This window comes from Vibrio fortis, assembly GCF_024347475.1.
Lineage (GTDB): Bacteria > Pseudomonadota > Gammaproteobacteria > Enterobacterales > Vibrionaceae > Vibrio > Vibrio fortis.
Map to the genome: position 1 here is coordinate 1,095,212 of NZ_AP025488.1, position 230,686 is coordinate 1,325,897.

The following is a 230,686-nucleotide window of genomic DNA, read 5'->3' on the forward strand; positions in this document are numbered from 1 at the left end:
TATAAAAAAGCACATTAATACTTTGTTGGTATCTTTTTTGCTTAATGTTTCGCAGTTGCTCTATTTGGCAGGAGACGAAACATGTGGAAGAAAGATTGGTTGGATGCGGTAGCAGTAGTAGGTTGGGTGTCGGTTTGGTCGGCACTGGTTTACTTCGTACCTATTGCGGGATTGTAGGAAACAGTACCAAAGATTAATACAAGCTATGGTTGATACCTACACTTAACAACGAAAACAGACAAAAGGGGCTTTTTGCCTCTTTTTGTTTTTTTAGTGCAAATTTATATAGACGAAACACAAATTCGGGAATATTATCCACGCGTTTGGGGAGTAGTTAGCGCAAGTTTACGTATCGTCATCTCGTTAGGCCAAGAGCCTATCCGGTATGTAAAGGTGAAATCCCATATTTCACTTCAACGAGACCAACGCAATCACAATCAAGTGCCATTTCGGTCCTTGATCTGTTTTGTTTGCGGAAGGTCTTTGAACAGTTCTTCCGCCCGGAGGAATAATGAACTCAACTCAATCTCTATTATCAACTCAGCAAGACGTAATATCCACTTCACCAGATGTGATGACTTACGTGGGATTCTTCTTACTCACCTTGGTGTTAGTGTCTGTCGATATCTATCAAACTCGTGGTGGTAATGTCACCATCAAGAAAGCGACGGTGTGGAGTATCTTTTGGTTTTTGCTAGCGTTCCTGTTTGCAGGTTCTATTTATCTGTTTTGGGAATTCTATGCACCTCATAGCGATTACACGGCAGAGAAAGCAACGGTCTCGTTTATCACGGGTTATCTGTTAGAGAAATCGCTCAGCGTTGATAACCTATTCGTGTTCGCGATGATCTTTGGTCAGTACCAAGTGCCTGAACATTTGCGCCCTAGAGCGTTACTGTGGGGCGTAATTGGTGCGTTAGTACTGCGTGCAGTGATGATCGCATTGGGTGCTCAACTATTAGCACAGTACCATTGGGTACTTTACGTATTCGCAGCATTCCTTATCGCGACAGGTGTCAAATTGGCGCTCGACAAAGGTGAAGAAGAGAGCGTAAACACGTTACCTGAGAAGTTGCTGCGTAAAGTGATGCCAGTGACTGAAGAGTTCCATGGCGCTTCTTTGATGGTTAAGCAGGGCGTTAAATGGATGATCACCCCGATGATGTTGGTGATCGGTGCAATTGCGGTTATGGATGTAATGTTCGCACTGGACTCTATCCCAGCAATCTTCGCTGTAACACAAGAACCGTTTTTGGTTTTGGCTGCGAACGTATTTGCGTTATTAGGTCTTCGTTCTCTGTACTTTGTGCTTCAAGGCATGATGGATAAGTTCATCTACCTAAAACCAGCACTGGCTTTCATCATGGTATTTATTGGTATCAAGATGCTGCTGGTGGAGAGCGAATATGCGATTCCGACTTACTGGTCACTGGGCGTTTTGATCACCACCATGACCGTAGCGGTTATTGCATCTATCTATGGAAACAAGTCAGACATAGAACAGACAAATTAAAGTCAAAATAACTTATCTAAATAGTGGTTATTTACACGAGGCCAAGAGAACAAAGAATTTATTTATGTAAATTTTTTGTGACCTTGGCCTCTTTGTTTAGAGAGTTATTTGTACTAAATTCAACTTTTAAGCGAAATTTTGAATTTAAATTCATTTTGTGTGAGTGCGTATTCTATACGGTTGTTAATGGTTTGTTTTATTAGAAAAACTTATCCGAACTTCTAGTTTTTGTCATTTTTTAACCCGCAAATAATCGCCTATTATTCACACCAACAAGACGAAACACTTAAAAAATTTATAGAGAGGCAATCATGGCTCAAGCAATGCAAATGAATACTATCGCTGTTCCAAACTCTATGGATAAGAAGACCTACGCGGTTAACTTCAAAGGACTGATTGCACACATCATCGACATCCTATTCGTTGATAACACTCCTCGCAGCTACTACGCAAGCGACCTTTCTGGTCACATGCAAAAAGATATCGGTATCTACCGTTAATCTTGCGAGACAAGAATTGATGAAAGCCAGCTCATGTAGCTGGCTTTTTTGTATCTGAAAGGAAATTAATGACGACTCGGTCTTCTCTATAACTCGATGCCCTTAATGTACATGGGTTATAAAGATCAGGAAGGAGTCGTTATGAGTCGTATCTGCAAAAGCCATTGGTTAGGTATACCGCTCGCGCTGTGTTCTACATCTGTGCTTGCCGAGAATTGGGAACATAAAGGTCAACCTGCACAAATCATCGAGCTCTTTACGTCAGAGGGTTGTTCTAGTTGCCCTCCGGCGGACAAATACCTAAGTAAACTAGAAACCCACCCAGAACTCTGGCAAGAAGTGATTCCGCTTGCTTACCACGTTGATTATTGGAACTACCTAGGTTGGAGTGATAAGTTTGCTAGCCAAGCCTTTAGTCAAAAGCAGCGCTTATATAAGGCGTACGGAGTTGTAAGTAGCGTTTATACACCGGGCTTTGTTGTTGATGGTAAAGAGTGGCGTGGTTATTTTAATTGGCTTGATCGTACATTGCCGTCGATGCAACAAGTTGATAAGCCGACTTTGAGTTTAAGTCGTGAGGACAGTACCTTCAGCGTGAATTATGACGGCGAGGGCGATTACGTCGCTCACATTGTTCTGCTTGCGATGAACCAAGTGACTCAAGTAAAAGCAGGGGAGAACCGAGGGAGAGAGCTCGAACACGACTTCGTCGTTGTCTACAACGGATTTCAACGTGGAGAGTCAAGTTGGCAATTTGACATCGATTTCAGCCCACTCGTTGTTAAACCCGATGCGGTGGCAGTGTGGCTTACTAAGCCTAATTCCTATCAACCAGAACAAACCGTTGCAGGTTGGTTTAATCAATAGCGCAATTTCACGCGGTAATCGCTCTATGGAACACGATTTAGTTTGTATATCGTGGAAATTGGGCTTGGATAAAGGTAAATAAAAGGAAATCAGTACGGAAAGGGGCTCAAATGCGCTAGTATAGCGCGCTCTAATTTACCATTGAGTCTCTTCCATTAATGACTGATACCACAACAGTAACCAACTTCTCAGAGCTTGGTTTAATCTCACCACTTGTTTCTCGCTTAACTGAGCTTGAGTACCAACAACCAACGCCTATTCAAGCACAGGTAATTCCGAGCGTTTTACAAGGCCGTGACCTTATTGCGGGCGCAAACACCGGCTCAGGTAAAACAGCCGCCTTTGCTTTGCCACTACTTCAGCAAGTTTATCAGGAAAGCCCTGTATCACGCGGTAAAGGTAATCATGTGTCGGGTCTGATTTTGGTTCCAACACGCGAACTGGCAAAACAAGTTGCTGACAGCGTTAAGTCATATGCGGTTCATTTCAATGGCGCAATTAAAACAGTATGTGTATTCGGTGGTGTATCAGTAAACCGTCAGATGCAAGCTCTACGTGGTGGCGCTGATATTCTTGTGGCGACACCGGGTCGACTGCTTGATTTGGTTTCAAGCAACGCAGTCAAGCTGGATCGTGTAAAAACGCTGATCCTTGATGAAGCAGACCGAATGCTCAGCCTTGGTTTTACTGAAGAGCTAGACGCCATTCGAAAGCTGTTACCGGCTCAAAAGCAGACTCTTTTGTTCTCTGCAACGTTCCCTGAACAAGTTCAAGTATTAACGGAAGAGCTACTTAACAACCCACTTGAAGTTCAACTTCAAAGCACAAACGCGAGCACACTGGTTCAACGTGTGTTTGAAGTAGAGAAAGGGCGTAAGACGGCTTTGCTCGCGCATTTGATTAAAGAGAATCAATGGCGACAAGCTCTTATTTTTGTTAACTCAAAAAATGGTTGTGAGCATCTAGCGGATAAACTCTACAAGCGCGGTATTATCGCGGAAGTCTTCCACGGGGATAAAGGTCAGGGTTCTCGTACTCGTATTCTAGAAGACTTTAAACTGGGTGATATTGACGTTCTTATCGCAACGGATATTGCTGCTCGCGGCCTCGACATCGAAAAGCTGCCAGTAGTTATTAACTTCGACCTACCGCGAAGCCCATCAGACTACATGCACCGTATCGGTCGAAGCGGCCGTGCAGGCGAGGTGGGTTTGGCTCTGTCTTTGATCGATCACGAGGATTACCATCACTTTAAGATCATCGAGAAGAAAAACAAAATTCGTCTGGACCGAGAGCAGGTAGAGGGTTTTGAAGTCGATGCCGAAGCCGTTGCAGAACTGATCGCAGCGCTTAAACCCGTTGCTCCACCAGCTGGAACAGGTAAGAAGAAAAAGAAGAAGAAAGCAGCACAGAAGCAAGATGTGTGGCTGAAAAATAGTTAGTCTCGATTGACGTTTCAGATACTAAAAAGGCGCTCCATGAGCGCCTTTTCTTGTTCTGAGTAGAAGCGATTACTTCTTACGGCAGAACTCAGCGATCACGTACATTGACTGACCGCCGTTTGTTTTACCAGAAACAAGCTTAGGGTCGTCACCAACGCTGATTCCGCGAATAACTGTACCTTGTTTGATTACTTGGTTTGTGCCTTTCACTGGAAGGTCTTTGATTACCGTTACGTCGTCACCTTTTTTCAGTTCAACGCCGTTGCAATCAAGAGGCTTGTCATCAGCAGACATGCCGATTTGTGCCCATACTGATGTCTCTTCTTCCATGTACATCATATCTAGTGCGTCTTGCGCCCAGCTTTCAGAGTTCAGGCGAGTTAGTTGACGCCATGCCGTCACTTGTACTGGTGGCTCTTGGCTCCACATGCTGTCTGTTAGACAACGCCAGTGGTTGATGTCTTTAGGATCGTCAATCTCACCAAGACACTTGTCACATACCATGATGCCGTGGTCTACCGTAACGTGGCTGTGTGGTGGTACTGCGTATGCAGTAAGAGAAGAATCAGAACCACATAGTTCACATTTAGATTGGCAGCGCTCTAGCATAGTTGCTTCAGAAGACATAATGGACTCACATTTATTAGGTGTTAATTTACGGGGCTATTATCCACTTTATTTAATAGAATGAAAGGCCTCGTACGGTATTCTGTCTTGATTAATTTTAGCTGAGATCAATCGAAGTGCTTAAATTTTATAAGCAAACGATTTTGTAAAAGACAGAAGTAGACGGATGTTAAACAAAAATGCCAGCGGTTAGGCTGGCACAAAATAAGTTTTAACTTTGCTTAATGGGATGGGATATTTACTTTTTATCCATCAGTTACTTGTTGCTAATCAATCGTTGCATCAAGCAGTATAGGGTTTACAGTTAAGCTGCCTGTGGCGTTGCCTTGGGTTAAATTGAACTGAACTATTTGTGAGACCATCTCTGCATGTGCGGCACTGTCATCTTCTGTAGGAAGGTGAGATTTTTGCGGCGCAATAACAGTGCTGTGTTCAGCAAAAGAAGTACGAGCAAAATATGACGCTACCAATTGTTCCGTCGAATTACTAATGCTGTTCTTCAACCCTAGTTTACTAAAAAGCGGCTGAGTACCGGCCGTAGGCAGCTGAGCTGTATTAGGGATCGTTTCATCATTCTCTGCTTGTATGCCAAGTACAGGGCCAGACATTAGTGTGGCAATGTTAATTGGATCTACATTATCTAACACTGTTTGTGCCGCATAAGTAAATGAAGTTAATGTTGCATCAACTACTGCTTTCGTTTGTTTTTGCTCATCGCTAGCGTTTGAGCTATCGAGAATCGCATAGAAGTTGTTAAAGCAGTCACCATCGTCAACTGCAGGCGTTTTGTTGTAACAGTTTACACCATAATATTCTTGATATGCGGCGTTTTGAGAACCAATAACATTGTGCTTAATGGTTCCAGAAAATGAACCAGACTCGAGTAAGAATGGACCAATGCCCCCGCCTGGGTTTGCTAAAGTCGTAGCTTTGTACGCAAGTTCGTCATCTACAGTTATGCCAAATGCAGTATCTATTTTAGTATTGGCGACGGCAGAAGAGCTAATACCTGTAATACCTCCAATAGAATGCCCCATTAAAGATACGTTAGTTGCATCTAAAGAGCTAAATGGCAAACCAGTCCCGTTATTGAGTGCAAGCCTTAAACCAAGACCATCAATGGCGCTTTGTCTAATATTGTCGCGGGCAACAGGCAAGTACTCTAGATTCATGTACACCGTCGGTGTTGCTGGTGTAGTCACTATTTCACCATTTTCTCCTAGGCCGCGCTGACCATGAAGCGGTTGATCAATCGCGACGATGGCGTACGGCTGCTGACCTAATTGGATTGCGCCTGCCATATGTTGTAGAGCGAAAGCATAACTTGTTTCTTTCAAACTAGTGATACCGTGTTGGTATTGAAGCACTGGTAGGTTACTGCCTACGAGGCCACCTGATGGGATGAACATGATTACGTCAACGGACTCAACAGAACGAATCTGTGGAACTGCGCTGTACTTTGTTAAGATTCGTTCTTGGTCTAATTGTGTGCCATCCGCTAAAGTAAGTTCGGCACCAATTAGGTTCTTCTGGTAGTTTGGGTCCAATAACTGATTAATCGGATCTGCTATATCCAACTCAGACAGTTGTCTTATAATTTCAACTTTGTCTGCGTCTGAACCCGATGATAAAACCTTCAGTATTTTGAGCACACTTGGCATGCTACTGCGCCAAGGCTGAGTTTTCCAACCACTATTCGCTGTATCATTTGATAGAAAATAAGGCAGTTTCACCTTAGCTCGATATACCGTGATCTCGCTTCCTGTTGCTGACTTAAAACTTGTGTAGTTGGTTGTTAGCGCATCAATACCGGCCGTTCCCAGAGCAGCTTTTGCATAAGGGTCAACGTTTAACGCGGTATCAAATGGCATAGTGTTTGGAATCGGACTCTCACTGTCTAGTTCTATCTCATACAGACTATTGAGCGTATCAGCATCAATATTTTTTGGATTGGCGCTACCTTGCCAAATCTGAGATTGAGTTAATGCATACCCTATTGCCAAGGCATTTTTTGTATTCTGAATGACGCTACCCGCGGAAGAGGTTGTAAACCACGACGAGTAAATGATGTTGTCCTTGTTTTGTATTGTTCCCTCGCTTTCAAACAATTCTTCAACTTGATGGATGATTTTTTGTGGTATATCCAATGAGCCTGATTGATCAATGCGTGTCGATTTTAAAGAAGCATATGACTTGGATGTACCTAAAGGTTCATTTTGATTATCGACTAGCGTATCGGTGAGGGCGTAAACATAATTGGAATTAGGGTCTAAGCCTTTCAGAGGTACAACCTCTATCGTCTTAAGATCTTGTGATCTTACGATATAATCCTCCGAAACGCTGAGTTCATCCAAGTTTGAAATTCTACCAGTGGCTAAGTCAACATCGACCTTTGCGACTTTGACGCCACTATTCATCATATTGGCATCATTTTTTAAGGTTCTTCCATTTGCTAACTTAATGTTAATCGTAAACGGCATGATGGTACTCCAGCCATCAGCTTCTCCCATCGCAACTACTGGATCATTTAACAAACCCGTTGAGTTAGCGTCCACGGGAATATTCAATGTATGGTCATTTGTATCGAATAGGAAGAATGAAGGAAGAGGGATATCGGCATCATTTCCAAGAAGTGTAAAGCTGACTGTTGAGCTGCGAGCTAACGACTGTTCAATTGCGTCTGAGTAGATAGAACCAGAGCTTTCAGTATTGTCCCCACAGCCTGCAAGCAGTAATGCAGAGCAAACGAGAGATAAAGTAAATTTGGTATTCATATAATTATTCCCGGGGATTAGTTGAATGCGTAGTTGAGTTGGATGGCAGAAAGGTAAGCTACACCTTCAGCGTCAAATGTTAGCTTGTCACCTGCTGCGTCAGTTTCGGTGAACGAACCACTTTTACTTTGTACTAAAGCAAATGCGGCATCGACTGTCATATTCTCTGAGACAGAATAAGTTAGGCCTGCGGAGTACCAGTATCGGTCACTATCAGGAATACTTAATGTTGCCTTGCCAGCTTGCTCGTCATAAGCGAGACCTGCTCTCAGTGTCCAATCATTGTTTAGTGAGTATGTTGTACCAATTGACCATCTCTGGTTGTCGTCATAGTGTTCTGTTTTTAAGAAACACTCATTGTTCTTACAATCAGGGCTTGTCGCTTTTAGTTCTTTAAACTTACTCCATTGAGTCATTTGCCACCCATAATGGACAGCCCAGCTATCATTAAGCTGGTGGAATGCGGATAGTTCGATGATGTCGGGTAATTCGATTTCAAGGCGGCCTGTCGTTTTTCCAGGTTGGTCGTTAGACATGCGCAAGCCTGTGTAATCTGTAAATTCGCCGTCATCGAAATCTAGATTGACTGAAGAACGGTAGCCAAAGCCGAAACGGTTGTTATCATTCAACTCGTAAAGAGCACCTACATTCCAACCGAAACCGAATGTTTCTCCTGTCATCGAGATAAGTTTGTCACTTGCAGCCCCCCCAACTGGTAGGGTTCCCTTATGTCTGTTTAATTCAGCTTCTGCATAAACAAAGTTCACACCTGCACCCACGCTGAAGCTCTCATTGATCCTATAAGCGATGTTTGGATTTAGGTTTACTGAAACGAGAGACGTGTCGCCGGCGAGATCACCGGCATAAATGTCGTCTGGGTAGTCAGTAGCAACGCCGTATGTTGTGAACATGCCTATACCCCAAGCCCAACTATCGTTAATAGGGCTGATGTAGTATGCGGCAGGTACTATTTGTAAAGGTGCTACATCTTTTGACTCCTGATAGACGTCATCTTGTTCTTTTTTTATTTGAGTAACATTAACCTCTGGGTCAACGATAGACACTGCGCCTGAAAATTGTGCTGTATCAAAAAGGGTCATGGCGGCAGGGTTACGTGCTAATACGCTGGCATTATCTGCCACGGCACCTTCGCCTGAAAATGAACGTCCCAAACCTGATGCTGAGTGTTCTGCAACTTGGAATCCGGCAGCTAAAGAGTTACAAGCAACCAGCACTGACAGTGAAACGAGAGAGCGTTGTACTGTTTTCATTTAAACCCTCCTAGGGCATCTAATTCTTTCTTATACGTGAAAACAAACATGAGCGACCATGCTAAATGTTAAGCATATGTTAAGGTTATGTTTTACGAAAAGTCAAAGGAAGAACAAATATTTTGTGAAGTTATATTTATTAGATGCGGGACTCTAACATTGATTATATAAATACTATCAATGGATTATGTAAGGTAGGAGGTGTGACCAGATTGGTTTTGAGTATTAACTGAGCGATAAGGGATAAATTGTATATTTTTTAACATATCTGAATCTGTTTACCGAAATCACTGAACTCGGCATAATAGGTACCACTTGTTTAATCATTAATATTGGATAACAGATTGCAGTTACTCGCAGTAGATTTCCTAGGGAAAACGCTTCGTCTGGAAGGCTCAATGGCTGGATGGCAACAGCTGTTTTGGGATAACACATTAGTCTCTCAACTTGATGCTACATCAGAAGCGGAACATTCACGCTCGCATCAATTTCAACTTCAAGCAGGAGAGCAAGTTCTGGCTTGCCAGTTGGATGTTAGAGTCCAATGGCAACCATTTGAAATGGAATACAGCGCCACAGTGAACGACGAAGTGATCACGCAGGGCGCGCGAAATACCAAAGATATTGAACAGCAAGTTCCAGAAGTCGCACCCAAGCCAGAAAAACGCTTTAGCCTGATCGGTTTAGTTTCACTGGGTTTGAAAGCACTAAAGAGTGCTAAGTTGATCAAAGTAGTTTTAGCCTCAGCGAGCTTAGCCGCGTACTCTTGGCTATTTTCAGTTCAGTTCGCATTGGCTTTAATAGCGTGTCTAATGTTTCATGAATATGGTCATATTCGAGCCATGAAGTACTTTGGTATGAAGACCAAAGGCATCTACCTGATCCCATTCTTAGGGGGGCTTGCGTTATCCGATGAGAAAATCAACACGCGATGGCAAGATGTGGTTATCTCGATTATGGGACCATTCTTTGGTTTGATCTTGTCTCTTATCTTTACAGTGTTGTATTGGGTGACAGGAGAGATGTTCTTCGCAGGACTTGCCGTGTTTAACGCTTTGTTGAATTTATTCAACTTACTGCCAATATTGCCACTCGATGGTGGTCATGTGCTTAAAAGTATTAGTTTTTCGATGAACAGTTTGTTGGGCATTGCTTTATGCGCAGCTGCTGCTGTTGGCGGGATTATTTTAAGCTATCAACTTAACTTAACACTATTTGGCTTTCTCTTGATTATGGGCAGTGTCGAAATTTTGATTGAGTGGCGTGGGCGCCACCATAGTCATCTTTTACCGCTTGATCGTTATGGTCAAATCATTTCTGCATTTTGGTATGTGGGCTTAGTCAGCGGGTTGATTGGTGTTATTTGGTATTTCGCATCAACTGGGGATCAGTTATTGAGTTTGCCACTACAAATATTGGGTACCTAATCGAGCAAACTGCTTTTGTTAGTATTTAAATAGAAAGCCCTAGGTTTCAGAACTTAGGGCTTTCGTCTTTAGAATAGTTTTATATCTTACAACTTGGTCTTTGTGCGTTAGATTGAGGTAGGGTGGTGATCGTCGCACGTAGGTCTTGAATACGAGTGTTATGCGAAGGGTGAGTTGAGAGCAACTCCGGAGGCTGATTCCCACCTGACGCTTTTGCCATGTTCTGCCACAAGTTAACACTTTGGTTTGGATCAAACCCAGCATCTGCCATGTATCTAAGGCCTACGATATCTGCTTCAGACTCTTGTGTGCGCCCATAAGGCAGGATAACACCATATTGAACACCTAAACCAAGTGCAGCCATGGTCATGCCTTGATATTGAGCGTATTCGGAAGCGCCAAGCGCGACGCTGGTAATAGATAACCCTGTATTGGCAAGTTGTGTTTGAGAGAGTCGTTCATTACTATGGTCGGCAATCACGTGGGCGATCTCATGGCCAATAACTGTTGCGAGTTGATCTTGATTAACCGCTACCTTTAATAGACCTGTGTATACGCCTATTTTTCCGCCGGGTAGGGCGAACGCATTCACTTGATCGCTTTCGAACACAACAACTTCCCATTCGTCAAAGCCTTGCTTAGGAATATGTTGAGTGATGCTATTGGTCACGCATTGAACGTAAGCATTTGTTTTGGCATCTTGGCTGATTTTTTGCTGTTGCTTCATCTGTTCAAATGACTGAGCGCCGAGTTGCGACATATCTTGATCGGAGAACAACAAGATTTGATTTCGCCCAGTAGGAGAAGAGCTACATGCTGTGATGCCAGTAAGGGTGATAAGAGAAGCGAGCTTCATCCATGACGTCATACATTATCCTCTGTGTATTGCCGTTTTTATGCATGTTAACATCAACTTGCGTGATATCTAACACCTAAGCGATAACAATCACGACTTATCCATAATTATAACAACGTATAGGACCATGATATGTCAATCTGGAAAAAGCCCATAGACCTCGACATCATCAATGCGACATCTAAGAACACGCTCATTGAGCATCTCAATATTGTATACACAGAAGTAAATGACAACTCTTTGGTTGCAACAATGCCAGTTTGTCATTTTACTCACCAGCCGCTCGGCATGCTCCACGGTGGCGCATCTGTCGTTTTGGCCGAAACCTTAGGGTCGTTGGCTGCAAACTTTTGTGTTTCAGATGGCTATTTTTGTGTGGGATTGGACATCAATGCTAACCACGTACGTTCGATGCGTGAAGGGCACGTAATTGGTAAAGCTGAGCCCATACACTTAGGTGCATCTACGCAGGTATGGCAGATCAACATTACAGATGAACGCGAGCGTTTGGTCTGTTCGAGTCGTCTAACCATCGCGGTTAAAAAACACAAACGATAGTGATTTTAGTGAATTAGAGTATTTATGGTTATTACATTCAGTGGTGGAAAAATCATTGCCACGCCTCATGAACTGGTCGTTCGTTTGGACGGAGAGCACCGCGTTACATTGCAAGCACAAGTTGACGCGATTCAATTAATCGGAAAAGGGGCAAATGTTGTCTCTGCCAACGGCTCGGAGTGTAAATGGTCGATTAAGCTCGACGACGAACAACAACTAAGAGACATCGCCAATGAAATAGGTTGTGACATTCTTTAATTGTCCCTCGCTTTCGCGATAACTCACTGATAAGCATTTTAGGAGCTCCCAATAAAGCTCCTTTTTAATGGCAAACGTTTAAAACAATACCTTGCAAAATCACAAGGTATCTGTTGATTTCCGCAATTAAAATAAGGAAACTGAAATTAATTCTAATTAGTTGAAATTTCCTCTTTATGAGCAGCCCAAGATTACGAGTCCAATTTGAAACTTTGTTTGAGTACTTTGATGGTAAAGACTCAGAAGTCCAATTAGATCATATTACTGATGTGCTTTGTTGTACGCGTCGTAATGCGCGTATGGTTCTAAACAAACTTGAAGAAGAAAACTGGATAGAATGGCAACCAGCTGCAGGTAGAGGTAAACAATCAAAACTGATCTTTAAGCAAAATCGGAACGATGTCAGTGAAACATTGGCACGACGCTATCTTGAAGATGGGAAAATCGGGCAAGCACTTAACGTTTTAGATAGAGATGCTGCCAAGCTCACGCAAGTTATTCAGAACTATTTGGGTGTGCAATACCAAGAGGGCGAGCAGGTGATTCGTCTTCCGTATTACCGCCCGCTATCTATGCTTAACCCAGCAAAATCGATGCGCCGTTCAGAGCAGCATATCGCGCGTCAGGTATTCAGTGGTTTAACGAAGCTTGATGACAACGACCAGTTACAACCTGATCTCGCGCATTCTTGGCAAAAATTACAAGATGACCATTGGCGTTTCTTTATTCGCCCGGGTGTCAGGTTTCATAATGGTGAATTACTTCAAACCAGTCATATTGTTGATACACTTGACTCCTTAGAGAGCCTTAACATGTTCTCGCATATCAAGCGTGTCGAGTCGCCAGCTAACTGCGTGGTTGATGTTTACTTAACTCGTCCCGACAAATATTTCCCACTCGCACTGACAGAGTCGATCGCTAAAGTCACATTACCTGTGAGTTTACGTGGCGATGACTACGATATTCGTCCAATTGGTACGGGCCCATATCGAGTAGAGAAGAATGATGAACAACAATTGATACTTCATGCCTTTGATGGCTACTTTGGTTTTCGACCATTGATAGACAGAGTCGAAGTATGGGTGGTCGACGAGGCATACTCGTCTATGGTCTATCCAAGCCTATCAAAGCCGGTAATGGCTGATCGTGGCGACAGTGATGAAGTTGAGTTGGACCCGGGCTGTACCTACCTTTTGCTCAACCGACAAAAAGGTATCGCCAAGAACCCATTATGGGCGGAGTTCCTCTCTAATGCGTTGAATGCGGCTGATTTGTTTACTCACATCCCTAAAGAGACGGTCATCGACCTCGGTGTACTGCACGCGTATGGATTAAAACCGGGTTGGTACGATGTAAAACTTGCACCGCCTGTTTGTCCAAAGTCTTCAACGCAGCCAGTGATAAAGATTGCGTTTCAGCGTCAACATCCAATGTTTCCGACGTTGGGACATGCCATTGAAGCGGTTCTCAAAAAATATGGTGTTGGAGTCGAGCTGTTTGGATATGACATGGATCCACCACACGCCGATGATGTCGATATCTGGATCAATCCAATGGGGATCGCGAATAATCGTGATGACGCTTTAGTTGGTTGGTTGATGGATTACAGCTTTATTGAAGAGTCGAGCCCATTAGATGAATTTGATCAGTGGTGCGCTATGGTCGAGCAGTGGCGCGCTGGTGAATACGAAACATTCCCAGCTCGTCAGCTAGGTAAGAAATTGGTTCACAGTAATCAGTTGATCCCAATGTTTCACTGCTGGCTAGGTGTTAATAAAGATCAATGTGGTACCCTGCAAAATGCTAAGTGTAATGCGTTAGGTTGGTTCGACTTCAGTCAGGTTTGGAATAAGCCGGATCTCGGATAAAGGCGCATTATGTCCACTTTGTTTCTTACAGTTATTACGTTGATTGCCTTTGCTGCCAACTCGGTATTGTGTCGATGGGCACTTGCCGACAACAGTATCGACCCTCTGAGTTTCTCTTTGATTCGTATTGTCTCCGGCGCTATTACTTTGATACTAATTTACTGGGCTGTGAATCGTTCAAAACAGCGAACGGCTGGTGGACAACCATTGCAATCAAAAGAAATGAAACAATCAAACTGGAAAGGCAACCTGACCTCAATTGGTGCATTGCTCGTCTATATGTTTGGTTTTTCCTATGCGTATGTTGCGCTTGGAGCTGGATTAGGTGCCTTGATCTTGTTTGTGATGGTTCAGCTTACAATGGTGGTTGCACATTTAATACAGACAAAGAGAATGTCACTTTTGGAGTGGCTAGGCTGTGGGATAGCCATTAGTGGCCTGGTCTTATTGTTGTGGCCAAATGACCAACAACACACTTTAGATTTCAAAGCCGTGGTTCTTATGATGTTCGCAGGAATAGGTTGGGGTTGTTACACATTAGCAGGGCGTAAGGTGCACGATCCTCTTCAGGCGACAATGATCAACTTTAGCTATGCTGGTTTAGCTTCTCTTGTGTTACTCATCGTTGTCATATTCAGTGGAGCGATGTCAGACGCATTGTTTATGAACAACTCAGGTGTAACTTACGCACTGTTGTCTGGTGTGTTTGCCTCTGCGATGGGCTATACACTTTGGTATCAAGTCGTTAAGAAGCTGAGTACATTGACGGCATCGGTTGCTCAACTCAGCGTACCAATTATTGCGACTCTTGGCGGGGTCTTATTCTTATCCGAACCAATCACACTGCAGTTTGTTATTGCATCCGGCATCATCTTTGTCGGAATCGCAGCAGTGATCTTGTCTCCTAAAGTTAGTAATTCGTAAAACTCATGGCTAAACCAAACAAGAAACAACCAAGCAAAACGGTACAGATTTTCTGTGTCAAGTGTAAGACACAACTCTTCAAATATCGAAAAGGTGGCAAAGGTGCTCTAGTGAAATGCTTTAAAGAGAGGATCGTTGAAGACTACACCACAAAGCCTTGTCATTGCCCCGGCTGTGAGATTGAATTTGCCAGAGATACCTTAGTGAGAGGAACACCCGCCTTCAAGATGATTGGTGGGAAGGTCACAATGAAATAGGAACGAAAGAACAAAGGAGTACTAGCGAGTACGCCTTTGTTTTATCAGAGAGTCTTTTAGAAACTACTTTTAGATCTTTGGCTTATTGATTCGGCCTTGTAGCTTCATGATTATTAACGCAACGATAGCTCCGGAGGTATCGCACAACATGTCTTTCTGAGCGTCCCAAATATCGCCTTGTGACCCCAAAAATGCGATGCCTTCATCACCACCAGCTAACTCCGCATACCACCACTCAATGATTTCATAACCTGCTGCCACACTCATGATCGCGAAGAGAGAAAACCACACCGCGATAATCGGTGATGATAGTTTCTTACGAATCAGATATTCCGCTAGCGGGTAGGCGTATAAGCCAATTGAGAAATGAGCCACGCGATCGAAGTTGTTACGCTCAGAACCAATCAAGTGATTAAACCAATCAAAAGGAACCTCTGCGAAAGTGTATTTCGCACCAATCGTGTGTAAGGCTAGCCAGATGAACATCAATACGTAAGCGGTGTTAGAGAAGGTTAGCTTTCGAGAAAACCACCAGATACCGGCTAAGATACCTACAGCTGGAATAATCTCTGCAATCCACACCGCTCTAGATGAAGGTGCAATTGCGGAAAATACAAAGACAACAAGATAAGCGGCGGTCAGAATTAATAGAGATCGATTACCGCTGAGTGGAGCGGGCATTGGTTCAGTAGTCACTGTCATAAGTAATCCTCATCAATAATCAAGTATGTTGTCATAATATTGAACACTGTACAATTGATTTTCACTTTACAAAATGTGTTGAAAAGGCGGTTTAACGCCCAGTATCTAGACAAACGATTGCTAGAGTTTCACAAAAGTTTGATTTACGACAAAGCGCACCCTAAAATCGCCGTTCATTACACACATAACTAGAAAGAAAGTCATGAAACTGGAAACTGTCGATTATCTTGCTGACGATGCAGCAGAGCAATTTGTTCGCTCATTACGTGAAACTGGCTTCGGTGTTTTAAAAAATCACCCAATCCCTAAAGAACTCGTAGAATCTATCTATGAAAATTGGTACCAATTCTTCATGACAGAAGAGAAGAACGATTTTCAGTTTAATGTTGAGACACAAGACGGATACTTTCCACCTTCTGTTTCAGAAGTCGCTAAAGGACACAGCGTTAGAGACATTAAAGAGTATTTTCATGTTTATCCTTGGGGTCAAATCCCTGAGCAACTGAAAGAACAGATCCTAGATTACTATGATCGTGCGAATGCTTTCGCTCAAGAACTATTAGGTTGGGTTGAAGCGCACGCACCGCAAGAAGTACAAGAGAAATTCTCTGTTGCACTCTCTCAAATGATAAACGGTAGCGAGCAAACACTGCTACGTGTTCTACACTACCCACCAATGCAGGGTGATGAAGAGCCGGGTGCAATCCGTGCAGCAGCTCACGAAGATATCAACCTGCTAACGGTTCTTCCTGCAGCGAATGAGCCAGGCCTACAGGTGAAAACTCAAGACGACCAGTGGTTAGATGTACCGTGTGATTTTGGTAACCTAATCATTAACATTGGTGACATGCTTCAAGAAGCATCAGGTGGTTACTTCCCATCTACAACACACCGTGTAATTAACCCAACGGGTGAGCGCCAAGAGAACTCTCGTATTTCTCTACCACTTTTCCTACACCCGAAACCTGAAGTGGTGTTGTCTGAGAAGTACACAGCGAATGAATACCTGATGGAACGTCTACGCGAGCTAGGTGTAATCTAAGCAAGCCTGATTCCATAGGAAGACTAAAGCCAGCATTTCGCTGGCTTTTTTGTGTTTGAAGCAAAGTTAGGTATTCGACTAACAATTCAATTTCAAAGAGTTATTGGCTTGATATTATTGGGGGGAATCGTTGAAACTTTTGCTTCAATCCTCGACAAATCATAATTGATGGCTTTCAATGTATATATGAACCAATCTGCATTATAAAACTGGCTCCATATTATGTTAGAACAACAAGACGTGAGTGCTCCTTTTCAAACTCACATGGAAAACCCATTGCTTTGGCCGATTATGGAGGTACTCAAAAAGCAACCTCGAGGCTGGAAGGTTCATACACTTGCGACTCACCTTAATGATCTCGGTCTTGTACCCATCTTGGATCCGAAACCTGAAAAGGATCTGTTTAAAAAGAACTTCCTCATCATGAATGCGCTTTATCAATTACAAGAGACCTTGTTTCCGGAGAGTTGGTTACAAGTGCAGGCGATGGATATTGAATTGATGCACGGCCGTTATTACGCCAATGGACATGCTATCGATCCGGAAGACCCGCTACGTGACTATTATGTGCATTGGGAAAATTACGAAGCAGATGAAGGTGAGGTCAAACGACTATTGAATGAGTTTTGGACTCGTTATCGTAAGTTTGTCGGGGGTGAAGACATTGGTGATATGGACAGGAGCAAAGCGCTTTCGTTATTCGAGCTTCCAAACGATGCGACACCTACTGAGATTAGAAAGCGTTGGCGAAAACTCGCATTACGCTGGCACCCAGATAGGGAAGAAGGGAATAGCGCTCAATTTAGAGTCTTGTGTGAAGCGTGGAATGTCCTTAGATAAGTGACCGATAAAAAAATAGTGCGTTGGACGCACTATTTTTTATCTTTTTGTTCAGCTTAGTGAATCAAAGCGACTCGAGCGGACTGTTAGTTTGATGGCTTGAACTGAGATTTACGCATACGGTTCAACGCTGCCATGATATCGAGAGTTCTTGGTTTCGCTAGATCACCATAGTTCGGCATGTTCGCGTGCCAATCTTTATCCAACATCGCGTTAAACTCTTTCGCCGGGTTGTTCGACCAACCAGGAAGTTGCGCAAACTGGAACCAAGCCCAACCAATCGCGTTCACTTCTGACGCAGATTCTAGTTGTTCAAGTGCTGATAAGTCGGTGAACTCTTTACCAAAGCGCAGTGAACCTTTGCCTTTCGCGTTTACTCGGAATTTGCCGTCAGACAAGATGCTCATCAGAGATGCGCGGTTTAATGAACGAGGTACAAACATTTCTAGTGCTGTTTCACACTCGTTGTGGCGCTGCGTAGGGTGCTGCTCAATCACTTCCTTAGCTTTTTCCGTCACATCTACTGCCTGGTAGTCATGCATTTGGATTACCGTATCGGCAACATCTAGGTAATCGCCCGAGCCGCCCATAACAACAATTGTAGAAATGTTCATTTCGTCTCGTAGCTGACCAATACGGTCGACCAGAGGAGTAATTGGCTCGTCACCTTTCGCGACTAATGCCTGCATACGTTCATCGCGGATCATAAAGTTTGTTGCTGATGTATCTTCATCAATCAATAAGGTTTGAACACCCGCCTCAATCGACTCTTGTAGCCAAGCCGCTTGAGATGTAGAACCAGACGCATCTTGAGTCGTAAAGTCCGACGTGTCTTTTTGCATTGGTAGGTGATTGATGTAGTTCGAAAGGTTCAAGCTATGAACACAGCGGCCGTCTTCCGCGCGGATCTTCATCGTATCTAACGCAGTAACGATTCCTTCACGACCATCGCCTGGAATGTGGTTGTAGATAGAGCGTTCAACTGCATTAAGTAGCGTCGATTTACCGTGGAAGCCACCGCCGACAATCAAAGTAATACCTTTAGGAATACCTAGGCCTTTTACTTCACCGCGGTTTGGCGTTTTTAGCGTTACAGATAAAGATTCAGGTGCTTCGAACGCAACTGCATCTTTCATCGGTAGGTCGCAGTTACCTGCAATACGCGGTAGAACACTACCGTTAGAAACAAACGCAGCAAGGTTATGCTCATCCAGTTGAGAACGAAGGGCTTCTTGATCTTCGATGGTCTGACAGTGCTCAACTAGGGCATCAAAGTCTAACTCGCGCTCCAGTGTCGCTCGGCGGATAAACTTAGGCAGGTAGAAAGTAATAATGTTATTTGCTTTCTTAGCCAGAATGCTACGTCCATCAGCAGGGAGGTTGATACGGAAACGAATTTCAATACCGTGCTCTGTGAACAGTACCGCTGTACTATCAAGGACGGTTTGACCTGTTAGTGCGATAGAGATAGTCGATTCTTGTTTAGCAAATTCTGCAAAGCTACGCGCAATGAAGTCACGCGCTGCAATTTGGTATACATGTGATTTGCCTTTCAGCCACTCTAAACCTGTTAATGACCAAGCGCGTGTCGCACGAAAGCGAGAAGGGGACGCATATGGGTCACCTTGGATGTGGTCAATATGAAGTTCAAAGTCAGCAAAGTCGTATTGACCTTTGATTTGTTGATATGCACGGTAGTTTTGTTTTTCGAGCTTTTTTAGCTTTGCAGTCAACTGATCCATAACGAAAAATGCCTTAGTTGGAGAAAGATACAAATAGAAAGGCGGCGATTATAAAAATCACCACCTATAGAGTAAAGGGAAAGTGGGCGTAAATTGCAAAGTATCGGCAATTTACACCACCATTAATTCATTGTAAGCGCCAATTGGCGCCTAAATGCACCAATTAGGCGTAGCGACTGCTGTTTGGATAGTTTTGGTCGGCAAGGCTGTGCTCGAACTCTTGGCAGGTCATCGGCTTGCCATAAAGGTATCCTTGCCCAATATCGCAACCCTCTTGAATAATGAATTGTTCTTGCTCTTCGTTCTCTATGCCTTCAATCGCTACTTTAAGGTCGAGCTTTTTGGCAATCTGCACAATCGATCGCACAATCTCAGTGTCATCTTGTGAGTTGTTTATCTGGTCGATAAAACTCTTATCTACTTTAATGGCATCAAAAGGGAATTTTTTGAGGTAGCCAAAAGAAGCATAGCCTGTTCCGAAATCATCAAGTGACAATGTCACGCCTAAATCATGAAGCGATTCTAAGGTATTCTTTGCAATGACTTCGTCAGCTATTAAACCGCTTTCTGTTACTTCTAATTCAAGAAAGCGAGCTGGAAGGTGATAGGTTTCAAGTAAATGAACGATTTGCTCATAAAACTGCACGTTCTTTAATTGTACCGCAGAAACGTTAATCGCCATCTTGAAGTCATCGACATACGCAGACCACTCTTTAGCTTTTTCGATGGCGGAGCGAAGAACAAAATTGCCGACTTCGAAGATCAATCCATTTTGTTCTGCCATATGGATGAGCGTTTCATTTGAAATATCACCAAGAACAGGGTGACGCCAGCGAAGTAGAGCTTCAGCACCTACCCATTTATGTGTAAGCGGGGAAACCTTCGGCTGAAAGTAGAGCATAAGATCGTCGTTACGCACTGCTTGTAAGAGGTAGCCCTCAATCTTATTGAGGTGTATCTGGTCGTCATTATAAGCTTGAGAATAGAAGCAGTATTTTTGCCCAGAATCTTTACAAGCAAGCATGGCCGCCGATGCTTTTTTAAGTGCTGCTTCTGCGTTGTCTTGAGTGTCGGTTATTGTCAGGCCGATAAAAGCATGCAGGTGAACATTGTCACCGCCTATCGTGAATTCTGAGTGACCGATCTCGACCAGTTGTTCACAAAGCGTGTCGAGATGAGCGTTAAGTTTGTCTGTGGTATAGGCAATCGCCAAGTCGACGGAAGTAGGCCTTCCGGTTAGCACTTCAATACCTTGGATCGTGGAAAGTCTACGGCGATATTCGACCAGAACATCATCAAACGCTTGGTAGCCGTAACGAGCTTGAATACGTCTGCCGTTAGTAAACCCGATATGAACAACAGCAAATGATCGGTTGTTCAGTTGTTTTTCATTCGTTATTTGAGCATTGAGCTTAGATTCGAAAGCGTGGCGGTTTAAGAACCCTGTGCCTAGATCGTGATTTTTTTGATAAGTGACTTTCTGCTCTGCCGCTTTTCGCTTATCGATTTCAAGGTTTAGGGAATAGTTTAAGCTGGCAAGATCTTGTGTCCGAGTATGGACTCTTGATTTAAGCTCTTTGTTCAACTTAGAGAGTTTTGCATTTTGATAGAGCGTTGTGAGTTGCGATTCAATCGAGAGTTTAAAGCTTTCAAGGAGTTGGATATACGTTGGAGTGTAGTGGTTCTCTTTGCTATCCAAAATACAGATCGTTCCGAATACATCACCATTCGGCCAAAGCAAAGGGATACCACAATATGAAATCATTCCAATCTTCACATCAGGGTTGTTTTTCCAATTTGGATCTTGAGTCGCGTCGGGTACGATCAAGCGACGGTTTGTTCTCATGACTGTTTCGCAATACAGACCATGTCCTAGCTCTTCAGAGTCTCCTTCCTTATAAGGATTACCGTCAGAATGACTGGTTGCGAAAACTTCAATTGATGCGGTGTGCACGCGCATAATCAGTGCGGCGGGTACGTGAGTGATATTAGCCAGTAAATCGACAATGTTCTGCCAACCGACCTTCATATCACTGGGTATATCTAAATCGAGCGTATTTATCTTTTTCATAAGACTCCATGTCGCTTTTACTCGACGAATCACATCCTGTGATCTCGTCTCCCTGTCGATGTAATATGCACCTAGAGATGTAATGAAACTGTTAATTTGAGTATAGGTAGATTACATAAAAAAGCCTCTCCAATTTGCGAGAGGCTTTTAAAACTGAATCCAAGTCTCATACCTGAGATAGAAAGGAATTATGGCTTGAGATTTATAAAATCTTCTGTATTCAATGGTTGGGTGTAATCAATTCCCGAATACTCAAATCCGTTGAGTTGCATGAACTCCTGTTTAAAGCCAGCATAGTCGCCCGTGAGTTTGAAGTTTTCTTCATCCATTGACTCAAGAAGCTCTGATACATGAGCTTGTGTTTCAGGCTCAAGTTCCCAATCATCCATTCGAATGAGGCGCTCACCATCAAGTGGGATTTTATCTTGGCCGTAGAGTTTGGTGCTGAACAGGCGCTGCATTTGTTGGATACATGTTTCATGAGTCCCTTTTTCTTTCATCACGCGGTAAAGCGCCAATAAATAAGGACTCAAACCTGGAATAAAGACACTTGCTTTGGTCACGAGTGCTTTACACACCGTTGCGTAAGCACCACCGCTAAAGTTAGCTAACTCAAGGTTCAGTGAGTGACTGGTTTGATGAAGGTCGATTTTAGCGCGTCCAAGCGTTCCATCTAGATAGATAGGGTGTGTTACCTCTGGTCCAACATAAGAGAAGGCGATGGTTTTACAACCTTCAGCAATAGATTCGGCGTTGATTAGTTCGTCTACCCAATGACCCCAGTCTTCACCACCCATAACTTTGAGTGTGCTTTCGGCCTCGTCTTCTGTTGCCGGTTCAAGCGTGGTGGTGTTCCAGCTATCGTCTTCTAGGGAGATGGTAGTGCCAGTGACACTTTGACCAATTGGTTTGATTGCAGAGCGCCAGAACTCTTCGGTGTCAGCTTTAGGACGTACACCTGCTGCGAGGCTATAGATGATTAGGTCAACTTCACCCTCAAAGTAAGTTTCGATGGCCTCAACCACTTGTGAACGAGTTTCTTTGGAGAAGGCATCACCAACGATGTTTATTGCTTTGCGACCTTCACGTTTGGCTTCTTGTTTGAAGTAGATGTTGTTGTACCAACCTGCGCTGCCTAATGACTTTTCATTAGGTCCTCGTTCGAATGAAACACCAATGGTATCGGCTTGAGCACCGCCAAAGGTGAGGGCAATTCGGGCGGCGAGTCCGAAGCCTGAAGATGCTCCAATAATCAGAACACGCTTCGGGCCATTTTTGATTTGAGGAGCATTTTTTACGAATTCAATTTGTTGCTTGACTGCTTGTTGGCAGCCTAGGGGGTGCGCATTTTTGGCAACGACACCCTTTATAACGGGTTTTATTATCATAAATAACCTTAGACTTAACGCTGTTATGAACTCACGTTAACGTAAAGCTATGTAAAAAAGATTGAGCTAGACCATTAAAAGCTAAAGATACTGGTATAATTTCTCGGCAACAAACTCTGCAATCCAAGGTTGCGCTTCGGGCTTAGGGTGCAGTCCGTCGTTCATCATCCATTCAGGTTTCATAATGATATACTCGAGAAAGAATGGCAGTAGTGGCACTTTCTGCTGATCAGATAGCGACGTAAATACGTACTCAAACTGGTCGTTGTAGCGCTTGCCGTAGTTAGGCGGAATACGTATCTGCATCATGACTGGCTTTGCACCTGAATCTCGAATCTGTTGGATGATTTTTTCGAGGTTCTGTTCGATCACCTTAGGCGGAAAGCCACGAAGGCCATCGTTCGCACCCAATTCAATGAGTACCGTGTCTGGCGCGTGTTCCGTTAATAATTGCGGTAAACGAGAAAGGCCATTGCCCGTTGTATCGCCAGAAATACTGCCGTTGATTACGGTGACTTCTTTGTCGTATTCGGATAAAGCGTCTGGAAGTAAGGTAGGCCAGCTCTGTTTGATATCCATGTTGTAACCAGCACTTAAACTGTCACCTAACACTAAGATTGTCTGGTTCTGCGCAAATGTAGTTGTGGAAAAAAGTATAAAAATTAAAAAGGAAATTAGTCGAGTCATGCATACATCCATAATAAAAGCTGAATCTGTTTCGAAGACAGTGTCTACTAATCAAGAACAATTGACAATCTTAGAGAAGGTTGACATCGATATTGTTGAAGGTGAAACCGTTGCTATTGTTGGTACGTCTGGTGCGGGAAAATCGACCCTAATGACACTGCTTGCAGGGCTCGATGTGCCTAGTTCTGGTGAAATTCATCTTCTAAACAAACCACTTTCTCAATTAGACGATGAAGAGCGAGCTCAGATTCGTAGTGAGTCGGTTGGATTTGTTTTTCAAAGCTTTCTACTAATCCCTAGTTTGTCCGCGCTACAAAACGTAACCTTGCCGTGTTTACTGAAGGGCGAAGAGGAAGATATAGAGCGTGCAACTGCGTTACTGGAGTCGGTAGGGCTTAAAGATCGTGTCGACCATTTACCTTCACAACTTTCTGGTGGTGAACAACAACGTGTGGCACTCGCTCGTGCTTTTATGATTAAGCCTAAAATTCTGTTTGCTGATGAACCCACAGGTAATCTTGATCAGCAAACCGCTGCCAAGATTGTAGAGCTGTTGTTCGAGCTTAATGCGTCTCACGGCACCACGTTGGTTCTTGTTACTCATGACCCTAAACTCGCTCAGCGCTGTCAGCGCACTTTGAAAATGCACCTTGGTCAAATCACGGAGGTGTAGAGTGAGCCATTCTAAAGGATTGAATAAACGACTATTCAGCTGGAGTATTGAAGAGATACGTCATGGTCAGCTATGGCCCGTTTCTATCGCCCTTACTCTTATTATCGCGTGTGTCTTTGCTTTGTCGGCTTTAGCTGAGCGCATGGAGCAAGTGATAGTAAAACAAGGAAAAGATGCGCTCACTGCTGATAGCGTGTTTATTTCAGCAAACCCACTTCCGGATTCACTGCTTGAATTGGTTGCTGATAAAAAGCTGGAAAGGAGTGAACTGACTCGTTTTTCTACCATGGCTTTTAGTGACAACGGCATGCAGCTCGTTACGGTAAAAGCGGTGGAGAGTAATTATCCATTGCGCGGCGAAATGTTATTGGAAACAACCGATGCGCAGAAAACAAACGTTAAACCGGGCGAGTTATGGCTTGATGAACGAATTTTCTCTCAGTTAGAGGTTGCCATAGGTGACAATGTCACGATTGGTGATGCCGACCTAACGATTACAGGGCGGATCACTCAAGAACCAGGGCTCAGTTTCAACCCATTTCAACAAATGCCCGCTGTGCTGATTCATAGCAGTGACATCGATGCGACGGGCGCCATTCAACCAGGGAGTCGTGTCAGCTTTCGCTTATTCTTAAATGGCGATGATAATGATCTGCAAGCGATTCAAGACTCTGTTGAATTAACGCCAAGTGACCGATGGCGAAATCAAGACAGTGCCAGTCGCACCAATGAAATGTTTGACAAAACGACTCAGTATCTGTCGTTGACGGTTGCTATCGTAGTCATCATGGCGGCAACTACCTTGGTTCTCACTTGTCAGCACTACGTGGCAAGTCGACAGAAAACAATCGCTATGCTCAAGAGTTTAGGGGCAAGCAAACAATGGGTCATCCACTGGTTATCGATTCAAGTTCTAATGCTAATGGGGATTGGTATTGTCTTTGGTATTGCGATTGGTATCGGCCTTGAGTTTTTGTTACGTATTCCACTAGGGGATCTTCTTCCAAGTCCGCTTCCAAGCTATGGTTATCAACCGATCTTGCTGTCTGTGTTAACCAGCGTGTTAATTGGTGTTCCTGCTCTGGGCATTCCTCTTTTAGGGTTGGTGAACACGTCTGCGATCAGTGTTATTCAGTCTAGTCATCAAGGACAGAACAGTAGTAAACGATATCTGCTGCTCTTGGTGCCGATAGTACCGATGTTAATGATGTATGGTAATAACCTACTGGTTTGGATCGTCCTAGGGGGGATCGTTGGACTGTTTGCGGTACTTGCGTTGGTTAGCATTCTTGTATTGAGATTGATCGCTAAACTTCGCGTATCCACAGCGATGCGTCTCGCAATCAGTCGCATCAACCGAACGCCAATCGCAACGGGTATCCAATTTGGCGCTCTTTCTTTGTCTTTAATGTTGCTCTCTATTATCTGGTTGGTTCGTAGTGATTTGCTGTCTGATTGGCAACAGACGCTGCCTGAGAACGCCCCGAACGCTTTTGCACTCAACATTGCTGAATACGAGAAAGAGGCGTACCTAGAGACGATTGACGCAAATAACGTTGAACGTACACAAGCTTTCCCAATCATTCGTGGGCGACTGACAACGATTAATGGAGTCGAAGCGGGTGAGTACAGTGAAAATGCTGATCAAACAGATGCTTTGAGTCGAGAAATCAACTTTACGTGGGGGGAATCTCTTCCTGAGTACAATGAAGTTGTTGCTGGTGAGTGGACGAATGAGAATGGTGTTTCTGTCGAATCTGATGTAGCCGATCAACTTGGCCTTCAAATTGGCGACGAACTCTCGTTTACGATTAACAGCCAACGCTTTGATGCGAAAGTAAATACCATTCGTGAAGTCGAGTGGCGTGAAATGAAGCCAAATTTCTACTTTATCTTTACACCGGATGTTCTGAGTTCAATCCCATCGACTTGGTTAGTAAGCTTTAGATTACAAGAACAACATGATGAGATGTTGAATCAGCTGTCTCGTAACCACCCGACGGTCAGCTTGATGGATATACGCAAGATGGGCAGTAAGATTCAAGAGTTGCTTAAACAGATCGTTTGGTCGATCACTGTGCTCGCTGGGCTTGGCGTTGTCGCGGGTTTACTGTTGATCTTTACATTGTTGCGTTTGAGCTTGTCTCAGCGTCAGCAAGAGATTCGCCTATATAGAACGTTAGGCGCCAGCAAAAGTCGCATCCTCAACACAATTTGGTGTGAGTACGGCATTATGGCGTTTGTAGCCGGTAGTATTGCTGCACTTGGTGCTGAGCTAAGTGTGGCAAGCCTCATGACCTTTGGCTTTGAATTACCAGTAACGCTACATCCTGTTTTATGGGTGATGTTACCTGTGATTACCTTTGTAACGTTGGCAGCGGTCGTAAACAGTTTGATTAAGCGACTCCTTGCTCCAATGAAGAAGGACTTTAACTAGTACTTTGCTGCAATATTGCTAAGTCATAGCGTTGTTATAAAGAACGGTTGCAATAAAAATCTATAAATAACTGGCTGCAAAGTGATCGCTAGCGTCAAAACTAACGTTTTGGGTGAGCCAGTAGCTAAAGAGTGCGTTCAAACGTTGCCGGTTGTACGCACTTTTTATTTTGTACAGCGGCCATCGGTTAGGTTACCCACAGGGCAATATCGTGGGGGATAAAAAGCTTAAATAAGGGGCTGTTTATACCTGCTAATAAGCTGTAATAATAAATTCATATTTTCGGATAATGTTGTTTAGTCCCTGTAAATAAAGGGTTTGCGCAACAAAGTTGTACCTTATCAACAGTTATCCACAAAATCGGTGGATAACTTTAGGGATAAGTTAATCAAGATGTCATATGAGCTATCTTCGAGCCTTTGTACTACCGTACTTAGGCCAATTTTGGCGTGTTTTAGGTCGACGTTTTTTTCATTCACACATATTGAGTCAAGCAATAAATTTTGTTTTTTTAGTTTGACTTCTGATGATGACAAACTAAGACCTTGATAAAAATGTGATTTAATTCACCGTCAATCCTACGTAGAATACTAAGCAGTTAATTTTAGGCTTTAGAGTCCAATGAACCAGAACAAAATGGATAAAAAACAACCGTCTATAGCTATTGTTGGTGGTGGTATTGCGGGCGCCACCAGTGCGATTCATTTCAGCGAGCGTGGATATGACGTAACCTTGTTGGAAAAAGGGCCAAGTCTGGTAAACGGGCCTCCGATCTGCCACCTGCATGCTGGTGGTAATTTGTATCGAGATATTTCTCAGGAGCAATGCCTTCAACTCCTTGCTCAATCAATTGATACTGTTCGTTTGTTTCCTCACACGCTCAATATTCGTCCAACTGTTATTGCAGTGCCTCATAGTGATGGTGGTCAACCTGAAGCTCTGTTACCACGTCTAGAGGTAATTAAGTCGGCTTACCAAGCCTTGGTTGATCAAGACCAAAGTAATCAAGTTCTAGGAAACCCAGACGAATACTACAAGCTTTATAACAAGCAAGACTTAGTTGCTTTATCAAATAAAAGACAGCCCCAAAATCCAAGCACACTGGATGAATGGTGTATTCCTTTTGCTAAGCATACTGATTTGGACACTTTGAAATATCCGGTAGCAGTAGTTCAAGAGTACGGACTGAGCGTATTTCGTTTGTCTGCAATGGCTCAGCTGTCGCTAGAAAAGCAGAGCAACTGCCACATTCTTACCAACAGTCGACTCATATCGGTAACTCAAGTAGAAGGCGAATGGGAACTATGCTATTCCGATCAGGCGGGGAATAAGCATAAATTTACAGCTCAGTACCTGATTAATGCGAGTGGCTTTGAAACGGGTGTGGTTGACGATTATGTTGGCTCTAAGCAAGAACGTCTTGTCGAGTTTAAAGCAGCCTATGTTACGGACTGGTCAAATTGCCGTGAACATAAAGAGGAGTGGCCTGAAGTTATATTCCATGGGCCACGTGGTACACCTCAAGGTATGGCGCAGCTCACCCCTTATGCAGATGGTGTTTTTCAACTGCATGGTATGACAGAGGGGATTACACTGTTCGAGGGTGGCTTAGTCTCTTCTTCTGAGCATTCGTCTCAGCCGCAACTCCCTCAGAAACTGCTGAAAAAAATTGTGTCTGGTTGGACAGAAGAACAACTAGAACAACGAACTCAAGCAGCCATAGAACATATGGCTCAATTTATCCCTAGCTTTAAGTCAGCGACCGTAGGCGGTAAACCTCTGTTTGGAGCTCAACAAATTCCTGGGACCGACCCTAGCTTACGGGCATCTGATGTTTCGTTTTGTGGTGAAAAATACGCGAGGCTAGAGGTCGTTAAGGCATCCTCAACCTTGGAAGCAGCTCAGAAGATCAATAAGCATTGGTTTGATGAGAAAGGACTTTTGACTATTGAAAGTGCTCATCCAGTGACAATGTCACTTAATATCGATGACGTTGAAACAAAAGCTATCACGCTTACGCAAGAGCGGGGATACCCAGCGGCATTGGCGATTGTGACTGGTGAGAGCCGAGTGATTTAAACAGTAGGTCATTGATCACAATGATAAAAATAGAAAGGGTGACTTTTATTGAAAGTCACCCTTTGTTTTACGTCGAGATAAAATGAACCAACAATATAAGTCAGTAGCCAAAGAACCTTGCCCATTGGCACCACACATCTTGTAACCCCAAACGATCTCCCTCTACAAAACAAACTTGCTGCCCAGGTTTGGCCTGAGCAAGTCTAGGTAGGTCGATACGCGCAATACAGCCAAGCTTTGGATATCCACCAATGGTCTGCCTGTCGTTGAGAAGTATGATGGGTTGCCCATCTTTTGGTATTTGAATTGCGCCTAGAGCAATACCTTCCGACAACATTGTAATATCCGGTGATTCAACTGGTTCGCCACTGAGTCGATAGCCCATGCGATTGGAGTTCTGACTAACCGTAAAAGGAATATTGTAGAAGGTCGATTTGGCAGCTTTGGTGAAAAGATTTGACTGGTAACCTTCAATAACTCTCAATGTAAGTGGAAGGTTGTAGTCCGGAGTGTAACGAAAAGTGACACTTAAAGGCTTAAAATGCAATGGTATCGGATGTGTATGAAACTGAATGTCTTGGTTCGCCTGGCAAGGTTGGCCATCTTGGGTCAGTCCACCCACTTTTTCACGCACAACGGTTGATGTACTGGTTAAACTGACTGGTGCTTTAAAGCCACCTTTTACGGCTAAGTAAGCCCTAAGCCCATTTGTCGGTAATCCAAACGAAAGCACTTGTCCTTTACGAGCTATAAAGGTCGACCAATTCGCTATTGGAACGCCGTCGAGCTTAGCCTGTAGATCTCCACCCGTGATAGCTAATACACAATCTTGATTCACTTCAGCTGCACATTGTCCTAAGGTAATTTCGAGTGCAGGGCAGTTAATAGGGTTCTGGAGCAAGTGGTTTGCCCAACTGTACGCGTAATCATCAACGGGTCCACCCTGTGTAACCCCGAGATGTGAAAGACCATAACGTCCAAAATCTTGAATGAGCGAGAGTGGGCCAGACTTTAATATGGTGATAGAACCCTTATTCATCTAGACACCCTCCAAGTTCGATAAATTCGCTCTTATCAATGGCTTTAAATTGGACTTGATCTCCCACGTTAAACAAAGATGCGTTATTTAATTCCTCTACAGAGACATTGCTGTTAAACAGCTGTAAAGGACATCGACCAATAATATTCCAACCACCTGGGGACTGATCAGGATAAACCGCGGTCTTTCTGTCTGCGATTCCGACGCTACCTTTTGGGACTGAGAGTCTAGGCGTTTCGTGCCTAGGCATTTGGAGTGTTGGTACAACATCAGAAAGGAAAGCAAAGCCTGGCATAAACCCGACTGCGCTCACTTGATAGATTGTACTGGTGTGAAGTTCGATAACTTGCTCCAATGATAGCCCTTGCTGTTCAAAACGGGAAAGATCGAGAGCGGTATCTTTACTGTAGTAGGTGGGTATGGTCACTATCGATTTTGATTGAGAATCTAAAGTGTTGAAATCGATGTTAGTGATCAGTGCATTCAATTGTTGGATGAGTTCTGATTCCTGAATTCGATAAGGCAGATAGTCGACAAGAATCGTATTATACGCAGGTGTGACGTTCATTAAATAAGGGGCGAATATTTGCCTTATTTGTTGAGAAATAGAAGCTACACAAACGGGAATGTTAAATGCCTTTTGATTAGTGACGTTTTGTTGTGATTTTGTTGCTGATCTCATGTCCTTAGTAAGATCAATCTTGATCATAACACTGCATTCCGCGACCGGTTCGATCGTAATACTCATTGTTTTCTTCATAAGTTACCGTATTAATTGAAGAAATATGGATTCATTAATGGCTATCTAAGTGCATTAATATCTTGGCTAATGCGCTTAATCAACGCGATAGATTGGGGATTGTCACCATGGACACAAATCGTATCTGCTTCAATTTCAAGTCGTTCCCCCTCGATGGTCGTCACTGAACCATAGTTCACTAACTGCATGACTTGGTTATAAATATCATCTTGATGTGTATAGACGGAACCGGCAACAGAACGCGGCGCTAACTGTCCATTGCTTACATAAGCGCGATCCGCGAATGCTTCGAGTAGTAGCGGAAGGTCATAGTTATCCGCGATATCGAGAAACTTCTGGTTGTTTGCAGTAGAAAGAATCATCAATGGAATGCCAAACCCTGCAACGGCTTCGGCAACGGCATTAAATATTTGCGAGTTAGCCATCATATCGTTGTACAAAGCCCCATGTGGCTTTACGTAATGCAGGTGACTCCCATGGTGTTGACAAAGAGCTTTGAGGGCACCGACTTGATAACAAACTAACTCGGTAATTTCTTTCATAGAGTGAGGGATTGAACGACGTCCAAATCCTACCAAGTCTTGATAACCTGGATGGGCACCTACCTGAGTATTGTAGTGGCTGGCGAGTTTTATGGTTTTTGACATTACATGTGGGTCTGAAGCATGGAAGCCACACGCTACGTTGGCCATATCAACCCATTCCATGATGGTTTCGTCATCTCCCATTGTCCAACTGCCATAGCTTTCACCCATATCGCAGTTCAGTAGTACTTTTGTTGTCACAGACAAACTATCCTTGATTTTTACTATCCCTAGACGTTCTACTAAATTCCTGATTTAAACAGTGATCACAATCAAAATTCTATTAACGTGGTGTGACTACGTTACTCGAACAATAAGTGTTTTAGCCTTAGATATAGGCAATGGTTAGTGTTAACGGAAAAATAGTAGGGTGACCAAAGCATCAGTGTTCTATTATTTGATCGTCAGCATGCACGCATCGGCCTTAGTTTTACCTACATCTTATGAATAACTTGTTGTAACATAACGCCAATATTACATACATATAAAAACAGGGCTTAAAATGAACGTTTTAGTAACCGGCGGTATGGGCTACATCGGCAGCCATACGAGTATTCAGATGATTAAAGCAGGTATGACGCCTTTCATCTTTGATAATTTATATAATAGTAAGCCAAGCGTTCTTGAGCGTATTGAAAAGGTTTCAGGTGTTAAGCCAGTGTTTGTCGAAGGCGACATCCGTGACAAAGCACTGCTAATCGAAACACTAAAACAAAACAATATTGAAGCGGTTATCCATTTTGCGGGTTTGAAAGCAGTTGGCGAGTCTGTAGAGAAGCCACTTGAATATTATGATAACAACGTAAATGGGACACTGGTTCTTGTTGATGCAATGCGTGAAGCAGGCGTGAAAACATTGGTATTCAGCTCTTCAGCGACAGTATATGGTGACCCAGCTAGCGTGCCTATTACCGAAGATTTCCCGACAAGTGCAACTAACCCATACGGCCGCAGTAAGCTAATGGTTGAAGAGTGTCTAACGGACTTCCAAAAAGCGAACCCTGACTGGAGTATTACTTTACTTCGTTACTTTAACCCTGTGGGCTCGCACCCAAGTGGTGAACTAGGCGAAGATCCACAAGGTATTCCAAATAACCTAATGCCGTTTGTTTCTCAGGTTGCTGTAGGTCGTCGCGAGTTTCTTTCTGTGTTTGGTAGTGATTACCCAACAAAAGACGGCACTGGCGTGCGTGACTACATCCACGTAATGGATCTTTCTGACGGTCATATCGCTGCACTAGAAAAAGTGGGTAAAAAGGATGGTCTTCATATCTATAACTTAGGAACGGGTAACGGTTCTAGTGTTCTAGAGATGGTAAAAGCGTTTGAAGAAGCGAGTGGCAAACAAGTTCCTTATAAGCTAGTTGAGCGTCGCCCAGGAGATATTGCTGAGTGTTGGGCTGATCCTGCGAAAGCTGAGCAAGAGCTGGAATGGAAAGCGACACGTACGCTATCCGAAATGACAGCAGACACATGGCGTTGGCAGTCGAACAATCCTAACGGTTTTCCAGGTTGATTTAATAAAATCAGGTCGATTTATTTACCAAAAAGGTGCCTTAGGGCGCCTTTTTTGATCTGAATCGGAATAAAAGTAAATTTCTGGTTAAAAAGTATCTTTACGCATTCATTGTGTTACTATACGCGCAAAATATATCTTTAATGTTAATTTTGTTTGGAGTTAATCATGGAATTAGGCCTAATCGTTACTTTCATCATCGCTGCAGCCGTTATGGTTAAGAAAGAAATGGCAGAAAAGTAATTTCACTTTCCCCTTTTTATTACAATTTTAAGTGAAATATTGAAAAGCCAGCAGATATGCTGGCTTTTTTGTATTTTAAGCTTGGTAAAGCTTATTAGAATTCGTATTTCGCAGTAACAGACCAGTTGCGCCCAGGTTGCGTGTAATCTTTGTCTTCTTGTGAGAAACCACGAACATCATTCCACTCATAGTACTCTTCATCTGTAACATTGAAGATACCAGCACGAAGCGTCAAATCTTTCATTGGCATGTAGTAAGCTGTTAAGTCAACGACAGTAGACGCTGCATTTTCACGAATCGGAGAAGTTAAACCAGTGCTATCGATATCAGATGACTTTTTCTTAGCTGTATAGTTAACGTCAATCGATGTACCCCATGGTGAATTTGGAGCATCATAATTTAGGCTAACAACGGCATTCCAAGGGTTGATGGTGTTAAGAGGATTACCTTTACCATCTTTACCTTCAGTGTATGCAGCAGCTAAACGGCTACTAATACCTTGTACCGGCATGAAACTGTTCCATGAAAGGGTATTTGAAGCCTCAATACCTTTGATTTCTGCTTCATCTATGTTGATGCTTTGGTAAATTGTTGGGTCTGCTGGGCTGCCAGTGCCACTGATAGGTTGGCTATCGATAAAATTCTTGTAATCACTATAGAAAACAGCGACTTCAGACGACGACAAGTCAGTGTTGTGACGCCAACCTAGTTCGTACGAAATGCTCTCTTCAGCTTCTAAATCTGGATTCGGGATATTAATATAACCGTGAGCAGGGTTACCAAACGAGTAATAAAGCTCTTGGAAATCAGGAGCACGGAAACCTTGACTGATTTGCGCAAAAATCTTGTTTTCGTCATTTAGGGTATATGTTGTCCCTAGACGTCCAGTAACAGCAGAATCTGAGTATTTAGCGTAATCACTTGCTGGATTGCCACTTGGGTTTTGACTTGTGTCACCTGGGTTAGTTTCGAAGCCGTCGAATCGTACACCAGGAGTAACTAACCAGTTACCAATCGTCATCTCGTCTTGTACAAACAAACCAAATTTCTTCTCTGATGCTGCCGGGATATAAAAGATCGTTTGATCAGCACTGATCGAGTTATACTCTTTATTGACGTTTTTGATGTCTTTATCTGAGTACGCTGCACCATAAATGAAGTAGTGCTCTACATTACCTGTAGTGAAGAACTTGTCGAGTTGAACATCAAATTGATAGCCTTCATCAGAATAGATGTAGTCTTTTTTCTGAACGTTACCTGCTGGTGGTAAATAAGGGCTACCACCATTCGACGTACGATGAGTAACACCATTTTCTTCTTTAGCTAGCCAATCTAATTGCCAAGTAATCTCATCAGCAAACGCTAGGTTAGCATTCCAGATGTGTTTGATGCCAACCTGTTGCTGGCTTGTCGAATCTTCACCGTAGTAATTGCTATAGCTCGCGCTTTGTAAATCTGTATCACCGGAGTTTTCAATGAAGTTCCCTGTAAACTCTAAACGATGATTGTCAGTTAATTGGTACTGTAGCTTTACGAGAAGGTTGTTATTTTGGCTCTCTTGTTCGTCAGGTGAACCAAAGTTATCGACTTGCTCTCCGTCACGTCGTGTATAAGCCACAAGCGTTTCTAGATCACCGATCTGATTTGCAAGAGCAACTGATTCACTAAAAGTGTTGTCTGCTGAAGAGTAGTTAAACTTAGCGTGTCCACCAAAATCCCGACCTTTTAAGAAATCACTTGGATCTTTGGTTTCAAATGCGGCAATACCACCGATAGCGTCAGAGCCGTAAAGTGACGATGCAGCACCTTTTACAACCTCTACAGATTTCAGCATGTCAACATCGACATCAACACGTGAAGAATTAATAAAGTTATATTGCTGGGTACCACTCGGAGTAAATTGGTTAGTTTGTGATACACCGTCTACGATAACTTTTACGCGATTACCTTCCATGCCACGGATGTTAATCCCTTGAATCCCTTGACGAGAGTTTGTTGTTACCGTAACCCCAGGGGTGTAACGGAATAAATCTTCAACGCTGTTCATCATCTTAGATTCGATGTCTTTGTCGTTGATTACAGCAACCGACGCAGCAACATCTTCTAATTGTTGGTTCGTACGAGTAGAAGAAACAACAACTTCGTCAAAAAGTGAGTATTCTTCAGCGTGAAGAGCAGGGGAAACAGCTAGTATAATGGAAGCTGACAATAGTGATTTTTTATACATTTTTTTGAAACCTTAAAATCCATAGTAGGTTGCTTGGGCGCATGCCATTCTATTGGATCCAAATGAGAATTACTATTGTTATCATTGCGATTTATTGAGCTTTTTAATGTTTACATATCTATGCTCCTTGACTAAAATTCTTTTCTATCAATAATTTAAGCTCATTTTTGAACTTGAAATTAGTTCAATGAAAGTGCGATTGATGTGATTTTCATCACAAAATACATGAGGAAGTAGCTTGTGCAGAGTCCAATTACCCTAGAAGCTTTACACATTTTGGATGCGATTAGTCGTCGTGGTAGCTTTGCGGCTGCGGCCAATGAACTTGACAGAGCACCCTCGTCGTTGAGCTATCAAATTCAAAAGCTTGAACAAGATCTCGATATCATGATCTTCGACCGTTCCGGGCATCGAGCGAATTTTACAGAGGCAGGGCAGCTCATATTAGAGCAAGGGCGTTTGATTTTGGGCGCAACCGAGAGGCTAGTGAATGAAGCCAGTATCTTAGCTAATGGGTGGGAGCTTGATCTAACAATCGCGTTTGATGGAATTCTTCCTGTTGCTAACTTTTTTTCACTGATAGATGAACTTGGAAAGATCAGCAAGACTCGAGTGAAACTCCAAGAGGAGATTCTGGCAGGGTGTTGGGAGTCGTTAATTGACGATAGAGCCGATTTGTTGGTTTGCCCTAAGATGGAAACTATTCCTAGTGATATGAAAAGTGAAGTCATTGGTAAGCTTGAAATGATGTGGGTCGCTGCCAGCGATCATTATGTACATAAACGTGCTGGAGAGTTCGATCAGAAGGCTCGAGAAAGTTACAGGGTAATTGCTATTGCCGATACGGCACGTGATAAGCCTGCTATTAGTGTTAACATCCTTGAGCGCCAACCAAGGATGACGGTGACTAATTTTGCAGCGAAGGTGGAAGCCATCACGGCAGGGTTAGGAATCGGAACGTTACCGACAGTTGTCGCACAACCTCTGATCGATAGTGGCTTGATTAAGCAAATTGCAGATACAGAAAAACAGAGCGTCGACATTGTTATAGCTTGGCGCCGTAATAAGATGGGCGATGCCAAGTCTTGGTGTATCCAACACCTTAAAAAGACTTGGCCGCTCAAATAAACTGGTTAATCGTCGATTAAGGCTGAAGTGGTAATACCATATCAGCCGTACCATCTTCAAAACTGATATCGAGTTTGAATCCCATCTTCTGTGCAAGCATCAACATGCCTCGGTTGGTCGGCATAGTCATCCCTGATATCTGTTTTGTATTTTTAGACTGACAATAATCGATGATTTTTTTCATTAAGACTTTGCCTAACCCAACGCCTTTTAAGTCTGAGCGTATTAATATGGCGAACTCTGCATCGGTATTTTCTGGGTTTATTAATGCTCTTGATACACCAATGATTGATTGAGCGTCTTGTTCTTCTTTAATCACGACAAAGGCGATCTCTCTGTCGAAATCAATCTGTGTTAGATTCGCGAGCGCTTCGTGGTTAAATTCCCCAACATCGCTAAAGAAACGTTTATAAAGATCTTCTTTCGATACTCTACTGATAAAGTCAGCATGGATAGGCTCATCTTCAGGCAGTATTGGCCGTAAAAGAGCAGTAGAACCATCTTTTAGTACAATGGTTTCTTCAAGTTCTACAGGGTAAGGGCGAATCGCCAACCTTTCCTGCGCATCACCTTTGTAGCGTTCCAGCGTGATATCTGCATCTAGAATGGTAAATTTGTCTCCATTAGCCAATACTGGATGTATATCCAGCTCCTTTATTTCGGGGCAGTCTACAACCATTTGGGATATTCGAACTAAGAGTTCAGACAATCCTTCAATATCGATAGGGTTAGGGAGTTTCTGTAAACGAATCTTTTCGCTCTTGATAGCACGGATAATCAAATAGCGAGCAAGCGTCATGTTGAGTGGCGGAAATGCAGCTGCCGCATCTAACGATTCATCCCATTCAGAACCACCCTGACCCAATAGGATGATAGGGCCGAATGTTTCATCAGTAGTGACTTTAATTCTAAGTTCTTGTCCACCGGCAAGTTTTGCCATTCCTTGGATCAACAAACCATGAATGTTGGCAGTTGGGTAGGAGAGTTGTGTTCGATCTAAAATAGCTTGTGCTGCATTAGCAACTTCATTGCTATTTCTTAGGTTCAACATAACGCCTTGTACATCTGACTTATGTGGAATGTCTGGTGAACGAAGTTTTACGGCGACTGGGTAGCCGATTGTTTCGGCGATATGTACTGCTTCACTCGGGTCAGATGCAATCCAAGTCGGCAGTACATCTAAGTTAAAGTGCTTAAAATATTGGCTATTTTGGTGTGTATCAAGAACTACTGTGTTTTTATCCAGTAGTTGTGTGTCTATCCAATTTTTAGCATCAGCCAGATCATCGATATGAACTTTCTCTGCTGTTGTTGGAGTTTCCATTAGCTGTCTTTGATTTCGTCTGTACTCAACTAAGTGCATGAATGCGACGATTGAACTCTCTGGTGTGCGGTAGGTAGGAATCCCCGCATCGGTAAAGAGTTTTCGTGCAGGTTTGGCTGTAAGTTCACCAGACCAGTTCGTCAATATATTGAAGTGCTTGTGCCTTGGGTGCTTTTTAATCGCTTCAATGATCTTCTCGGCAGTACGAGCCGAATGCGCAATGGCTGATGGACTATGCATAATTAAAATAGCGTCGGCTTCATCTCCATCGAGTAGTGTGTTTATGGTATCGATGTAGCGTTGTTCTCCTGCATCGCCCACAATATCAATTGGGTTACTGTGAGACCAACTTTCAGGCAGTCGCTGATTCAGTTTTTGATAAGTACTTTCTGAAAGTTCGGCTAATTTGCCTCCACGCTCAAATAAGGTATCAACCGCCATGATTGCTGGGCCTCCACCATTCGTAACAATCGCTAGCCGCTCACCTCTAAGCGGCACTGAATGCGTCAATGTTTCCACAGCTGCAAACAATTCGTGCATGTTCTTTACGCGTAACATCCCACTACGCCTAATCGCAGAATCATAAATAATGTCGAGTGTGTCGGCACCGCCAGTGTGAGCGATTGCGGCTGCTCTTCCTCGTTCTGTACGGCCACCTTTTAAAACCAATATTCTTCGGTTTCGTGATGCTGCTCGTGCGGCAGAGATAAATCGACGCGCGTCTTTAATGGTGTCTATATAAAGAAGTATTGCTTCAGTATGAGTGTCCGTACTTAGATAATCGAGTAGTTCACAGAAGTCGATATCACTACCGTTACCGATTGAAATAAAAGCAGAAAAGCCGATCTCTTTGTCATTAGCCCAATCTAAAATTGTGGTACACACAGCTGCAGATTGTGAAACAAAAGCGATTTTTCCTGGTAATGCAGATACAGGAGAAAATGAGGCGTTAAGGTTTATCCAAGGAAGTATGATCCCCAAGCTGTTGGGGCCTAAAACCCGAATATTATGCTCTTTGGCGATACGCAAACATTCAAACTCAATCGTTGTGCCTTCAGAGGTAACTTGGTGCATGTCGGATGAAAGTACAATCACCGAGCGAATTCCTTTGTCTGCAATATCTTTAAAAATTTGTATATTGCGTGACGCGTGGGTACATAGGATAGCGAGATCTGGTGTAATAGGGAGCTGAGAAACATTTTTGTAGGACAGAACCCCCGCGACCGAATCATACTTTGGAGTGACTGGCATGACAGCACCTTTAAAGTCACCATGAAGTAGGTTGTTCATTACGATATAGCCGGCTCTAGACTCTCGCTTTGATGCTCCAATGACGGCGATTGAACGAGGTTTAAGTAACGAGTCGAGTGGGGTCATAATACTTCCTTCAAATAAACACCTCATCATCCTAGCGTACTTTTAATAACCAGGTTGATGGGAATTTCATCGAAATTAGATCATGTATGCGATATGCGATTAAGTTTGTGAAATAGGTCACCCACAAATTGTGTATAATATCAAAGTTAACTTGATTCTATACCGAGCTATCGGCATGATTTATAGTAGTTATTTATTAAGGACGTTGAGCTTTCCATGAAAAAAATTGCAATTGCGACTCTGCCACTTCTGCTGGCTGCATGTGTATCAGAAAACTACATTACGGATGTGACTTCAGAGAGTTATCAAGAAGAGTACAAAACTGCGCAAGTTGAAGCTCCGGTTGTGTCAAAATCAGACCAAATGGGCTCAGGCGTCAGCGAAGAAAATGTAACTGTGAACGTTGTTAAAACTGAACCTGTGAAACAGGAAGTAACTCAAACGACAACAGTAAAACCTGTTGCAACTGTGAAAGGTCCTTCGAAGAAGCAACAAATGAACCAGCGCTTTGGTTACACCGTTCAAGTTGTCGCTGTAGGCAGTCAAAGCAAAGTGGACTCTTTTGTAAATCAGCTTCCAACAACGTCTCAACCTGTTTGGGAAAACTACAAAGTAGTGAACGGTACTAAATGGTTCACGGTACTTTACGGTGATTACGCAACGAAAGCTGAAGCAAAACAAGCGATCTCAACTCTTCCGAAAACATTCCAGAACTTGAAGCCGTTTGTTAAGAGCATCGACGAGATCAAGAACTCAGCATACCCAACTTTGAATAAGCTGAACTAACCATAGAAAGAGGGAGCCTAGGGCTCCTTCTTTTTCTCTTATCGTTGTATTCGAGCAATAGTTGAACGCTTAAGCCTGATATCAACACTTTCATCTTCTAAATACTGAAACTCTCTCTCTATTTGTTTATCATTGAGTGAAATGAACCGAGTTCTCAAGGACCGAAAGAAATAATGAACACCACAAATATTCTTCTTTTATGCGGCGGCGGCTCATCTGAGCATGAAGTATCGTTAGTATCAGCTGGCTATCTTTTCGAACAACTAAATCGAATTGAAGATTTCAATGTCGTACGTGTTGAGATTAAAAGTGAAGGGTGGTGTCTTGATTCTGGTGAACTGGTCTACTTAGACATCAACAATCAAATACTGTTCGGTGAGAAAGATCAAACTAAAATCGATTTCATTGCTCCATGTATCCATGGTTTTCCAGGTGAAACTGGGGATATCCAGTCTTTGTTTGAAATGGCAAAGATTCCGTACTTAGGCTGTGGTTCAGAAGCAAGTAATAACAGCTTCAATAAAATCACATCTAAACTTTGGTACGACGCTCTAGGCATCGCAAACACACCATACCTTTTCCTATCGGACAATAACGAGCAAAGCCATACTGCTGCAAAAGAAGCATTCGAAAAGTGGGGCAAAGTATTTGTCAAAGCGGCAAGACAAGGCTCTTCAGTCGGTTGTTACCAAGTAACCGAAAGTGAGCAGCTAGAGGAAGCCGTCAACAAAGCATTCACTTTCTCTGATCAAGTGTTAGTAGAAAAAGCCGTTGTACCTCGTGAATTAGAAGTCGCTGCATATGAGATGGACGGTGAACTTTACATCAGTAAACCTGGTGAAGTTATCGCGCCAAATGGGGCGTTTTATACGTATGAAGAGAAATATGGTGCAGATAGCCATTCGACAACGGAAGTTGAAGCATCGAATCTGACTCAAGAACAACTCGATCAGATTGATAACGATGCACGTAAAGTGTTTACTCAGATGAAACTACGCCATCTCTCGCGCATTGATTTCTTCCTAACAGAAGATAATGAAATTTACCTAAACGAGGTGAATACCTTCCCGGGAATGACACCTATCTCTATGTTCCCTAAGATGGTAGAACATAATGGCCACTCCTTCAGCTCATTCCTCGAAAACTGTGTTCGTACTAGCCTAAAATAGACTTACGTTTTCCGTGGTAGTGCTCATGACTACCACGGAATAATCTCCTTAAATATAATTTTCCCTTCTTCTGACTTTGCGAAATGGCCAAGATATTGAGCAGGCATGACTGGGCTCATCCATCGACCAAAATCCTGTATTTCTCGTATGTTCATCCCTTGTTTTGCAAGTTCTTGTGTAGCCCCAACGCGAATAGAATTACCTGAAAAACTTAAGCTTCCTGATAATTCAAGTAAATCACTAGCACGCCTAACAATCCTATAAATAGAAGAGTCATCAAGAGGCTCACTGTGCACATGGCCATGACGATCAATAGAACGGAATAAAGGTTGTTCTTCAAAAGAGCCACTCATCTCAATCCAACGTTGAACATATTTAGTCGCAATGTCAGATAGTTGATAAGTTGAATCAGACAAGACAACGCAAGCAGAGCCTTCATTGATTGAAATTTGATTGGACTTTAATCCCTTTAGCTCTGAGCGTTTAAGCGCGCATTCAAACATGACATTGTAGATTGCAATATCACGAGCATCTTTAAATGATGCATTGGGTCTATCGAGTATTTTGTTGAGTTGAGTTAAATGATGGTAAGTCATCGCGTTGGTTTGTTTAGCATCACCCGATTTTGAGATCTGCAATTGAACCAAGGTCAACCGAATCTGTTTGTGTTTAATTGGGTTAGGGAAGCCCAATATTGTATGTAGAAGTGACAACGTTGCAGTGTAACGTTTGAGTGAGGCAAATTTTCTGTCCTGCGCCTCGATCTCCAAAAAACGACGAATAGCGGTGACTGACGCTGGCAACGTATTTATATGATGTTTGAGACAAAACGCTAAGTAACGGTTCCAATCTGAAAATATACCTAGCAGAGAGTTTCTAGAATATTGATTGTCGGTCAACTCATCTATAACATCTAGTGAAACCTCGTTATTTAGCTTATCAACAAAGAAATTAACTTGTGAAGGGTCGGTCAAAACCGGAACTTTTTTTCTCAAATTACCGTACCTGATCAGGTGTTTTTATCATATTATGCTTGATATCATTAATAGTACACTTATGATTAGTGTAGTGAAAACAGAAAGATGATTCATAGATATGGCTAATTCGATTTATCGAGGAGTTCATCTGCAATCAACAGATGCGACGAATACTATTTGGCGTGCAAAATTAAAAAACCACGCAATTCAAGGTAACTTGACCGCTTTGAAGAAGAGCATCGATTGGTGGATTGACACTGCATCTATCATTGATCCAAAAGAGTTCACTTCATTAAACAAACCTCGTGCAGGTTCTGGTGGCCTAGCAGAAAACTTTAATGGCTATCAAATCAAGAACGATACCGGCGAACCTAATGCCTGGTACTGTATGTTTAACGGTCGCCTTATTAAAGGGTCAAAAACCGCAATACAGCGCCACATCGAAGCTTATTTGGTGGCAAAGCAAAAAGCCCAGCAACAACAAAAGAAGTAAATAACTATGAGCTTAGTGTATTCCACAGAAACGGGTCGTATTAAACCTGAGGAAGAAAAAGTCGAGCGTCCTAAAGGCGACGGCATCGTTCGAATTCAACGAGAAACTAAAGGTCGTAAAGGCAAAGGCGTTTCTGTTGTAACGGGTTTAGACCTAGATGACGCGCCACTGAAGTTAATGGCGGCGGAACTTAAAAAAGTTTGCGGTTGTGGCGGCTCTGTAAAAGACGGCAACATCGAAATTCAAGGTGATGCTCGCGATAAAATCAAAGCGCATCTTGAAAAGAAAGGTCTTAAAGTTAAATTAGCCGGTGGTTAATCTTGCTAATATTAAAGTTAAGAATCGAAGATTATTATCATTAGATATTAGCTATTTTATGGTAAATAAGCACTTTGGTTAAATAACATCAATATCACGCAGTAAGACCAAGATTGAAGTAAGGCAGGGTATCTAGGTAGAGCTCTGCCTTATTCATAACACCAATCATTTAACATAATATACATAATGCGCAGTCAAGATGTAAGAGCAATATAGCAATGTCCGGTTTGAGCAACTTTAAAATGTCCTTCTAAGCTTAAAACATTGTTTGGCTTTGAGGACTAAATTGATGTTAATTACTATGAGTGATCACGAGATAAATCGATTCAAAGTTCTAACGGATGTTCAAGAAAAACGCTTACGACAAGTTGACGCTGCGGACATTTTAAATGTCTCAACTCGACATGTCAGACGACTGCTGAGCCAGTTAGCAACTTATGGTGCGCAAAGCTTGGTACATGCAGCCCGCGGTCGCCCAAGCAACCGACGCTATGATGATAACTTTCGAGCTGAAGTATTAAGGATTGTACGTGAACACTATTTCGATTTTTTACCCACGTTTGCGCTAGTAAATCTCTGTGAGCACCATAATCTGATTGCTTCAAAAGAAACTTTTCGCCAATGGATGATCGCTGATGGGATTTGGGTCCCATACTTGAAGCGAAAGCCTAGAATCTACCAGTCTCTCTATTGCCTTAAGCTCGTTCAAATTGATGGCTCACACCATGATTGGTTTGAAGGCCGTAGCGATAAGTGTTGCCTTCTGGTCTTCATCAATCATGCAACTGGCCAGTTGATGAACCTGCGATTCAGTGAGTCCGAATCCCATTTGTAATGAGTGTTTATCGGACTTCTCACAAGCATTCGCTCTGGTGAAACTGACTCAATTAGATAATGCAAACGACTCCGCCAACTATCATTAAGTTACGTTGTAATGAAATGTATCATCCCATGCATTGACCTGTTGTATTTGTTTTTTGCAAAATCGTTCTAGTAAGGCTTATAACGTTTAGTCTAGCTCTGAATAAATGCTTTGAATTTGAGACTTTCATTACGCTGTAACTTATTTTGTATTAGTCATCTTTCGATGAAGTTGTAAGAAGCTCAACCGTTTACTTGAAAGATAATTCGCTACACTGTCACAGAACAATAGAACGACAACTGAGAGTGGCTCTTTCCGAGTCGATAGATACGTTCGATATAACGAATCCTAAAGCTGATTCCCAAACTCAATGTACATACATACTGAGTTTAGAAGGTTCCTGCCATTCACCTAATTAACGCTTCTATACAACAACACGATCTAATTAATCTCCACCTTTTGCCTCTGGCTTAAGGAGTAGGAACTGGAACCTATTTGAAAACAGCTTATTAAAAGCAATGAGTTAAACACAATAATCTTACTAAAATTCAATAACTTGAAATTACTGTCAATATTCATGACACTAGATTTTATGCAAACACCTCTTGTGATTGCCATTACGTAATTTTATTACACGCAATGCCGCGTTGATTTTTAGCTAGCAGAGTATGCTTAACTAAAATGTTGATTAAAGAGGCTTTTATCTAGTCGAGTGCGGATTGACGGCGATATGTGGAGGTTAATGCGTTCGCTAGGTAGAAAGGATTTTTTAGTTATAGTGCGTTAGTGTGATAAAAAAGAAGGGCTGATGCCCTACTCTTTAGTTTCTGATTCTTCACGGATTTGTTGAGCCACGATCTTGATGGCTTCTGCTGTGCTGACACCTTGAGTCATTAATTCTTGAATTCTCTCTACAGCTGCTTGCTGTTCTTCATGTGTCAGTGTTGGCAAATCGTTTAGCATGTTCAGCTCCTTTTACTTAGGAGCTGAACTATATAGAGACTATTAGTAACTAGCAAGGAAATTGATTGAAGCGCCCATCGCGTTTTCGTTAGTGTAGTTTGCACTAATATCGAGTTGGAATAGGTTTAGAGGAGATAGTCCAACACCGGCTGTAATCGTCCCTTCTGAATCAGAGTAAGCAAGGTTCTTATAGTACCCTCCTCTCAGTTTCAGTTGACGTAAGATATCTACTTCAGTACCAACGCGAATCATCTGCTCGTTGTCATCAAAACTCGTGAACTTTTCAGCCTCGTTAATATCGTAGTCAACGCTAAGCGTAAAGTAGTCTGCAACAATACCAGCACCTACAGTATAAACTGGCTCAAGTTTGTACGAGTACTTGCCACCAATATAGTGGCCTGAACCTGCAACAGACTCTCTTGTTGTGTCTTTAGTTTCAATGTCACGAGCTAACAAGTTTGTCGCAGAAAATCCAACTCTAAACGGGCCAAAAAACCACAATGCGCCCGCGTCGATATTAAACTCTGTATTTCCATCATCATTCTCACGCACATCTGATAGATCGTAGTCACTAATCGTCGCTACATAATTATAAGTGTAGATACGTTGGATTTTTGGAGTTACACCAAATGACAGGTGTTGTCCCATAAATGTTTGGTACTTTGCTAAAGATATACCGATTTCCGTAACACCTACCGATACGGCTTCAACAGCTGAGCGTTGAAGGTTGTCGCTATCACTCCCGCTCGTATATACATCAGGAGTAACATAACTTTCTGTGTACGCCTTAGCAAACGCGTTTGCAGCAACAAATTGGTTTGGAATTGCAAATGCGACGACACCGCCTAAATCAAAATTGGCTTGATTTCCATCGAGTTTATTTAGAGCCGTTGTAATATCTGAACCTGACGCATCTAACACAGCATCAATGTTCGATTTCATATCATCTGGGTCATTGTAGCTACCACCAAAACTAGGTGTGATCATACCTAAGTCGTCGTTACGACGATAAATAGCAACTAAAGCGGGGTTATAAAATGGAGCTGTTAAGAAGTTAGCTGATACAACACCAACACCACCCATAGCGTCTCCGCGCGCTTCGATGGCATAGTTTGCTGCTGTAGCAGGAAGGCTAGCTAAGGCTATTGACGTTGCGAGTAGTTTTATCGTTTTGTTCATGCTGATAGTTCTTTGTTAAGTCCTTTACATTGTTATCGGCATGATTGTAATTTACTTTAACTCCTCCTCGCTAGAAATATCATACGTTTTACTTATCGTTTGTGTCTGTTCGATGGTTATATCACCTTGCCAACGCGCGTGAGCCATAGAAACGGCAAGAACATAGCGATCACTTGGAATGTCTTCGCCTTTGAGTTGCATTGGGTAGTCAGACTCGTAGCTCTTACCCCAAACGCGTTCGTATTTCTCGTTCACATAGTCGTAAAGTCCAACTTCCAAACGCGGTAATGGGCAATACGGGTTTAACAGCTCTTTTTTATCGATACGCCAAGAATCTTTCGAAGCCCAACGAACTTGCTGTTTGAGTTTCACTTCACCAAAGATCACCCAAGTGCTCCAAGTCGCACCGTCTTCCACTTTTACGCTTAAACGATACAAACCAGATTGAAGCGGAGAGGATAAGTTGTAACGTTTGTTATAGAGAAAAGCGTCACTATTCTCGACTTTCTTGGTACTCTTGGTCATTTGACTGTCGGAAGATAGCGCTTTATCTACCCACTTATCGAGCGATATATTTTGAATATTCTCACTCGACTCTAAGTCAATAACCAAACGGAACGTATCTCGACCCGGGCTTTGAATCATGTGTCGCTTAATCACGACAGAACTGATCCAATCAGGTAAGGTATTTTTGGTTAGGGTTTTACCACAGTCTTTATTTAACGCCTGATTGAATAGTTCGTTAAGGTGCTGCTCTCGCACCTTAGACGTATTGCTTTGCCACACTTCCACTAACGAATCAAACATCGACGCTAGGTCATCATTTAAGATATGTTTGTGTACCTGTGTTAATGCATTACTACCCGTAAACCACTCACTTGCCGAGCTTGGTAAACTGGTCATTGCCATCAATAACAGTGGAAGTGCTTTTCGTTTCATTATTACGCTTTCATCTTGTAGCCGACGCCACGTAGAGTTTCAATTTCTAAGCCAGGCAGTTTTTGTCGAAGCTGCAGTACATGTGTATCTACCGTTCGAGTTGTTGGGAAGTGATTGTATCCCCAAACGTGGTCAAGCAGTTCATCACGTGTGAATACACGACCTAGATTACTTGCTAAAAACAGCAATAAATCAAACTCAGTACGAGTAAGCGTTACTTCTTGATCTTTAAAAAAGACTTCACGTGTTGCTTTATCAATAACAAGGTCTTGAGCGATGACTTTAGACGTATCTTGGTCTTCTGCATCAGGTAAGCGCAATTGAGCACGAATACGCGCAAACAACTCAGCTTCAGCAAACGGTTTTGTTAGATAATCGTTAGCGCCAGAATCCAAGCCAGCAACCTTGTCTTTTACTGTCACTAACGCCGTTAATAAAATAACTGGAATATCTTTTTTCTTTTTCCAACCAGGCAGCGAATCAACTGAGTCGCCATCTGGAAGTTGACGGTCTAGGATGACTAGGTCTGCCTGTTCCCAGTAACCTTCAACTTCAGAGATGAGTTCTGCATGCAAACATTCATATCCAGCTTGCTCTAGGCTAACTAAAAGACCATCAGCTAAGTTTTTATCATCTTCAACGAGAAGCAATGTCTGTTTCACAAGGTATCTCCAAAATAAATGTTGTTGGGGGCCCGATGAGAGTCATGTGTCCACCCATTTTCCCAACCATAGATTCAACTATCGTTAGGCCTAAACCAAGACCGCTTTTACTTACAAACGGTTTGCGTAACTGCCCCCAGTCTTTGCGGGTCAAGTCTCCATTATCTATCACTTTGAATGTCAGCTTCTTGTCAGAAGTCGTGAGATCGAGTGTAACTGGTGGAACTCCGTACTTAACCGCGTTTCTTATTAAGTTATCAATACAAGTTCCTAACCAATAAACGTTTACTTTTGCAGCGATATCTTGGTTGATAACAAGTTTGATGTCAGGGCCAAACTCTTCTTCAATTTTAAATTCCAACCATTCCTGAACACTTGGTACCCACTCTGTGGCTAATGGTTGGTTGTCGGATTGCAGATAATCTTTACTCGCTTCTGCAAGTTGTCTCAAACGACGAGTGTCCTCACAAAGCCTTCTAAACTCGTCATAAACCGTTTCAGGAAGGTGTTCAAACTCTCTCCTAAAACCTTCTACCGTTAACGATAAACTTGCAATTGGAGTACGGAGTTCGTGCGTTAGAATTTGCAAAACCAACATACGACTCTTCATCTCTTGTTTACGTACATTCCAACGATAGATGGACCAACCAATCACCAAAAGAATGTTCGCGACGACAAGAATGATCATCGCAATTTGCAGTAACTCTGAGTGATCTTCAATTTCCCAACAGATATTACCGCGCTGCACAAAACAGCTTTTGTCATCGTCTGATAGACGGTACGAAAGGCCCGCTAACTGAGCATTCTCCGTCCAAACCGGCTCTTGATACAAATAGTAACGGTCGCCACGTTTTAGCCAGAGTTCATCGAGTTCGACAAACATGCTTGCACCGGCCAGCAACGCGGTAATCGCTTCACTGTTCATGTGTTTTAAGCGAGTTAGAAGTTCATCATGATCTTCATTTGGTCGCTCTTGAATGTGCATGAATCGCTTTAACGACTCGAACTTTTCTGGGTATTGCTCAACGTAACGCGCCGCGTATGAACCGCCACCGGGGTGAATCAATCCACTGCGACTAAACCAACGATCAGATAAGACCGTTCCTTTACACATGGCTCTCGTAAATACCAAAGGCTCTGTAATTAAAGGACTTAGAGGCAGTTTACCGCTACATGTTTTCGATAATTGATACAGTCTTTGAATGTCCTTCAGAGGATACTTTGCCGTTTGAGGAAGCATGGCTGAAGGCATAATTAAGCTGGTTGGATAGTCGGCCTGTAGAACTCGAATATCATAGGACTCTACCGCTGTTTCATGATCAAACAACTTGGTGAAATGGTCGATACGCTCAGGCAACGAATCAGCGAAAGCAGTTGCTGAAGCGAAAAAGCTTAATGTAATAATTGATAGTGTTTGTTTAATCGTCACAAGCCAAGCGTTAATTCATACAGATAAATCAAATATATACCATTCGCTATCAAAGATAAATTTTTAACCGTCCTATTCCGATAACTGATATCAATTCTTCGGTGAAGATTAATATTAATGGAAAAGTCATTACCAAAAAAAGGGACTCAATTGAGTCCCTTTTGTGCAGTACTGGTTCTTATAAGTGCTCTAAAATGCTTAAGCAGCTTTCTTTCGCATCACCAAACAACATTTGTGTGTTGTCTTTGAAGAACAGTGGGTTCTGTACACCCGCATAACCCGTATTCATTGAACGCTTGAATACGATAACATTTTGCGCATTCCAAACCTCAAGTACAGGCATGCCTGCAATTGGACTGTTTGGATCTTCTAATGCTGCAGGGTTAACTGTGTCATTCGCACCAATAACCAAAACAGTATCGGTTTCAGTAAAGTCGTCATTGATTTCATCCATCTCTAGAACGATATCGTACGGTACTTTAGCTTCTGCAAGGAGTACGTTCATGTGACCCGGTAACCTACCCGCTACTGGGTGAATACCAAATCGAACTTCTACACCTTGAGCACGAAGTTTTTCAGTGATTTCATGTACTGGGTATTGCGCTTGCGCTACCGCCATGCCGTATCCAGGAGTGATGATTACAGACTTAGAGCCTTTCAACATCTCTGCGACTTCTTCAGCAGATGCTTCTCTGTGTTCACCCTGCTCTTCAGCATCGCCAGAAACTGTTACTTCTTGACCAAAGCCACCAGCGATAACACTCACAAATGAGCGGTTCATCGCCTTACACATGATGTAAGACAGAATTGCACCTGATGAACCTACTAGTGCACCCGTTACGATCAGTAGGTCGTTTGCTAGCATGAAGCCAGCCGCCGCCGCTGCCCAACCAGAGTATGAGTTAAGCATTGAAACCACTACCGGCATATCTGCACCGCCGATAGACGCAACAAGGTGGTAACCAAATGCAAAAGCGATCAACGTCATAACGATCAGAGCAAACATACTGCCGTCTGCTTTAACGAACATGATCATCAGCAATGTTGAAACCACAATCGCAGCAAGGTTCCACTTATGCTTGTGAGGAATGTTCAACGCTGATGATGAAATAACACCACGCAGTTTACCAAATGCGACAATTGAACCAGTGAAGGTCACAGCACCAATGAACACACCGAGGAAAACTTCCACAAGGTGAATCACATGCTCTGCGTGCGTCGCCGCTTCTGGCGCATCAATGTAGCTATTGTAACCAACCAGTACCGCTGCCATACCTACAAAGCTGTGTAGAATTGCAACCAGTTCTGGCATCTCTGTCATTTCCACTTTCTTCGCGTAGTGGATACCGATACCGCCACCGATCACCATGGCAATAATGATCCACACTAGGCCTTCTGAATAAGGACCAAAGATCGTTGCAAACAGAGCGATTGCCATACCAGTAATACCGTAATAGTTACCAGCACGTGCAGATTCTTGCTTTGAAAGCCCAGCAAGACTCATGATAAAGAATACAGCAGCGACAATGTATGCTGCTTGTACTAATCCTTCAGACATCCGTTATACTCCTTAGTCTTTACGGAACATTTCAAGCATACGTTTGGTAACGGTAAAGCCACCGAATATGTTGATGCTTGCAATTAACACGGCGATAAATGACAAGAAGGTAACAACCCCACTGCCTTGACCGATTTGAAGTAACGCACCAACAACAATGATGCCTGAGATAGCATTAGTCACCGACATAAGTGGTGTATGTAGAGAATGGCTCACGTTCCAAACTACGTAGTAACCAACAATACAAGCCAGTACAAATACCGTGAAGTGCGACAGGAACGCAGCAGGCGCGACAGACGCGATCCATGCAAATGCACCAACCGCTATTGCCATACCCGCAATCTTCTTAGCTGGAGATTTTGGTTCTTCAACTTTAGGTTCAACGGGAGCCGCTTGAGGCTTCGCCTGCTGAGGTTGTGCTGAAACTTGAATCGGTGGTGCAGGCCATGTTACTTCACCCTCTTTCACTACTGTTACGCCACGAAGAACAACGTCATCAAAGTCGATATTGATGTTGCCATCTTTCTCTTTGCAAAGAAGTTTAAGTAGGTTCACAAGGTTCGTTGCGTATAGCTGAGAAGACTGGGTTGGAAGGCGACCTACCATATCGGTATAACCCACAACCTTAACGCCATTTGCCGTTGTGATGACTTGGTCAGCAACCGTATATTCACAGTTACCACCGTTAGCCGCAGCAAGGTCAACAATCACGCTACCCGGCTTCATGCTATCTACCATCTCTTTCGTGATCAGCTTCGGTGCAGGACGACCAGGAATCAGTGCGGTTGTGATTATGATATCAACGTCTTTTGCTTGCGCTGCGTAGAGTTCTTCTGCTTTCTTATTGAATTCATCAGACATCTCTTTGGCATAGCCATCACCTGCGCCTGTATCTTCTTGGAAGTCGACTTCTAAGAATTCAGCGCCCATTGATTCGACTTGTTCTTTTACTTCTGGACGAACGTCAAATGAGCGAACAATCGCACCTAGGCTACCAGCTGCTCCGATTGCAGCTAGACCTGCAACACCCGCACCCGCAACCAATACTTTAGCCGGTGGCACTTTACCAGCAGCTGTGATTTGGCCAGTAAAGAAACGTCCAAACTCATGGGCTGCTTCAACGACAGCACGATAACCGGCAATATTGGCCATTGAACTCAATGCATCCAATGCTTGGGCACGCGAAATACGTGGCACCGAGTCCATTGCCATTACATTAATGTTCTTACTAGACAACTGCTCCATTAATTCAGGGTTTTGAGCTGGCCAGATAAAACTGATCAGGCTTGCCCCTTCTTTAATAAGCGCAATTTCATCGAGATTTTCGTCAACAATAGGAGCGTTGACTTTAAGAATGATATCGGACTCCCAAGCTTGTTCCGCAGAGACTACTTTAGCGCCAGCTTCTTCATAAGCTGAGTCATCAAAACTTGCTAAAGCACCTGCTTGCGTCTCAACACAAACTTCAAATCCTAGTTTTAAAAGCTGTTCTACCGACTTTGGAGAAGCAGCGACTCGCGTTTCACCTGCGAGGGTTTCTTTTGGTACACCAATTTGCATAGCTATTCCTTGACTATTGGCACAATGACTTATTCGTTTGTATCTAACGACAACTAATACTTCAAGCGTTTTATTCAAAGAACAGAAAAAGTTATTACATATAACGGATTGGACGTAAATCCATCGATTTTGAGAGACTAAAAGACAACCAATTCAGGCTAAGAGGTCAAACCACTTAAAATTAATCCCTTAAATAACAACCATCTAGCTGTTCTTTTTCCTTAAAAACTAAAAAGAGCCTTCAGCATATACACTGAAGGCTCTTAAAATTATGACCAACATCAAGTCTAACCCTAATTGGCTAGCTAAAAATGTTATCGCCCATTTGATCGATAAACATTTGAGATTTTTTCAGCATTAGTTCGTCGGCGTCATTTTTGTTTGAAACAACATCAGAACGAATGAAACGATGAGATTTTACTTCTCCATCAATTTCCTTCTCGATACGCCCAGCGACTCTATATTGACCGGACTCGGCCAATGCTTCTTGATAGATATTGAAACCTTTATACTCTACTGGTTCCACAACAGCGGCTTGTTCGGTTTTTTCTTTAGTTCCAAATAGCTTTGAAAAAAATCCCACGTTTTTATACTCCTAATTGAACAACCAAGGACTCTCTTAACGTATCACGACTAGGTGTTCTTCAACAGTGGCTTTTCATACCAATCCAGTTCAACATCATCGTCAAAATTGTGATGTGAGAAGATAACTGGAATATCTTGAGAGCGATTTTTTCGTCGATCATCTAAGATCATCGCTTCTGCATTTTTGACGGCGATCTCACTATTTCTTTTATACAGTACGAGCTTTTCTTCAGGTAACGCGGCTAAAAAATCAATATCGTAACGGATATAGATAGGTTTCAATTGTCCAAGAGCCAAGCACGCAAGATCAGCTAACTGCTCTTGAGAATAACTTGAGACATACTCTTCTGTCGTCAGCACCTGACCGACAAGTGTTTCCATATAGTTATGAACGTCAACACTGATCTGCATATTTTATCTCTCCATGATTCACATTAGTGACTGAGTCAGTTCTACTTAACTTTTAGTTGTTTATACCAATAATATCAACAATAAACATACTCACTTTGTTGCATTATTCACAATCCATCACTATGTTTTTATCTAAAAATAGGTAAAAAGCTTGGCAATTGGAATTTAAGCCGTATCCTACATTACTAGTATTAGTTATAGAATCATCAGTTTAGATAGGCACTCTACATAAATGTCATCTTCGTTTGTCACGTCTAGTTTATTCCGTTTTTGTTTTCCGCTTCTCCTACTCAGCATACTGCTTGTTGGTATGAACAACGTCATCTTAATTACGGAATCAAACCATGGCTTCGCCAACAATCTCCCTTACATTCTTTTGTCTGTAGCGGGGATCTTGTGCTTTACCTTTAAACAAGGTCGTATGGCGATGGTCTCTATCGCGATGCTTATTGCGTATATTGTGATACAAACACGTCTTCAAAGCCCTCTAAACACAGGTACAACACTTTTAGAGCTTTCTCTGTTAGCAGCTTTGCTTCCTGTTTCTTGTTTGTTGGTCTATGCATTTCCCGATACAGCCTTATCAGTAAGAACAACTGGGTTCTACCTGCTCGCCATTGGGCTTTTTATCGCGTGGTCCCAACTGATTATTACTCACTTTTATGCTGGGGGTTTTGAATCATGGAGTGAGGGCATCCTGTTTAGCTTTACTTCTTTATCTAAACTGCCGTTTGTACTGTTAATGTACAGCATTGGGTTATCTGGTTTAACGGCCATCTTAGTATTGATGTACAACCGCCCTATTGACGTTGTTGTATACAGCTCTATTGTTATGGCGAGCTCAACGTTTATTTTCTTTGACGTACAATACATCTCCAGCACACTCTTCTCTTTGTCAGGCGTGTTGATCATCATCTACATGATGTCTGCAAGCCATGCGCTGGCATTTAATGACCAATTAACCAATATCCCTGGCCGTCATGCGCTAGAGAGTGACATGAAGCATCTAGGTCGTAAGTACGCTTTAGCCATGCTCGATATTGATCATTTCAAATCGTTTAATGATACATACGGTCACGATATCGGCGATGAAGTTCTCAAACTGGTTGCCAGTCGAATGAAGTTAGCATCAGGCCGCCCTCGTATTTATCGTTATGGTGGCGAAGAGTTTACGATCATCTACCGACGCAAACAGGCTAAGCAGGTGGTTGGACACCTCAACGAATTAATTAAAGACATTGAAGCCTACGACATCGTAATACGCGACAATCATGCGCGCCCTAACTGCGATGATACGGGAAGTAAAAACCGTGGTCGTGGGCCTGTAGCTTCAAAAATCGTTAATGTGACAGTAAGTATCGGTTTAGCGGACAGTAAGACGACTAAGAAGCCAGAAGAAGTGATGAAACTTGCGGACAACGCCTTGTACAAGGCAAAGAAAGCGGGTCGTAACCGATTATCTATTAGTAAAGATTAGATAATCGGTATCTAACATTGTTTAATCTTGATTGAAAAATACCACTAGGCTACCGCCCTTAAGGGTGCTCCCGTAGTTTATGGTGAACCCTATTCCAACGTTATCGACCCAATCATTGAGTAAATCTGGGTCTAATAACCACCCTAAGCTTGCTTCATAATATGAGTGTGTACCAAGGGGAGCTGAAGTATCTCCTCCTACATCAATTCTTTTTACACTGGAGTACATCGATGTGACATTGTCACGCCACGACACCAGATCATAAAAGACTTTGATTTCATTGGCGAGATACCAACCTTCTGGGTTCCCTACATCGCCGTTATTGGCTTCACCCCAACCATACCCATAAAAGTAATGCCAGCTTGAGCTTAATTTTATTCGCCCCCACTTGTGCAGATCTTGATAAGTCAGTTTGATGTTAGGTTCTACTATGTAAGCCCAAGCATCAGTGTTAACGATAAAACCATCAAGTATGCTGCGATAAGGCTCCAATACGCCGCTACGGTATGTATAGTCGTTATTGTAGTAAGAAATATGGTTACCAATCGCCGTGCTTACGCTCCAGTTTTCATCGAGCTCATTAACGTTTGCAAACTCAAAATAACCGGATATAACATACTCACTCAAGGCATCTGGGGCTTTGCCTGACGCTAAGTCGATGTCTTGATCTATACTCAGCGCAGATAAACGTAGTGTAAGCTCTTGTCGATTATCTTCGATATAAGATGGCAAAGCGATAGTGTAAGGCAAACTAAGCGCAGCAATGTTTTTACGCCGACTAAGGGACTCGGTTGTACCTATATTTTCATTGTCGATTTTAAAGACTTTGTTAGGATCAAAATTATGAAAACCAAAGGTAAATACGTCTGAGTCGCTTAGCAAAACACTAGTAGCGAAGTTTTGCTCAAGCTCCTTTCTCGTAGCGTCATTTAAACTCGTTGCACAAGCCATGGCTGGAACGAACAAAACGAGAGATAAATACCGAAGATCCAAAAATAAAATCCTTAATTAATAATCAATAAAAACAGCAACAACCAATAAAAATGGCGGCCGACTTTATCACTAGACTATCATTGACCTCCACTGTTTTTATTTATCGAAAACATAATTTTCAGAACATATACAGCTTGGTATTAAGGAGTCATAAGGTGTGTTATCGATTCACTTCTGCGATATCACGCATTACGTATGTATTTCGACCGCCTTCTTTAGCCAAGTAAAGCGCATTATCAACCGCCTGATAGCTTCCTTCGATTGATTCATCCCCTGTTGGGACAAACGTCAACACACCCTGTGACACTGTCACCCTATCTGACACGGTTGAATGTTCATGTTTCAGGTTTATCTTCTCAAGTGCTTCTTGAATACGCTGAGCTTGTTGTTCTGCAAAGTTTCTGTCCGTATCGCCCAATATCAGGATGAATTCTTCCCCTCCGTAGCGGCCAACATACTCACCAGCCCGTACAAAGAGCTTTTTCAGGGCTCCTGCCAAGGCTTGCAGGCAGTTGTCTCCTTGGATATGGCCGTAGTTGTCGTTGTATGGTTTAAAGAAGTCGACATCAAGAAGAATAATGGTCATGTACGCTTTTCTACGCCCATGCCACGCAATACTCTCTTCAAGTTTAGTATCCATATAACGGCGATTATAGAGCTTGGTTAGTCCATCTTCGTTGGCTTGTTGTTTCAACAGCAGATTAAGCTCTTCCAGTTTAGCGGTGCTTTGCTTCAACTCTCGTCTCATCGCGGCAATACGCTGCATGGCAATAAGTTTTGAATTCAATACCACTTTGTTTACGGGCTTGATCAGATAGTCATCCCCGCCAGCATCAATCGCCTTAGCGATCATTTCTGGTTCATCGTGACCACTTAAAAAGATAATTGGGATCCAGTCAGGAAACTGGCGACGGATTTCTCTCGCGACTTCAAAGCCGTCCATATCTGGCATACTAATATCGAGCAGTACCAATTCGGGATCACACTGGGAATAGATTTCTAAGGCCTCTTTACCGCTGCCTACCGCTTCAACTTCATGACCTATCTGCTTTAGGCGTATAGCAAGCTGCATTCGATCTAATTGCACGTCATCTACGAGCAATATACGCATTGATGATCCCATTTCTGCCATTACGTCACCTTTATATTGTGTTGAACTATGAAAATAGCCTAAAACTGGCGCTAATTCATGCGGTCGTCTCTATATTATATTGACTTTTTTACAGATCTTTTTAGCATTGTTTCTTTTTGAAGAGAAATACTATGTCAGACGCTACAAACAACGAGCAACAAGAAATCGATTTAACCACTATCTCTCCAGAGCTACGTCAAGTTATCGAATTTGATGAAGTGCCAAAAGAGATGCACAACATGGTTACTTCTATTCACGAAGTGTCTGAAGAAGCAGTACGCGAAGCGTGGGATAGTCTTCCAGCAAGCGCACAGAACGTTCTAGACAACTTCGAACAATTCCACGCTCTAATCTCTGTAAGCCAGTCATTTGCTGGTATTAACGTTATGGAAGAGTTCCCAACTCTTAAACTGCCAGAAGGCATGACTGACGAAGAGAAAGAAGAGTACCGCGCTCAACTTCTTGACCAAGTTCTTCACAACTGTGTGAAAGACATGGTTAAACAGATCAAGAAAGCTCGTCGTGATGCAATCTTGAAGCGTGACTTTAAAGAAGTTTTCACTAAATAGTGAGTTCAAGGTTATCTATTAGTAACCTTTTGTTCTTTATAAGAAAATAAAAAGCCGCTTCTATTGAGCGGCTTTTTGCTATCCATCGCAAATGATATGTGAATATATGGTACTAGTGTCACAAGTTTCTGTGCCACTAGAGACCACTCAACGGTTAATGTGTCACGGCTATATCACGTTGCGCCACACTTACCCCTTTAATTTGGGCAAACACACGTTGTCCAATTGTTAGGCTCAACTCATCCAGCGCCCATAAAGTGATGGTCGCCCACAAATAACACCCCGCTTCTAACTCAAGCTCTACAGCGACACTCTGCTTGTTGTGGCCATGCTGCTGTGTTTCTACTCTACGAATAACCGCGGGCAATATATTACGTATGGATGTACTTTGTGGTTGCTCTAATGACAACGATACATCATTGGCGCGAATCTGAAGCCTGACTGATGCGTCAATCGGATTATCAACTTGTTGAACCCAAAGTGACGTGGTTGCACCTAACGCAAGCTTAGACAGCGCATAGTCATCGTTATGTTCAACAATTTTCGCTTCAAACAGCGAGCTTTGCTCAGAGAATGATTGCCAAGGTCGCATTGCTCGTGACGCCCATACTTGTTCCGTTTGCCCTGAAGAGAGCACTTTCCCTTGGTCCAATATCACCAAATAGTTAGAGAGCCTTAGAATTTCATTGAGACTGTGCGTGACATAAACGATAGGGATTTTGACGCTCTCCGAGAGGTTTTCTAAAAAAGGCATCACTTCACGCTTACGTGGCAAATCTAACGAAGCTAATGGTTCATCCATTAATAAAATACTTGGCTTCGACAATAGCGCTCGACCGATTGCGACTCGCTGCTTCTCGCCTCCTGACAACTTAGCAGGATAACGATCCAGTAACGCACGTAGTGAAAGAAGATCGACAACTTGATCAAAATGTAACTGGTCAGGCGTTTTAACACCATATTTTAAGTTGCTCGACACTTTCATATGTGGAAACAGACGAGATTCTTGAAACACATAGCCCACTTTGCGCTGGTGGACCGGCAAGTTAATCCCTTTACTACTATCGAAGAGGGTTTTACCCGATACCTCAATCAGACCACTATCAGGGTTCTTAAGCCCACTTATGGCGTTAATCAAAGAGGTTTTACCTGCACCAGAGCGCCCAAATATCGCTGTAATACCTTGGCTAGGTAGAGTCAGATCAACATCAAACTCAGTTTCGCCAAGCTTTTGCTGATATTTCAGTATCAATTGACTCACTGGTTCCCCCCTAATTTATTGGCCGTCTTGCGATTTAACCACTCAGACAACATGAGAGAACCTAGAGCAATAGCGATAGAGATTGCACACAGGCGCGCCGCTTCCATTTCTGCCCCAGGGGTTTCGATAAATGTGTACATAGCTAAAGGGATCGTTTGGGTTTCACCAGGGATGTTAGATACGAAGCTAATTGTTGCGCCAAACTCACCTAAACTGCGAGCAAATGACAGCATGGTACCAGTGATAATGCCAGGAACCATAAGTGGAAGGGTTATGGTAAAAAAGACCTTGAGAGGTGAAGCACCCAGCGTTGCCGCCGCTTCTTCTAATTTGCTGTCGACATTCTCTAGACTTAAGCGAATAGATCGCACCATCAGCGGTAGCGCAACGACGATACAAGCAAGCGACGCGCCTTTCCAACTGAAACTAAACACCAATCCAAATACATCATTAAGCCAAGAACCAATCACACCTTGTCTGCCCATCATTACCAATAGGAGATAACCAATCACAACGGGTGGTAGTACTAAAGGGAGATGGACAAGACTTTCCAGTAAGCCTTTGCCTATAAACTGTTTCTTCGCGAGCAACCAAGCTAAGGCTATCCCAATTGGGACCAACCAAAGAATGGCAAAGCCCGCAACCTTAAGGCTTAACAGTAAAGCTTGATATTCGTAATCAGATAAATAAAACATTAATGCGTATTAAAACCATAGCGTTCGAGAACTGACTTAGAAAAGTCGCCTTGCATGAAGGTATAAAAAGCTTGTGTCGAGGCGTTGTCACTCATTTTTGCTACAGGGTAACGTATTGGTGAATGCGACGACTCGGGAAACGTGTCGATAATGGAAACGTCTTTAGATAGCATTGCATCGGTTTTATAGACGATGCCTAGTCTGGCTTCCTGTCTCTCGACCAACGCAAGTGCCATTCGTACGTTGTTGCTAGGAGCTAAGCGACGGCGCACGTCCTCCCATACCCCTAGCGTCTCTAAAGACTCTTTAGCATAGATGCCTGCAGGTACCGACATTGTGTTGCCAACCGCTAGACGTTCATTTACGAGCGCTTCCTGCCATACTTTTGCATCATCCAGTTTAAATGAAGCATAGTCCGTTTCATGTGAGTTAGGTTGAATCAAAACCAACTCATTTCCTGCCCAATTAGTGACATTGTCACTTGAAACGTGGCCTCTGTCGATTAAATGTGTCATCCATTTTTGGTTGGCCGCGATAAACACGTCTGCAGGCGCGCCTCTCTCGATCTGGCGAACCAATGACGATGTGCTCGCGTACACTGGCGTCACATCAATATCATTGTTCTTTTCAAACTCAGAAATCAGTTCATTGACCACATTGGTCATTGAAGATGCGGCATAAACCTTAATCGAATCTTGTGCCGATACCTGAAAAGCCAAAAAAGTTAATGCTAACGTCAGCAATCGTTTTTTCATCACTCTCTCTTTCACGTGATTATTCGTTCATTTTATTTTTGATAGTACTGAATTCAGGCCACAGTAAATCGAGCTTCATGTACTCTTCAATGGCATCAGCGATACGATCAATGCCTTCTTCTTTTAATGCATGGTGATCAATCGTTGCTACCGTACTTGCACCCGCCCACTCACAGATCGATGATAAAGCGTCACTATTATCAAACAAACCGTGAAGATAAGTACCGAAGATAGTGTTTTCACTATTTACTGCACCATCAATAGCGCCAGAGTCTAACTGTATAGGCACATCTTTTTCTTTGATTTGAGTCTTACCTACATGAATCTCATACCCTTTTACTACAGATGTGGAGCCGTTCAAGGTCAATCGTCCGCTCACATTGGTCAACGTCTTCTGCTGAGTCAAAACCGTTGTGGTATCCAGTAAGCCCAAACCTGTTGAAGAGCCTGGTTGACCTTCAACGCCGTCTGGATCATCAATAGACTGTCCAAGCATTTGATATCCGCCACAGATACCAACGACCTTGCCACCAAGACGCAAGTGACGCTGAAGGTCCTTATCCCAGCCCTGCTCTCGCATGTACTCGAGGTCGGCACGAACTGATTTTGTTCCGGGCAATATAATTAGGTCGGCTTTATCTAAGCGTTCACCCTTACCTACATAGCGCAAGTCGATGTCTGGGTTTAAACGCAAGGTATCAAAATCGGTATGATTACTAATTCTTGTAAATACTGGCACTACAACCTTTAACTTGGCATCACCATCCGACTCTTGCGCTGTTGTAATTGCGTCTTCAGCTTCTAAGTTAAAGCCATGTAGATACGGCAAAACGCCAATCACAGGTTTTCCTGTTTTCTCTTCTAACCAATCTAGTCCAGACTCGAGTAGCTTGATGTCACCACGAAATCGGTTGATCACAAATCCAACAACACGTTTTTGTTCAGATTCTGACAATAGTGCCAAGGTTCCGTACAGATGAGCAAATACACCACCTCGATCAATATCAGCAATAATAATGACAGGAACGTCCGCTTCTTCAGCAAAACCCATATTAGCGATGTCATTTTCACGCAGGTTGATTTCTGCCGGACTGCCCGCACCTTCAATCATCACACTCTCATAGTCTGACTGAAGTCGACCGAATGAATCGATCACCGTATTCATAGCGACTTTTTTGTAGTCGTGATAACCGGTGGCTTCCATGTTAGTCAATGCGCGCCCTTGGAGAATAACCTGTGCACCAGTATCGGAGTTAGGTTTAAGCAATACCGGATTCATGTGAACAGTAGGTTTAACATTACACGCTTGAGCTTGAACCGCTTGAGCTCGTCCAATCTCGCCACCATCTTCAGTTACTGCGCTATTGAGTGCCATATTTTGCGGTTTAAATGGCGCAACCTTAACGCCGCGTCGAGCCAATACGCGGCATAAACCTGCCACCAATACACTTTTACCGGCATCTGAAGTTGTACCCTGAACCATCAGGGCCTTAAGTGGTGTTAACATTGAAACTGATTTCCTTGATTCTTAGACGCAAAATAACCACGCTTTTATCTCTATAGTAGCGTTATTGATAATAAGATGCTCATGAAAATGAATGGAAAATGAATACGTTACTCACGCTGAATTCAAACCCAGTATTGTTTAATAGCCTCATCGAAACAAAACGTTTCAACCAAACATAACCAATGAGGTATTTATTATGAAAAAAGCAGTCCTAGCAATCGCAGCATCAGTTATTCTTACTCCAGCTATCGCTCTAGCAGATGGCCACAAAGACAACAACGGCGGTATCTCTTACACAGGTCCTGTTGAATCTACGACTATTGCAACACTGCTTGAAAATACAAGCATGTTCTCTGAACAAGAAGCGATTGTAGATGGCAAAATTGTTCGTCAAGTTCGTAACGACAAGTTCATCTTTTCAGACGGCCAAAGCGAAATTCAAATTGAGCTAGATGATGATATCAAGTTAGCTCAACCACTGACGGCTGAAACTCAAGTACGTATCTTTGGTGAGTATGAAGGTGGTAACACACCTGAGATCGAAGTTGACCATATCCAAATTCTATAATCTCGATCGACTCTAATTAAAATGGCCTGCATATTGCAGGCTTTTTTGTATATACTGCCCTAAATACAAAAAATTGGAGTCACCATGCAGGGTTACGCAAAAAAAACGCTACTTATCGGATTAACTTCGCTGTGTTCATTTGCCGCATCAGCGAACAATTTCAACTACAACACTTTTGAAATCCGTATGGGAGCAAGCCCAAGTACATTTGGTGGTGAGTTCACGACACTATTTACCCAAAATGCACACTTTATTGGTCGCGTAGATACTGGTTTCGAAAGTGACTGGGATGCGGCAGGCGGCATCGGCTTCAATGGCCCTATCGGTCAGTTTGCTGACATCTACGGTCAGATGCTGCTACACAACATTGAGCGCAATGACGACAACAGCTTTAAAACTGAAGTGAACGTCGGCGTGAAAGCTTGGCTAATGGCAAACATTGAAGTTAACGCTCGTCTTGGTCAACTGATCGACAATGATGCCACTAACTCTATTGTTGGCTTCGGTGCGCGTTTCCATTCCACTGACCAGCTATCTGTTGGTGTCGACATGCGTAACAACGGTACTTACGGCCATCAGGTATTAATGTCAGCGCGATTTGGTTTCTAATCACTGCCACACCGCACTATGTTTAACTCATTAATTTATTTAGATTTTTGTCACTAAGTTACGAGAAAAACATAGACGATATAAATATTTAACGCCCAATAGATAAAATTGCTTTACCGCAACATGGCGTACTGCTAATCTCTCACAAATTTTGCTGATAGATGGAGTACCGTAATGGGTGGTAACAGCATGTCGATAAAAAACAAACTGACTCTGATATTTGTTGTCATCATTTTTGCAATGACAATGATTCAAACATACGTCACAGGTAAACAACTGTTAAATGAGACGTACCGTTCAGTGCAACAATATTCGAATACACTAACGACTTCTAATGTATCGGGTATTGAGAAGTGGATTGAAGGCCGAATTAACGTAGTGAATGCTGCGAAAGACGCCTTCAAATACACAAGCTCACCAGAGAGCTACTTTACTCAAAGTACTAATGCTGGTCGTTTCCAAATCGCCTATGCAGGTCTTTCTGACGGCCGCTTTTTGCAAGGTGTTGATCTACCAGTTCCAGAAGGCTATGACCCACGCACTCGAGACTGGTATAAAACCCCTATGGCTCAAGGTCGCACTGTCGTGACAGAACCATACTTAGACGTTGCAACTAATGAATTGGTTGTGACAATCGCCTCTCCCTTTAATACCAATGGATACTCGGGCGTTATTGGCGCTGACTTAAACCTGACTGCGTTGGTCAACGACATTGTTAACGTTGAACAACCTGGTGTTTATGCATTCCTTGTAGATGGTTCAGGAAAAATTGTTGCTCATAAAGATCGTTCACTGACTCTAAAATCGGTCTCAAACATCTCTAACAACCTGTCTGCACAAAAGATCAAAGCGATCGCAAGTAGCCCTGAGTTTGAAGAACTGCTTATCGGCGGATCAGAATCTTTCCTTTCTGCACAAAAAGTTCCTCACACTGATTGGTATTTCACGATAGTGATTGATAAAACCAAATCTTTCGCATCTTACCGCTCACTACTACGCCAATCTGCAATCTTTGGCATGTTGCAATTGGTCGTGATCGCCTTCGTCGCAATGTTTGTGATTAAGAAAGCCCTAGCACCGCTAACCACCCTAAGTACAGCAATGGAAGCGCTGTCAAAAGGCAACGGTGACCTTACACAACGTATTTCTGTGAACAGTAAAGATGAGATTGGAACGCTGGCGCTACACGTTAATGCCTTTATTGCCAAGCTCCAAGAAATTGTTCGTGACATCGCCCATTCGTCTAGTCAACTTAATGAGCAATCTGAGGTAAGTACCAATGTTGCTCGCCAGACGAGCGACGGCTTAGCGGTTCAGCTTCATGAGATTTCACAAATCGCGACAGCCGTTCATGAGATGTCTGCAACAGCAGAAGAAGTGGCGAACAATGCTCAGATGACTGCAGATTCAGCAATCAGCTCAACGGAGAACTGCGAACAAGGTAAGCGCGTTATCATCCGCAACCAAGACTCAATCACGAGCTTGGCGGAGCAAGTGGAGAATGCATCAGGCATTATTCAGGAACTGGAGAAGAACGCGTTAGATATTAATGCGATTCTATCGACCATTTCAGACATTGCAGAACAAACTAACCTGCTCGCACTTAACGCGGCAATTGAAGCAGCTCGCGCTGGCGAACAAGGCCGTGGATTCGCCGTTGTTGCTGATGAGGTCCGTGTACTTTCTCAACGTACTCACAGTTCGACAGATGAGATCCGTGAAATGATCGAAACATTGCAGAAAAACAGTGTTTCTGCAGTTGAATCGATGGAACGCAGTCAGAACCTAGCACAATCGAGTGTCGATGATGCAAATAATGCGACAGAAGCGCTAGAGCAAATTGCTGCGTCAATCCAACAAATCTCGGATATGGCCTCTCACATATCGAATGCGGCCTCCGAACAACGCACAGTAACAGGCGAAGTGAGTAAGAATATCCAGCTGGTTAATGATGTATCTGACAAGATGTCGACGGAAGCGGATAATTCGCGTCATTTATCTGAAGAACTACGTGGCATCGCGCAGCAGTTAAATACTCAAGTCCAGCTATTTAAGTACTAATCTAAGTACTAGTTATTTAAGTGCTAACCTAAGTACAAACTGCTATAACGAAAAAATCCCGATAAGTTCGACACTTATCGGGATTTTTGTTTGTATCAATGTTTAGAAGAACTCGTTCAGGCTCAGCTATTATTTCACTTTAGCTTGAACGTATTTCTTGCTTACATCAACAACCGCAACATCTCTGAAGAAGCTACGGCCTAGCAATAATGGGTATTTTAGGTGCGTACGATCAGCTAATGTGAATTCCGTTTTATCTTTAAGATCACCAATTTGAATATTGGCAACGATCACAGCACGACGTTGTGTACCTTCCGCACTAGACTGCTTGATCTTAACCCAGCGCTCTACAGGCAGGCTCACTTCTTTGCTCTTGATGCCATCGTGTTCAATTTTGAACTTAACCCAGTCTTTTCCATCACGCTCGAATGGGACAATATCAATTGCGCTGATTGAAGAAGTTGTCGCGCCTGTATCAACACGTGCTCTAAATGACTCTTCTAACCCAGGAACGTATACCCACTCTTCTTCCCCAAGAATCAATTTACCATCAGCGGTTTTGATCATCTTTTCAGGTTCTTTAGGTGGTACTGGTTTCTTTTCTGGCTCGGCTGGCTTTACAACTTCTTCTGGCTCTTTTTCAGGTTCAGTTGCCGGCTCTTTAGAAGCCTCACCGTCTTTTTCATCCGCTTTGCTTGAATCGTCAACAACAGGTTGTTCGATTTGTGGTTTCTGCTCTGGCTCGACAGGAACTTGACTCGTCGTAGAACAAGCAACAAGGCCACCACTTAACATCAGGGTTATAATTGCTTTCCAATTGTACATTCAGTCACCATTTTATTTTGATACATTAGCGATTGCGTTAGCTACATAAGGAATATGAGACTCTGAAAGACCTGCAATGTTGATGCGACCATCACCAACACCATAAATGCCATACTCTTCACGTAGTTGATTCATTTGAGTTTCTTTAAAGCCTAGTACAGTAAACATACCTTTATGGCTTTCAATGAAGTCAAAGTGTGACGTGTTATGAGTATTTCGCAATTCATTGCATAATGTTTGGCGAAGATTTAACAAACGGCCTTGCATCTCACTCAATTCTTGTTTCCAAATACGTGTTAGCTCTTGATTTTGAAGAATAGTTTTAACTAATGCTGCACCGTGATCTGGCGGCATAGTGTAAGTAGAGCGAGCAAGAGTAAGAAGTTTACCTTTGGCATTACCAACATCTTGGCTATTTTTGCCGACAACAATCGCCGCGCCCGTTCTCTCACGGTACAAACCGAAGTTTTTCGAGCATGATGTTGTAATTAGCATCTCTTCAACATTGTCAGCCATGAATTGAAGACCTTTCGCATCTTCTTCAAGACCATCACCAAAACCTTGATAAGCGATATCAACAAATGGAAGGAAACCATTCTTCTGTGAAAGCGCTGTGATTTCTTGCCAAGCTGCAAAATCGATGTCTGCACCTGTTGGGTTATGACAACATCCATGTAGAAGGACGACATCATTAGGGCCCGCGTGCGACAGCTCTTCAAGCATTCTTGCTGTATCAACCTGTTTTGTCTCAGGACTAAAGTAAGAGTAGTGTTTAACTTTAAGTCCTGCCGCTTCCATCACTGGTTGATGGTTAACGTAACTTGGATTAGAGATCCAAACCGTAGTGTCTGGCTGTGCTACCTTCATCAGGTCGCCCAACATACGCAATGCACCACTCGCACCAGGTGTTTGAATTGCGGCTACGCGATCCATTGCTGACGTTCCTTTCAACAATAGGTCAATCATACTTTGATTAAACTCTTCGCAACCCGCTAGGCCAACGTAAGCTTTGGTTTTTTGATTTTCAACGACAATATCTTGGGCCATTGAAACCGCCTTCATAATCGGCGTTTCACCTTGGTTATTGCGGTAAACGCCAATACCTAGGTCGACTTTATTTGGGCGTTCATCGCCACGATAAGCCACAGAAAGAGAGAGAATAGGATCTAAAGTTGGTTTTGGTAGATGTGAAAACATGAAAGTCACAACCCTTTGAAATTCAAGTAATGAGTTTTACGTTAACATTATCATAGTCAAATCAGAAACATTTTTTATTAGAAGCGCTTAGTTAGCATAAGTAATCTGATAGTCGTCGATTTATCGCGCAGTTTAGATGTTCAAATAATGTGCATACTGTGCGGTTCGACTTCAAATGACTTCTTATCTATTGCGGTATATTTTGTTTAAACTGCCTTGGGGTCATTCCTGACCATGCCTTAAACCGAGTACTAAAGTTTGCCGCATTCGGATAGCCGACGATCTCGCCAATGTGCTGTATTGACCAGTCACTTGAGCGCAGCAACCGCGCCGCATATTCCATTCTCATGCGCATAAGGTGTGTCATAGGGCTGTGAGAGTAGTAACGCCGACACAACCTATGAAAGTGCGGTTCAGAGCATGGAAATAGGTTCGCCAAATCCTGAATGCTCCACTCTTTATGCAATTGCTTTTGCGCATTGTCGAAGACTCGCTTTAATCGGATTTCATTGCGAGATTGCGGTTGAGGAATGGGAGCGTTAATCAATGCTTCAATTTGCGCGACACTATGAATAGCGATCGCACCACCAAGATCAATCGGTAGTGAGATACTTCTCAGCAAGGTGTGTATACAAGAAGCAACAACCTCTGCCGCAGGCGTTAATGTATAAAGAATTTCATTGTCGATGTTTAACCACTGTTTATCTGGAGATAGGAAAATCCAAGCTATCTGCCAGGTTTCTTCCTCAATACCGAAACCATTTTCGATACCTGCAGGCACAGTGATGCATGAGCCTGGTTCGAGAATGTATCGACATGCGCCACTCTCTAACCACCCTTTACCGCGCACGGTAAATAACAGCATATGTTTCTGTTGGTTTTTGCGATAGACGGAAAAGAATTCGCGACAAGAAGCCGTGCCACACTGAACAATTCCAAGCTGCTCAAACGCTAATACATGGCTTTGGTCGACAAATTCTTGATGAGTACTCTCAGATATCTCATAACACTCTTGCTTTTCACTCATCGCTTACTATTCGCCGGTTGTTGCCACTTCCCTTCAATTACCAGTTCCCTTCAAATAATGAACTGACTCAATGCCATATGTTCAGTTTTATTGGAACCAAGCATTTGGAGAGTTTGGCAAAAGTTAATGATTCAACCGAAAAATACAGTGAAACCAAATACCGATAAACTTCTCGCATACAAACAACTTAGGAAATGCGATGCGTTCTACATATCGTCATTTAGACAAAGAGTTCTGGCAAAAACTGATCCAGATAGGATTACCGGTATCACTGCAGACTATGATGTTTTCCCTGCTTGGCGTGGTTGATATATTCATGGTCAATCAACTTGGCGATGCAGCAACGGCCGCGGTGGGTGTTGGAAACCGAATTTTTTTCTTCAACCTAATAATGGTTTCTGGAATTAGTGGTGCAGTAAGTGTGCTAGCTTCGCAATATTTTGGGGCGGGTGATTTTAATGGTATTCGCCGCACACTAGCTCAATCGTGGGCGCTGTCTGTTTTAGCCATTATTCCGTTCGTTGGTATCTATATCTTGGCTCCTGAATCTGTTGTGTCTGTTGTGGCCTCAGACCCAGATTACGTTCAATTGGCAACGGATTACCTTTGGATAACAGGAGCCAGCCTAATTGGTACTGCTGTCGTCGTGCCACTCGAAAGCGCGTTGCGATCGGTGGGTGAAGCCAAATTACCAACTAAGATCAGTATCTTGGCTATTTTGGTCAACGTTGTGCTTAATGCACTGCTTATTTTTGGTTTATTGGGTTTCCCAGAGCTTGGCGTCGTCGGCGCTGCCATCGGCACCACTGTATCTAGGTTTGTACAGACTATTGCTTTGCTCTTTATAGCTAAAAAACATTACGCAAATTTATTCCCAACCATAGATAATTGGCGCGACGCACTCCTTGCGAAACACAGGAAGAAATACCTGACTATCGCGATGCCGATGCTGATTCACGACACGGCTTGGGCTGGCGGGCTATTAATCTACAATGTCATCGTTGGTCAAATGGGCGTGGGTGAGCTAGCGATCATCTCTTTGCTATCCCCCGTAGAAAGCATTTTGATCTCAGCGTTTATGGGATTTGCTGTTGCAGCCTCTATCGTTCTGGGTAACGAAATAGGCGCTAAGAATTACCAAAGAGTCGAGAATACAGCTTGGGGTTATGTGTTAGTGAGTTGTGGGCTCGCAATGTTACTTGCACTGCTCTGTTTCATCGCAAAACCTATCATCGTCTACTTAGTCGATTTAACTCACTTGGAGCTAAAAGAAACCGCGGTAAATGTCACTTTGGTTATCGCTCTGGGTATGGTTCTAAGGGTATTCAATATGGTTGGGATTGGCGGCGTACTAAAAAGCGGCGGCGATATTAACTACAGCATTTTTATTGACCTGTTTGGCCAATGGGCGATTGGTATACCACTCGCCTACTACACTGCGCTTGTTTTAGGCTGGCCACTAGAATGGGTTATGTTGATCGTATTGGCTGAAGAGCTAATCAAAATTGCGCTAACAAGCCAAAGAATTAACTCGAAGAAATGGATTAATAATCTCATCGAAGAACAACCAAGCACGACCACGTAATTTGAGATGTGCTTTAGAACTCACACCTAAGGGCTTCATTTGCAGTTTAGGCTGCAGATAAGCCCTTCTTTCTTTAGTATGAGGAAGCAATTAGATATCTGTAAAACGATGGATGATTTGGTTAGAGCTACCGCGCCAATCTAAACTTGGGTCCGCCTTCTCTTGTTCGAAACGACCATCAATTAAAGTATCGATATAGTTCAACACCTCTTTCTGTTTCTCATCGAGTTCATCTAACTCATAGCCCGTCCACATCCAGATATCTTTACCTTGGCATTCGCTTTTTACGCGCTTTACCAACTTTAAGACATCCGCAACATTGGCTGGATGCAATGGGTCACCACCAGACAAAGACAAACCACGACGCTTGATCCTCTCATCATTCAGATCAGCAATAATGTGGTCTTCAAGCGCCTGTGTAAACAAGTGCCCAGAGTCCAATCGCTGCGTCGACTGATTGTAACAACCACGGCACTGATGAACACACCCAGAAACAAACAAGGTGCAGCGTGTGCCAGGGCCATTAACCACGTCGATTGGATGATATTGATGGTAATTCATAAAATTGTCGCTATTGAGGATAAGAGAGCTTGATTTAAACAACTAAACTCCCTCTTTCTGTGAGAGGGAGTTTATTGCTTAACAGATAAGAAAGAGCGTTGAGTTACAGGTGCTTAACGCGACGCTTTACTTCTTCCTGCTTGCCAAAGTTGAATGGACGCGCATCAGGGCTTCCTAAGTAACCACACACTCGGCGTGTTACTGACACTTTGGTTGAGTCGTGGTTGCCACATTTAGGACAAGTAAAGCCTTTACTTGTACAATCAAACTCACCGTTGTAACCACACTCGTAACACTCATCAATTGGAGTGTTAGTACCATAGTAAGGTACACGTGTGTAGCTGTAGTCCCAGACATTTTCGAGCGCTTCGATGTTCTTCTGCATGTTCGGGAATTCACCGTAACAGATAAAACCACCACTCGAGATCTCTGGGTAAGGCATCTCAAAATCGATTTTATCGTAAGGGTTAACCTTCTTCTGAACATCAAGGTGGAAACTGTTAGTGTAGTAACCGCGGTCGGTAACACCTTCAATCACACCAAACTCTTTGGTATCGATGCTACAGAAACGACTACATAGGTTTTCACTCGGTGTACCGTATAGACTAAACGCGTAACCTGTCTCTTTCGTCCAAGATTCCACTTCGCGCTTCATGTATTGAACGAGTTCAAGCGCCTTGTTACGCATTTCAGTATCATCGTATAGGTGCGTTTCTGTACCGAAAAGTGCAGTCATCGCTTCGTGAATACCGATGTAACCAAGAGAAACTGATGCACGACCGTTTTTGAAGATATCTGCAATAGAGTCATCTGCTTTTAGACGAACGCCACATGCGCCTTCCATGTACAGGATTGGTGCTACGCGAGCTTTCACGTTCTCAAGTCGGCTAATACGCGTCTCTAGCGCACGACGAGCCAGTTTCAGCTTTTCGTCCAGTAGCGCGTAGAACTTCGCCATATCACCTTTCGCGTTAATAGCAATACGCGGTAGGTTCAAACTCACCACACCAAGGTTGTTACGCCCTTCGTGGATAAGCTCGCCGTTCTCTTCGTAAGTATTTAAGAAGCTGCGACAGCCCATCGGTGTTTTGAATGAACCGGTAACCTCAACCACTTTGTCGTAGTTAAGAATGTCTGGATACATGCGCTTAGAAGCACACTCAAGTGCAAGCTGCTTAATGTCGTAGTTTGGATCGTCTGATTTGTGGTTCAGACCATCTTTGATTGCAAATACCAGTTTAGGGAATACTGCCGTCTTACGGTTCTTACCTAGACCTGCAATACGGTTTTTCAAAATCGATTGTTGGATCAATTTCGATCCCCAGCTTTCACCCAAGCCAAAACCAAAGGTTACGAACGGAGTTTGGCCGTTAGCGGTATGCAACGTATTTACTTCATACTCTAGCGATTGGAATGCGTCGTAACACTCTTTTTCTGTACGAGCGACAGCAAAGGCTTCTGGGTTATGAATATCCCACTCTTTAGCTAACTGTAGATGCTTTTCGTAACTCGCCATTACATACGGCTCTAGTACTTCGTCAATGCGATTAATCGTTGTACCGCCGTAAATGTGGCTCGCGACTTGTGCAATGATCTGTGCTGTTACCGCTGTTGCTGTCGAGATAGATTTAGGTGTATCAATCTCCGCATTGCCCATTTTGAAGCCGTGCGTCAACATACCTTTAAGATCGATCAGCATGCAGTTAAACATTGGGAAAAATGGTGCGTAATCTAGATCGTGGTAGTGAATATCACCGCTTTCGTGCGCTTGAACGATGTCACGTGGCAAAATGTGTGTTTTCGCATAGTGTTTAGCCACGATACCAGCAAGAAGATCGCGCTGAGTCGGGATCACTTTACCGTCTTTATTCGCGTTTTCGTTGATAAGATCAACGTTGCTCTCTTCGATAAGACCTTCAATTTCACGCGTTAGGGCACTCTGCTTTTCACGTGCGATATCGCGATCATGGCGGTATTCAATGTATGCACGTGCAAGAGACTTGTACGGCCCCTGCATTAGCTCATTTTCAACCATGGTCTGAATCTCGGAGATATGAACTTCATCGTACTCTTCGAGCTTTAACTCAACGGCTAATGCCACATTCAATGCGTAAATGGCAATTTCCTTATCGGATTTTTCTGATGCTGCTTCCACTGCAGCTTGGATACGATCTCTGCTGAATGGAGCTCTTGAGCCATCACGCTTGATTACGATTGATTTCACCACTTCTCCTTACTCTCTAGGTATTCACAGACTTATCCACAAACACACTATATAGAGCGATTTATCGTTTAACTAACACTAGATATTGTGGCGTATTTAACGAGAACCACCAAACGCGAGTATTGATTTGGATCAATAAAAGCAGAGTGCTGACTAAGATCAATTCAATCTTATGACGTTATCTCTCAAGTCGAAAAGAAACAATGTAACAAATAAAAAAAGCCTAAAAACCCTTGAATTTTTGCCAAGTGTTGTAGGATAACGGCTCAGGGAAAATCAACATAAAATTCAGAGAAAAACACCGTGAATAGACTTCAAAAGTGGCTTATCACCAGTTGCTTGTTTAGTGGCTCCGTTTTAAGTGCACCTCTAAGCATATCAAGTTGGAATATTGAATGGTTATCAACCAATGAGGCTGTGAATAAAATGAGCGTCCTGCGTGATGAACAAGATTTTGATCAACTTGCTCACCACTTTGAACAACTCAATAGCGACATTATGGCATTTCAAGAGGTCGATGATATCGATGCGATTAGACGAGTCGTAGGTCCCGACTATCGTATTGTCATGTCAGATCGAGCATCGAGTCGATATAAAGCGAATCAATTCCAAGGTGTAAACCAATACACAGGCTTTGTAGTCCGACAAAATGTCGAAGTTATTAATAAACCCGACATCAAGTTAGAGACACGCTCTGGTAGCAAACTGAGGTTTGCAAGCTACATTGTTGCAGAGTACCAAGATAAACCCGTTCACCTACTCTCTGTTCACTTAAAAGCCGGGTGCAGCGGTGCCTACAAGCGCAACAACAATTGTGACCGACTTAAGCAACAAGCCAAGTTATTAAACGACTGGATAGTAGAGCGAGAAGAGAAACAACAAGCCTATGCGGTATTGGGAGACTTCAATCATAATCTATCTTACCGTGGTGATTGGCTTTGGAGTGTACTGAGTGATAACAACCAAGCTCAGTTAGCAACACGCTCGACGCCTGCTGAGTGTAAAGTGCGTTCAAATCGAAACAAGAACAAAACCCACCAATTCCGTTCGTTGATTGATCACATCATTGTTAGTGGCGATCTCAACACCTCTTCAACAAAGCAGTACGTATTCCCATCACAAGACGTTCTTAAGTACTTCTTAAGTGACCACTGCCCTGTATCGACACGTTTAACTCACTAATGCATTCGACCGATACAAAAACGCCCGTATAGAGACTATCGATACGGGCGTTTTATTGCTTTTAAGCTGTCCAAAATAGAAATTACAGCCGCTTAAATACGCTGGCCTACATTTCTCGCAATCATCAGCACTTCATCGGCTGAATACAGATTAGAGATGGTTGTCTCTACCTCTGCACCAAGAGTCGACTTATACAGTTGCTGTGCGAAATTATCCGCTCTGGTGGTGACGAGTACGTGTTTAAGCGTTGAGCCTTGCTCTGCTAAAACCTCTTTAACTACTTTTAAAGAGTCAAGAATCAGTGTTCTACCAAGCCCTTTTCCTTGCTGCTCACTAGAAACAGCCAACTGTTCAAGCTCTAAGACAGCTTCTGGACGAAAGCCACTCTTTTGTGCCCAGACAATGTAGCCATGAACTTCACCATCAAGCTCTAATACAAAATTGATGAATCGAGGCGATGCCATCAAGTTACACTGTAACCACTCTTTAGACTTAGTCTGACGTACAAACGCTTGTTGGTGCACTCTAGCCGCACCATCGAGGTCTGCACTTTGCATGAGCCTTACATTCATTAGATTACGCCTGTGCGTTAGGGCGCGTTTTACAGTGTAAAATTGCGTTTTCTAATAACTCCAGAGCAGACTTATCACTTTCAGGCAGGCAAGCATCTGATGTCGCAAGAGGCTCTACGCGATCACCCCATGTTATGTGTCCTGCACCCCAAGTTAAACCAGCACCAAATGCAGCCACAAGTATGTTCGCACCCGGTTTAACCGCACCTTGCTCAAGGGCTTCACACATTGCAATTGGAACCGTAGCAGCAGAAGTATTGCCGTAGTTTTGAATATTGACGAACGCCTTCTCGCGCTCAATACCCGCCATATCACACAATGTTTGAATGATTCGAATGTTCGCTTGGTGTGGAATGACCACATCAATGTTGTCTGTTGAGATGCCCGTGCGGCTCAGAACCGTATGAGCGGCGGCACCCATCCCCTTAACAGCACGCTTAAAGATCTCTTTGCCAACAAAATCAAAGTCCCAGTAACCGTTGTCTGCAGCGAAACGATCCATTGAAGTACCGAACTTAGGTACAGCAAGAATGTCGCGCCCTTCAGCGTCACAGCCGATTTGAGCTTGTTGTAGACCAACTGGTTTTTCAGTGCGTGACAAAACAGCTGCACCTGCACCATCACCAAACAGAACTGCGGTGTCTCGCTTAGTCCAGTCGATAAAGAATGAAAGTCGTTCTGCGCCAATTACAATCGCGTTTCGGTAATTGCCCGCTTGAATTAAGCGAGTTGCGGTTTCTAAACCATAGATAAAACCAGTACACGCTGCGTTCAAATCAAATGCTGCGGCACTTTTAATGCCTAGATTTTGTTGAACCTTAGAAGCGGTATTTGGGATAAGAGAGTCTGGAGAGCAAGTTGCGACAATAACAATGTCGATATCTTCTGCTGTTAGGCCAGCACACGCCATCGCATGTTGAGCGGCAACAGTCGCTAAATCCGATGTATTTACATGGCTGATTCTTCTGTTTTCAATCCCTGTTCTTGTACGAATCCACTCGTCAGACGTATCGATAAAAGTACTGAGGTCATCATTGGAGAGCGTCGCTGGCGGTAGACACTTTCCCCACCCGGTAATTTCAGCGTAAAACTTTGTCATCATTTACCTATTTATTGTTTGTTTTTATTTGAGTATCGTAGTGTTGTTTCAAACAGTATAAGCACACAGTGGCTAGTTCGTAAATCGTGTTAGGCAAAGTGGAGCAATAAAAAGAGAAAGTTATGTCTACATTCAATACTCGTTGTCCTGCTTGTCAGGGTGTTAACCGTGTCCCTTCTGAGCGTGTTTCAGAAAGCCCGACTTGTGGTAAATGTAAAAGCCCATTATTAGATGGCGCGCCAGTGGAAGGGACAAGCGTGAACTTCTCAACGCTACTTAATAGTGATCAACCTGTCGTGGTCGACTTTTGGGCGACGTGGTGTAACCCATGTGTCGGATTTGCGCCGGTATTTAGTGATGTTGCCGCTGAACGAAACGGCAATGTGCGTTTTGTGAAAATCAACACCGAAGAGCAACAACAGCTTGCGGCTCAATTTGCGATCCGCAGCATTCCAACCATCATGGTATTCAAGCAAGGTAAAGTGGTCGATACGATCAACGGTGCTCTACCGAAAGGTCAATTTGATCAGTGGCTTAATCAAGCTCTAACCAAATAAACACTAAGAGTCAGAACAGCCTCCACTGTTCTGACTCTTTTGCTTCTACTCTCTGTTCTATGCCCTATTCCCCATCCATTCTTTTAGCTAACGAGTATTCATCTAAAACGATTTTTAATATAGAGATATAACAATCGTTAAGTTGCCGTTTGGCTCTCTTATGCAGTCGACACAGCCTCAGCTCGCTCATCAGAATCTTGGGCACATAAACCATGATCCTTTTTGATCCGCTCTGAGATCTTCTCCGCAATCATAATGGTTGGTGCATTCGTGTTAGCCCCGACGAGTGTGGGCATAATTGAAGCGTCAACTACTCTTAAGCGCTCCAAACCATAGACTTTTAGATTCTCATCCACAACAGCATTTGAATCAGAAGCTATGCCCATTTTGCATGTGCCTACTGGATGATATTGAGTGTCTGCGCGATTTCTAATGTCCTGCTCTATCGCTTTGTCATCTGTCTCATCCACGGGATAGAAGTTTGCCCCACGAACATCATCAAATGCTGCGCTTTCCATCATTTGATGTTGTTTCTTCCATCCTTTGATCATCACTTTCATATCATCAGGATGACTAAAGAATGCTGGGTCTATCTCTGGTGGATCGTAAGGGTTAGCACTTTTCAATGTAACTGAGCCCCGAGTCTTAGGTCTTAACAAGGTTACATGTGAGCTAAAACCATGACTCATATGAATTTTTCTTGCGTGATCGTCAACAACCGCCACTACAAACACAAATTCTAAATCAGGAACCGTCACGTCATCGTCTGAACAGAAAAAGCCAATACCTTCGGCGAAGTTGCTGGTCATCTTGCCAGTTCGCTGTTTCAGCCATAAGGGCAGCGCTTTGGTCATCTCTGCGCTCATCTGAAGTGATACACCAAAAGTTTCATGTTTGTCGCTGCACTTATAGCTATGAATAAGGTCAATGTGATCTTGTAAGTTTTGCCCAACGCCCACCAATTCATGCACAACAGGCAAGCCGTGCTTTATTAGTTCTTCACGTGAGCCAACGCCTGACAGCATAAGAATCTGCGGCGAGCCAAACGCACCAGCCGATAGGATCACCTCTTTGCGAGCACCAATCTGAAATGCATGTCCTTTCGACCCATATTCAATGCCTACTGCTGTTTTTCCTTCAAACAGTATTTTATGAACGGTCGCATTCGTAACCACAGTTAGGTTGGGTCTGGCTAAGTTGGGCGTTAAGTATGCTTTTGCGGCACTACAACGCTCACCATTGAGTTGCGTTACTTGTGTCGCCATCGCACCCAACTGTTCTGCCCCGTTAATATCAGGATTGCGTGGTACGCCGATGGATTCACAAGCGTCTAAATAACGCTCAATCATACGGCTCGGACTACGGAGGTTCGCTACGTTTAATGGTCCTCCTTGCCCATGGTAGTCGTCTTTATGCTGTTCGTTATTCTCAGCTTTCTTAAAGTACGGGAGGCATTCTTTATAGCTCCAACCTGAATTGCCCATTTCTTGCCATAAGTCATAATCATATTTATGACCTCGTGCATACATCATGGCATTGATCGAGCTTGAGCCACCTAAGGTTTTTCCACGAGGTTGATAACCTTTACGCCCATTCAAGCCTTGTTGCGGCACTGTTTCAAAACCCCAGTTATGGATTTTTGTCGGCATAATAGCGGCAACGCCAACCGGAGTATGAATTAATGGGCTATTATCTTTTCCACCAGCCTCTAACAGGCACACTTCAACATTGGGATCTTCAGAGAGACGTGATGCTAAGACACAGCCTGCAGAGCCGCCACCGACGATAACAAAATCATACTGCGTCATGTATGAACTCCTTCCCTTGAGTTGGGCTCAATTCGCGTTTGAGAATCTTACCCGTTGCAGTCATTGGTAATGCTGTACGTATGTACACATGGCGTGGATACTTATAATCAGCAAGCTGGCTACGACACCAAGCTTGAATCTCTTTGGCATTAACGGAGGCTAGCTCTCGAACCACCACATGCGCATGGACCTCTTCTCCAAGCTTATCATCTGGTGACCCGACGACGGCTGCCATCTCTACATCTGGGTGACAGATCAGCACTTCTTCAATCTCCCGTGGGTAAACGTTGTAGCCACCACGTATGATCATGTCTTTCACACGATCAATAATAAACAGGTTGCCGTGATCATCCAGCTTGCCAATATCACCTGTCAAAAACCACCCATCACGAATACTCTCTTGCGTTTCCTGTGGCCTCTTGTAATAGCCCTTTATAACACTTGGGCTTTTAATGCAAATCTCACCCAACTCACCAGTAGCAACTCTGTTTCCTTCAATATCCGTTATCTTAATGAGGTGACCACACAAGGGTTGTCCGACACTACCCGCTACTCTATCGCCATCTATGTGATTAAAGGTCGCAACAGGTGCAGTTTCTGATAATCCGTAGCCTTCTAAAATGGGTAATTCAAACTGTTTTTCAAATTGGCGAATGATCTCAATGGGCATTGATGCGCCACCAGAGACACCAAGCCTTAGGCTATGTTTGACTTTATCGGATCGCTCCTGGCACGCCTGTCCTGCTTTAAGGATAGCCATATACATGGTTGGCACACCTGCAAAGATACTCACTTTATGATCAATGATCTGTTCAATGACATCGGAAGGGTCAAAACGTTGAATCAACACAATCGTTGCACCCGTTAAAATGCTCGCATTCATCATCACGGTCTGTCCAAAACTATGAAACAGCGGCAGTGTTGCAAGCGTAGTGTCGCTGTATTCCAATCTCATTAGGTACTGTGAAGACATCGCATTAGTCTGCATATTGGTGTGCGACAGTTCTGCTCCTTTCGGTTGACCCGTTGTTCCAGAGGTATAAAGAATTACCGCCGTATCGTCGCCAGCGTGCACCTGTGTCTCTTCGATACACGCATTAACATCGTTATCTAACCACTGTTGGAAAAGTGTGTCAGCCCCTGAAGCGATGTCGTTCATCAGTACAAAATGTTCACATCCCTCAACTCGGTCAAAACCCGCCCTACCGAATTCAGCGATAGGGAGAGTTTGGTCGCCTTTATGGCATAGAAATACCTTGGCATCCGAGTCTTTGAGATGGTACTCAACTTCACGAGCCTTAAATAAGATATTAAGAGGAACGACAACACCACCAGCTTTGAGAATACCGTAGTAAGCAATGACAAATTCCGCAGTGTTTGGACAAGACAACGCCACTTTATCGCCGTGAGTTATTCCAATCTGCTTTAAGTTGAATGCGATTCTGCCCGCCATCCTATTAAGCTCTTGATAACTCATTTGTTTGTCTTGCCATCGTAGGGCTGGCTTGGTTGGAAATATCGTTGCGCTTCGCTCTAGATTTACCGCTAAGTTGTGCATCATGCTCTCCTTGTTTTAGGTGACAATGTAACTATTTAAGCTCTAAATACATCACCACCAGCAAGATCCATTTCAAATTTAATCACCGTTATAGAATGTTTTTAGGACTCCATGTCTCCTTTGGCACTCATCTAACTTTTATGATTACAACATTTTGTTAACATCCAACACAGGTTGCATAAAGACAAAAATCGGTGATATTCGGACACAATGAGCTCGAATGTGGCCGTGGTAAGGTGAAACTTGGAGGATGAAGATGGAGCAATGCGCAGTTTATGAACCTGACATGCAAGCATTTGGTATCTTAGATATTCATCTGTTATTGCGCTATCTAGACACTCGAGTAGCTATACCTGAGTTGCTGGAAGGTAGCCATATTGATCCACTACAACTCACTGCGCCCGATGCTCACGTCTCCTTAGCTCAGAAACTTGCCGTCTACAGCAATGCTCTCGCGATCACTGAAGAGAAAGATCTTGGCCTTAATGTCGGACTGCAGGCACGTTTTAGTGACTTTGGCGTATTAGGTTATGCCGTGTTCAGTAGCAACACCTTGTTAGACTCTCTTGTAATGGGGTTTAAATACCTAAAGTTGGCAGGGCCTGTTTTGAAAAAGACGATGTCCGTAAACGAAAAGATTGGTTACTTTCGAGCAGAGCAACTGGTAGATATCGAAGGTCTATTGCCATTTTGTTGTGAGTATTGGTTCGCTGCCATTCAGAGCTTATGTGAAGAAGTGATGCAACGTCCCTTTCCGTCCAAAGTGATCCGTTTTCCCTATCCCGAACCAGAATACGGCCACCGTTATCAAGAGGTATTTCATTGTAAAGTCGAGTTCAACAGCCCCCAACTCGAATGGGAGTTTGACTCTGAGTGTCTATACGCCCCTTTACCTACCGCCAATCCAATCACACTAAAAATGTGTCTGAATTCCTGTGACGATCTATTAAAGAAGATCAGTTCACCGAGTAACCTTCGTGAACAAGTGACTCAACGTTTCTTAGAAAACCCAGGCAACTACCCTTCAATTGAAGTTTTATCTAAGCAGTTAGGAATGTCGTCACGAACATTACGACGTCATTTAAAAACGAGCGGTACTAGCTATCAAGAAATCCTCGATCACGTGCGATTCCACTTAGCAAAACACTATTTAAACTCAACCCAGTTCTCCATTGAGGAGATCTCTGAACGTATTGGTTTTTCCGACAGTGCCAATTTTCGACATGCATTTCGTAAATGGAGTGGCGTTGCACCTCGCGCTTATCGCAAGAGTATAATCAGTGAACCACCTATCGAGTAATCGTTCTATATAGTCCCATTCGTTCGAGGTTATCTTTAATGATGTTGCGTTCATTAATTTGGAATAATCACAAAGATTTAGTCTTGAATAACTGACAAAAACCCTCTTTTCCCACTCTATTTAACAAGGTTCTTTTGACCAAATAGTTCGACAAAAATCTTTTATCTTTACGGTCATTATTATTCGTTTTACCTAAAACTGTTTGTGCCCCATAGTCGCGGAAAATTCACTGTTCCACGACTATCTAGAGGCTCCTACATTGGACGACATCCAAACCAACACTCGCATTACCGTTCCGGTTATTGCACTCTCTTTCTACGCGATTGCATCAGGTTACTTGATGAGCTCTTTGCCATTAATGCTATCTGAATACGGTCTAGAGAGCTCATTGTCGAGTTGGTTGGCAAGTGCGTTTTATGCAGGTTTATTAGCGGGGACGTTATTGATTGAACGTGCGATAGCAAAAGTCGGTCATCAGAGAGCATTCGTACTCTGTCTAAGTGTGTTTATCGCAACTATACTGGTACTGCCTTTACTGCCAAATGCAGCGGTCTGGCTAGCGGCTCGATTTGTTGCTGGTATCTCTGTTGCTGGTATTTTTGTGATCGTCGAGTCTTGGCTCATGAGCGGAGAAGAGTCTCAACGAGCAAAGCGTTTAGCTATCTACATGTGTTCGCTATACGGCGGCTCTGCAGTTGGTCAGCTAGGCATCGGTTACTTAGGTATTACAGGTGGTGTACCTTTCATCGCGATGTTCACACTACTGTTCGGTGCCATCATTGTATTGCAATACGGACAAGCAACCGCGCCACAAATGCACGACGCTCAAACGCTGTCACTAAAACAGATCAGCAAACTGAGCCACAGCGCGCTGATCGGTTGTATTGTGTCTGGCCTCACTTTAGGTGCTATCTACGGTCTAATGCCAGTAGAGCTTGAGCAGCGTAACATTGCGCATGAAGACATTGGCGGTTTGATGGCATTGGTCATCATTGGCGGCATGGCTGTACAACCTGTTGTGACTTGGCTATCCAAATACGTTGGTCAAGTGTTACTAATGGCACTGTTCAGCTTAATGGGCGTGGCAAGCATCGCAATGCTGACACTTAACTCTGGTATTTACGTGCTAGGTATAAGCCTTTTTGCGTTGGGGATGGCGACATTTGCTCTTTACCCGATTGCGATTAACCTAGGCTGCCGCAACCTAGATCCGAGCTACTTAGTTTCAGTCACTCAAGTGATGTTACTTTGCTACAGCGTAGGTTCAGTTGCCGGCCCGATCATTGCTGACAGCTTTATGGATTCTCAAGCAGGTTTGTTTACTTACTTGTTTGCTTCTTTGCTAGCAACAACGATCTACATGTTGATTGCAAGCCTTAAACGGTCTCACCTACAGATTGCTGGCGAGTAAGCTTCTTCCAACATAACGGGTGAATAAAGCAACGTTATCTGGCGCTGTACCTTAGTGGTCTCCACACACAAGGTATAGCGCCTTTTTCATATTTGAGCTTTTTTCATATTCAAGCTTGGAAGTTACGTTTTGCTGATGACCAGTCATTTACTATGATTGGTGTTAGCTCACCATATATTCACTGACAGGAACCGTGTCTTTAACGCGAATAACAACCACCGATGTTGATACGTCTTCTGCACTGACTTCTGAGTCTATTGGCTGCACAATCACATCCGACGGATAAATATAAGTTTTGCTGATAATGTTGACCAGTTCAGCACGACACATTAACCGCTTCTTTTTGACATTACAGGTATAAAGCCAAGTCGCGACATCCGGTGTCTCATGGTTAATGTTACTTGTAAACAGTTCAAGTGGCTGACCAATAAGCAATTTATCTTCAACTCCAAACCACTCACGCGCCGCTGGGTTTGCATAACAGATTTGCCCATCCTTATCGACGGTAATGATGATGTCACCGATCGCGCCTACCAGTACCTGACTGAACTGATTTTGGCGAGCCATATTGATATACACTTTTTTGAAACGCGAATAGATAAGCTTCATCTCTTCTGGGAGCTCTTCCATGCTCAATTTATCATCTTGCTCTCGAGCGTAAGTTGACTCGTCAGTGATGTAGTCGATGAGATGACTCACAGGCTTAACCACTTTTCGGCTAAACACGATCCACAATAAAAGACTCACGATTGGAATACCAAAGACAAGCCCAAGTAGCACGTATCGCGGATCGATAAAGTCATAGCTTCGAGCGTCAAATGTAATCACAAAGTTTGCCGGCTGTACTCTTCCATCCGCCATGGTTACTCGATATTCAGCGCGAAACCCAGTACCTTGCTCTTGTATCACCTTATCGACTGCGACATGGTAACCTTGGTCGTAACTCACCTGCGTTAACCGCATTCCAGCAGCGGTATAATGAAAACTGAATGACCGTCCTATGCTCTTACTCATTCGTTTAAGCATATCCGCGTTGACTTCTTGGAGCACAGTAACCAGCCCAACCGGACGTCGTTGATGCTCATCAAGCACGGACACAGACGCAAACATAAAGATGCGACCATCGACAAAATCAATTCCTAACTTACTTGATGACGAAAAGATCATCTGTTGATCCGGTTCATGCAGTTCACGAAATGCTTTGATGAACGAAGCATTCATTTCGCTATCTAGATGAGTGATTCGTCCCATACGATCTTGAACAATAATCGAACTTGCTAAACTGGATTTTAGAAACTGCTCACTGATCGCAAATGTACGCTTTCGTTGTTCTTGAGATTGCACAAATCGTTGTAGAGATTCATTTTCTAATAATCGCTCAGTCGACGATTTCAATAGCCCAAATTCATTCGAGATATGCGTCATCGCTAAGTCTTGGTATTGGCTAACTAAGCCAGTTTTCCAATACTCTCTCTCAAGCTCCAACGTAATAGTCGCGATAATGCACGCCACCCACGTGACAACTAAGCAATTAACGACAACGGTAAATCGCAGTGAATGTCTGATGGAGGTAATTGAATTCACGTCAAACTGCGCTCTTGGCAATAGGTTTCTATCTCACGCCCTAACACAGTAAGCCCTTTGCTAATAAAGGCAATTCTCTGTTCACTATGAGTCATATCCCCTTGCGCAGCACTTTTCTCTAGCTCTTTAGCAACGCTGGAAAGTGGATTGTTACCAAGATATAACGCACTTCCTTTAATACGATGCGCAGTGTCTTTGACAAAATCTGCATCTTGTATAGCGCCAGCTGACTCTAACTCTGCAATATCCATTGGGTAGTTTTTAACAAACGTGGTCAGTATGTCCGTTGCAATATCATGATCATCGCCACTCATCGCTAATACGTGGGAGATATCGAATTCTTGATGGTCTGGAAGAATAAACGCGTTAGACGCATCTATAGGCTGTTCAGAAGCTAATCCTAGCTTTTGGAGAAAATCTTCATCATCAAATTCAACCTTGTTGTGTTGTGGGCTGTCATTCTCGGGTGGTGTCTCTTGCCAGAAAGGTTCATCAAAAGAGTGCTCATCACTGTCGACCCCAAACATCTCGAAGTCTGACGCTTCAAATTCACCTGAGTTTTGCTGTGTTTGCTGTACGGCCAACTCAAACTGAGCCATTTCTCGCTCAAACCTTTCAATGTCAATCAGGTCCTCGTTAAGACTTTGAGGCACTGATTTTGATGGCATCCTTAGTTGATCTGACTCGTTTGATTGCTCAGGTTGTTCTGAGAAATTTTGTAACTCAAATGTCTCAAACCTTCCCTTCTCAGTAGGTTCTCGCTCTCGTTGCTTAAGCGTAAAACGAGGAGCATCATCATCTAACGAGGAATCAGTCTCTTCGACATCAGTCCATGAAATACAATCGCTTTCAATCGATGGCGTATTTAAACTCGTCGCTAGTGAAAAGTCCGGCTCAGATGACAACACATTAGCTTCGGATTCAATAGAATTGTCAGAATCAGAAGAACTATGACCAGAAAAGTTATGATCAGAAGACTCAAGTTCGTCAATCCATGAAAAATCAGATTCGATTGATGATTCTTGAATTAACGATGACGCAGAGTCTAAAGCCATATCCTCGTTATGGAAGCTGTCTAATTCGTCGTCATCATCCTGGTTGTCAGGTTCAAAGCTGTTGGCGTCTAGCCATGCCACCAGCGAGTTATCTACTTCAGAGAAGTCAGACTCAGCGATTGGCTGCTTAGTGGAAACCAACATGAGTTTACTTTCAAGTACGTCCAATGGGCACGGCTTAGAGATATAGTCATCAAAGCCCGCGGACATACAGCGTTTTGCAGCACCACTTAAAGCATCCGCGGTTATCGCAATCAAATGGGGTTTATTATCAACAAACTCTGTCGATATTTTCGATGCCAAGGTAAAGCCGTCCATTTCAGGCATATGGCAATCAGAAAGAATGACGTCGAAAGTTGGATCATCAATGAACTTGTTATAAGCAATCAAGCCATTCTCAGCAGTCTCAAAATTCACGCCCAAACGCTTTAATTGACCGCCAATTACCTTACGGTTCACTTCATTATCTTCCGCAAATAGCACTCGAAGATGCTCTAGTCGCATGTCAGTTGGCAAATCACCAAACGACACTTCTTGATCAACGACTTCAACTGAGCGGTCGACTTGCATCGGTAAGGTCATACTAAACAAGCTGCCATGACCTATGACTGACGAGACTCGTATCTCACCGCCCATTTCAGAGACAATCTCATTACAAATACTCAAGCCTAAACCCGTACCGCCAAAGCGACGTGTAATGTCACCATCGGCTTGTACAAACGGGTCAAACAAGGTGTCGAGCTTCTCTTTGGCGATACCAATGCCGCTATCTCGGACCTGAAAGCCAATTAAGTCGTATGACGCGCCATTGTCATCCTGTTTGTAATCTGCGGCGATCAACTGAGCACTCAACTCAACAAAGCCCTGCTGCGTGAACTTTACAGAGTTAGAGACAAGGTTGTTTAACACCTGCATAAGGCGAGTTGAGTCACACTGGTAAGCTGCACCAATTTGCGAATCGACGCGACTATTGATTGAAAGATCCTTTGCCGTCGCTTTGTGCTTGAAGTTACCGACAACGCTGGTCATGAGAGAGTTAAGTTCGCAGTTAACGCTTTCTAATGTCAGCTTCCCAGCATCCATTTTCGAAAAATCGAGCACATCATTAAGCAGAGCCATTAAGTTGCGGGCTGACCCATTCAGAGTGTAAAGAAGATCTTCTTGCTCTTTATCGAGTTTGGTAAACGATAAGGCTTCTGCCATACCCAATACCCCATTCATTGGAGTTCGAATTTCATGACTCATTCGTGCAAGGAAATCCGATTTTGCGAGTGTCAGCTCTTCCGCTTCTCGCTTGGCTTGCTCTGCATCTTTAAGTGCTTGTTCTAACGTTGCCTGAATCTCCTTTCGACGGCCTAGCTGATGTCGATAGAACATGAAGCACATTAGTAAGAACACAATCATCAAGCCACTGGCAATCACCACTTGTTGATAAAGCGCTTTTACCCTTTCCGACTCCTGACTAAAGACAATGTGCTCTTTCCATTTCTTTTGCAGATTTTGTTGGAAGCTCTCACCTAAGCTGTAGATACCTAGATTAAGAAGGCTGACCCACTCACGCTCCATTTTAGGTAAAGCAATACGTGGCCAAAACTCAGTATCAATATCTTCTGCTTTGTGAAGGTTTAGAGTGAACAGCTTGTGCTTGTTCACGAGATAGGCACTGTTAAGCAGTTTACCGACATAGGCATCTGCCCGACCTTCTGCGACCGCGCGCATCGCCTCTTCGGCAGTATCCAGATAGATGATTGGATTAACTGGCAGTAACTCAGCCAGCAGTTCATTCTCGTGTAGACCTCTCACCAACGCCAATCGCTTTCCCTTAAGTTGGTTAATGGCATAGAAATCCCCTTCACTTGCGATGGCTAAGTGGGTACGGTCAATATCGCTTGTGAAATCTAAACTCTTCGAGCGTTGGTCGGTTTTGTAGACACCGGGAAACATGTCGATCTCTCTGTTTCGAACGGCATCCATCGCTTCTTGAAATGAGTGATATGGCTTGGCAACAAAAGAGACGCCAATACTCTGACTGATGTTTCTCATTACATCGACGATGTAACCCTCAATAAAAAACTCTTCCGCAATAAAGTAAGGCTCTTCACCATCAACAATATAGGCATATTCCAGCACTGGACGTTCCACCAACTTGCGCTCTTGGTCTTCATTGACATCTTCAAGGTAAGAACCGACCAATACATCAAATGACTGATTAGCATTGCCCGTAATTTGGAACCACAATTCATGAACACTTTCTGCAGTCAGATGACGGATCCCTTGGTTAACGAGCAACATCAATTCACTGTCCTCAAAACGAGTCATTGAGCGAATTGGGATACTGTTGTGCGTATCTTGTCTTGAGAACTGACCATTTAAGCCACGCTCGTTCAGTGCGGCTTCAACCTCATTGGGAATCCAGCTGTAGATGTAATTCAGTGAATCAGCTCTTGCGATAACATTGTCGGTCGAATTGGTGTGGATCTCGACGCCATAACCAGCGTTAAAGTCGATTGGTGTGATTGAATTAGGGAGAATAAACCCGACCTTACCATGTTCTCTCATCTCACCGACACGCTTCCACAACGCTGTTTTGGTTTCAATATACGGAAGACTGTATTTGACCCATTTAGTGAGATTCGGGTTATACGTTGTCGTCGTTAATATATCGACCTGACCATCAAGTAAGTTTGAATATAGGGTTTGGTATGGCGCGTATTTAAATTCGATCGAGTAGCCAAATTCCTCTCCCCACATTTCCCAATACAATTTCATAAAATCATGAAGTTGCGCGACATCATTTCTTTCCCGGTGGTAAGCCTCCGTGGCATCAACTTTCGGAATACCGATGGTAATAAGTGTGTCTAAATGCGTTGTACCTCTTATTGCACGAGCGCTTTGAGCCAAGAAATCATCATCTGCTTTTAAGGGCATCGAGATACAGAGCAGCGCGGCAACTAAGGACAGCAACCATTGACTTGAGCCAAAAATGAAACAGTTTTTCAGCATTTATTAGACACAACCTTATCAAATTGGAATTGCGTACAGTATAAATGCAACTTTTAATGAGTTCTGTTCTTTAGGGAACAGACTTCCGTATAAAAATTATAAATAATAAAGAGGATGTAATTACCAGTGATCTCGCTATGCCATTCAACGTCTTAAATCACGCTCGCCCTGTACTCATTGTCGATGATAGCTCCATGTATCGAACTGCTGCGAAAGGCATGTTGCAAAAACTTGGCTATCAATCAGATCAGCTCCACTTTGCACAAGATGCAGCCGAAGCCATTCAGCGCTGTAAAGCTAACCACTATGGTTTGATCTTCTTCGATTACAACTTGGGTGACAAAGCCAACGGGTTTCAACTCATTGATGAGCTGCAAACCAAAGGCTTATTGGCTGCCGATTGTGTGAATATCATAGTGACGGGCGACGCTACTGCAGAGGTCGTGCGAGGTTTTATGGAGCTTAATCCGGATGGTTACTTACTCAAGCCTTTAAACTACGACACGCTGAAAGAGCGTCTGCCTGGCTTTGTGCGTAAGAAGCACGAACTCTCCGAGCCAATGATTGAGTTTAATAAAGGCAATTACGACAACGTGATTACAATGGTAGATGAAACTTTCTACCAAGATGACGATATCATCGTGCTTTCTCAGCAATTAAAAGCAGAAGCTCTGCTCGCTAAGGCTATGTATGACGATGCTCGCAATGTACTCATCAACCTGCAAGGCAGCGGTGAAAATGGAAAAGTCGTTCTTAACTTAGCCGAAATTGCGCTTAAACAGCGTCAATACAAGCAAGGTTTGTTTCTGCTTAAGCCTCTACAAAAAGACCCATTCCACGCTGCCGCTGCGGCTCAACTAAGTGCAGAATTAAACGTTGCTCAAATACAGTTCGAAGCAGCAAGAGAAGATATTGACCGCGCAATTGCAATCTCGCCTAAAGTGATAGAGCGTCATCGCATTCGTGTTCACCTAGATATGGCCATGTTCAATTTGTCTGGTGCCATTTCTAGTACCAAAACCATGCTGTTAGAATCGCGTCACTCTTTCAGAGAATCCATAGAAATGTACCAACTCGGTGCACAACTCATTCTAGACCAAGCTCAGTTCTCACCACGCGATAAACGATTGGCGCACTTGAGTTCATTAGGGAAATGGGCTGAAGGATGGCGCGCTAAATTTCCTCGATTAGTTTATAAACCAATGGAGTTGCTGCTGTTTGCTCGAGGCAATGTATTAAAAAGCGATACAATGAAGGCGCGTCAGCTATTGGCTGAATATCATGAATATCTCAAAGAGAATGAAGATCACACGCCTTCATTGATTGAAAGAATTGAGCTATCTCGAGTTCATCTATTGGTTGGCAATGTGAAAACCTACCAGCAGTTAAGCGAACAAATCAACATTGAGTTGAAGAGTGATCCGTTTACGACAATAGACAAAACTCTACTCGCTTACTTGTCGCAATGGCGAAGCAAAGTACAGCGTATGCGCGACGCCTCTTTCAAGTTAAAACGTGACGCCGTCACCCTCATTGAACAAAAGAGTTATGAAAAAGCCTCTACGCTCCTCACTCGTGCGCTCGACACTCAGTTTACCGATCACGAAGTTCCGCAGCTTTTATTTGGCGTTTTGACGCGCGCGTGGCCACATAATTGGAGCAAGAATGACGTCATACATCTTGCCATTCGATGCCGAGATCAATTGCACGACACCCCATTCATCAAAAGCAAAGAGTTTGTAGCGCAGAGCCGCGTGCTTGCACAGCAACTCGATTACAAGGACTTAGCTACACCAGCTACAGAAACGGCATAATGGATATATGTAACATACTCATCATTGAAGATGACGCTTTTCAGTGCAAAATTCTCAACACCATGCTCTCTTCAATGTCGAATGCCAAAGTGGTCAACGCGAGTAACGGCAAAGAGGGCCTAGCGGCAATCGAAAAACAGAAACCGGATGTTATCTTCTGCGATCTTTATATGCCAGAAATGGACGGTGTGGAGTTTGTACGTGTCATGTCAGAAATGGACATTCAAACCACGGTTGTCTTCACGAGTAGCGCAGCTAGCGATGTACAAGCGGCTGTGATTGAGATGTCTCGCTCATATGGGCTTAAAAAGGTCGCGAACCTAATCAAACCGCTTAAGCGAGAGCAAGTATCGCAACTTCTTGACTGGGTGGCGAAAGACACTCTGCCAACGCACTCAAAGCAGCGCCCAACATTCAACATTAGTGAGAACGATCTCAAACTAGCGCTACGTGGCGATCAATTTGAACCCTATTACCAAGCGCACTTTGAGGCCAAAACAGGCAAATTGATTGGCGCTGAGGCCTTAATCCGCTGGAATCATCCACAATTCGGCCTACTGACACCGATTCATTTTCTCGATCAGCTATTTAGCATGGGACTGAGCTATCAACTGACTTGCCACATGCTAAGAAAATCCGTTGAAACTGCAATGACTTGGCACAATCGTGGTTGGCCACTCAATATATCCGTGAATGTCACACCTACGGACTTAGTGCAGCCCGATTTTGCAAATCGCATCCTTCAAATCGTTGATGAAGTTCGCTTTCCACCACACCGGTTAACACTAGAGGTGACAGAAACCGAGCTTGCGTCTGACTTAGCAAAATCACTTGAGAACACCAGTCGATTGCGAATTCGAGGCGTAAACATTTCGATTGATGATTTTGGTACCGGGCACTCATCGTTGAGCCAACTAATATCTAGCCCATTTACCGAGCTGAAGATTGATCAAACCTTTGTTAGCCAGATGATGGAAAACAACAAGCATTTAGCTGCCGTAAGGTGTGTCATTTCGTTAAGCAAAAGCTTAGATCTACGAGTGGTAGCTGAAGGCGTTGAAAACCAATCTCAAGCACGAAGATTGGCTCAGTTAGGCTGTGATGTCTTACAGGGTTACTATCTGGCTAAGCCCAAAAGCAGCAATCACTTCGCCCAGTTTTGCTCGAAGCACTTTAGTAAAGCGCGACACATTCAGACTGACCAAGCCGTCACCTAGAAAGGAAAAGAAGGTAACGCATCACAAAATTCATCACCAAGCCTGATTGATGGGACAGACAAGCAACATATATCACCTTGTCGTATGTACCGTGATGAACAGTCAGGCTAGACTGAATACATTCATTCCGTTGACACCGTTTATTTAGAGTACTGATTTGAAACACTTCCCTCTACAGATCGACTGGCCCTGCTCCTTGAGTGATTCTTTAAAACAAGCACTACTTTCTAGCGCAACCATCATGAGCGGCTTGAGTGAATACAGCCAATATTCACGAACTAACGAAGGCGGTGTTTACTATGTCAGCCAAGGGATTCTATCGATCAGTTTTACGTCGGAAAATACCAACTCGATGAACGCGACACTGATTAGCAGTAATACTTGGATGGGTGGAGGCATCATGAACAGCGGTCTGCTACTCAAGGCTACCATTGATGAGATTTATCCAACGATAATTATCTGCTTCCCAAAAGAAAAGATCGATCGCCTGGCAGCGACCAATGATGAAGTCTATAAATGGCTATACCACTGTACGTTAGACGTTCAGAAATGTTGGTTACAAGCACAGCTCTGCTCGTTGTACGACAGAGAGTGCCGCATCGTCTTTTCCTTACTCGATATCTCTAAGCGTCTGCCATCGGTGAAAGGCAGCTTATTGAAAATAGATATCTCTCAGAAGCAGCTAAGTCAAATCACGGGGATCTCTCGCCCTAGGCTTAATGAAGTGCTTAAACAGTTAGAAACCGTCGGAGAGATTAGCTTAGAACGTGGCAGTATTCACCTTATCGATATACCAGCCCTCTCTTTACGCACCCACAAACTTGATAATGCCTTTAAAAATTTAGCTTAGTTGCTTTCCCCTATCGGTAGCTAACCCTTCACTTTATCGTTAAGGCTTTTTCGATACTGACTCGGTGACAGGCCAAAGTGCTTTTTAAAGCGATGTGAGAAGTTATACGGGTCTTTGTAGCCCAAACGATGAGAAATCATCGTGATTGACCACTCTCGATACTTCAATAGACTTGCCGCTTTTTCCATTCTCAGTTGGATGAGCTTACTACGTGGTGACATGTGAAATAGTGCTTTGGTCACCCTATTGAGTTGCTCTTCGCTCACAAAGACTTGTTCAGCCATACCCGCTACGGTCCAAGGCAAATGCAAACTGCTTTCGATTTCATTATAGAGAGCTTGAACTCGCGCCGTTGTGCTGGTGGACTTGGGCTCAAATCCGGTCAACATTCTCACAATTTCACTGACCATTAGTTTTCTGTAACTTGCTCGTCCGCCGATCTCGAAATAAATCAAATTCATTACCGACCAGATCTGTTCACACTCACTGAACGGAACAATCGACGGACCTAAATCCGCGATGTGTTGCCACTGTTCGGTATCTGGCAACAACATCCAAGCCATTTTCCAGTAGTTTTGTTGCGGGTCTAGCTCAAATCTAAACGCACTACCGGCAGGAAGAACGACCAAGGTATAGGGAGAGATCTCTTGAACATAATCAGACGTCGTTAAGATACCTCCTCCTTCCTGAGTAAAGATCAAGGTATGCACATTCACTCGTTCTCGTTCAACCCAGTATTGATCGTATAGCTTGGCCATTCCCCCCATAAATACGCCACTGCGTTTCATTTCGGGAATATCTTCAACGGTCAAAAATCGCTCTTTACAGGTTTCCGCAAGAAACACATCATCTTGCCAAACAGTTTTAGGCTTCATTTTATCAATGACGGATTTGCACAGGTTTTGTTGTTTTTTGAACATGTTTTTATTTCTCTCAAATCACTATAGTTCTGCCATCAATTGGAGAGCCTATGACCACAAACATTAACCCTAACTCAAATATCAACCACAAGCCAGAGCACCTTTTATCTCGTATAATCAAGCTCGGTTTGCCTGTCGCCTTACAAAGCGCCTTGGTTGCAATACTTGCTCTAGCCGATGTGCTAATGGTGAGTGATTTTGGTATGGAAGCCGCTGCCGCTGTGGGAATCGCATCAAAATGGCATTTTGTCGCTATTATGATTATGGCAGGTTTAGCGTCAGCAAACGGTACGCTAGTTGCTCAATATTGGGGCAAAGATGACCGTAAGAGCGCACGTACAGTGACATCTATTGCGATGACGTTTGGTCTTAAAGTATTGCTGCCTGTGACGCTCATTATCACCTTAGGTGCCAAGTTACTGATGACGTTGCAAACCAGCGATCAATCGGTGATCGACTTGGGCGCGACCTATCTTTGGTATGGGTTCCCTGTCCTTTTGCTGACTCACATCGTGATTGTGACAGAAGCAAGCATGCGCTCGTCCGGTGACACAGTGACGCCATTGATTCTTGGTGCAGTTACAATCGCTTTAAACATCGCGTTAAACTTCGTTCTGATTCAAGGTGCGTTTGGCTTACCGGCGATGGGCGTTGCGGGTGCAGCTTTGGCAACGACGTTAGCGCGTTTGATTCAAGTAGGCATGATGTACGCATACATGAGATACAAACAACATTGGCTCTTAACTACAGAAAGCTCTTTGCATCGCCCATCATTGTGGCTCTCATATCGACGCTTAGCATTGCCATTAACACTTAATGCGGTTCTTTGGGCAGTAGGTACAATGGCATATCAAATGATCTTTGGTCATATGGGAACTACAGAGCTCGCGGTTTTCTCAATGCTCGCGCCATTTGAGTCACTTTGTTACTCGGTGTTCTTCGGTATATCGGTTGCGTGCTCGGTGTTGCTTGGTCATTCGCTTGGTCGTGACGAATTCGACCAAGCGATGCGCATGGGGCTGACCTTCATTAAAGCTGTAATCGGTTTTGGTGTGCTCGTAGGAGCAGGTTTGTTCATGGGTAAGGAACATGTTCTTTCTTGGTTAAACCTAGACGAAGCTTCGCTATACCCTCTAGCATCGCCAGCAATTACGATCATGTGTTTTGCTGTGGTCATTCGTATGCTGAACATGGTGATCATCAACGGTATCATTCGCGCGGGTGGAGACAATCCTTTCTGTTTACGAATGGACTTTATCGCGATGTGGATGGTTGGTATTCCAGTCTGCTTTTACGGTGCGTTCATTGCAGGGTGGGACTTCAAGTACATTTACGGTTTGATGCTAGTAGAAGAAGTCGTGAAACTCGCGATCTGTTCACATCGCTACATGAGCCGCCGCTGGATCAACAACCTGACTATCACGACAAAAGAGCCACAAGCAGCTTAATGTGATTCGAACAAGATAAGCGAAAACAAAACGCTAGCACCAACATTAAGGGCCTGATTATCAGGCCCTTTATTATTTGTTCTTGTTCATTCTGATATGACGATTAGATGCATTGGCTTCTGGTTTAACCGGAGCAACACGCTTTTCGTGCAACAAATGGCGGATTGCCAATATCGGGTGCTTTAACAACATACGCGGACCAGAGTAACGCATTACTAATCGCATCTGCTCTTTTGGTTCAGGCTTATAGCAGTGTATTGGGCATTTATTGCAGGTTGGTTTCGCTTCTCCATAAGGGCATCGGTCAAGGCGTGTCTCTGCATATTCAAGCAGCTCGGTACATTCCTGACACAAGTCCTTGGTTTTATGATGATCTTTACAGAAGATCTCGACCATGGCGACGACCGTTTTGAACTCCGTTGCCAGCCCACCTTTTAGAATATCTTTGCTTTGGTACATGAACTCTCACTTGCCAATCACTGAGCGACAAAGCCACACTCCACTGTGTCGAGAAATAAACAGATCTATTTCTCACTCATGTCCTTATCTCATTGCGTTAAATCGCCACTCAAGCATTGAGTTATTTATCTAAAATGATTATCCTCCAACGCCTTAACAAATTACAAGGTTATGCAGCCATGAATCGCAAGAAAAAGATCAACGATATTTTAAAAAAGAAACAGAAGAAGGCTAACGCTAAGCTGCATAAGAGCAACAAACCGCGCTACATCTCAAAAGCTGAGCGTGCGAAAATGGAAGAAGAAGAGAAAGCACAGCAAGCTGCAGCTGCTGCGGAAGAAAACACGACGGCTTCTGATGTAAACAGCGATAGCGAAACGGTCTCAGAGTAAAACTGAGATAGTGTCTCGAATCATAAAGATGAAAAAGCAGCCCTCATGGCTGCTTTTTTGTTTGTGCTTGCGCTCGTGTAGCGTGCGCGATTTTTAGATTTAGCTTTTGAGCGGCTTTAACTCCCAACGTTTTAATGGCGCGTTTGAGTCAATCCCTGCTCTGCCCCAACGATCCAGAGAATCCACCACTAAAATGCGCTCTACTGGTACCAGAGACTTAAGTAGCGCTGTTGGTTTTCTTGAAGTCACTAGCCACAAAGACTCATCATCTTCAAACAGAGTTTTAAGCGCTTGCTTGTCTTGCTCTGACCATTCAAGCTCAGCTTTAAACTGTCTCTCTTCTACGAACAGCTGACTGCCAGAGGCAAAGTCTTCTAGGCTTTCAGTCAGTAAAACCACAGAATCCACTTCATTATCCAGCAATACCGCTTGTTGCTGATTAATCAGCTCTCGTACTTCCAACATGATACGTTGCAAATTACCATCTATTTTGTCTGCACGTTGTGGCCAAAGCTTTTTAAAATCATCAGCAACGATCGCCGCCATTCGCGTTAAGTTTGTTGGGTTCAACCACGCGTACTTAGATACTTGTCCATTCGACAATGTAAGCGCGGCGACACCTTGTGCACGAGGTGTAATCGCTTGGGCAGCGTCTACTTCCACCAAACGGATGTTCGCTTGCCTTGCATGCACAAACGTCGGATCCTCTGGCCACACAGAGCTTAGCGTCACCACCACGGTTGCGTCAGCTCCGGATTTCATCACTTTCGTTTGGCCTTTAGTCGAAAACCAATTTGGTAGTCGCTCGATACCATAACGCTTAGGTGGAAGGTACTCGGTTGTTAGATCGGTTCCTTTTGTCAGTTCCGTCGCCAGTGCATAGGTCACTGGCGTACTTACCAGAATGTCCTTAGCGTAACTTGCTGCAGAGAAAAGGCTAATAGCGACTAGACTAGACACTAAACCTGCGTTATTTAAAGTTCGATTAATCATTATGCTTTTCTCACTATTCGATACAGTGTCGCCATCAAGAAGAAACTCGCAGACACAATGATGATGGAAGCCCCAGAAGGCACCGGCAGTTTAAGTTCCATAGGTAATATGGTTCCAATTAGACACGCGATCGTCGCTAGCAATGCTGATAGCAGAACAAAGCTGCCCATACGTTTAGTAAGCAAACGCGCAGTTGCACCTGGGATCAGCAACAAGGCACCCACTAATACTGCACCGACAATTTTTACAGCCGCAATGGTCACCAACGTAATCATCATGACAAACAAATAGTCATAGAAACCGGTGTTGTAGCCGCGTACTTTCGCAATATCTGGGCTTATGCATGTCAGCAGAATACGATTAAAGGTTGGGATAAGGAGTATGATAATTAATGCGCAACTTGCCGCTAAGATCGCTAAATCACGATCAGTCACAGTTAAGATCGATCCAAACAGTACATTCTCTAACATGTGGATATTGATCTTACGTGCGACGTACATCAGAAGCGCCGCGCCTACAGCTAGTGCCAGAGCAAGAAATACACCGACTAACGTATCGTAGGGAACGTTGGTTCGATTGCGCACAAAGTGCAACAGCAATGCGAATATCATGCAGAAGCTGAACAACCCAATAAACGGATTTTCAGGTGGCTCGCCAAGTAAAACCCCGATAGCGATACCTGTTAATGCCGCGTGCCCCACCGCCTCAGAGAAAAACGCCAAGCGCTTGGCAATGACTAAAGTCCCTAAGCCGCCAAGTAGAGGCCCCAGCAACAAAGCCGCTACTAGCGCGTTCACCATGAAAGCATACATAAAGCTCTCAGATAACAGCCCCGCTTCTACGCCGGATACCGCTAATTCACGTAACCAATCCATTACGCTACCTCCGACTGTTTAGTGTGATTTGCACCACTGCTGTAGTGCTGGAACAAGCTTTCAATCTTATTAGGGTGCAGCACCTCTTGATGCGCGCCACTATCAACCAAGCAGCGATTAACCACATGAACGTTCGCTTCTAACCTGCGAACCGCAGTGACATCATGGTGAACCGCAAGAATTGTTCTCCCTTCACCTACACATTCACGTATCAATGATTCCAAGTAACGAACGCCTTGTTCATCCATACCAGTGGTCGGTTCATCCAATACCAGTAGGCTTGGGTCATCCAATAACGCTTGAGCGAACAGAACACGCTGTTGTTCTCCACCCGATAGCTGCCCCATTCGACGGTCACTGCGCGTGGCCATTCCGACGCGATCCAATTGCGCTAGTGCCGTTTTAAGTTGTTTGGATTTACGACGCCAAAACAAAGGTGTTCGGCTTTGGTTAAGCAGAACAAAGTCCATTACCGTTAGAGGAAGACTCGCCTCGAAAGCCGCTTTCTGGGGCACGTAACCAATGCTCGGCTTCTCTGGCCAATAGATATCAATATCACCACTAAATGGCGTTAAACCTAGAACAGAGCGCAATAGAGAAGTTTTACCGCCACCGTTCGGACCCATGATCACATGACATTCACCTGCACCCAGTTCAAGTGAGATATCTTCGAGAATGACATTGTTATCGTACTCAAGCCCAAGTCGATTGATAGAAATTGAAGGGCCCTGCATTATGCATTCCCTTTTTGTGTTTGATTTTTCGCAGCAAACTTCATCGCTTCGATCAAGGTTTCTAAGTTCTGTTTCATTTCGATTTCGACTTTGTCATCTTCATACTCGCCATGAGTCATGTGTGAGAAGCGGTACAGCTGAACACCGGTTTCGGCTTCGATAGTATCGACAAAGCGATTGGGCATATTCAGTTCGTAGAAAAGCACATCGATGCCTGATTGACGGATCTTCTCAATCGTTTCTTGAAGCTGGCTAGCGCTTGGCTCTACCCCGTGTGCTGGCTCAATCACCGCTGCAACATCGACGCCAAACTCTTGCAAGATGTAACCATAAGCATTGTGGGTTGTTGCTACTTTCATTCCAGACGTATCTAGTTCACCTAATGAGATCATCGCGTCACGCTTCATATAGCGAAACTGCTTCGCGTATTTACGAGCATTCTTGCGATAAAACTTGGCATTTTCCGGATCAAGCTTAGATAGTTCACTCGCGATGGTGTAAACCTTTTGAATGGTTGTAGAAAGCCCAACGAAGGTATGAGGATTTACAGCGCCTTGGCCTACTGATTGACCGAGAGCTGGCAATAGCGGCACCTCTTTGTTCGCTTCTATTACCACTAAGTCGTTACGTTGTGACGCAGAAATTACTTTGAGAGCAAAGTCGTCGTGACCAATACCATTCACGACAATCGCATCCATTTGGCTTAGGCGTTTGAGATCATTGGGTTGCGGTAGATAGTTGTGAGGGTTAAAGCCTGCATCGACCAAAGGAAGGATATTGACCTTGTCACCGACTACCGCTTTTACGTAACTGTAGTAAGGTTGAAGCGTAATACCGACCGTCAGCTTATTTTCATCAATCTTGTAGTCTGCCGCGTGAGCAAACATAGAGCTTAAGGACGCCCAAAGCAGGACAAACAGTGTAATAATTCGCATGCGCTCTCTCATATTTTAGTGTGCACCATCTTTGTGGTGTTGATTTGCTATTACTTCAGATTCTGTCACTACTTGTTTCCAACCCGCGTTTGCTAATGACTCAACATCAAACTCAATAGGGGCTGAAACTTTACCGTGTAAGTTGACCCAGATTTCCGGGGAGATGGCATTGGCATTCATTAAGAAAGAGTCCGCAAAGCCCTTTTGCTCCGGAGCAGAAAAATAGTATCCAGATTCAAGAAGTAACCAGTTATGCTCACCTTTTCTTTTCCAGCTCTGATCTTGTGTAAAAGGAGCTACCCACTCTTCTTGAAGAAACTCAATATTTGGCCATTGCTCATCATTATCTAAATAAAGATCTCTGATCTCTTCATGTGCAAGCCTAAGTTCGGCGAGCATCGCGAGGTTTTCTTGTTCTACATCGGTAACAAGAATTTGGTGTTCAAATGCCGTCGTCACGTGCACTTCCGCTTGATGGTAAGGAATAGCTAGTGCCGCAAAGCCCAAGATAGTGGCAATGATAAGCGCTACCCATTTACCTTCCCTGCCACCAGTATCGGCTCTAATAGACTGAATGATCATTTCTCGTTGATCTCGACAACATCGACTTCAACAGGGAACTCATGACCTGAATCGAACACAATGTAAAAATCTGATTGTGGTTTTTTAAACTCAGCGATTGAACGCTTATCTGTCATCACTTTAGCGATCAGATTGTCTTCATAATCAAACATTTCTACTGAGTAATCGATCGCCTTGCTACCGTCAGAGTAACCGGCTTCGCACGCCACCATTTCGCTCTCAAACCAGCAGTTCATCAATGGAAAATGGGCTTGTACTGGTAACGCAGCAGCAGCCACAATCAGAGCCAAGCATGGCTTAGCTAAACCGCTCAATTTTGTTTTTATTCTCATAACTCACTACCTAGCAAGGAAAACCCAGTGTCTTAACTGAGCGACAAAGGGCTCAAGTGAGCCCTAAATTAAAATCTGTGTTCTATATAACGATTATTGAAGCAGCGCTTCGAATGTTAGGTGGACATTTGAGCTTGCTTTGTCCGCTAATGGATTGTCTTTCAGCTCACCTTTGTAGTTCGCTTTCATTACGTAACGACCCGCTACATCTGGTGTAAATGTGATTTCGCCATTTTCGTCGCTCACCACATCAATCTGCTCTTGGTGGTTGCGATAAAGTGTACCTTCACGTGTAATTTCCGCAGTTACGCCTTGCTGAATCTCTCCGTTGTAAAAGAATTGGAAAGTTACTGGTTCGCCTTCGATGATATCTGCAGGGTGAGTAATTGGTTTCATCTCTAGCAGCTTGCCTTCAATCTCGAACGCTTTGTCAGTTGGCTTACCAACAGTAATGTAGCTTTCAGCACGGGTGTAGCTGATTTGCGTTACTACATCACGCGCCTTTTCAGGAAGCAATGAATCACGCTCGGCTTTGTTTGCGCGCATCCATTTAACCGTATCGCGACGACCTGCTTTATATTGCGTGTAGTAAGACGGTACGTTATTAACCGCTACTTTATGTGTGCCTTCTTCCTCGAAGTAAAAATCGAAGATTGAACGACGCTTACCACGAATAACAAAATTAGGACGCTCTTTACGTCCATCTGGCATGGTTACTTGTGCACTTTCACTACCAGCAGGCTTATCGAATACAAATGTGCCGTGAGATGCAGTCACATCAAAAGTTAGCCAATCACCGCCCTCTTTAGAAACCGTAAAATGAGAAGGAAGGATCCAGCGTGGGTGTGCTTGAGCAGTTGTGGTAGCAGCAAGACCGAATGCCATTACGCCAGCGAGTGCTAACGCTTTGATCTTTGTTTGTTTCATCATGAATAAGTCCATTCTTTCTGTATAAATCGTTTGTATATCCGAGTGTTAAATCTAATTAACGGTGTACTTAATTAACCAGGTAATCGAGAGTAATTACGCCCGTTTCTTCGGTAGGCGTTAATTGGTAGCTCGCGTTTTCGTTACCCAATGTCACTTTTTGACGGAGGTAGTTACGTCCACCATGCTCACGAACCACTTCGATGTGAATCGTGTACTCGCCTTGCTCTAACCTTTCACCATTGTCGCTTGTACCGTCCCAAACAAAACGATACTTACCAGCAGGGCGCGTTGCTGACGTCACCGCATCAACTAACTCACGATCGTAACGGCCTACTTTTCGCCACCAGCTACGAAGGTCTTTTAGCCATTCATCTTTACCAACCCATAGTTCAATGGTCTTGACTGGCTTACGAGAGCTATCCTCTACCCACATCGCAACGTAAGGTCTTGCGTACATAGTGGTATCGATTTTTGGCAACTCGAACTGAACATCGAGTTTGGCGGCGTCAGGTAGCGACTCGGCCATGCTGAAAGTTGGAATAAGAGAAAGCGCAATAAGAGCTTTGCTCAAGGTGATTTTTTTCATTATTTAACCTTAAAAAGTCCGTTTAACTTGTTCGTGGCACTACGAAATAACACTACGGAACAGCAACAAAATAGATAAACCAAGACAAGATAGATCCAAACAGCATCCACTTAATCGATGTATTGAGCGTCTTCTTTTTGGGAAGTAATAAACACACACCGGTGATAACAAAGAAGATCATTAGAAGTGCTGTGATATCGATAAACCACTTCCATACCTCACCGCTGTTACGCCCTTTGTGAAGATCATTGAGTAAGGCGATGATGCCGTAATCTGTGGTTTCGACTTCAACGGTCGCCATCACTAAGTCAGCAAACACTGAAGCGTTGTAGCCAGGGCCTTTGAAGTCCATAGAGACTTCACCCACGACCAACTCACCATCTTCAATTTCTGCATAGACGTCTAATCCAGAAGGAGTTCCAGACACGCCAGCTTGTTCAACTAAAAATGTCTGGAAGGCAGAAGTATTGGGTTCAAGTCGATCGTTTTGAATAGAAAACAGATGGCTTGGTAAGGTTAGATTGTGAGTTTGAATGTTTGGCTTGGACGCTTCAAAAAGCTCAGGTCTATTGAGCGTGATACCTGTGACAGAAAAAAACAAAACAACCAATAACAATGCCATTGAGATATACACATGAAGGCGGCGAGCCCACATTTGAACCGCCCTACTTTTTAACCACATACCAAACTTACCTATAATATTTATGGGCGACAATTTAGTTGATAATCATTCTTATTGGCATTCAATTTACATTGTTTACGTTTGTAAGTGTTTTAATGCGTGAGTTGAGTAAATTTGAGACGGAAAATGACAAAAAGCGCCACCAACCGAAGTTGATGGCGCTTAATCGTAAACTAGAAAGTTACACTATGAAGTGTTAGAGCTAGATAGTGATATCGTTAGGCAGCGTCGTTACTGCTCACTCTACGAAGCTGAGACAAGTACTTAATCCACCCTTTAGCTGTTGTCGAGGACTCCAAATTCTCAGCTCTTTTGGCATGAATCAAAGCTTTTTCGAGGTCTTTAAGCTTGTACCAAGAACGAACTTTAGCCAGTGCCACATCCGCTTGTTTGTCCTTCTCTTTGACCTTATCCAATTCCACTAGTGCTTTGCTGTAATAGCCTTGTTGAACCATGAGTTGAGCAACGTTCCAGTGGTATTTTGGCTTCTGTTTCGCCGCTAGAGTCCAGATCTCGATAGCTTGATCCCATTCACGAGCTAACTGCCAATACGTCGCTTGCTCAGCCAACAATTGCGGATCGGTAGTAGCATTGCTTAATTTACTGATCTCTTTTGCTGCGCGTTCTGGGATACCACGCTTAGCATAAAGTTGCGCCATTAAACGTCGATCAGAGTCTGTGATTTCTACACCTTGCAGCTCGGCAAGCGCTAATGTGTTAAGCGCAGCACGATTACGATCGAGTCTAAGTTGAATACCTACCAGCTGACGCCACCAGTTGGTTTTGTCAGGTTGTAATGCAATCAAACTTTCTAGGGTTGGAATAGACTGCTTCCACTGTTTGAGCTGCAACTGAGCACCAAGCTTTAGAGACAAAGGTGCCAACTCCGATTTTTTGTTGAATTTGTCATGCTCCGCAATCGCTGGTAGCACTTTCTTCCAGTTCTGAAGTTGATATTCTGCTTGAGCAATGCGCAGCCAAAGCTGATCTTTCTTTTCAGTCTCGGGTGCAGTTTTCACTAACTTGTAGTAATGAGGTAGCGCTTTTTTAAACTCTTGCTCATTCAACAGCAGATCAGCCAACATTCGCTGCGTGATCCAAGCTTGTTCATCCAACAATAGGCCAGTATCAACCGCATAAGCTAGCTGCTTTATCGCTGCTGACGGCTTACTATCTTGCCAATAAAACACCCCAAGCATTCGTGCAACATAGGCTTTGTCATAAGCTCGCTCAGACTCAATCGACTCTAATGCTTCTATAGCTTCTTTCACCTTCTCTTCTTGAGAGAGTTGGTGCGCTTTCTGTACACGAATTGCGGTGTACTGACTCAGCTCTTTTGCTTGCATCATGAAGGGCATTAATATTAGCCCGACTAATATCCATACTTTTTTCATCATTTAGCCAATTTGAATTCAAGCTTCACGGTTTGCCCAACTTGAGCTATCGCTTTGCCATCAATCACCTTAGGTTGATATTTCCATTTTTTAAGTGCACGCATCGCTTCACGTTCAAACATACGACGGGGATTAGCATCTGTTACTTGGATGTCAATCGGTCGCCCGGTTTCGTCTATGGTAAAACTCATAACAACAAAGCCTTCAGCCCCACGCTTGAGTGCTTTGGCTGGGTAACGAGGTTCAACACGATACAGAGGCATCGCTTGCTGATTACTACCGAAGTCAGAAAATGTCGGCGCATTAATCGCTAGCCCATCGATTGATGTGTTTAAGTCCAAAGCAGGTAGCGAAGACATAGTATTCAAAGGCGTTACATCAGCTTGCGATTGCGACGCCTGTGCTTCTGGTGGGGGTTCTGGCATCTCTGGCTGCTCAGGAACCGCGCGCTGTCTTCTTTGAACTTCTTGTTCCTGCTCCATCATTACCATATTAAAGGTTAACCCTTCCCCCTTTTCTGGTGCTCGTTGGTGGCCGTTATCGACCATCCAAGCCATAAAAGAGAAAAGCACTAAACCCAAAGCACCAGCAATAGGTAGAGCAAGCAATAGGCGAATCATCTGCAAACTCCCTTGCTTTATCGCTGTTCAGCGGCAAGCGCGATGTTTTTGATACCGGCACCTTTCGCTGCATCCATCACTTTTACTACCGTGCCATTGTAAGCATGCTCATCAGCTTGGATCACCAATGATGCTTCAGGCTGTTCTAGCAACAAGTGTTCAAGAGTTGCTTGCACACGTTCCACATCAATCAGACGTTTATCAATGTAGATATCGTTCGCTGAGGTAATCGCAACAAAGATACCCGCGTCTTTTTGACTAACAACGTTGGACGCTTGAGGGCGATTCACTTCTACCCCCGACTCACGCACAAATGAGCTCGTTACGATAAAGAAGATAAGCATGATAAATACAATATCAAGCATCGAAGTCAGGTCGATTTGAGCCTCTTCGTTTTTAGAATGACGTCTTCCGAGTCTCATCGTTGACTCCTTAATGATTTTTCTAATTTTATTTCTAAGCGACTGCAGACTTTTGCCAAACGCGCATGAACAAACATACCCGCCAACGCAGCAACCATGCCCGCCATTGTCGGCAATGTGGCTAAGGAGATACCAGAAGCCATAAGCTTAGGATCGCTACTGCCTTGTGTCGCCATTACATCAAACACCGAGATCATACCCGTTACTGTGCCAAGAAGGCCTAACATTGGGCAGATCGCAACTAAGAGTTTAATGAAGTTTAAATTCTGATTAAGTAATAGGCTTGCTTGACCCAACCAACCTTCTCGAATCGCTTTCGCGTGCCAAGAAGATTGATCATGTCGCTCATTCCATTGTTCAATCCAGGCTTTACGCTGTTTTGGAAAATAAAACGCCAAGTAAAGAACGCGCTCAACTACCAGTACCCAATAAACAAGCACTACAGCAGCCAGCCACCACAGGACGAAACCGCCCTGCTCCATGAAATCAGACAAGGATAGCAGCCAGTCACTAGAGAATAGTGAACTAGACAACAAGATATCCATTACGCCGCCGTCCCCATTGGCTTAACATCTGCCTCTGAGTGAGTCGCTTTTTCAGCTTGCTCTGCTACCAAACCAATCCCTTGTTTTTCAAGAATATTGCGGATGTTCTCTGCTTGAGTGCTCAATAAATTATGAGCCAGCAACAACGGCATTGCTGCGACAAGGCCAAGGACGGTCGTTACCAATGCCATAGAGATACCACCAGCCATCACCTTAGGATCGCCGTTACCAAACTGAGTAATCACTTGGAAAGTCTCGATCATGCCCGTCACCGTGCCTAATAGACCAAGCATAGGGGCCAGTGCTGCAAGCAGCTTAAGCATCGATAAACCTTTTTCTAGATGCGTTTGTTCATCAACAACCGCTTCAAGCAGACGCAGCTCTAATGCTTCAACAGATTGAGCTTGCTCTTTGTTGTACACAGCCAGTACACGACCTAGGGGGTTATTACCTGGTTGTTCTGGTTTTTTAAGCTGAGAACGAATTTTTTGGCGTGCAACTGCAAGTGCAATACCACGAACAAGTGCAATAATAAGACCAATCGCGAGTAAGCCAAGAATAACTTTACCTACTACACCACCCGCTTCTAGGCGGTCTTGAAGGCTAGGTGTTAGGGCTAGTTGCTCTAACATGAAACCACGAGATGGATCGACAACAATGTTTAACGGTGTACCCGATGCTAGTGTGCTCAGTGACGAAAACGTAGGGCCATTATCCGGTTGCTTAAAGTAGGCAATGGCATCACCACGTTGTGTGTTCCAGCTAACGTACCCTTGCTCGGTTACAAGACCAAGGGAGCCAATACGATAAGCGTCAACCTGATTAGTTGAACCTTCACCGTCGATGAATGAGATTTTGTTCTTCGTCAGTTCGCTGCTTGCCTGAATTTGTTCAGACATGCTTAACCACAATGCAGTGAGTTGCGGCATAGAAGGAAGAGATTTCGCGTCGATGATTTCATCAACCGTTGAAGTGTATTCTGCACGATCAACACTGTTCACTGTATTGTGAAGTTCAACTTCAAGCTCTTTGGCATTTTGACGAACCACACCAAACAGTTCGCCAAGACTGCCTGTCTCTAGGCGCAGTTTTTCTTCTAAACGTGCTAGCGTATTTTCGTTGTCGCTAAATGTCTTAGTCAAAACATCTGTCTGCGCTTGAATTTGCTTGCGCTTTGCTTCAAGTTGAGCACGCAGTGCTTTTAGCTCTTTCTCTGTCTGTTTAAAACCAGATTCACGAGTAATGTTATGTGATGCCTGCGCTTTGTTTTCAGCTGCGGCTTTACCAACAAGTTCAGTAGTGTTCGCACTCGCATAGCCAGAAAGTGCCAATGTAGAAATACAAAGTAAAGTCGCTAAAGGTTTGAGTTTCATTATTTAGCCTCCGCAACTGTCAGAGATACAGGAAGAGTGATTAGGCTTGGTGCCGCTTGCTGGCTTGCAATATCAAAAGCTTTATCTAGCTCAGATTTCATTGAAGCATCTTGAGTTTGCCATTCATTTGCCACTTGGTTCCAAGACCAGTACTGAGTGCCATTGAGGTTTCGCGCAACAAGAGAAGCACGCCCTAAATGAAGAACGTCTGCTTCAATCACTTTGTTGTCGCTCAACTCGATACGTCCTTGATAAACACCTAGCTTGATGCCGTAATCCATTTCAATCTGGTACGCTTCAAGAATACGGCGGTATTTTTCTGCATCACTAACATCTGCACGCGTCATCATCGCTTTCAGCTTTTCGACACGTTCAAGTCTCTGCTCTTTCTTAATCGGTACATCTTTCTCAACCAATACGTGCAGGCCATCAATCATTTGATACATCAGTGGCACCACACCCTGACGAGTGTATTTGATCTCGTCAATTTGCACATTGATGCTCTCAGCCTCTTTATTTTGGCTTTCAACTAACGCTGCTAGGTGATCGTGATAAATTTCTAAGTTTTTCACTTCTTCCTGTAGGCGCTCAATTTCCGCTTTGAGCGCTAAACTTGTTTCAGAACTTTTATCGATAACCTTTTGGCTTGCTGCCGAAGCGTTATTGGTCTTATTTTGGATAGCTTGCGCTTGATCCAAGCTACTTGCCATTGAAGACGTTGCCATCATGCTGATTGCTAGGGCAAGACTGGTTTTTAGAAGATTCATAGTTGTAGTCAATTACTTTAGAAGAAGTTCAAATGAGTTTTATTGATAAACACTCTCATTATCATTAAAACTCACTCGCTTGGCTAGGGATATTTTGCAAAAAAAGAACGAACGAAGGGGAAAGCCAAAACTTCCCCCTATTCATTAACTTAACGTCTATTGTTTGCTAACAAGTTAGTACTTAACTTGTAGCGTCGCCATGTAGTTGCGGCCTTCGCCAACCACTACACCGCTTGTGCTACCACCCTCTAGGTAGTCAGTATCAAACAGATTTTCTACATTGAAACGTGCAACGAAGTCTAGGTTTTCATCATACTTAAACGTATGTGCTACACCCATATCTACACGAGTATACGCATCTTTCTTAAACGTGTTCGCGCTTTCAGTGTAACGCTCACCTACGTGGTAAACACCTAGATTTACGTCTGTACCGTTGTTAAATGCATATGTAGACCAGATGCTTGCCGTAAACTCAGGCACGTCAGCTGGCGTTTTACCTTCTAGTGCTGGATCATTTTTGTATTCTGCATCTAGGAACATTGTTGAAGCGCTTAGAGAAAATGCTTCTGTTAGGTAACCCGTCGCTGCAAGCTCAGCACCTGTGTGGACCTGTTCACCCACTTGCGTCGTTCTAGTCGTATTCGGGTCAATAGTTTCCACAACTTGCATGTTAGACTGCGTGATTTGGAAAACTGCACCAGAGACAAACAGCTTCTCTTCAAACAGCTCCCACTTTGAACCTAACTCGTATAGATGCCCTTTCTTCGGGTCTTGAGCTTGACCCAAGTTTACGTCTTTAGTGCTTGTAATTTCGCCAATAGGCTCAAAGCTCTCAGAGTAAACCGCGTAGATAGAGCCATTTTCTGCTGGCGAGTAGATTAGACCCGCTTTAGGAAGAATGTTGTTGTAGCTTTCTTCTTTATCAGAGCTGCTGATGGTCTTATCGTAAGCGAAACGAACACCCGCAAGAACCTGCCACTGTTCATTTAGCGTCACTAAGTCTTGAACATAAAGACCGTAGTGTTGGCTTTCAGAATGTGACACTGAAGTGTCGTTCTTGTAGCTGATGTCTGATGGCATGTCGAAGCCATTACCACACTCTTTGATCGCTTCAGCTTCTGTTGCATTTTTACATGCGTAGCCAGATGCGTACAGACGCTTGTAATCGTAATGAAGACCGTTAGCACCGACTAATAGGCGGTGGTTCACACCAAATGCGTCAAAATCACCCGTGAAATCAACGTACGCCGTGTCAAACGTCCACTCATCGTGACGATCTGATACTTTATAGCCGAACTCGGCACCTGTTGGGTAAACAGTATTGTTAGATTCTGTACGTTGACGCTCATAGAACTGACGAGAGATACCCGTCTTAACTGACCAAGTATCGTTAAGGTTCGCGGTGATCGTTGCACCGTAGTTCGCTACATCGTTATCAGTTTGCGCAAAGCGCTGATCGTTCACAATATCAGGGTTAATTACTTTGCCCGTAGTTGTATCGATCTTTGAACCATTGTCTAGGTCACCTAGCTCTTGAGTACGGTCGTAGTGTAGAGATAGCATCACATCTTCGTTAATGTCGTAATCAACGAATAGGCCACCAACGAAACGTTCTGTTTCTACATCAGTACCATCAAAGCGGGTGCGGTATGAATCTTGGTTTTCTTGCGAAACGATAACGCGAGCACGAAGTGTTTGGTCATCGTTTAGAGAACCACTTACGTCAGCAACCGTACGAGTATAGTTGTCAGAGCCGATATCTTGGCTCACATTTACTTGAGTCTCGTATGTAGGCTTCTTAGAAACCATGTTTACCAGACCACCTGGTGCTGATTTACCGTAAAGAAGACCTGCTGGTCCTTTCAGTACTTCCACGCGCTCTAATAGTTCTACCGGTTGACGGTAGTGAGACCAGTGTTGTACACCGTCACGTAGGTAGCCAGAGCTACTTTCAAGAGAAAAACCACGCAAGCTAAAACGCTCACGGTTTGTTGACTTAGAACCCGCAGAAATAGACGCATCGTTCTTAAGCACTTCACCCAGTGTACTTGCACGCTGTTCATCGATGATCTGCTCATCAATGATGGAAACTTGCCCCGGAGTCTCTAGCTGTGTTGCCTCCATGCGCATAGCTGTAGTGTTAGTGTCAGCTTTGTAACCGTAGTCACGACCCTCTACAACCATATGCTCGTCTGTTTTTGCTGTGTCTGCTAGTACAGCTGGTGACGCCAATACCGCGCCAATTACCAAAGCCAATGGGCTTTTTGAAAACATGTCCTTTTCTCCGACTCTTTTTTATTATTCAAGCTACTACCCTTTCGGTGCATTGCTTGATCTACCGTTTCCGGTACCACTGAATATTTCGGAGAGGAATATAAGTGATAACCATTACCATTTGCATTAAATTTACATTCTTTGCATTTGTAAAGTTATGTAAAGAGCCACGCCTATATCAATAGGTAAACAAGCAAGCTCACCGGAAATGGTGAACCATCGATGATAAACCATTAAATTTCCGATATTGAACGTTCACGTCGCAATCATCGCTAAAATAGCAACAAATCGCGTATGTTTCGCCCTTACATATGTAACTCGATCCAGTTCACTGAACAGATGGAAACGCATTAAAAATCAGTAACAAATGTTAATTTTAATGATCTAAGTTTGTTTTTATTTTGTTTTTGTCGATAAAAATCAGGTGACTTTGATCACATCTATAATTCCATCCAACAATTTTGTTTTTTTATTTATTCTTTCGACTGCTAATCTGCCGCTCACTTTGAAAGGTCTCAAAGTTATAATTAAAAGGAGTGTTCTAAATGAATACCAAGAAACCTATGTCTCTGACTGGCCGTGTTATTCTCGGTATGGTCGCAGGTATCTTAGTGGGATTTGCCATTCAATCCCTATTTGCAGAAAGTGGCTTTGTTAATACATACATTGTTAACGGACTATTTGAAGTCGGCGGTAAGATTTTTGTTGCCAGCTTAAAAATGCTTGTTGTGCCTTTGGTTTTTGTCTCGCTTGTTTGCGGTACAAGTTCACTAAAGGATCTCTCTACTCTGGGGCGTATGGGCGGTAAAACACTGGCTCTATACATCGGTACTACAGCGGTTGCTATTACCCTTGCTCTAACAATTGGTAATTTCTTCCAACCAGGCGCTGGTGCTGATCTAACAGCGGCGAGCTCATTCAAGTCTGCTGATGCGCCTTCTTTAGGCCAAGTTATCATCGACATGTTCCCAACCAACCCTATCCAAGCGATGGCTGAAGGTAAAACACTTCAAGTAATCGTATTTGCGGTATTGTTTGGTATTGCAATCAGTGCTGCGGGTAAGCCGGGCGAGCGTATTGCTGCTGTCTTCCAAGATCTGAACGAAGTGATCATGAAGCTTGTTGCGCTACTGATGAACCTAGCGCCTTACGGTGTGTTCTTCTTGATGGCGAAGCTATTCTCAGGTTTAGGACTTGGTGCAATTTGGAACCTCGCTGAATACTTCCTTGTATTGGCAGGTACTCTAGTGCTTCACGGCTTAGTGACATACAGCTTGATGCTAAAAGGCTTTACAGGCCTGAACCCAATTACGTTCCTACGTAAAATGGAAGACGCAATCATGTTTGCATTCTCTACAGCTTCTTCAAACGCGACAATTCCTGTAACAATGGAAACAGCGAAGAACCGCATGGGTGTAGATAACAAGGTTGCTTCGTTTACTGTTCCACTAGGTGCGACAGTAAACATGGACGGCACAGCTATCATGCAGGGTGTTGCTACAGCCTTCATCGCTCAAGCATACAACATCGACCTATCGATGACTGATTACCTAATGGTGATCATGACTGCGACACTAGCTTCTGTTGGTACAGCGGGTGTTCCTGGTGTAGGTCTAGTTATGCTAGCTATGGTTCTTAACCAAGTGGGTCTACCTCTAGAAGGTATTGCTCTTATCATGGGTGTTGACCGTCTACTTGATATGATCCGTACAGCGGTGAACATTACTGGTGATAGCGCTGTTTCTATCATCGTTGCTAAGTCAGAAGGCGCGTTCGATGAATCACGCTTCAACGACCCAGCAGCAGGTGAAAAAGAAGAGCAAGTTAACCTAGCTCGTCAAGCGTAAGCTACTTTGTTAAAAAGCTATCAACGCCGCTTCTATTGAAGCGGCGTTTTATTATCCATTCATAAACTCCTATTTACCGTTAATGGTAAATATTTGTCTCAAATATGAAATCCCTTGCTTTATATGTGCATTAGATCCTAGATACCACTCGAGTTATTGGTACAATATCCCTTAAATTATCTTTCCAAAAAGCGTTCATATGAATCAAGAGCTTGTGAACAAAAGACAACGATTCTCACAAACCGTAAAAATGGTAATAGCGAACCAAATGCTTGCCATACGGGAAGGGTTGCTCTGGATCCTTCCTTGTTTGATGATCTCTTCTATCATATTGTTTTGCGCCTCAATTGGTGAGTTTACTGTCGGAAAAGATAGATATTGGGTTGAAACGCTCTATAACGCTTCCCATCAACTGAATAGCATCTTCCCTATCCTTTTAACGGCAGCGCTCTCTTACATCTTAGCGATGCAGTGGCGTCTTCCTAGACCCCCTATCGCACTTATCTCTATCGTTTATCTTGCACTCTTTCATCAATCATTTTCAGAAGTTAAAGTTACGTTTGAGCTGATCATCTCTGTTGTGACACCACTGTATAGCATCCCGTTGATTGCTTTCTTCTATCGAAAAAAATGGCTGAAGATTGTCAGAAGCGAGCAAGTTGGTAAAACGGTAAAGGATTCTCTCAACCTTATCGTTCCTTCAATTCTTACCGCTCTATTAATGCTGTGTGTCAGTTGGCTGCTCGTGTCAGTAATGAGCTACTTCTTGGATTTTGGCGGCCTAGATCACCTGTTCGAATACTCTTCACTCACCTTTGGTGTTTTGTACTCGCTCTTTAACTCTTTTTTATGGTTCATAGGCATTCATGGTTATTACGCATTAATGCCTTGGATAGACGTGTTGATGGCGGCAGTGCCAGAGCAAGCCTTACTCACTCAAAATTCCCCAGCAGTTAATCACTCGATGATGGCAATCTTCGTGTTTATTGGCGGTTGTGGTGGCACATTGGGGTTAGTAATCTCACTGCTCTTTTTTGCTAAAGATAGAGCCTCTAAACTGATCGCGATAGCCGCATTTCCTCTGGTACTTCTCAACATCAATGAGGTTCTACTCTTCGGTCTCCCTATCATCTTCAATCCGAGATTGTTTTGGCCTTTTCTTATTGTGCCTGTTGTTAACTTATTGATATCCCACTCTATTCTCACAGCAGGCTTAGTAGCCATACCCTCCGTCGTGGTGCCATTCAGTAGCCCGGTGTTCTTTAACGGATGGTTGGCGACACAAGGTGATGTGAATGCGGTATTGCTGCAATGTTTATTGATCGTGGTTGATCTTGCTATCTACACACCATTTGTCATTCGAATGAACAAACTCAACATGGCTGACCGTATTGCTTTCCCGTTTTTCGATTCAAGTTATTCTCGACGTCGAGAAGAAGCCGATGTGTTAAGCGCGGATAAGGTCTCTGAAAAGGTAAACAACCAAAAGGTAACGGCAGAGTTAGAACGAGGCTTACGCCGCTACGCTCAAATTGATTTCTGTATGGAGTATCAGCCGCAGGTTCAAGCTTCATCAGGCAAGGTGGTGTCGTGTGAGGCGTTGATTCGCGCTAAAGACCCGATATCCGGTGAGATACTCTATCCAGGAGCGTTCCTTCCCTATTTTGAGCAAGCGAACATGATGCCTGACATTGATTTATGGACGGTGAAAAAAGTTGTCTCAGACCTCAAGATTACCCAAGTCAATCAGTCTACAGTGCCCACCAGCATCAACATTACTCCCGAGACTCTGCTCAACAAAGAGGTCATGAACCGCATCTGCCGTACCATTGAGCCTGTAGCCAAATGGGTCAGTATCGAGATCACGGAAGAGAGTTTAGTCACCGACACCGCTCGGGTATTAGAATCACTCCAACGCCTTAAGAAACTTGGATGTAAGATCTCTTTAGACGATTTTGGTGTTGGGTATTCATCTTTAAGTTATCTGAATCAATTTGATGTGGACTGCATTAAAATAGACCGCAGTTTTGTTCTATCGCTTGATAACGAGAAAGGGAGACGGGTCTTCTATGCGATGTTAAAAGTTGCTCAGGAATTGGATTTAAGCTGTGTGGTTGAAGGTGTTGAAACTCAGCAGCAACTCGATTTGATTCCTAATCACCACTCTATTTCAATACAGGGTTGGTATTACTCGAAATCATTGTCTCTCACTGCGCTGCAACATTACGTCAAACAAGCCAACGCGACAGCCGCATAATGCATCATCAAAAACGGCTCCACAATGCAGGAGCCGTTTTTGTCTTGTCTATCCGATTTACGATTTGTTATCAGGTTGAATTGGGAACATTAGATTAATCCTCAACCCACCCTCTGACTTGTTTTCTGCCGTTACAATGCCATTCATCACTGCCATCGACTCTTTAACGATCGCTAACCCCAAACCATAGCCACCAGACTTCTTATCACGCGCCGATTCAAGACGCGTAAACGGGCTAAACACACTCGATATTTGCTCATCTGGGATACCCGGACCGTCATCTTCTATAGAAATGACAGTGTAACGCTCGGCTGACGTTTTTTCGTAAAAATAAGTGCTCAATACAATATTTGCTTTTGGTCCCGCATATTTAATCGCGTTACCTATGATGTTTCGCATGACACGAAGGACTAGCCTTTCATCAAGATTGACACTTGGAGTTTGATTTGAAAGATGAGCTTCTAGTACTTGATCGCAGTTAAGATCGTGCTGCATCTCAGACACCAATAAAGAGCAATAATGTTCAACGTTCATTGACGTAACATCCGCGTCATAACGAGCGTTCTCTAAGCGACTGTATTCGAGAATTTCGCCCACAAGATCATTCATCTCTTTGGTTTCATTCTCTAGTCTATCAATCAATCGCACCGATTTTTCTTCAACGCTATTACGCAATAAATGAAGGACCAAGTTTTGCCTTGCTAATGGCGTTCTGAGCTCATGAGAGACATCACGGATAAGACGACGTTGCTTCTCGCCTAATGACTTTATCTCTTGCGTCATATGATCAAAATCGTTCGCTAGTTCATTAAACTCGCGCGTATTCGATTTCAATTCAGAGACAACATCAACGGAGAAATCTCCCTGAGCTAAGCGATGGCTTGCCTCTCGTAAACGGTCTAACGGTTGCTGTAAACGTCGCGACATGATTAGCGAGAACAACAACAGAATGACGAAAGCGATCACCACTTTCATCAGCGATGAATAATACGAAAATGAGTTTGCCGGATGAACGTAGTGAGGAAGCTGAACAACCATTGTGTTGCCGCTTTCGAGTGGAATACCAAAGATCGGTTGATTAACGCGAGCATCAAGCTGGTGATCTAACGTTCTTAAGAACTTCAGTTTGAATTCAAAGTGAGGATGCATATGACGATGAGTGATAGGGTGATTATCGCCATCCAGAATAAACAGATAGTATTCTTGAGCGTTCCCCCAATCAGCAAGCTCGTCCATATCCCCTTCTCCGATCAATACATTCGCTTGATAGGCGAGATCCAACATCTCTGCTTTCACTGATTCAGGAACTTTCAATAGAGCTCGCATCAAAGCTTTTTCAGCAATCCCCTGAAAGATAAAGATACTAACAATAATGATCGTTAAGTAAGTAAATAGCTGAAACGTCAGGCCGTCCTTACGCTTTTCAATAAACGAAGGACAGCGAAAGTATCCTGAACTCATGCCGTTACAGACTCTAAATAGCTGTAGCCTTTACCACGAACGGTTTTGATGTGTTGCTTTGAAATACCAGCTTGGACTAACTTGCGACGAATATTGCTGATATGCATGTCTAAGTTTCTGTCGAATGGGCACAATTCACGCTTAAGAACGTGAACTTGAAGATCAGATTTAGAGACAACAATACCGTTGTGCTTAATCAGGTAATCAAGCAGGTCTTTTTCTGTCCCGGTCAGAGGAATACGAGCTAACTGCTCACACAAGCCCTCATTCGTGCTCGCCACAGACTGACGCTGTCGTTCAAAGCCCACGCGACGAAGAATCACTTTAATGCGCGTTAGAAGCTCTGGCACATTAAAAGGCTTAGCGATGTATTGATCGGCACCGGCTTGATAACCATCCAACATGGACGCGTCGTCATTGAGAGCCGTTAGCATTAGAATCGGAGTTGCAAAACGCTGACAGATACGTCTCGCGACCTGCAATCCATTGAGATTAGGCAGCATAACGTCTAACAAAACTAAATCGACCGGATTTTGTTGAATAAACTCCAACGCACTCTCGCCACAATGAACTTTATCAACGTGATAACCCTCTGCTTCTAACACTTCAGAGAGCAATTCGCACAACTGAATATCATCATCGACAACTAAAATACGAGACATCACAACCACCAATTAAATAATAATGGTTTGCATTTTAATTATCATAAAATTGATTTCAATTATAAAATCACACTAATTGACTACATTAGGAGATCTTTCTCGATTGGAACGAATTTTGTCGCCGAATCGATGAGGTTTTGAGCGGTAAGCCCCGGGACGCCGTACACCTCGACCTTTGTGTTAAATCGGTCTTTCATACGCTCAACTAAGATTTCGAAGTCCCCATCACCCGATACTAAGATGATCGTATCGACCGACTCCGCTAATTCGATCGCATCTAGAGCAATGCCTACATCCCAATCGCCTTTTGCGCTACCATCGCGTCTTTGAATAAAAGGTTTCAGCTTTACATCAAAACCGACACCGCGAAGAATGTGATGAAATTGACGTTGCTTTGGATCTTGGCTTGAAATTGCGTAAGCGTTAGCAGATACAACGTTTCGTCCTGTAGTTGCCACATACCAAAATTGGTTGTAATCGAAATTGCTTCGATACTTATCTCTTGTTGTGTAATACACGTTTTGAACATCAACCAGAATTGCAATATTTTCCATGTTTGGTGCCTGTGGCGCTGTGCCTTGATTTGTACCCTAAAAATGACCCTTTACCCTATTCGATCTGCTTAATAAATGCGAGTCGCTTATCGTTGATTTTGAACCTATCAACTATGCTTTACGTATCGAACTTTAATCTTTGTTTGATTATTGCACAGAGTGTGCTGCGATAACTGCCATAGGTAACGCAGTGCGCATTGTTTGAAAGGAGTCATAGGATGTTCGGAAGATTACTCGCCCTTGCAGGTATTGTGGCCTGCTCTCACACTGCTCTCGCCTACCCGGCCTATGAACACTCCCACAGCTTGCCACACCGCAGTGTTATCCTATTTGCGCCAGACCAAGACACCAAGGTGAAAGAATTCATGAACAGTGTGTTGATCAACAACTGCCAAATTGACGAACGAGACATTGTCGTCATGGTTATCGCGGAAAACGGCTATACCATGCCTAGTTGGTTGAAAGAGGAGTTCAACTTAGAAGCGGTTAAAAAGATCTATGAAATCCCCCAAGGCGAACACACCGGGATTTTGATTGGCAAAGATGGTAAAGAGAAACACAGATGGAGCGGGACCACGGATTGGGCATTCTTGGCGAACTTCATCGATCAAATGCCAATGCGTCAGCAAGAGATGCAGCGACAGTCGAGCCGCTGCAGTATTTAGGCAAGCAAAATAGGCGCTTATTATTTATTGAAACCAGCGAGATTACTTATTGAACCAAGCAAGTTTTTCATGAAGCTGGGCAACGCTACCCACAACAATCAGTGCTGGGCTTTTCGCTTGTGAAGCGAGCTCAGCCAAATCGCTCAAACCACCTCGAAATACTTTTTGCTCCTGACGTGTACCATTCTCGATGATAGCAACCGGCATATCTTGACGCATACCGTTGTCAGTTAGGTTTTTCTGAATATTCGGGCTCTCTTTAAGGCCCATGTAGAAAACAATCGTGTGGTTGTGTTGCGCTAACGATTTCCAGTCGATGTCCTCACCATCTTTCTTGAGATGGCCTGTAATAAACTGAACACTCTGTGCATGGTCACGGTGCGTCAATGGAATACCTGCGTAAGCAGTCGCACCCGCAGCAGCGGTAATCCCAGGAACAACTTCAAAAGACACATTGTTTTCAGCAAGGGTTTCACACTCTTCACCACCACGACCGAAAATAAACGAATCACCACCTTTTAAACGGACAACACGCTTGTTTTCCTGAGCTTTTGTCACAAGCAACTGGTTGATTTGATCTTGTGGTACACAGTGATGATCCAGTTTTTTACCCACATAAAGCATCTCTGCTTCTGGATTTGCCATTGCAAGAATTGCTTTCGATACAAGACGGTCATAAACCACTACGTCTGCTTGCTCAATGACTCGTGCGGCTTTAACGGTTAATAAATCAGGGTCACCCGGACCGGCACCCACTAAAGAAACGAAACCTTGTTCTACTGCTTGCTGCTCACTCATTGCTTACGCCTATTTTTAATTATTTTGCTGTAATTCACTGTATCAACAAGAAAACATCTAGTCGATCACAGATTTTGCATATTTCATAACTAATTGAATTAACGTTTTTGGTTATTCTCGTTGCAATTCTTTATTACCGTTTATCAATCTAATAAAAGCATAGCGAATACTGACGATCGAAGACAAAGACGACAAAGAAGATAAAAAGGCCCCACAGTACACTGCAGGGCCTTGATGTTAATTCATTACGCTTGATTGCTCAGTTCAGGATTATTTAATCGCTGGTGCTGTTTTAGCGTGAGTTAGGTAAAGTGGGATACAAGTCATTACTAGACCACCAACGATGTTACCTAGGATTGTTGGGATAAGGTTGAAGTTCAACCAAGTCGCGATACCGAAGTCAGCACCAAGAATCATACCTAGTGGGAATAGGAACATGTTTACCACTGTGTGCTCGAATACTAGCGCGAAGAAGATGAAGATTGGGAACCACATCATCGCTACTTTACCTGGCATAGAACGCGCAGTCATGTTACCGATTACACCTAGACATACCATTAGGTTACAGAAAATACCGCGTACGAAACATGTGATCCAACCGTCCATACCCATGTTTTCGAAACCTAGGCTACGAGCTGTAGAAACTGCAATGAACTTTTGAGCTACTGCGTTTGGATCTAGAGAGAAGTTACCTGTTAGAGAAACAGCAACTAAGAATGCAACCAGTAGAGAGCCAAGCAGGTTACCTAGACCAACTAGACCCCAACAGCGGAAAATCTTACCCCAAGTGATACCTGGGCGGTTATCAAACTTAGCCAATGGCGCTAAACCGAATACACCCGTTACTAGGTCGTAACCCATAATACTTAGAATCACAAAGCCCACTGGGAATACAAGTGCACCAACAATACCGATACCTGTCTGTACGATAGTGGTAATCGCAACAACAACAGCAAGTGAAAGAATCACACCAGCCATAGTGCCTCGTAAAATAAGATCACGAGTACTTGTTTTTGTTTTCGCTTCACCAACATCGATCATGGTTTGTACGAATTCTACAGGTTTGAAAGCAGACATAAATTGCCCTTAATAAAAGTTAAAAATAAAAAGTTAAAATTGGATAGGAAAAGGCTCTAGTTGTCGTCATGACAATCATCACTCACTAGAGCCCTTGAACTATCAAATCTTGGCGATTAAGCCGCGACTTCTACCGCACCTTTCACAACTCGCGCTTTGTAAGATTTCACGCTCATGCGCTCGTCTTCCATGCAAAGGCCAGTCGCTAGGTTAAAGCGTTGCTTCTTAAGCGGGCTTGCAACCCATAGCTCGTCTTGATGCTCACAGATTAGACCGCGAGAAAGAACGTTAGCTTGGAAGAATGGGTCCATGTTATTAATTGCGAACACTTCTTCTGTTGCACGTGGGCGGAAGATAGCAATCTGCTCGCCGTTTAGTAGTGCAACAACACCAGTACCTGGGATGATGTCTTCGATTTTACAAACTTTTGTAAATGCCATGATGTCGTTCCCCTATTACTCTGCCGCTACGTGAAGGATGTCGCCCTTCGCTTCTGGGTGTTTTTCAGTAAATGTCGCTGGACGGTGTTGCTCACGACCATCAGTAACGAACATTACGTTGTCATCACGCTCATCTGAGTTGATGAAGTGAGAGAAACGCTTAAGTTGTGTTTCGTCGTTGATAGTGTCCGTCCACTCACAGCTGAATTCTTCAATCAGCTTCGCTACGTCAGCTTCAAGTTGGTCGTTGATGCCAAGCTTATCTTCGATGATAACTTCACGTAGGTAATCAATACCGCCTTCTAGGTTGTCGAACCATACAGAAGTACGTTGTAGCGGAGCTGCAGTACGTACGTAGAACATCATGTAACGGTCGATGTACTTGATTAGCGTTTCTTGGTCTAGGTCACTAGCAAGTAGCGTTGCGTGACGTGGTTTCATACCACCGTTACCCGCTACGTACATGTTCCAACCTGCGTCAGTCGCGATAATACCTAAGTCTTTACCTTGCGCTTCCGCACACTCACGAGTACAGCCAGAGACACCGAACTTCATCTTATGAGGAGCACGGATACCTTTGTAGCGGTTCTCTAGCATTACACCAAGGCCTACAGAGTCTTGTACGCCGTAACGACACCAAGTTGAACCCACACAAGTCTTAACCATACGTAGAGACTTACCGTAAGCTTGACCCGTTTCGTAACCCGCAGCGATTAGCTTCTTCCAGATTGCAGGAAGGTCGTCTTTCTGCGCGCCGAATAGACCGATACGTTGTGCACCCGTGATCTTGGTGTACAGGTTGTACTCTGCTGCAACGTTTGCAAGAACAGACAGTGCTTGAGGTGTTACTTCACCACCAGCCATGCGAGGAATAACAGAGTAAGTACCATCTTTTTGCATGTTACCTAGGAAGTTATCGTTGGTATCGTGCAGTTTAACTAGCGACGGCTTAAGGATGTGGTCACCCCAGTTTGAAGCAAGGATAGAACCAGCAAGTGGCTTACATACTTCACAACCGTAACCTGTACCGTGCTTCTCAAGTAGCTCTTCGAACGACTTGATTTCACCGATGCGTACTAGGTGGAACAGCTCTTGACGAGAGTAAGCAAAGTGCTCACATACGTCGTTCTTCACTTCAACACCTGCTTTTTCAAGCTCAGCGTTAAGAACTGAAGTCACTAGAGGGATACAACCACCACAACCCGTACCTGCGCCAGTTACTGCTTTGATATCACCGATAGTGTGGTGACCTTCAGCAACTGCTGCCGCGATCTTGCCTTTTGTTACGTCAAAACAAGAACAGATAACCGCTGATTCAGGCAGTGCATCTGCGCCTAGTGTTGGCTTCTCTGCACCAGCGTGAGCAGGTAGGATAAGCGCATCTGGGTGCTCTGGTAGGTCGATTTCGTTCAGCATAAGCTGTAGAAGATCACCGTAATCAGATGTATCACCAACCATTACTGCACCTAGAAGTTTCTTGTTGTCTTCAGAAACGATTAGGCGTTTGTAAACTTCTTGCTCTTCGTTTTGGTAAACGTAGCTCTTACAACCCGGTGTACGACCGTTTGCATCACCGATTGAACCTACTTTCACACCTAGAAGCTTCAGCTTCGCAGACATGTCTGCACCTTCAAACTTGCTGTCGTTACCCACTATGTGGTCAACAGCAACGGTTGCCATCTTGTAACCTGGAGCGACTAGACCGTAAAAGGTTTCGTTCCAAGATGCACACTCACCGATAGCGTAGATGCTGTCATCAGAAGTCTGACAGAAATCATTGATAGCAATACCGCCGCGTGGAGCAACGTCTAGCTTCATGTCACGAGCAAGTTTATCTTGAGGGCGAATACCCGCAGAGAATACGATGAAGTCAGTTTCTAATTCAGTACCGTCTGCAAAACGCATAACATTACGTGCTTCTTTACCTTCAGGAGCGATTTCAAGCGTGTTTTTGCTGGTGTGAACTTGTACACCCATGCTTTCGATCTTTTGACGAAGTTGGTTACCACCCGCTTGGTCAAGCTGTTCAGCCATTAGCTTAGGCGCAAACTCAACCACGTGAGTTTCTACACCCAGAGCTTTCAGTGCACCAGCTGCTTCAAGACCTAGTAGACCACCACCGATTACAACACCGACTTTGCTCTTCTTCGCACACGCTTCGATAGCTTTTAGATCTTCGATAGTACGGTACACAAAGCAGTCTTTGCTTTCACGGCCTTTGATAGGTGGAACGAATGGGAAAGAACCCGTGGCCATGACTAGCTTGTCGTATTGAATTTCACGACCTGAGCTTGAGTAAACGATCTTTTTCTCACGGTTTACTGTGATAGCGCGCTCGCCGATTAACATGTTGATGCCATGTTTCTCGTAGAAGCCCTCTTTTACTAAAGAAAGTTCATCTGCTGTGTGGTGTGAAAAGTAAGAAGAAAGGTGTACACGGTCATACGCTACACGTGGCTCTTCACAGAACACCGTAATGTCCATGTTGGCTACGTCTGTCTTCTCGACTAAATCTTCGATATAGCGATGGCCTACCATCCCGTTACCGATTACGACTAGCTTCATCTTGCTCATAAGAATTCCTGAAAGGTTATAATTTTCTTAACTGAGCGAATAATGAATTATGAAAGAAAATGAAAATATGATGTAAATCAATTACGAAAATGAACTACCCAAAAGGGGTAGAACAAAAGAGGTATAACCGATTAAAAATAGACCAGAGCAAACGTATAACCTGACTTTATCTATGGTTAAATGCCAGACGAATGCTCAACTTTAGGCATATCATGCTGTAGTAAAATTTCACATAGGGTAACTTAAAAAGAAAGTTAAATAACAATCATTTTCATTTAGTTGATAAATGATGACATATTATTTTAAAATTTACCGGCTTACATGACAAAGTGTTTGCCAATATGAAAGGTCCTGCTAAAACATCCGTAGCTCTATCACTATCAAGCTCTTCTCTACTGACTAAATCTTTTCCCAATCAATAAGCTTGTGTTTCTTAACTAGGTAGCGGTGATGAGTACTGATCATAATGGCAAAAATCGAGCTGGTCAGCAGCGCGTTAACTAAAATAGCGGCAAGTGTTAAACCCACACCAACGAGGCTAAACAGATAAATAAACGAGAAATAGAACAGAAAGAACTCGACAAACTTTAGGGTGACATTTTTATAAAAAGACTCCCAATACATCGGCTTCAACTCAAAACCACGGCGTCTAAGAAAACGATAAAGATATGTCTTGTCTGTCTTACATGGCAATCCAACCGTTTGTAGATACTCGTCAGCTCTTGCTAACTTTTCCTGATGACTCATAAACCTATTCGACACTCCCTGAATTACAAACATCTTCAAACTTGAACAACCTAACCGCTAAGCCACTGCAAGCTGTTGTCATGAGCTCAGACGTTAAGTTTGTGAGACTACTTATTTTGTCCAATGCGCCACAGCACGCCACTTGGATCCGTCATACAAAATTCAAGCATTCCCCAAGGTTGCTCAATAAGCTCAGTCACTTTGACACCAAACTTCTCAACCACATCCAGTTTTTCGATGTGGTCAAACCAACTTTGTGCATCTTCTACCAAAAGGTGCATCATAAAATTATTGCTATGAGCAGGTTCATAGAAATCTTGAAGTAAAAAAGCACATGAGCCCGATTTGAAATACGCGATGCCTTCAAATTCAGAAGCCATTTCAAAGCCGATTGACTGATAGAAGCGTTTAGAAAATTCAAAGTCTTTGGCAGGTACGAACGACTTTATCTCTACGGTATTTAGGTTTCCCATTTCCAACTCCGATTTAAAATGTGTCTAGGTAATTCTCGCACTTTATCAAGGAAGCCTTACGTCGTGAGCTTTCTTGAAATAGCTTTATCAAGACAGCTTTACGGCAGTACCGAATACCAATATTTCGGACGCACCATCTGTTACAGAACTGGTGGTAAATCGGATGCCAACAACGGCGTCGGCACCTAACCCTTGAGCTTCTTCCACCAAGCGCTCAATGGCGATGTTTCTAGCCTCAGTTAGCATCTCGGTGTACCCTTTTAATTCACCACCAACGATACCTTTCAATCCCGCCATGATGTCTCTACCGACATGTTTAGATTGAACAACGTTGCCGTTTACGACACCAAGTACCGCTTCAATCTCCCTACCAGGAACCGTTTCTGTTGTTGTATAAATCATAACTTACCTATTCATCCTGTTTGGGGTTTAATTCAGTGATAAAACACGCTCGATAAAAGCCGACTTCTTAAGACGATAAGCGTCTTGAGGCCAGCCTGAGCATGACACTTTAAGATCATTGTATTCATAAACTAACAAAGGGTTGTTTCTAAGTTTGTCTCGAAACGTTACAAACATATCAAACTCTGATCCAAACGCGACTACTTGGAAGGCGACATCCTCTTCCGATTCATTTTCCAACATGCACAGCTCAGGCGTTCGTAACGTATCCAGCTTTTCATTAAAACCCAAAGTCTTCAACGACGTTACGGCACGCTCTAACTCAGCACTTTCGACGCCAACAAGTATATCTAAGTCACCCTTAGACACGGCTTTATCAATTGCTGATGCACCAATGTGCTCAATCACCGCCTTAGGTAATAACGCCTGTATGCGCGCTTGATAGCGTCGATATAAATCGTCGCAAGATGGCTGATACTCTTCAGCGCTATAAAATTTCATCCCTGCTCTCCAAAGCTTTAGATCCTTTAAGCTCCATATCGCATTAAGGCCTCATTCTCGAATGCCTTAATGTAACTCTCTGACCACAATAACAAATTTATTAAATATATACATAGTTGCGTAAGAATTAATAAAACCATGAATAGGAATAAGGCTAACGGTCTACGCGATTGCTCGACTTCGAACGACTTGAACCAGATAAATACCACCACTTAACGTAGCAAGGGTAAACATCACCCAATAAGCACCAGACATACCTAGATAAGTGGCCGACAGCCCGGCAGCCAGATAGGTTAATAACCACCAAAAATGCGTTAACGAAAAGTGCGCAGCGAAATACTGCCCAGCATCTTCACTGTCAGCCGCATCGTTAATCACGATACCAGAAGTTGTCTGGATACAAGACATACCTATACCCAAAGAGAAACAAAGAACGATAAAGCCAAACCAATCTGGGAGCCATGTTCCGGCATAGAACGCCAACCATATTAGGAGCAATCCTCTGATGTGATAACGCTGCGGACTATAACGATTAACAAGCTTTGATAAGAAAATCGCCGCCAACATCGAGCCTACTCCAACAGCCAGCATAGCTAATGCCGTTTCACTGTCGCCACCATGCAGAATGTCATGGACGTAGACAACCGTATTCACTATCACCATGGCACTTGCGGCCGCGGCGCCTAAATACGCGTACCACAGTGAGCGCAGAGAAGAGTGAGCCAGATAGGTGGTGATGCCACTAAAAGTGGTTTTCCAACACAGCTTACTAGTCTGTTCATGTTGCCCCTTATCTGAAGGAATGAAGCACAATAAAACCAACACTGCTGAGATAATAAATGTCACAGCATCAGCCCAGAACAGATGACGAAAGCTCACAACGGTCAAAAGCACCGCGCTTAATACTGGACTAAGCACTTGCTCCAAATCGTAGGCAATTCGACTATAGGAGAGCGCTTTAGTGTAGTGCTCTCGAATCGGGACGATTTGCGGCAGCGTTGCCTGAAACAGTGGTGTGAAAGCAGCCGAGCAAGCATTGATCGCAAACATCAGTACATAAACTTGCCATACCTGATCCACGAACGGTAACGCCATGAAAAGCACAGCTCTGAGCAAATCTAAGATGATCAAGGTTCGCTTTTTAGGCCACCTTCTGCTCAACACAGCAAATATTGGCGCGAGGCCGATATACGCGAGCATCTTAAGCGCAAAAGCAATGCTTAATACCGTACTCGCCTCACTCTCTGCGAGTTCATAGGCCAACAAAGCTAAGCAAACTGAACTTATTCCTGTCCCAATGAGCGACACTACCTGAGCGAGCAACAGCCTCACATAATCCCGATTACTCCACAAAGAAGCGTTGACGACGGGCAGATTCATAACGCGTCTCCAAACAGGCTTTTCACATCATCAATCAAAGAGCTAAACCAGAGCAGAAAGGTATCCTTGAGACGTTTCAACATCGAACCTTGCTTCACCTCTTGTGCACTCACCACTGAAGCGATTTTCACCGTTTTGCCATCCAGACTCCAAACGAGCTGACCCAGTACCTCACCTTTGGTAATCGGCGCTGTTAGCCTCTCATTTAATTCTAGATTTTTCTGAAGTTTGTCGGTTTGATTGCTCGGCAATGTGAGGAAAATATCGTCTTCAACAACCACATCGACCTGCTCACTTTCTCCCTGCCAAATTCTAGCTTCATAAATCACCTCACCACTTTTTGCTGCTTGTAAGGTATCGAAAAAACGGAATCCATAGTTCAACAACTGACGCGATTCATTAACTCGTGCTTGAGGGCTCGCTGTGCCCATCACCACTGCGATCAAACGCATCCTCCCCTGCACTGCTGAAGAGACCAAGCTGTAACCAGCGCTCTCTGTGAATCCTGTTTTACCGCCATCAACCTCTAAAGTTCTATCCCATAACAGCTTATTACGGTTGTATTGCTCGATGCCTGCCCATGTGAATCGACGCTCCTTGTACAGGGCATAGACTTCAGGTACTTGTTGAATGATAGCGCGCAATAAGATCCCCATATCTTTCGGCGTGGTCGCAATCCCTTCTCCATCTAGCCCGTGAGCATTAACAAAATTGGTGTTCGACATTCCCAAAGACTGCGCCCAACCATTCATCAGGCTTACAAAGGCTCCTTCACTCCCCGCTACGTGCTCAGCCAAAGCAACCGCTGCATCATTCCCTGATTGGATGATCAACCCACGCATAAGATCTTTAATGGTGACGCTGTCGCCCGGTTTGATAAACATTTTGGAAGAATCAGGAAACTTCACCGACCAAGCGTTTGGGCTTACCTCGACTTGAGTCTCCCAAGTTAATCTGTCATTTACGATCTCCTGTCCCACCACATAAGCCGTCATCAACTTGGTCAAGCTGGCGGGTGCGAGTAGCGCTTGCGAATTGCTATCTGCCAACACTTCACCAGACTTGAAATCCATTAGCAGATACCCTTTAGCACCGAGCGATGGTGGGTCAGGCACAACAACGGCCAATGTATTCGCGCTATACAATAAAATTAAGGAAAAAAAGCTCGTTAGTTTCATCTTCATAACGCCTCCGCTATCCGGAGCGCAGCCAGATCACCTATGTAACTCTGTTTTTGATCTTTGCCATCCGACAAATATTGAAAGGTCTCACTTCCTTTCCCGCACACCACAACAAGATCACCACCCTCACTCATCTTCTTAGCCAGCTTAATCGCTTCTCTGCGATCGCTGATTTCAAAATGGGGCGTACTGCCTACCTGCGAGCGCAGCGCTTGGAAGATCTCCCCTTGAATCACCCCCATCGGGTTGTCTGATGTGAAGACGATTAAATCAGCATACTTGGCACATATCGCCCCCATTTCACTCGCCTGCTGTAAGCGGTCTCCCGTTACGCCAACCACTACAATTAAACGCCGTTCCACATAGTCTTGAACCGCCTCAAGCAAAGCCTTGAGCCCATCACTGTTGTGGGCGTAATCAACTACCCCCTTACAATCATTGGGTAACTCTACAAATTGAGCACGCCCTTCAGGCATTTCAATGCGTTCTATTCCTTGTGCGATCTTCTCTAGAGACCAACCCAACGCATAAAGCGTACTTGCAATCGCTAACGCATTTTCAACGTTATACAAAAACGGCATTGGCGAGCGCACATCAACATTTTCTCCCGCCGCTGTTAGCGTCAATCGCATCCCACGCTCGAACGATTTTATGTTTGAAGCGACAACATCGGCCTTCTGCCCTGCCTTTGAGAAGGTCACGACCTCGATTCCTTCAGATACCCTTTCAATCACAGCCAAAGCATGTGGGTCATCTAAATTAACCACTAAGGTTCCTTTTGACTGGATGCGGTCGACCAACTGTAATTTAGCGTGGATATAGCTGTCTTTCGTGCGGTGAAAATCGAGGTGGTCTTCACCGATATTAGTGATCACCCCGACCTGAAGTGAGACAAAACCGGCGCGATCTTGTGCAAGCGCATGGCTGCTCAACTCCATCACATTGAACTCGGTGTCTTGCATTCGCATCTGTTGGAAGATATTGAGCAAGGTGACGCCATCTGGAGTGGTGTTGGTCAGCGGTACTTGCTCCTCACCCAACTGTGCCCCTAGCGTCCCGATATAAGCACTTCTGCTTTCCAAGTTAAGGATCTGATTCAAGCAGTGAGAAACCGTCGTCTTACCGTTGGTTCCCGTCACACCGATATGGCTTACCGCCTTATGTGGGTGTTCATAGTAGGCTTTAATAAGCGCCAAGCTTTGATAATAGCTATCGGTCACAATCACGGGCACACTAGCTTGTAGTGGTCTATTGGCGATGATGGCACAAGCACCTTGATTTACAGCTCGCACTACAAAGTCATGCCCATCTAATGAAATGCCTTGGCGACAGACAAATACATCGCCTGATTCTACCTCTGCACTATTGGTCTTAAATTGCCTCACAGGCAAGGATTGTAAGACCGCTCTCTGTTGTGAAATCGCACTGCTTTGCATTTACGCGCTCCTTAATTCGTTAATGAGTGGAGTATAAGAAGCACAATTAAATTAATGAAATCGAATGATTCTATTATCTGTATCGACTAGACTAATAACCTTACCTCATCAGAAACAGACACACCCAAATAGGCAAGCAAAGAGGTCACTGTGAGTGAAATAAATTGGCAACGTGTAGATATGAACTTGCTGCTGACTTTTGATGCGCTTTTTCGCCACAGAAGCGTATCGAAAGCCGCTGAGTCACTGCATCTCGGGCAACCTGCCACCAGCTATAACCTCAAAAGACTGCGTGAATTGTTAGGCGACCCGCTATTTGAAAGGGATGGCAATAGCATGCGCCCTACCGTTCGAGCACACGAGATTGAACCCAAGGTACGCCAGATCATGACCATATTCAGTCAAGAGATCATGCAAGCTAACCAATTTGATCCGCTAGGGTTTGACGGTGTATTCGCAGTGGGATTAAGTGACTATGCGGAGCAGATTTTTGCACCAAAGCTATTCGACCAACTGCAAACCTTAGCGCCGAAAGCCAAGGTATTGTTTAAGCCTGTTGATGGCAACAACTGTGTTGATGCGCTTGAATCACGCGAGGTTGACTTATGCATTGGTGTCTTTTCGGACTTACCCAATAAAGTCGCGACGACCTTTCTCTATCGAGAGCGCCACCTCTGCACCTTTGATAACCAAGTGCTGCAAAGTGAATTACCTATCTCGTTAGATACCTATCTCAATACGCCGCAGATGATCGTCACAGCCAACCAAACTTTGGCGACACGAGTCGATAAAACCCTCGCTCAAATGAATATCCAGCGTAATGTTGTAATGGGCACAACGCGATTCTTAACGATTCGAAGAATGCTCACGGGAAGAAATGTACTAGCCGTGATGGCTGAAATGGTCGGAAAATCTGATCTAATTGAAGATTCATTGACGCTCTGCGAGCCCCCTATCGACATCCCTGATTTTGATATTGAAATGGTGACACTACGCGGCGACAGCCATCACCCAAGAATCGTATGGCTAACAGAATTGGTCAAACAAGTAGTCACCTATAAAGTGAACTACCTGCGTTCTAACTAATTGCGTTATTGAGATTGTTTGAGTGGATGTGCTTCGGAGTTGAATAGGCGCTGCAAGATGATCCGCGCCTTTTGCTTTCTAATCAGGTTATTGAGCCTGTTAAGCACTTCTCGGCGAAAGCATGATGATTGCCATCCCCAGAATTGCAACAGATGCCCCAACAATATCCCACATACTCGGGCGCGTTGTATCTTGAACGTTTGTTATACAAATGGTTAATGGGGTTTAGGAACCTCTTTAAAGACTAAGTTCAATGGTTTAACTAAAGAGTAAATCCAAAGGCCAAATGCTACAAAACACCACATGAACAATGTGAAGCACAAACTAAACACTGGCCATATTGCCAAAGCTAGAAGAAGCCCTGATGTTCCTGTTACTGGTGTTTCATTCCAATTTACAGTCTCAGCACCAAATAAAGATGCAACACCACAAACCAAAAAGAAGGTAAAGAAGCCTAGGCTCAAACCAATAAAGAGTATTTTGAATAGAGACCTTTTCGAGATTTTCTTAGCAGTAATTTCCATTTTCATCCTTGTATTTGTATAACACCTTGTTATGCCTGTACTTCACCATTAAGTGATTCAAGATATTCTTCTAGTTCTTTGGATCTAGATTTTGATATAAACAACCCTACTGGCTGCAGCAATACAATAGCCAATATGATAGAACTTAAAATGACATTTCCGTAAACGAAACCGACTATTGCATTAATCGACAACCCTATCATTACGACAATATAGCGCCAATATTCAATGTTTAACTCGTAGGTGTTTCGTGCAATGTTGTGAGATATCAATACTGGGTATGACAACAGCGAAAGATTAACAAAAATGTTCTTATTCCGCATTTTTGCTTTAAACCCACGTTTTAGTAACTCTTCTAACAACTTATTCATTCGATATCCTTTTTGAATGATATAGTGCATAACACCTTGTTAAGTAACTGACAAAATTACACAAAACTTAAACAAGCCAACTTAAACACAAACCAAACTTTGAAGTAAATTTACCGAGCGTTGGCAATCCGCCTTAAGCAGCGCGCTAGTTTTCCGGTTCAGCAAACTTCAAGATATCCTTGTAATTATTTACAACAATATCGATGGAATTATCGTCGTGATAAACTCGATAAAGCTTCCCATTTTCACCATCATTCACATTGATAAAGTATGGATCACCAGAGCCACACAAACAGCAAGCGACAGCTATATACCCAGACTTAACGACGTTAATGCCCGGATAATAATTGCTAGTTTCATCGTCAATTTCCGAGCGAGCAAAGACCTTAAAATCAGCACCTAACCCAGACAAATCAAAATCATCTGGGATCTCAAATGACTTATTGCTCAAATTGTTATTGGATATAAAATCTAACCAATAATCAGGAATATTTATCACTGTAAACTCCAAAAGAAGCGACCAATTAAGGTGAAGCACGCGACCACGACACTCAATTGCCCCCCGTAAACACTGAACTCAACCCAAACCAAAAATGCCAAGCATGCTGAATCACTCTTAATTTGTTTGTTAGTTGCGTTCTAAATTTTGTAGTCAGAAACTTCTAAGTTCCAAGTCCCTTCCTTGCGGCGTACTAATTGAACATTTACGCCACTTGATTGCCAAGCTTTGCGGATATTAAGGTAATCATCTTCGTTCATACCCAAACGGGTAACATTGCTGTAGGTAGAGCAACCTAAATATGCTTCAACTATTGATTCTTTGGGAATTGATAAACAATACAGTGGACGCCCTAGTATTGTTACTTGATTCCATGTTCCTGCTTCATTCTCAAACTCACATGCTGAGTAACGAGATTTCTGAGAGCCATTAATATTTTTTACAACTCTAACCTCCTCTTCGTACCCCCATGTTAGATCTTTCATGAGAAATGCGTTTTTAAACAGATCGTAATTATGATGTTTGAAACATTTATATTCTGTTCCTATAGACATTAGTGACTCAGAGTTTGATGTCGGGAGCATATTCTGTGGCATGGTTGATGTGTAAATTATCTCACCATATTGGGCAGGAATTACACATGAATTTTCATCCAGCAAGTTAGCCTTTTTCATATCAATGCCAATAACGACACCTCTGTGGTCATCACCATAATGTGACCACATTAGAGGGTTTAGCGGATTGCGCGTAAGGGACAACACCCCATAATTTTTACTTAGGCGATTATGATGCGGATTTTTCTGTAGCTTACTACTCAATGTATCTGATTCTTCAAAACAGATAGCTGTACCTTCAAATGGATCATTAAGGTCTTCCAAACAAGAAAAGCCTATTGAGCTATTCTTCATTACCTTCGAAGCAGACTGAAATGACATATATTTATAAAGAATCATGCTTAACCTATTTCCTCGAAGCAACTAACAGTTCTTAGACAGAAAAATTCTGTACTTAAATACTGAATATTTCTGTCTAGTTCACTATGCTATCAATTGTACAAGCATTATTTAATTTATAACAATGACCTATGTAGAGTTGTGAGTAATTGAGCAAACAAATGTAGAAGTTTTCCTTTTGGCTTTAGGCACATAGAATCAATAGCTTACGCTAGATACTTAGAATCAAAGTCCGCTCTGGATAAGCTTTTCGGTTGCGTAAATAAGCGCCTATAGAACCAATGCTTGACCGTGTACGGTAAGGTGTTTATATTGTCGCCGCCTAACGGGCACACCCTAAAATGCACACCCGCCATCCTGCCATCACTGGTGCATTTATATTGGTGTTTCTTAAACTCCATGTTGAAAAAACTTCGTCCTTTTACTCGCGAATCGGGTGCATTAATGCAACTCTCGGTTCCTATCATTTTGACTCAAATCGCAACCCAAGCTATGGGCTTTGTCGATACAACAATGGCTGGCCAAGTGAGCCCTGCCGATCTCGCAGCTATCGCACTTGGTACTAGCTTGTGGATCCCAGTGCTACTTTTATTACGTGGCATCATCATGGCGCTTACGCCTGTGGTGGCTTTCCATCGCGGTGCAAGAGACTTCAAAAGCGTTTCTGTTGAGTTCTTCCAAATGGTGTGGCTCGCGCTTATTGCCAGTGTGTTGCTTATTGCTTACCTCGTCAGTGCACAGCCGATATTGGAGTGGATTGGTGTAGCATCAGAGATCATCCCAATTGGCAGTGACTATGCGTTTGCACTGGCTTTCGGTGTACCGGGTATCGCGCTTTTCTATACCTTGAACGGCTTCTGTGAAGGCATGAACAATACCAAGGTGCCGATGATCATCTCTGTTATCGGTCTTCTGGTGAATATTCCCGTCAACTACGTACTGATTTACGGTAAGTTCGGCTTCCCTGAAATGGGCGCTGTGGGCTGTGGTTGGGCGACTAGCTTAGTCTACTGGATGATGTCGGGCATGCTGTATTCGTACATTAAAGGCCATCATCATTACAAAACCATTGTTAACTTTGCTGACGCCGCACCAAAAGCTAAGGAGATGTTTCACCTACTCAAGCTTGGCTTGCCTATCGGAATGAACATTGCGGTGTGTGGCAGTATCTTTGCTGTGATCGCATTGATGATTGGACGTATCGGTGCCGAGAACGTGGCTGCGGCACAAATCGCGCTTAATATCTCAAGCCTCACTTACGTGATCCCGATGAGTATTTCATTTGGCATTACTATTCGTGTTGGGCACGCACTTGGCGAGAAAGATGAGCTTGGTGCGATTGAGCGCAGTAAAGTCGGTATCTTAGTTGCAGCGTTTATTTCTCTGCTTTCTGTGGCGATGTTCTTGCTGTTCCCTGAGTGGATCATTCGCCTATACACCACTGACCCAGCAATTAGCGCGACGGCTGCAACTCTGCTTGTGTTTACCGCGATGTACCAGTTCAGTGACGCACTACAAACATCAGCGAATGGAGCTTTGCGTGGTTACAAAGACACCAAGATCCCGATGTTCTTGGCGATTGCCTCATATTGGGGTTTAGCTCTGCCTATGGGTATGGTTTTAGGCTTAACCGACTATGTTGTGCCCGCTATGGGTGAAACGGGCTTCTGGGTCGGAATCTTAACCGGTTTAACCGTTGCCGCGGCATTGATGTTGTTTAGACTGCGCTACGTAATTAAGAGCCGAGATATCCAACCAGTCAGCGCTGTCTAGTTTCCAAGTCATTTGCAATCAGGCTATCCAATAGCAATAGACATCATTAGCTAAAAGAAAAGGCGAACCCAATTGAATGAGTTCGCCTTTTTTGATCCAAAGATTTATCGCTAGCGATTGATTGCGAGATATGAGCCCGCTGCGATCATAATCCCACCTGCGCTTTGGTTTAACCTTTTGTGTGCACGAGGCGTTTTCAGTAACGTCACCATACGGCCAGCCCCCATCGCGATTAACATCAAGCCCGCCATCAAAGCCACTGCGGCTAACACGGATACTAAAACGATATCTTGTGAACGCAGAACCGTAAGATCGATGAAAGTCGGCAAAAATGAAATATAAAACAGAATAACTTTCGGATTCGATGCTGAGATCAGGAAACCTTGAGCGAAACTCGCCAACTCAGATTTTTGACTCTGCTTGGCCACTTGCTCTACTGAACCTTGCATTTCAGGTAGGCTTTTAAATATTTTATAGCCAAGGTATATCAAATAAGCCGCGCCAACATAGCGAATAACTTCAAACGCAAACGACCAATTTTCTGCCACCGTTGCAAGACCAAAACAGGCCAGAGACAGATAGATGAGGTCACTACATGTCATCCCCAACGAGAGTGTGATGCACTGTTTCCACCCATGAACCATGCCACGAGCCAAGATAGCAAATACACCCGGCCCAGGCGTAATTCCGAATATAAACATGGCAATGAAAAATGTGACTGCGCCTTCGAATGACATTACTTTTCCTCCCTCACTCATTCGCACCAAGAGTTCGAACCTAACACGGAGTTTGTTACCGAGTAAAGATGACAGTTGATGCGAATGCTTGATCCTTCAAGCAAGCCTTATATCGCTTACTTCTCACACAGGTCTAAGATTCTGGCTCGCATAGCTTGATTGATACTAAAATGCGTATTCAAAAACGACAACTGTGCCAAGGTCGATTCTGGAGTTCGCTCATATCCTTGAGTGAATGATGGCAGTAAGCGAGCAAATTCAGGGAAGCGCACCTCTAATCTTCGATCCGACATGAACTGATCAGCCAACTCAGGTGTCGGTGTTTCAATTCGTTCAGCCAATTCAATTAAACGATCAAGCGCGAATGATTGTACAAATCGCATACCCGATAGTTTTTCTCCTCGCTGATAGCGGCACATTCCAACATATAGATTGGTCAGAGCTTCACCGATGATCCATTCCAAATCATTGTTTTGGTTAGCTCGCTGCGGTTTAGGGATACAGCATTGAGAATCGAAGTCAGGTTGTTGCCAAACAATTCGCCCTTCAGAAAAAGGGATTCCGGTGAGTTCTTGCGGCTCAAAGACAGCAAACTCACAAAACACACCATCTTGGTACAACACTTTGTATCCATCGACAGTGTTTCTAACCGCATAATCAATCGGGTTGATGTTTGATAACCAGTTTAGGTTTTCTAAAAATTCCTGCTTATGCCCTTCCTGTATTATGGCAAAGAAATCAAGATCAGAATATTCATCCAATCTTTCTAATTCTATGCCGACAGAACCAAGCCCTAGCAGCGCATGAGCCTTGCCCGTTCTATCCAATGACGCCCCTATCTCATTTAGGCGCTCTAGTAATAAAGCTGATCTATCCATAATTCGTCTCTCGCTTGTTAAGTCACATCAACCTAACGAAAATCCAGTTATGGAATAAGCCAATTTTATAAATTCTGTGTGTAAGGTAACCGTTTGTATGGGAAAACTTGACCAGTCTATTGTACGGATTGACCGTAAAAGACACGCAAAGGTAACGTCACACTAACCTGTATTACGAAACTCTCTTGGACTGATACCAGTTTTGGCTTTGAAAAGTTTGGAGAAGTGTTGAGGGTATTCGAATCCAAGCTCATACCCGATTTGAGTAATACTGTGTTCCGTCTCTGCCATAAGAACTTTTGCCCGCTCAATTACGAATAGATGAATGTGCTCTAGGGTATTTTTGCCGGTCTCTTTCTTGAGTAAGTCACTGAGGTAGTATGGTGACAATCCGAGCTCTTTTCCACAGTATTGAACCGTGGGAATACCGAGTTCAAATGGTTTATCGCCTTGATAATAATCCACCAGCAGTTTGCTCAAACGATGGATATAATCGTGGTTAAGGTCGGCTCGCACAATGAATTGGCGATCGTAGAAACGGTTACAGTATTTAAGTAGCAATTCGATGTTGGAACAGATCAGTGATTGAGTATGCTTATCGATATTAGCCACGGTTTCGTTGCCAATATTGTGGGCGATATCTGTCACCATCACGCGCTCTCGCTCGGACACATGCAAAGCTTCGTTACTTTCATATTCAAAGAAAGTGTAATCCAGCATTTTTCCGTAGAGATCCGATTTGGCAATTAGCTGCGGATGAAATGCCAAAGTCCAACCAATTGAATCTTCATTGTGCTCACTCGGAGCGATACTGACTTCTTGCCCCGGGCCAAAAAATGTCATGGTTCCGATATTGAAGTCATAGGTTGTTTGACCGTACCCGATACTACAATGCGAACCGTCTTTAAGTGAGATAAAGTACAAATCGAATCCGAGAGTAAGATGCTCGTTAAACTCTTGCTTAATCTTACTCTGATCAATCAGTGTTACTAGAGGATGAGTTGGTTTCTCTAGCCCTAAAAACTCATGCAATTCAGAGATGGTATTTATCTGCACTTTCTTAGTCATAATTACTCTCCAGCCGCTCTACTTATTCATAGTAAGCGTTACTGTACAACTGCTCTCATTGTGGACTCTAACTCTGCGTAATATGGATTCCATGTTAAACGTGCATGGATACGTCCTTTTTCAGTATAACCCCATGCAGAGAACCATGTTGACTCTCCGTTTTTACATGCTTCAGTATTGGCACTTCGTAGGCTGTTCTCGCAAATGATTTTCTCGCCGTGCTGACCATAGTAGCTATTCTCTGGTGCGAAGAGTGGGCTCATATGCGAAGCTGTACTGATTTTGAGATCATCACGATGCATTGAGTAAACCTTTGTTTTGCTTGTCTCATCAAATTGACGATTTTCGCCATACCAAACTAGCTGACTGTTTGGGTGGGTAAAGTGGTTCTCAAAATAGTCTTGCAGCGCATCGGCATCAATGACACTGTCAGCCTCTGCCGCAACTAACAAGGTTGGAATATCCAATTCTCTATCTTCAATTTTATCACGCAACACCTTGGCACTCTCTGAATAGGCCAACGCACTGTTAATCGGCGCTGAACTGTATTTGGCGAAATTGGTCTCTTCAGCTGTCCAGCCATCAGTGAACATTGCGACCAAGGGAGTGAGTCGCTCCAAAAATGGCGTTACGGTTTGAAACCCTGGCGAAAACAGCATTAGTCCATCGATTCCGTCGTTATCTAACGCATGGATAGACACCAGATTTCCTCCTGTTGAAAAACCACCCAGCCATACTTGGTCATGTTCCTGCTTGAGTAGGTTGGCATAGTGATCCACAAGTGTTTGCCAGTCTTGGTAATTGACTTGGCTCATGTGTTGCGGGTCGCTTCCGTGACCGGGTAACAATACCACCTGCACGTAAAAGCCTTGCTGCGCTAACGAGCTTGAAATATCGCTAAAACTGAATGGTGAGTCCCCTAACCCGTGCGCCAACAAGATAGCTTTATCGGAATTTGGATCGCCTTTGCTGTAAGGTGCATTCATTGCCAATTCTTTTTGATGATCGTCAGTGATAAAGGCACGATTTTCTTCTAACCATTGTGTTGTTGTCTCAACATACTCATCAAACGAAGGTTGGATATAATTGTAGTATTGGGCAGAAGTATGAAGAGGCTCAGGCTGCTCCGCGACACTCGAGCACCCCATCAGCGCCAGTGCAGATAAAGAAATAACAAGTAACGACGTAACGATCTTCATAGGGCCTCAACATCTTTCATTTTTAGTCAGCTATTACCAACTGCGGTTTAACTAGGTAGATGTCTATTTTAAAGAATTGCTCACTTTGTGACTTATACAATTCTCAAAAGTTAGTGGTTTTTTAGAATCTAAACCATTAGATAAAAATCATATAAGCCATTGATATACTTGAACTTTACGTATTTACTCGGATATCCTGAAAATGTATAAGTTCAGATGTCGGTACGTTCGAATGATTAAGTCTTGTTACCAGAAAACGTGAACAGCAGACGTCAAAAGAAAGATTGGGATCGATGGGGATTGAGATTAAAAAGCTCACGCTCTAAACAAAAGCGTGAGCCGATTTAGGGCAAACTAAAGTTCCCCTATAATTAAACGCGTGATTACTTAATCAGACGCACGACCAATGAGCCAGGCGCGCGCAACGTTTCTAGGTTGTGGCTTAGAACTATGCCAGATTCAGGTGCAGTATAACGGAGTAGCTCGTTACCTAACGCGTCATATTGGATCGCCAACAGATCGCCCTGCTCGACCTTCTGCATCAATGACACCTGTGGCTCAACAAAACCGCCTTGTTGCGCTTTTACGCTGATAATTTTGCTGCCTTCCAAAGGTGTATTTAAAGAGTCAACTTCGCCTTGGATCACGCCTTCAGTGACTAAGATATTCATTACACCTTGAGCGGCACGTTCAACGAGTTCACGTTCAAAGTAGCGACCTGAGCCCACTTCCACTGTAATACTTGGTACGCCACGTGTGTTCCACGCTGTCTCTAAAACCCCTTTCTCGCCCGGATCGTTTAAGATCACGTCAGGATTCATTAAGGTTGCCATCTGCTTCGCTTTTTCAATTCGATAGTCAGCAAAGATATAGAGTGGATAGCACGTACCAGTCGTTTGCGTGTGAAGATCAATCGCGATGTCTGCGTTTGGTCGAAGCAGCTTGTTCCATAAGGTACCCAAGTAGCGCTCAACTTCATTTCCTTCTACATTCCCTGGAAAGAAACGATTGAGGTTTGATGGTGATGTATCTGGATCGACAGGAAAAAAGTTGCGGCTATGATTCAAGATACCACTCATGTTGATTGTCGGTACAATGGTCACGCAACCTGCAATGTCTTGTTCAACAAGACGTTGAGCCACTTTCATCGCTGTCATGATGCCGTTTTGCTCATCACCATGAACACCCGCGGTGATTACTACCTTTTTGCCTGTGCTCTTTCCTTTAAATACGCGGACAGGTAAGTACTGCCATTGACCCATAGCGTTGGTCGCCACGGCAAAGTTCAAGCTATGATCGCCAGCGGGTAATTCATCGACATTAAGTGAGTGAAGATATTCCAAAGTCTGCGCTTGATTATGTGTCGTCATTTCTGACATATCGAATTCCAATAATAGTGATAAAACAACAAAGGCGAGTCTCAGCTCGCCTTTGGTCGTAGTGTAATATAAGTCGTCTAGCAAATTCGGGATCGCGAATTACTTTTCAATGATTAAGCAAAGCCCATTAGGTGCGCGGCAATAACCACCACACTTGCTAATACAAACAGCAGGCCAATAAAGCGACCACAGAACTTAACCCATACGCCCCAATCAATGCGACATACACCTAGCGTTGCCATTAGTGAAGCCGACGTCGGTACAATGATGTTTGTGAAGCCGTCGCCCAACTGGAATGCCAGTACCGCAACTTGACGTGTTACACCCGCAATATCAGCCAATGGTGATAGCAGAGGCATAGTGAGAGCTGCTTGGCCCGAACCGGACGTGACAAAGAAGTTGAATACCGATTGGAATACAAACATTAACCACGCTGCCATGACGTCTGGTAAGCCACTAATGAATGAACCTGCGCTGTTTAGAACTGAGTTCAGCACGCTCGCTTCGCTACCAGAGCCACCACCAAGGATCAGCAGTACACCTTTCGCACAACCAACTAACAGCGCTGGTGCAAGCATCATTCCTGCACCCTCTTTAAACGCGTCAGCGGCATCATTAAGGGTCATACCGTTAAGGCGGAAAATTGCGCCAATGATTGCAACGATAAAGCCCATGGTGAAGAACTGAGAAGCGATCTCTGGAATGTACCATGCGTGAGCAACAACACCGTAGATAACCCAAGCCGTTGTACCAATCACCGTCAGCATGACCAATGAGTCTGCAAATGACCATTTTGCTACGACTTGATCGTCTGCTTCTTGTTTACGGAAATGCTTGTCTGTCGCGAACGTAAACGACGATTCAGGGTTTGCCTTAATACGAGCCGCGTAAAGCATCGTGAAGCCGATACCAATTACCGTGAAACATGCCCACATCACCATACGGAAAGTCATACCAGAAAGAACTGGGATGCCCGCGATACCTTGCGCGATAGCAACGGAGAAAGGGTTCATCCAAGACGTTGCAAAACCAATCTGTGTCGCAACATACGTTACCATTACGGTAGTAATACTGTCGTAGCCAAGGCGAACCATCAGCGGTGCAATGATAATGGCAAAGGCCACAGCCTCTTCACCCATACCAAATACCGCTCCACCCAACGAGAACAGGAGGAACAACACTGGGATAAACAGTGCTTCACTACCTTTGGTTTTGTTGATCAGATGAAGAATACCGTTATCGATAGTACCTGTGCGAATCACGACGCCAAATGAGCCGCCAATGATCAGCATGAACATGATAACGCCAATCGCACTGCCCCATTTCGAGCCTGACACTAAGCCCTCAAATGGGAAGTTCATCAGGCCGATGCCACCACCAGATGCGAAGAACCCTACGGTGTTGTAGACCAACTCGCCGTTCTCGTCAGTTGCGTAGCTAAAAGATGCAGGGTCAATAACGCTGCGTGTCTTTTCTGCGCCATCGACCATGAATGTAACGTCTTGGCTTTCAAAGGTACCCGCAGGGATGAAGTACGTTGCTGCTGCTGCGAAGATACCGATAAGGAAGATAAGAATGAGAGTATCAGGCAATTGCCATGATTTGGATTTCTCCAAAGAAGAAATAGAAGATGCTTGAGACATGATATAATTTTTATTCACAAAAGACGCATTAATTATCAATAAAAACAAAAGTTACTTCAACTAACTTTTTATTCCATATCGCTTTTATCTACGCAAACTTGATCCAAACACAAATAAATCATCTACCAGTGCGCAACAAATAAGCATTTACATCCATAACACAAATCAATTACCAGCTCGCAACACGCAACCAAATGCATCTGTAATAAATTGAGCAGTGATATACATATGCGCGCCTAGTTCCGTTAATAAGGGCTACGGATGAATAAGCACGCATAATTTAACCGAGTGAGTTACTGCTTATCCATGACTAACGACCACCTGCAATATCAATAAAGGTTCCCGTTACGTAAGATGCTTCATCGGACAGTAACCAAGCAATTGACTCAGCTACTTCTAAAGGTGTGCCCCCTCTTTTTAAAGGAAGGTTTGGTGCCAAGCGGTCAACACGATCAGGCTCTCCGCCATCAGCATGCATATCCGTATAAATACATCCAGGCCGAACACCGTTTACTCGAATGCCTTGCTCCGCCATTTCTAGCGAAAGACCTTTTGTTAAAGAGTCCATTGCGCCTTTAGAAGCGGCATAATCAATGTATTCAAACGGAGCACCAATACGAGAGGCAGCAGAAGAGACATTAACAATTGCTCCAGGTCCATCAAGTTGGTTAATAAAGGCCTTACAACACAGAAAGCAACTGCCTACGTTTGTTGTCATTACCTTATTAAAACGAGCATAGTCAATATCGACTAAACGAGACTGCGTGAATAGTATCCCGGCATTATTGACTAAGTGTGTAACTTGTCCGAACTGCTGTCTTACCGACTCAAACATCGCAATCACTTCATCTTCGATGGAAACATCAGCCTGATGTGCGATAGCCGTGCCGCCATTAGCGTTGATCTCAGCGACAATGGCATTCGCCGCCGCGTGATCTTTTCGATAGTTAACACAAACGCGATAACCTTTAGTCGCGAGTAAACTGGCTGTTGCTGCGCCAATGCCGCGCCCACCACCTGTAACTATAACTACTTTGTGCATTGTTTATCCTTATGCTGTTTTTATAGAGTCGAGACAGATCCACACTTTCGACTGATTAAATTCTACGAAATCCCACTCATCACCTTGTAATACACCAAGCCAAATAAGCCAGCGAACACTAAGACCGTAACCAAAATTTTTAACCACAGAAACTTCATAACCGCACCTAATCATGCATTAACTTTATTCGGAAGTTGATGATAAGAAAAAGAAATGTTGGGAACAAGGCGTGCTACACAAAGCTACTGGTTAGATCAAATTAAACACCTTCGACGCGCAAGATTTACAGTATCCGAAATCAACGGCACCATGATCAAAAAAGCAGAGTTGCAATGACACAACTCTGCTTTTTACACTTTTCGTCAATCAACCAGATTAGTTAGCTGGACGCCAAACACCCCATTGGTCTTTTTCGTAGGTAGCTTGTGGATTGTCACCACCTTGAACCCACCATTGAGCTTTCCAGTTTTGGTCTGCGTAAGTTACGATCTCGCCACCAAGGTAAGTCTTCGTCGCACTCCAAGCATCACCTTCGTCTGGATCTGGAGTCGGTGTAGGTGGAGGCGTTACCTCGTCATCTGCAATTACTTCAAAACTGAAGGTCTCTACGCGCTCACTGTTAATCGCGCTTGCCGTGAAGGTTAACGTTTCGTTTTGAGTAACAGGCGCAGTATCAATTAGCACTGAAGCTGTACCGTTATTCTCAATCGTTACCGATGTACCAGATGTCTGAGTAAAGGTTGCAGGCTCTTCAGTTGCAATGACAACCTTATCACCCGCATCGACGACTTTATCGCTCTTAACGAGTTCGTAGATATCGCCAGCTAATGGCTCGACGTTGCCATCACCGTCTTTAATCAGCGTCAGCTTACCTGAGGCACGGCTATCTTTAGAGTTAAAGAAATTGCGTGATGGATCATTTTGGAAGTACATGTAATGTTCCATCTCAGCATGCCAGTCACCGATGAAGACAGCCCCATCTTTAAACTCTTCGTGCCAGCCATTGATTTCAGAGGCGAGCAGACGTTCCCAGTCATTGAGGTTTGAAGCATCAATCTTAATATCAAAGCTTCGAGCTACGTCACCATACTTATTGATGATGTCGTATTGCACGATATCGCCAACGACTGGAGTCGCGAAATCTGTTGGAATGTAGAGATCGCCACGAACAAGATCGGGTTGTGGGCCTGGCTCTGGTGGTGGTGTTTCTCCATTTACAATGGTGATATCAGAACAGTTGTAGAAGCCTTCACCAGCCGCATCATCACGCTGCCAACGAACAAATAAGATTGCATCACCAGAACGGTCAGATGGGATAGTGACATCCATACGATACTTGCCGCCATTTACTGGGACATTACCTTCCGTTTGAATCAGATCTAGATCGCTCCAAGCCAGTGCTTTACTTAAATCAGCGTTCGGCTTAGTTAGATAGAACTCCCAAAATGATGGGTTGTGAGGTGCCGTTGCGTTAAACACAAACTCAAATGTCCCTGCATTCAACTCTGTACGAGTCCAACCAGTATGAGGTGCACCCATACCTTGCTTTTGAGGGTCATTTGCGTAACAAAGTGTGCCATCAGGAATGGCAGCGCGAACCGCATTCATATTGTTGAAATCAGTGATATTTTTTGCGTACTCATTGCGTTGAACAAAAGGGTAAGTACCTGAAATATCTTTTGCGTTGGCACAGGCTGCGTTTGGCGGATTACCAGACCAAATACCACCCTGTTCATAACAGATGTTCTGACGTGCGCTTGGAAACTCTGACCAACCGTGAGCGTGTGCTGTGGTAGACATGCCTGAGAACAGGGCCATGCTTACTGCTAGCTTTAGTATATTTTTATTTGCAGTCACTTTTAACTCTCTACATTTATTATTTTACGTTTTACTAACGTGATAATTCAAAGCACCACTGCTTGAATCACGTTGCACTATTTTCGTTACGAAAACTAAGAAAATAATAGTTATTCAAGAGATCAATTAAAGACAAAGTTTTTTTGAAAGGAATTAAAGTCACAATTTTACATATTAAACACATTTCAATTGGACTTTATAAAAATAGCAAAAACAAAATAAAAACAACCACTTACACCAAAACAATCGTTACCAAAATTTGTTTTAACAAGTAACAAAAGTTATAAAAATCAACTGTATACATTTAACTCAACAATAAAATCAATGTGATATTCTCCGCATTTATTATTTGGTTGAAATTACATCAACAAATAAAACCATAATAAGAACAAATAGAACTCACACCAAATATAACCATTAACAATTCTTTTAAGTTTGTAATTAATTATTGATATGGGAATATTTCATTGAAGAAATATAGCAATTGAACGCAATCTTAACGCCTCTTTCCATTATTAGACGCATTCAGGATATAGTCGATAAACACTTTCTTGCGCTTTGGCATGAGTTGCCTTTCTGCATAAACCAAACTCAGTGTTACTCCCGGCATCGTGTAATCGGGCAATAACTGAACCAACTTATTAGATTCAAAATGCTCGCGACAAATGAACTCCGGTAAGACTGCAATCCCTAATCCATCAAGACAAGCGCTCAAACATGCCGTTACTGTGTTGACTCTAAGTTGATATGGCAGCTCGATTGGAACCGGTTCTCCGCTTGGTGGCGTAACCGTAAGCTTAGGAACTCGGGCTGCTTTGTTAGATACATGAACCATCTTATGTGGTGGAACTAGATCCAAATGGGAATCGATGCCGCCAAACCTATCTAAATACTTAGGGCTAGCAACGATTACCCGATTTGATGTAGCCAAATATCGCGAGACTAAGCTTGAATCCACAAGTTCTCCAATCTGCGCGTACACATCGATCCCCTCCCCGACAATATCGACTTCACGGTTAGTTAGCTCCAAATTCATTGTGACATTTGGGTGTTCGAGGAGAAATTGATGTATGTATGGAGCCAAAACTTGCTGACCGAGCTCAACAGGAAACACAACGCGCAATGGACCTCGTATTAAATCTTGATTCGCTGTCACTTCTAGCTCTGCTTGGCTCATGATTTCTAGCATTTGCTGACTCGATGTATAGAAGTGTTCACCCTCAGAGGTTAAAACTAAACTGCGTGTCGAACGTGTGATCAACCTCACACCTAGATGCTGTTCTAACTCAGCCAACTTACGACTTACTGTCGATTTTGTCATGTTCAACGCTTCAGCCGCGTGAGTGAAACTACCACATTCAACGACTTGTACGAAAACGGTCACCGCATTGAGATCCATCGCTACCCTCGACATTTAATTAGTAAGATTTATGCAACAGTGATTCTTATTTTTCCTATCTTATCAACCAATCGATTTCATTTACAATTCGTTACATCTATAAAAACGAGATCGAAAAGAAATGACTGATTCAGCGCCAATAGCTCAAACAACAAAAAAGAAACGAAACAAAGCACCACTGATCGCAACTGCAATCATGCTAACGCTTGGTCTTGGTGGCGGTGGTTACTGGTATGGCTATGGACAGTATTTTGAATCAACTGACAACGCATACCTACAGGGCGACATCACTAACATCAGCCCAAAAGTATCCGGCTATATCATCACTTCCCATGTTCATGATAACCAGGTTGTTAATAAAGGCGATCTACTCGTCGAAATCGATGATCGCGACTATCAAATAGCACTCAGCCAAGCCAATGCTCATCTAAACGTCGTTAAAACGGACGTGACTAACCTTTTGGCTCAAAGAACTCTGCAGAATAGTCAGATTCTTCAAGCTGAGAGTCGTGTTGATTCGGCAACGGCTGAATACGAACGAGCTCTCCAACAAACACAGCGCTCACGCAGTTTATTGACCCGTAACTACGCTTCTCAAGATGAAGTCGACAGCATGTTAGCCCAACAAAAGGTCGCACTGGCTGCGCTTGAAGAAGCCAAAGCAAACCTTGTTGCCACCAATGACCAGCTCACAGTCATTGATAGTGAAATTGAACAGGCCAAAGCGTCTGTAACAGAAGCCATCGCTCAACGCGACCAAGCTCAAGTTAATCTCGACTACACCAAGGTATATGCGCCAGCATCTGGTGTCATTGGCAAAAGAAGTGTACGCGAAGGGCTATTGGTTCAGGCGGGCACACCACTGATGAGTTTGGTGCCGAACGGTGATATTTGGATTGAAGCCAATTTCAAAGAGACGCAACTGAGTGGTATTCACCAAGGTCAAAGCGTAGAGATTGAACTGGATGCTTTTCCTGGTCACCCACTTAAAGGCAAAGTTGACAGTTTCTCGCCTGCAACTGGCGCTAAGTTCGCGTTATTGCCGCCAGAAAACGCTACCGGTAACTTCACCAAAATCGTCCAACGTGTTCCTGTCAAAATCACGATACCGGATCAAGAAGAGCTTAGCGGTCGCCTGTTGCCCGGTTTATCTGTAGTAGCAACAATCGATACTCGAGGGTAATTCGATGAGTGACGTTGCCACCTATTCCTCTCTAAATGAGTCTGAAAACTCTGAGGTTCCAACACGCCACTGGATCGCTTTATTTGGCGGCCTGATTGGTGCTTTTATGGCGATCTTAGACATTCAGATCACCAATTCATCACTTAAAGACATACAAGGCGCGCTTTCTGCAACCCTAGATGAGAGTTCTTGGATCTCTACGTCATACTTAGTCGCAGAAATGATAGCGATTCCACTCAGTGGCTGGCTATCCAAAGCACTAGGCAAACGCCGTTATCTCACTTGGACAACGGCGATATTCACGCTGTCGTCACTGCTCTGTTCATTCTCGTGGAACATGACATCGATGATCGTATTTCGCGCGATGCAAGGCTTCAGTGGCGGTGCGTTAATTCCGCTCGCGTTTTCACTAGTCATCCAACTTCTGCCTCTAAATAAGCGTGCAGTCGGAATGGCACTGTTTGGCGTGACAGCAACGTTTGCCCCCTCTATTGGACCAACGTTTGGCGGTTGGCTTACTGAGAACCTATCTTGGCACTACATTTTTTACATCAACATTCCACCAGCACTCTTGGTGATCACCATGATTCGCTATGGGCTTGATGACGAAAAACTAGATTTAGGGTCGTTAAAAAAGGCGGATTGGTTTGGTATTGCTACTATGGCGCTTGGACTCGGTTGCTTAGAAGTGGTGTTAGAAGAAGGTAATCGTGAAGAGTGGTTTAGCTCAAGCTTCATTGTAACACTTGCGATCATATCAGCAGTGAGTTTGGTTTATTTCATCATCAATGAACTACAACATAAGAAACCTTTGGTTAATTTGCGTTTACTCAAAGATCCACAGTTCGCGATGTCTTGCATTGCCTATCTGATTTTAGGTATGGCTCTTCTTGGTTCCATTTATGTGCTGCCGATGTATCTCACTCAGATACAGCAATACAACGCGATGGAAATTGGTGAAGTATTGATGTGGATGGGCTTTCCACAGTTGTTGATATTTCCGCTGGTGCCAAAGCTTACGCAAATCATAAAACCCAAATACCTAGTCACATTTGGTTTTGCTATGTTTGGTTTGAGTTGTTACGTAAACACCCACATGACGGTTGATTTTGGTGGGCAGCAGTTGATTCTATCTATGGTTCTACGCGCGATAGGTAGCCCATTTATTATGGTCCCACTGTCACTCGTAGCGATGAAGAATATTAGCAAAATGGACACACCAGACGCATCAACGCTCACTAACGTTATGCGCAACTTAGGTGGCGCGTTTAGTATCGCCATAATAGCAACGTTATTGGACAACAAAACGCGCGAGCACTTAGCGCACATCAAAGAGTCGCTACCTTCAGTGAGTCAACTTGGTTGGCAAACTTTGCAGCAGCAACAAGCATTCTTTATGCAATCAGGAAGCGATGCAGCTACAGCAATGCAGCAAGCTCAAGCCAGTCTACTCGGTACCATGCAGCGTGACGCAGCAATCATGGCATACAATGATGTGTTTTTGATGATGACCGCGTTTCTCGCATTCGCTTCCTTTCTGATATTGAATATGAAGGATTAATAGTCTGAATACGTTCATGGATGAACGAGTCCCAACAAAATACGAATAACTTTACATAATCTTGAATATTACCAATGTCTTAAAACCACAACACTGTCATTTGTACTCGCTTGACATTATGCATCTAGACACCTAAATTCTTTATAAGGACAGTAGAGCTAGGATAGCGAGAACAATGACAATGAAGTTGCCGCCAGAACTCAGCATTTTGATTGTCGATGATTCAAAAAGTGCCACCATACTTATTAAGCAGCAATTAGTTAGCCTTGGAATCTCGCACGACAAAATCTATATCGCCACGGACTATCGCCAAGCCATAAGAACCGTGGAGAGACATACCTTAGATGTACTTTTGATTGATTATCATCTTGAGCAGACATTTACCGGGTTTGAGTTACTTGGCATCCTTTATCGCAAAAGATTAATCGATCATACCGTCGCTACGATTCTGCTATCGGGCGATATGCGTCAAGAAACGGTATTAACCGCCTTATCTGGCGAGGCCCACCACTTTATATCTAAGCCAATTAAAACACCGATACTCGGTCATAAGATCAGTCTTGCGGTTGAAGAGTCCCACCAAATAACCCAACAAAAACAGTATTATCCGATAGACTCCCCTTCTGCATTACAACAAGCGTTATCTGTTCCCCATACCCAAAAAAGTGTTCAATACGAAGCGAGTTTGATCGAACACCTAATAGGAACCGAGCAATGGGAGCTATTGGCTTATGTACTCCGTGAATCAGCGACAAACATGCACCCAACAAAACTGGTCGCTGAAGCACTCGTTCTCGATAGCCTCGGAAAAGCCCAACAAGCAATAGACAAACTTCATAACTACCTGATCGCGCGTCCACTGTCTCTTAATGTGATTGACTGTTTGAGCTGCATCTACGAGAAGCACAACATGTTGCTCCCGGCTTTAAAGCTCGCAATCCGCGCATTTGAACTGACGCCAAGTATTAGCCATCGTGCGATAAGAGCTATCGATCTTGCCGAAAATGCAGACAACGCTCAAATCTTGATTAAGATGGGCCATATGTATGCGACCAACATTTCGCCGGCAGATATCGACGTTATCAACTCCATCTCCAACTACTTTCATTCACTCCAAGTGGCTTATGAGAAAGAAGATAGCATCGCTAATAAACGCACGTTATTAGAACAAGCGAATCAGTTTACCAACCAAGTAAATCTAAAGTTAACGCAGCATCAACAGCAACAGGTTTTAGCCGCTCTCGCTGTGTTTCAGTGCCAAGTACTGCACCTTGAAGGTAATCACCAACTGGCTCATCAAAAACTAATCCGAGCTGCAGCATTGCTCTGCCATGTATTAAACGAAACGCCTACGGTTTTGTTGAGTCAGCTACTTCCACTGCTGAATATTTACGGTGAGTATTCGCTATATCAAGGCTTAGGTGACTTCCTTAAAGCCCGCGGTGAAATCAATGACCAAACCTATCTTGGTAGTGATACCAATCCTATCAACTGCGTCAACATAGACAGTTTAGGTTCCGTACAACAACTTAAAGACTATATTCACACTTATCCTTATTCAGTTGCCGCGAAACTTGACTATCTGTTTGCCGTCAATAAAACTCAAACAGAAGAACAACTTACTAACGAATTCATGGCGCAACTACAAAAGCTAGAATTGCCACATAAATGGAATCAATGGATTAGTGAATCTGCTAGAACTGGGTTTTCTACCAAGCCGCCCAGCCCACTTTCACTATGTAACTGACAGGAGTCTCTATGCTAGATTTTGATGCGTTAAATGCCTATTTAGATAATGACAAAGATGTGATTTTCGCGGTTTTATCCACCTATCAAGAAGACCACGCTAATTCATTAGAAGAGATTCAAGAGCTTGTCGCTCAGAAAGACTGGGGAAAGCTGCACTTTACTGTTCACACGCTCAAAGGAATATTAGTAAGTTTCGGTGAAGAGACTGCGACTTCGGCATTAGAGAACGTAGAGCAAAACGCCCTTAAAGATCTTGCACCATCGGAAGATGATTTGGCTGTCATTTATAGTGAAGTGAAAGTCATCAATCAGCAAATCGAAGACGTGCTCGCGGCCTACTGATCAGCAGCTATCTTTATAGCCTAATCGCTAATGAGCGTTACTAATGAATATTTTATCGCGGCTCTCGTTCATATCGAGAGCCGTGTTGTTTTCTAGTACTCTAAGAACTAGACCGTGCTTTCAAACTTGTTCCAAACAACACTTTGCGCCATGAGATAAAAAAGGAGCAAGCACACGCTCACTCCTCTACAAATAAATTTAAGCTGTATTTGAGTTGTATTTAAGCAGGCGCACTGACCCTTGCATTCAGCGACTTGGCACTGCTAATCCAATGTTTTACCGATTGCGGTGACATCACTTTTGGATTACCTAAATCACTGTCTCCAGCGGCGGCTAATTCTGGCGGTAATACATCGATGATCAACTCAAGATCTTCATGCGAGTTAATCTCACGTGTAAACACATCCGCCATCTCTTCACTATAAGAGTTGCCGCGAGCTTTCGCTGCTTTTACTAACCCATCAAGTAATACATACCAGGTTGTCATCGGGCCTTGAGCAACGGAAGCCGATTCGGCAGCCGAGTCGATGAACGCAAATGGAACGGTAATAATTGGCTGGTTAAATTCCATCGCAGCGAAAATCCAATCGGTATCAAACGAAAAATCAAATACCGTCGGGTTTTCGAGAATTTTTTCTAGAATGCCTCGGCCATATAATTTGAACGCCGCTTGTGTATCTTTGATACCGCTGTCAAAGATCTGCGCGCCAATCATTCGCTGCATATGGCGTAACGTTTTAATGCCCACGCCCCAGCGCTCTTCTTGCTTAACCAAAATTGAATCAGCATGTTTTCGGTTACCTAACACCACTTGCTTACCATCTCGGCTGTATGGTGCCAATGCTAGACCTAGTTGCCCTAGGTGAACCGAATTATCCGCATCAGTATAAAGAACAGCATCAACGCCATCTTCTAAAGACTGCTCACAACCCAGAATAATCGCCCCCCCTTTTCTAGAGTCATCGGCGCTTTTCAGATTGCGCAATGCGCCCTCAGATACAGGTAGTGCTTCTGCAAGCCTCAGCACTTTTACTTTAGCATTTGTGCCTGCATCGTAGGTTTCTTTTATCGATAGAGCGATATCAGCGCTACCGTGTGGACAACCGTCATCTACCGCGTAAAGTGTCCAGTCAACGTTGGTTCCTTCCGTCACCCACTTAAGCTGTTCGACCTTTGTTCTTAATGAATCTTCACCATTAGGGTTGCTAGCCGATTTCGGATTGAGACGATTGTGTTCACCCCACATAGCGAATACCACACCGATCTTCAGTGGCTGACAGATAGATTGTGTCTCTTTGCGTGACTCGACAAGTTTCACTGCAAGCTGGAACTCAAGTGGCGCGTTGAATTGCGTTGATAGATCTTTAAGATCTTGAATGGAAAGCTTATCAAGTTGCAGTAAACGCTCTGCTAGCCTAAGTAAACTTTTTTGATGTTGCGGTTCAGTCAAATCAAACTGCTCGTTTGACTTATTGAGTAGCTCAATAGCGGTAGACAAAGAAGTATCCATACATATTCCCTAGCGTGACGTTATTATGTTCACCTAAAGCTTAGTATGCATATTAATTCATATCAAAGTGCTAGCGAGTTTATTTTGTTGCGCACCTCTCATTTTCTTTGAAGCTAAAGTTTCGATACTTAGCACGATATTCTCGAACTTTGTCCTCTCGGAACTTACCTGCCCAGTTGCTAATCTCTGGATCAGTCGCCCAGATGTTCGCCATAACTCTAAGGTAAGAACTATCGGTGCTTGGTGTTGGGTCATACGGGTTGTTGTTAACACGAAGAACCAACTGACCATCAATAAACCATTCTATACGGTCTTCGCCCCAATATATCCCATAACGATGGAACGCCTTCGAAGCATCAAAACCGAGAAAGATCAGTGTCTCGTGTGAGTTTGTATAACTATCATCATCGGTCCAAAAGTTAAGCTGAACCATATTAGTGTTTGACCCTAGAAACTCTATATCGATCTCATTGTGCTTACCACTCCCACCTTCAGGCTTATCGTAAGGCCCGGAGAATAAGAAAAATGAACTCACAACACCCGGAGCTCGCGCGGGCTTCATATCGATCTCATAACACCCATATGGGAAAAATTCATGGCTTCGTAGCTCGCCCCCATAGAATGTCAGATTTCCGTCTGCATCACGCTCTTCATCTGGTGCTAGCGTTAACGTCAAACCCTTTTTATTGAAGGTGGCAGATTGTGCGTCCCAACGACTCAGAAAGGGAAAGCCATTTTCCCATCCGTCTGACAACCACCAGCGACTCTCGTCAAAAGTGCGCAGAGGATCCTCAAAACTCTCTGCGTTTACAAACGAGCTCGTCAACGCTAAAGACACCGCTATCGCACAATATGTTTTGGTTAGTAACATGACGTACTCGCTTATTCATTCAGACACATAAATAAGCCTAATACATACGATGAATTTTTCACCACTAATTACTAATTATCTTCTGTAGGAGCAAAACTACGTCGTTGAATGGCTTGTACTGCAGGGGTTGGCGCAAGCCCAATATTTCCCTTGGGTATAGCACTCGCAGGTTGAACTGCAGATGAAGTCGATTCTTCTCCTAAGTTACCCTTGTTGCTCTCTCCACTGTCTTGTGTAACAGGTTTTACTTCTTCGCTAATTGAAATGTTTGTTTCGACGATTGGTTCCGGTGTACCAAGTGGTGTCATTACTGTTACTGCTTTTTGGGGTTGAGTTGATATATCACTACTCTCAACTGGGTTCACCGAAGCTTCGCCAGGTTTTGACGATGCATTCGTTGCTCCTTGTTGCGCTTGTTGCTGCGCTTTTGCTTGTGACACAACTGGGGTAATTGGCGAATGGAAACTTCCCTTTGTCGAATTCACCTCGCCACCACTGAATTGCTGCTGCGTGGTACTTTCAATTCCTTGCACTGACCCTTTAGGTGTAACGATTTGCCCTGTTAGGTCTTGCTCTGGCTGAGTTGTTTTCTGCTGAGGAACAGGCTCAACAGTAGGCTCGACAACAAATGTCTGTTTGTTAGAAAAGTCCTTATTGAGTATTAATTTACTATTGGGCGTGTACTGTTTTAGTTGCTCACCAGAGGGTTTCGCTGATCTTGGCGTGGGAAGTGTATTAGTTGGTTGCTTTTGAATTAGCCCTGCTGACGGAGATTCATATCTAAAAAAGTCCAACTTTTGCTCCCAAATATCAATCAAAGAAGCAAATTGGATCCATGCATCATCCACAAACGCGGTTGGTCCACCAGAATTGGTTGCGATGGAGAACCGAGCGTCAAACGCTTTATAGTCGATCAGCAGTTGCTGGCTGTACTGATTCCAATTACTGCCTCCCATCAAAAAGTATCGAACGCTGTTTGACCAGTATTCATAGGCAGCGGGATCTTTTGCTTTCTCGGCCGCCATTGCCGCTAATGCATCAGCTAACCCAGCTGTCTGCCACATTTCTTGAGTGCCAATCTTATGCTCTAAGCTCAACGCTCGATTGGCTTGTTGATGCATTAAGGTTGCTGCTTGTGCGTAACGCCCTTGAGAAAGAAGAAGCGTTGGTGTGCTAAGTAAATCTATCGACGTTTGATTCATGGCCCAAACAGGACAGGAGATGACAAAAAAGATAAGTGCAATTAGCTTTCTCATCGGAATGTCTCCACCATACATTTGCCAGGGTGATCAAAACGAGAGTTAAACTTCACATCACGATACTCTTTAGACTTATTTGCTTTGTAAAGCTTACCGCTCTGCTTATACAACAACGCTTCAAGTACACCTGCATTAGTTTTCAAGCTGATGCTTTTTTCGTAGGCGCTGGTGAGTTCATATCGCCCTTCATACCACCCACGTTGAGGGTCGTAGAGCTCTTTAACCAATGTCATCAATCGATCGGTATAGTCCGTTTTCCACAGCGCCCACATTTGGAATGCGACACGCGTTGACACCAGTGCCTTCTCATCATGGGAAGAGCCGTCTTCCGCGAGTGTTATCCAAGGCGTACCTAATCCATAGATAGCATCGTAGACAAAATATGGTTCGCCGGTAACAACATGTTCACCCCGCGCCGTATAGATTCGCTCATTGTCCCAACGCGCCTCTTGTACTTGATAAATTGCGTCGGCCATCGCTGCGAGTGTGTTGTTAGTATGCTTAGAATCGCTTGACGTGGTATCCCCAACTTTGTCCCAGTTGAATTCAAGCCCCATCCACAAATAAGGTGTTGAGTAAATTGGACGCAAGACGTTAAACACCCGAGGGTCACGTCCATCAAAAATCAAATCAATATCGTATATGGTTGCTACATCGTAGGGATCAATGTTCATCGCCTTTTCGGGTACAATTTGCCAATCTAAATAGCCATAAGAGGTGTACTCTTCTAAACCCAATCGACCTTCTTTGTATCGGATTAATTGACCATCTTGAATCATGCTTCCATAGAGCTCACCATCAAGGCTGATTAACTCACAAAAGTTCCAGCGCAATACTGCTTTATCAACGTATTCAGAGAATTCAGGAGAGTGTCTTTTAACTATGGCAAGGGCGATTAAGAGGCGACCAACATCCAGTGATGACCACCCTATATCTTGAGGTTGATTGCCATAATTAACCATTCCACCACTTTGAGTGCTGTAAACTTTATTGGGGGCATGCCCATAACTGAGATCCATCTTATTGAGGAAGCTCAGTACCAACGTTAGGCGCTCGTCGTACTCTTTATTAGAGATAAACTCAAACTCTCTCGCCGCAATTAAAGAGATCAAGTAATCCGCTAAACCCGCCATGTTGGTAGTTGGAAAATTATCAATACTATTGACCAAACCTGTAGTGACTTGCGTGTTGTTATCAATGTACTTCCACGCCGTCTGTGCCCACATCAGCTCTTCTTCAGTCAACTGTGCATGACGACCTTGTCGAAATACTTGTGATTGACTGATCGAATCAACACCGTTAGTCACTCCTTGGTAAACCACACCACAGCCGGATATAGATACCGATAATAGAAGTAAACTCCACTTCTTCAGCATTCAATAACCTTATTCTACGGGTTTGATCTTTTTACGAGGCAAACACTGGCCCTCATAACCGAATGGCGACTCTAGTGCTTTCTCCCATAAACTTGGGGCTAACTGATCTTTGTATTGAAGTAGCTTGCCCTGCTTCTTATACAGTAAGATCTCTAACGTGATGCCGTTATTATTGGAAGTAAAGGTGTTGATAAGACCGGTACCATTCTCAAAGATACCCTCATAGAAGCCTTTTTCTCGGTCGTAAGCAGTAGAGACGTGATCAAACAACAAGTCGGTATACTCTGTATCCCACAGTACCCACATCCCCATTGCACCTTTGATAGCTACCGCTGAGAACTGTGGTAGATAATCACCCACCTCAGAAATCGTATTCCAAGCAAAACCATCGGTATAAATGGTGTCATAAACAAAGTAAGGGGCACCCGCTAACTGGTGTTCGGTACGGGCAGTAATAATACCGGTTTGTTTGTAACGCTCTTCTTGAACACGATAGATTTGCAGTGCGAACTCGGCGATCCATTCGTGGGAATAACTCGAATCGTGAGGGCTTCGGTCCTCGACTAAATCCCAACCCATCTCGATACCATCCAAAACATAACTTTCAGTTACAACGTAACTATGCGCCTTGAGCTTACGCGGATCGCGGGTATCGTACGGAACATCATAGCCAAACAGATTAATGGTAGCGTAAGGTTCTGCCATGGCAGCTTGTGTCGTATCAAAGCCCCAAAGCTCAAAGCCCTTTGCTGCATACTCTTCGTAACCAAGACGCCCTTCTTGAAGGTATTGCACCTCTTTGCCCGGTTCAAGCAGTGCGCCAAACATGGTGCCGTTTTCATCCACCACATTACAGTAATTCCACCTTAACATGACTGAATCAATACTGGTTGCGAACTCAGGGTAACGGTTCTTAAGGATATAAAGCCATATCATCAAGCGACCCAGATCGAGCGCTGAGTACCCGATCTCACCTGGTTGGTTGCCATAATCCACCTTAGCCGCTGTCTGGGTGTTATAGGCCTTGTTAGGTAACTCTCCCATAAACAGGTCAAGGGTATTCAAAGTGGTTAGGAAGCGAACGAGTCGTCTATCAAACTCTTCTTTTTCAATAATCCCTAATTCATACGCACTGGTCATGCCTGCAAGATAGGATGCCGCATCCCACCACGTCACCGATGGATAGTTGTTTACCGCATTAACCAAACCCGTCGATTCTTGGTAGTTGTTTTCAAAATACTTCCAAGCGATACGGGCCATATCCATCTCTTTCTCAGTCAACTCACCATGACGAGGTTGAGGAACAGTCCAGTGTGTATTTCGGTCAACTATGTCATCAGAGAATTGATTGTATTTACTACCGCAACCAACGATTGCAAGAGTGATCAAGCCAAGACTAATCGTTCGCATATAAATTCCTTCTTATTATTTTAATTCGCTGATTTACTTCAACTCACCAATCGTCAATAGCGGTCCATTCTCAATATAAGCCAATGACTCTAATACGATTCCGTTGGTGTTTGCTGTCACTGCTTTATTAGTGCGACCATCAATCTCGTAGCGCCCCGAATACCAACCTTTTTCATCCGAGTACAGAGACGAGGCTTCGTTGATCAAAACATCGGTATAGTCAGAATCATAAAGTGCATACCACCCGAATGCGGCTTTAGTTGATAGAGTTTTCAAGTGTGATTGGTCTTTGCCGTCATCAGAGATGGCATTCCATTTTTCACCATCCGAGAACACGGTGTTGTAGACAAAGTATGGTGCTTCATCGACGTTATCCTCACTCACTGCTGTTACGATCCCTGTATCTTCGTAACGACGCTCTTGTGCTTGGAAAATGCGATGTGCAAATACCTTAGACACACTATCTGCACCGAATTCGATACCATCAAGAATGTAAGACTCACTCACGACATAGTTATGAGCATGGAATTTTGAAGGGTCGCGTTTATCTGTAGGGATTTCGATGCCATAAACATCAACCATATCTAGGTAATCGATATATTTCATAGAGTTAAATACATCTCGCCCCATTAGAGCTAGGGATTTTGATGCGTACTCTTCATAGCCAATACGACCTTCTTGCACCAGTTCCATCACGCTAGAATCGGAGGTTGGACGCGCACCATACATATAGCCGTCAACCAACATCGCGCTCACTTTCCAGTGGTTCAATACGTCGTTAACCTGCTTGTTAAACTGCGGATATTGCCAAATCATAATATTCATAGGAACAAGGATTCGACCGATATCGATCGCAGACCAACCGATACCATTTTCAATCGGATTGTTAGCGTAATCCACCATCTCTAGGGTTTGAGTGTTGTACGCTTTGTTAGGTAATAGGCCGTCAACGAGAGGCAATCGTGCCAAGGTGGTGAGTGCCTTCTCCATACGCAACTCAAACTCTTCAGTTGAGATGATATTGATCTTCTCAGCAGAGATAAGCCCCATCAGATAAGAGGCTGTATCCCACATCGTGGTTGAAGGATAACCATCTACTGAGTTCACCAAACCGGTGTTTTCTTGGTAGTTATTCTCAAAGTACTGCCAAGCCACATTCGCCCATTCAAACTCCTCCTCAGAAAGAACACGGGATGATTTGAATGGAATATCTTCTGGTATTTCGAAGGTGATATTTCCGAGTACCCTTCCCGACTCTCGAGTCTCGATACTGAAAGCGATAATAAGTGCTGTTGCCAACCCCAAGATGAACACGATGTGGTGACGAGCATTTACCAGTGATTTCTTAAACTCCATACTTCAACTCCTCTGAATTGGTCGCTTCTTCACCTTCGCTTTCTGCGGGTGGTGTCCAGAATGCTGCAGCGATCATTCCCCACATCGCTAACATGTTATTGAGAATCCAAAATGTATTTAGAACGAGACCGCCCACAGAGTAATCTCCCCATGAGCCGGTTGAATGGCCAAACCACGCGAACAACAAACTAAACAGACTTAACCCAAATACCATTGCTTGAGGTATAACTAACTTAAAGAAATTACCGGTTTGACGCTCTTTCGGCGTGGTTGGGAAGCTGATTTTCCGCCCGCGTAATACAGTCCATAACGCCCGCAAGTTAACCGGGAAGAAAGAAAGGAAGTTCGTCTTGCCTTTATATCCCGCCACACCCCATGTGCCTGTCATCATCGCTAGCTCTGCCGTGATCACATACGGCAAGAAGTGGAGATAGAAAGTCACGTCATAAGCACTAACTGGCGCTATCGATGTCAAAAAGTAGATGATTGGACATGCTAAGAACACGATGTTCCAGATCGCCGATAAATTGGACCAAAAACTTGCACCATACATCAACTTTTGTTTTAAGTTCAGACCTTTACGGAAGATAGGATTGTCATTCATGAAAATGTCAATCGAGCCACCAGAGTATTTAAATCGTTGCACTGTCCACGTTTGTAAATCTTGTGGCGAGAGCATTTTACTCTCCACATTCGGATGCATCACCGAGCGCCAATTACGCTCGCGGTCAGAGTGTAGGACGATCGACGTATAAAGGTCTTCAGACACATGGAACTTGTAGGGAGTAAATTCCGTATCAAACAAGATCTCATCACGCAGGTTATCCGATACCGACTGCTCAACCTTCTTCTCTTTGGTTAGACGGCGGATCTGCGCTTCGATCTCATCTTGTTCTTTGGTGATTTGTTCTGCATAAGCTCTTAGCGCCGCTTCCATTACTGCTTCACGACGGTGAATTGAGCCGGCACCACAACAGAAAGACGAGTTCACCCAGTTGCGTCGACGTTGAATAACGTCGTAGAACATTTGCGGATCGTTTACAAACGGGTCTTCACCCAGCGTTACAGGGCCATAGAATTTCTCAATACCAGAACCAATAGATTTGGCCCATGTACCCACTTTTCTTTCAAGAAACTCAGGTAAACGCTCGCCTTCAGGCAAGTCGAAGAACCATTGTGGTGTTTGAACCCAAGCCACTGTAGGGTCTCTAAAGTAACCAAGTGTGTTTTCAAGAATGGTTGAGAAAGGACGGGTATCCGCATCACAAATAACAACAAAGTCGCCACTGGTACGTTCCATCGCATTACGTAGGTTACCCGCCTTGAAACCGACATTACCATCACGGGTGATGTAACCAACGCCCATCTCTTTAGCCATCGCTTCCATTTCTGGGCGCTTACCATCATCAAGTATGAAGATTTTGATCGTAATATCGTGCGGATAAGTGATCTTCTGTGCATCTAAGATACTCAATTTAACCAGCTCAGGCTCTTCATCGTAGCTAGGAAAGAACACATCGACGCTGATGGGTCTATCTTCTTGAGTATCTAAGCTACATTCAGATATTTTGTATGGGGGTGATTTCTTTGGTTCATCTTCGACTTTCCACAAGTTATAAGTGAACAGCATTGAACCGATAAATGCACAAGACTCTGCAAATGCCAAAGGTAACGAGAACCATAAAGCATCATAGTTAAGCGCATACATCCAACGCCAACCCAGATACCAAATGCCAAGTGTTAAGTTACATGTTGCTAAATACTGATACAGAAGCTCTCTGGGAATACTATGAGGTACAGGTTCTGGTGGCACCCTGTGTTCAAACTTCTCAAAATAATTATCCATTTGTTCCTTTCCCTATTTTATTGACCTAGCCATCTCTTATTAGAATGTTCTAATCAGGGGGGACACACGTTTTCTATAAGGTCGCTTTCTTCAAGTTCCTTAGTCATCATGAAACAGTTTTCTCCATCCTCTACACGTAGCTTGACGTCATCCATCAATGCAGAAACAATCATGAATCCTCTTCCAGATGTCGCCCAAGTAGTGTCGTCATCAGGGTCCATATCCACAAATTCGTTGGACAAAGCCTTTTCCAACTGAGTTTGTGTCATGGGTTCGCCTCTATCGATAATATCGATACAAATCGTCTTGGTTTTTGAGTCTTCGTTTAGGTTGCACTTAACTTTGACTGGCTTGCCTTCTTGTTCGCTGTACGCGTGTATATAAGTGTTGTTCACCATCTCAACGACACACAGTTCTAACTGAGTGGCTAATACTGGAGAAATGCCTATACCAGACCAATAATCGTTGAGTTCTACGGCGACTTGTCGCGAGGTCTCTAAGGAGCTTTTATAAGCTTGTTCGAATACGTCTAACATCGGCACACTCCTCTGCTACATACCATTCAACATGTCAGATACACGATTGTGCGCAGCGTAGGTACGCAGATTGCACCAGTTCAAATCATGGTTTTGCTCGCCATCATGTCCAATGCAGTACTGACCAAAGATGGTTTGATGTTTAATATGACAACCTTCTTTGACATGAATGTTGTCAAAGATAAGCGACTCTTCTACCACTGCTTTTTCATCTAACTGGCAGTTTGCACCAATCAACGCCGGGCCGATCACTTTGGCATTAGGGTCAACTTTGCACCCACTTCCGATAACAACAGGCGGCTGAAGATTACAGTTATTAACATCAACCACGGTGTTGATCCCAACCCATACGCCAGCTTTTACTTGAGTACCCGGGATACGATAACCTGGTACTTTGCCCTCTAAGATATCTTTGGTCACACTCCAGATATCCGTGATGTTGCCCACATCGAGCCATTGGAAGTTCATCTCAACGGCGTAAAACGGTACATGCTTCTCCACCAGCATTGGGAACAACTCACTACCAATATCGTATTCCCCCTCCTTTGGTATGTAATCAAAGATGGCTGGTTCAAAAATATAAATACCCGTGTTTATTTGAGTAGAGAGCGCTTCTTCTTTGGATGGCTTTTCTTGGAAACTGGTAACAAGCCCTTTTTCGTCAGCGACGACAACACCGTATTTTTCAACTTCATCTAAAATGACGCTTTTGGTAATGATGGTTGCGATACCGCCATTTTTTTTATGCTTGCGAACGGCTTCAGTCAGATCTAAGTCGATCCAAGCATCACCACAAACAACCACGAAGGTCTCATCAAAGAAGCCTGAAAACTGCTGAATTTTCTGCATACCGCCAGCCGAGCCCAGCGCTTTACTTTGATATTTTCCATCAACACATTCGCCCTCATAGGAGTACGAAAGCTGAACATCGAAGTGATGCCCATCGCCGAAGTACCCTTCGATAACTTCCGCCAAGTGGCTAGTGTTAATCACAATCTTATTGATATTGTGTTGTGAAAAGAGCTCAATCATCGATTCCATTACCGGCTTACCCAGGATTGGAATCATTGGCTTAGGCAGCGACTGAGTAATTGGCTTAACTCGTGTACCTTTCCCTGCTGCTAAGATCATCCCTTTCATATCAGCCCCCCTTTACACAGCAGTCGCGAGTGCTTCATCAACGCTGGTATAAGTCTTGATCAGCCTATCCATACGCGTGAGTTTAAACAGGTCTTGAACGGGTTTTTGAGCGTTTGCAACGGCGATTTTCTTGTCGCGAAGCATCTTATACACACCCATAACTGCACCTAGACCACTGCTATCCATGAACTTAACGTTACTGATATCAAGCACAACATTTGGCAATAGATCCGGCGTTAGTGTCTCCAAAACTTCTCTAAACTGTGGTGCCAGTTTGGCGTCAAATCGCTCTTCGTTTACTTGAAGAACTGTGCTGTTGCCTTGTTGACTAATTTCATATCGCATTGAGCTTCTCCTTCTTGAGGGCCTTTCCATTCTGCAACTAAGACGCTGACGTCATCATCGAAACAGTCTGACTTGGTCCAGTCTCTAACGTTATTTACTAATAATTCGGTTTGTCGTTGAATCGGATATTGACTCAGTTGTTCGATAGCTTCTCGCAAGCCTTCTTCGGAATACTGTTCGTCTCCGTTATCGGCTTCTGTGATGCCATCAGAGTAGAACCAGATTTTGTCACCTGGTTGAAGTTGAATTTGTGCAGCTTGATACTCCACGTCATCAAAAGCCCCGACAACAAAGTTATCGTGACCAATCAGTTCTGCGTTTCCTTGATTTCCGTGATACCAAACCAAAGGTGGGTGACCAGCACAGCAATATGACATCAAGCCTGTTTTTACATTTAGCACGGCATAAATCATGGTGAAGTAGAGAATGTTGGCATCATTACTCATGTACATTTCGTTGAGTTTGGATACCACATCAGCCGGTGCACATACCGTTGAAGTGTCGCCTTCATTTTTAAGAACAACCGAAGAACTACCCTGCTGTACCGATAAACTTGTTTGCACAGAGAAAGACATCAGCGCGGACGAAACGCCGTGACCGGCAACATCGAATAGGTAGAAAGCGACGTGATCAGTGTCGAGCTGCATGTATCCGAGCATATCTCCGCCCACTTGCGCACTTGGAATAGAGATATAGCTCAGCTCAACACAACTAAAATGCTTGGTCTTTGGTAGGATTTGACGAATAAGTTCACTTGCAGAGTCAAGATCACGCTTAATCGTCTCATAGGCTCTGTCGAGCTTGGTGTTTTTATCAACCACTTCATTGTGGAGGACTAAAGTGCGAAAACCAGCTCTAACACGAGCATCTAGCTCATCGATGGATGTTTTTTTATCAATGAAATCGTCGGCACCTGCATCAATGCCGTTGATGATTGAGGCTTCGTCACCTTTTGAAGAGAGAAGAACAAAGAAAATATAACGATCGTAATTTTTGGACTTAAGCTCGCTGCACAGTTCGACCCCGCTCATGCCTGGCATCATCCAATCGCTGAGAACAAGCTGGATATCATCATGGTCGGCTAGTATCTGTAGTGCTTCTTCACCACCAGTCGCAGTGTGCACTTGATAGCCGCGCTTTTTCAAAACCGAACTCATATAAATCAATATGGTACGGTTATCATCAACCAGCAGAATATCCTTCATTCTTTACCTTAAGCCTTTTCTGACGTCTTATCACACTTCTGCCAATTATGATTTTGGCTTTAGTTCACGTGCTTTATTACTTTAGGTTAGACTCAACTCATTGCTTTGCAAATTGTTTCTTATAATTTTGTTATACTTAAGTTAACGTTGTGCGGTATTTAACACAATCACAGGGAGTGGATTGTTAGAAATGACAGTAACTATTCGACAAAGACTCATAATCGCTACTGTTCTATTTTCAAATAGCGTATTGGCAGACAGCTTTCTGGCGAATACCGCCCCACATGCTCCTCCACCTCAAGAGAACGCGACGCTGTCGAGCAATGGCCATAATAACTCCAAACAGGAGGTACCAACCGACGACGAAATCGATGAGATCTGGAAAGGAGTATCCAGTTCATTTGCGTTTCCTTTTCAAGATTGGGAAGACCGAGAGCTCTTTGATGGGCTGAGTGGTAACGTAGGTTTTCACCAACCACTGGCGGAGACAGAGTCAGCCAATATTCCAGCAGGCAGTACTCAAGGCCCATCCAACGTTAATCAAACCCTAACGCTATCTTTAAAATACACCATAGCAGGTGCCTGGTTTGTGTCTGGTACCGTTTATCACTATTTAGACAGTGACCAACAGCAGGCGTGGAACCCAGATTTCACTTATGTGTTTGGCTACAGTGACTGGCGCCCTTATACGCTGAGTTTGGTCTATTCAAATTACGGAGGGAACCGGTTTAACCCTGATCCCGGACAAAGCCGCACCGAGTTCAAACAAGGAACATGGTCGCTAGGGTGGAAATTCCCTATCAAGTCCCCTTTTGTCGATCTTTTTAGGTTCACCGATGACGGCGCAATAGGTTGCCAAATTGACTATAACTTCACACCTGAATATTTCGACCTTGCGTCCACCCAATATAAAAATAATCACCAAACCGTTAGCCTCGGGTGCAAGTATTCAATTTGGGGCAACTGGTATGTCAATGGCACCGCGTTTTACTATTTTGACAAACAGCAACAACAACCTTGGAACCCAGACTATACCTACGGTTTCGGTTACTTTGACTGGCGACCTGGCACCATCACTTTGCAATATAACAATTATTCTGGGAATCGCTGGAACTCTTCAGACAGAGGTGAAGACACAGGTCGTTTCAAAGATGGCTCTATTACCTTAGCGTACAGTTTCGCTTTTTAGTCATCTCCTACCATTACTCATTGATTTCATTCGTTTTGAGATTCTTTGTGGCAAAGCGCTTCAAGCCGTCTAATCTTAAGTTACAACTCAAAGTATGCAACTGGCACCATAAATGCAATTAGCAATATGAGATTCAAATAAATGCGCTAATTGCAAGACCAGACTATTTGAAGCTTAACGTCAGACAATATCACCTCATACGGCTAGGAGAAGGCTCATGGAAGGAACTAAACACGACGATCTTATAGTAGGTACAGACCAAGACGATAATGTAAATAGCCGCGCGGGTAATGACGAAATAAGCACTCTAGCAGGTGATGATTTTGTTGCTGCAGGTGAAGGTAGCGATAATATCTCGTCGGGCAGTGGTAATGACACAGTACTAGGCGACATAGAATACAACCATGAAGAGAACAGTGATACCCCAACGAGTGGCGACGACTCATGGGGCGAATCGTACACCGCTTATGAGTTTGATGCACAAACCAATGAGCAACAATCTTCCCATACCGTTAGATTAGACAACTTCGCCGTCAATCAGGCTGTCAATACCTCAACATCTGCCAGTGGCTTCTCACCGAATAGTACTGTGACCGTACAGCTTACCGACGAAAACGGAACCATCATCGCTTCTCAAATTGCAACAGTAGACGCGAATGGAAACATCACCGTAGATACTGAAATACCTGAATCCTCTATTGGTGACAGCGGCGCAGTCACCTTTACCTTCTTAAACGAAAATGGCGAGATTATCTCTACCATTGACGACATGAACGTGGCAGTTCGAAACATTTATGATGATACCATTGATGGTGGTAGTGGAGATGACATTCTCAAAGGCCAGCAAGGCAACGACACCATTTACGGTGGCGAAGGTAATGACTTCCTCGATGGTGACATTAACAACGATACTTTATACGGTGAAGCTGGTGACGATGTTTTAGTGGGCGGTAATGGAGACGATTACCTAGATGGCGGCACGGGCAACGATACCCTACTCGGCTCTGACGGTGACGACACTATACATGGCGGCAAAGGTGACGACCTATTAATGGGCGAGCTGGGTGATGATGTTCTCCACGGGGGAGACGGACACGATACTCTGATCGGTGATGATGGCCAAGATGCCCTTTATGGGGGTGAAGGGAACGACAAACTCTTCGGTGGTAAAGGCAACGATGTTCTTGAAGGCAACCAAGGCAACGACGAAATTCATGGTGAACAAGGCGACGATGTCATCGCTGGTGGCGAAGGTGATGATTTCATACTCGGTGGCGCGGGGGCTGACCAAATCTCTGGCGATGCAGGTAACGACCTACTGCTTGGTGGTGATGGACACGACACCATCACCGGCGGTGAGGGTCACGATACCTTAGTGGGTGAATTTGGTGATGACATCATGAGTGGTGGCGAAGGACACGACACACTTTATGGTGACATCGGTGATGACACATTAACCGGCGGCGCTGGTAACGACCAACTCTTTGGCGGTCAAGGTGATGATGTGATTGATGGTGGTGAAGGTGACGACATTGTTCATGGTAATGAAGGTGTCGATACCATCACAACAGGCCTAGGCGACGACCAAGTCTATGCTGGTTCTGGCGACGATATCATCGATACGGGAGAAGGTGCTGACACGGTATTTGGTGAAACTGGACATAACCAAATCACATCAGGCGCGGGCGACGATACCATCTATACAGACTACGGTAACGACACGATTGATACTGGCGAAGGCCACGACACGATCTTTGCTGGTGACGGTGATAACACCATTGCTTCAGGTTCAGGCGATGATTTGATGTATACAGGAGCTGGGCAAGATTCGATTCAAACCGGCGCTGGTCACGACACCGTTTATGCTGGTGATGGAGACAATACTGTCGATTCTGGTGCTGACCACGATGCCGTTTATTCTGGTAGCGGCAGTGACAACATCAACCTTGGTGAGGGGCACGACAAAGCGTTTACCGGTGCCGGACAAGATACCATTGTTGCGGGCTCAGGTAATGACCAAGTTTATGCCGGTGCTGACGACGACGTTATCCAAGGTGTCGCGGGCAACAACCAACTGTTTGGTGAAGGTGGTAATGACACTATTACTGCAGGCCTGAATGCAAGTGAGCTCTATGGTGGTAGCGGAGAAGACACCCTAACCGGCTCTACAGAAAACGACAGCCTATACGGCGGTAGCGGTGACGATTCAATTCAAGCTGGCGAAGGTGACGACTTCATTGAAGGTAACCAAGGTAGCGATGAGATCTATGCAGGCGCTGGCAACGATACTGTACTGGGTGGTGCCAACGATGATGTGATTCACGGCGGTATCGGTAGCGATACCCTAATCGGTGATGATGGCGACGACGTTATCAAAGGTGACGAAGGCGACGACATTCTTGTTGGCGGTACGGGTAATGACCAACTTGATGGTGGTACTGGTCGCAGCGAAATCTATGGTGAAAGTGGCGATGACTTTATTACCAGTTCCGACCAAGATGACCTACTTTCCGGAGGTTCAGGCAACGATACCATTACCTCTGGTGCTGGCCATGACACCGTTTATGCGGGTTCAGGAACCGATAACATCACCACTGGACAAGGAAACGACACTGTCTATGGTGAATCTGGCGCCAATACGATCGATACAGGCCTAGGTGATGATACTGTCTACGGTGGTATCAACTCCGACAACATAACGACTGGCGAAGGCGCCGACCAAATATATGCAGGCGATGGTGCGGATACTATTGATGCAGGCGCAGGCAATGACCACATTGATGCAGGGAGTGGCGACGACGTACTTAAAGGTGGTGATGGTGACGATGCCCTATTTGGGGGTGCAGGTAACGACGAACTCATTGGTGGTGATGGCTATGACCTTTTGGCTGGTGGTGACGGCGATGACGTTATCCGCGATGATGGTCAAGATACCCTACTCGGTGAACAAGGCAATGATACGCTTATCGCTGCTGCTACGGGTAGCCACAACATTTTCGGTGGCGAAGGTGACGATACGCTGATTGGTAGCGAACAAGCTGATACCTTATACGGGGGCGCGGACAACGATACGATCACTGGCGAAGGCGGAGACGATGTCCTTTACGCAGGTAGTGGTAACGACACCATTGACGCAGGTACAGGTGATGACACCGTGTATGGCGAGGATGGTACAAATAAGATCACACTCGGTGAAGGCGACGACACACTTTATGGTGGTGCGGGTGCAGATACTGCGACAGGCGGTCTAGGTGACGATATTCTTTCTGGTGCAGCGGGCAATGACAACCTTTCCGGTAATGAAGGGGAAGACTTAATCGATGCTGGCGAAGGCCACGATACCGTTTCAGGGGGCGACGACAACGACCTTATCTTTGGTGGTGCGGGTAATGATAACTTGGCTGGTGATGCCGGCGATGACCAACTTTATTCCGGTTCTGGCGACGATACCTTATCTGGCGGCCTAGGCGACGATAAACTGATAGCAGAAGGCGGCAATAATACTCTATCAGGTGGTGAAGGTAATGATACGCTCCTAGGTGGCTCCGGTGCTGACACCCTAATTGGTGGTGATGGTGACGACTACATCGAAGATACCTCAAACAACAACATCATCGATGGTGGTGATGGTGATGACAACATCCAATTGACGGGCGCAAGCAACACAGTTTCGGGTGGCGCGGGTGCCGATATCATCAGCTCCACAGGTGGTGGCGTCAATGACATTTCCGGTGATGACGGCAACGATACAATCACCGTTACTGGCAGCGTCAACACGACTGCTGGTGGCACAGGAAATGACACTATTACGGTGTCTGGCGGAACCAACGATATTACTGGCGGTGAAGGAAACGACAATATTACCGCGAGTGGCGACACCAATACCATTGCCGGTGGTGAAGGCAGCGATACGATCAGAGTGAATTCCGGTAACAGTACTGTTTCTGGTGACGAGGGGAACGACTCAATCACTACTGGTAGCGGTTCAGACACACTTTACGGTGGTACGGGTGCAGATACCCTATCCTCTGGTGCTGGCAACGATAGTTTATTCGGCGGTTCTGATAACGATAAGCTATATGCAGGCGATGGAGACGATACCCTCGAAGGTGGCGAAGGCAATGACATCATGTACGGTCAGGATGACCAAGATACTCTAGATGGCGGTGCGGGTAACGACTACCTATCTGGAGGTTCCGGTAACGACACACTCGTGGGTGGTGAAGGCGACGATACCCTAAGAGGTGATTCAGGCGAAGATACATTATGGGGTGGATCTGGAGACGATAACCTTGGCGGCGGTGGCTCTGCCGATACTCTATTTGGTGAAGACGGCAACGACACACTATCAGGTAATGGAGGCAACGATATGTTATATGGTGCGAGTGGCGACGATAAACTATCCGGGGGTTCGGGTGACGACTATGTATCGGGCGGTGAAGGTAACGATACATTAAGTGGTAACAACAACGCGGATACCTTAGATGGCGGCGAAGGTGACGATAGACTGTCTGGCGACTCTGGTAATGACACCCTATTCGGCCAAGTGGGTAACGATATCCTCGACGGCGGTGAAGGGATCGACCAACTTTATGGCGGCGCGGGCAATGACCAACTGATCTTTGACTCTAGTGAGATTGAATCAGGGGAAGCAGGCGTGGTTCACTTTAGTGGCGGTTCAGACTTCGACGTACTGGTTGTCGGCGGTGACAATCAGAGTCAAATGATCGATATGACTCACAATACGTTCCAAGAGATTGAGGGTGTGAAAATCAGTTCAAGTGATACTGAACTCGCGCTTGCTCTGGATAAGATTGCAGCCAATAACACCGCTGGTGACACAGCAGGCCAATTTGTATGTACAGGTGCAAGTAGTATTGATGTGTCTGGTTGGGGCTGGCAGCTTACTGAGAGCCACCTAGAGATGAGCGACAGTCTTCAAGATATCTATCGTGAAAGTAACATCGACACAGGCTCGCTATACGGCTATCGCTTTGAAAGTGAAGCAGGACAAGAAGTGGTTATTTGGAGCGACTTGAATAGCGGTGACATCAACTTCCCAGATTCAGAAGACGTATAACACGCTTCATTCACTCTCCAATAAGCGGCTCATCAAGAGCCGCTTTCTGTTTCACACCATTCGATACGACATAACACATCAATACGACCAGATAGTTCACAATGTAATGGTTCATAAAAAAGATGGACTCATTTGAGTCCATCTTAACTTGGCTACAAAACCATACTGTTCCAGAGCCTTAAACCAAAGCAATACGCCCTAATTGTATCCGTTCACCCTTCAATACAGATCTCTCGGGTTTTACGGGTTAGCTGAGCATCATTTGAAATCACAAAGAAGTAATATTCGGAGCTAAGTTCATTTTGTTGAATGTAAGTACGCATATGGTTAAGCATGCTTTTAGCCTCCCCATAACGTTCTAAGTACTCAGGGTCGCACTTGTTAACCAAATCTAAGTCTACGCGTAAGTTTGAGAAATTAGTCATGATTTCATCGACCCGCTTTTCTGTCTCAGCCCTTTGCGCTTTTGTCGAATACTCACCTTCTAACTCAGTTCGTTGAGCCTCTAATGCTTTTTGATTTTGTTGCGCAAGAGCAAATTTCTCTTTGGCTAATTGCTCATTCATCGCAAGCTTGGCACTTTTCACCGAATCTTTTTCAGAGAGATATCGAGAACGGTAAGTACGAGCTGATTTATTCGCCTTAGCCAAAGCGATATTGGAGGCAGCTAACTGCTCGGTTAATTCATCTATTTCTTGTGACATTTCCACCAGCTTGAGATCAGCGGCTGCGATTTGACTTTCATACGTTTCATCGTCCATCTGTTTAACGTATGTCATTGAAGCCATTTGATCGGTCAGCTCCGCAATCACCTCGTTCAATGCTTCTATATCTGCGTCTTTCTCCGAAACTCTTTCGGCAATCAAGGTATCAATTCGCGATTCAATACTCGCGTTTTTATAACCAAAGTAGCCTGCCGCAGCGGTCGAAGTGATGGCTACAGCAGTCATCAACGCAATAGGTCCTTTACTCACAGTGGCCTCCTTAAATCACTTGTTTGTAGCACTTCTGCTCACACTTCGGGCAGATATAAGATTGACGGTCAATCCGCTGCGAGCAATGTGGACAAGTACCCTGCTTTCGGTCACTGCTCATCAGTAACAAAATCAGCCCAATCGGGCCAAGTACGTATCCAAGTAGAACACCCGCCACTAAGTTGTTCTTTTTGAAACCGACGTAACTACTCATCGCAAAGAAGCACAAATAAAAACCTAACCAAAACACCATCGACTCATGCATTATGTTTCCCTCATAGCCTTAGCCATACCACTGGTGAGTGGGCCTATCAGATAATCCCACAGCGTACGTTCTTCTACTAAAATCAATACCTCGGTAAGCATCCCCGGATACAGTTCAATTTGGTTTTCCGCTTGCAATGACTGAAGATCGTCACGATCAAACCGGATTTTGACCAAATAGCCTTGGTCTTTTTCATCCGCGTCGCCACCTTTCACCACTCGGTCAGCAGACACATGAATCACTTCACCCAATACCGGCGGTACTTGCCTTGCACTGTATGCCGTCAAACGTATCCTTGCATCTTGCCCTGAGCGGACAATATCTATGTCTCTAGGAGGCACGATAGCTTCAACAATGAGCTCATCGCTGTCTGGGACAATTTCCATCAGAACCTGCCCCGGGCGTACAACCCCACCAACACTAGAGATATTTAACCCAACAACACGTCCCTTGAATTCGCTTCGGATCTGAATACGTGAACGTACATCTTCTAGTGTATTCATCACCTGTTTGACGTCCCTCACCTCATCATTGACGGATTTAAGCTGTTGAGCGTAATCGCGTTTCAAATCCAATAACTGACTTTTGTAGCTCTGTTCTAATGTTTCTAATTCTCGCTTCGTGACATCTATGGTCACATTGATTTCAGCGAGCTCACCATCAATTCGAGCCAAGTGGCGACGAAGCTCCAGCATGCGAGTTTTAGATACGTAACCTTTCGCCACTAAGCCCTTAGTCATATCGATCTCTTGTTTGATCAAATCACGCTGCGAAGCGACGGCTTTTTTCTGAAACTGATTACCCTGAATCTTTTCTTTGTAAAGAGTCGACTTTTGGCTGTATAAAGAGTCAATCAACTGTTTTCTCAATAACCCTTGTTCGAACTGCACTCTCTCGCTGTTCACAATAGGCATGACAATCAGCGAATCTCGTTCTTCACCAATCAAGCTTTCTGGCCACTGAGGCTCTTCTGATTCGTTCAAAAGCGCTTCGAGGCGTGCCTTTTGTGCCACTAGCGAGAAGTTTCGGTAAAGGTAACGTTTATAATCGGATTCGGACTTGGTATCTGAAAGTTCAAGCAGCACTTGACCTACTTCTACCTGTTCGCCATCTTTAACCAACACCTCTTTAACCCAACCACCTTGTAAATGCTGAATTTGCTTTCTTTTGCTCTCAACCACCAAGTTACCGTGCGCAACTGAAGCTGAGCTCAACGACATTGTCATTGACCAAAAGAGAAAACCTCCAACGGTCACAAGTAGGATTGCAGAGCCAAGAATAATCAATTTACGTGTACTGAATTCGCGTTCCATAACGACTCCTATCCCCTGCGTTGTTCTTTGACTTGATCAATCTTGTTGGTATTGATGGTGTCGCCATCTCGCAACCCTAAGAACTGCTCACACGTTCCCGCTTTCTCGACGCGCCCTTCTTTTAAGCTAATGACCCAATCCATTTGACGTAAGAAGCCAGGACGATGGGAGATCATCACAACGGTAATGCTGTTCTCTTTACAGTGCTGCAGGACAATCGCAAGCGCGGTTTCACCTTCCGGATCGAGGTTGGAGTTAGGTTCATCAAGAACCAGAACTTTCGGATTTGAATAGATAGCTCGTGCAAGCCCGATGCGCTGCTTTTGACCGCCAGACAGTAAGATTCCGCCTTCACCGATGTAGGTGTCATACCCATCTGGTAACGCCATAATCAGCTCATGGATACACGCAAGTTTCGCTGCAGAAACAACATCTTCATCGTTACAATCGGAGAAGCGAGATATGTTTTGCTTCACTGTTCCGGCTAGTAATCCTACATGCTGAGGAAGATAACCAATGTATTGTCCAAATTGGTTCTGATCCCACTTTTCGACGGTTGCACCATCTATCTTAATTTCACCAACGCTTGCTTTGTGTATGCCCATTAATAGGCTTGCCAGTGATGATTTACCAGAGCCAGAGTTGCCCATCACTGCAAGTGCGTGGCCCGCTCCTAATTTGAAGTTGATACCCTGTAACGTCGGGGCTTTTGCTCCTGGAAACTTCAATGAGACATTATTGAATTGAATCTCCCCACGAGGTTTGGGAAGTAAGGTTTTAGCGGAAGGATTGGTCAATGAGGCGCATTTTTTTAAGCGACTCCAAGATTGATATGCGCTATACCAAGATTTCCAGCCACTGACAGCACTTTCAAACGGGCTCAATACACGACCAATTAAGATTGAGCTGGCAATAACGGCACCCAATCCTATCTGTTGTTGCAGAGCCAAATAAACGCCCAGTGTTAACACCACAACTTGTAATAACGTTCTGAAATAGCGGCTCACGGCTAACAGCAACCCGACTCGCGCATTAACCAACCATTGTAGGCTTAATACTCTATGATTTTTCTCTTCCCAAACCTTGCCGATATTTTGGCTCATGCCCATAGCTTTAAGTGTCGGTGCGTTACGTAAAAAGTCGTTAAGCTCCATTGCAACTTTTCCTGTCTCTTCCTGTGCGACACCACTTACTTTGCGTCCACCGAGCATCATCACGACCGTCAACAGAGAAAACACAACCGCTCCTGTTAAAGCGACAATGCCAATGTAAGGATGTAGAAAAAACAGCAGAAACAGGAACAGTGGCGTAAAAGGAAGATCAAGGATTGAAGAGGTGGATGGCGAAGCTAGAAAGTTACGCAGCGTGCTCAGATCGTGCAGTGGCTGCTTATCAATACTGTTAGTCTGAGAAGAGGTAGAGATACTGAGATCCAACAACTGTCCACTGAGTTGAGTGTCTAACTTGAGCGCAGACCGCTGCATGAGCAAGGTGCGAATATATTCGAGCGCAGACTGAGAGGTCACCAAAAAGAGAGTGATACCGAGCAATGCAAACAGTGTTTCAATACTAGCACTGCTCATTACCCTATCGAACAGTTGTAAACTATAGACTGGTACTGCCAACACCAGAAGATTAATGCCCATACTAAAGCCAACGGCAGCCCAAGCCTCTCTCTTCACACTGTGAAAAGGGCTCAGTTTCAAATCATCCATATTAAGCCAACTCACTTAGTTGCATATTATTATACAGTGAGTATAGACAAGAATTGACTTGTTTCAGGAGAATGAAGAATTAATTTAAGATTATCTCTTTGTAATTTCTCGATAACTTGGACTATCGCACAACTTTCACAATTTCATGAAGTTAACGATAACCTTGTGTTTAGATTTCTTCATTATCGCTTTTATACCAAATTAAACTGCTCACTAATCTCGTAGCCTGTCGCGACTTCACGATGACTCTCTTTAATGATCCAGTTAATCGGATTTCTCACCCAAGGTTGCGGGTCTTTGGCTGGAAAGCCGTCACTGACTCGAAGTGCAACCACTTCAAAGCCAAGTGATTCACAAGTTTCGATACAGCGCTGAGCATGCCACGACTGAGCGATCACAGTGATCTTAGCAAGACCAATATCATTCAACGCTGCTCTCGCAACATCCGTTGTGGTTTGGTAAGCGCTGTTTTGAATGCTCACATGAGGGGTTACTTTCAAATGAGCCGCGACTTCTTGTTGTACATAACAAGGAGCAAGTGGATTTTCTTGGTGAAATCGCTCCACTTCCTTAGCAAGATGTTGGTTAACGTCGTCGCTATCGCCAAATGAAAAAGCAATGACACCTTTAGAATCGGTGACGTCACCACAATTCAATCGCTTGAGCACATTAGAGGATAGATAATCTGCAATTCTCTTTTTTGCTGGCTCTTCAATTTGATAACGAGAACTTGAGTAATGGTAGTCAGCAGAGAAATCATTGTGGGAGGCTTGCTGCTCTAGGACAACAATGCCTATTTCGTGAAGGAAATCGTAAAATTTGAACATAACAATCTTATCCTAACTAAATCCAAATCCATCTAGCCAGTTCTGTCCGTTGTTATGCCTCAAGTTTAACAGTTAATGTCCATCAACAACAAGATAATTGTTTAAATTATCACCAATCCCTATTCTCACATTTTTTAAAATTTACACTCTGTTAAACAATAAGTTGTATTATCATTACGTTAGACAAACATTATGAGTCAGATTGCATTGACACAACTTCTCCACACACATCACCAATATAAGGCGCTTTTTTTAAGTCTTGTGACCTTTTTTACCTCTTTCGCTAGCTATGGTGATGAAGAGGTAAGCTTTTATGGTCAAAGAGGTGTCACGACTGTGGAAGAAGGAGAGCAAGCCGGATCTGCAACATCACCTAAGACTCAATACTATCGAAGAGTGATTGCGCCACCGATTGTCGAGGAGCAACAAGAGCTCATTTCAACAGCCCCAGCAATTAAAGACGCGCCAATAAATCATCATCAATCGACGGCTTTAAAAGAGATAGCTCCCATTCCGCTGAGTCGAAATGAACTGTTACTGGCAAAAAAAGCTGAGTATTACATTCAGCGAAATTTCCACAAAGAGACCGGACTCTGGAATTCGGTTCAAGGTTATAGCCATACGACCATGTGGGATGTGGCCAGTGGAATAGCTGCGACACTCGCATTAGAAGCGCTCGGCATGAAAGAGACCGAGCAAGTACATTATGAACTAGAGAAAACACTCTCTACTCTAAGCTCATTCCCACTCTATAAAGACACGCTACCTAATCGTGAATACAGTACCAAAACTGGTTTTCCCTCTGGCCGATTAAGTGAAACCAAGAGCAACGGTAATGGTTGGTCTGCATTGGACATAGGTCGGCTTTTGATATGGCTAAAGATTTTGGAGCAACAGCACCCGGAATTATCGCCAAGCGTACAAAAGATAGTTACCCAGTGGGATCTTAGCCGTGCCGTTCATAATGGCACTCTATATGGCGCCAAACTCCATAAGAATCGAGAACATTACCGACAAGAGGGAAGAAATGGCTATCTCCAATATGCCGCTGAAGGTTTCAAAATGTATGGGTATGACTTGCCCTTTCCTGATTTAAATGACTACCTAGAAACTATTGAAATTGATGGTATTGATATTCAAATAGACTCTCGCAACGTTCCTTTTCTCACCAGCGACCCTTATGTTCTTGCGAGTATTGAATATCAAAGCGATGCAAGTTGGAGCCAGCTAGTCCCATTTTATGAGCTCCATAAGCAAAAATGGAAAGATACCGGCATCATCAGTGCATACGCAGAAGACGCCATGAGCAAGAATCCATGGTTTGCTTATAACAACATCTATTATTATGGCAAGGCTTGGACAAGCGTTAGCCCATCAGGAAAAACCATTGAAAACCCACAAGTTCTTAGCAATAAAGTCGGTTTTGGTTTTAGTGTCCTCTTTGAAGATGAGTTTAGTGATCAGTTGTATCAGGAAGTGCTAGACAGCAGTTTAAAATTTCGAAGTATTCCAGCAGGGAAATACACCAATGGAGGAATAAATTCATCGTTAAACATCAACACTAATTCCCTCATTTTGGTAGGGCTTTGGTACAAGTCGAAAGGTCGCACGCCCATCCTAAATTAATACCTTCTTCAAATAGTTACCTGTCCCACACTTCATTCAAATTTCATCAAATAAAATTTCCAATTTGGCCAGTTTATCCTACTGTTTGAATATGCGTGTAGTTGGATGGAACCTATATGTCTACAAAAACAATATGGAATAACTTGTCAGTCAAACACAAACTCTTCGGCTTAGTACTACTTCCTATCTTCTTGCTGCTGTTCCTGGCAGGTAGACAAGCACTATTCTTAACTGAACAGTTACATGACTTTGAACGAACTAATAAGTTAGCTGTTTATTTGCAAGATATATCAATACTTTACAGGAGCACACTCGCTCCCGACCCTACCAGTTTTGTGGCTCAAAGCGCTCAAGCAAAAGAGGAGCTCAAGACCCTCTCTCCGATCATATTCCGTGAGCAATCGAATGAGGTAAACCAGCTGCTTTCTGACTTTAGCGAAGCAACATTATCGACCATGGAAGCAACCGACAGCTTTGATAAGCTGGACGCGATCGAGTGGCAAAGTGACCTCTACAAGCAACTTTTGTTATCCATCGAGCGCGTACCTTTTGAAGTCACTAAACGTGAGATCCAACAACACTTGAACGCGCTCCAACAGTTGGAGTGGCTCTCATTTTGGTCGAATGAAGAGTTTAAGCTAAGTACCTCGCTGATCGACATTTTTCAAAACCACCAAGAATATGACCCTGAATTAGCCGAACAGATACAAACATTAAGTGAAAGACAACAGTTGTTCTTAGAACGTTTCATTACTCTCAATGCCAATGAAAACCAAGTGGCACAAATGGTAGAAGTGTTCCGCAACGAGGTTTTCATTCAAAGTCAGGATATTAGAAGCGCCCTATTAAGCTCGGAAGCTATCAGTCAATTGTCGCCAGAAGAGATAAGTACTGGTTTGATCGCGATGAGCGCTAGACTGAATCTACTCCAAGATTTATCAAACATCATTAAACGAGAGTTCCAAAATGAAGTAGAACTCGCGATCAGCAACGCACAGATGCAAAGAACCCTATTTATAGGATTAGTAACACTACTCGCTGCAGTTGTGATGGGGCTGACTATCAGCTTAGCTCGACAAGTGACAAACAACTTAGGTCTAATTCTGAGTTTCCTTAAGAGTGAAAACGAGCGTGAGCGCCCTTCCTTGGAGAAACTTGTTCAGGGTAAAGATGAATTAAGTTTGTTTGCCCAACAAGTTGAAAGACTCACCATTGAACGAGAACACGCAAAAGAGAAACTAACATTAGCTAAAGAGGACGCAGAAAAAGCGAAAGACGATGCCATTCAGGCGAGTAAAGCGAAAAGTAGTTTTCTGGCCAATATGTCCCATGAAATCCGAACGCCACTTAACGGGGTCATTGGTATTTCTGAGATCTTATCCGATACTCAGCTTACACCGACACAACGAGATTATGTCGACACCATTGACACTTCGTCGCACCTACTCCTTAGCCTTATTAATGACATTCTCGATTTCTCAAAAATCGAATCGGGAATGCTACTTATAAGTCCTCACTCGGCCTCAATCCGTGAATCGATTTATGACATTGCTTCGATTGTTGCCCCGAAGGCTAAAGAGCAAAAAATAGAACTCAACGTTCATATCAGCGCAAACACGCCAAGTCGTGTCATGATCGATGACCACCGCTTAAGACAAGTGTTGATGAATTTTATGTCTAATGCGGTGAAATTTACTACTGAGGGTTCAGTTACTCTATCCATTGATACCCTGAACGACAGTAGTTCGAGTATCGTAAATGACGATGACGCAACCCAAAGTCGCAGCGTAAAAGTACGCTTCTCTGTTCGCGATACTGGTATAGGTATCGATGAGAAACAACAGAAACAGATATTTGAACCCTTTGCTCAAGAAGATGATTCTACTACCCGTCAATTTGGCGGTACGGGACTTGGCTTAGCAATTAGTACCCAGTTAGTCGAGTTGATGGGTGGAAAGATCCAGCTTGATTCAGTGAAAGGGGAAGGCAGTTGCTTCTATTTTGATCTTGAACTGCCCGTTGACGTGGATGCAGCTAAACCGAGCACTGCCACTTCCAACATTATCTTGATTAGCAGCAATCAAGATCTTACGCAGCGAATTAAGCAAGAATTGGAGTTCTATTCACTCACTCTATCCAAATCATCAAACACACCGAATGAGCTCCCAAGCCTACTCGATACTGTAGATAACACTAAGCCGACAACCATTATCTTTGGTGAAGAGCCCCACCTTCAGGCCAGCGATTATGCGAAACAACTAGACGATGCGAGCGGTAAGGGAGCGAAGGTCTGTCTTATTCGTTCGTTTTTGAGTGAACCTGTTGACCTTGGCCCAAGTATCACTGCTCAAGTTTCACAGCCACTACTCGGTCTAAGATTAATCAAAGCTCTAGAACATTGTGATAACCAAGGACAAGCTGAACGCTCTGAGAATCGCATATTGAAGCAGTGTGCTTCACAGGTAATCTTGATTGTTGAAGATAATAAAATAAATCAAAAGATTGCAGGGCTGCATGTCGGAAAAAGCGGCTACACGTTTGAGTTTGCCAACAATGGCCAAGAAGCCGTTAATATGTATACCAGTAATCCAAATTACGCCGCTATTTTAATGGACTGTATGATGCCGGTTATGGATGGCTTCGAAGCGACTGCCAATATACGAAGAATCGAACAAGAGATTAACTCTCCACGCCGTATACCAATCATCGCACTCACGGCCAGTGTTATCGATGACGATATTCAACGATGTTTCGACGTAGGCATGGATGACTATATTCCCAAGCCGTTTAAGTTTGAAATGTTAAAAGAGAAAGTCATTTCAGCGATTCAAGCAAGTAGCCCTATCTTACAAGCTCAGCAATCCAAACCTGAAGAGCAGATCGCGACAGTAACACCTATCAATAGTGTGAAAGAGCCTCAGCAAACTGAGCCACACGTTTCAGTACCGCAACCTTCAGTACCGCAACCTTCAGTACCAAGAGCTTCAGCGCCAAAAGAAGAGGTAGAGAGCATTGTCGCTAAATCAGAAAAGATTCTGTTGGTTGAAGACAATCGCGTAAATCAAAAAGTCGCATCTGTGATGCTCAAAAAGGCCGGATACTCCTATGAGATCGCTGACAATGGGCAAATAGCTGTTGATATGTATCGAAAAGACAATAGCTACGATGTGATTTTGATGGATTGCATGATGCCAGTGAAAGATGGGTTTGCTGCAACTCGAGAGATTCGTGAACATGAACAGAGCTTCGGCCTGAACAAAACGCCGATTATCGCCCTCACCGCAAGTGTCATCGATGATGATATCCAAAAATGTTACGACTCAGGTATGGATGGTTACGTCGCTAAACCCGTTCGAAAAGACAAACTGTTTCACCAGATTGAAAGTGCCACGAATTAGGAGTATCCAATGGACTGGCGAAATACACTTACCCAACTTCAACATAGAACAATCAAACCTGTTGCTCTTGGCCTATTTGGTTGTTTGTTATTAATGAATCCCGCTCATGCCGTAGGCGAATACGCCATTTTTTCACTTGATTCTGAGTTTCAAGAGATAACGATAAACAAAGCAAGGAAACTCTACAGGGGTAAAACCAAACGCTTGAACGGCAAACGCGTAGAGCTTTCTGACTGGCCAGCCAATACCAGTGAAAGACAAGATTTCTATCAACTGCTGTTAGGCAAAAACACCGCACAGATGAATGCACATTGGGCAAGCCTCTCATTCTCCGGTAAGGCAAGACACCCGAAAGAGATTAAGGCCCCAAACCCTGAGAATCTCATTAATTGGTTAAACGACAAGCCTAACCGCATCGGTTACGCGCCATTAGATTCCCTCCCTCAAAACGCCAATGTGCTCTACGTAATTAGCGCGGAGAAATAACGATGAAAAAAATAGTAACGTCAGTATTAGGTTGTGCTCTCGCCTCTCCTGCTTTTGCGGTTATCGAGCTCACAGACAGCTTGTCTTTAAGTGGCTTTGGCTCAACATCATGGGCAAGATCAGATAACGATACCCTTTTAATGATCAATCGCGGCTTTACAGACGAAAACTGCTACGACTGTGACACAACATTCGGTCTTCAACTCGATTATTACCTTAATGCGTTAAGAGCGTCCGTTCAGGTGGTCAAGCGACCACAAGACGACTGGAGTGATCCTGCATTAGAGTGGGCTTACATTGGTTACGAATACAACGATTTTGATTTCAGTGTAGGTCGATTGCGCCTGCCTCTGTTCCTAGCATCGGAATACTATTACGTTGGACAAGCCTACATGACGGCTAGGCCACCCACTGAGGTATACAACAGTATTCTCGGGATAACCGCCTTTAATGGTGCTAAGGTTTCTTGGAACTATGAACTGACCGATGAAGCTAGCCTTCAATTAACGCCTTTTTACGGCATCAAAGACGAAAACGAGGTTGAATTTGATAGCACGACCGATATCAAATTTACGACCAATCGAATGTTTGGTATCAACATGGTGATCAGCGGAGAAGATTACCGGTGGAATGCTGCGTTCCTCGACTCTAACTTCGACCAAAAGCTGACGATTGCTGGTATCGGGCCTCTACCAACAAGTGAAAATCAACATATTCAGCTGTGGTCACTAGGTGCTGAATACGAATTTGGAAGTGCGGTTGTTGCAGCAGAGGCGCAAACCAATGACTTTTCATCATCGTTCTATACCAGCTTTGGTTACCACTTAGGTTTATTTACGCCTTATGCGGTTTATGGTGCGCAGTTTAATGATCATGAGCACCTGTCAGGCAACAGCTACACCTTAGGTGTCGATTACGATGTACTGCCAAACGTATCACTCAATGGTGAGGTACAGTATTTTGAAGCACGCAGAGGCTCAGGTGCCTTTATTGACATCCCAACTGACGATGATGCAATGCTGTATACCATCATGCTCAATTTTGTTTTCTAACCCTGTGAATCAATGGATACTAAAAGAGCTCAACCAAGTTGAGCTCTTTTTATTCGTTTAGCTAGGGTCGATACGCTTCTCTTCTAGCTGTTTAATCACGTAATCTGGTGCAACTTTACTCAGCTCCGTTAAACACTCATCGCTCTTGTCGTTACCATAACGTACGTAGATATCACACACAGCGTACAACTGCTCTGGCGAGCCCGAAATCATGTAGGCTTTCTCAAACGACTCTGTCGATTTATCGATACTCAAAGGCTCTTGAAGTACACCGTTAAGATACCAGTAGTAGCTATTGTTTTCGGCTAAGTGAGCCGCTTTCTCTATTTCAACAGCAGCGGCATTTTTATCCTCTAAGCGTACTAGCGTCAGCGATTTTGAGTAGTGTAGTGCTGCATTTTCTGGCAATTTTTCAAGGCCACGATCCAATATGCTCACGGCTTCTTTATCTTTACCTTGGGCACGATAATTATCAGCAAAGCTCAACCAAACTTGCGAGTCAGCCGTTCGAGTTTTAACAAGTTCGATATAGATGGTTTCCGCTTTTTCTGGCTCTCCAGACCAACGCAGTACATCAGCCAAAAGCAGCTGATACTCTTGGGTCGTTTGTTGCTCCAAGATCTCAACCAAAGACGTGACAGGCTGATCCAATTGAGCTTTCTGCTCTTGTGTCATCACACTGTAATCACGTACAAGATTAGAAGCCGCACTGTGTTGAACCATTTTCGATTCATCATTCAATAGCGGAGAAATCAGTGTCCAGCGATGCTCGAATGGATAAGGCGCTGCACCAATAACTGCCGCCTCACGTACTTCAGAGTTTGAATCTTTCAACCCTCGCGCCACAGCTACAAGTGCATTTTGGCTTGGATATGCCCCCAAAGCTCGCAAAGCACCAGTACGGTTTTGTATGGACTGCGACTGATCTTGTGCCATGTATGAGAGCTGTTGAATTCGCTGCTGTGGATCATTCGAAAGCTCGCCTGTAACTTGAGTTTCAGCAGGCACCAGCATTGTCGAATCGGCTTGTACTTCGCTTGCATTGTTAGCTGCTGCAAAGCTCGACGTTGAAATCGTAAGAGCGATAACTGTCGCTAAACTTCTTTTAATCATCATAATGCCTCGTTCCAGTTAAAACTTAGTTTCGAATGTCGGTTGCTGACGACGGTGAGCAATTAATGCAGCATCACTGAATTTGCCGTGTGCGACCGGGTGCCCCATCGCACGCAGAATATAAGCCATTGACTTATCAACATGAGAAAAGAACTTATGCCAGCCTGCACACAAATAGTTTAATCCTGACTCACCATCACGAGTTTTGATGAATCTATTTTTCGGGCACTCACCATGACAGGCAAATTTGTAATCACACTTCTGGCACTGGCTTGTCAGGGTTCTCGACTTCGCGAAACCAAAAGTTTGTTGCGATGGGCTGTAAGCCATTTGATCGAGCTTTTGATGGTGGATATTGCCCACTTTGTATTCAGGATACACATAGTGGTCACAAGCAAACACGTCACCATTTGGCTCCATAGCTAAGCCCTTACCGCATAGCTCGTTCAAAGTGCACAATGGGTTTGGACGTCCCATCCACGTTTCTACGCTGGCCTCAAAATACTGTACGAAAACCTTACCAATGTCGTTTCTCGCCCACTCATCGAACACCGCAATGAGGAAGTTACCCCACGCGAGATCAGATACACACCACGACTCCATTACTGAATCTTTATGACCCGGTATCAGTCGTTTGTCACCTTGGGTAAGTTGCGCGTCGAACTCAGACGTCTGTGGTGCAACGGTGCGGAAGGTTTTCTGCTCAACAATAGGAATAAACTGCATCTGCGGCGACTTAACCACGTCGCGCAAGAAACGATACACTTCCAATGGGTTCTGACTAGTAAGGTTGTTCACGCAAGTGAGGGTTGCGAATTTCACTTGGTGTTTATGCAGCAGATCAACCGCAGCCATTACTTGCTTAAAAGTGCCACGACCTGCTTTGTTGGTGCGGTAGGTGTTGTGTAATAACTCGGGTCCGTCAATGCTAAGACCAATTAAAAAGTTGTGTTCAGCCAAGAATTGACACCATTCATCATTCAATAAGGTGCCATTGGTTTGTAAGTCGTTCGATATGATGACGCCTTGCGGTTGATACTTTTTCTGAAGTTCTACAATCTTCTGGAAGTATTCAAGGCCAAGCATGGTAGGTTCACCGCCTTGCCACGAGAAAATGATCTCAGGGGTATTCTGGCCTTCGATGTATTGGCGGATATAGGTTTCTAGTGTTTCATCGTCCATCTTTGGAGAACAACCTTTCTTGTACTCCAACAAATCCTGCTTACTTAGGTAATAACAGTACGTGCAATCTATGTTGCATGCCGCACCAATTGGTTTCGCCATAACATGTAATCGTTTTGAAGCCTTACCGTTATATTGAGGACCTTGAGTAATATGCATGATTCATGTACCTATTTTTAGTGTCTGAGCTCATAATAAAACGCCTTGCTGTCAGTAGCTTGTTATACCCTTTATAACTAATTGGAATGACCTAAACGGGTAAAATTAAGCCTCTCCCATTCGATAGAGGCTTCACATGAAAAGCTTAAATTACAGACACTTAACGACTGCTGGCAGCATATTAGTTGCTTTAATGGTTTCTGGCTGTGCGACGACTCCTGAACACCCTGTTGCTCAACGTATCAATCAAGACATGGTACTGGTCGAAGGCGGCAGTTTTACTATGGGTTCAGACGCCGATTACGCGAAAAAAGCTGAAACACCAGCGCGTGAAGTCACCGTAAACAGCTTCTATATCTCCAAGTTTGAAGTTACCCAAGAGATCTTCGAATCTGTCATGGGTTCATCAATGAGTTACTTCCCTAATCCACAAGTGCCAGTGAACAACCTAAGTTGGCAACAAGCCGTCTATTTCGTTGAACAACTCAATGAACTCACCGGTGAAAATTACCGTCTACCAACGGAAGCAGAATGGGAGTTTGCTGCCAAAGGCGGGAATAAAAGTCAGGGTTATATCTACAGTGGTTCCAACAACTTAGATGACGTTGCTTGGTATTCAAAAAACTCAAAAAATAGTGCTCATCCAGTAGGCTTAAAACAACCTAATGAACTAGGCTTATATGATATGACAGGCAACGTTGGTGAGTTTGTTATCGATGCGTTCGATGATACCTACTACCGATACGCACCTTCCGACAACCCGAACAATGCCAAGCACAGTGATATTGGCTTGTCACATAAATCTGTCCGTGGTGGAAGTTTTGCCTACGACAGTGATGAATCTGAAAGCTTCAGACGTGACTTTGCAAGCCAGTCTATCACCATGTCGGATATGGGCTTACGCCTAGTAAAAGATCAATAAACAGTACATTACGGTCGGCTAACGTCGTCCGTCATGACATAACTGATGGTTATAAGGAAATGGAGAGCAATTGAATCACCATTGTCTCACACTACTTATAACCATTGTTTGAACGTCAGTGACAATAACAACTCTCAAGGGTACGCTATGCAATATGCAAAACTGTCTGGACTCGCCTTGGCGCTTGTCTGTTCCCTACCTACACTTGCTTCAGAAAAACAACCGAATTTAGTACTTCAAATTACCGTCGATGGACTTCGTGCCGATCTCTTGGAACGATACCAACACAACTTTGGCGAGGGTGGTTTTCGCTACTTAATGGAAGATGGTACCTACTACACCAACGCACATTATCAACATGGCAATACCGAGACCATTGTTGGTCACGTTTCTTTAGCAACAGGCGCTCCACCGAGTGTGCATGGTATGGTCGGTAATGTATGGTACGACCGCAGCCAAGAGCGACTGGTATATAACGTTGAAGATGCAAACTACAACATGTTGACCTCAGGTGCTGGCGTAGATAAAGCGACAGAAATAGACCCAACGCAAAAGGCCGCAGGTGGTGATGGTCGATCGCCAGAACCTATTTTATCCACGACCTTTAGTGATGAGCTGACAATTTCAAACAGCGGTCAATCTAAAATTTTCGCTGTATCCGTTAAAGACCGCGGCGCGATTTCTCTTGCTGGGCATAGCGGCAAAGCGTTTTGGTTTTCTAAAGCACAATCCGAGTTTGTTACCAGTAATTACTACTATGATGAGTATCCTGCTTGGGTTGAGCGTTGGAACGAAAAGGCCATTCCTAGTCAATATTCAAAGCAGAAGTGGGACCTATCACTACCAAGAGAGGCTTACACTCTAGAAGAGCACAATCCAGACCATAAAGTAGAGCTTGCTGGCTTCCAGCGCACCTTCCCTCACCCTTATGGTCCATCAAGCTACAAGTACTACAGTACTATGTTAACTGTCAGTCCTGCTGGTGACGAAATCACAGAAAATTTTGCTAGCACCTTGTTGATGCAAGAGAAACTTGGCCAAGGTAAAGCCACGGACTATCTATCAGTGAGCTTTTCGTCGAACGACTATGTTATTCACCTTTACGGTCCAGAAAGCCTGGAAGCGGAAGATAACCTGATTCGATTAGACAAAACCTTAGCTAAGCTACTCAAAAACGTCGACAATCAAGTGGGGTTAGAGAACACCTTAATCGTGTTGTCTGCTGATCATGGCGTACCTGAATCTTCACCAGCGGCCAATGCTCTAGGCTTTACCCAAGCTCAATACTTTAACAAAGATGCGTTGTTGTCTGCCGGTGTTGAGCAACGACTTAAAGATGAGTTTGGACTCAGTAAAGATGCGATTCGTCTTTATGCTCAGCCTTACGTCTACCTAAATCATGATTTGATCAAAGAGAAAAATGTCGACTTAGCAAAAGTACAGGCAGCGATCGCTGATGAAGTTTCAAAAGTGGAAGGTGTCGCTTATGCCGTGTCGAGTACAGACATCGCGGCCAATCGAGTACCAAATACACATATTATGGACCTGATTAAAAACAACTATCACCCAGCTCGCTCTGGTGACGTTTATATTGTGTTTGCCCCTCGCAGCTACATCAATGATATGGAAGGGTTACAGATCGCTTCGACTCATGGCTCGCCATGGCGCTACGATACGCATGTTCCCGTTATTTTCGCAGGTTATGATGTGAAGGGTCAGAAAGTATCGCGAAGCATTACGCCATATGACATCGCTCCGACCCTATCTAATAAGCTGGGTATTACTCAACCAAGTGGTGCAGTTGGTGAAGTTCTGTCAGAGATCACCGAGTAATCAAACCCGCTTATTTCACGATTTAAGTGTTTGAATATTAAAAAGAGCCGTTTATGTAGAAAGACCTATTGAGTCACTCTACATAAACGGCTCTTTCACGCTGGAAGCGATGAATAATCATAAATGACGATTATTCATCAAAAATATTAGTGCTTTCCAGAATAACGAAATGCTTCTTCCGTTAACTTGTCTAGTTGGTCGTCATTCATTTTATTATGTACAACGGTGATTCTTCCCAGATAAACCAATGGCACTTCTGACTCTCGATTTTCTAGGTGAAATTTAATCGCTTCTGCCGTTGCAACACCGAGGTCATCACTCATTCGCATCGGTGTCGCGTCAAGCTCATCAGAACGGATTTTCTCGATCTCTTTCGCTGTTCCGCCCCACCCTGTCACGTAGATATCTGATGACTTTCCTGCTTCGTTAAGCGCATCAATCGCTCCGATCGTCATCGCGGTATTGGCGTTGTGTACCATTGTTACTTCCGGGAAGTTACCCAAAACGAGACGAATACCATCTGCACCACCAATTTTCTGATATTGACCAAAATGTTCATACACGGTCAGCCAATTCCCCTTATCTTCAACACAATCAATGAAGCCTTGTGAGCGTTGCGTGTCGGTGATCCCTGGTATCCCACGATTGGCAGAAAACTCAACATCTTCCCCCAACTCCTTCACAACATGATCGCACAGCACTTCAGCACCCATCGTACTTGAGAAATCAAACCAACTATCCGGTTGGTGAATCCACTGCTCGTTGGGTGTATGAAATGCCCATATGAAGGTCTTAAAACGATCAGATGCGGACAACCGCTGAATATTCTCCGCCTGCAATCCTAATTCCGATGGACCAAATATCACAAAGTCATAGGGAATTTCAGAAGCGAGGACTTGCTCGATATATTGAGTTTGCAGTGAATGCTCAATCTGCTTAGAGGTGAACTGGTCAATTTCAAACGGCAACGCCAAGGCGATAAGTCGCTCCTTCAATGCCACATAGTTTCTTATCCAAAAGTCAGAAATATCTGCACTTGGATAAATTAAGGCGATTCGAACGGGATTTTCGAGCGTCTTTGACGTTAAAGCGACGGGTTCGCCACTGACAGTCTTCTGAAATTTCTCAAGTTTTTGTACATCTGCCTCAGGTCGCACCCCGTCAGCCTTGCTAGTAAAAGAGAGTAAAGACCCTACAGTTAGTAGGATCGATAAAAGGTTTTTATAACGCTGACCCGGCATAAATGTTACCAAAAGTTTGAATGTTTATTGACAATATTATAAATATAGAGCCGTTATAGATTAAAGTCTTTTATAAACATTATGAATAAAATGTTAAAATATGTGATTTTGCTGCTTGTGATTGTCTCCATTCCGCCCAGTTTTGCAGACAACGATTCGCTGTTCTTCGAATATGCGAAGGAAAAAGTGACACGAGCAGTAGCCAGTCAGCAGCAGTGGGACGGACCGACGCAGGGCCCTAAAGTTCTCCATGAGAAGAACGTGATTTTTGTTGCGTCAGATCTTCGTAACGGCGGCGTTTACGGCGTCGGTCGTGGTATATCCGAAGCGATCTCAAACATCAATTGGCACTTGAGGTTCATCGATGGCTTAGGTTCAGAAGTTCGTCAAGGTGCGGCCATTCGTAAAGCAATTAGCTTTAAACCTGATGCCATAGTATTAGGTGGGATTGACGCCGTTCGACATAAAGAGATTTTAAAGAAAGCGAAAGATTTAGGTATTGTCGTTATCGGGTGGCACGCAACCGAATTTGTCGGCGGCAACCCAGAAATAGGTTTATACACCAACATCACTACAGACCCACTTGCAGTAGCGAAAGTCGCTGCACTGTTAGCGATTGTTAACTCGAATGGTCAAGCCAAAACCGTTGTGTTTACTGACCCCAATTATGAAATAGCGATGATCAAAGCAAACGCTATGGTCGAGACCATCAAACGCTGTGATAGATGTGAAGTCTTAGAGCTGAACTATCTACCACTGGACAAGATTGCGGAGCAGATGCCTGCTACCCTTCAGATACTCGAAAAGAAATATGGCCATGAAATTACTCATCTGCTCGCGATCAATGACCTCTATATCGATTATGCCATCCCTTCACTAGAGACGAGTGTCGAGCAACACAAGCCTGTACCACAAAACATTTCAGCTGGCGATGGCAGCAAAGCGGCATACAAGCGAATTAACCGTAAGCAATTTCAACTGGCTACCGTTCCAGAACCGTTGTATTTACAAGGTTGGCAAATCGTCGATGAGCTTAATCGTGCATTTAACGGGATGCCACCAAGTGGCTACTCCGCTCCGGTACATCTGGTTACGCCAGACAATGTCGAAGAACTTATCGGCCAAGAAGACAAAGGGGTCTACGACCCTCAAAATGGCTATCGTGAAGCCTATCTGAAGATTTGGAAGCGTTAATGAAGTTACATCAGATAAACATCACTCAACGACTCATTTTATCCAACCTTGTTTCGCTGCTTATAGTTAGCTTGGCTGTGATCGTTGTTATTCGCTCACTCTATTATGTCGAGTCGACACTCAAAACAGAAACGTCAACGCACGTTTCAGAGCTCATTGTAAACTCTGAAATCAGCCGCCGCGTATTCGCGCTGACATCACGCGTTAAGCTTTTAGAGCAAACTTTTTTGTTCAGTGAAACCACGCTTTCAGAAGAAGCGTTCAATGTGGATTTTCAGCTACAAAAGTTAAGAGACTTATCGACCAATGAGGAGTTTTCCAAAAAGATTGATGCGTTCATCGACAACTTTCATCGCTTTTTAGGCAGCTCTCTGGCACTCAACAGAATTTTAAAACAGACCAATCAGATCGATATCACTCTGTCCGAGCAACTTGATCAGCTCGAATTCGCGATAGCAGACAGTAAGTTAAAGCTTATTGAACAACCTAACCTCATCAATTATGACAACGAACTCGACCTATTTAATATGTTGAGAGAGTCGTTTTTAACGTCGGGGAAAATGATTGGCGACATACACAGTCGCATCACTCCAGAAACGGAAAAGGTTCTGATCATAGAAGTCGAGAAAGAACTCGATATCTTTCTACTTCATCTAGAAAACGTTGATATTAAAACCGCCGCGGTCATCGCTGAAAAAGAGAAGATCAATAAAACGGTTAAGCGTTACAACGCCGCACTTAAACGTATTCGAGCTAATTTAGAGCAACGCTGGCTCGTGATGGCTTCTCTGTTAGACGCACAAAGCGAGCTACTTGAAATGGTGGAAAATACGGAATCTCGAGTGCAAGGACAAGCCTTGGCGCTGACTGACAAATTAGAAAAAGAGATCGGAAACTCGCGCTTTAACGCCATCATTATCAGCCTATTCGCCGTTTTGTTATCAACACTGCTTGTGAATCAAGTTGTTAGGCATCACATACGAAAACCATTGAACGCATTGAGGCTCGGTTTTGACCGTCTAGAGTCAGGTAGCCTTAAAAAACCGATCAATTTAGGTCGAAACGATGAATGGTCGCACTTAGAGAAAGCATATAATGATATGGCTTCTCGACTCTCTGAAGCTTATTTAGATTTAACCGAAGAGAAAAAGAATTTCGATTTTCTTGCTCATCACGATCCACTGACTGGTTTATCTAACCGTTTACTGGCAACCAAACAGCTCGACAAAGAGATTCAACAGTCCATCGAAAACAGTTCACCGTTCCTACTGTTTTACCTGGATATTGATGAGTTCAAAACCATCAACGACTCTCTCGGTCATGCGCCTGGCGACAACCTGTTGGTGAGCGTCTCTGATATTTTGACCAGTGTTGTAGGCGATCGCGGTTTCGTTGCTCGAATGGGAGGAGATGAGTTCTTAGTCGTTTATCCGAACATGAGATTAGAAGAGAGTGAGCCGATCGCACAACGCTTGAATCATGCGCTTAGAAGACCGTATTACATTGATAACAACCCGATATTCGTCTCGGCAAGTATTGGTGTGTGCGAATACCCAACACACGGAGCGGATCGTGAAACCTTAATTAGAAATGCGGATACTGCGATGTATCACGCTAAGCGAAATGGTAGAGATAGACACAAGGTTTATGCCGACAAAATGACCCATGAAGCTCATGATCTGATTGAAACCAACATGGGTCTTCGTCAAGCAATCGCCAATGATGAGTTGGAAGTATTTTTCCAACCGAAAGTCGACCTCAATACCCAAGAAATTATTGGTGCTGAGGCATTAGTTCGTTGGCAGCATCCTAAGCTTGGGCTACTACCACCTATCGACTTCCTAGAAGTTGCTGAGAAGAGCGACCTAATTATCGATATTGATAAATGGGTATTCAAAAAAGTGGCTAACCTTATTACCGGATGGCAACGTGATGGTATTGACCTTGAGGGCGTCACCTTCTCGATTAACTTCTCCGCGCGAATGTTCTACAAAACAGACCTAGCAGAGCAGTTACAGGAGATCTTGGACCAAACGGATTGTCAGCCTCATCAACTGCTGCTTGAAATAACAGAGCGCGACATGATGCGAGATTTTGAAACCTGCTCCCGCACGATAGAGCTTCTTCACTCGAAAGGTTACAAGATCGCGATTGATGATTTTGGAACAGGGTATTCATCGCTATCGGTATTGAAAAACTTATCCGCAGATTGCGTCAAACTCGATCGCAGCTTTGTTGAGGACATCAACTCATCAAAAGTAGACTATGAAATTACATGTGCGATTCTCAAGCTCGCGCAAATACTGAACTTTTCAGTGATTGCTGAAGGCCTAGAGACACAAAGCCACGTAACAACACTGCGCCAGATTGGCTGTAAATACGCACAAGGTTACTTCTTTGCTCGCCCACTGCCAGTTGACGATTGGGTGTCATATTATTTAGAGAACAGGGAGCAACTTCCCAAGCAAGCCTCAGTCTAGTTTGGCTTTTCTTTATAGTCGTCAACCATTTTAACCCCAGATACACTAAACATCTGGGGTTAAAGTACACTTGAGTTATGATGCTATCTCTTTTGCCGCTGCTTTCATTTTACCGCGTAACCATTTATGGCTGGGTTCATTGGTGCGGCTCGGATGCCAAATCATACACATATCTAGATTGTCGAGATCAAAGGGTAATGGCAAAGTTTTGAGCTTGTATTTACTGCCAAAGCAGCGAACCGACGACATCGGCAACATACCAATATAGTCTGAACTCTCTATAACCGGCATCATTTCAACAACGCCAGCCGCTCGATACACGATACGACGCTTCTCTAGCTCTTGTGAGTCCTCGGCACTTAACAGGCTTTTGCGAGCATGCCATCGAGAAACAACCACATGGTCATGGGTTAGAAACTCTTCGATATCCATGCTATCGCCAATAGTCGGGTGATCTTCTCGACACACTACGACTAACTCTTCAGTCGAAATGGCCTCATGTTTTAACATTGTGCGGCCTCTAGGAGTCATATCGACAATAAGGTCGTGCCTTTGTAATCGTAAATCTGACTCGTAATCTTCTGTAAATAGAGGGTGAACTTCCAATGCTATGTTCGGTGCGGTTTGGCTGATTAAGTTCATCAGCGTAGGCATCAACTCATAACTCGCGGCAGACACACAAGCGATAGAAAAGATTCGATTGGAGGTTTTAGGATCAAAGTCTCGTGATGCAGAGAGTGTCGATGTGAAGTTTTTCAGCGCCGCCGACATAGCTGGATAAATGTCAGATGCGAAAGCTGTCGGTTCAACACCCGACGTTGTGCGATGGAACAGAGGCTCGTCATAGATATCTCTAAGCTTTGCTAGCGCTTTACTCACCGCTGGTTGGCTTATATCCATACGAGCTGCCGCTTTAGATAAGTTCTGTTCTTCGTAAATAGCGACAAAAATAGGAATCAGGTTCAGTTCAGTGCTTTTCATAGCGCTCCAATATAACTAAGCAGACTCTCCATAATGAAGAGTCTGCGAATGTACTTTTATAATCCTAGTTGATTCAGTGGCATAACACCGCGATACAGCACACGCTATCGTGATTTTTGCTCTAAATCGGGCAAGGCTTTAGGGAAATACTTGCGCCACCAAGGCCGTCGATTGCTGCGACGATTCGGATCATTATTGCTGTCCTTATTAATCACCGCTTTCCATACTCGTTTTAAAACATGAGTGTCTTGGCTGCCTTTTTGAAATGTAGAGTTCGTCTCAGACCAGCCTTCACTCTCAGAGCATTTATCGAGCTCCAGCAAAGATGTATTTCCTCTAAGCTCACGATAAACGAAGCCTCGAATCTTCGGCCAGTTGCCTTCTTTTACCACTCGGTGAAATGCTAACCATCTCGGTGCTGGGTGGGTCTTGTAGTAACGTCTAATCGCTAACACACTCACTACGATACCTATGACTATTAAAACCGAGACAAGCATGGCAGCAGAGTAAGCCTTTACAAAAGACTTAAAGGTATGTTTTGCACTAAACGATGAAGATTCGAGTACCACTGTTTCTAATCGTTTCTCTTTGGTATTCCACCATTGAAAAGTCAGCTCTGGTAGTGTGAAATCGCCACCTTGTTGGATAACATAAACGGACTCTTCAATTCGCTCAGAACGGTAATCCCCTCGCTCTTGAGTATCATTTAATTTGTGCGGTTGAGGATAGGCTTGATACTGCGCTGTCGACTCATTGACCAACAAGTTAGGCAGCAACACCGACAAACTGTCTTGTGCTTTAATGGTAACCGTTCGCGTAATCGCGTCGCCTACTTTTAAATTTTCATTGGATTGTTTCCATTGCTCAACCACATCAACACTTGTTGCGCTAAACCAAGGTGTCTCATCCGTAAGCAAGCCAGAAGGCAATTGTGTTTTGAACTTAATCGGTTGTGTATAAAGCGTTCCACTCACTTTACTACCATCATCAGTTGATACCTCCACACCAACAGGTAGACGTGGTATCACATAATCACCGCTCTTTTGTGGATACAAGGTGATTTCCCAACGCTGCCGAGACCAAGTTTCACCGTTTTGACGCGCCGTATAATTGGTTGCAAGGGTATTCCTTTGCTTTGCAATCACATCAGCCATCTCCACGTTACCAATTCGAGTTCCGCCAGTGAACCAACGTGGTGTCCCAACCTCAATGGTCAAAACAACCTGCTCATTAACACTGAAGGTTGGAATGTCAGCCTTGGATTTGCCTTCATCGGTTGATTTAGGCTGGTCTCCGACCCATGCCATCAACTCAAGTCGTCCTTGTTTCTGCAAGGTGTTGATATCTTGAGCCACTACCGAATGAGACGTCATGCTAATGAGCAAAACCGCCGCAATGTACAGTGCTCTATAACTAGATAATTTCATTCGATGACGCAGAGATTTAATCATTGTTACTCTCCTGCTCCACATCTGTTTGCGGTTCTCTTAATTGGATTTGAAACTTCGCTTTTAAGAAGTATTTTGGATCCGCTTCTACTCTTTTCAACCATTTATCAGCCAACTCTTGGCTGCCCAGTATTTCATTGGCGTTCAAGGTTTCTTTGAGCATCAGTTCTGCAACCGTTTCTTCTTCTGCACCATCGCCCGTTCTTGGTTTATCTTGATCCAATTCAAACGACTCTTCTGGGCCATCGGTCGTGCCAGATTGGCTTTCACTGATACGGTTCACCTCTTCTACAATCCCATTAAACACGGCGAGATTGTGCTCAACTTTTTCAGCCAATTCCGCGTCTAAGTCAGGCTTCTCCAGCAATAATTTCAATAAGTCACGAGCGGCTAAATACTCCCGCTGACGTGCTAACGCTGTCGCGGAGTAATAGACACCTAAATCGGTCTTGGTTTGTAAGAAGGCGCTATGAGCAAGCTTAAATTCACGCGCATAGTAGTAAGCGACTCCTTTTCTCAATGGGTCTTGAAAATGTTTGGCTGCTTCTAGATATTCTTGCTGATTGAGTAATCGTTGTCCTTGCTGGTCAGGTGTCAGCCATAGATCCCACCACCATTGAGTCGCTTTGTCCCAAACTGTCACCTCTTCAACCTGAGTGGTTTTTTCGGCTGTTAGATGAACAGTCTCAGCCATTATCGGTTTGGCATAGAAGGTACCACTCACCAACACACATACCACACACCATTGCACTAGCCAGCCTTTTCGAAACCATAACAACATGATGAGTGCAATTGGAAACAGTAATCCATAGCCCATGTCTTTCCACGGCATCGCAGATTCGCCATTCAATTGCATGTTACGCTCAACAGCACGGTTCAAGGCTTGTATATCCGTGTCGTCAACCGTGACTTCAATGACTCGACCACCCGCTGCACTCGCAAGATCATTCAACGCACTTAAGTCCACTGGGTTATCACTGACAATGTCGCGGTTTCCTGCGGCAAGGATCAATAGTTGATAAGGTTTGTCTTTAAAAAATGCCTCATAGGCTTTGATCGTCGCTGGGTTGACCCCATCAGTCACCAACAACACCGTCGAACCCGGTTCGTTATTTAATTGCTGATCAATAAGCGGTAATGCCGTCTCTGCAATCTTCCCTTCCACTGGCATAATTTCAGGTGTAATCGCTGCTAGAAATGGCTCAAAGACTTTGCTGTCTTGCGTCACAGGCATCGCTACATGAGCACTTCCGGAGTAGACAACCAACCCTGTATTACCGCCATTGCGTGCGGCTAGCAAGTCACGAATCTTCTGTTTCGATCTTTCCAGTCGACTTGGAGGTAAATCTTTGAGAAGCATGGTTTCACTATTATCTAGCACCACCAACATAGAGGCTTTATCCTCTCCAAAAGGAGAAGCTTCTCTCTGCCAAGTTGGACCTGCGCAAATCAGTATTGCGATAGCCACGATCACCATCAGCAGTTTCAACGGCAGCTGTTTACGCCAACCTCGCTCTCCGATGGTTAAAGCTGTGCGTAAATGCTCAGGCAATACGTCTTTCCAGCTTGGTTTTGTCTCCTCACGCCATCTTAACCACAGCAAGAAGAACATCGGGATGAAAGCAATGAGCCATAACGGTCTGATGAAGTGAAATTGAGTAAAAACTTGCTGCAAAACGAGAGAATCAAACATTCTGTTCTCCTTGTTTTGGTTGCTGAGCTTCTGCCATCGCTGGCTTTGTTTTTCTCAATAGATTGCGACGACGCAGGGTCGCAGCACTGAATGCAGTCAAATACATAACAACCACAACTGCCATTAAATAATGATGAATCGTCTGTTTGGGACGATAGGTTGTGCTCTCGTACAACTGAGGCTCTAGCTCGCCAATTTGTGCGTAAGCTTGTTGGAGCTCGTCTCGATTCAGAGCCTCGAATGCGCTCCCGCCTGACTCCTTAGCCACGCGACGAATCGTCGTCATATCGAGTGCCACTTCCCCAACCGTTTGGGGATCGCCCATCGCAATAACATGAATACGGACACCTTTCGCTTTCGCGACCTTAGCGGCATCTATTGGCTCAACGAAACTGCCTGTGTCATTACCATCCGTTAGCACGATCACTACTTTTTCTCTTTCTTGATCAGACAATTGGTCAGTAGAAGCAGTGCGTTGATTGTGGCTCTGCTCGAAAACCTTTATCGCAAGGCCAATTGCATCACCTAAATGAGTACTCTGTCCTGCCATAGCAACATCAGTCTGATTGAGTAGTTCTAACCAAACACTCTGGTCAGCGGTGAATGGGGTTTGGACAAACGCAGCATCACCAAATAGGATAAGCCCTAAACGGTCACCTTCTCGCGTTTTAGCAAAATCGGCCAGCACCTCTTTCGTTGCATCGAGGCGTGAGATTTTCTCTCCTTTTTGTGAGGTGAAATCTTCTTCCGCCATAGAACCAGACAGGTCAACAACCACCATCACATCTCGACCAAATTGCTCTCGAGTTTGTGGCTCGCCCAGAATGGTCGGTTTCGCCAACGCACACACGATTAAAACCCAAGTAACGATTAAAGTAACTCGTTGCCACCAGCTTGGTGTTAGCTGACTTGCGCCCTCAGATGGCGTTTCGCCTATCGCATCTACGAGGTCTCTAAAGAACGGGACTTTAATCGCCATCTGCTTGGTTCGATAAGCAGGTACAGCAAAGTAAACGAGAAACGGCAGCGGAAGAATCACTAGCCAAAGTGGGTGCTCAAATTCAAAGCTAGGTGAGATTAGATCAAGCACGAGATGTCTCCTGAGGTTTCTCTGAACCTCTGTATTGGTGCACTTTCACCCATGTCGTTGCCTTTTCTAAGATCTCAACACGCTGTTCAAACGTTAGATAAACGCTTGGGTTGATTAAACTGTCTATCCAGATTTTTGAAGATTTGTCTTGGAAAATCTCTGGATGTTTCTTAGGCAGGCAACCATCAAGCATAATCAAAGTCTGTTCACCATAAACGCTGGCATTACGGGCACTTAGATAACGCAGAACCGATTTCAGCACCTCAAAAACTCGCTTAGTAGAGCTTTTATCAGAAGGGTCGACTTTTGCTAAAGCGTCCAGCGCTTCTTGGCGATAACGGTTATGCCAGCGATAAAGAGCGTAGCGATAAGCTCCGTATACAAGTGCAATCATTAGCACCACACCAAGGATCTTCCAGCCTATGGTTTGTGGTAGCCAACTAACACTATCGGGTATCGCAACTTCTTGAATATCGCGCAGTATGTAGGTGCTAGGAGGAGTGTGTTCAATTGACATTAGCGTCCCCCCACCAGCTTTTGAAATTGAGAAACATGCTGTCCAGAGGTGTCTACTTCGATATAAGGCAAATGTTTAATCGCCATAAGCTTGGCTAGTGACTGTTTCTGAAGCGCTGCTTTTTGTGCCAAGCTTTCGCTGGCCGCTGTCACTTTGCTTTGGCTATCTAAGTTCAGTTGGTATCGACCATCACCCACCACCCACTTTGCGGTGGCCAAAGTATCAGGAAGCGCTTGCTCAAGAGGATCACTCACCATAATTGCTAAAACGTCATTATGCTGCTGCAATTGTTGCAAACGGTCGAGATGATGCTCTTCACAATCACGCCAATCACTAATAAAGATCAACGTAGACTGCTTAAGCCCCATACGATTAATTCTTTCTATCCAGCGGCTGAACGTTACATCGCTGCTATCATGAGAGGCGACATCTAAGCTTTGATTCGCTCTAACTAAGTTCTTCAATTGAGAAAGTAAATCATTTTGGGAACGCTGCGCTTTACTGTGGAAAAGAGCTTTATGCGATGCGATTAGGTATCCTACACGGTCACCATCTTTGAGCACACGCCAACCACACATGGCGGCAAGTTCGGCAGCGACCACGGATTTCATGACCGATTGAGACGCAAAAAACATTGAACTTCTCTGGTCGACACAGATGATCACATTACGGTCTTTCTCTTCCGTGTAACTACGAACATGAGGCTTGCCCGTTCGCATCGTGACCTTCCAATCAAGATTACGGATATCGTCACCAAGTTGATAATGTCTTAGTTCTTCAAAATTTAAACCACGCCCACGAAACAAAGAGTTATGACGACCAGACAACACACTGCCCGCCTTTAAGTGTGGCAGTAGAGTAAACGATTCAGCTTGAGCCTGTAATCGAACCAGCTTTGCATAATCGCAGTACAGCCGAGGGTCTAACCCTTGTGACTGTGGCGCTTGAGTTGGCTTAGCCATAACGCCTCCCGGTTAACCAATCTCTACCGCATCAAGCAACTCTTCGATGACTCGCTGATGATCGACACCATCGGCCAATGCATCGTAAGAGAGAGAGAATCGATGCCCTAATACAGTTGGCACCATTGCACGCACATCATCAATTGTGACGTGGTCACGACCTTGCAACCAAGCGTACGCTCTAGCACATTTATCAAGAGCGATAGAAGCACGTGGGCTTGCACCGATTTCAAGCCATTTAGGCAAATTGGATTCCGCGTAACGCTCAGGTTTTCTTGTCGCCATAACCAAAGCGACAATATAGTCTTCTACAAGCTCTGAAACAGCAATGTCTGGCAACTGACGACGCGCTTCTATCACCAATTCAGGTTCAATATGTTGAGGGGTGATCAGTTCGGAACTGGTTTCACTACCTAGTTCTTCACTTCGTACTAATCGAATGATGTCACGTTCCGCGGCGTCTTCAGGGTAATCAACCGTCACCTTCATGATGAAACGGTCCATTTGCGCTTCTGGTAGCGGATAGGTACCCTCTTGCTCCACTGGGTTTTGTGTCGCTAAAACCATGAAGAGCTCAGGCAATACATGAGTTTGACCACCAACCGTGATGGTTCCTTCTGCCATAGCTTCGAGTAGCGCTGCTTGCACTTTGGCGGGCGCACGGTTTACTTCATCGGCTAACACAATACTATTGAAGATTGGGCCTGCTTGGAAATGTAATTGAGGCTTACCCTCTACCTCTTGGTAGACCTCTGTACCTGTGACATCGGAAGGCAGAAGATCGGGTGTAAATTGGATACGACCAAAGCTCGCGTTAAGTAAGTTCGAGAGAGACTTCACTGAGCGTGTTTTTGCTGTCCCTGGTAAACCTTCCAATAGGACATGACCATTAGTGAGTAGACCAATCACCAAAGCTCTAACAACGTGGCTCTGGCTAATAACACTTTTTTCAGTTTGTTCTATGAGTCGATTTATCGCTTGCTGTGCGTGGTTCATAGGTCATCCTTATCAATTCGATATGCTGTGTACATCCTACTCACAAGCGCTATAACTATTGGTTATAAAGGCAATAGCTACTTTTCTCACTATGGTCTTGTTCTCTTACTTGTTTAGAGATCTGTTATTTGCTCATTCTTTTCAATTGATTAACTGCATCTGGCGGAGCGACTTTTTCCAATTGCTGGATACAACGATTAAACGCAGGTTTTACTCCGGGCTGTGTTGAATTTCGTGCCAGAATTTCACATTTTGCATAGAGATGCTGTGGATTACGACTCACTCCATAAGCACGCTGCAATGCTTCGCTACTGGCGAGAACATCAACCTGCTCTAAGGATAGACCATAGACATACCAATACTGGGCATTACTCTCGGCCATTTCAGCCGCCTGTTTTAAATAGCTCCTAGCCTGTGGGTATTCTTTGGCTCTGAGCGCAGCTAAGCCTGCACTGTACGGCAATACGCTCGATTTGGGTTGCGCTTCAATCCCTTGTTGCAATGTCGCCATCGCTTTTGATTCATCACCAAGCGCTCGGTATAAATCGGCTAAATTGGCGTAACTGTTCTCAAAGTAAGGCTCAATCTTGATGGCTCCTTGGTAGTATTTAATCGCTTTGTCATGCTGACCTAGATCGCGATAAACATTACCCAAATTGGTGCGTCCAAAGCCTCTGTCGGCATTAAACTCCTGTATCTCTATGTACTCCGATAAGGCGGGCTTAATCAGATCTTTCTGCAGTGGATTCATCTCTCGCCAATAACGAACTAACGCTCCTGCTGCTTCTGTTCGTACCGAGAGTACTGAATCATCAAGTAAAGGTTCGAGTATCTGCCAGCGATCCGTGAACTCATAACCCGATGAGCCCGCGACAGCGCCTAATCGAATCATCTCATTATCGTGTTTAACCGCTCTTGCTAATGAAATTAGGGTGTTTTGCCCCGTGTTACCCGCCATGCGCTCTAAGCTCGATGCACGGATGATGTCGCTAAGGCTTGAGTCTTGAGCTGAATACGCTAGAGCATCAATAGCGCCTCGATGCCCAATAGCGTCAGCATAAAATGCCACAGCAAAGTGTTGTTGATTTCGATATTTTGAATCTGGAAACCATTTCCCTATTTGAGCGTCTGCCCATTGATCTGTTTTGTCCTCGTGGCAACCAGTACACACATTAGGGGTATCGATATGTTGGCTAATACCTGGACGTGGAACATGCCAGCTATGGTCACGCCTTGGGTCAACCTGCATGTAGGTGGTTTCTGGCATATGGCAAGTTGTACATTTTGCCGCCTCTGTACCGGCTTGGTGGAAGGTGTGCTTTTCAGGCGTGTACTCAGAGGCGATGTGACATTGGCTACACACGGCTTCTTCAGCGATCTTTAATTGCGCGGTATGTGGATCATGACAGTTGGTGCACGTTACCCCTTTTTCAGCCATCGCCGATTGTAGAAACGAGCCATACACATAGTCTTCATCGTAGATCTGGCCATCATGATAATAGAGCTCAGGAGAGATCAGACTTAGTCGATACTTATCAAAGAACGAACCTTTAACATGATCTCCCGTCTCATTAAGCTGCGTACGGCGGCTATGACACTGCGCGCAAGTCTGCACTTGATTAGTATGGATAATATCTTTAGGTTGAAGTGTGGTATTGCCCTCTTTATAGACCCACTCTTTCACCGCTTGCGATAGGTCTCGGTCAAAACCGTAATGACTTGCTGCATCAAAAGAAACACCTTCTGATTGCACATCCCCACTCTCTAACTTGTTCGCCATCTCAATATGGTCACTTGCAGGGCCATGACACGCTTCACAGCCAACATTGATTTCTGACCATGTCGTTTGATAGCGATTGTTTTCGAGATCATAGTTTTTCTGTAGGTTGGTTGAGTGACAATCTGCGCACATAAAGTTCCAGTTTTGGCCGCTATTGGTCCAATAGAACTCATCGGTGTTAGTGGTATCTGGATAGAGATGGAACCAGCGCTGCCCTCCTTGCTCTTTGGTTCGGGAGTCCCAAGCGAAAGGAATCAGCTGTACTCGTCCATCGTCGAATTCCACCATGTATTGCTGCAATGGTTCAAAGGCAAAGGTGTAGCTGATTTTATAATCGTGAAATTGACCGTCTGGGCCTTCAATGTTGACCCAGTACTCCGACCCTTTGCGGAAAAAACGATTTTCTTTACCTTGATGCATCACACTCACATCACCAAAGTCCCCCAATACAGACGCTTTATCAGCATGTTTCATCGCCATGTCATGATGCGAACCTTGCCATGCTTCGACTTGTTCTGCGTGACAATCAATACAGGTTTCAGATCCAACATAATTTGCAGGCTGAGCAACGGCATAACCACTCAACAGAAGCAATAACCAAACAGTGACGGTACAACAGACGCGTTTAGCGCCACCTATGATTGATAACAGCATTGCAGACATAACATTCCTTGTTTAATCTCGCTTATGTTTATTAAGGTAGACGAAAAAATAACGTTAATACAATTATTTAGTCGCTGAAAGATGAAATACTGTGACTTAGCCTTAAACGAAAAAAAGAGCCCCGAAGAGCTCTTTTTCAATTCAGTAACACTGACCTATTTGTTGTGGCTTTCTTGGAGTTTTTCCATTACCTGATCCAGACTAAAGCTTGCTGCTTTTTGTCGTGGTGGATACTCAGCAAAGGTTTCCAAAAACTCACCAACATACGCTTGTGCCGGAACAAACATATATGCGTGATCCAACAACCAGTCGTAGTATGTGTTCGACGTGATGTCAGCGTTTTCGTATGGGTCCATACGAAGATTGAACAGTTTAGGTAGACGCAATGTCACGAACGGTTCCGCCCAAATTTGCATGGTACCTGTTGCTCGCTGCTCCATGAATACCGCTTTCCAGTTGTTGTAACGAAGAGCAGCTAAGTCGCCATCATCTGTAAAGTAGAAGATCTCCGCACGACGTCCTTTCTCTTCTTCACCCGTTAAGTAAGGCAGGAAGTTGTAGCCATCAAGGTGAAGTTTGAACGTCTTGTCACCTGCGGTATGACCCTTAAGAAGCTTCTCTTTGATCTTGTCATCGCCAGCAGCCGCTAAGAATGTCGGCATCCAATCCATGTGGTGCATGATTTCGTTAGAAATGGTTCCCGGTGCAATTTTACCAGGCCAACGAACCATTGCTGGTACACGATATGCCCCTTCCCAGTTAGTGTTTTTCTCACCACGGAATGGGGTTGTACCTGCATCTGGCCACGAATTCATGTGAGGCCCATTGTCGGTTGAGTAGAAAACAATCGTGTTGTCTTTGATGCCTAAATCATCCACTTGTTTAAGTAGTTGACCAACATGTCTGTCATGCTCAACCATACCATCGGCATAGTTACTGATACCTGTTACGCCTTTGCTATCTGGCTGCACATGCGTTCTAAAGTGCATACGTGTCGCATTCCACCAAACAAAGAATGGCTTGTCGGCTTTAACAGCACGATCCATAAAGTCGAGTGCCGCATCTAACGTTTCTTCATCAACGGTTTCCATACGCTTACGCGTGAGTGGTCCTGTATCTTCAATTTTTCCATCAGCAAAAGACTTAATCACACCACGAGGGCCGAACTTCTTACGAAACTCTGGGTCTTTTGGGTAGTCTTCATTTTCTGGTTCTTCTTCAGCATTTAGGTGGTAAAGGTTGCCAAAAAATTCGTCAAACCCGTGTGCCGTTGGAAGAAATTCATCTTTATCGCCAAGGTGGTTTTTACCAAACTGCCCTGTCATGTAACCCATAGGTTTAAGCAGCTCTGCAATGGTTGCATCTTCAGCCTGTAAGCCGATATCAGCGCCTGGCAAGCCCACTTTACTGAGGCCAGTTCGAAGTACACTTTGCCCGGTAATGAAGGTTGATCGCCCAGCAGTACAAGACTGCTCAGCGTAATAATCAGTGAACATCATGCCCTCTTTGGCGATGCTATCGATGTTTGGAGTTTGATACCCCATAAGACCAAAAGTGTAAGCACTGACATTAGACTGACCAATGTCATCACCCCAGATAACCAAAATATTGGGCTTTTCAGCCGCCATCGTTGATGTTGCAGCTAGCATCGCGGAACCCAATATCGCTAGCCGACGTTTGACACCATATTTTGCTGTCATAGAAACCTCTTCTTTAATTGTTTGCGTCCTGCCCTACAACATATAGTTCAAGATTTAAGCAATAGCGAGATTCGATAAACTATTAATTAATTTGTCATTTCTGATCAACTTTCATCGTTATAAAACGCGCTTTTTTACGTTTTACTACATGACTGAGATCACACTACTTACCTAGTTCATTTTTAGTGGGAACCTACAAAAACCATATAATTCAATACAATAACAACACAACATAACGAATGGTTATAACTACTATAAAAGGACATCACCGATTTTTGAGATTAATGTTTGCTCATCGATGTGTTGACTTAACGCATTATTTTTAAAAGTAAATCGGAGTCCTTATGGGTACTAAAATTAATAAACTAGCATTAGGTGTTGGCTTATTAGCAGCTTCTTCAGCAGTAACCGCTGCAGAAAAGCCTAACATTCTTGCGATCTGGGGTGATGACATTGGTGTATTCAACATCAGTGCATACAACAACGGTATGATGGGTTATGAGACACCAAACATTGACCGTATCGCTAATGAAGGTGCGCTGTTCACTGACCACTATGGTCAGCAATCGTGTACTGCGGGTCGTGCTGCATTCTTAACTGGTCAAGAACCTTTCCGTACAGGTCTACTTACTATCGGCATGCCAGGTTCAGACCACGGTATTCCAGATTGGGCTCCAACGATCGCGGACTTACTAAAAGAACAAGGCTACATGACAGCTCAGTTCGGTAAGAACCACATGGGTGACCAAGACAAACACTTGCCTACTAACCACGGTTTTGATCAGTTCTTTGGCAACCTTTACCACCTAAATGCTGAAGAAGAGCCAGAGACATACTACTACCCTAAAGATCCTGAGTTCCGTAAGAACTTCGGTCCTCGTGGTGTAATCAAGTCTACCGCTGACGGTAAGATTGAAGATACTGGCCCTATGACGCGTAAGCGTATGGAGCACGCAGATGAAGAGTTCCTAGAAGAGTCGCTAGCCTTCATGGAAAAAGCTGTTAAAGCTGACAAGCCATTCTTTATCTGGCACAACACGACTCGCATGCACGTTTGGACTCGTCTACAAGAGAAATACCAAGGTAAATCTGGTATCAGTATCTACGCTGACGGTATGTTAGAGCACGATGACCATGTCGGTGTTCTTCTAGACAAGCTTGATGAGCTGAAAATCGCAGACAACACTATCGTTATTTACTCAACGGATAACGGTGCAGAAACAGTATCTTGGCCTGATGGCGGTGCAACTTACTTCCACGGTGAGAAAGGTACCACTTACGAGGGCGGTATGCGTGTACCACAACTTGTTCGTTGGCCTGGCGTGATTGAACCTGGTACTAAGATCAACGACATCATGGCACACCAAGACTGGATCCCTACACTTCTAGCTGCAGCTGGCGATGATAAAGTGGCAGAGAAGCTAGCGTCTGACGACGGTGCTCGTTACAACGGTAAAAACTGGCGTGTACACCTAGATGGTTACAACTTCCTACCTTACTTTGAAGGTAAAGAAGAGCAAGGTCCACGTGACAGCCTACTTTACTTCTCTGCTAACGGTGAGCTTAACGCTGTACGTTGGAACGACTTTAAGATCTCATTCGCAGTAATGGACGGTAACATCGTTGATGCAGTTCGCTTCCAGCCAAACTGGCCTCAAGTGGTACACCTACGTGCTGACCCATTCGAGAAAGCGCCTCACGAATCTGGCATGTACCTACGCTGGATGGCAGACAACATGTGGTTGTTTGTACCAGTAGGCGGTAAAGTTCAAGAATTTATGGCAACACTACCTGGCTACCCAATGCAAAACAGCCAAGTATTGAACCCAGGCAACTTCAACCAGAACGTTTACACGCTTCAAGGTCGACTACAACAGCTAGAAGCTGCGGCTAAGCAAGCAAAATAATACTCTCTCTAATTGCGTGAAGAGTTAACACAAACCGTGAGGACACTGTTCTCACGGTTTTTTTTGGTTCTGAGTATCACAAGATGGCTGAGTTATAACGCGTATCGCGAGTCAAGATGGATCAACGATAAACCAGATAAAACTGGCATTTTTAATACTCGAATCGCTTAACAAACTCCAGAAAACAGTAAAAATAACAATGAGCTAGACCATAATTGACTGTTCGTGAGTGAAACATGTCACAAATTGACAATTGTATCACTTGTACTATTTTTAAAGCTCATGCAGAGGCTACTCCTCAGCACAAATCATACTCAGGCTTAAGGACACAAGATGAAATACATTATTATTGCTCTCTTTGCTCTTGCACCTGCCATGACGTTCGCCTCTTCATTGGCGACGCCCTATGTCCCTTGCTACGTTGATGGCGACTACGTGGGTAATATTGAACTCCCTGTTTGTACAAAGGACAACGGTTACTTCTACTTGGAATGATCGTAAAAATGAGTGACTGGCTGTTCAGTCACTCATCATCATTTATTTCAGTTACGTTAAGATTCGGCAAAATATCCTAAATTTCATGGGCATCGCTTGAACTCAACGCCCTCGCATGAGATTGTAAATCCTTCTTTCCAAACAACTTGCCCTATTATGAAAACGACACAAAAGATTGCCTTAATCTCTGCATTGGTAGCGGCTCCTTTCGCTTCAGCAGACGTTGAAATTAAAGTCCCTTCAAGTGTGGACATCTTAGCCGTCAATGAAAGTAAGCCAGACCTCGATGGTGGGCTTTTCTCATCTCATAAAACTATGACATTGCCTGATGGTCAAAACCAGATCGTATTCCAATATCAAGTGGCTTTTGATCAAGGTAATGACCGCGAGTTCATCGACAGTGACACCATCATTGCTACATTCGACGCAAGCAACACAACACTGACATTCAACATGCCTAAGTTTCGCAATATCAGCGCAGCAAAAGAGGGGATGAAAGATCTTCAATGGAGCCTAGTCAACTCAGACCAACAAACGGTGGAAACCAAAGAAGACGCGCTAGTGAAAAAAGGCATGCAGATTGGGCGAAACTACCCAACAGAAGCGGCGAACTACAATAAACAAGGTGGCGTTGCAGCGCTGACTACGGCAACGGCTTCGGTGGCTACAGTCAACGCAGCGGCGGCAAGCACCCCAGTTCAACCTGTCACGCTACCAGCAAACGTAAAAGCATCAGACAACACTGCAGAAGAGATGCTCTATTTTTGGTATGAAAAAGCCGATGATGCAACGAAACAACGCTTCAAAGAGTTCGTGAACAAATAGTTTATAGTTGTTGTTTAAAAGCTATTTGTTATTTAAAGACGGTTTTTCATTTCAGAAAATTAGTCAGTTAACATACGCTCTAAAACAGAAAAAGCTGGTTCACACACCAGCTTTTTTCGTTTTATACATCTCTGCTTTCGCCATCAATCTTTGTTGGCCATCCCAAGCGCTCGTATTCTAAAGCGAGCATATACGCACAGCGTTGTGACACTGTTGCCTTAATCCATACCCCGATACCGCAAATTTTGTATTCCAACACCGACATTTTCATTTGAACTTCCTATGACTCATTAGTGATTTATAATTTCCTGTCTTGAACTACAAAGTTATAGAAAACCAATGGGTTCGTATGTTCCAAAAAGAACACAAACCACTAATTATTGATATAAGTATGATTTATATCTCATTCGCTCGTTAGTTGTGGCATTAACGTATCGGAAGGATCTCTGAGCATTAAGTTCATGGGAGAAATACAGTTGTAGAGTACGTCAAAATCCGAAATCACTACTCTACCCCGGCGAGTCTTAATGCCTTTCTTCTTCTCTAAATTCTTCAAAACTTCATTCAGGCGTGGACGTGAAATCCCTGTTATCGTGCTTAACTGACTCTGTGAGACATCAATTCTAGCAACATTACTCGTGCTCATGTTTTGTCTTGCAGCCAGCTCCAACAGCACATAAACGGTCTTTTGTTCCTTTTCATGAATAGAAGTTAGGTAGGCTTGCATCCATAGTGAATGGCTTTTTGTGGCACAGTGAAGCAGCCATTTGTGGATTTCTGGTACTTCTTCTGCCAGCTCACGAACTTTCTTACGAGGAAAATAGATCATTGAAATAGGATTAACCTCTTCCGCGACAGCGAAAAGTTGGTAATCCTTATAGATGGTTAACGCGCCTACCCAATCACCTCGACCGATCACTCCACCAGACATGTGATGCATGTTCTGTGTTGAAAAACAGAGCCCAGCAGAACCACTTAAGATGTAATAAACACCGGGCACATTCTGGTAGCGCTTTGTGATTTCTAGGGCATCGATCCCTTGTTTGAGCACAGCGATTTGCTTGAGGCGTTCAATCACTGTATCTGAGAGGTCACATGGCCAGTTGATCTGGTCGTAGAGGTGAGCATCTATCATAGTAGGCTCCTGAGAAGCGGCGAAGTCAATCATACATAAGTGCTTAAGCACCAACAAACGCGCTACCAATCACCAGAACAAACACATTTACATTAAAGTTAGCTCTTTAGAGCTCATACCCAGAACAGGTGTGATGAGTAATACTCAAAAAGTTAACGAAGCCGATTAAGTTCTTTGTTCAACAGTCCATTTAGTCAATGGTTTTGCGAAAAAGCAAGCTATCAAGCAAGCCCTCTAGCAACAACCGTAGATTTACTGAAAACGTTTCCTTTCAATGCAATTAAATGTCAGACAAGTCGTTTTCCATCACAAAGTTATTCATGGTTTGGCCTCTAACCGTAATAGTTTGTTCGTTCACAACACAGAAACCAAAATGCTCGTAAAAAGGGCGAGCGGTAATACTCACTTCAGAAATAACCTTTTCTAGTCCTCGCTGCTTCGCCAAATCCAAAATGTGTAACATGAGTTGACGTCCAACGCCTCGACCTTGGTATTCATGATGACAGAAGAAATGGTCAATCAAACCGCTGTCTTGTAAGTCTGTATACCCTACTACGACGCCATCTAGCTCCGCGACAAAGGGGCGGATCTTTTCCATCTTGTTTTGCCAAACCTCCAATGAAAAATCTGAAGGTGCCCACGCTTCTACTTGATCTTGGCTGTAGTGATTAATATTTACTTTTCTGACCGTATTAAAAAACAGCGCCCAGAGCTTTGGAGCGTCTGCCACTTGATATTCTCTGATTTTCATCATGCAATCCCTTAAAGCGCCCCGTTATCATGACGTCTGAACAACATCAGGGAATTCAGCACGAGCCAACTCATGATAGATATCCGCCAAGTAGGTTCTCACCTCTTCTTCTTTAAGCTCATTGGGAAGCACCACATCATAAACTCTGACACGCAAAGACGTATCTGACTCTTTAAATAAAAGCCATTCACCGTTTTTACGCTGAACGGACATCTTCAGCCCATAAACATCAAAATGGAGAAACATACCCTTCCCTCGACTTCATTTAACTCATATCACTCAGTTTGTGAAAACTAGACTAGCGATAAAAAACAGCAAGCCATACCGTCGCTTCATCGGCAGCCGTGCGCACCACCTTATGCTTCTGGTGCGCTTTGATATTGAGGTAATCACCCGAGTTCAGAGTCACTTCGGAGCCATCTTCAAAACCAATAACGCCCTGCCCACTGAGCACCAACACCCATTCATGTTCGTCTTGGTCATACCAACCCGTTTCTGGTGAGCTCTGCCCTTTAGAAACGATACGTTCAATTCGTACATTTGAAGTAGAAATAATGTCCTCAAATATTTCCTCGGGAATGTCTTTGGGAATTTCTGAAAATAAATTGGGCATAACCTTTCCACCTATCGCCAATATTAATGGCTTTTAATTATCGTTTCACTTTCCACTCTTTGACGATCACCGTATATGCCTTCGTCTGTCCTAACACCACAGCTAACAATCATAGTGATCTGGTCACTGTCACGCAGGCCAAGCAGCGCTTTAACTCGTTTAGAGTCGAAGCCTTCCATTGGACAGGTGTCGTACCCTTTTTCACGCATTGCATACATAAAGGTCATAGCCGCAAGAGAAACACTCTTATGCAAACAAACTCGAACATCGGTTTTGCTGACTTCTCTTACCATAGGTTTGTTGCGACCAAGCCACCAGCTATAGACCTTACGCATTGCTCCTCTAATGCCCAATGCATCGTTGTTGTAAACCATAGGAATCAAGGTCTCATAATATTTCAGTGCGCGCTTTGCTGCTTGATCTTCTCGACCTTGGAACGCCTCACGTACTTTCTGAGCGTTACGCTGGGCGCGCTCTTTCCAGTTATGGGTTGTCGCCACAAACACCACCAGTTCATTTGCCGTCTTTGCCGCGTTTTGTCCCATACAGTATTCAGCAAGTTTTTCGCGCTTATCAGAAGAAATAACACGATGAAATTCCCACATCTGCATGTTGCTGCTGTTTGGGCTTAGAGTTGTTAACTCCAATGCCTTTGCGACATCATCATGGTTAAACTCAGCGTCCGCGTCATATTTTCTAACTGAACGTCGCGACGCAACGATAGACTCAAAGGATGGGTAATTCATAAAAGACTCAATCTCAAAAAAAGAAATATGTTACTCCAAGAAGAATTTGGAACAAGAAATTTCCGCTAGTTAATGGCGACTCAGCCAATAACTCCCTATAAAGCTTGAAACTTCGTTCTCTTATTTAATCATGATCATTCCCTTTTATTTGAAGCAGGTCTCAAATATTGAGCTAGGATTTATATTAATAGCCCTTACTACAAGGAAGTAAGCCGTGAATAAAACTCATTGTATCGTCCTGGGATGCGTAATTGGCTTTTCTGGTTTTGCGCACAGTGAGCAAAGAGACATCTACCTCTACAACTGGGATGAGTTTCTCTCTGAAAGTGTCATAGAGCGTTTAAAAGAGACCCACAACATTTCTCTCAAGCAACAATTTTTTTCCGATGAGTCGATTCGTGACGAAGTGTTGTTGAGTGAACGCAGAGGGGCATTCGAACTGGTTGTGTTAGAAAGCGTTAAACTCAAAGCTTTAGCCAGACAGAATTTGTTCCATGACTTGAGTAGCATTCAGCAGGACATTTCAGAGAATTTCGAACCGCGTTGGATGAATGGATGCGGGAAGTATGGCATCCCTTACGCTTGGGGCACTGCGGGGATCTTATATCGAAGCGATAAAATGTCTCCACCAACATCTTGGAAAGCCCTCTTACAGCCCGAACCCAAATTCAGTGGCCGAATCAGCATGTATTACGAACCGACTGATTTAGTCAGCACAGCGCTTCTTGCAAACCAATTCGATCCTTTTACCAATGATAACCAAGAACTGAGAGCCGCATTTAAAAGCTTGGAAGAACAAAAAAGTCACTTGGAAAGCAGTGAATATGTCATGGACTACATCCGAGATAAGGAACGTCTGCTAAGTATAGATTTAGCTTATGGCTATTCCGGTGATACCTATGTGTTAAATGATATCGACCCCGATGCATCTTGGGCATATTCAGTACCAGAAGAAGGAACAACGCTCTGGCTAGAGTGCTTATCAGCCATCAACAATGGCGATCTCTCGAATGACGCAATGACCATTATTTCCTTTCTTTCCCAACCTGAAATTGCCGCCATTAACGCCGAAGATTCTTGGTTTGCGACGCCAAACAAAAAAGCAAAAGCTCTGACTAGTGAGGAGTATCAGAGTGACGCCGAACTTTTCCCAACTCAAGAAGTTTTGGATCGCAGTTATTTATACAAGCCGTTGGAGCCTAATAGCCTCCAAATAAGAAATAGAATTGTAGATAGCTTGAGATAATACATGTCAATACTAAATCGAGTATACCTGTTCCTTATTCCTGCCTTATTTGCTGTTTTTACACTAATGGGCATATTTGTGTTTAATTTTGGCTATAGCCATGCCAAACACATGTACCTAGATAAGGTGCAGTCTAGTGTCAACACCGCCTTAGTTGCTGCGGAATATGAGCAGTTAGGGCTATCGATGCTGACCAAAGATATTGGGTCTTCGCTTCAATTCCTAAGATACATTCAAAATCCGAGCGACTACACCACCCTTTCACTATTAGAAAAACGAGTGTTACAGATTCTCAAACAGAGCAGCGTGAATCAGTTTGGGGATAGAAACGTCTACATCATCGACCCTAGGTTTAACCTCAAGTTATCGACATTGAGAACCAACCCATTTGAAGACCTCAAGATACCCGACAATATCTATGAAAAAGTATTCGATATATACACTTCCCTGATCACCAAAAATGAAGTTTCAGACCAAGGCTTTTCTTATATCTCTGTCACCGGCGAATTAAGATATGCCTACGTAGCAGCCTTCGACCCCTATTTGATTCCACAAGATAAACGCGTTAACGAAAGTCTCAATCGCTATATATTGATTGCTGACGGTCCATTAAAGCAGTTATCGAACCTTCTTACTGAGTATAATCTGGATGACGATTTGCAAATCCTGATCGAACCACTGAGAGGCACACCCAATTTAGAAAACAAGCAGTTCATTATCAGATCGATTGAGCAAACTGAAGAAAATATCACAGTCCAAATGGCCAGTGCTCACCTAGTCGCACAAGTGAACATTCGTACTACAAAGTTTAAAAATGAAGTCAAGGACATTGCCCAAACTACAATTATTGGCATCATTGCCACCTTAGCCGTCATTGTACTCATCATCCACCTAGTTGTACGATATCAACTCATTCGTCCCCTAAAGACTCTACTCCAAGAAATCACGTTGGGAGGCTTAAAGTTACGATACTTTAAGCGTTCTTCAGGTCACAGCGAAGTCGACAGCTTGAAAAACGCTTACATCGACTCACTTACAGAGCTCAAGTTTGAAGCCGAATTTGATCAACTAACGAAGCTTGCTAACCGACGTTCATTCATCAGACACCTTGATGTTAGATTAGATAGCACTCTTAGCTCACGTTGTTATCTAATCTGCTGGGACATCATCGACTTTCGTAAGATCAACGATCTTTACGGAGCAAAAATAGGCGACAGCGTTTTAGTCAACTTGGCCTCGGTACTGAAAGAAACACTGCAGAACCAACAAACGTCCTACAGCTTCAGTTACAGTGATTATTCTTTGGCGCGCTTGGGAGGCAATCAATTTATCGCAATACTTGAAACTGAAGAGTCTCAATCAATCCAACAAGAGATAGAGAACATAAATAACTCGCTGACCAGCGCGACATTTGTGGATTACTACGGATTTAGACTCTCTATCGCTACAGGCGTGCTACCTGTCGATACGCCAAACTTCAAAGAGATTTGGCATAGATGCGTCGATGAAATGCTCAATAATGCAAAGGCGCATAGTGATGGAGAAAGTAGAATCGTTTATGGCGAAGAGCTTCTTCATAAGTTGGAACGTCAGGACATCATTGAGAAAAGACTGCTTGAATGTTGCGAGAATAATGAATTCGAGCTCAGATTCATGCCAATCTTTAACGCCAAAACACTACAAATTGATGGTGCCGAGTGCTTAATTCGTTGCCCTGTGTTGTTTGATATTAACGCAGGCCCTGATGAATTTATTCCCGTGGCTGAAAAGAGCAACCTCATATCACGAGTGGACATGTGGGTGATAGATACCGCGGTGAAAGCGTTCAAAGAACTGTCAGAGAGCCATCAATATCAAGGGACGATTTCTATTAATATCTCTGCGATGGAACTCTATAACCGAAACTTTGCCGACAATGTTAGAAAAGTTATTGATAAGTATAACGTTTCCCCGGGTAACATCATTATTGAGATAACAGAAACAAGCTATGTCAAAAGCACAAAATTAACGGTTCAAACAATCGAAAGTATAAGAAACCTAGGGCTTAAGGTGTCTCTCGATGACTTTGGCACTGGGTATACAGCCTTTAACCAACTACTACACTACCCAATTGATGAATTAAAAATTGATAAGAGCTTTATCGATGATATTGAATACGATAATGCGGACCGGAAAATGGTCGACTCAATGATAAATTTAGGTCACTCGTGTAATGCACATGTCGTTGGTGAAGGGGTTGAATCCGTTGAACAATACCAGTATCTACGCAACGCCAATTGCGACCTAATACAGGGTTACTTATTTAGCCAACCTCTTACCTATTCAGACTTTATTGATTTTATCGAAAATCACGACACAGAAGCTCTGCTCAACACTCACCTTAACAAAGACATTATCGATATCAACAAGAAAACACCAAAACAAAACTAACACCAATGCCAACGCTAGTAGCGATAAAAAAGGGTGACTAGATTAGCTAGCCACCCCTTCATTTATATCGACATGTTGTTAAGCAGTCTGCATGCTCGTAATCAATTCCATCATATCTTCAGGGTGAATGTCTTTTTTATGTCTTACAGCCGCATCGATCATCAACTCTAGGTTGCCAGCAGAGATATAGTCTCCAAGAACGTTGCTAAATTTCTCTTTCATCTCATTACTGTCTGTTTGCTCTTTAGGAACAAAGAACACAAACTGCCCCCCACTGCTTCTAAAGGATACGGTTTCTTTAGGTACCTTAGTCAGCAGAGATTTAGCGGCAGAGCTGACAACCAGATCGCCATATTCAACACCATATTTTTGATTGATCTCTTTTAAATTTCGAATTCTGACAAAGTAGAGATCAAAATTGCTGTCATTCGAATAGCGATCTTTAATGAATTTGATCAGAGATAACCTATTATAAAAACCCGTAATGTGGTCTGTGGTTCTAAGTTTGACATTATAAGCACTGTCAAAATACAAAATAGAAGCCGCTAGAATGATCAACATGACCAATACAAAGCTACTCACTCGATTCACAAGAACCAGCTGATTAACAGTCTGCGTGTTGTCTTCAATCACTGGACTTTGCAATCGAAAGTTATCATTAATAAAAGAAACCATTCCTTGATAACAAATTTCAATTTTTTTCTGGAGTGGCTCCTTCGGGATTTCTCCCTGCTCAACCAATTTTATAGACGATTCAAGCGTTCTAAACTTTTCAAATTCAGAGGTGAAATAAGGTTTAAAATTGGCTGAGCGAATAAAATTTGATGATTCATTGCTATTAATAAGAATATCAAACCGACTCCAAGTTATGTCGTATGCTAACCATAACTTCTCGTAGTCGATGTTTGTGGATTGGCTAACCGTAAGGAAGTTTGCATACTCCTTAACTAACTGAAAAACGAACCAAGTTGCTTCATTTTGACGGTTAGAAAAGTTGGAATTGATATCATTAATTTTGGTAACGCTGTAGATGTTAAGTGCAAGTACAAAAAACATTGCACTGATAATTGCGATTTTTGTTATTGATAACGATAACAGCTTTTTCATCATTCTACCTCGATAGGTGAATATCCCTAATTTGCCAAATCATTTTGGCATGGAAGTCGGTGTTATTGATATCGGGCTTAGAACTCAAAGGGTAAATTAACCAAAATGGCCCTTTATCTCTCACAGACATAAACTCGCCATCTTGCTTGATTGCGATAATGGGTTTGTATTTCTTAAAGTCCTCGTTGGGAACAGAGATCTTATAATCATTAAGTGCGACTAAAGTGACATGTTTTGACATTGAAAGATCGATGCTTTTAAGCACTTCGTTCAAATCAACACCACTATATGATGACTGCCCTTCTATCCATGGTAATTCCGTTGATATTTCATGTTGAGGCAGTGACAAAAGCTGCTCTCTGGATAAACTATGTTTTTTCCCTAATTGATCGAAAATAGTCAGTTGTGACGCATTCACCGAAGAAAAAGGAAGAAGTAAAATTAGCAGTAAACTCAGTGATTTCATTATTAACTCCACTTTCATGACCTCGTAATAAATAGTCTAGTTCATATTTATCACTTGATGGCAATAGTGGCACAGCATTCCCTTTGAATACGCCATTCATAAATCAAAACTAATCCAAATCCCCTACTGCTTACGTATTGCTCGACGATAGCACTATCAATATTGGGGAAAACATGATGAGTTTCAGCAATTACCGTTCAATCCAAAGGTCTTCGATCGTACTGTTAGTTACGCTGTTTCCGTTGACCAGTTATGCTCAAAATCCAGACCCACAATTTGAATTAGGCAAACAGAAAGCCAAAGTGTGCATGACCTGCCACGGAGAAGACGGTATCTCTACCCAAGAGCCCTATCCCAATCTACGCGGACAAAAAATGGGCTATTTGATCTCATCACTAAAAGATTACCAAACCCGCGAGCGAACCAGTGGGCTCGCTGTTCTCATGCAGCAACAAGCCGACGCTCTCACCGACCAAGACATCGAAGATATTTCCTATTTCTATTCACAACTCGGCAATGAAAAGTAACCTTTACAGGAGCTTGTTATGGAAAACGTGACAACGCAGTACAGTGTGAAGGTAGTTAAGTACTTCATTCTGGCATCATTCGTTTGGGCGATTCTAGGGATGTTAATCGGGGTAATTCTCGCAGCACAGCTCTATTGGCCCATCCTCAATTTCGACTCTCAATACTTTCAGTTCGGCCGTCTGCGCCCGCTTCACACCTCCGGCGTTATCTATGGGTTTGTCGTGAATATCCTAATGGGGACTTCGCTTTACATCGCGCAACGGACTGGCCATTGCCAACTCTTTAACAAAAGCCTCGCGTGGATGGTGTTCTGGGGATGGCAACTCGTTCTATTACTCGCATTAATTACACTTCCTGCAGGCTACACTACGTCGAAAGAGTACGCAGAACTAGAGTGGCCAATCGATCTGTTGATTGTTTTTGTCTGGGTTCTTTATGCCATTCTTTTCTTCGGCACGATAGCGAAGAGAAAGGTCGGCCATATCTTTGTTGCCAATTGGTTTTTCGCGGCGTTCATCATCGTTATCGCGATGATTTTTATCATCAACAACCTTGCCATGCCTGTTTCAGCAATGAAGTCCTATTCTGTGTTCGCAGGGGCGCAAGACGCCATAGTGCAGTGGTGGTGGGGACATAACGCGGTTGGATTTTTGCTGACAGCTGGGATCATCGGGATGAACTATTACTTCATCCCCAAGGCCGCTGATAGGCCGATCTACTCTTACCGACTGTCCGTCATCCATTTTTGGGGCTTGGTCGGATTCTACACTTGGGCAGGAACCCACCATTTGATTTACTCTTCTGTTCCTGTTTGGGTGCAGAACATCGGAATCGTGATGTCTTTGATTCTATGGTTGCCGTCATGGGCCGGTGCCTACAACAGCGCAATGACTCTGCTCCAAAATAAAGAGAAACTCAAAAACGACTATATCTTGCTGTTCTTCTTCTCAGCAATCCTTTACTACTGCTTGGCCACATTTGAAGGCCCTCTCCTTGCAATTCGCTGGTTCAACATGCTCGCTCACAATACTGAGTGGGTGATCGGTCATGTTCATTCTGGTGCGCTGGGTTGGGTGGGTATGTCAGGTATCGCAGTTTTCTACTACTTCATCCCTCGACTTTGGAATAAAACCGATCTGTGGTCACCAAGGCTTTTGAAATGGCACTTTTGGCTTGCGCATGCTGGTGTCGCTCTATACGCCATCGCGTTGTGGGTGGCTGGAATTGGTGAGGGTTACATGTGGCTGACGCAGAACGACAACGGCGAACTGGTATACAGCTTCGTCCAAGCGATGGACTTTAAAGCTCCTTGGTTGTTCTTACGCTTCTTTGGTGGTGCCTTGTTCGTGTTAGGTCTGTTGTTGATGGCCGTTAACCTCTACAAAACCGTTCGTATGCCGAGCGCACTCGTGGCAAAGGAGGCTTAGGGTATGAGTAAAGACTTCACTCAATCCGTTTGGATTTTGATTATCACCACCATCGTTGTTGCCTCCTTCTCACTGCTTGTCTGGGTTGTGCCTAACATTGTACGTACCGCAGACATAGCCGAAGGAAGTATGGCTAAACCCTTAACTGCACTAGAGCTCGCTGGCCGTGACATATACATCAGCGAAGGCTGCCACGTATGTCATACACAAATGGTTCGTCCGCTTGACCCTGAAGTTAAACGCAACGGCCGAGCAAACCAAGAAGCAGACGACATCTACGAGTTCCCGAATCTTTGGGGTTCAAAACGCACCGGCCCGGATCTCACAAACCTAGGGAGAAAATACTCAGATCAATGGCACGTTATTCATCTTATAGACCCTAGACAAGTGGTGCCGACTTCAATAATGCCCGCTTATCCTTGGCTGTTTGAACAAACCCTTTCAGGAGATGACATTGGGGACAAGATGACAACGCTGCGAACACTGGGCGTACCGTACACAGATAGCGAGATCAGCGAAGCTAGACTGCAAGTTCGAGGCAAAACCAAAGCCGAAGCGCTGATTCGTTACCTGCAAAGCCTTGGTCAAGATACAGCACAGGAGGTGTCGCCATGAGTACATTCTGGAACTGGTGGGCGATCATTTGCACCCTAATCTTCTTTGTTTTAATGGTATCTGTGGTTGTTAAATATTGGCGAAGTAACCATAAAGCTGACCAAGACCATACCGTCGGCACATTTGACAACATTGAAGAGAAAGATGCGCCACCACCTAAGCTACTGTTTATAAGTTACGCTATTGCTTTCGTTATTTCTGCTGGCTACTTAGTGCTATACCCGGGAATGGGCGAATGGACGGGTCTAGTTGATTGGCAACAGAGCGACGACAGGTTGAGTTCTCCATCTACTTCGCTGGACGAGCAGATGGTATTACAGGCTAAAACGGACCTCAACACCCTTGCGTTAGTGCCTGAGATTGTTACCAGTGGGCAAATTCTGTTTCAAACTCACTGCGCAGCGTGTCATCGGGACAATGCCCAAGGTCAAAAACACTTTCCTAATCTCATCGATCAAGAGTGGTTATACGGCGGTGACGATAATGCCATTATCCATTCTATCGCCAAAGGCAGAAACGGCGCGATGCCGGGTTGGAGTGAAATACTAAGGCCCGATGAAATATCTAAGATCTCTTATTATCTCGCCTCTCTAAACCAGCGTCACACCGATGTGCCGGAAGTTAAAGTCGAACTGGGAAAAAGCCTCTTCATCCAAAACTGCGCATCCTGCCATGCTGACGGTACGGTTGCCAATCCCACTACTGGCGTACCCGACCTATCCGACAGCATTTGGCTCCATGGCGGAAGTATTGAAGAGATCCAACACACCATCAATTACGGTCTTAACAACTTGATGCCCGCTTTTGAAGGACAACTGACAGAGAATGAGATTCTTGCCCTGGGTGCGTACATTCGTCGTTCAGAGCAGGTTGAAGTAGAACGGCTTGCGGCCTTAAAAGCGGATTCGGTTGAGCGTGGTGAGTACCTTGCACATGCCGGAGACTGTGTTGCTTGCCATAGTGCAGAAGGTGGTGAGCCGTTTGCCGGTGGCTTACCGTTTGTGACGCCATTTGGTACCGTCTACTCAACGAATATCACCCCTCACGCAAGCGAAGGTATTGGCCTGTATGACTTTGATGACTTCAGAGATGCGCTAGTCAAGGGTAAGGGTAAAGAGGGCTACCTATACCCTGCAATGCCCTACACGTCCTATCAATACTTAACCGATCAAGATATGGTCGACCTTTGGGAATACATGCAATCAATCCCTGCAGTGTCTCGTCGTAATGACGATAACAGCATGATTTTCCCATCGAATATCAGACTTGGACTGCTAGGCTGGAATATCGTCTTCATGGATACCGACCCTATTGACTACGAAATTCCGCAAGCGCTTAAAGAGAGCGTGGACAATGTAGAAAAATGGCAACAAGGTAAATACTGGGTAGCTGGGCTTGGACACTGCTCTGAGTGCCACACGCCAAGAAACATTGCCCAAGCCTTGATACCTGAACGAATTTTCCAAGGAAACCTAATTGATGGTTGGAACGCGCCGGACATTACCGCTAACGAGCTCTATATCGACGAGTGGGATGAAAAGACGCTGACTGACTTCCTACACACAGGCCACTCAGATAAAGGCACCGCTTTTGCCGGAATGGCTGATGTGGTGAAAAACAGTTTGAGTCTAATGACACGGGAAGATATTGAGTCGATGTCGTATTACCTATTAAAAGGTGATACCCACAACATGATTGCCCCTGATGCCGTTCAACTGCAACCCAAGGGCTTCGATGACGAAGCGTATCAATCCGACATCTATACGACCTATCGCCAAACCTGCGGTGCCTGTCACGGTGATGATGGTAAAGGTAGAGATCCTATCGCCCCAACACTGCTCAACAATGGGATTATTATGCACAGCGACCCATTCAATACCATTGCGGTTACGGTACGTGGTCTGCAACCAACCTATCTTGATAAAGACAGAAACTTCATGCCAATGGCCAGTTTTGAGGAAGTTCTTTCCGATCAGAGTTTGGCCGAGCTCATCACTTTTGTACGTAAGAATTTGGGAGACAGACACGACCCTGTGACTCCTGAATATGTAAGAGAAGTAAGAGAAACATTAGAAGCAGCAGGCTATGCTGGCGGGTTGCACACAACCCCAGATATGTATGACCGAAGAGACAACAACATCCACATCAAATAACGTTATTTGTTGACGAATATTGCTGTTTGATACCAAAAGGGACCTGTACTAGGTCTCTTTTTTACATTATTGAGTCATTATTCATTAGAGATCAATCACTAAAGATAACGATTGCTTAACACATAATGCGATCGGAATCTCAGAAACAATACTACACAGAGTGCATAATGTTTTTATTTTTAACAGATGTACTAAGGACAGTTTATGGATAAATCCACTCTCATTTACAACACCCTTGAAGGGTTATCGAATGCAGAGCCGCAAGAATTCGCTCAAATTCGTCAAGATCTATACAATCGATTAGGTCTGACGTTCGAACAACAAACTGCACTTTATACAAGTGTTTTAGGCCCTGCCGGTGCCGGAAAAATTACTGACATCAACAATGCAGTAGAGTCTGCTTGTCAGATCCTTGGCGAATAATTGATATAAAATTAAAAACAACAAACGCCAATATTTCCCCCCGACGAATTCAAAAAACGCTGCTAAATTTAACAGCGTTTTTTCGTTGTATCGTCATCAATTCTGATAGATAAAAAACTACTTGGGTAGATTCTCTATCGACTCAACCATCGTCATTAGCTTCTCTAAAATACGTTCACCGTCAGCTCTAATGCCATTATGCTCGTATTCATTAGTGATCCAGGCTTTTGAATTCGGAATCTTCGCCAGTGTTTCACGGCTATAGTCGAGTTCAACATACATGTCGTCCGCATACACAGCACACGCCATCGGTACCTTATTCTCGTTCAGTTGTTTAGGTTCGTACAAGCGATCCCAGTCAGACTTCTCAGCCAATAGGTCAGCCGCTTGCTTCAATGGCTTCAACGTTTCTAATTGATCAAACATCCATGGATAAACCATTTCACCCGTAAACCAGAACTCTTCACCCGTTTGATAATTAAAGTGCGGATACTCATCACGAACACGATGTGCAGACCATTTTGATGCCGTACCTTGGCAATAGATCGACTCATGCAAAATCGCGTAAATAGGATTGGTGAGGTAAGCCTGCTCTTGCTGCATCTGGTTTAAGAAGCTGTAACTCAGTTGCTTCTCTCCAGCCACATCAACAAAGGCATTTTCCAGAGTGAAGTACATTGGTAAGTTAGCTTCGCCACTACCAAGATTAATGCCGATCAATTGGAACTGTTCAACAGTGAAGATCTGGCCGTTTGGCAAACGTACTTCGTTAGCAAGCAGGTGGTCTGCAATCTCTCGACACAGAGCCTGCGCTTGTGGGAACTGAGCGAAGAACGCCCTATTCTTATCCTCTACACGCTTATAAGTCGCTCGATATACATCATCAGCTTCGCGCTCAATCGATGGGATACCGCCGGTTACATAGCAACGTAACAGACTTTGAGGAAACAGAGACAAATACGTCAGTGTGCAAAAACCACCAAAACTTTGACCAATCGTCGCCCACTGCTTAACACCAAAATGCTCGCGAATCGCCTCAGCATCGCGCACTATGTTGTCTGCACGGAAATGAGACAAGTACTCTGCCTGCTCATCTGAACTCAAATGCGCCAATGTTTGATGGCTGATCACCGAGCTATTGCCCGTTCCACGCTGGTCTAGTAAAAGCACACGATATTGTTGTAATGCACGCTTAACCCAACCAGATTCACCACTCATTCTTGGCGAAGGAAAACCGGGACCGCCTTGAAAGTAGACAAGCCAAGGTAGCTCTTGATTGTCTTTTGCTAGGTCCACCAGCTCGCGAGCAAAAACTTGAATTTGCTCCCCTTGTGGATTCTGATAATTGAGAGGAAGTTGAAAACTATGTTGACGGTAGAGCGTCGTTCCATCAATGAATTGTGCCTGCACGCAAGTATCCTTTATCTGTGACTAGGGCGTGTTGACCTTTCGTGATTAAGTTTCGTTCGAAAGATCAACACGCCTGAATATTTATCATTCTATTTATAAGTGAGCCAATGCTGACTCACCTTTTCAAGATACTCGCAAGCTACCTTATAGGAAACTGTAAATCGTCAATATTCGTAAAAATCTTTTACAACCGTATAGTTAGATCTTAAAAGTAACATCCACTCGCCACCCTTCAGCCGATTGCTGAGTTTGATAAGTCCATCCATATTGAGCAATAAGCCTTTGGGTAAGCTCAAGCCCTAAACCAAACCCGAGATCATCACTTCCTATTCTAGGCTCTACATCACGATTCACGATAGATAAGGTATCTCCTGACTGAGTAATCTCGACATGACCATTTTCAGTATGCTGAAAGGCATTTCGAATCAGGTTTGAGATAACGATTCGACACAAACCTTCAGGCAGATCCAGTGTGGTTTGATCGACCCTAGTCGTCACTTCAACTGATTTACCCTGTAGCAAGTAACCAAGCTCTCCAACAATTTGCTCAATACTCTTTCCCAGCGAGATTGGAAAGCTAGGCAGCGACTTACCTTCTTGGCGGTTCAACCAAAGCAGCGTTTCAGTCAAGTCGGTCATCGTAAACCCAGCGCGCTCTATTCGATCGAGCACTTCCAACTGTTTCTCTTCTGGAATCTGCTTAGTGATCATCTTACGTAACAGTTCAGAGTTGGTTCGCGTCACCGCAATCGGCGTCCGTAGCTCATGACTGGCATACCCAAGGAAGCGTTGCTCTCGTTCCAAGCTCTCTTGTACCGAGCTTAAGCTAGATTTAATCAACTCACCCAACGTATTGAGCTCGCTGTAGTGAAAATTAGGTACTGGTTTCGTCAGCTGTTCTTTATCCAACCCTTTTGCCCAGTCTTTTAGCTCTTCTACCGGAGAGGCTATTTTTCTCTGAACCAGAATGAGTGCGACAAGAAAAAAGACGATGGCTCCCAAGCCAATAAAGATGATGTAGATAAACGGTGGCGGCTCGTTTTCAAACTTATCACTCATATCCATTTGCTTAAGCAGCAACGAGATATAACGAGTTTTTCCATCTACGACAACCTTCATTGCGAAATAGCCAGCCTCAGGCTCAGATATGATGGGCACGCCGTCAATCCGTTTTAGGAGTTCATTTGGGATCAATTCATCAGGGTTAAGGTTTTGTTGAATCTCTATTGGCAAATCTTCCCACTTAGCCGCTAACGTCACATCATCAAATTGAACGGGCTCGTCATTTTCACCCAGTGGAAGCTCTGTCGCTTGTGCTCGCATGAACTCGGTCATCGCGGTATCAAGCCCGGCAAAAAAATAGTGAATGCCCGTGATGGTTAAAACGCCAATGGTGGCGCTACCGACAAACAGCATGGCAACGAGAAAATAAAGCCTGATACTCGGGCGGATTTTCATTTAGGCTTCCTCATTCAACTTAAAGGAAAAGCCATAGCCAGTAACGGTTTGAATGAGCTTGATGTCGTTTGTTCCATCCACGGCCTTTCTTAGATTGAACATATGAACCTTCAAGCTATTACTGTCGGGCTGTTCATCGCCCCACACCGCTTGCATCAGCTTTTCACGAGACACGGCATTTGGGCTCTCTCGCATCAAGCACTCTAAAAGTTTGAATCCTGTCGGAGACACTTTGAGTGCTTTTCCTTGGCGTGTGACATTCTTGTCTTGGAGATCTAACTCAACACCTTCAATGCACAACTTATGAACTTGTCCACTGCGACGTCGCGAAAGAACTTGTGTGCGAACAATTAACTCCTCCATCGCAAAAGGCTTCACAAGATAGTCATCCGCTCCTTTAGAAAAACCTTTCAGTTTGTCATCGAGGGTGTCTCGCGCGGTTAGCATCAGTATGGGCACATCAATGCCTTGTGAGCGAATCTTCTCGCACACCTCTAAGCCATTGAGTTTTGGTAAATTGAGGTCAAGGATAACGGCATCGTAATGATTGGATTCAATCAAGTTATAACCAGAAAGGCCATTCGCTGCGTGGTCACAGGATATATCTTCGAGCTCTAGGTAGTCGATGACAGCCTTGGCCAAATCAAGATCATCTTCAACCAATAGAAGTTGCAAATTATCCACCCATCCTCCTTCGTTCCAAACACAGCCCCATAAGCATCCTTATGGGGCTCGATAATCACATCATATAATTGTAACTGATTACGCTAAGTCTAACTGTCTACTTGAGCTAAGAAACTTATATTTTACTTTATTAATCAGAGTATTTATGTCGTTATGAATCAACAGCAGTGACGGCGTTAATACTAGTGTAATGACAGTAGCAAACAAAATGCCGTAACCAAGCGCCGCTGCAGCTGGAATCAGAAACTGTGCCTGCATCGAGGTCTCGCTCAACAACGGTGCCAAACCTGCAAACGTGGTGACAGAGGTCAGCAATACCGCTCGCAAGCGTCCAGTACATGCTTGTTGGATCGCATCTTTAATGGTCAATGACTTATCTTTTACCAACTCATTGAACCGAGACACTAACAATAGGCTGTCGTTCACTACAACACCGCTCAGAGCCAAAATACCATTTAGAGATAAGATGCTGAGAGTCAGATCATTTAACCAGTGCCCTAAAATAGCGCCAACAATACCAAATGGTATCGCGACCATAATGATCAAAGGCTGCACGTACGATTTCAACGGAATAGCCAGCAGTGCAAAGATCATGATCAGCGCCAAAACAAACGTCGATTGCATGGAATCTGTTGACTCTTGTTGTTGCTCTGCTTCACCCGTAAAGTCGATGTTCACCGTGGGGTAATCAGCATTTAGCTCTTTCACAATACTGTTTTTCAACTGAGCGACAAGTTCATTCGATGCGACCTGATCTTTATCCACCACTGCGGTAATGTACACAGCGCGCTGGTTATCAATACGAGTGATTTCAGACTGCTGATAATCGGAATAAACCTTAGCGACTGTCGTTAACGGCACAACCGTACCATCAGGGGTTCTTACCTTTGACGCACCAATATCCGCCAAGGTTTGACGATCATTTTCTGGATAACGCACACGGACTTTCACTTCGTCTTTGCCCCGCTGAAAACGCTGAACAATGTCACCACCAAAAGATTGCAGCACTTGTTGGGCCAGTGTTGCCGTATCCATTCCAAGGGCGCGGCCTTGGTCTGTTAATTCGAAGCGGTATTGAGGCTCACCTAGATCCAGGTTATCGTCAATTCCGCTCACCCCAGCGACCGTTTGCAACTCTGCCTTAAGCTTATTCGCCGCTTCTTTCAATAACTCTTCATCATTGGCTTTCAATTCCGCTTTAAAGGCGTCCACCATCTCCATCATCGACAACACTTTAAGCTTTTTGACGCCTTCCATGTTTTCTGAGTTTGCTAACCAAACATCGGCAAATTGGTTGGAGTCATAAGTCGCCTCATCACTAAGCTCAATCGTCACTTTGCCCGATTTATCTTCCTCTGCGATCACCTGTACACTTGAAATGCCCGATTCACCACCATGAATCGCTCGTAACTGTTTATCAACGTCTAGTGCGTTCGCCTCTAACTGCAACAAGTTAGTTTGAGTTTGACCAAAACTGCTGTCGTTATACATGCTAATTTCAGCGGTTACGGTATCGCCAGCGATGTCTGGGAAAAAGGCCACTCGGACACTTCCGGTAAATGGCATCCCGATAACCAAAATAAACAGTGAGATAAAGCCAAGAACGACCGCGTATCGGAAGTTCAATGCCTGCTTAATCAGTCTTGTGTAGATCTTATTGTTAACCCACTCTAAACCGTTATCTGCCCCTTGCTGAATGCGATTCCAGATGCCTTTTTTATCAGAGCGTTGCGTATTCACGTGTGCTAAATGCGACGGCAATATTAGTTTTGATTCCACTAAAGAGAGCATCAAACAGATAGCAACGACCGTGGCAAACTGAGCATAGATCTGCCCCATTTTGCCTTCCACCATCGCGATCGAGACAAACGCCACCACAGTAGTTAGCACACCAAATATGGTTGGTGCTGCGACCTTATGCGTGCCTATGATCGTACTCTTTAGAGTGTCACCTTCTGCTCTGCGTGTTGAATAAATGCTCTCACCGACAACCACCGCGTCATCGACCACAATACCCAGCGCCATAATGAAACCAAATGTGGTCATCTCATTAATCGTGAGCCCCATAAACGAATCAGTCATGAAGAACAGTGTGCCGCAGAATACAAACGGTAGGCTCGCTGCTACCCAGAACGCTACTCGAATATTAAGGAACAGAGCCAATACGATGAATACCAAGGCTATACCTGTCAGAGCGTTCTTCGCCAATAGAGACAGTCGCTCCTTAATCAGCGTACTTTTGTCGTACCAGCTTTCAATTTCGACATTCTCTGGCAGTAAATTACTCGATTTCCATGTTTCTACGACTTGTTCGGCCTGTTCAACAATGCTGATGACATCACTGTATTCATCCATCACAATCTGGATGCCCATCGAATTTTGTTGGTTGTAACGCGACAAACTAAAGGTATCTTCTTCAAACACATCGCTGACTACCGCGATATCGCCAAGGACGATTTGACCACCATTGGTTGTGTTCAAAATTGGGATTGCTCTAAAGTCTTCCAACTCATAAGCCTGCTCCGACACTTTTAGGCGAACCGTCTTATCACCATTACGCAAACTGGTTGCGATACTGGTCGACGATTCTGCGTTTATCGCGTTGGACACATCCGTCAGAGTGAGGTTGTAAGCTTGCAGCTTGGCCTCATCAACCTCGACTGAGATCATCGGATCAATCTTAGCCTTAACTTCCAGATCACGAATCTGACTTTGGCTCAGTAGGTCAGCCTTTAACTGCTCGGCTAGGTCTTGCAAAGTCGCGCGGTCTGTATCGCCATAAAGCTGCACCCACAGCGCGTGCTCTTGCATTCGCGCTTTGTCGATAACAGGATTATCCGCTTCGACAGGTAAGTTATTAATCGCATCAACCTTGGTTTTCACATCATCCAACAAGGTATCCAGATCATAGTTCGTCTCTTTTTCGATAGAGACATGACTGCCTGATGAATCAGAAGTGGATGTAATGTGCTTAATGCCAGATACCGTTTCCAACGCTTCCTCTATCTTCATTGCGATCCCCTCTTCCGCCTGAACGGGATCGCCACTATCGTAAGTGACAGATACGGTTACGATGTCAGGTTCCAGGCTTGGGAATGCCTCTTTACGTAAGCCATCTACAGAGAACAAACCCACCAGAATCACACCGAACATGAGCAGATTGGCGGCGACAGAATTTTGAGCGAACCAAGCAATAATGCCTTTCGGCTGATAAGAGGGTTGCTGATTTGTTGAAGGTAACAAACTCATGTTAGCCCTCCTCTGACATCGCATTTTCTGCGATATGTTGAACTACGCTGACTTTACTTACTGCTTGCGACACGGCTGGACTCACTTTCATACCGACTTTGAAGTTGCTCAATGGACGCATCACCACTTTTACTGCGGCTTCATTTTGCGTGGGCTCAACGTAAATGTGATCATCTCGCTCAAACAGTGTGGTTGCTTGCGATTTGGTTAACATACCTTGCGAGTCCACCGTCCAAATCTCACCTTGCTGCGACAATGCCGATGCTGGCAACTGCCACAAGTTATCCACTTCTGCACCAGAAATCGTCGCTGTCACAAAGGTGCCAGGGAAAAGTGGTTGAGCTTGATCAAGCGGGTTATCGACAACTAATACAACAGAGCGCTGACGCGTATTCTGGGCGACATATTGATAGCTACGTTCTACCTGAGCTTGCCATTCGACAGACCCCGTACTGTCAGTAATGGTCGCCTTCCACGTGATTTCGCCTTGTAGCGTTGAATTCGGCAGGTTCGCCCACTGCTGTTCCGATAACGGGATTTCGATCTCAATCCGATCGATGCTGTATAGTGTTGCGATGCTGCCCCCTGCGTTTAAGTAGCTGCCAGGCTGAATATCACGGCTTACCACAACACTATCAAATGGCGCTCGTACCTCTGTATTGGTCAAATCTTGCTGCGCTTTTACTAACGCTTGCTTGGCGTTCTCTAGCTTAGCTTGCGCACTGGCAAGTTGTGGCTCACGCAGAACCAATGGAGAACTTGGCTCCCCTGTTAAACCAGATCGCTCCCATTCAGAGCGAGCCTGTTCGCCTTGTCTCTGTTCTTCTAATAACTCTTGAGTTGCGGTCGCAACATCCGACTTCGCTTGAGTAACCGCTTGCTCGTATGTCGTAGTATCGATCTTCGCAAGTAACTCACCTTTTCTTACGGTAGAGCCGGCTTCAAAGCTGCTAGACAACCACTCGACACGACCGCTTAGTTCACTGGCAAAAGCAAGCTCGTAACGCGGTTTTGTCTCACCAAAACCAACAATCTCTGCATGATAGCTAGCCGCGTCTGTTACCTGTACAGCAACCTGTGGAAGTGAACGGATATCTGACGCTTGTTCACCTGCTACCTCGACCTTAGTTTGCGGTTTTGCTTGAGCCGCTTGTGCCATTTGGCTACCGTTATAAGCGACGACGGCAAAAATAGAACCTGCTGCGGCTAAGGTGATAGCGAACGTGATTGCATTCTTTTTTAATGTGCTTTTCATGCTTTGTTTCCTAGATTTTCGACACCTAGGCCCAGTGCTAAGCCTAAATCAATTCGGTTAAGTAAACGTTGGTACGTGGTATTGGTGAGTTGAGACTCGACGTCATAGGCTTGCTGTTGAACCGTCAATAAGTCGAAGATGTCCACTAGTCCTTGGCGATATTTCTCTTCATAACTGACGACACTTCGTTTGGCGCTCACTAGTGAAGCCTTTAGATACAGTTGCTGATCAGCTAATGAACCTTCTTGTCCAATCGCGTTTTCCACTTCATTCACAGCGGTCAGTAGCGCTTCTTGATATGCCCAATAGCTTTGCTCTGTTGTTAACTCGGCAATCTCGGCGTTGGTTTTTAAGCGACCACCTTGGAATAGTGGCGCAGATATCTGACCAAGCGCACTCCACAAAGGGTTGGCAAACAAGGCTTCACTTGGCGTTTCCGCCATATCCTTTAAACTTGCCGAGAGACTAAAAGATGGCAGCATCGCCTTATAAGCGGCATCCGTTCTCAAGCTCTCAGCTTCGATATTAAAAAACGCTTGTTGTAGGTCGGGACGACCCGCAAGGTTTTGCACGGACATGTTGTCAAGAGGGTTTAAGACTTCAGGAAACGCTTGAGCGACGTTGACGTTAGTCACCTTGGTATTGAGCTCTCCAGTCAGTAATAGCAGGCTGCGCTTACTCTTTGATACGTTCTCTTGATATTGCGCGACAGTTGCACGAGTAGACGCGGTACTCGTCTTGGCGTTATCTAGCTCTTCAAGCGTACCTAAACCCACCTGATAGCGGTCTAATACCAATGTTTCGTTGTTTTCAAGAATCGATAAACGGCGCTGCTCTATATCCAGAAGCTGTTGATTGACACTGATCTCTAACCAGCCACGCATAATATTTGCAGCAAGAAGGTTGGTTGCGTTTTGTAGGCTTGCTTGAGATGCAGCAACGTCTTTTCTAGAAGCGGCTGTGACGTCTGCTGAGCGCTGCCACAGGTCGATTTCCCAACTCACGGTAACATCAGCCGTGTAACTCTCGTCACTGCCTTCCGTTTTCTCTGCTGAAAAATTAGCATTCACCGTTGGTAGTTGGTCAGCGAAACTTAAACCCTCTTGGGCATACGCGATCTTAAGCGCCACAATACTCTGCTGAAGGCTTGGATTAGCGCTTAGCGCTGTCGATAGGTACTCGTCAAGCTCTGGTACATTGACAAGGTCGGTAATTAGAGTCGTTGGTTGTTCTGTTTGATCTTTCTCAGCCGTTTCTACTCGATTGAGTAGCTGCTGAATAGACTCATTTTGTTGCTCTGTTGCCTGCGTTGAATAATTGGCTTCGCTGGTTGTTGCACAACCCATAAGACCAGATAGCATTAGCGCAAGCACTGAATATCGAAACGTCATTGGTGCTCTCTCCCCACTTAGATGCGGCAAAGATAGAGCAAGCAGGGTTAAGGAGGGGTTAACGCCTCAATATATTCAGCAAAAAAATGATTGGTTGAAAGGATGATTACCACTAGAAAGGAAAAAGAGCCTAATGCTGAGAGGGGACATTAAGCTCTTTGGTTATCAACTAGGCAACATCAAGTGACAGCGTCACTCGGTGTTAGTTGTATCTATGAGTGGTGAGTTGTTTGGGAATAGCTTATCACTCTAGATCGTCTCCGGTTCCAATTCACCTGCGCCTTGAACGGATCTTTGGCTATTTTCCACCAAAATTGCCGTAGCTGTTTCTTTCAATATACTCCACTCTTTTTCATCGACCTCGATACCATTTTGCCAAGCATTGCTTTGGCTCTCATTAAGTGATGAAGAAGTAACGTGTTGCTCGTACCCTTGAGATAGTGTGCTCACATCAAAATCCTCAATCGACAGTTCAATTGTCATATTATGGAAATGTTCAGTATGAGTTTCTACATCATCCGACAGGAATAGCTCTGGAGCTACGCAGCCTCGGTTAAGAACATATAAGGTGCGCTTAGGGTTTGATCCGTTAGCCCAACTGGCACTGCACGCAATGCCCTTTGATGCCAGTTTTACGAGCTCGCTGTAAGCCAACCAGCGGTTATGGCAATTAATGAGCTCAATTTTTAGCGCCTTGTTGCCTACCATTTTTTCTATGGCGTAATCCATAATCACGGGTAGATGACACGCAACGCTGCTTTCGTGTAGATCCACTTGAACCGTATTGTCACTGGTTATTGAAATGGCCACTGGCGTATCAGACTCTAACCCGATGTAGTTGCTCGCATTATTGAAGTGGCGCACGCCGTCTAAACCAACCATTTGTAAGTCCGCCACCATGTTGGCAACCACATCCGCTTCGCCACAGCAGCGGCGCATACCAAGAAAGGCTTTGTTTACAGCCGCGACAAGTTCATTGTGAGAAACGATCATCATTACTTATCCTCTTCAAAGTGAGTGTGGTTAGCGACGTTGACGCTATGTTGTATGGGTGAAGACACCTGCTCAGGTAACAACGGGAACAACCACTCATCTTCATGGATTTCGTCTAATAGTGGTGCTCCTTGGAAGAAGGTAACGCGAACCCAACGGTCTGAACGTGGGTCGAACTTAGTCGCACCAAAAATCGCTAACTTACAACGCAACAAGTGCATCGGCAGTGACGATTTATGGAGTACGTTCATTTGAATGTCCCCCATCGCACTTTGACCTAGTGACCATACTCTTCTTGAAATCGCACGATATTGCGGGTTTTGCACTAAGAACTCAGCCAAGGATAGTTCTGGCGGGAACTGGAGCAGTGCATGGTACAAACGATATGCCTGACGACCGATGTCCAACGGCAGTTCACGCTCTTCTCCTGGCTCTTCTCCACGAATCCCAAGTCTTGGCTCTTCTTTGTCTTGCGAGCGATACCAGAACCAATAGTTGTTTTCTGCCTTGGTGAAATCGGTCGTAATTGCCCAGCGATATTTGGATTCTAGCAGCACTAAAATATCCTGAACTTTTTTCCCGCTTGGGAGTGACAGCATCTCGCTACAGTTCATCTCGTCTTGATGTGCATCCACTAAATCAGGGTATAACTCCATCAAGCAGGAAATGAGTATTTCTTGGGCTTCGAGACTCATTGTTTGAGACTGAGTAACGAGTTGCTGCCATGTTCCGCATTTAGCCACGTTGATGCTCAACGAAGCATTAAACTGTTTCAAATCTTCAACAGCCTGTTGGTTTAAACCTTGTTGATGATCGTTAATCGTGATCACCTGCTCTAAATGGCAAATGGCTTTGTTCAATAGCTGTTCAAGCGGAGAGGTTTTGTCTTCAGAGGCAGGTTGAGCTAATACATCGGCTAGCGCATGCTCACGCGTCGTCATCCATTGGTCAACAATACATGGGTGATTGATTAGGTAAGGTGCCATACCTAAACCCGTTGCATTACCAACACCGAGATATCTCTGCAGACCACGGACAAGCTTCACCGCAGTATCGCCACCTGTTTGTTGTGCAAGGTAGTGAACCCAATCCAAGCTGAACTCACGTAGCAGATACACCGCACACATTTGCGCGCTAAACGACTGGTTAAAATCTGGATTATTTTCAAGCACTTTAAAATCAGCAATACCAAACTTACCGTTGCCGTATACAGCCGTCGTTCTTAGTATGTAGCCCACTTCTGCCAACTCAGTGGGTGTGGGTTGCTTACCTTGCGCTAGGTGACTTACGATATGTTCAAATACTCTCACACTCTTGTTGGCACGCGCTAAAACGATCACGTTATTTGGGTTACGCCCCGCTTCCTGCAATGGGACATTCGCTCTCAGTCTTTCAAGTAGTGCTTGATCGACATCACCAACAACCAGTGCAAATGTTACGTCCCACTTTTCAGCGATCACTCTGTCATTGCGCTCTTCATCTGCGATCTCATCGCAAAAGACAACCAAATGATAAACATGGGTTGGCGTCGCCAATTTATAGATCACATGACCAAAGCCTCTTGGGCACAATTGCCAATCATGCTTAGTAACCTGCCATTGCTGTTGTGCCATTTTTCGAATCAGCGTTCTCACAAAGCTGATACGAGTTTGGTGCATTGCGCCTAGCCTTTCTGGCGCCATAACACTCTCTGCATTACGTAGTTCGGATTCAGTGTAGGTTGAACGATGTGCATCCATTTTGCTCACCACCTTTATAGTTATTTAGTATCACTAACCGTTCCCAGCCGAGGGTTAGTTTTCACGTTATTGAATGAAATGGGGCGAGCTTTCCGCCCCTGATTATTATTATTTTGTTTATAGGCCCTGCTCTTTTGCCATCTTGATTGCAATTTGTGGCGCATTCCAAAGTGACGGTAAAAGAATCAGAGAAACCGGTACTGCTGTTATTACGATGAACGATTGCAGTGCAGATATCCCACCCGAGCCCAATGAGATGAGGATCAAGGCGGTCACACCCATTGCAACACCCCAGAATGTACGAATGATGGCATTTGGCTCTGTCTCACCGCTGATCACAACACTGATCGTGTAAGTCATTGAGTCACCCGTTGTGACAATGAAGATCGTGGTTAGAATCAGGAACAAGATTGACACCAACATCGGCATTGGTAGCTGCTGCGTTACAGCCAACAGAGCGCCCGGCAAGTTAAACCCTTCAAATGCCTTACTCACACTACCTGGGTCAGCAATTTCAAACGCTAGACCAGAGCCGCCTACGATAGTGAACCAGAAGCAGGTAACTAGCGGCGCAACAACACTAATCGTCGTCACAATCTGGCGAATGTTTCTACCACGTGAGATACGTGCAATAAAGATAGCCATCATTGGGCCGTAACCTAGGAACCAACCCCAGAAGAATACCGTCCACCAGCTTAGCCAACCTTCATCACCACGATATGTCGCCATTGGGATGAAGTTATCCAACATGCTACCAACGCCTTGGATATAACCATTGAAGATAAAGTTGGTTGGACCAAACAGTAGGATGTAAACCATCAGCGCCATCGCAAGAATCACGTTGTAGCGACTTAACATTTGCATACCACGGTTCAGACCACTCAGCGCAGACAACGTATACAGAGCAATAGCAAACAAGATGATAATAAGTTGAGTTGTAAAGCCATCAGGTATCTCGAACAAAGCATTCAATGCGTAGCTCACTTGTAGCCCTAAGA

Annotated in this window: 196 protein-coding genes and 1 pseudogene (2 of these 197 cut by a window edge); 67 read left to right on the forward strand and 130 right to left on the reverse strand. The window is 44.0% G+C overall.

The window, feature by feature from the left end; genetic code table 11:
- The 5 genes from OCV50_RS19365 to OCV50_RS19385 form a co-directional block, all read left to right on the forward strand.
- Positions 1-18: the end of a bifunctional metallophosphatase/5'-nucleotidase gene (locus tag OCV50_RS19365; protein ID WP_261904307.1), read on the forward strand. Its footprint begins 1,728 nt before the window's first position; the window shows 18 of its 1,746 coding nt (coding positions 1,729-1,746); its start codon lies off the left edge, out of view; the stop codon is at positions 16-18.
- A gap of 493 nt (positions 19-511) precedes the next feature.
- On the forward strand, positions 512-1,513 hold the full coding sequence (locus OCV50_RS19370; RefSeq protein ID WP_261904308.1) for a TerC/Alx family metal homeostasis membrane protein: 1,002 nt from the start codon (positions 512-514) through the stop codon (positions 1,511-1,513).
- A gap of 311 nt (positions 1,514-1,824) precedes the next feature.
- Positions 1,825-2,013 carry a hypothetical protein gene (locus OCV50_RS19375; RefSeq protein ID WP_032552577.1) on the forward strand — a complete coding sequence of 63 codons (189 nt, stop codon included), beginning with the start codon at positions 1,825-1,827 and terminating at the stop codon, positions 2,011-2,013.
- Between the two features lie 141 nt (positions 2,014-2,154).
- On the forward strand, positions 2,155-2,880 hold the full coding sequence (locus OCV50_RS19380) for a DUF1223 domain-containing protein (RefSeq protein WP_261904309.1): 726 nt from the start codon (positions 2,155-2,157) through the stop codon (positions 2,878-2,880).
- 158 nt (positions 2,881-3,038) lie between these two features.
- Complete coding sequence (locus tag OCV50_RS19385) at positions 3,039-4,322, forward strand: DEAD/DEAH box helicase (protein WP_261904310.1); 1,284 nt, start codon at positions 3,039-3,041, stop codon at positions 4,320-4,322.
- A gap of 69 nt (positions 4,323-4,391) precedes the next feature.
- Here the strand turns inward: OCV50_RS19385 and OCV50_RS19390 are convergent, their stop codons facing one another.
- The 3 genes from OCV50_RS19390 to OCV50_RS19400 all read right to left on the reverse strand — a co-directional run bounded on the left by OCV50_RS19390 (position 4,392) and on the right by OCV50_RS19400 (position 8,994).
- On the reverse strand, positions 4,392-4,949 hold the full coding sequence (locus OCV50_RS19390) for a PhnA domain-containing protein (protein ID WP_239839970.1): 558 nt from the start codon (positions 4,947-4,949) through the stop codon (positions 4,392-4,394).
- Positions 4,950-5,215: 266 nt separating this feature from the next.
- Positions 5,216-7,723 carry a VolA/Pla-1 family phospholipase gene (locus OCV50_RS19395; protein WP_261904311.1) on the reverse strand — a complete coding sequence of 836 codons (2,508 nt, stop codon included), beginning with the start codon at positions 7,721-7,723 and terminating at the stop codon, positions 5,216-5,218.
- Positions 7,724-7,740: 17 nt separating this feature from the next.
- A complete protein-coding gene (locus tag OCV50_RS19400; RefSeq protein ID WP_261904312.1) occupies positions 7,741-8,994 on the reverse strand; it encodes an outer membrane protein transport protein in 1,254 nt (417 codons plus the stop codon).
- A 344-nt stretch (positions 8,995-9,338) separates the two neighbouring features.
- Here OCV50_RS19400 and OCV50_RS19405 point away from each other — a divergent pair, with 344 nt between their 5' ends.
- Positions 9,339-10,421 (forward strand): site-2 protease family protein, encoded by a 1,083-nt coding sequence (locus OCV50_RS19405; RefSeq protein ID WP_261904313.1) that lies wholly within the window; start codon positions 9,339-9,341, stop codon positions 10,419-10,421.
- A 79-nt stretch (positions 10,422-10,500) separates the two neighbouring features.
- Here OCV50_RS19405 and OCV50_RS19410 read toward each other — a convergent pair whose 3' ends face one another.
- Positions 10,501-11,289, reverse strand: a complete 789-nt coding sequence (locus tag OCV50_RS19410) for a M48 family metallopeptidase (RefSeq protein ID WP_239839974.1) — start codon at positions 11,287-11,289, stop codon at positions 10,501-10,503.
- 120 nt (positions 11,290-11,409) lie between these two features.
- Between OCV50_RS19410 and OCV50_RS19415 the strand changes: the two genes are divergently transcribed.
- The 5 genes from OCV50_RS19415 to OCV50_RS19435 all read left to right on the forward strand — a co-directional run bounded on the left by OCV50_RS19415 (position 11,410) and on the right by OCV50_RS19435 (position 15,142).
- Positions 11,410-11,835, forward strand: coding sequence for a hotdog fold thioesterase (locus OCV50_RS19415; protein ID WP_032552569.1), 426 nt, complete (start codon positions 11,410-11,412; stop codon positions 11,833-11,835).
- Between the two features lie 24 nt (positions 11,836-11,859).
- A complete protein-coding gene (locus OCV50_RS19420) occupies positions 11,860-12,093 on the forward strand; it encodes a DUF3389 domain-containing protein (protein ID WP_032552568.1) in 234 nt (77 codons plus the stop codon).
- Between the two features lie 176 nt (positions 12,094-12,269).
- Positions 12,270-13,961, forward strand: a complete 1,692-nt coding sequence (locus tag OCV50_RS19425; RefSeq protein WP_261904314.1) for an SgrR family transcriptional regulator — start codon at positions 12,270-12,272, stop codon at positions 13,959-13,961.
- 9 nt (positions 13,962-13,970) lie between these two features.
- Positions 13,971-14,885 carry a DMT family transporter gene (locus OCV50_RS19430; RefSeq protein ID WP_261904315.1) on the forward strand — a complete coding sequence of 305 codons (915 nt, stop codon included), beginning with the start codon at positions 13,971-13,973 and terminating at the stop codon, positions 14,883-14,885.
- 5 nt (positions 14,886-14,890) lie between these two features.
- Positions 14,891-15,142 (forward strand): hypothetical protein, encoded by a 252-nt coding sequence (locus OCV50_RS19435; RefSeq protein WP_261904316.1) that lies wholly within the window; start codon positions 14,891-14,893, stop codon positions 15,140-15,142.
- Positions 15,143-15,211: 69 nt separating this feature from the next.
- Here OCV50_RS19435 and OCV50_RS19440 read toward each other — a convergent pair whose 3' ends face one another.
- Entirely contained in the window at positions 15,212-15,844 is a 633-nt protein-coding gene (locus OCV50_RS19440; RefSeq protein WP_261904317.1) for a DUF2238 domain-containing protein, read from the reverse strand.
- A 202-nt stretch (positions 15,845-16,046) separates the two neighbouring features.
- Here OCV50_RS19440 and OCV50_RS19445 point away from each other — a divergent pair, with 202 nt between their 5' ends.
- Both OCV50_RS19445 and OCV50_RS19450 read left to right on the forward strand, forming a co-directional pair.
- A complete protein-coding gene (locus OCV50_RS19445; RefSeq protein WP_261904318.1) occupies positions 16,047-16,886 on the forward strand; it encodes an isopenicillin N synthase family dioxygenase in 840 nt (279 codons plus the stop codon).
- A 222-nt stretch (positions 16,887-17,108) separates the two neighbouring features.
- Positions 17,109-17,726, forward strand: coding sequence for a DNA-J related domain-containing protein (locus tag OCV50_RS19450; protein WP_239839980.1), 618 nt, complete (start codon positions 17,109-17,111; stop codon positions 17,724-17,726).
- A gap of 86 nt (positions 17,727-17,812) precedes the next feature.
- On the opposite strand, the gene OCV50_RS19455 is transcribed toward OCV50_RS19450, so the two are convergent.
- The 4 genes from OCV50_RS19455 to OCV50_RS19470 form a co-directional block, all read right to left on the reverse strand.
- Positions 17,813-19,468: an ABC-ATPase domain-containing protein gene (locus OCV50_RS19455; RefSeq protein WP_261904319.1), complete on the reverse strand. Its 1,656-nt coding sequence runs from the start codon at positions 19,466-19,468 to the stop codon at positions 17,813-17,815.
- 163 nt (positions 19,469-19,631) lie between these two features.
- Positions 19,632-21,539, reverse strand: coding sequence for a sensor domain-containing phosphodiesterase (locus tag OCV50_RS19460; protein WP_261904320.1), 1,908 nt, complete (start codon positions 21,537-21,539; stop codon positions 19,632-19,634).
- Between the two features lie 188 nt (positions 21,540-21,727).
- Positions 21,728-22,927, reverse strand: coding sequence for an enoyl-ACP reductase FabV (gene fabV, locus OCV50_RS19465; protein WP_261904321.1), 1,200 nt, complete (start codon positions 22,925-22,927; stop codon positions 21,728-21,730).
- 81 nt (positions 22,928-23,008) lie between these two features.
- Positions 23,009-23,614: an arylesterase gene (locus OCV50_RS19470; RefSeq protein ID WP_261904322.1), complete on the reverse strand. Its 606-nt coding sequence runs from the start codon at positions 23,612-23,614 to the stop codon at positions 23,009-23,011.
- Between OCV50_RS19470 and OCV50_RS19475 the strand changes: the two genes are divergently transcribed.
- The 3 genes from OCV50_RS19475 to OCV50_RS19485 all read left to right on the forward strand — a co-directional run bounded on the left by OCV50_RS19475 (position 23,613) and on the right by OCV50_RS19485 (position 28,803).
- Positions 23,613-24,287 (forward strand): ABC transporter ATP-binding protein, encoded by a 675-nt coding sequence (locus tag OCV50_RS19475; RefSeq protein WP_239839985.1) that lies wholly within the window; start codon positions 23,613-23,615, stop codon positions 24,285-24,287. The genes OCV50_RS19470 and OCV50_RS19475 overlap by 2 nt on opposite strands.
- Before the next feature lies 1 nt (position 24,288).
- Positions 24,289-26,724, forward strand: coding sequence for an ABC transporter permease (locus OCV50_RS19480; RefSeq protein ID WP_261904323.1), 2,436 nt, complete (start codon positions 24,289-24,291; stop codon positions 26,722-26,724).
- A gap of 621 nt (positions 26,725-27,345) precedes the next feature.
- Complete coding sequence (locus OCV50_RS19485) at positions 27,346-28,803, forward strand: FAD-dependent oxidoreductase (RefSeq protein WP_261904324.1); 1,458 nt, start codon at positions 27,346-27,348, stop codon at positions 28,801-28,803.
- Positions 28,804-28,903: 100 nt separating this feature from the next.
- On the opposite strand, the gene OCV50_RS19490 is transcribed toward OCV50_RS19485, so the two are convergent.
- From OCV50_RS19490 to OCV50_RS19500, 3 genes are all read right to left on the reverse strand, one after another.
- The gene (locus tag OCV50_RS19490; protein ID WP_261904325.1) at positions 28,904-29,842 is read right to left on the reverse strand and encodes a 5-oxoprolinase subunit C family protein; all 939 of its coding nucleotides are present in this window, start codon (positions 29,840-29,842) and stop codon (positions 28,904-28,906) included.
- Positions 29,835-30,551, reverse strand: a complete 717-nt coding sequence (locus OCV50_RS19495; RefSeq protein ID WP_261904326.1) for a 5-oxoprolinase subunit B family protein — start codon at positions 30,549-30,551, stop codon at positions 29,835-29,837. Before OCV50_RS19495 ends, OCV50_RS19490 begins: the two co-directional genes overlap by 8 nt.
- Positions 30,552-30,643: 92 nt before the next feature.
- Positions 30,644-31,387: a 5-oxoprolinase subunit PxpA gene (locus tag OCV50_RS19500; RefSeq protein WP_261904327.1), complete on the reverse strand. Its 744-nt coding sequence runs from the start codon at positions 31,385-31,387 to the stop codon at positions 30,644-30,646.
- Positions 31,388-31,688: 301 nt separating this feature from the next.
- On the opposite strand from OCV50_RS19500, the gene galE reads away from it, so the two are divergent.
- Positions 31,689-32,702, forward strand: coding sequence for a UDP-glucose 4-epimerase GalE (galE, locus tag OCV50_RS19505; RefSeq protein ID WP_261904328.1), 1,014 nt, complete (start codon positions 31,689-31,691; stop codon positions 32,700-32,702).
- Between the two features lie 337 nt (positions 32,703-33,039).
- Here the strand turns inward: galE and OCV50_RS19510 are convergent, their stop codons facing one another.
- Positions 33,040-35,172, reverse strand: a complete 2,133-nt coding sequence (locus OCV50_RS19510; RefSeq protein ID WP_261904329.1) for a TonB-dependent hemoglobin/transferrin/lactoferrin family receptor — start codon at positions 35,170-35,172, stop codon at positions 33,040-33,042.
- A 240-nt stretch (positions 35,173-35,412) separates the two neighbouring features.
- Between OCV50_RS19510 and OCV50_RS19515 the strand changes: the two genes are divergently transcribed.
- Positions 35,413-36,300: a LysR family transcriptional regulator gene (locus OCV50_RS19515; protein WP_239839993.1), complete on the forward strand. Its 888-nt coding sequence runs from the start codon at positions 35,413-35,415 to the stop codon at positions 36,298-36,300.
- A gap of 16 nt (positions 36,301-36,316) precedes the next feature.
- Here the strand turns inward: OCV50_RS19515 and OCV50_RS19520 are convergent, their stop codons facing one another.
- Positions 36,317-39,001, reverse strand: coding sequence for a bifunctional acetate--CoA ligase family protein/GNAT family N-acetyltransferase (locus OCV50_RS19520; RefSeq protein ID WP_261904330.1), 2,685 nt, complete (start codon positions 38,999-39,001; stop codon positions 36,317-36,319).
- 216 nt (positions 39,002-39,217) lie between these two features.
- Between OCV50_RS19520 and OCV50_RS19525 the strand changes: the two genes are divergently transcribed.
- Both OCV50_RS19525 and OCV50_RS19530 read left to right on the forward strand, forming a co-directional pair.
- Entirely contained in the window at positions 39,218-39,787 is a 570-nt protein-coding gene (locus tag OCV50_RS19525; protein WP_239839995.1) for an SPOR domain-containing protein, read from the forward strand.
- Positions 39,788-39,960: 173 nt separating this feature from the next.
- Positions 39,961-40,956, forward strand: a complete 996-nt coding sequence (locus OCV50_RS19530; RefSeq protein ID WP_261904331.1) for a D-alanine--D-alanine ligase — start codon at positions 39,961-39,963, stop codon at positions 40,954-40,956.
- A 29-nt stretch (positions 40,957-40,985) separates the two neighbouring features.
- Here the strand turns inward: OCV50_RS19530 and OCV50_RS19535 are convergent, their stop codons facing one another.
- Entirely contained in the window at positions 40,986-41,951 is a 966-nt protein-coding gene (locus OCV50_RS19535; protein WP_261904332.1) for a tyrosine-type recombinase/integrase, read from the reverse strand.
- A 100-nt stretch (positions 41,952-42,051) separates the two neighbouring features.
- On the opposite strand from OCV50_RS19535, the gene OCV50_RS19540 reads away from it, so the two are divergent.
- From OCV50_RS19540 to OCV50_RS19550, 3 genes are all read left to right on the forward strand, one after another.
- Positions 42,052-42,426 carry a DUF3319 domain-containing protein gene (locus OCV50_RS19540; protein WP_261904333.1) on the forward strand — a complete coding sequence of 125 codons (375 nt, stop codon included), beginning with the start codon at positions 42,052-42,054 and terminating at the stop codon, positions 42,424-42,426.
- A gap of 6 nt (positions 42,427-42,432) precedes the next feature.
- Positions 42,433-42,744: a stress response translation initiation inhibitor YciH gene (gene yciH / locus OCV50_RS19545; protein ID WP_032552543.1), complete on the forward strand. Its 312-nt coding sequence runs from the start codon at positions 42,433-42,435 to the stop codon at positions 42,742-42,744.
- 289 nt (positions 42,745-43,033) lie between these two features.
- Positions 43,034-43,579 (forward strand): helix-turn-helix domain-containing protein, encoded by a 546-nt coding sequence (locus tag OCV50_RS19550; protein ID WP_261904334.1) that lies wholly within the window; start codon positions 43,034-43,036, stop codon positions 43,577-43,579.
- 840 nt (positions 43,580-44,419) lie between these two features.
- Here the strand turns inward: OCV50_RS19550 and OCV50_RS19555 are convergent.
- The 9 genes from OCV50_RS19555 to OCV50_RS19595 all read right to left on the reverse strand — a co-directional run bounded on the left by OCV50_RS19555 (position 44,420) and on the right by OCV50_RS19595 (position 52,892).
- Positions 44,420-44,569: a YoaH family protein gene (locus OCV50_RS19555; RefSeq protein WP_239840004.1), complete on the reverse strand. Its 150-nt coding sequence runs from the start codon at positions 44,567-44,569 to the stop codon at positions 44,420-44,422.
- A gap of 42 nt (positions 44,570-44,611) precedes the next feature.
- A complete protein-coding gene (locus tag OCV50_RS19560) occupies positions 44,612-45,748 on the reverse strand; it encodes a conjugal transfer protein TraF (protein WP_261904335.1) in 1,137 nt (378 codons plus the stop codon).
- A 51-nt stretch (positions 45,749-45,799) separates the two neighbouring features.
- Positions 45,800-46,687 carry a DUF2861 family protein gene (locus OCV50_RS19565; protein ID WP_261904336.1) on the reverse strand — a complete coding sequence of 296 codons (888 nt, stop codon included), beginning with the start codon at positions 46,685-46,687 and terminating at the stop codon, positions 45,800-45,802.
- A 2-nt stretch (positions 46,688-46,689) separates the two neighbouring features.
- A complete protein-coding gene (gene vxrB / locus OCV50_RS19570) occupies positions 46,690-47,349 on the reverse strand; it encodes a response regulator transcription factor VxrB (RefSeq protein WP_239840007.1) in 660 nt (219 codons plus the stop codon).
- The gene (gene vxrA, locus OCV50_RS19575; protein WP_390905157.1) at positions 47,324-48,778 is read right to left on the reverse strand and encodes a sensor histidine kinase VxrA; all 1,455 of its coding nucleotides are present in this window, start codon (positions 48,776-48,778) and stop codon (positions 47,324-47,326) included. The genes vxrB and vxrA overlap by 26 nt, the downstream gene beginning before the upstream one ends.
- 178 nt (positions 48,779-48,956) lie before the next feature.
- The gene (pntB, locus tag OCV50_RS19580; protein ID WP_261904337.1) at positions 48,957-50,336 is read right to left on the reverse strand and encodes a Re/Si-specific NAD(P)(+) transhydrogenase subunit beta; all 1,380 of its coding nucleotides are present in this window, start codon (positions 50,334-50,336) and stop codon (positions 48,957-48,959) included.
- Positions 50,337-50,348: 12 nt separating this feature from the next.
- Complete coding sequence (gene pntA, locus OCV50_RS19585; protein ID WP_261904338.1) at positions 50,349-51,896, reverse strand: Re/Si-specific NAD(P)(+) transhydrogenase subunit alpha; 1,548 nt, start codon at positions 51,894-51,896, stop codon at positions 50,349-50,351.
- Positions 51,897-52,197: 301 nt separating this feature from the next.
- Positions 52,198-52,479, reverse strand: a complete 282-nt coding sequence (locus tag OCV50_RS19590; RefSeq protein WP_239840021.1) for an HlyU family transcriptional regulator — start codon at positions 52,477-52,479, stop codon at positions 52,198-52,200.
- 50 nt (positions 52,480-52,529) lie between these two features.
- Entirely contained in the window at positions 52,530-52,892 is a 363-nt protein-coding gene (locus tag OCV50_RS19595) for a late competence development ComFB family protein (protein WP_032552521.1), read from the reverse strand.
- Positions 52,893-53,124: 232 nt separating this feature from the next.
- Here OCV50_RS19595 and OCV50_RS19600 point away from each other — a divergent pair, with 232 nt between their 5' ends.
- Positions 53,125-54,369: a GGDEF domain-containing protein gene (locus OCV50_RS19600; protein ID WP_261904339.1), complete on the forward strand. Its 1,245-nt coding sequence runs from the start codon at positions 53,125-53,127 to the stop codon at positions 54,367-54,369.
- Positions 54,370-54,390: 21 nt separating this feature from the next.
- On the opposite strand, the gene OCV50_RS19605 is transcribed toward OCV50_RS19600, so the two are convergent.
- Both OCV50_RS19605 and OCV50_RS19610 read right to left on the reverse strand, forming a co-directional pair.
- Complete coding sequence (locus OCV50_RS19605) at positions 54,391-55,371, reverse strand: Solitary outer membrane autotransporter beta-barrel domain (RefSeq protein ID WP_390905176.1); 981 nt, start codon at positions 55,369-55,371, stop codon at positions 54,391-54,393.
- A 151-nt stretch (positions 55,372-55,522) separates the two neighbouring features.
- The gene (locus OCV50_RS19610; protein WP_239840023.1) at positions 55,523-56,494 is read right to left on the reverse strand and encodes a diguanylate cyclase response regulator; all 972 of its coding nucleotides are present in this window, start codon (positions 56,492-56,494) and stop codon (positions 55,523-55,525) included.
- A gap of 131 nt (positions 56,495-56,625) precedes the next feature.
- On the opposite strand from OCV50_RS19610, the gene OCV50_RS19615 reads away from it, so the two are divergent.
- Positions 56,626-57,063 carry a DUF3069 domain-containing protein gene (locus tag OCV50_RS19615; protein ID WP_150869563.1) on the forward strand — a complete coding sequence of 146 codons (438 nt, stop codon included), beginning with the start codon at positions 56,626-56,628 and terminating at the stop codon, positions 57,061-57,063.
- A gap of 154 nt (positions 57,064-57,217) precedes the next feature.
- Here the strand turns inward: OCV50_RS19615 and modC are convergent, their stop codons facing one another.
- Genes modC through OCV50_RS19635 form a run of 4 tightly spaced genes read right to left on the reverse strand, consistent with a single transcriptional unit; the run spans position 57,218 to position 61,281 of the window.
- Positions 57,218-58,324: a molybdenum ABC transporter ATP-binding protein ModC gene (gene modC, locus OCV50_RS19620; RefSeq protein WP_261904341.1), complete on the reverse strand. Its 1,107-nt coding sequence runs from the start codon at positions 58,322-58,324 to the stop codon at positions 57,218-57,220.
- Positions 58,321-59,019, reverse strand: a complete 699-nt coding sequence (modB, locus tag OCV50_RS19625) for a molybdate ABC transporter permease subunit (protein ID WP_261904342.1) — start codon at positions 59,017-59,019, stop codon at positions 58,321-58,323. The genes modC and modB overlap by 4 nt, the downstream gene beginning before the upstream one ends.
- On the reverse strand, positions 59,019-59,774 hold the full coding sequence (gene modA, locus OCV50_RS19630; protein ID WP_261904343.1) for a molybdate ABC transporter substrate-binding protein: 756 nt from the start codon (positions 59,772-59,774) through the stop codon (positions 59,019-59,021). The genes modB and modA overlap by 1 nt, the downstream gene beginning before the upstream one ends.
- A gap of 19 nt (positions 59,775-59,793) precedes the next feature.
- Positions 59,794-61,281, reverse strand: coding sequence for a cobyric acid synthase (locus tag OCV50_RS19635; protein ID WP_261904344.1), 1,488 nt, complete (start codon positions 61,279-61,281; stop codon positions 59,794-59,796).
- A 196-nt stretch (positions 61,282-61,477) separates the two neighbouring features.
- Between OCV50_RS19635 and OCV50_RS19640 the strand changes: the two genes are divergently transcribed.
- The 3 genes from OCV50_RS19640 to OCV50_RS19650 all read left to right on the forward strand — a co-directional run bounded on the left by OCV50_RS19640 (position 61,478) and on the right by OCV50_RS19650 (position 64,519).
- Positions 61,478-61,849, forward strand: a complete 372-nt coding sequence (locus OCV50_RS19640) for a YgiW/YdeI family stress tolerance OB fold protein (protein WP_239840028.1) — start codon at positions 61,478-61,480, stop codon at positions 61,847-61,849.
- Positions 61,850-61,933: 84 nt separating this feature from the next.
- Positions 61,934-62,458 (forward strand): hypothetical protein, encoded by a 525-nt coding sequence (locus OCV50_RS19645; RefSeq protein ID WP_261904345.1) that lies wholly within the window; start codon positions 61,934-61,936, stop codon positions 62,456-62,458.
- Positions 62,459-62,632: 174 nt separating this feature from the next.
- Positions 62,633-64,519 (forward strand): methyl-accepting chemotaxis protein, encoded by a 1,887-nt coding sequence (locus OCV50_RS19650; protein WP_261904346.1) that lies wholly within the window; start codon positions 62,633-62,635, stop codon positions 64,517-64,519.
- A 129-nt stretch (positions 64,520-64,648) separates the two neighbouring features.
- Here the strand turns inward: OCV50_RS19650 and OCV50_RS19655 are convergent, their stop codons facing one another.
- The 3 genes from OCV50_RS19655 to OCV50_RS19665 all read right to left on the reverse strand — a co-directional run bounded on the left by OCV50_RS19655 (position 64,649) and on the right by OCV50_RS19665 (position 67,568).
- The gene (locus OCV50_RS19655) at positions 64,649-65,344 is read right to left on the reverse strand and encodes an ATP-dependent zinc protease family protein (protein WP_239840031.1); all 696 of its coding nucleotides are present in this window, start codon (positions 65,342-65,344) and stop codon (positions 64,649-64,651) included.
- A gap of 12 nt (positions 65,345-65,356) precedes the next feature.
- Positions 65,357-66,541 carry an amino acid aminotransferase gene (locus OCV50_RS19660; protein WP_239840032.1) on the reverse strand — a complete coding sequence of 395 codons (1,185 nt, stop codon included), beginning with the start codon at positions 66,539-66,541 and terminating at the stop codon, positions 65,357-65,359.
- Positions 66,542-66,728: 187 nt separating this feature from the next.
- Positions 66,729-67,568, reverse strand: a complete 840-nt coding sequence (locus OCV50_RS19665; protein WP_261904347.1) for an AraC family transcriptional regulator — start codon at positions 67,566-67,568, stop codon at positions 66,729-66,731.
- 199 nt (positions 67,569-67,767) lie between these two features.
- On the opposite strand from OCV50_RS19665, the gene OCV50_RS19670 reads away from it, so the two are divergent.
- A complete protein-coding gene (locus tag OCV50_RS19670) occupies positions 67,768-69,153 on the forward strand; it encodes an MATE family efflux transporter (RefSeq protein ID WP_261904348.1) in 1,386 nt (461 codons plus the stop codon).
- Between the two features lie 90 nt (positions 69,154-69,243).
- Here the strand turns inward: OCV50_RS19670 and nrdG are convergent, their stop codons facing one another.
- A complete protein-coding gene (gene nrdG, locus OCV50_RS19675) occupies positions 69,244-69,714 on the reverse strand; it encodes an anaerobic ribonucleoside-triphosphate reductase-activating protein (RefSeq protein WP_261904349.1) in 471 nt (156 codons plus the stop codon).
- Between the two features lie 103 nt (positions 69,715-69,817).
- On the reverse strand, positions 69,818-71,938 hold the full coding sequence (nrdD, locus tag OCV50_RS19680) for an anaerobic ribonucleoside-triphosphate reductase (protein WP_239840035.1): 2,121 nt from the start codon (positions 71,936-71,938) through the stop codon (positions 69,818-69,820).
- Between the two features lie 303 nt (positions 71,939-72,241).
- On the opposite strand from nrdD, the gene OCV50_RS19685 reads away from it, so the two are divergent.
- Entirely contained in the window at positions 72,242-73,120 is an 879-nt protein-coding gene (locus tag OCV50_RS19685) for an endonuclease/exonuclease/phosphatase family protein (protein WP_239840036.1), read from the forward strand.
- 92 nt (positions 73,121-73,212) lie between these two features.
- On the opposite strand, the gene OCV50_RS19690 is transcribed toward OCV50_RS19685, so the two are convergent.
- Both OCV50_RS19690 and OCV50_RS19695 read right to left on the reverse strand, forming a co-directional pair.
- Complete coding sequence (locus tag OCV50_RS19690) at positions 73,213-73,677, reverse strand: GNAT family N-acetyltransferase (RefSeq protein WP_261905240.1); 465 nt, start codon at positions 73,675-73,677, stop codon at positions 73,213-73,215.
- A 19-nt stretch (positions 73,678-73,696) separates the two neighbouring features.
- Positions 73,697-74,791, reverse strand: a complete 1,095-nt coding sequence (locus OCV50_RS19695; protein ID WP_239840037.1) for a ketoacyl-ACP synthase III — start codon at positions 74,789-74,791, stop codon at positions 73,697-73,699.
- A gap of 122 nt (positions 74,792-74,913) precedes the next feature.
- On the opposite strand from OCV50_RS19695, the gene trxC reads away from it, so the two are divergent.
- Positions 74,914-75,348 (forward strand): thioredoxin TrxC, encoded by a 435-nt coding sequence (gene trxC / locus OCV50_RS19700; RefSeq protein ID WP_261904350.1) that lies wholly within the window; start codon positions 74,914-74,916, stop codon positions 75,346-75,348.
- Positions 75,349-75,506: 158 nt separating this feature from the next.
- On the opposite strand, the gene OCV50_RS19705 is transcribed toward trxC, so the two are convergent.
- Entirely contained in the window at positions 75,507-77,156 is a 1,650-nt protein-coding gene (locus OCV50_RS19705) for a GMC family oxidoreductase (protein ID WP_261904351.1), read from the reverse strand.
- Positions 77,143-78,714, reverse strand: a complete 1,572-nt coding sequence (locus tag OCV50_RS19710; protein WP_261905241.1) for a long-chain-fatty-acid--CoA ligase — start codon at positions 78,712-78,714, stop codon at positions 77,143-77,145. Before OCV50_RS19710 ends, OCV50_RS19705 begins: the two co-directional genes overlap by 14 nt.
- Before the next feature lie 256 nt (positions 78,715-78,970).
- Here OCV50_RS19710 and OCV50_RS19715 point away from each other — a divergent pair, with 256 nt between their 5' ends.
- Together OCV50_RS19715 and OCV50_RS19720 are read left to right on the forward strand one after the other, a co-directional pair.
- Positions 78,971-80,014 carry an AraC family transcriptional regulator gene (locus OCV50_RS19715; RefSeq protein WP_261904352.1) on the forward strand — a complete coding sequence of 348 codons (1,044 nt, stop codon included), beginning with the start codon at positions 78,971-78,973 and terminating at the stop codon, positions 80,012-80,014.
- Between the two features lie 259 nt (positions 80,015-80,273).
- Positions 80,274-81,425, forward strand: a complete 1,152-nt coding sequence (locus OCV50_RS19720; protein WP_261904353.1) for an MFS transporter — start codon at positions 80,274-80,276, stop codon at positions 81,423-81,425.
- Between the two features lie 162 nt (positions 81,426-81,587).
- Here the strand turns inward: OCV50_RS19720 and OCV50_RS19725 are convergent, their stop codons facing one another.
- Together OCV50_RS19725 and OCV50_RS19730 are read right to left on the reverse strand one after the other, a co-directional pair.
- On the reverse strand, positions 81,588-83,009 hold the full coding sequence (locus OCV50_RS19725) for a PAS domain-containing protein (RefSeq protein ID WP_261904354.1): 1,422 nt from the start codon (positions 83,007-83,009) through the stop codon (positions 81,588-81,590).
- Entirely contained in the window at positions 83,006-87,067 is a 4,062-nt protein-coding gene (locus OCV50_RS19730) for an ATP-binding protein (protein WP_261904355.1), read from the reverse strand. Before OCV50_RS19730 ends, OCV50_RS19725 begins: the two co-directional genes overlap by 4 nt.
- 137 nt (positions 87,068-87,204) lie before the next feature.
- Between OCV50_RS19730 and OCV50_RS19735 the strand changes: the two genes are divergently transcribed.
- From OCV50_RS19735 to OCV50_RS19745, 3 genes are all read left to right on the forward strand, one after another.
- A complete protein-coding gene (locus tag OCV50_RS19735) occupies positions 87,205-88,881 on the forward strand; it encodes a response regulator (RefSeq protein WP_261904356.1) in 1,677 nt (558 codons plus the stop codon).
- Positions 88,881-90,098 (forward strand): two-component system response regulator, encoded by a 1,218-nt coding sequence (locus OCV50_RS19740; RefSeq protein WP_261904357.1) that lies wholly within the window; start codon positions 88,881-88,883, stop codon positions 90,096-90,098. The genes OCV50_RS19735 and OCV50_RS19740 overlap by 1 nt, the downstream gene beginning before the upstream one ends.
- A 196-nt stretch (positions 90,099-90,294) precedes the next feature.
- The gene (locus OCV50_RS19745; protein WP_261904358.1) at positions 90,295-90,948 is read left to right on the forward strand and encodes a Crp/Fnr family transcriptional regulator; all 654 of its coding nucleotides are present in this window, start codon (positions 90,295-90,297) and stop codon (positions 90,946-90,948) included.
- A 20-nt stretch (positions 90,949-90,968) separates the two neighbouring features.
- Here the strand turns inward: OCV50_RS19745 and OCV50_RS19750 are convergent, their stop codons facing one another.
- On the reverse strand, positions 90,969-91,868 hold the full coding sequence (locus OCV50_RS19750; protein WP_239840047.1) for a helix-turn-helix transcriptional regulator: 900 nt from the start codon (positions 91,866-91,868) through the stop codon (positions 90,969-90,971).
- A 50-nt stretch (positions 91,869-91,918) separates the two neighbouring features.
- Between OCV50_RS19750 and OCV50_RS19755 the strand changes: the two genes are divergently transcribed.
- Entirely contained in the window at positions 91,919-93,316 is a 1,398-nt protein-coding gene (locus tag OCV50_RS19755; protein WP_261904359.1) for an MATE family efflux transporter, read from the forward strand.
- 72 nt (positions 93,317-93,388) lie between these two features.
- Here the strand turns inward: OCV50_RS19755 and OCV50_RS19760 are convergent, their stop codons facing one another.
- Positions 93,389-93,775, reverse strand: coding sequence for a nitrous oxide-stimulated promoter family protein (locus OCV50_RS19760; RefSeq protein WP_261904360.1), 387 nt, complete (start codon positions 93,773-93,775; stop codon positions 93,389-93,391).
- 179 nt (positions 93,776-93,954) lie between these two features.
- Between OCV50_RS19760 and OCV50_RS19765 the strand changes: the two genes are divergently transcribed.
- Positions 93,955-94,167: a DUF2986 domain-containing protein gene (locus OCV50_RS19765; RefSeq protein ID WP_239840050.1), complete on the forward strand. Its 213-nt coding sequence runs from the start codon at positions 93,955-93,957 to the stop codon at positions 94,165-94,167.
- A gap of 99 nt (positions 94,168-94,266) precedes the next feature.
- On the opposite strand, the gene OCV50_RS19770 is transcribed toward OCV50_RS19765, so the two are convergent.
- The 16 genes from OCV50_RS19770 to OCV50_RS19845 form a co-directional block, all read right to left on the reverse strand.
- Positions 94,267-95,160 carry a metal ABC transporter substrate-binding protein gene (locus OCV50_RS19770; RefSeq protein WP_261904361.1) on the reverse strand — a complete coding sequence of 298 codons (894 nt, stop codon included), beginning with the start codon at positions 95,158-95,160 and terminating at the stop codon, positions 94,267-94,269.
- Positions 95,160-96,035 (reverse strand): metal ABC transporter permease, encoded by an 876-nt coding sequence (locus OCV50_RS19775; protein WP_261904362.1) that lies wholly within the window; start codon positions 96,033-96,035, stop codon positions 95,160-95,162. Before OCV50_RS19775 ends, OCV50_RS19770 begins: the two co-directional genes overlap by 1 nt.
- A complete protein-coding gene (locus tag OCV50_RS19780; RefSeq protein WP_261904363.1) occupies positions 96,035-96,769 on the reverse strand; it encodes a metal ABC transporter ATP-binding protein in 735 nt (244 codons plus the stop codon). The genes OCV50_RS19775 and OCV50_RS19780 overlap by 1 nt, the downstream gene beginning before the upstream one ends.
- Positions 96,769-97,704: a metal ABC transporter solute-binding protein, Zn/Mn family gene (locus OCV50_RS19785; protein ID WP_239840054.1), complete on the reverse strand. Its 936-nt coding sequence runs from the start codon at positions 97,702-97,704 to the stop codon at positions 96,769-96,771. Before OCV50_RS19785 ends, OCV50_RS19780 begins: the two co-directional genes overlap by 1 nt.
- 15 nt (positions 97,705-97,719) lie before the next feature.
- The gene (locus OCV50_RS19790) at positions 97,720-98,286 is read right to left on the reverse strand and encodes a DUF6162 family protein (RefSeq protein ID WP_261904364.1); all 567 of its coding nucleotides are present in this window, start codon (positions 98,284-98,286) and stop codon (positions 97,720-97,722) included.
- Positions 98,283-98,618: a hypothetical protein gene (locus OCV50_RS19795; protein ID WP_261904365.1), complete on the reverse strand. Its 336-nt coding sequence runs from the start codon at positions 98,616-98,618 to the stop codon at positions 98,283-98,285. Before OCV50_RS19795 ends, OCV50_RS19790 begins: the two co-directional genes overlap by 4 nt.
- A gap of 93 nt (positions 98,619-98,711) precedes the next feature.
- Positions 98,712-99,548 carry a DUF4198 domain-containing protein gene (locus OCV50_RS19800; protein WP_239840057.1) on the reverse strand — a complete coding sequence of 279 codons (837 nt, stop codon included), beginning with the start codon at positions 99,546-99,548 and terminating at the stop codon, positions 98,712-98,714.
- Positions 99,549-99,615: 67 nt separating this feature from the next.
- Positions 99,616-100,134 carry a DUF2271 domain-containing protein gene (locus OCV50_RS19805; protein WP_261904366.1) on the reverse strand — a complete coding sequence of 173 codons (519 nt, stop codon included), beginning with the start codon at positions 100,132-100,134 and terminating at the stop codon, positions 99,616-99,618.
- 52 nt (positions 100,135-100,186) lie between these two features.
- Entirely contained in the window at positions 100,187-100,816 is a 630-nt protein-coding gene (locus OCV50_RS19810) for a PepSY-associated TM helix domain-containing protein (protein ID WP_239840059.1), read from the reverse strand.
- A gap of 218 nt (positions 100,817-101,034) precedes the next feature.
- Positions 101,035-102,213, reverse strand: a complete 1,179-nt coding sequence (locus OCV50_RS19815; RefSeq protein ID WP_261904367.1) for a tetratricopeptide repeat protein — start codon at positions 102,211-102,213, stop codon at positions 101,035-101,037.
- Positions 102,210-102,830, reverse strand: coding sequence for an energy transducer TonB (locus tag OCV50_RS19820; RefSeq protein WP_261904368.1), 621 nt, complete (start codon positions 102,828-102,830; stop codon positions 102,210-102,212). Before OCV50_RS19820 ends, OCV50_RS19815 begins: the two co-directional genes overlap by 4 nt.
- Before the next feature lie 17 nt (positions 102,831-102,847).
- Complete coding sequence (locus OCV50_RS19825) at positions 102,848-103,252, reverse strand: ExbD/TolR family protein (RefSeq protein ID WP_261904369.1); 405 nt, start codon at positions 103,250-103,252, stop codon at positions 102,848-102,850.
- Positions 103,249-103,797 (reverse strand): MotA/TolQ/ExbB proton channel family protein, encoded by a 549-nt coding sequence (locus tag OCV50_RS19830; protein ID WP_239840062.1) that lies wholly within the window; start codon positions 103,795-103,797, stop codon positions 103,249-103,251. Before OCV50_RS19830 ends, OCV50_RS19825 begins: the two co-directional genes overlap by 4 nt.
- Positions 103,797-105,170 carry a MotA/TolQ/ExbB proton channel family protein gene (locus OCV50_RS19835; protein WP_261904370.1) on the reverse strand — a complete coding sequence of 458 codons (1,374 nt, stop codon included), beginning with the start codon at positions 105,168-105,170 and terminating at the stop codon, positions 103,797-103,799. The genes OCV50_RS19830 and OCV50_RS19835 overlap by 1 nt, the downstream gene beginning before the upstream one ends.
- Positions 105,170-105,937, reverse strand: a complete 768-nt coding sequence (locus OCV50_RS19840; RefSeq protein WP_261904371.1) for a DUF3450 domain-containing protein — start codon at positions 105,935-105,937, stop codon at positions 105,170-105,172. The genes OCV50_RS19835 and OCV50_RS19840 overlap by 1 nt, the downstream gene beginning before the upstream one ends.
- A gap of 174 nt (positions 105,938-106,111) precedes the next feature.
- Entirely contained in the window at positions 106,112-108,211 is a 2,100-nt protein-coding gene (locus OCV50_RS19845; RefSeq protein WP_261904372.1) for a TonB-dependent siderophore receptor, read from the reverse strand.
- 545 nt (positions 108,212-108,756) lie between these two features.
- On the opposite strand from OCV50_RS19845, the gene OCV50_RS19850 reads away from it, so the two are divergent.
- Both OCV50_RS19850 and OCV50_RS19855 read left to right on the forward strand, forming a co-directional pair.
- Positions 108,757-110,058 carry a dicarboxylate/amino acid:cation symporter gene (locus tag OCV50_RS19850; protein ID WP_261904373.1) on the forward strand — a complete coding sequence of 434 codons (1,302 nt, stop codon included), beginning with the start codon at positions 108,757-108,759 and terminating at the stop codon, positions 110,056-110,058.
- A gap of 199 nt (positions 110,059-110,257) precedes the next feature.
- Positions 110,258-112,315, forward strand: a complete 2,058-nt coding sequence (locus OCV50_RS19855) for an EAL domain-containing protein (RefSeq protein WP_261904374.1) — start codon at positions 110,258-110,260, stop codon at positions 112,313-112,315.
- A gap of 57 nt (positions 112,316-112,372) precedes the next feature.
- Here the strand turns inward: OCV50_RS19855 and OCV50_RS19860 are convergent, their stop codons facing one another.
- From OCV50_RS19860 to OCV50_RS19870, 3 genes are all read right to left on the reverse strand, one after another.
- The gene (locus OCV50_RS19860) at positions 112,373-113,776 is read right to left on the reverse strand and encodes a sensor histidine kinase (RefSeq protein ID WP_261904375.1); all 1,404 of its coding nucleotides are present in this window, start codon (positions 113,774-113,776) and stop codon (positions 112,373-112,375) included.
- A complete protein-coding gene (locus tag OCV50_RS19865) occupies positions 113,773-114,438 on the reverse strand; it encodes a response regulator transcription factor (RefSeq protein WP_239840069.1) in 666 nt (221 codons plus the stop codon). Before OCV50_RS19865 ends, OCV50_RS19860 begins: the two co-directional genes overlap by 4 nt.
- A gap of 80 nt (positions 114,439-114,518) precedes the next feature.
- Positions 114,519-114,992 (reverse strand): LabA-like NYN domain-containing protein, encoded by a 474-nt coding sequence (locus OCV50_RS19870; protein WP_261904376.1) that lies wholly within the window; start codon positions 114,990-114,992, stop codon positions 114,519-114,521.
- A gap of 218 nt (positions 114,993-115,210) precedes the next feature.
- On the opposite strand from OCV50_RS19870, the gene OCV50_RS19875 reads away from it, so the two are divergent.
- Positions 115,211-115,657: a DUF4174 domain-containing protein gene (locus OCV50_RS19875; RefSeq protein WP_239840071.1), complete on the forward strand. Its 447-nt coding sequence runs from the start codon at positions 115,211-115,213 to the stop codon at positions 115,655-115,657.
- Between the two features lie 42 nt (positions 115,658-115,699).
- Here OCV50_RS19875 and cobA read toward each other — a convergent pair whose 3' ends face one another.
- The 11 genes from cobA to OCV50_RS19930 form a co-directional block, all read right to left on the reverse strand.
- Positions 115,700-116,455 carry a uroporphyrinogen-III C-methyltransferase gene (cobA, locus tag OCV50_RS19880; protein ID WP_239840072.1) on the reverse strand — a complete coding sequence of 252 codons (756 nt, stop codon included), beginning with the start codon at positions 116,453-116,455 and terminating at the stop codon, positions 115,700-115,702.
- A 270-nt stretch (positions 116,456-116,725) separates the two neighbouring features.
- The gene (locus OCV50_RS19885) at positions 116,726-117,532 is read right to left on the reverse strand and encodes a formate/nitrite transporter family protein (protein ID WP_239840073.1); all 807 of its coding nucleotides are present in this window, start codon (positions 117,530-117,532) and stop codon (positions 116,726-116,728) included.
- A 116-nt stretch (positions 117,533-117,648) separates the two neighbouring features.
- Positions 117,649-117,972: a nitrite reductase small subunit NirD gene (gene nirD, locus OCV50_RS19890; protein ID WP_261904377.1), complete on the reverse strand. Its 324-nt coding sequence runs from the start codon at positions 117,970-117,972 to the stop codon at positions 117,649-117,651.
- Positions 117,973-117,987: 15 nt separating this feature from the next.
- Entirely contained in the window at positions 117,988-120,546 is a 2,559-nt protein-coding gene (gene nirB, locus OCV50_RS19895; RefSeq protein WP_261904378.1) for a nitrite reductase large subunit NirB, read from the reverse strand.
- A 399-nt stretch (positions 120,547-120,945) separates the two neighbouring features.
- The gene (locus OCV50_RS19900) at positions 120,946-121,293 is read right to left on the reverse strand and encodes a DUF6404 family protein (RefSeq protein ID WP_261904379.1); all 348 of its coding nucleotides are present in this window, start codon (positions 121,291-121,293) and stop codon (positions 120,946-120,948) included.
- Between the two features lie 107 nt (positions 121,294-121,400).
- Positions 121,401-121,766, reverse strand: a complete 366-nt coding sequence (locus OCV50_RS19905) for a VOC family protein (protein WP_261904380.1) — start codon at positions 121,764-121,766, stop codon at positions 121,401-121,403.
- An 87-nt stretch (positions 121,767-121,853) separates the two neighbouring features.
- Complete coding sequence (locus tag OCV50_RS19910) at positions 121,854-122,168, reverse strand: heavy metal-binding domain-containing protein (RefSeq protein WP_239840078.1); 315 nt, start codon at positions 122,166-122,168, stop codon at positions 121,854-121,856.
- Between the two features lie 27 nt (positions 122,169-122,195).
- Entirely contained in the window at positions 122,196-122,669 is a 474-nt protein-coding gene (locus OCV50_RS19915; protein ID WP_261904381.1) for a GrpB family protein, read from the reverse strand.
- 162 nt (positions 122,670-122,831) lie between these two features.
- Positions 122,832-124,049 (reverse strand): MFS transporter, encoded by a 1,218-nt coding sequence (locus tag OCV50_RS19920; protein ID WP_261904382.1) that lies wholly within the window; start codon positions 124,047-124,049, stop codon positions 122,832-122,834.
- Entirely contained in the window at positions 124,046-125,233 is a 1,188-nt protein-coding gene (locus tag OCV50_RS19925; RefSeq protein WP_261904383.1) for a D-alanyl-D-alanine carboxypeptidase family protein, read from the reverse strand. The genes OCV50_RS19920 and OCV50_RS19925 overlap by 4 nt, the downstream gene beginning before the upstream one ends.
- Positions 125,230-126,666, reverse strand: a complete 1,437-nt coding sequence (locus OCV50_RS19930; RefSeq protein ID WP_261904384.1) for a UDP-N-acetylmuramoyl-L-alanyl-D-glutamate--2,6-diaminopimelate ligase — start codon at positions 126,664-126,666, stop codon at positions 125,230-125,232. Before OCV50_RS19930 ends, OCV50_RS19925 begins: the two co-directional genes overlap by 4 nt.
- 150 nt (positions 126,667-126,816) lie before the next feature.
- Here OCV50_RS19930 and OCV50_RS19935 point away from each other — a divergent pair, with 150 nt between their 5' ends.
- Positions 126,817-127,752, forward strand: a complete 936-nt coding sequence (locus OCV50_RS19935; protein ID WP_239840083.1) for a LysR substrate-binding domain-containing protein — start codon at positions 126,817-126,819, stop codon at positions 127,750-127,752.
- A 215-nt stretch (positions 127,753-127,967) separates the two neighbouring features.
- On the opposite strand, the gene OCV50_RS19940 is transcribed toward OCV50_RS19935, so the two are convergent.
- The 4 genes from OCV50_RS19940 to OCV50_RS19960 all read right to left on the reverse strand — a co-directional run bounded on the left by OCV50_RS19940 (position 127,968) and on the right by OCV50_RS19960 (position 130,099).
- The gene (locus tag OCV50_RS19940) at positions 127,968-128,282 is read right to left on the reverse strand and encodes a hypothetical protein (protein ID WP_261904385.1); all 315 of its coding nucleotides are present in this window, start codon (positions 128,280-128,282) and stop codon (positions 127,968-127,970) included.
- Between the two features lie 23 nt (positions 128,283-128,305).
- A complete protein-coding gene (locus OCV50_RS19945; RefSeq protein WP_261904386.1) occupies positions 128,306-128,647 on the reverse strand; it encodes a hypothetical protein in 342 nt (113 codons plus the stop codon).
- Between the two features lie 145 nt (positions 128,648-128,792).
- Entirely contained in the window at positions 128,793-129,146 is a 354-nt protein-coding gene (locus OCV50_RS19950) for a hypothetical protein (RefSeq protein ID WP_261904387.1), read from the reverse strand.
- Positions 129,147-129,286: 140 nt separating this feature from the next.
- Positions 129,287-130,099 carry a DUF2971 domain-containing protein gene (locus tag OCV50_RS19960; protein ID WP_261904388.1) on the reverse strand — a complete coding sequence of 271 codons (813 nt, stop codon included), beginning with the start codon at positions 130,097-130,099 and terminating at the stop codon, positions 129,287-129,289.
- A 399-nt stretch (positions 130,100-130,498) separates the two neighbouring features.
- Between OCV50_RS19960 and OCV50_RS19965 the strand changes: the two genes are divergently transcribed.
- Positions 130,499-131,872 carry an MATE family efflux transporter gene (locus OCV50_RS19965; RefSeq protein ID WP_261904389.1) on the forward strand — a complete coding sequence of 458 codons (1,374 nt, stop codon included), beginning with the start codon at positions 130,499-130,501 and terminating at the stop codon, positions 131,870-131,872.
- Between the two features lie 110 nt (positions 131,873-131,982).
- On the opposite strand, the gene OCV50_RS19970 is transcribed toward OCV50_RS19965, so the two are convergent.
- The 9 genes from OCV50_RS19970 to OCV50_RS20010 all read right to left on the reverse strand — a co-directional run bounded on the left by OCV50_RS19970 (position 131,983) and on the right by OCV50_RS20010 (position 143,074).
- Positions 131,983-132,609 (reverse strand): LysE family translocator, encoded by a 627-nt coding sequence (locus OCV50_RS19970; RefSeq protein WP_261904390.1) that lies wholly within the window; start codon positions 132,607-132,609, stop codon positions 131,983-131,985.
- 116 nt (positions 132,610-132,725) lie between these two features.
- Positions 132,726-133,487 carry a hypothetical protein gene (locus tag OCV50_RS19975; protein WP_261904391.1) on the reverse strand — a complete coding sequence of 254 codons (762 nt, stop codon included), beginning with the start codon at positions 133,485-133,487 and terminating at the stop codon, positions 132,726-132,728.
- A gap of 162 nt (positions 133,488-133,649) precedes the next feature.
- Complete coding sequence (locus OCV50_RS19980) at positions 133,650-134,555, reverse strand: helix-turn-helix domain-containing protein (RefSeq protein ID WP_261904392.1); 906 nt, start codon at positions 134,553-134,555, stop codon at positions 133,650-133,652.
- A 38-nt stretch (positions 134,556-134,593) separates the two neighbouring features.
- A complete protein-coding gene (locus tag OCV50_RS19985; protein WP_261904393.1) occupies positions 134,594-135,754 on the reverse strand; it encodes an alpha/beta hydrolase in 1,161 nt (386 codons plus the stop codon).
- A 383-nt stretch (positions 135,755-136,137) separates the two neighbouring features.
- Complete coding sequence (locus OCV50_RS19990; protein WP_261905242.1) at positions 136,138-137,124, reverse strand: succinylglutamate desuccinylase/aspartoacylase family protein; 987 nt, start codon at positions 137,122-137,124, stop codon at positions 136,138-136,140.
- A gap of 122 nt (positions 137,125-137,246) precedes the next feature.
- Positions 137,247-138,776: a putative basic amino acid antiporter YfcC gene (gene yfcC / locus OCV50_RS19995; RefSeq protein ID WP_261904394.1), complete on the reverse strand. Its 1,530-nt coding sequence runs from the start codon at positions 138,774-138,776 to the stop codon at positions 137,247-137,249.
- A 310-nt stretch (positions 138,777-139,086) separates the two neighbouring features.
- Positions 139,087-139,818 carry an SDR family oxidoreductase gene (locus tag OCV50_RS20000; RefSeq protein ID WP_261904395.1) on the reverse strand — a complete coding sequence of 244 codons (732 nt, stop codon included), beginning with the start codon at positions 139,816-139,818 and terminating at the stop codon, positions 139,087-139,089.
- Positions 139,819-140,193: 375 nt separating this feature from the next.
- Positions 140,194-141,636 (reverse strand): lytic polysaccharide monooxygenase, encoded by a 1,443-nt coding sequence (locus OCV50_RS20005; protein WP_261905243.1) that lies wholly within the window; start codon positions 141,634-141,636, stop codon positions 140,194-140,196.
- A gap of 535 nt (positions 141,637-142,171) precedes the next feature.
- A complete protein-coding gene (locus OCV50_RS20010; RefSeq protein WP_261904396.1) occupies positions 142,172-143,074 on the reverse strand; it encodes a LysR family transcriptional regulator in 903 nt (300 codons plus the stop codon).
- A gap of 121 nt (positions 143,075-143,195) precedes the next feature.
- On the opposite strand from OCV50_RS20010, the gene OCV50_RS20015 reads away from it, so the two are divergent.
- From OCV50_RS20015 to OCV50_RS20030, 4 genes are all read left to right on the forward strand, one after another.
- Positions 143,196-144,257 (forward strand): HlyD family secretion protein, encoded by a 1,062-nt coding sequence (locus OCV50_RS20015; protein ID WP_239840096.1) that lies wholly within the window; start codon positions 143,196-143,198, stop codon positions 144,255-144,257.
- A 4-nt stretch (positions 144,258-144,261) separates the two neighbouring features.
- A complete protein-coding gene (locus OCV50_RS20020) occupies positions 144,262-145,818 on the forward strand; it encodes a DHA2 family efflux MFS transporter permease subunit (protein WP_261904397.1) in 1,557 nt (518 codons plus the stop codon).
- Positions 145,819-145,993: 175 nt separating this feature from the next.
- Complete coding sequence (locus OCV50_RS20025; RefSeq protein WP_261904398.1) at positions 145,994-147,565, forward strand: response regulator; 1,572 nt, start codon at positions 145,994-145,996, stop codon at positions 147,563-147,565.
- An 11-nt stretch (positions 147,566-147,576) separates the two neighbouring features.
- On the forward strand, positions 147,577-147,909 hold the full coding sequence (locus tag OCV50_RS20030; protein WP_261904399.1) for an Hpt domain-containing protein: 333 nt from the start codon (positions 147,577-147,579) through the stop codon (positions 147,907-147,909).
- Positions 147,910-148,129: 220 nt separating this feature from the next.
- Here the strand turns inward: OCV50_RS20030 and OCV50_RS20035 are convergent, their stop codons facing one another.
- The 11 genes from OCV50_RS20035 to OCV50_RS20085 all read right to left on the reverse strand — a co-directional run bounded on the left by OCV50_RS20035 (position 148,130) and on the right by OCV50_RS20085 (position 160,763).
- Entirely contained in the window at positions 148,130-149,419 is a 1,290-nt protein-coding gene (locus tag OCV50_RS20035) for a glycosyltransferase family protein (RefSeq protein WP_261904400.1), read from the reverse strand.
- Between the two features lie 79 nt (positions 149,420-149,498).
- Positions 149,499-150,290 carry a family 16 glycosylhydrolase gene (locus OCV50_RS20040; protein WP_261904401.1) on the reverse strand — a complete coding sequence of 264 codons (792 nt, stop codon included), beginning with the start codon at positions 150,288-150,290 and terminating at the stop codon, positions 149,499-149,501.
- A gap of 71 nt (positions 150,291-150,361) precedes the next feature.
- On the reverse strand, positions 150,362-151,546 hold the full coding sequence (locus tag OCV50_RS20045) for a hypothetical protein (protein ID WP_261904402.1): 1,185 nt from the start codon (positions 151,544-151,546) through the stop codon (positions 150,362-150,364).
- Positions 151,543-152,925 carry a DUF3131 domain-containing protein gene (locus OCV50_RS20050; RefSeq protein ID WP_261904403.1) on the reverse strand — a complete coding sequence of 461 codons (1,383 nt, stop codon included), beginning with the start codon at positions 152,923-152,925 and terminating at the stop codon, positions 151,543-151,545. Before OCV50_RS20050 ends, OCV50_RS20045 begins: the two co-directional genes overlap by 4 nt.
- A gap of 9 nt (positions 152,926-152,934) precedes the next feature.
- Positions 152,935-154,335 carry a DUF3131 domain-containing protein gene (locus OCV50_RS20055; RefSeq protein WP_261904404.1) on the reverse strand — a complete coding sequence of 467 codons (1,401 nt, stop codon included), beginning with the start codon at positions 154,333-154,335 and terminating at the stop codon, positions 152,935-152,937.
- A gap of 33 nt (positions 154,336-154,368) precedes the next feature.
- Positions 154,369-155,691, reverse strand: coding sequence for a DUF3131 domain-containing protein (locus tag OCV50_RS20060; protein WP_261904405.1), 1,323 nt, complete (start codon positions 155,689-155,691; stop codon positions 154,369-154,371).
- The gene (locus tag OCV50_RS20065; protein WP_261904406.1) at positions 155,681-157,537 is read right to left on the reverse strand and encodes a glycosyltransferase family 2 protein; all 1,857 of its coding nucleotides are present in this window, start codon (positions 157,535-157,537) and stop codon (positions 155,681-155,683) included. The genes OCV50_RS20060 and OCV50_RS20065 overlap by 11 nt, the downstream gene beginning before the upstream one ends.
- Before the next feature lie 53 nt (positions 157,538-157,590).
- Positions 157,591-158,073 carry an ATP-binding protein gene (locus OCV50_RS20070; RefSeq protein WP_239840106.1) on the reverse strand — a complete coding sequence of 161 codons (483 nt, stop codon included), beginning with the start codon at positions 158,071-158,073 and terminating at the stop codon, positions 157,591-157,593.
- Between the two features lie 15 nt (positions 158,074-158,088).
- Positions 158,089-159,213 (reverse strand): NDP-sugar synthase, encoded by a 1,125-nt coding sequence (locus OCV50_RS20075; RefSeq protein WP_261904407.1) that lies wholly within the window; start codon positions 159,211-159,213, stop codon positions 158,089-158,091.
- A 12-nt stretch (positions 159,214-159,225) separates the two neighbouring features.
- Positions 159,226-159,558 (reverse strand): STAS domain-containing protein, encoded by a 333-nt coding sequence (locus OCV50_RS20080; RefSeq protein ID WP_239840108.1) that lies wholly within the window; start codon positions 159,556-159,558, stop codon positions 159,226-159,228.
- Positions 159,510-160,763 carry a PP2C family protein-serine/threonine phosphatase gene (locus tag OCV50_RS20085; protein ID WP_261904408.1) on the reverse strand — a complete coding sequence of 418 codons (1,254 nt, stop codon included), beginning with the start codon at positions 160,761-160,763 and terminating at the stop codon, positions 159,510-159,512. Before OCV50_RS20085 ends, OCV50_RS20080 begins: the two co-directional genes overlap by 49 nt.
- Before the next feature lie 190 nt (positions 160,764-160,953).
- On the opposite strand from OCV50_RS20085, the gene OCV50_RS20090 reads away from it, so the two are divergent.
- Together OCV50_RS20090 and OCV50_RS20095 are read left to right on the forward strand one after the other, a co-directional pair.
- Positions 160,954-161,952, forward strand: coding sequence for a hypothetical protein (locus OCV50_RS20090; RefSeq protein WP_261904409.1), 999 nt, complete (start codon positions 160,954-160,956; stop codon positions 161,950-161,952).
- 217 nt (positions 161,953-162,169) lie between these two features.
- Complete coding sequence (locus OCV50_RS20095) at positions 162,170-167,032, forward strand: beta strand repeat-containing protein (RefSeq protein WP_261904410.1); 4,863 nt, start codon at positions 162,170-162,172, stop codon at positions 167,030-167,032.
- A gap of 212 nt (positions 167,033-167,244) precedes the next feature.
- On the opposite strand, the gene OCV50_RS20100 is transcribed toward OCV50_RS20095, so the two are convergent.
- The 5 genes from OCV50_RS20100 to OCV50_RS20120 all read right to left on the reverse strand — a co-directional run bounded on the left by OCV50_RS20100 (position 167,245) and on the right by OCV50_RS20120 (position 172,126).
- On the reverse strand, positions 167,245-168,006 hold the full coding sequence (locus tag OCV50_RS20100; protein ID WP_261904411.1) for a hypothetical protein: 762 nt from the start codon (positions 168,004-168,006) through the stop codon (positions 167,245-167,247).
- A 10-nt stretch (positions 168,007-168,016) separates the two neighbouring features.
- Positions 168,017-168,271 (reverse strand): hypothetical protein, encoded by a 255-nt coding sequence (locus tag OCV50_RS20105; protein WP_261904412.1) that lies wholly within the window; start codon positions 168,269-168,271, stop codon positions 168,017-168,019.
- On the reverse strand, positions 168,271-169,584 hold the full coding sequence (locus OCV50_RS20110) for an HlyD family type I secretion periplasmic adaptor subunit (RefSeq protein ID WP_239840114.1): 1,314 nt from the start codon (positions 169,582-169,584) through the stop codon (positions 168,271-168,273). The genes OCV50_RS20105 and OCV50_RS20110 overlap by 1 nt, the downstream gene beginning before the upstream one ends.
- An 8-nt stretch (positions 169,585-169,592) precedes the next feature.
- Positions 169,593-171,299 (reverse strand): type I secretion system permease/ATPase, encoded by a 1,707-nt coding sequence (locus OCV50_RS20115; RefSeq protein ID WP_261904413.1) that lies wholly within the window; start codon positions 171,297-171,299, stop codon positions 169,593-169,595.
- Positions 171,300-171,490: 191 nt separating this feature from the next.
- Positions 171,491-172,126, reverse strand: a complete 636-nt coding sequence (locus OCV50_RS20120; RefSeq protein WP_261904414.1) for a hypothetical protein — start codon at positions 172,124-172,126, stop codon at positions 171,491-171,493.
- 192 nt (positions 172,127-172,318) lie between these two features.
- Between OCV50_RS20120 and OCV50_RS20125 the strand changes: the two genes are divergently transcribed.
- The 4 genes from OCV50_RS20125 to OCV50_RS20140 all read left to right on the forward strand — a co-directional run bounded on the left by OCV50_RS20125 (position 172,319) and on the right by OCV50_RS20140 (position 178,688).
- Positions 172,319-173,752 (forward strand): DUF3131 domain-containing protein, encoded by a 1,434-nt coding sequence (locus tag OCV50_RS20125; RefSeq protein ID WP_261904415.1) that lies wholly within the window; start codon positions 172,319-172,321, stop codon positions 173,750-173,752.
- A 116-nt stretch (positions 173,753-173,868) separates the two neighbouring features.
- Positions 173,869-177,150 (forward strand): response regulator, encoded by a 3,282-nt coding sequence (locus tag OCV50_RS20130; protein ID WP_261904416.1) that lies wholly within the window; start codon positions 173,869-173,871, stop codon positions 177,148-177,150.
- A gap of 9 nt (positions 177,151-177,159) precedes the next feature.
- Positions 177,160-177,636 carry a hypothetical protein gene (locus OCV50_RS20135; RefSeq protein WP_261904417.1) on the forward strand — a complete coding sequence of 159 codons (477 nt, stop codon included), beginning with the start codon at positions 177,160-177,162 and terminating at the stop codon, positions 177,634-177,636.
- A 2-nt stretch (positions 177,637-177,638) separates the two neighbouring features.
- A complete protein-coding gene (locus OCV50_RS20140) occupies positions 177,639-178,688 on the forward strand; it encodes a porin (RefSeq protein WP_261904418.1) in 1,050 nt (349 codons plus the stop codon).
- A gap of 57 nt (positions 178,689-178,745) precedes the next feature.
- Here OCV50_RS20140 and OCV50_RS20145 read toward each other — a convergent pair whose 3' ends face one another.
- Together OCV50_RS20145 and OCV50_RS20150 are read right to left on the reverse strand one after the other, a co-directional pair.
- Complete coding sequence (locus tag OCV50_RS20145) at positions 178,746-179,801, reverse strand: hypothetical protein (RefSeq protein ID WP_261905244.1); 1,056 nt, start codon at positions 179,799-179,801, stop codon at positions 178,746-178,748.
- Between the two features lie 18 nt (positions 179,802-179,819).
- Entirely contained in the window at positions 179,820-181,142 is a 1,323-nt protein-coding gene (locus OCV50_RS20150) for an anaerobic sulfatase maturase (RefSeq protein WP_261904419.1), read from the reverse strand.
- A 136-nt stretch (positions 181,143-181,278) separates the two neighbouring features.
- Between OCV50_RS20150 and OCV50_RS20155 the strand changes: the two genes are divergently transcribed.
- The gene (locus OCV50_RS20155) at positions 181,279-182,064 is read left to right on the forward strand and encodes a formylglycine-generating enzyme family protein (RefSeq protein ID WP_261904420.1); all 786 of its coding nucleotides are present in this window, start codon (positions 181,279-181,281) and stop codon (positions 182,062-182,064) included.
- 147 nt (positions 182,065-182,211) lie between these two features.
- A complete protein-coding gene (locus OCV50_RS20160; RefSeq protein ID WP_261904421.1) occupies positions 182,212-183,897 on the forward strand; it encodes an alkaline phosphatase family protein in 1,686 nt (561 codons plus the stop codon).
- Between the two features lie 146 nt (positions 183,898-184,043).
- Here the strand turns inward: OCV50_RS20160 and OCV50_RS20165 are convergent, their stop codons facing one another.
- Positions 184,044-185,138 carry a substrate-binding domain-containing protein gene (locus tag OCV50_RS20165; RefSeq protein ID WP_261904422.1) on the reverse strand — a complete coding sequence of 365 codons (1,095 nt, stop codon included), beginning with the start codon at positions 185,136-185,138 and terminating at the stop codon, positions 184,044-184,046.
- Between the two features lie 81 nt (positions 185,139-185,219).
- Here OCV50_RS20165 and OCV50_RS20170 point away from each other — a divergent pair, with 81 nt between their 5' ends.
- Together OCV50_RS20170 and OCV50_RS20175 are read left to right on the forward strand one after the other, a co-directional pair.
- Positions 185,220-186,332 (forward strand): substrate-binding domain-containing protein, encoded by a 1,113-nt coding sequence (locus OCV50_RS20170; RefSeq protein WP_261904423.1) that lies wholly within the window; start codon positions 185,220-185,222, stop codon positions 186,330-186,332.
- Positions 186,332-188,812 (forward strand): EAL domain-containing protein, encoded by a 2,481-nt coding sequence (locus OCV50_RS20175; protein WP_261904424.1) that lies wholly within the window; start codon positions 186,332-186,334, stop codon positions 188,810-188,812. The genes OCV50_RS20170 and OCV50_RS20175 overlap by 1 nt, the downstream gene beginning before the upstream one ends.
- A 75-nt stretch (positions 188,813-188,887) precedes the next feature.
- Here OCV50_RS20175 and OCV50_RS20180 read toward each other — a convergent pair whose 3' ends face one another.
- The 9 genes from OCV50_RS20180 to OCV50_RS20220 form a co-directional block, all read right to left on the reverse strand.
- Positions 188,888-189,793, reverse strand: coding sequence for a LysR family transcriptional regulator (locus OCV50_RS20180; RefSeq protein WP_261904425.1), 906 nt, complete (start codon positions 189,791-189,793; stop codon positions 188,888-188,890).
- Positions 189,794-189,897: 104 nt separating this feature from the next.
- Positions 189,898-191,244: a BatD family protein gene (locus OCV50_RS20185; protein WP_261904426.1), complete on the reverse strand. Its 1,347-nt coding sequence runs from the start codon at positions 191,242-191,244 to the stop codon at positions 189,898-189,900.
- Entirely contained in the window at positions 191,237-192,934 is a 1,698-nt protein-coding gene (locus OCV50_RS20190; RefSeq protein ID WP_261904427.1) for a vWA domain-containing protein, read from the reverse strand. The genes OCV50_RS20185 and OCV50_RS20190 overlap by 8 nt, the downstream gene beginning before the upstream one ends.
- On the reverse strand, positions 192,927-194,024 hold the full coding sequence (locus OCV50_RS20195) for a vWA domain-containing protein (RefSeq protein ID WP_261904428.1): 1,098 nt from the start codon (positions 194,022-194,024) through the stop codon (positions 192,927-192,929). Before OCV50_RS20195 ends, OCV50_RS20190 begins: the two co-directional genes overlap by 8 nt.
- On the reverse strand, positions 194,017-194,541 hold the full coding sequence (locus OCV50_RS20200; RefSeq protein ID WP_261904429.1) for a DUF4381 domain-containing protein: 525 nt from the start codon (positions 194,539-194,541) through the stop codon (positions 194,017-194,019). The genes OCV50_RS20195 and OCV50_RS20200 overlap by 8 nt, the downstream gene beginning before the upstream one ends.
- A complete protein-coding gene (locus OCV50_RS20205; protein WP_261904430.1) occupies positions 194,541-195,503 on the reverse strand; it encodes a DUF58 domain-containing protein in 963 nt (320 codons plus the stop codon). The genes OCV50_RS20200 and OCV50_RS20205 overlap by 1 nt, the downstream gene beginning before the upstream one ends.
- A gap of 12 nt (positions 195,504-195,515) precedes the next feature.
- Positions 195,516-196,499: an AAA family ATPase gene (locus tag OCV50_RS20210; protein WP_261904431.1), complete on the reverse strand. Its 984-nt coding sequence runs from the start codon at positions 196,497-196,499 to the stop codon at positions 195,516-195,518.
- 124 nt (positions 196,500-196,623) lie between these two features.
- Positions 196,624-198,942, reverse strand: a complete 2,319-nt coding sequence (locus OCV50_RS20215; RefSeq protein ID WP_261904432.1) for a tetratricopeptide repeat protein — start codon at positions 198,940-198,942, stop codon at positions 196,624-196,626.
- A gap of 155 nt (positions 198,943-199,097) precedes the next feature.
- Positions 199,098-200,642: an arylsulfatase gene (locus OCV50_RS20220; RefSeq protein WP_239840135.1), complete on the reverse strand. Its 1,545-nt coding sequence runs from the start codon at positions 200,640-200,642 to the stop codon at positions 199,098-199,100.
- A gap of 344 nt (positions 200,643-200,986) precedes the next feature.
- Between OCV50_RS20220 and OCV50_RS20225 the strand changes: the two genes are divergently transcribed.
- The 3 genes from OCV50_RS20225 (at position 200,987) to OCV50_RS20235 (ending at position 203,869) form a co-directional block, all read left to right on the forward strand.
- Positions 200,987-202,549 carry an arylsulfatase gene (locus OCV50_RS20225; protein ID WP_239840136.1) on the forward strand — a complete coding sequence of 521 codons (1,563 nt, stop codon included), beginning with the start codon at positions 200,987-200,989 and terminating at the stop codon, positions 202,547-202,549.
- 333 nt (positions 202,550-202,882) lie between these two features.
- Positions 202,883-203,044, forward strand: coding sequence for a hypothetical protein (locus OCV50_RS20230; protein WP_239840137.1), 162 nt, complete (start codon positions 202,883-202,885; stop codon positions 203,042-203,044).
- Positions 203,045-203,200: 156 nt separating this feature from the next.
- Positions 203,201-203,869, forward strand: coding sequence for a DUF2057 family protein (locus OCV50_RS20235; RefSeq protein WP_261904433.1), 669 nt, complete (start codon positions 203,201-203,203; stop codon positions 203,867-203,869).
- Between the two features lie 403 nt (positions 203,870-204,272).
- Here the strand turns inward: OCV50_RS20235 and OCV50_RS20240 are convergent, their stop codons facing one another.
- The 5 genes from OCV50_RS20240 to OCV50_RS20260 all read right to left on the reverse strand — a co-directional run bounded on the left by OCV50_RS20240 (position 204,273) and on the right by OCV50_RS20260 (position 207,114).
- Positions 204,273-205,004: a Crp/Fnr family transcriptional regulator gene (locus tag OCV50_RS20240; protein ID WP_239840139.1), complete on the reverse strand. Its 732-nt coding sequence runs from the start codon at positions 205,002-205,004 to the stop codon at positions 204,273-204,275.
- A gap of 280 nt (positions 205,005-205,284) precedes the next feature.
- Positions 205,285-205,758 (reverse strand): GNAT family N-acetyltransferase, encoded by a 474-nt coding sequence (locus tag OCV50_RS20245; RefSeq protein ID WP_261904434.1) that lies wholly within the window; start codon positions 205,756-205,758, stop codon positions 205,285-205,287.
- 24 nt (positions 205,759-205,782) lie between these two features.
- Positions 205,783-206,001 (reverse strand): DUF7661 family protein, encoded by a 219-nt coding sequence (locus OCV50_RS20250; RefSeq protein ID WP_261904435.1) that lies wholly within the window; start codon positions 205,999-206,001, stop codon positions 205,783-205,785.
- Between the two features lie 52 nt (positions 206,002-206,053).
- Positions 206,054-206,368, reverse strand: coding sequence for a cupin domain-containing protein (locus OCV50_RS20255; protein ID WP_261904436.1), 315 nt, complete (start codon positions 206,366-206,368; stop codon positions 206,054-206,056).
- A gap of 23 nt (positions 206,369-206,391) precedes the next feature.
- Positions 206,392-207,114 carry a nitroreductase family protein gene (locus OCV50_RS20260; protein WP_261904437.1) on the reverse strand — a complete coding sequence of 241 codons (723 nt, stop codon included), beginning with the start codon at positions 207,112-207,114 and terminating at the stop codon, positions 206,392-206,394.
- 232 nt (positions 207,115-207,346) lie between these two features.
- On the opposite strand from OCV50_RS20260, the gene OCV50_RS20265 reads away from it, so the two are divergent.
- Together OCV50_RS20265 and OCV50_RS20270 are read left to right on the forward strand one after the other, a co-directional pair.
- A complete protein-coding gene (locus tag OCV50_RS20265) occupies positions 207,347-208,360 on the forward strand; it encodes an ABC transporter substrate-binding protein (RefSeq protein WP_261905245.1) in 1,014 nt (337 codons plus the stop codon).
- 3 nt (positions 208,361-208,363) lie between these two features.
- Complete coding sequence (locus OCV50_RS20270) at positions 208,364-210,790, forward strand: putative bifunctional diguanylate cyclase/phosphodiesterase (RefSeq protein ID WP_261904438.1); 2,427 nt, start codon at positions 208,364-208,366, stop codon at positions 210,788-210,790.
- Positions 210,791-210,868: 78 nt separating this feature from the next.
- Here OCV50_RS20270 and OCV50_RS20275 read toward each other — a convergent pair whose 3' ends face one another.
- Positions 210,869-211,897, reverse strand: coding sequence for a diguanylate cyclase domain-containing protein (locus tag OCV50_RS20275; RefSeq protein WP_239840469.1), 1,029 nt, complete (start codon positions 211,895-211,897; stop codon positions 210,869-210,871).
- A 4-nt stretch (positions 211,898-211,901) separates the two neighbouring features.
- Positions 211,902-212,363, reverse strand: a complete 462-nt coding sequence (locus OCV50_RS20280; protein WP_261904439.1) for a molybdopterin-dependent oxidoreductase — start codon at positions 212,361-212,363, stop codon at positions 211,902-211,904.
- Between the two features lie 173 nt (positions 212,364-212,536).
- Here OCV50_RS20280 and OCV50_RS20285 point away from each other — a divergent pair, with 173 nt between their 5' ends.
- From OCV50_RS20285 to OCV50_RS20305, 5 genes are all read left to right on the forward strand, one after another.
- Positions 212,537-212,890: a c-type cytochrome gene (locus OCV50_RS20285; RefSeq protein ID WP_390905158.1), complete on the forward strand. Its 354-nt coding sequence runs from the start codon at positions 212,537-212,539 to the stop codon at positions 212,888-212,890.
- Between the two features lie 18 nt (positions 212,891-212,908).
- Complete coding sequence (ccoN, locus tag OCV50_RS20290) at positions 212,909-214,318, forward strand: cytochrome-c oxidase, cbb3-type subunit I (protein ID WP_261904440.1); 1,410 nt, start codon at positions 212,909-212,911, stop codon at positions 214,316-214,318.
- 3 nt (positions 214,319-214,321) lie between these two features.
- Complete coding sequence (locus tag OCV50_RS20295; protein ID WP_261904441.1) at positions 214,322-214,933, forward strand: cbb3-type cytochrome c oxidase subunit II; 612 nt, start codon at positions 214,322-214,324, stop codon at positions 214,931-214,933.
- Complete coding sequence (locus OCV50_RS20300) at positions 214,930-217,086, forward strand: c-type cytochrome (protein WP_261904442.1); 2,157 nt, start codon at positions 214,930-214,932, stop codon at positions 217,084-217,086. Before OCV50_RS20295 ends, OCV50_RS20300 begins: the two co-directional genes overlap by 4 nt.
- Before the next feature lie 204 nt (positions 217,087-217,290).
- A complete protein-coding gene (locus OCV50_RS20305) occupies positions 217,291-217,509 on the forward strand; it encodes a PAS factor family protein (RefSeq protein WP_239840149.1) in 219 nt (72 codons plus the stop codon).
- Positions 217,510-217,626: 117 nt separating this feature from the next.
- Here the strand turns inward: OCV50_RS20305 and OCV50_RS20310 are convergent, their stop codons facing one another.
- The 9 genes and pseudogenes from OCV50_RS20310 to OCV50_RS20350 form a co-directional block, all read right to left on the reverse strand.
- On the reverse strand, positions 217,627-218,919 hold the full coding sequence (locus tag OCV50_RS20310; RefSeq protein WP_261904443.1) for an alpha/beta hydrolase: 1,293 nt from the start codon (positions 218,917-218,919) through the stop codon (positions 217,627-217,629).
- Positions 218,920-219,117: 198 nt separating this feature from the next.
- The gene (locus OCV50_RS20315) at positions 219,118-220,377 is read right to left on the reverse strand and encodes a sensor histidine kinase (protein ID WP_261904444.1); all 1,260 of its coding nucleotides are present in this window, start codon (positions 220,375-220,377) and stop codon (positions 219,118-219,120) included.
- Positions 220,378-221,061, reverse strand: a complete 684-nt coding sequence (locus OCV50_RS20320) for a response regulator transcription factor (RefSeq protein WP_261904445.1) — start codon at positions 221,059-221,061, stop codon at positions 220,378-220,380.
- A 78-nt stretch (positions 221,062-221,139) separates the two neighbouring features.
- The gene (locus OCV50_RS20325) at positions 221,140-224,310 is read right to left on the reverse strand and encodes an efflux RND transporter permease subunit (RefSeq protein WP_261904446.1); all 3,171 of its coding nucleotides are present in this window, start codon (positions 224,308-224,310) and stop codon (positions 221,140-221,142) included.
- Position 224,311: 1 nt separating this feature from the next.
- Positions 224,312-225,565, reverse strand: a complete 1,254-nt coding sequence (locus tag OCV50_RS20330; RefSeq protein ID WP_261904447.1) for an efflux RND transporter periplasmic adaptor subunit — start codon at positions 225,563-225,565, stop codon at positions 224,312-224,314.
- Positions 225,562-226,956, reverse strand: a complete 1,395-nt coding sequence (locus OCV50_RS20335) for a TolC family protein (RefSeq protein ID WP_261904448.1) — start codon at positions 226,954-226,956, stop codon at positions 225,562-225,564. The genes OCV50_RS20330 and OCV50_RS20335 overlap by 4 nt, the downstream gene beginning before the upstream one ends.
- 249 nt (positions 226,957-227,205) lie before the next feature.
- Positions 227,206-227,949, reverse strand: coding sequence for a DUF3726 domain-containing protein (locus OCV50_RS20340; RefSeq protein WP_261905246.1), 744 nt, complete (start codon positions 227,947-227,949; stop codon positions 227,206-227,208).
- A gap of 2 nt (positions 227,950-227,951) precedes the next feature.
- Positions 227,952-229,688 carry a hypothetical protein gene (locus OCV50_RS20345; RefSeq protein ID WP_390905159.1) on the reverse strand — a complete coding sequence of 579 codons (1,737 nt, stop codon included), beginning with the start codon at positions 229,686-229,688 and terminating at the stop codon, positions 227,952-227,954.
- Positions 229,689-229,805: 117 nt separating this feature from the next.
- Positions 229,806-230,686 (reverse strand): annotated as a pseudogene (locus OCV50_RS20350) (BCCT family transporter); its annotated part runs 625 nt beyond the window's last position; the annotation flags it as partial.

Bases quoted from the DNA above. Each gene is read 5' to 3' on its own strand.
- OCV50_RS19370 (WP_261904308.1), top strand. From the start codon at position 512: ATGAACTCAACTCAATCTCTATTATCAACTCAGCAAGACGTAATATCC.
- OCV50_RS19375 (WP_032552577.1), top strand. From the start codon at position 1,825: ATGGCTCAAGCAATGCAAATGAATACTATCGCTGTTCCAAACTCTATG.
- OCV50_RS19380 (WP_261904309.1), top strand. From the start codon at position 2,155: ATGAGTCGTATCTGCAAAAGCCATTGGTTAGGTATACCGCTCGCGCTG.
- OCV50_RS19385 (WP_261904310.1), top strand. From the start codon at position 3,039: ATGACTGATACCACAACAGTAACCAACTTCTCAGAGCTTGGTTTAATC.
- OCV50_RS19390 (WP_239839970.1), bottom strand. From the start codon at position 4,949: ATGTCTTCTGAAGCAACTATGCTAGAGCGCTGCCAATCTAAATGTGAA.
- OCV50_RS19395 (WP_261904311.1), bottom strand. From the start codon at position 7,723: ATGAATACCAAATTTACTTTATCTCTCGTTTGCTCTGCATTACTGCTT.
- OCV50_RS19400 (WP_261904312.1), bottom strand. From the start codon at position 8,994: ATGAAAACAGTACAACGCTCTCTCGTTTCACTGTCAGTGCTGGTTGCT.
- OCV50_RS19410 (WP_239839974.1), bottom strand. From the start codon at position 11,289: ATGACGTCATGGATGAAGCTCGCTTCTCTTATCACCCTTACTGGCATC.
- OCV50_RS19415 (WP_032552569.1), top strand. From the start codon at position 11,410: ATGTCAATCTGGAAAAAGCCCATAGACCTCGACATCATCAATGCGACA.
- OCV50_RS19420 (WP_032552568.1), top strand. From the start codon at position 11,860: ATGGTTATTACATTCAGTGGTGGAAAAATCATTGCCACGCCTCATGAA.
- OCV50_RS19425 (WP_261904314.1), top strand. From the start codon at position 12,270: ATGAGCAGCCCAAGATTACGAGTCCAATTTGAAACTTTGTTTGAGTAC.
- OCV50_RS19430 (WP_261904315.1), top strand. From the start codon at position 13,971: ATGTCCACTTTGTTTCTTACAGTTATTACGTTGATTGCCTTTGCTGCC.
- OCV50_RS19435 (WP_261904316.1), top strand. From the start codon at position 14,891: ATGGCTAAACCAAACAAGAAACAACCAAGCAAAACGGTACAGATTTTC.
- OCV50_RS19440 (WP_261904317.1), bottom strand. From the start codon at position 15,844: ATGACAGTGACTACTGAACCAATGCCCGCTCCACTCAGCGGTAATCGA.
- OCV50_RS19445 (WP_261904318.1), top strand. From the start codon at position 16,047: ATGAAACTGGAAACTGTCGATTATCTTGCTGACGATGCAGCAGAGCAA.
- OCV50_RS19450 (WP_239839980.1), top strand. From the start codon at position 17,109: ATGTTAGAACAACAAGACGTGAGTGCTCCTTTTCAAACTCACATGGAA.
- OCV50_RS19455 (WP_261904319.1), bottom strand. From the start codon at position 19,468: ATGGATCAGTTGACTGCAAAGCTAAAAAAGCTCGAAAAACAAAACTAC.
- OCV50_RS19460 (WP_261904320.1), bottom strand. From the start codon at position 21,539: ATGAAAAAGATAAATACGCTCGATTTAGATATACCCAGTGATATGAAG.
- fabV (WP_261904321.1), bottom strand. From the start codon at position 22,927: ATGATAATAAAACCCGTTATAAAGGGTGTCGTTGCCAAAAATGCGCAC.
- OCV50_RS19475 (WP_239839985.1), top strand. From the start codon at position 23,613: ATGCATACATCCATAATAAAAGCTGAATCTGTTTCGAAGACAGTGTCT.
- OCV50_RS19470 (WP_261904322.1), bottom strand. From the start codon at position 23,614: ATGACTCGACTAATTTCCTTTTTAATTTTTATACTTTTTTCCACAACT.
- OCV50_RS19485 (WP_261904324.1), top strand. From the start codon at position 27,346: ATGAACCAGAACAAAATGGATAAAAAACAACCGTCTATAGCTATTGTT.
- OCV50_RS19490 (WP_261904325.1), bottom strand. From the start codon at position 29,842: ATGAATAAGGGTTCTATCACCATATTAAAGTCTGGCCCACTCTCGCTC.
- OCV50_RS19495 (WP_261904326.1), bottom strand. From the start codon at position 30,551: ATGATCAAGATTGATCTTACTAAGGACATGAGATCAGCAACAAAATCA.
- galE (WP_261904328.1), top strand. From the start codon at position 31,689: ATGAACGTTTTAGTAACCGGCGGTATGGGCTACATCGGCAGCCATACG.
- OCV50_RS19510 (WP_261904329.1), bottom strand. From the start codon at position 35,172: ATGTATAAAAAATCACTATTGTCAGCTTCCATTATACTAGCTGTTTCC.
- OCV50_RS19520 (WP_261904330.1), bottom strand. From the start codon at position 39,001: ATGACCCCACTCGACTCGTTACTTAAACCTCGTTCAATCGCCGTCATT.
- OCV50_RS19525 (WP_239839995.1), top strand. From the start codon at position 39,218: ATGAAAAAAATTGCAATTGCGACTCTGCCACTTCTGCTGGCTGCATGT.
- OCV50_RS19530 (WP_261904331.1), top strand. From the start codon at position 39,961: ATGAACACCACAAATATTCTTCTTTTATGCGGCGGCGGCTCATCTGAG.
- OCV50_RS19540 (WP_261904333.1), top strand. From the start codon at position 42,052: ATGGCTAATTCGATTTATCGAGGAGTTCATCTGCAATCAACAGATGCG.
- yciH (WP_032552543.1), top strand. From the start codon at position 42,433: ATGAGCTTAGTGTATTCCACAGAAACGGGTCGTATTAAACCTGAGGAA.
- OCV50_RS19550 (WP_261904334.1), top strand. From the start codon at position 43,034: ATGTTAATTACTATGAGTGATCACGAGATAAATCGATTCAAAGTTCTA.
- OCV50_RS19555 (WP_239840004.1), bottom strand. From the start codon at position 44,569: ATGCTAAACGATTTGCCAACACTGACACATGAAGAACAGCAAGCAGCT.
- OCV50_RS19560 (WP_261904335.1), bottom strand. From the start codon at position 45,748: ATGAACAAAACGATAAAACTACTCGCAACGTCAATAGCCTTAGCTAGC.
- OCV50_RS19565 (WP_261904336.1), bottom strand. From the start codon at position 46,687: ATGAAACGAAAAGCACTTCCACTGTTATTGATGGCAATGACCAGTTTA.
- pntB (WP_261904337.1), bottom strand. From the start codon at position 50,336: ATGTCTGAAGGATTAGTACAAGCAGCATACATTGTCGCTGCTGTATTC.
- pntA (WP_261904338.1), bottom strand. From the start codon at position 51,896: ATGCAAATTGGTGTACCAAAAGAAACCCTCGCAGGTGAAACGCGAGTC.
- OCV50_RS19595 (WP_032552521.1), bottom strand. From the start codon at position 52,892: ATGCAGATCAGTGTTGACGTTCATAACTATATGGAAACACTTGTCGGT.
- OCV50_RS19600 (WP_261904339.1), top strand. From the start codon at position 53,125: ATGTCATCTTCGTTTGTCACGTCTAGTTTATTCCGTTTTTGTTTTCCG.
- OCV50_RS19610 (WP_239840023.1), bottom strand. From the start codon at position 56,494: ATGGCAGAAATGGGATCATCAATGCGTATATTGCTCGTAGATGACGTG.
- OCV50_RS19615 (WP_150869563.1), top strand. From the start codon at position 56,626: ATGTCAGACGCTACAAACAACGAGCAACAAGAAATCGATTTAACCACT.
- modB (WP_261904342.1), bottom strand. From the start codon at position 59,019: ATGTTTTATTTATCTGATTACGAATATCAAGCTTTACTGTTAAGCCTT.
- modA (WP_261904343.1), bottom strand. From the start codon at position 59,774: ATGAAAAAACGATTGCTGACGTTAGCATTAACTTTTTTGGCTTTTCAG.
- OCV50_RS19635 (WP_261904344.1), bottom strand. From the start codon at position 61,281: ATGTTAACACCACTTAAGGCCCTGATGGTTCAGGGTACAACTTCAGAT.
- OCV50_RS19640 (WP_239840028.1), top strand. From the start codon at position 61,478: ATGAAAAAAGCAGTCCTAGCAATCGCAGCATCAGTTATTCTTACTCCA.
- OCV50_RS19645 (WP_261904345.1), top strand. From the start codon at position 61,934: ATGCAGGGTTACGCAAAAAAAACGCTACTTATCGGATTAACTTCGCTG.
- OCV50_RS19650 (WP_261904346.1), top strand. From the start codon at position 62,633: ATGGGTGGTAACAGCATGTCGATAAAAAACAAACTGACTCTGATATTT.
- OCV50_RS19655 (WP_239840031.1), bottom strand. From the start codon at position 65,344: ATGTACAATTGGAAAGCAATTATAACCCTGATGTTAAGTGGTGGCCTT.
- OCV50_RS19660 (WP_239840032.1), bottom strand. From the start codon at position 66,541: ATGTTTTCACATCTACCAAAACCAACTTTAGATCCTATTCTCTCTCTT.
- OCV50_RS19665 (WP_261904347.1), bottom strand. From the start codon at position 67,568: ATGAGTGAAAAGCAAGAGTGTTATGAGATATCTGAGAGTACTCATCAA.
- OCV50_RS19670 (WP_261904348.1), top strand. From the start codon at position 67,768: ATGCGTTCTACATATCGTCATTTAGACAAAGAGTTCTGGCAAAAACTG.
- nrdG (WP_261904349.1), bottom strand. From the start codon at position 69,714: ATGAATTACCATCAATATCATCCAATCGACGTGGTTAATGGCCCTGGC.
- OCV50_RS19690 (WP_261905240.1), bottom strand. From the start codon at position 73,677: ATGCAAAGTGCAGACCTCGATGGTGCGGCTAGAGTGCACCAACAAGCG.
- OCV50_RS19695 (WP_239840037.1), bottom strand. From the start codon at position 74,791: ATGACAAAGTTTTACGCTGAAATTACCGGGTGGGGAAAGTGTCTACCG.
- trxC (WP_261904350.1), top strand. From the start codon at position 74,914: ATGTCTACATTCAATACTCGTTGTCCTGCTTGTCAGGGTGTTAACCGT.
- OCV50_RS19705 (WP_261904351.1), bottom strand. From the start codon at position 77,156: ATGACGCAGTATGATTTTGTTATCGTCGGTGGCGGCTCTGCAGGCTGT.
- OCV50_RS19710 (WP_261905241.1), bottom strand. From the start codon at position 78,714: ATGCACAACTTAGCGGTAAATCTAGAGCGAAGCGCAACGATATTTCCA.
- OCV50_RS19715 (WP_261904352.1), top strand. From the start codon at position 78,971: ATGGAGCAATGCGCAGTTTATGAACCTGACATGCAAGCATTTGGTATC.
- OCV50_RS19730 (WP_261904355.1), bottom strand. From the start codon at position 87,067: ATGCTGAAAAACTGTTTCATTTTTGGCTCAAGTCAATGGTTGCTGTCC.
- OCV50_RS19735 (WP_261904356.1), top strand. From the start codon at position 87,205: ATGCCATTCAACGTCTTAAATCACGCTCGCCCTGTACTCATTGTCGAT.
- OCV50_RS19740 (WP_261904357.1), top strand. From the start codon at position 88,881: ATGGATATATGTAACATACTCATCATTGAAGATGACGCTTTTCAGTGC.
- OCV50_RS19750 (WP_239840047.1), bottom strand. From the start codon at position 91,868: ATGTTCAAAAAACAACAAAACCTGTGCAAATCCGTCATTGATAAAATG.
- OCV50_RS19755 (WP_261904359.1), top strand. From the start codon at position 91,919: ATGACCACAAACATTAACCCTAACTCAAATATCAACCACAAGCCAGAG.
- OCV50_RS19760 (WP_261904360.1), bottom strand. From the start codon at position 93,775: ATGTACCAAAGCAAAGATATTCTAAAAGGTGGGCTGGCAACGGAGTTC.
- OCV50_RS19765 (WP_239840050.1), top strand. From the start codon at position 93,955: ATGAATCGCAAGAAAAAGATCAACGATATTTTAAAAAAGAAACAGAAG.
- OCV50_RS19770 (WP_261904361.1), bottom strand. From the start codon at position 95,160: ATGATTAATCGAACTTTAAATAACGCAGGTTTAGTGTCTAGTCTAGTC.
- OCV50_RS19775 (WP_261904362.1), bottom strand. From the start codon at position 96,035: ATGGATTGGTTACGTGAATTAGCGGTATCCGGCGTAGAAGCGGGGCTG.
- OCV50_RS19780 (WP_261904363.1), bottom strand. From the start codon at position 96,769: ATGCAGGGCCCTTCAATTTCTATCAATCGACTTGGGCTTGAGTACGAT.
- OCV50_RS19785 (WP_239840054.1), bottom strand. From the start codon at position 97,704: ATGCGAATTATTACACTGTTTGTCCTGCTTTGGGCGTCCTTAAGCTCT.
- OCV50_RS19790 (WP_261904364.1), bottom strand. From the start codon at position 98,286: ATGATCATTCAGTCTATTAGAGCCGATACTGGTGGCAGGGAAGGTAAA.
- OCV50_RS19795 (WP_261904365.1), bottom strand. From the start codon at position 98,618: ATGAGAATAAAAACAAAATTGAGCGGTTTAGCTAAGCCATGCTTGGCT.
- OCV50_RS19800 (WP_239840057.1), bottom strand. From the start codon at position 99,548: ATGATGAAACAAACAAAGATCAAAGCGTTAGCACTCGCTGGCGTAATG.
- OCV50_RS19805 (WP_261904366.1), bottom strand. From the start codon at position 100,134: ATGAAAAAAATCACCTTGAGCAAAGCTCTTATTGCGCTTTCTCTTATT.
- OCV50_RS19810 (WP_239840059.1), bottom strand. From the start codon at position 100,816: ATGTGGTTAAAAAGTAGGGCGGTTCAAATGTGGGCTCGCCGCCTTCAT.
- OCV50_RS19815 (WP_261904367.1), bottom strand. From the start codon at position 102,213: ATGATGAAAAAAGTATGGATATTAGTCGGGCTAATATTAATGCCCTTC.
- OCV50_RS19820 (WP_261904368.1), bottom strand. From the start codon at position 102,830: ATGATTCGCCTATTGCTTGCTCTACCTATTGCTGGTGCTTTGGGTTTA.
- OCV50_RS19825 (WP_261904369.1), bottom strand. From the start codon at position 103,252: ATGAGACTCGGAAGACGTCATTCTAAAAACGAAGAGGCTCAAATCGAC.
- OCV50_RS19830 (WP_239840062.1), bottom strand. From the start codon at position 103,797: ATGGATATCTTGTTGTCTAGTTCACTATTCTCTAGTGACTGGCTGCTA.
- OCV50_RS19835 (WP_261904370.1), bottom strand. From the start codon at position 105,170: ATGAAACTCAAACCTTTAGCGACTTTACTTTGTATTTCTACATTGGCA.
- OCV50_RS19840 (WP_261904371.1), bottom strand. From the start codon at position 105,937: ATGAATCTTCTAAAAACCAGTCTTGCCCTAGCAATCAGCATGATGGCA.
- OCV50_RS19845 (WP_261904372.1), bottom strand. From the start codon at position 108,211: ATGTTTTCAAAAAGCCCATTGGCTTTGGTAATTGGCGCGGTATTGGCG.
- OCV50_RS19850 (WP_261904373.1), top strand. From the start codon at position 108,757: ATGAATACCAAGAAACCTATGTCTCTGACTGGCCGTGTTATTCTCGGT.
- OCV50_RS19855 (WP_261904374.1), top strand. From the start codon at position 110,258: ATGAATCAAGAGCTTGTGAACAAAAGACAACGATTCTCACAAACCGTA.
- OCV50_RS19860 (WP_261904375.1), bottom strand. From the start codon at position 113,776: ATGAGTTCAGGATACTTTCGCTGTCCTTCGTTTATTGAAAAGCGTAAG.
- OCV50_RS19865 (WP_239840069.1), bottom strand. From the start codon at position 114,438: ATGTCTCGTATTTTAGTTGTCGATGATGATATTCAGTTGTGCGAATTG.
- OCV50_RS19870 (WP_261904376.1), bottom strand. From the start codon at position 114,992: ATGGAAAATATTGCAATTCTGGTTGATGTTCAAAACGTGTATTACACA.
- OCV50_RS19875 (WP_239840071.1), top strand. From the start codon at position 115,211: ATGTTCGGAAGATTACTCGCCCTTGCAGGTATTGTGGCCTGCTCTCAC.
- cobA (WP_239840072.1), bottom strand. From the start codon at position 116,455: ATGAGTGAGCAGCAAGCAGTAGAACAAGGTTTCGTTTCTTTAGTGGGT.
- OCV50_RS19885 (WP_239840073.1), bottom strand. From the start codon at position 117,532: ATGTCTGCTTTCAAACCTGTAGAATTCGTACAAACCATGATCGATGTT.
- nirD (WP_261904377.1), bottom strand. From the start codon at position 117,972: ATGGCATTTACAAAAGTTTGTAAAATCGAAGACATCATCCCAGGTACT.
- nirB (WP_261904378.1), bottom strand. From the start codon at position 120,546: ATGAGCAAGATGAAGCTAGTCGTAATCGGTAACGGGATGGTAGGCCAT.
- OCV50_RS19900 (WP_261904379.1), bottom strand. From the start codon at position 121,293: ATGAGTCATCAGGAAAAGTTAGCAAGAGCTGACGAGTATCTACAAACG.
- OCV50_RS19905 (WP_261904380.1), bottom strand. From the start codon at position 121,766: ATGGGAAACCTAAATACCGTAGAGATAAAGTCGTTCGTACCTGCCAAA.
- OCV50_RS19910 (WP_239840078.1), bottom strand. From the start codon at position 122,168: ATGATTTATACAACAACAGAAACGGTTCCTGGTAGGGAGATTGAAGCG.
- OCV50_RS19915 (WP_261904381.1), bottom strand. From the start codon at position 122,669: ATGAAATTTTATAGCGCTGAAGAGTATCAGCCATCTTGCGACGATTTA.
- OCV50_RS19920 (WP_261904382.1), bottom strand. From the start codon at position 124,049: ATGAATCTGCCCGTCGTCAACGCTTCTTTGTGGAGTAATCGGGATTAT.
- OCV50_RS19925 (WP_261904383.1), bottom strand. From the start codon at position 125,233: ATGAAGATGAAACTAACGAGCTTTTTTTCCTTAATTTTATTGTATAGC.
- OCV50_RS19930 (WP_261904384.1), bottom strand. From the start codon at position 126,666: ATGCAAAGCAGTGCGATTTCACAACAGAGAGCGGTCTTACAATCCTTG.
- OCV50_RS19940 (WP_261904385.1), bottom strand. From the start codon at position 128,282: ATGAAAATGGAAATTACTGCTAAGAAAATCTCGAAAAGGTCTCTATTC.
- OCV50_RS19945 (WP_261904386.1), bottom strand. From the start codon at position 128,647: ATGAATAAGTTGTTAGAAGAGTTACTAAAACGTGGGTTTAAAGCAAAA.
- OCV50_RS19960 (WP_261904388.1), bottom strand. From the start codon at position 130,099: ATGATTCTTTATAAATATATGTCATTTCAGTCTGCTTCGAAGGTAATG.
- OCV50_RS19965 (WP_261904389.1), top strand. From the start codon at position 130,499: ATGTTGAAAAAACTTCGTCCTTTTACTCGCGAATCGGGTGCATTAATG.
- OCV50_RS19970 (WP_261904390.1), bottom strand. From the start codon at position 132,609: ATGTCATTCGAAGGCGCAGTCACATTTTTCATTGCCATGTTTATATTC.
- OCV50_RS19975 (WP_261904391.1), bottom strand. From the start codon at position 133,487: ATGGATAGATCAGCTTTATTACTAGAGCGCCTAAATGAGATAGGGGCG.
- OCV50_RS19980 (WP_261904392.1), bottom strand. From the start codon at position 134,555: ATGACTAAGAAAGTGCAGATAAATACCATCTCTGAATTGCATGAGTTT.
- OCV50_RS19985 (WP_261904393.1), bottom strand. From the start codon at position 135,754: ATGAAGATCGTTACGTCGTTACTTGTTATTTCTTTATCTGCACTGGCG.
- OCV50_RS19990 (WP_261905242.1), bottom strand. From the start codon at position 137,124: ATGACGACACATAATCAAGCGCAGACTTTGGAATATCTTCACTCACTT.
- yfcC (WP_261904394.1), bottom strand. From the start codon at position 138,776: ATGTCTCAAGCATCTTCTATTTCTTCTTTGGAGAAATCCAAATCATGG.
- OCV50_RS20000 (WP_261904395.1), bottom strand. From the start codon at position 139,818: ATGCACAAAGTAGTTATAGTTACAGGTGGTGGGCGCGGCATTGGCGCA.
- OCV50_RS20005 (WP_261905243.1), bottom strand. From the start codon at position 141,636: ATGGCCCTGTTCTCAGGCATGTCTACCACAGCACACGCTCACGGTTGG.
- OCV50_RS20010 (WP_261904396.1), bottom strand. From the start codon at position 143,074: ATGGATCTCAATGCGGTGACCGTTTTCGTACAAGTCGTTGAATGTGGT.
- OCV50_RS20015 (WP_239840096.1), top strand. From the start codon at position 143,196: ATGACTGATTCAGCGCCAATAGCTCAAACAACAAAAAAGAAACGAAAC.
- OCV50_RS20020 (WP_261904397.1), top strand. From the start codon at position 144,262: ATGAGTGACGTTGCCACCTATTCCTCTCTAAATGAGTCTGAAAACTCT.
- OCV50_RS20025 (WP_261904398.1), top strand. From the start codon at position 145,994: ATGACAATGAAGTTGCCGCCAGAACTCAGCATTTTGATTGTCGATGAT.
- OCV50_RS20030 (WP_261904399.1), top strand. From the start codon at position 147,577: ATGCTAGATTTTGATGCGTTAAATGCCTATTTAGATAATGACAAAGAT.
- OCV50_RS20035 (WP_261904400.1), bottom strand. From the start codon at position 149,419: ATGGATACTTCTTTGTCTACCGCTATTGAGCTACTCAATAAGTCAAAC.
- OCV50_RS20040 (WP_261904401.1), bottom strand. From the start codon at position 150,290: ATGTTACTAACCAAAACATATTGTGCGATAGCGGTGTCTTTAGCGTTG.
- OCV50_RS20045 (WP_261904402.1), bottom strand. From the start codon at position 151,546: ATGAGAAAGCTAATTGCACTTATCTTTTTTGTCATCTCCTGTCCTGTT.
- OCV50_RS20050 (WP_261904403.1), bottom strand. From the start codon at position 152,925: ATGCTGAAGAAGTGGAGTTTACTTCTATTATCGGTATCTATATCCGGC.
- OCV50_RS20055 (WP_261904404.1), bottom strand. From the start codon at position 154,335: ATGCGAACGATTAGTCTTGGCTTGATCACTCTTGCAATCGTTGGTTGC.
- OCV50_RS20060 (WP_261904405.1), bottom strand. From the start codon at position 155,691: ATGGAGTTTAAGAAATCACTGGTAAATGCTCGTCACCACATCGTGTTC.
- OCV50_RS20065 (WP_261904406.1), bottom strand. From the start codon at position 157,537: ATGGATAATTATTTTGAGAAGTTTGAACACAGGGTGCCACCAGAACCT.
- OCV50_RS20070 (WP_239840106.1), bottom strand. From the start codon at position 158,073: ATGTTAGACGTATTCGAACAAGCTTATAAAAGCTCCTTAGAGACCTCG.
- OCV50_RS20075 (WP_261904407.1), bottom strand. From the start codon at position 159,213: ATGAAAGGGATGATCTTAGCAGCAGGGAAAGGTACACGAGTTAAGCCA.
- OCV50_RS20080 (WP_239840108.1), bottom strand. From the start codon at position 159,558: ATGCGATATGAAATTAGTCAACAAGGCAACAGCACAGTTCTTCAAGTA.
- OCV50_RS20085 (WP_261904408.1), bottom strand. From the start codon at position 160,763: ATGAAGGATATTCTGCTGGTTGATGATAACCGTACCATATTGATTTAT.
- OCV50_RS20090 (WP_261904409.1), top strand. From the start codon at position 160,954: ATGACAGTAACTATTCGACAAAGACTCATAATCGCTACTGTTCTATTT.
- OCV50_RS20095 (WP_261904410.1), top strand. From the start codon at position 162,170: ATGGAAGGAACTAAACACGACGATCTTATAGTAGGTACAGACCAAGAC.
- OCV50_RS20105 (WP_261904412.1), bottom strand. From the start codon at position 168,271: ATGCATGAGTCGATGGTGTTTTGGTTAGGTTTTTATTTGTGCTTCTTT.
- OCV50_RS20110 (WP_239840114.1), bottom strand. From the start codon at position 169,584: ATGGAACGCGAATTCAGTACACGTAAATTGATTATTCTTGGCTCTGCA.
- OCV50_RS20115 (WP_261904413.1), bottom strand. From the start codon at position 171,299: ATGGATGATTTGAAACTGAGCCCTTTTCACAGTGTGAAGAGAGAGGCT.
- OCV50_RS20120 (WP_261904414.1), bottom strand. From the start codon at position 172,126: ATGTTCAAATTTTACGATTTCCTTCACGAAATAGGCATTGTTGTCCTA.
- OCV50_RS20125 (WP_261904415.1), top strand. From the start codon at position 172,319: ATGAGTCAGATTGCATTGACACAACTTCTCCACACACATCACCAATAT.
- OCV50_RS20130 (WP_261904416.1), top strand. From the start codon at position 173,869: ATGTCTACAAAAACAATATGGAATAACTTGTCAGTCAAACACAAACTC.
- OCV50_RS20135 (WP_261904417.1), top strand. From the start codon at position 177,160: ATGGACTGGCGAAATACACTTACCCAACTTCAACATAGAACAATCAAA.
- OCV50_RS20140 (WP_261904418.1), top strand. From the start codon at position 177,639: ATGAAAAAAATAGTAACGTCAGTATTAGGTTGTGCTCTCGCCTCTCCT.
- OCV50_RS20145 (WP_261905244.1), bottom strand. From the start codon at position 179,801: ATGATTAAAAGAAGTTTAGCGACAGTTATCGCTCTTACGATTTCAACG.
- OCV50_RS20150 (WP_261904419.1), bottom strand. From the start codon at position 181,142: ATGCATATTACTCAAGGTCCTCAATATAACGGTAAGGCTTCAAAACGA.
- OCV50_RS20155 (WP_261904420.1), top strand. From the start codon at position 181,279: ATGAAAAGCTTAAATTACAGACACTTAACGACTGCTGGCAGCATATTA.
- OCV50_RS20160 (WP_261904421.1), top strand. From the start codon at position 182,212: ATGCAATATGCAAAACTGTCTGGACTCGCCTTGGCGCTTGTCTGTTCC.
- OCV50_RS20165 (WP_261904422.1), bottom strand. From the start codon at position 185,138: ATGCCGGGTCAGCGTTATAAAAACCTTTTATCGATCCTACTAACTGTA.
- OCV50_RS20170 (WP_261904423.1), top strand. From the start codon at position 185,220: ATGAATAAAATGTTAAAATATGTGATTTTGCTGCTTGTGATTGTCTCC.
- OCV50_RS20175 (WP_261904424.1), top strand. From the start codon at position 186,332: ATGAAGTTACATCAGATAAACATCACTCAACGACTCATTTTATCCAAC.
- OCV50_RS20180 (WP_261904425.1), bottom strand. From the start codon at position 189,793: ATGAAAAGCACTGAACTGAACCTGATTCCTATTTTTGTCGCTATTTAC.
- OCV50_RS20185 (WP_261904426.1), bottom strand. From the start codon at position 191,244: ATGATTAAATCTCTGCGTCATCGAATGAAATTATCTAGTTATAGAGCA.
- OCV50_RS20190 (WP_261904427.1), bottom strand. From the start codon at position 192,934: ATGTTTGATTCTCTCGTTTTGCAGCAAGTTTTTACTCAATTTCACTTC.
- OCV50_RS20200 (WP_261904429.1), bottom strand. From the start codon at position 194,541: ATGTCAATTGAACACACTCCTCCTAGCACCTACATACTGCGCGATATT.
- OCV50_RS20205 (WP_261904430.1), bottom strand. From the start codon at position 195,503: ATGGCTAAGCCAACTCAAGCGCCACAGTCACAAGGGTTAGACCCTCGG.
- OCV50_RS20210 (WP_261904431.1), bottom strand. From the start codon at position 196,499: ATGAACCACGCACAGCAAGCGATAAATCGACTCATAGAACAAACTGAA.
- OCV50_RS20215 (WP_261904432.1), bottom strand. From the start codon at position 198,942: ATGTCTGCAATGCTGTTATCAATCATAGGTGGCGCTAAACGCGTCTGT.
- OCV50_RS20220 (WP_239840135.1), bottom strand. From the start codon at position 200,642: ATGACAGCAAAATATGGTGTCAAACGTCGGCTAGCGATATTGGGTTCC.
- OCV50_RS20225 (WP_239840136.1), top strand. From the start codon at position 200,987: ATGGGTACTAAAATTAATAAACTAGCATTAGGTGTTGGCTTATTAGCA.
- OCV50_RS20230 (WP_239840137.1), top strand. From the start codon at position 202,883: ATGAAATACATTATTATTGCTCTCTTTGCTCTTGCACCTGCCATGACG.
- OCV50_RS20235 (WP_261904433.1), top strand. From the start codon at position 203,201: ATGAAAACGACACAAAAGATTGCCTTAATCTCTGCATTGGTAGCGGCT.
- OCV50_RS20240 (WP_239840139.1), bottom strand. From the start codon at position 205,004: ATGATAGATGCTCACCTCTACGACCAGATCAACTGGCCATGTGACCTC.
- OCV50_RS20245 (WP_261904434.1), bottom strand. From the start codon at position 205,758: ATGATGAAAATCAGAGAATATCAAGTGGCAGACGCTCCAAAGCTCTGG.
- OCV50_RS20250 (WP_261904435.1), bottom strand. From the start codon at position 206,001: ATGTTTCTCCATTTTGATGTTTATGGGCTGAAGATGTCCGTTCAGCGT.
- OCV50_RS20255 (WP_261904436.1), bottom strand. From the start codon at position 206,368: ATGCCCAATTTATTTTCAGAAATTCCCAAAGACATTCCCGAGGAAATA.
- OCV50_RS20260 (WP_261904437.1), bottom strand. From the start codon at position 207,114: ATGAATTACCCATCCTTTGAGTCTATCGTTGCGTCGCGACGTTCAGTT.
- OCV50_RS20270 (WP_261904438.1), top strand. From the start codon at position 208,364: ATGTCAATACTAAATCGAGTATACCTGTTCCTTATTCCTGCCTTATTT.
- OCV50_RS20275 (WP_239840469.1), bottom strand. From the start codon at position 211,897: ATGAAAAAGCTGTTATCGTTATCAATAACAAAAATCGCAATTATCAGT.
- OCV50_RS20280 (WP_261904439.1), bottom strand. From the start codon at position 212,363: ATGAAATCACTGAGTTTACTGCTAATTTTACTTCTTCCTTTTTCTTCG.
- OCV50_RS20285 (WP_390905158.1), top strand. From the start codon at position 212,537: ATGATGAGTTTCAGCAATTACCGTTCAATCCAAAGGTCTTCGATCGTA.
- ccoN (WP_261904440.1), top strand. From the start codon at position 212,909: ATGGAAAACGTGACAACGCAGTACAGTGTGAAGGTAGTTAAGTACTTC.
- OCV50_RS20295 (WP_261904441.1), top strand. From the start codon at position 214,322: ATGAGTAAAGACTTCACTCAATCCGTTTGGATTTTGATTATCACCACC.
- OCV50_RS20300 (WP_261904442.1), top strand. From the start codon at position 214,930: ATGAGTACATTCTGGAACTGGTGGGCGATCATTTGCACCCTAATCTTC.
- OCV50_RS20305 (WP_239840149.1), top strand. From the start codon at position 217,291: ATGGATAAATCCACTCTCATTTACAACACCCTTGAAGGGTTATCGAAT.
- OCV50_RS20315 (WP_261904444.1), bottom strand. From the start codon at position 220,377: ATGAAAATCCGCCCGAGTATCAGGCTTTATTTTCTCGTTGCCATGCTG.
- OCV50_RS20325 (WP_261904446.1), bottom strand. From the start codon at position 224,310: ATGAGTTTGTTACCTTCAACAAATCAGCAACCCTCTTATCAGCCGAAA.
- OCV50_RS20330 (WP_261904447.1), bottom strand. From the start codon at position 225,565: ATGAAAAGCACATTAAAAAAGAATGCAATCACGTTCGCTATCACCTTA.
- OCV50_RS20335 (WP_261904448.1), bottom strand. From the start codon at position 226,956: ATGACGTTTCGATATTCAGTGCTTGCGCTAATGCTATCTGGTCTTATG.
- OCV50_RS20340 (WP_261905246.1), bottom strand. From the start codon at position 227,949: ATGATCGTTTCTCACAATGAACTTGTCGCGGCTGTAAACAAAGCCTTT.
- OCV50_RS20345 (WP_390905159.1), bottom strand. From the start codon at position 229,688: ATGGATGCACATCGTTCAACCTACACTGAATCCGAACTACGTAATGCA.